148 protein-coding genes, 2 tRNA genes, 1 other RNA gene and 1 riboswitch (1 of these 152 cut by a window edge) are annotated in these 182,392 nt (G+C 72.4%); of the genes, 89 read left to right on the top strand and 62 right to left on the bottom strand.

Translation table 11 applies throughout. The features are described 5' to 3' along the window. Positions 1 to 68 precede the first annotated feature (68 nt). From JK361_RS12540 to JK361_RS12520, 5 genes are read right to left on the bottom strand one after another with little or no spacing between them, the layout of a single operon-like run. A complete protein-coding gene (locus JK361_RS12540) occupies positions 69 to 1,379 on the bottom strand; it encodes a DUF58 domain-containing protein (RefSeq protein ID WP_201815960.1) in 1,311 nt (436 codons plus the stop codon). Further along, positions 1,379 to 2,368 carry an AAA family ATPase gene (locus tag JK361_RS12535; RefSeq protein WP_201815958.1) on the bottom strand — a complete coding sequence of 330 codons (990 nt, stop codon included), beginning with the start codon at positions 2,366 to 2,368 and terminating at the stop codon, positions 1,379 to 1,381. Before JK361_RS12535 ends, JK361_RS12540 begins: the two co-directional genes overlap by 1 nt. Next, positions 2,368 to 3,564 carry a DUF4350 domain-containing protein gene (locus JK361_RS12530; RefSeq protein WP_201815956.1) on the bottom strand — a complete coding sequence of 399 codons (1,197 nt, stop codon included), beginning with the start codon at positions 3,562 to 3,564 and terminating at the stop codon, positions 2,368 to 2,370. The genes JK361_RS12535 and JK361_RS12530 overlap by 1 nt, the downstream gene beginning before the upstream one ends. Continuing rightward, positions 3,561 to 4,340, bottom strand: a complete 780-nt coding sequence (locus JK361_RS12525; protein WP_372448705.1) for a DUF4129 domain-containing protein — start codon at positions 4,338 to 4,340, stop codon at positions 3,561 to 3,563. The genes JK361_RS12530 and JK361_RS12525 overlap by 4 nt, the downstream gene beginning before the upstream one ends. Positions 4,341 to 4,344: 4 nt before the next feature. Continuing rightward, entirely contained in the window at positions 4,345 to 5,700 is a 1,356-nt protein-coding gene (locus JK361_RS12520; RefSeq protein WP_201815954.1) for a glycerophosphoryl diester phosphodiesterase membrane domain-containing protein, read from the bottom strand. Positions 5,701 to 5,840: 140 nt separating this feature from the next. Here JK361_RS12520 and mtnA point away from each other — a divergent pair, with 140 nt between their 5' ends. Further along, positions 5,841 to 6,983: an S-methyl-5-thioribose-1-phosphate isomerase gene (gene mtnA / locus JK361_RS12515; protein WP_201815952.1), complete on the top strand. Its 1,143-nt coding sequence runs from the start codon at positions 5,841 to 5,843 to the stop codon at positions 6,981 to 6,983. Between the two features lie 99 nt (positions 6,984 to 7,082). On the opposite strand, the gene JK361_RS12510 is transcribed toward mtnA, so the two are convergent. Continuing rightward, entirely contained in the window at positions 7,083 to 8,507 is a 1,425-nt protein-coding gene (locus tag JK361_RS12510) for an MFS transporter (RefSeq protein WP_307787247.1), read from the bottom strand. Continuing rightward, positions 8,500 to 10,413 (bottom strand): glycoside hydrolase family 15 protein, encoded by a 1,914-nt coding sequence (locus JK361_RS12505; protein WP_201815950.1) that lies wholly within the window; start codon positions 10,411 to 10,413, stop codon positions 8,500 to 8,502. Before JK361_RS12505 ends, JK361_RS12510 begins: the two co-directional genes overlap by 8 nt. A gap of 410 nt (positions 10,414 to 10,823) precedes the next feature. Between JK361_RS12505 and mtrA the strand changes: the two genes are divergently transcribed. The 6 genes from mtrA to JK361_RS12475 all read left to right on the top strand — a co-directional run bounded on the left by mtrA (position 10,824) and on the right by JK361_RS12475 (position 18,419). Further along, positions 10,824 to 11,513: a two-component system response regulator MtrA gene (gene mtrA / locus JK361_RS12500; RefSeq protein WP_191870552.1), complete on the top strand. Its 690-nt coding sequence runs from the start codon at positions 10,824 to 10,826 to the stop codon at positions 11,511 to 11,513. Between the two features lies 1 nt (position 11,514). After that, entirely contained in the window at positions 11,515 to 13,626 is a 2,112-nt protein-coding gene (mtrB, locus tag JK361_RS12495) for an MtrAB system histidine kinase MtrB (protein WP_201815948.1), read from the top strand. Then, complete coding sequence (locus JK361_RS12490; RefSeq protein ID WP_201815934.1) at positions 13,616 to 15,448, top strand: LpqB family beta-propeller domain-containing protein; 1,833 nt, start codon at positions 13,616 to 13,618, stop codon at positions 15,446 to 15,448. The genes mtrB and JK361_RS12490 overlap by 11 nt, the downstream gene beginning before the upstream one ends. Before the next feature lie 117 nt (positions 15,449 to 15,565). Then, on the top strand, positions 15,566 to 16,462 hold the full coding sequence (locus JK361_RS12485; protein ID WP_201815931.1) for a ComF family protein: 897 nt from the start codon (positions 15,566 to 15,568) through the stop codon (positions 16,460 to 16,462). 313 nt (positions 16,463 to 16,775) lie between these two features. Then, positions 16,776 to 17,468, top strand: coding sequence for a ribosome hibernation-promoting factor, HPF/YfiA family (gene hpf, locus JK361_RS12480; protein WP_372448707.1), 693 nt, complete (start codon positions 16,776 to 16,778; stop codon positions 17,466 to 17,468). Between the two features lie 204 nt (positions 17,469 to 17,672). Next, positions 17,673 to 18,419 (top strand): response regulator, encoded by a 747-nt coding sequence (locus JK361_RS12475; RefSeq protein ID WP_201815927.1) that lies wholly within the window; start codon positions 17,673 to 17,675, stop codon positions 18,417 to 18,419. 22 nt (positions 18,420 to 18,441) lie between these two features. Here JK361_RS12475 and JK361_RS12470 read toward each other — a convergent pair whose 3' ends face one another. Continuing rightward, positions 18,442 to 19,617, bottom strand: a complete 1,176-nt coding sequence (locus tag JK361_RS12470) for a winged helix-turn-helix domain-containing protein (protein WP_201815925.1) — start codon at positions 19,615 to 19,617, stop codon at positions 18,442 to 18,444. Between the two features lie 165 nt (positions 19,618 to 19,782). Continuing rightward, complete coding sequence (locus JK361_RS12465; RefSeq protein ID WP_201815923.1) at positions 19,783 to 20,352, bottom strand: GNAT family N-acetyltransferase; 570 nt, start codon at positions 20,350 to 20,352, stop codon at positions 19,783 to 19,785. Positions 20,353 to 20,606: 254 nt separating this feature from the next. Here JK361_RS12465 and secA point away from each other — a divergent pair, with 254 nt between their 5' ends. Then, on the top strand, positions 20,607 to 23,417 hold the full coding sequence (gene secA, locus JK361_RS12460; RefSeq protein ID WP_201815921.1) for a preprotein translocase subunit SecA: 2,811 nt from the start codon (positions 20,607 to 20,609) through the stop codon (positions 23,415 to 23,417). Between the two features lie 555 nt (positions 23,418 to 23,972). Here secA and JK361_RS12455 read toward each other — a convergent pair. Continuing rightward, a complete protein-coding gene (locus tag JK361_RS12455) occupies positions 23,973 to 24,533 on the bottom strand; it encodes an Rv3235 family protein (RefSeq protein ID WP_201815917.1) in 561 nt (186 codons plus the stop codon). Positions 24,534 to 24,865: 332 nt separating this feature from the next. Between JK361_RS12455 and JK361_RS12450 the strand changes: the two genes are divergently transcribed. Both JK361_RS12450 and JK361_RS12445 read left to right on the top strand, forming a co-directional pair. Beyond that, entirely contained in the window at positions 24,866 to 25,378 is a 513-nt protein-coding gene (locus JK361_RS12450; protein WP_201815915.1) for a DUF6912 family protein, read from the top strand. Between the two features lie 72 nt (positions 25,379 to 25,450). Then, positions 25,451 to 26,119 carry an HAD family hydrolase gene (locus tag JK361_RS12445; RefSeq protein ID WP_201815913.1) on the top strand — a complete coding sequence of 223 codons (669 nt, stop codon included), beginning with the start codon at positions 25,451 to 25,453 and terminating at the stop codon, positions 26,117 to 26,119. A gap of 110 nt (positions 26,120 to 26,229) precedes the next feature. Here JK361_RS12445 and JK361_RS12440 read toward each other — a convergent pair whose 3' ends face one another. Continuing rightward, the gene (locus JK361_RS12440) at positions 26,230 to 26,796 is read right to left on the bottom strand and encodes a DJ-1/PfpI family protein (RefSeq protein WP_201815911.1); all 567 of its coding nucleotides are present in this window, start codon (positions 26,794 to 26,796) and stop codon (positions 26,230 to 26,232) included. 610 nt (positions 26,797 to 27,406) lie between these two features. Here JK361_RS12440 and JK361_RS12435 point away from each other — a divergent pair. Continuing rightward, complete coding sequence (locus JK361_RS12435) at positions 27,407 to 32,350, top strand: NAD-glutamate dehydrogenase (protein ID WP_201815909.1); 4,944 nt, start codon at positions 27,407 to 27,409, stop codon at positions 32,348 to 32,350. A gap of 161 nt (positions 32,351 to 32,511) precedes the next feature. After that, positions 32,512 to 33,951, top strand: coding sequence for a hypothetical protein (locus JK361_RS12430; RefSeq protein ID WP_201816168.1), 1,440 nt, complete (start codon positions 32,512 to 32,514; stop codon positions 33,949 to 33,951). Positions 33,952 to 34,277: 326 nt separating this feature from the next. On the opposite strand, the gene JK361_RS12425 is transcribed toward JK361_RS12430, so the two are convergent. From JK361_RS12425 to JK361_RS12410, 4 genes are all read right to left on the bottom strand, one after another. Next, the gene (locus tag JK361_RS12425; protein WP_201815907.1) at positions 34,278 to 35,924 is read right to left on the bottom strand and encodes a glycosyltransferase family 2 protein; all 1,647 of its coding nucleotides are present in this window, start codon (positions 35,922 to 35,924) and stop codon (positions 34,278 to 34,280) included. Next, positions 35,921 to 38,131 carry a CDP-glycerol glycerophosphotransferase family protein gene (locus tag JK361_RS12420; protein WP_201815905.1) on the bottom strand — a complete coding sequence of 737 codons (2,211 nt, stop codon included), beginning with the start codon at positions 38,129 to 38,131 and terminating at the stop codon, positions 35,921 to 35,923. Before JK361_RS12420 ends, JK361_RS12425 begins: the two co-directional genes overlap by 4 nt. A gap of 104 nt (positions 38,132 to 38,235) precedes the next feature. Next, positions 38,236 to 39,117: an ABC transporter ATP-binding protein gene (locus JK361_RS12415; RefSeq protein ID WP_201815903.1), complete on the bottom strand. Its 882-nt coding sequence runs from the start codon at positions 39,115 to 39,117 to the stop codon at positions 38,236 to 38,238. Then, on the bottom strand, positions 39,110 to 40,018 hold the full coding sequence (locus tag JK361_RS12410) for an ABC transporter permease (RefSeq protein WP_201815901.1): 909 nt from the start codon (positions 40,016 to 40,018) through the stop codon (positions 39,110 to 39,112). The genes JK361_RS12415 and JK361_RS12410 overlap by 8 nt, the downstream gene beginning before the upstream one ends. 204 nt (positions 40,019 to 40,222) lie before the next feature. Here JK361_RS12410 and JK361_RS12405 point away from each other — a divergent pair, with 204 nt between their 5' ends. Continuing rightward, positions 40,223 to 40,861, top strand: coding sequence for a TetR/AcrR family transcriptional regulator (locus tag JK361_RS12405; protein ID WP_201815899.1), 639 nt, complete (start codon positions 40,223 to 40,225; stop codon positions 40,859 to 40,861). A 144-nt stretch (positions 40,862 to 41,005) separates the two neighbouring features. On the opposite strand, the gene galE is transcribed toward JK361_RS12405, so the two are convergent. The 3 genes from galE to JK361_RS12390 all read right to left on the bottom strand — a co-directional run bounded on the left by galE (position 41,006) and on the right by JK361_RS12390 (position 45,107). Further along, positions 41,006 to 41,986 (bottom strand): UDP-glucose 4-epimerase GalE, encoded by a 981-nt coding sequence (gene galE, locus JK361_RS12400; protein ID WP_201815897.1) that lies wholly within the window; start codon positions 41,984 to 41,986, stop codon positions 41,006 to 41,008. 113 nt (positions 41,987 to 42,099) lie between these two features. Then, positions 42,100 to 43,791, bottom strand: a complete 1,692-nt coding sequence (locus JK361_RS12395; RefSeq protein WP_201816166.1) for a glycosyltransferase family 2 protein — start codon at positions 43,789 to 43,791, stop codon at positions 42,100 to 42,102. Between the two features lie 44 nt (positions 43,792 to 43,835). After that, positions 43,836 to 45,107: a glycosyltransferase 87 family protein gene (locus JK361_RS12390; RefSeq protein ID WP_201815895.1), complete on the bottom strand. Its 1,272-nt coding sequence runs from the start codon at positions 45,105 to 45,107 to the stop codon at positions 43,836 to 43,838. A 252-nt stretch (positions 45,108 to 45,359) separates the two neighbouring features. On the opposite strand from JK361_RS12390, the gene JK361_RS41205 reads away from it, so the two are divergent. Continuing rightward, on the top strand, positions 45,360 to 47,117 hold the full coding sequence (locus JK361_RS41205; protein ID WP_236052893.1) for a glycosyltransferase family 39 protein: 1,758 nt from the start codon (positions 45,360 to 45,362) through the stop codon (positions 47,115 to 47,117). Here JK361_RS41205 and JK361_RS12375 read toward each other — a convergent pair. Then, positions 47,065 to 47,562 (bottom strand): MarR family winged helix-turn-helix transcriptional regulator, encoded by a 498-nt coding sequence (locus JK361_RS12375; RefSeq protein ID WP_236052744.1) that lies wholly within the window; start codon positions 47,560 to 47,562, stop codon positions 47,065 to 47,067. The genes JK361_RS41205 and JK361_RS12375 overlap by 53 nt on opposite strands. A 125-nt stretch (positions 47,563 to 47,687) precedes the next feature. Here JK361_RS12375 and JK361_RS12370 point away from each other — a divergent pair, with 125 nt between their 5' ends. Beyond that, the gene (locus JK361_RS12370; RefSeq protein ID WP_201815892.1) at positions 47,688 to 48,101 is read left to right on the top strand and encodes an organic hydroperoxide resistance protein; all 414 of its coding nucleotides are present in this window, start codon (positions 47,688 to 47,690) and stop codon (positions 48,099 to 48,101) included. 146 nt (positions 48,102 to 48,247) lie between these two features. On the opposite strand, the gene JK361_RS12365 is transcribed toward JK361_RS12370, so the two are convergent. The 7 genes from JK361_RS12365 to JK361_RS12335 all read right to left on the bottom strand — a co-directional run bounded on the left by JK361_RS12365 (position 48,248) and on the right by JK361_RS12335 (position 63,507). Then, a complete protein-coding gene (locus tag JK361_RS12365; RefSeq protein ID WP_201815891.1) occupies positions 48,248 to 50,452 on the bottom strand; it encodes a bifunctional glycosyltransferase/CDP-glycerol:glycerophosphate glycerophosphotransferase in 2,205 nt (734 codons plus the stop codon). 6 nt (positions 50,453 to 50,458) lie between these two features. After that, complete coding sequence (locus JK361_RS12360) at positions 50,459 to 52,660, bottom strand: bifunctional glycosyltransferase/CDP-glycerol:glycerophosphate glycerophosphotransferase (RefSeq protein WP_201815890.1); 2,202 nt, start codon at positions 52,658 to 52,660, stop codon at positions 50,459 to 50,461. A 125-nt stretch (positions 52,661 to 52,785) separates the two neighbouring features. After that, positions 52,786 to 54,999 (bottom strand): bifunctional glycosyltransferase/CDP-glycerol:glycerophosphate glycerophosphotransferase, encoded by a 2,214-nt coding sequence (locus JK361_RS12355; RefSeq protein WP_201815889.1) that lies wholly within the window; start codon positions 54,997 to 54,999, stop codon positions 52,786 to 52,788. Between the two features lie 155 nt (positions 55,000 to 55,154). After that, on the bottom strand, positions 55,155 to 56,063 hold the full coding sequence (locus tag JK361_RS12350) for a carbohydrate ABC transporter permease (protein ID WP_201815888.1): 909 nt from the start codon (positions 56,061 to 56,063) through the stop codon (positions 55,155 to 55,157). Further along, positions 56,060 to 57,340, bottom strand: a complete 1,281-nt coding sequence (locus tag JK361_RS12345) for a carbohydrate ABC transporter permease (protein ID WP_201815887.1) — start codon at positions 57,338 to 57,340, stop codon at positions 56,060 to 56,062. The genes JK361_RS12350 and JK361_RS12345 overlap by 4 nt, the downstream gene beginning before the upstream one ends. A gap of 70 nt (positions 57,341 to 57,410) precedes the next feature. Further along, positions 57,411 to 58,790 (bottom strand): ABC transporter substrate-binding protein, encoded by a 1,380-nt coding sequence (locus tag JK361_RS12340; RefSeq protein ID WP_201815885.1) that lies wholly within the window; start codon positions 58,788 to 58,790, stop codon positions 57,411 to 57,413. A gap of 190 nt (positions 58,791 to 58,980) precedes the next feature. Next, entirely contained in the window at positions 58,981 to 63,507 is a 4,527-nt protein-coding gene (locus JK361_RS12335) for an FHA domain-containing protein (protein ID WP_201815883.1), read from the bottom strand. A gap of 395 nt (positions 63,508 to 63,902) precedes the next feature. Between JK361_RS12335 and JK361_RS12330 the strand changes: the two genes are divergently transcribed. From JK361_RS12330 to JK361_RS12315, 4 genes are all read left to right on the top strand, one after another. After that, a complete protein-coding gene (locus JK361_RS12330; RefSeq protein ID WP_201815881.1) occupies positions 63,903 to 65,609 on the top strand; it encodes a serine/threonine-protein kinase in 1,707 nt (568 codons plus the stop codon). Positions 65,610 to 65,969: 360 nt separating this feature from the next. Then, positions 65,970 to 67,196, top strand: coding sequence for a serine/threonine-protein kinase (locus JK361_RS12325; RefSeq protein ID WP_201815880.1), 1,227 nt, complete (start codon positions 65,970 to 65,972; stop codon positions 67,194 to 67,196). Positions 67,197 to 67,278: 82 nt separating this feature from the next. Next, entirely contained in the window at positions 67,279 to 68,385 is a 1,107-nt protein-coding gene (gene prfB, locus JK361_RS12320) for a peptide chain release factor 2 (RefSeq protein ID WP_201815878.1), read from the top strand. Positions 68,386 to 68,682: 297 nt separating this feature from the next. Further along, positions 68,683 to 69,582: a hypothetical protein gene (locus JK361_RS12315; protein WP_201815877.1), complete on the top strand. Its 900-nt coding sequence runs from the start codon at positions 68,683 to 68,685 to the stop codon at positions 69,580 to 69,582. A 94-nt stretch (positions 69,583 to 69,676) separates the two neighbouring features. On the opposite strand, the gene JK361_RS12310 is transcribed toward JK361_RS12315, so the two are convergent. Next, positions 69,677 to 69,877: a hypothetical protein gene (locus JK361_RS12310; RefSeq protein WP_201815876.1), complete on the bottom strand. Its 201-nt coding sequence runs from the start codon at positions 69,875 to 69,877 to the stop codon at positions 69,677 to 69,679. 238 nt (positions 69,878 to 70,115) lie between these two features. On the opposite strand from JK361_RS12310, the gene ftsE reads away from it, so the two are divergent. From ftsE to ssrA, 5 genes are all read left to right on the top strand, one after another. Continuing rightward, the gene (ftsE, locus tag JK361_RS12305; protein WP_020940379.1) at positions 70,116 to 70,805 is read left to right on the top strand and encodes a cell division ATP-binding protein FtsE; all 690 of its coding nucleotides are present in this window, start codon (positions 70,116 to 70,118) and stop codon (positions 70,803 to 70,805) included. A 36-nt stretch (positions 70,806 to 70,841) separates the two neighbouring features. Next, positions 70,842 to 71,759, top strand: a complete 918-nt coding sequence (gene ftsX / locus JK361_RS12300) for a permease-like cell division protein FtsX (RefSeq protein ID WP_201815875.1) — start codon at positions 70,842 to 70,844, stop codon at positions 71,757 to 71,759. 67 nt (positions 71,760 to 71,826) lie between these two features. After that, positions 71,827 to 72,996 carry a S41 family peptidase gene (locus JK361_RS12295; protein WP_201815874.1) on the top strand — a complete coding sequence of 390 codons (1,170 nt, stop codon included), beginning with the start codon at positions 71,827 to 71,829 and terminating at the stop codon, positions 72,994 to 72,996. 67 nt (positions 72,997 to 73,063) lie between these two features. Next, positions 73,064 to 73,606 (top strand): SsrA-binding protein SmpB, encoded by a 543-nt coding sequence (smpB, locus tag JK361_RS12290; RefSeq protein ID WP_236052889.1) that lies wholly within the window; start codon positions 73,064 to 73,066, stop codon positions 73,604 to 73,606. Positions 73,607 to 73,719: 113 nt separating this feature from the next. After that, positions 73,720 to 74,088: a transfer-messenger RNA gene (gene ssrA / locus JK361_RS12285) on the top strand. Between the two features lie 69 nt (positions 74,089 to 74,157). On the opposite strand, the gene JK361_RS12280 is transcribed toward ssrA, so the two are convergent. Further along, positions 74,158 to 75,396, bottom strand: coding sequence for an MFS transporter (locus JK361_RS12280; RefSeq protein WP_201815873.1), 1,239 nt, complete (start codon positions 75,394 to 75,396; stop codon positions 74,158 to 74,160). Between the two features lie 84 nt (positions 75,397 to 75,480). On the opposite strand from JK361_RS12280, the gene JK361_RS12275 reads away from it, so the two are divergent. Continuing rightward, on the top strand, positions 75,481 to 76,494 hold the full coding sequence (locus tag JK361_RS12275; RefSeq protein ID WP_201815872.1) for a LysR family transcriptional regulator: 1,014 nt from the start codon (positions 75,481 to 75,483) through the stop codon (positions 76,492 to 76,494). Between the two features lie 114 nt (positions 76,495 to 76,608). Here the strand turns inward: JK361_RS12275 and JK361_RS12270 are convergent, their stop codons facing one another. Further along, positions 76,609 to 76,962, bottom strand: coding sequence for a VOC family protein (locus JK361_RS12270; protein ID WP_201815871.1), 354 nt, complete (start codon positions 76,960 to 76,962; stop codon positions 76,609 to 76,611). A 326-nt stretch (positions 76,963 to 77,288) separates the two neighbouring features. Here JK361_RS12270 and JK361_RS12265 point away from each other — a divergent pair, with 326 nt between their 5' ends. Further along, entirely contained in the window at positions 77,289 to 78,977 is a 1,689-nt protein-coding gene (locus JK361_RS12265; protein WP_201815869.1) for a hypothetical protein, read from the top strand. A 121-nt stretch (positions 78,978 to 79,098) separates the two neighbouring features. On the opposite strand, the gene JK361_RS12260 is transcribed toward JK361_RS12265, so the two are convergent. Together JK361_RS12260 and JK361_RS12255 are read right to left on the bottom strand one after the other, a co-directional pair. Next, positions 79,099 to 80,250: a uroporphyrinogen-III synthase gene (locus JK361_RS12260; protein ID WP_201815867.1), complete on the bottom strand. Its 1,152-nt coding sequence runs from the start codon at positions 80,248 to 80,250 to the stop codon at positions 79,099 to 79,101. A gap of 86 nt (positions 80,251 to 80,336) precedes the next feature. Continuing rightward, on the bottom strand, positions 80,337 to 81,710 hold the full coding sequence (locus JK361_RS12255) for a nitrate/nitrite transporter (protein WP_201815865.1): 1,374 nt from the start codon (positions 81,708 to 81,710) through the stop codon (positions 80,337 to 80,339). Between the two features lie 421 nt (positions 81,711 to 82,131). On the opposite strand from JK361_RS12255, the gene JK361_RS12250 reads away from it, so the two are divergent. From JK361_RS12250 to JK361_RS12225, 6 genes are all read left to right on the top strand, one after another. Then, positions 82,132 to 82,725 carry a CGNR zinc finger domain-containing protein gene (locus JK361_RS12250; protein WP_201815863.1) on the top strand — a complete coding sequence of 198 codons (594 nt, stop codon included), beginning with the start codon at positions 82,132 to 82,134 and terminating at the stop codon, positions 82,723 to 82,725. A 246-nt stretch (positions 82,726 to 82,971) separates the two neighbouring features. Beyond that, the gene (locus tag JK361_RS12245; protein ID WP_184958216.1) at positions 82,972 to 83,556 is read left to right on the top strand and encodes a sigma-70 family RNA polymerase sigma factor; all 585 of its coding nucleotides are present in this window, start codon (positions 82,972 to 82,974) and stop codon (positions 83,554 to 83,556) included. 50 nt (positions 83,557 to 83,606) lie between these two features. Beyond that, the gene (locus JK361_RS12240) at positions 83,607 to 84,386 is read left to right on the top strand and encodes an anti-sigma factor family protein (RefSeq protein WP_307787246.1); all 780 of its coding nucleotides are present in this window, start codon (positions 83,607 to 83,609) and stop codon (positions 84,384 to 84,386) included. 220 nt (positions 84,387 to 84,606) lie between these two features. After that, entirely contained in the window at positions 84,607 to 86,970 is a 2,364-nt protein-coding gene (locus JK361_RS12235; RefSeq protein ID WP_201815854.1) for a HelD family protein, read from the top strand. Positions 86,971 to 87,359: 389 nt separating this feature from the next. Beyond that, positions 87,360 to 88,775 (top strand): NAD-dependent malic enzyme, encoded by a 1,416-nt coding sequence (locus JK361_RS12230; protein WP_201815852.1) that lies wholly within the window; start codon positions 87,360 to 87,362, stop codon positions 88,773 to 88,775. Between the two features lie 293 nt (positions 88,776 to 89,068). Beyond that, positions 89,069 to 89,350: an HU family DNA-binding protein gene (locus JK361_RS12225; RefSeq protein WP_014673024.1), complete on the top strand. Its 282-nt coding sequence runs from the start codon at positions 89,069 to 89,071 to the stop codon at positions 89,348 to 89,350. Positions 89,351 to 89,528: 178 nt separating this feature from the next. On the opposite strand, the gene murA is transcribed toward JK361_RS12225, so the two are convergent. Next, positions 89,529 to 90,869, bottom strand: coding sequence for a UDP-N-acetylglucosamine 1-carboxyvinyltransferase (gene murA / locus JK361_RS12220; protein ID WP_201815851.1), 1,341 nt, complete (start codon positions 90,867 to 90,869; stop codon positions 89,529 to 89,531). A gap of 279 nt (positions 90,870 to 91,148) precedes the next feature. Between murA and JK361_RS12215 the strand changes: the two genes are divergently transcribed. The 7 genes from JK361_RS12215 to JK361_RS12185 all read left to right on the top strand — a co-directional run bounded on the left by JK361_RS12215 (position 91,149) and on the right by JK361_RS12185 (position 101,086). Then, entirely contained in the window at positions 91,149 to 91,721 is a 573-nt protein-coding gene (locus JK361_RS12215; protein ID WP_201815849.1) for a YqgE/AlgH family protein, read from the top strand. A gap of 29 nt (positions 91,722 to 91,750) precedes the next feature. Then, positions 91,751 to 92,041 carry a DUF3039 domain-containing protein gene (locus JK361_RS12210; protein ID WP_201815848.1) on the top strand — a complete coding sequence of 97 codons (291 nt, stop codon included), beginning with the start codon at positions 91,751 to 91,753 and terminating at the stop codon, positions 92,039 to 92,041. A 208-nt stretch (positions 92,042 to 92,249) separates the two neighbouring features. After that, a complete protein-coding gene (locus JK361_RS12205) occupies positions 92,250 to 93,887 on the top strand; it encodes a beta-N-acetylhexosaminidase (protein WP_201815847.1) in 1,638 nt (545 codons plus the stop codon). 251 nt (positions 93,888 to 94,138) lie between these two features. After that, positions 94,139 to 95,032 carry an FAD binding domain-containing protein gene (locus JK361_RS12200; protein WP_201815846.1) on the top strand — a complete coding sequence of 298 codons (894 nt, stop codon included), beginning with the start codon at positions 94,139 to 94,141 and terminating at the stop codon, positions 95,030 to 95,032. Further along, a complete protein-coding gene (locus tag JK361_RS12195) occupies positions 95,029 to 97,449 on the top strand; it encodes a 2Fe-2S iron-sulfur cluster-binding protein (RefSeq protein WP_201815845.1) in 2,421 nt (806 codons plus the stop codon). The genes JK361_RS12200 and JK361_RS12195 overlap by 4 nt, the downstream gene beginning before the upstream one ends. After that, positions 97,446 to 99,755 (top strand): xanthine dehydrogenase family protein molybdopterin-binding subunit, encoded by a 2,310-nt coding sequence (locus JK361_RS12190; protein ID WP_201815844.1) that lies wholly within the window; start codon positions 97,446 to 97,448, stop codon positions 99,753 to 99,755. Before JK361_RS12195 ends, JK361_RS12190 begins: the two co-directional genes overlap by 4 nt. 173 nt (positions 99,756 to 99,928) lie before the next feature. Beyond that, positions 99,929 to 101,086, top strand: coding sequence for an SUKH-4 family immunity protein (locus JK361_RS12185; RefSeq protein ID WP_201815842.1), 1,158 nt, complete (start codon positions 99,929 to 99,931; stop codon positions 101,084 to 101,086). Between the two features lie 64 nt (positions 101,087 to 101,150). Here the strand turns inward: JK361_RS12185 and JK361_RS12180 are convergent, their stop codons facing one another. Both JK361_RS12180 and JK361_RS12175 read right to left on the bottom strand, forming a co-directional pair. Beyond that, complete coding sequence (locus tag JK361_RS12180; protein ID WP_201815836.1) at positions 101,151 to 101,972, bottom strand: MerR family transcriptional regulator; 822 nt, start codon at positions 101,970 to 101,972, stop codon at positions 101,151 to 101,153. A gap of 195 nt (positions 101,973 to 102,167) precedes the next feature. Further along, entirely contained in the window at positions 102,168 to 102,593 is a 426-nt protein-coding gene (locus tag JK361_RS12175; protein WP_201815835.1) for a hypothetical protein, read from the bottom strand. A 775-nt stretch (positions 102,594 to 103,368) separates the two neighbouring features. Here JK361_RS12175 and JK361_RS12170 point away from each other — a divergent pair. Continuing rightward, positions 103,369 to 104,271, top strand: coding sequence for a CAP domain-containing protein (locus JK361_RS12170; protein ID WP_201815833.1), 903 nt, complete (start codon positions 103,369 to 103,371; stop codon positions 104,269 to 104,271). Between the two features lie 169 nt (positions 104,272 to 104,440). Here JK361_RS12170 and JK361_RS12165 read toward each other — a convergent pair. Next, positions 104,441 to 104,512, bottom strand: a tRNA-Cys gene (locus tag JK361_RS12165). 174 nt (positions 104,513 to 104,686) lie between these two features. Here JK361_RS12165 and JK361_RS12160 point away from each other — a divergent pair. The 5 genes from JK361_RS12160 to JK361_RS12140 all read left to right on the top strand — a co-directional run bounded on the left by JK361_RS12160 (position 104,687) and on the right by JK361_RS12140 (position 110,057). Beyond that, complete coding sequence (locus JK361_RS12160) at positions 104,687 to 106,123, top strand: MFS transporter (protein WP_201815831.1); 1,437 nt, start codon at positions 104,687 to 104,689, stop codon at positions 106,121 to 106,123. A gap of 48 nt (positions 106,124 to 106,171) precedes the next feature. Then, the gene (locus JK361_RS12155; protein ID WP_201815826.1) at positions 106,172 to 106,366 is read left to right on the top strand and encodes a hypothetical protein; all 195 of its coding nucleotides are present in this window, start codon (positions 106,172 to 106,174) and stop codon (positions 106,364 to 106,366) included. After that, the gene (locus JK361_RS12150) at positions 106,363 to 106,737 is read left to right on the top strand and encodes a type II toxin-antitoxin system death-on-curing family toxin (RefSeq protein ID WP_201815824.1); all 375 of its coding nucleotides are present in this window, start codon (positions 106,363 to 106,365) and stop codon (positions 106,735 to 106,737) included. The genes JK361_RS12155 and JK361_RS12150 overlap by 4 nt, the downstream gene beginning before the upstream one ends. 113 nt (positions 106,738 to 106,850) lie before the next feature. After that, entirely contained in the window at positions 106,851 to 108,650 is a 1,800-nt protein-coding gene (locus tag JK361_RS12145) for a DEAD/DEAH box helicase (protein ID WP_201815822.1), read from the top strand. Positions 108,651 to 109,415: 765 nt separating this feature from the next. Continuing rightward, positions 109,416 to 110,057 (top strand): IclR family transcriptional regulator, encoded by a 642-nt coding sequence (locus JK361_RS12140; protein ID WP_201815821.1) that lies wholly within the window; start codon positions 109,416 to 109,418, stop codon positions 110,055 to 110,057. Between the two features lie 262 nt (positions 110,058 to 110,319). Here JK361_RS12140 and JK361_RS12135 read toward each other — a convergent pair whose 3' ends face one another. Continuing rightward, positions 110,320 to 111,975, bottom strand: a complete 1,656-nt coding sequence (locus JK361_RS12135) for a PucR family transcriptional regulator (RefSeq protein WP_201815820.1) — start codon at positions 111,973 to 111,975, stop codon at positions 110,320 to 110,322. An 87-nt stretch (positions 111,976 to 112,062) separates the two neighbouring features. On the opposite strand from JK361_RS12135, the gene JK361_RS12130 reads away from it, so the two are divergent. From JK361_RS12130 to JK361_RS12120, 3 genes are read left to right on the top strand one after another with little or no spacing between them, the layout of a single operon-like run. After that, entirely contained in the window at positions 112,063 to 112,965 is a 903-nt protein-coding gene (locus JK361_RS12130; protein WP_201815819.1) for a chorismate synthase, read from the top strand. Beyond that, a complete protein-coding gene (gene menC, locus JK361_RS12125; protein ID WP_201815818.1) occupies positions 112,962 to 114,104 on the top strand; it encodes an o-succinylbenzoate synthase in 1,143 nt (380 codons plus the stop codon). The genes JK361_RS12130 and menC overlap by 4 nt, the downstream gene beginning before the upstream one ends. Before the next feature lie 9 nt (positions 114,105 to 114,113). After that, entirely contained in the window at positions 114,114 to 114,905 is a 792-nt protein-coding gene (locus JK361_RS12120; RefSeq protein ID WP_201815817.1) for a YlbL family protein, read from the top strand. Positions 114,906 to 115,014: 109 nt separating this feature from the next. On the opposite strand, the gene JK361_RS12115 is transcribed toward JK361_RS12120, so the two are convergent. Further along, on the bottom strand, positions 115,015 to 115,494 hold the full coding sequence (locus tag JK361_RS12115) for an Lrp/AsnC family transcriptional regulator (protein WP_201815815.1): 480 nt from the start codon (positions 115,492 to 115,494) through the stop codon (positions 115,015 to 115,017). A gap of 122 nt (positions 115,495 to 115,616) precedes the next feature. Here JK361_RS12115 and hppD point away from each other — a divergent pair, with 122 nt between their 5' ends. Continuing rightward, entirely contained in the window at positions 115,617 to 116,765 is a 1,149-nt protein-coding gene (gene hppD, locus JK361_RS12110) for a 4-hydroxyphenylpyruvate dioxygenase (protein ID WP_201815813.1), read from the top strand. 9 nt (positions 116,766 to 116,774) lie between these two features. Here the strand turns inward: hppD and JK361_RS12105 are convergent, their stop codons facing one another. After that, entirely contained in the window at positions 116,775 to 118,232 is a 1,458-nt protein-coding gene (locus JK361_RS12105; protein WP_201815811.1) for a tetratricopeptide repeat protein, read from the bottom strand. Between the two features lie 92 nt (positions 118,233 to 118,324). On the opposite strand from JK361_RS12105, the gene JK361_RS12100 reads away from it, so the two are divergent. Beyond that, positions 118,325 to 119,731 (top strand): FAD-binding oxidoreductase, encoded by a 1,407-nt coding sequence (locus JK361_RS12100; protein WP_201815809.1) that lies wholly within the window; start codon positions 118,325 to 118,327, stop codon positions 119,729 to 119,731. Between the two features lie 8 nt (positions 119,732 to 119,739). Here JK361_RS12100 and JK361_RS12095 read toward each other — a convergent pair whose 3' ends face one another. After that, positions 119,740 to 120,153, bottom strand: coding sequence for an SsgA family sporulation/cell division regulator (locus JK361_RS12095; protein ID WP_201815807.1), 414 nt, complete (start codon positions 120,151 to 120,153; stop codon positions 119,740 to 119,742). 234 nt (positions 120,154 to 120,387) lie between these two features. Here JK361_RS12095 and JK361_RS12090 point away from each other — a divergent pair, with 234 nt between their 5' ends. After that, on the top strand, positions 120,388 to 122,028 hold the full coding sequence (locus JK361_RS12090) for an RDD family protein (protein WP_201815806.1): 1,641 nt from the start codon (positions 120,388 to 120,390) through the stop codon (positions 122,026 to 122,028). A 121-nt stretch (positions 122,029 to 122,149) separates the two neighbouring features. Then, entirely contained in the window at positions 122,150 to 122,821 is a 672-nt protein-coding gene (locus JK361_RS12085) for an RDD family protein (protein ID WP_201815805.1), read from the top strand. Between the two features lie 117 nt (positions 122,822 to 122,938). Here JK361_RS12085 and JK361_RS12080 read toward each other — a convergent pair whose 3' ends face one another. Then, positions 122,939 to 123,172: a hypothetical protein gene (locus tag JK361_RS12080; RefSeq protein WP_201815804.1), complete on the bottom strand. Its 234-nt coding sequence runs from the start codon at positions 123,170 to 123,172 to the stop codon at positions 122,939 to 122,941. A gap of 366 nt (positions 123,173 to 123,538) precedes the next feature. Here JK361_RS12080 and JK361_RS12075 point away from each other — a divergent pair, with 366 nt between their 5' ends. Together JK361_RS12075 and JK361_RS12070 are read left to right on the top strand one after the other, a co-directional pair. Next, positions 123,539 to 125,896, top strand: coding sequence for an immune inhibitor A domain-containing protein (locus JK361_RS12075; protein ID WP_201815803.1), 2,358 nt, complete (start codon positions 123,539 to 123,541; stop codon positions 125,894 to 125,896). Positions 125,897 to 126,017: 121 nt separating this feature from the next. Beyond that, entirely contained in the window at positions 126,018 to 126,338 is a 321-nt protein-coding gene (locus JK361_RS12070; protein WP_201815801.1) for a hypothetical protein, read from the top strand. 216 nt (positions 126,339 to 126,554) lie between these two features. Here the strand turns inward: JK361_RS12070 and JK361_RS12065 are convergent, their stop codons facing one another. Next, positions 126,555 to 127,148: a nicotinamidase gene (locus JK361_RS12065; RefSeq protein ID WP_201815799.1), complete on the bottom strand. Its 594-nt coding sequence runs from the start codon at positions 127,146 to 127,148 to the stop codon at positions 126,555 to 126,557. A gap of 96 nt (positions 127,149 to 127,244) precedes the next feature. Continuing rightward, on the bottom strand, positions 127,245 to 128,591 hold the full coding sequence (locus JK361_RS12060; RefSeq protein WP_201815798.1) for a nicotinate phosphoribosyltransferase: 1,347 nt from the start codon (positions 128,589 to 128,591) through the stop codon (positions 127,245 to 127,247). Between the two features lie 137 nt (positions 128,592 to 128,728). Here JK361_RS12060 and clpS point away from each other — a divergent pair, with 137 nt between their 5' ends. The 8 genes from clpS (at position 128,729) to JK361_RS12025 (ending at position 134,322) form a co-directional block, all read left to right on the top strand. Beyond that, positions 128,729 to 129,046: an ATP-dependent Clp protease adapter ClpS gene (gene clpS, locus JK361_RS12055; RefSeq protein WP_201815795.1), complete on the top strand. Its 318-nt coding sequence runs from the start codon at positions 128,729 to 128,731 to the stop codon at positions 129,044 to 129,046. Positions 129,047 to 129,058: 12 nt separating this feature from the next. Beyond that, positions 129,059 to 129,664, top strand: a complete 606-nt coding sequence (locus JK361_RS12050; protein WP_201815794.1) for a DUF2017 domain-containing protein — start codon at positions 129,059 to 129,061, stop codon at positions 129,662 to 129,664. 329 nt (positions 129,665 to 129,993) lie between these two features. Continuing rightward, positions 129,994 to 131,430: an amino acid permease gene (locus tag JK361_RS12045; protein ID WP_201815793.1), complete on the top strand. Its 1,437-nt coding sequence runs from the start codon at positions 129,994 to 129,996 to the stop codon at positions 131,428 to 131,430. A gap of 177 nt (positions 131,431 to 131,607) precedes the next feature. Further along, entirely contained in the window at positions 131,608 to 132,030 is a 423-nt protein-coding gene (locus tag JK361_RS12040; protein WP_201815792.1) for a M67 family metallopeptidase, read from the top strand. A gap of 140 nt (positions 132,031 to 132,170) precedes the next feature. After that, positions 132,171 to 132,266 (top strand): putative leader peptide, encoded by a 96-nt coding sequence (locus JK361_RS42615; protein WP_311318800.1) that lies wholly within the window; start codon positions 132,171 to 132,173, stop codon positions 132,264 to 132,266. A 116-nt stretch (positions 132,267 to 132,382) separates the two neighbouring features. After that, positions 132,383 to 132,661 carry a MoaD/ThiS family protein gene (locus JK361_RS12035; protein WP_201815790.1) on the top strand — a complete coding sequence of 93 codons (279 nt, stop codon included), beginning with the start codon at positions 132,383 to 132,385 and terminating at the stop codon, positions 132,659 to 132,661. A gap of 17 nt (positions 132,662 to 132,678) precedes the next feature. Continuing rightward, a complete protein-coding gene (locus JK361_RS12030; RefSeq protein WP_201815788.1) occupies positions 132,679 to 133,629 on the top strand; it encodes a PLP-dependent cysteine synthase family protein in 951 nt (316 codons plus the stop codon). A 246-nt stretch (positions 133,630 to 133,875) separates the two neighbouring features. After that, positions 133,876 to 134,322 carry a hypothetical protein gene (locus JK361_RS12025; protein ID WP_201815783.1) on the top strand — a complete coding sequence of 149 codons (447 nt, stop codon included), beginning with the start codon at positions 133,876 to 133,878 and terminating at the stop codon, positions 134,320 to 134,322. 71 nt (positions 134,323 to 134,393) lie between these two features. On the opposite strand, the gene JK361_RS12020 is transcribed toward JK361_RS12025, so the two are convergent. Then, entirely contained in the window at positions 134,394 to 134,852 is a 459-nt protein-coding gene (locus tag JK361_RS12020; RefSeq protein ID WP_201815781.1) for a type II toxin-antitoxin system PemK/MazF family toxin, read from the bottom strand. Between the two features lie 236 nt (positions 134,853 to 135,088). Here JK361_RS12020 and JK361_RS12015 point away from each other — a divergent pair, with 236 nt between their 5' ends. Beyond that, positions 135,089 to 135,841 (top strand): MBL fold metallo-hydrolase, encoded by a 753-nt coding sequence (locus tag JK361_RS12015; protein ID WP_201815777.1) that lies wholly within the window; start codon positions 135,089 to 135,091, stop codon positions 135,839 to 135,841. A gap of 160 nt (positions 135,842 to 136,001) precedes the next feature. Here the strand turns inward: JK361_RS12015 and JK361_RS12010 are convergent, their stop codons facing one another. Then, positions 136,002 to 137,267 (bottom strand): PTS transporter subunit EIIC, encoded by a 1,266-nt coding sequence (locus JK361_RS12010; protein WP_201815775.1) that lies wholly within the window; start codon positions 137,265 to 137,267, stop codon positions 136,002 to 136,004. A 181-nt stretch (positions 137,268 to 137,448) separates the two neighbouring features. Next, on the bottom strand, positions 137,449 to 138,759 hold the full coding sequence (locus JK361_RS12005; protein ID WP_201815772.1) for a PTS transporter subunit EIIC: 1,311 nt from the start codon (positions 138,757 to 138,759) through the stop codon (positions 137,449 to 137,451). Positions 138,760 to 138,946: 187 nt separating this feature from the next. On the opposite strand from JK361_RS12005, the gene JK361_RS12000 reads away from it, so the two are divergent. The 3 genes from JK361_RS12000 (at position 138,947) to JK361_RS11990 (ending at position 140,516) form a co-directional block, all read left to right on the top strand. Beyond that, positions 138,947 to 139,180: a PTS sugar transporter subunit IIB gene (locus JK361_RS12000; protein WP_184958313.1), complete on the top strand. Its 234-nt coding sequence runs from the start codon at positions 138,947 to 138,949 to the stop codon at positions 139,178 to 139,180. A 77-nt stretch (positions 139,181 to 139,257) separates the two neighbouring features. Beyond that, on the top strand, positions 139,258 to 139,992 hold the full coding sequence (gene rph, locus JK361_RS11995; protein WP_201815771.1) for a ribonuclease PH: 735 nt from the start codon (positions 139,258 to 139,260) through the stop codon (positions 139,990 to 139,992). Positions 139,993 to 140,108: 116 nt separating this feature from the next. After that, positions 140,109 to 140,516, top strand: coding sequence for a prefoldin domain-containing protein (locus tag JK361_RS11990; protein WP_201815770.1), 408 nt, complete (start codon positions 140,109 to 140,111; stop codon positions 140,514 to 140,516). A gap of 68 nt (positions 140,517 to 140,584) precedes the next feature. Here JK361_RS11990 and JK361_RS11985 read toward each other — a convergent pair whose 3' ends face one another. The 4 genes from JK361_RS11985 to JK361_RS11970 are packed head-to-tail and all read right to left on the bottom strand — an operon-like array spanning position 140,585 to position 143,943. Next, entirely contained in the window at positions 140,585 to 141,328 is a 744-nt protein-coding gene (locus JK361_RS11985; protein WP_201815767.1) for a DUF1707 SHOCT-like domain-containing protein, read from the bottom strand. A 9-nt stretch (positions 141,329 to 141,337) separates the two neighbouring features. Beyond that, entirely contained in the window at positions 141,338 to 142,300 is a 963-nt protein-coding gene (locus JK361_RS11980; protein ID WP_201815765.1) for an ABC transporter ATP-binding protein, read from the bottom strand. Position 142,301: 1 nt separating this feature from the next. Further along, positions 142,302 to 143,150 (bottom strand): ABC transporter permease, encoded by an 849-nt coding sequence (locus tag JK361_RS11975; protein WP_307787245.1) that lies wholly within the window; start codon positions 143,148 to 143,150, stop codon positions 142,302 to 142,304. Further along, positions 143,143 to 143,943, bottom strand: coding sequence for an ABC transporter permease (locus tag JK361_RS11970; RefSeq protein WP_201815761.1), 801 nt, complete (start codon positions 143,941 to 143,943; stop codon positions 143,143 to 143,145). Before JK361_RS11970 ends, JK361_RS11975 begins: the two co-directional genes overlap by 8 nt. Before the next feature lie 1,139 nt (positions 143,944 to 145,082). On the opposite strand from JK361_RS11970, the gene JK361_RS11965 reads away from it, so the two are divergent. Continuing rightward, positions 145,083 to 148,301 carry a transglycosylase domain-containing protein gene (locus tag JK361_RS11965; protein WP_307787244.1) on the top strand — a complete coding sequence of 1,073 codons (3,219 nt, stop codon included), beginning with the start codon at positions 145,083 to 145,085 and terminating at the stop codon, positions 148,299 to 148,301. Positions 148,302 to 148,429: 128 nt separating this feature from the next. Here JK361_RS11965 and sugE read toward each other — a convergent pair whose 3' ends face one another. The 3 genes from sugE to JK361_RS11950 form a co-directional block, all read right to left on the bottom strand. Continuing rightward, positions 148,430 to 148,750, bottom strand: coding sequence for a quaternary ammonium compound efflux SMR transporter SugE (gene sugE, locus JK361_RS11960; protein ID WP_201815755.1), 321 nt, complete (start codon positions 148,748 to 148,750; stop codon positions 148,430 to 148,432). A gap of 36 nt (positions 148,751 to 148,786) precedes the next feature. Continuing rightward, a riboswitch (guanidine-III (ykkC-III) riboswitch) is annotated at positions 148,787 to 148,849 on the bottom strand. A 187-nt stretch (positions 148,850 to 149,036) separates the two neighbouring features. Then, a complete protein-coding gene (locus JK361_RS11955; RefSeq protein WP_201815753.1) occupies positions 149,037 to 149,396 on the bottom strand; it encodes a GroES family chaperonin in 360 nt (119 codons plus the stop codon). Between the two features lie 22 nt (positions 149,397 to 149,418). Beyond that, entirely contained in the window at positions 149,419 to 149,748 is a 330-nt protein-coding gene (locus JK361_RS11950; protein WP_201815751.1) for a DUF3618 domain-containing protein, read from the bottom strand. A 93-nt stretch (positions 149,749 to 149,841) separates the two neighbouring features. On the opposite strand from JK361_RS11950, the gene bcp reads away from it, so the two are divergent. From bcp to JK361_RS11930, 4 genes are all read left to right on the top strand, one after another. Then, a complete protein-coding gene (gene bcp / locus JK361_RS11945) occupies positions 149,842 to 150,309 on the top strand; it encodes a thioredoxin-dependent thiol peroxidase (protein WP_201815749.1) in 468 nt (155 codons plus the stop codon). A 140-nt stretch (positions 150,310 to 150,449) separates the two neighbouring features. After that, on the top strand, positions 150,450 to 151,112 hold the full coding sequence (locus JK361_RS11940) for an HNH endonuclease signature motif containing protein (protein ID WP_201815747.1): 663 nt from the start codon (positions 150,450 to 150,452) through the stop codon (positions 151,110 to 151,112). 8 nt (positions 151,113 to 151,120) lie between these two features. Beyond that, the gene (locus JK361_RS11935; RefSeq protein WP_372448704.1) at positions 151,121 to 151,777 is read left to right on the top strand and encodes an HNH endonuclease; all 657 of its coding nucleotides are present in this window, start codon (positions 151,121 to 151,123) and stop codon (positions 151,775 to 151,777) included. Positions 151,778 to 151,792: 15 nt separating this feature from the next. Then, positions 151,793 to 151,868 (top strand) — tRNA-Leu (locus JK361_RS11930). Positions 151,869 to 151,924: 56 nt separating this feature from the next. Here the strand turns inward: JK361_RS11930 and rdgB are convergent. Both rdgB and JK361_RS11920 read right to left on the bottom strand, forming a co-directional pair. After that, on the bottom strand, positions 151,925 to 152,527 hold the full coding sequence (rdgB, locus tag JK361_RS11925; protein WP_201815743.1) for an RdgB/HAM1 family non-canonical purine NTP pyrophosphatase: 603 nt from the start codon (positions 152,525 to 152,527) through the stop codon (positions 151,925 to 151,927). A 351-nt stretch (positions 152,528 to 152,878) separates the two neighbouring features. Continuing rightward, entirely contained in the window at positions 152,879 to 154,240 is a 1,362-nt protein-coding gene (locus tag JK361_RS11920) for an SGNH/GDSL hydrolase family protein (protein ID WP_201815736.1), read from the bottom strand. 197 nt (positions 154,241 to 154,437) lie between these two features. On the opposite strand from JK361_RS11920, the gene JK361_RS11915 reads away from it, so the two are divergent. Next, positions 154,438 to 155,751, top strand: coding sequence for a DUF445 domain-containing protein (locus tag JK361_RS11915; protein ID WP_236052737.1), 1,314 nt, complete (start codon positions 154,438 to 154,440; stop codon positions 155,749 to 155,751). A 70-nt stretch (positions 155,752 to 155,821) separates the two neighbouring features. Then, a complete protein-coding gene (locus tag JK361_RS11910) occupies positions 155,822 to 157,360 on the top strand; it encodes an MFS transporter (protein WP_201815732.1) in 1,539 nt (512 codons plus the stop codon). Between the two features lie 270 nt (positions 157,361 to 157,630). Here the strand turns inward: JK361_RS11910 and JK361_RS11905 are convergent, their stop codons facing one another. Continuing rightward, on the bottom strand, positions 157,631 to 158,227 hold the full coding sequence (locus JK361_RS11905; protein ID WP_201815731.1) for a hypothetical protein: 597 nt from the start codon (positions 158,225 to 158,227) through the stop codon (positions 157,631 to 157,633). A 276-nt stretch (positions 158,228 to 158,503) separates the two neighbouring features. Here JK361_RS11905 and JK361_RS11900 point away from each other — a divergent pair, with 276 nt between their 5' ends. Next, complete coding sequence (locus tag JK361_RS11900; RefSeq protein ID WP_201815730.1) at positions 158,504 to 159,460, top strand: GlxA family transcriptional regulator; 957 nt, start codon at positions 158,504 to 158,506, stop codon at positions 159,458 to 159,460. A gap of 105 nt (positions 159,461 to 159,565) precedes the next feature. Beyond that, positions 159,566 to 160,375 carry a hypothetical protein gene (locus JK361_RS11895; protein WP_201815729.1) on the top strand — a complete coding sequence of 270 codons (810 nt, stop codon included), beginning with the start codon at positions 159,566 to 159,568 and terminating at the stop codon, positions 160,373 to 160,375. Between the two features lie 45 nt (positions 160,376 to 160,420). Here the strand turns inward: JK361_RS11895 and JK361_RS11890 are convergent, their stop codons facing one another. Beyond that, entirely contained in the window at positions 160,421 to 160,723 is a 303-nt protein-coding gene (locus tag JK361_RS11890) for a hypothetical protein (RefSeq protein WP_132786046.1), read from the bottom strand. A gap of 176 nt (positions 160,724 to 160,899) precedes the next feature. Here JK361_RS11890 and JK361_RS11885 point away from each other — a divergent pair, with 176 nt between their 5' ends. Together JK361_RS11885 and JK361_RS11880 are read left to right on the top strand one after the other, a co-directional pair. Beyond that, positions 160,900 to 161,328: an Hsp20/alpha crystallin family protein gene (locus JK361_RS11885; protein WP_201815727.1), complete on the top strand. Its 429-nt coding sequence runs from the start codon at positions 160,900 to 160,902 to the stop codon at positions 161,326 to 161,328. A gap of 473 nt (positions 161,329 to 161,801) precedes the next feature. Then, positions 161,802 to 162,281: a DUF2267 domain-containing protein gene (locus JK361_RS11880; RefSeq protein WP_201815726.1), complete on the top strand. Its 480-nt coding sequence runs from the start codon at positions 161,802 to 161,804 to the stop codon at positions 162,279 to 162,281. A 229-nt stretch (positions 162,282 to 162,510) separates the two neighbouring features. Here JK361_RS11880 and JK361_RS11875 read toward each other — a convergent pair whose 3' ends face one another. Continuing rightward, positions 162,511 to 165,657: a DEAD/DEAH box helicase gene (locus JK361_RS11875; RefSeq protein WP_307787243.1), complete on the bottom strand. Its 3,147-nt coding sequence runs from the start codon at positions 165,655 to 165,657 to the stop codon at positions 162,511 to 162,513. 423 nt (positions 165,658 to 166,080) lie between these two features. Continuing rightward, positions 166,081 to 167,091, bottom strand: coding sequence for a tetratricopeptide repeat protein (locus tag JK361_RS11870; protein ID WP_201815724.1), 1,011 nt, complete (start codon positions 167,089 to 167,091; stop codon positions 166,081 to 166,083). Between the two features lie 437 nt (positions 167,092 to 167,528). Here JK361_RS11870 and JK361_RS11865 point away from each other — a divergent pair, with 437 nt between their 5' ends. Continuing rightward, positions 167,529 to 168,389, top strand: coding sequence for a class E sortase (locus JK361_RS11865; protein WP_201815723.1), 861 nt, complete (start codon positions 167,529 to 167,531; stop codon positions 168,387 to 168,389). Positions 168,390 to 168,404: 15 nt separating this feature from the next. On the opposite strand, the gene JK361_RS11860 is transcribed toward JK361_RS11865, so the two are convergent. Next, the gene (locus JK361_RS11860) at positions 168,405 to 169,799 is read right to left on the bottom strand and encodes an MFS transporter (RefSeq protein ID WP_201815722.1); all 1,395 of its coding nucleotides are present in this window, start codon (positions 169,797 to 169,799) and stop codon (positions 168,405 to 168,407) included. Between the two features lie 139 nt (positions 169,800 to 169,938). Here JK361_RS11860 and JK361_RS11855 point away from each other — a divergent pair, with 139 nt between their 5' ends. The 4 genes from JK361_RS11855 (at position 169,939) to JK361_RS11840 (ending at position 172,846) form a co-directional block, all read left to right on the top strand. Then, entirely contained in the window at positions 169,939 to 170,466 is a 528-nt protein-coding gene (locus tag JK361_RS11855) for a winged helix-turn-helix transcriptional regulator (RefSeq protein WP_201815720.1), read from the top strand. Positions 170,467 to 170,531: 65 nt separating this feature from the next. After that, positions 170,532 to 170,858 carry a DUF6412 domain-containing protein gene (locus JK361_RS11850; protein WP_201815718.1) on the top strand — a complete coding sequence of 109 codons (327 nt, stop codon included), beginning with the start codon at positions 170,532 to 170,534 and terminating at the stop codon, positions 170,856 to 170,858. 141 nt (positions 170,859 to 170,999) lie between these two features. Next, positions 171,000 to 171,710 carry a YidC/Oxa1 family membrane protein insertase gene (locus JK361_RS11845; protein WP_201815716.1) on the top strand — a complete coding sequence of 237 codons (711 nt, stop codon included), beginning with the start codon at positions 171,000 to 171,002 and terminating at the stop codon, positions 171,708 to 171,710. A gap of 278 nt (positions 171,711 to 171,988) precedes the next feature. Continuing rightward, complete coding sequence (locus tag JK361_RS11840; protein ID WP_201815714.1) at positions 171,989 to 172,846, top strand: fumarylacetoacetate hydrolase family protein; 858 nt, start codon at positions 171,989 to 171,991, stop codon at positions 172,844 to 172,846. A 276-nt stretch (positions 172,847 to 173,122) separates the two neighbouring features. Here JK361_RS11840 and JK361_RS11835 read toward each other — a convergent pair whose 3' ends face one another. The 3 genes from JK361_RS11835 to JK361_RS11825 all read right to left on the bottom strand — a co-directional run bounded on the left by JK361_RS11835 (position 173,123) and on the right by JK361_RS11825 (position 175,625). Continuing rightward, complete coding sequence (locus tag JK361_RS11835; RefSeq protein WP_201815712.1) at positions 173,123 to 173,986, bottom strand: LLM class F420-dependent oxidoreductase; 864 nt, start codon at positions 173,984 to 173,986, stop codon at positions 173,123 to 173,125. An 83-nt stretch (positions 173,987 to 174,069) separates the two neighbouring features. Next, a complete protein-coding gene (locus tag JK361_RS11830) occupies positions 174,070 to 174,552 on the bottom strand; it encodes a heme-degrading domain-containing protein (RefSeq protein ID WP_201815710.1) in 483 nt (160 codons plus the stop codon). Further along, positions 174,552 to 175,625: a Gfo/Idh/MocA family protein gene (locus tag JK361_RS11825; protein ID WP_201815708.1), complete on the bottom strand. Its 1,074-nt coding sequence runs from the start codon at positions 175,623 to 175,625 to the stop codon at positions 174,552 to 174,554. The genes JK361_RS11830 and JK361_RS11825 overlap by 1 nt, the downstream gene beginning before the upstream one ends. Before the next feature lie 335 nt (positions 175,626 to 175,960). Here JK361_RS11825 and JK361_RS11820 point away from each other — a divergent pair, with 335 nt between their 5' ends. From JK361_RS11820 to JK361_RS11790, 7 genes are all read left to right on the top strand, one after another. Further along, complete coding sequence (locus JK361_RS11820; RefSeq protein ID WP_307787242.1) at positions 175,961 to 177,361, top strand: ROK family transcriptional regulator; 1,401 nt, start codon at positions 175,961 to 175,963, stop codon at positions 177,359 to 177,361. 490 nt (positions 177,362 to 177,851) lie between these two features. Further along, positions 177,852 to 178,340: a hypothetical protein gene (locus tag JK361_RS11815; protein WP_201815704.1), complete on the top strand. Its 489-nt coding sequence runs from the start codon at positions 177,852 to 177,854 to the stop codon at positions 178,338 to 178,340. 29 nt (positions 178,341 to 178,369) lie between these two features. Further along, a complete protein-coding gene (locus JK361_RS11810; RefSeq protein WP_201815702.1) occupies positions 178,370 to 178,651 on the top strand; it encodes a hypothetical protein in 282 nt (93 codons plus the stop codon). A 358-nt stretch (positions 178,652 to 179,009) separates the two neighbouring features. Next, the gene (locus JK361_RS11805; RefSeq protein ID WP_236052736.1) at positions 179,010 to 180,080 is read left to right on the top strand and encodes a hypothetical protein; all 1,071 of its coding nucleotides are present in this window, start codon (positions 179,010 to 179,012) and stop codon (positions 180,078 to 180,080) included. 131 nt (positions 180,081 to 180,211) lie between these two features. Beyond that, positions 180,212 to 180,967 (top strand): GntR family transcriptional regulator, encoded by a 756-nt coding sequence (locus JK361_RS11800; protein WP_201815700.1) that lies wholly within the window; start codon positions 180,212 to 180,214, stop codon positions 180,965 to 180,967. Positions 180,968 to 181,103: 136 nt separating this feature from the next. After that, entirely contained in the window at positions 181,104 to 182,228 is a 1,125-nt protein-coding gene (locus JK361_RS11795) for a TIGR03364 family FAD-dependent oxidoreductase (RefSeq protein ID WP_201815698.1), read from the top strand. 5 nt (positions 182,229 to 182,233) lie between these two features. After that, positions 182,234 to 182,392: the 5' portion of a phosphonatase-like hydrolase gene (locus JK361_RS11790; RefSeq protein WP_201815696.1), read on the top strand. Its footprint extends 543 nt past the window's final position; only the first 159 of its 702 coding nucleotides appear in the window; it begins with the start codon at positions 182,234 to 182,236; its stop codon lies off the right edge, out of view.

Below are 182,392 nucleotides of genomic sequence, written 5' to 3'. Positions count from 1 at the left end.
ACCCATCCGAAAGTCCCCGAAGGGACAACGGCGCAGACAGCGCCGGATTCGAAGCTGCCGGCTACTGCTCAAAGACGCCCTGCCGCCTTCAGTGCCAGATAGGCGTCCGCAAGCGCCGGCGCCAGATCCTCAGGGGTCGCATCCACCACCGTCACCCCATGACGACGGAGCTGTTCCGCAGTACGCCGACGTTCCCCCTGCGTCTGAGCCGCTGCAGCCGCCTCGTACACGGACTCCGCGTCACCCCGGGCCTGCGCCATACGGGCGATGCCGGGATCGGCCACCGATGCGATCAGAACAGTGTGGCGCCGAGTGAGCTGTGGAAGAACGGGAAGCAGCCCCTGCTCCACCGGGGCCGCGTCCAACGTCGTGAAGAGGACGATGAGGGAACGCCGAGGTGCGGTCCGCAGAGCACCGGCGGTGAGCCCACGAGCGTCGGTCTCGACCAGCTCCGGTTCAAGACCGGCCATCGCATTGACCAGGGAAGGCAGCACGTCACCGGCCGAGCGGCCCTGGACCAGGGCACGTACCCGGCGGTCGTAGGCGAGCAGGGCCACCCGGTCACCGGCCCGGGAGGCCAGGGCCGCGAGCAGCAGGGCCGCGTCCAGGGAAGCGTCCAGCCGTGGGGCGTCATCCACTCGGCCGGCCGAGGTACGGCCGGTGTCCAGGACGAGCAGGATGTGCCGGTCGCGTTCAGGACGCCAGGTGCGGACCGCGACGGCGGACTGCCTGGCCGTGGCTCGCCAGTCGATCGACCGCGTGTCGTCCCCGGGGACGTACTCGCGCAGACTGTCGAACTCCGTTCCCTCACCACGCGTCAGGAGGCTGGTGCGGCCGTCGAGTTCACGCAGCCGGGCGAGCCTCGACGGCAGATGCTTGCGGCTGGTGAACGGCGGCAGGACCCGCACCGTCCAGGGCACCCGGTGGGAGCCCTGACGGGCCACCAGGCCGAGAGGTCCGTAGGACCGGACGGTCACGCGGTCCGCCTGGCGGTCACCACGGCGGGTGGGGCGCAGACGGGTCGTCACACGACGCCGTTCGCCCGGGGGCACGGTCAGCCGGTGCCGGGAGGCCTCGGTCTCGGTGCCCGCCTGCCAGCTGCTGGGCGGCCAGGCGTCCCGAAGCCGTGCCCGCAGCAGACGGCGGGACGGGTTCGTGATCGTAAGGGTGACGTCCGCGGTGTCACCGAGACGGACCGAGGTGTCACCGGAGCGGGTCAGCAGAAGACGGCGCACCGGCGCGGCCAGCGCGTAGTCGCAGGCGCAGGCGAGCGCCAGCGAGCCGTTGACCGCGAGGATGCCCGTCCAGCCCGGTTCCAGGACGCCGACGGGGACCGAGCCGAGGGCCGCGAGGAGGGCGGCGCGTCCGGTGAGCGCCATCAGCGGGGGACCGGGACGTGGGCGAGGATCGCGTTGATGACCGAGTCGGCGGTCACGCCTTCCATCTCCGCGTCGGGGCGCAGCTGGACGCGATGCCTCAGCGTGGGCAGGGCCAGGGCCTTCACGTCGTCCGGGATCACGTAGTCACGGCCGGTCAGCCAGGCCCAGGCGCGCGAGGTGGCGAGCAGGGCGGTGGCGCCGCGCGGGGAGGCGCCCAGGGTGAGGGAGGGCGACTCGCGGGTGGCACGGCAGATGTCCACCACGTACGCGGTGATCTCGGGGGACACGGTCGTCCCGGCCACCGCGGCGCGGGCCGCCTCCAGGACGGCGGGACCGGCGACCGGGCGTACGCCGGCGGCGCGCAGGTCGCGTGGGTCGAAGCCGGCGGCGTGCCGGGTGAGGACGTCGATCTCGTCCTGCCGTGGCGGCAGAGGGATCGTCAGTTTCAGAAGAAAGCGGTCCAGTTGGGCTTCGGGAAGGGGATACGTGCCCTCGTACTCGACGGGGTTCTGGGTCGCGGCGACCAGGAACGGCTCGGGGAGCGGGCGAGGAGTGCCGTCGACCGTGACCTGACGCTCCTCCATGGCCTCCAGGAGCGACGACTGCGTCTTGGGCGGGGTGCGGTTGATCTCGTCCGCGAGGAGCAGGTTGGTGAAGACCGGGCCGGGCTGGAAGGAGAACTCGGCGGTGCGGTTGTCGTAGAAGAGGGAACCGGTGACGTCGCTCGGCATCAGGTCCGGGGTGAACTGGATGCGTTTGGTGTCGAGTTCCAGTGCGGATGCGAGGGCGCGGACGAGCAACGTTTTGGCGACCCCGGGGACTCCTTCTAGTAGTACGTGTCCGCGGCAGAGGAGGGCGACGACGAGGCCGGTCACGGCGGGGTCCTGGCCGACCACGGCTTTGGCGATCTCGGCGCGCAGGGCTTCCAGGGAGGCCCGGGCGGTGCCCGGATCCCCGCTCTGCCCGGCGCTGTCAGTGGTCGGGGCCATCATGAACGGCGTACCTCTCTTTCGAGGGCGTCGAGTTGGTCGGTGAGTGCGATGAGGGCCGCGTCGTCGCCGGGCGGCGGTCCGAACAGGAGGGAGTGCAGGGCCCGTCCGTCGCCCGCGAGATGGGCGGACAGGGCGGGGAGCAGGGCTTCCGGCGTGTGCGCCCGGGCGAGGGGGACGCCGACGAGGGCGGCGAGGCGGGAGCGGGTGGCGGCGCGCAGGGCGGCGGCCGCGCGGTCGCGGGCGTTGGCTTTGCGGTAGAGGCGGGCGCGGCCTTCGGTGGTCTCGGAGGCGCGGATCGCCACGGGGAGTTTCTCGGCCACGAGAGGACCGAAACGGCGTGCCCGCCAGAAGGCGGCGAAGGCCGCCGCGATGAAGAGCTGCAGGGTGGCCCACAGCCATCCGGAGGGGAGCAGGTCGAAGAAGCTCTTCCGCTCGCCGGTTCCGGCGGCGGAGGCGTCCGCGAGCGAGGGGAGGTACCAGACCAGATGGGGGCGGGAGCCGAGGAGTTGAAGGGCGAGCGAGGCGTTGCCCTGCTCGTCGAGGCGGTCGTTGTAGAGGATGTCGGGCGCGCCGAGCACGACGGTGTCGCCGTCTCCGGAGGCCGCGGGGACGCGCAGCAGTGTGGCCAGGCGCTCGCTGGGATAGCAGGAGTCGGCGTCGAGGTGGGTGGTGGTGTAGCGGATGCCGCCGGTGTCGGCGGTGCCCGCGCGCCGGGCCTCGGGCAGGGTGCAGTGCGGGGCGAGCGTGGAGTCGCCGCTGGTGGCGGGGTCCGCGGTGACCCCGGGGGCGAGCCGTTCGACGGACCAGCTGCCGGCTGCGACGAGGACGGTGCGTCCGCCGGCGGTCGCCGTCGCCGCGTGCAGCCGCGCCTGCTGCCGGGGGGTCAGCAGGTCGGGCACGGCGACCAGCAGGGTGGTGTCCGGGCCGGCGGCGGCGCGTGCCGCGCCGAGTGTGGTGACCACCCGTGTGGAGACGCCCCGCTCGGCGAGGAGTGCGGCGACGGCGCGGCTGCCGTAGGGGTCGGCGGAGCGCGGGTCGAGTTCGCCGTGCCGGGTGGTGGAGCGGACGGCGGCGATGGCGACGGCCGCGGCCAGGATCAGTACGACGGCGAGCGCGATACCTCGTGTCCGGGTCCACACCTGGCGGCCGGTGGGCGCGGTGGACGTGATCGTCGGCGTGGCCTCGGCGGTCACTCGGCCGCCCCCTGGCGGGTGCTCCGTGCCGGGCCGGCGGCGCTGTCGGCGAGGTTCGGCCTGGTGCGCTCCAGGTCCCGGTCGAGTTCGGCGAGGCGGTGGTACGACTGCTCGCCGGCCCTGCGGCCTCCGTACGTGACGTCGTCGAACTCCCGGGCCGCGGCACGCAGCCGGTCCGTGTGCGCGGGGAGGACGCGGCCGGCCTCGGCGGCTGCCTCATCGGCGGTGCGGCCGGGGCGTGCGTCGAGCAGGGCGCGTTCCTCCAGGGAGCGGACGAGGGCTCGCATGCGCTCCTGGACGGCCTGGCTCCAGTGGCCCTGGGCCGCGTGCGCCTCGCTGGCCGCGCGGTGTTGGGCAGCGCTGCGGGGCCGCTCGTCGAACAGGACCGCGGTGGAGGTGGGCCGGCGGCGGGGGGTGCCGAGGCGCCACCAGAGGGCTGCCAGGACGGCGACGGCGAAAAGGATCACGACGGTGAGGCCGACCGCGCCGCCGGGGGTGGCCGAGGCGGCCGTGCCGAACAGCCGCCCGAGCCAGTCCCAGAGCGCGTCGAGGGCACGCTGGAACCAGCCGGGGTCGTTCTCGTGGTACATGCGCTTGGACAGCTCGCGCCGGGCCGCCTCCCGCGCGGGATCGCGCGGGATGGTCACCGGTGGCTCGTCGCCCGAGCCACCGGCCGTGAGGACGGCCCGGCCCGTCGCATCCGGCAGCCGTCGTACGACCGCGGCGACGGCGCCCGCCGAGGCGGACGCCGTGAGAACTCCCCCTGTGAGGCTCACCGCATCAGCTCCCGGGAGCGGGACCGGGGGTGCCGGTTCCGTAGCCCTGGACACCGGCGGCGCGGGCCAGTTCGAGGTCGAGGGCCTCGCGGCGGATGCGCTGGTCGATGTAGAGGAGCACGGTGACGCCGGCGCTGATCGGCAGGGTCAGCGTGGTGCCGATCACGGAGCCGATGCCCCGGATGATCAGGAACGCCCAGCCGACGTGTCCGCTGTTGGCGGCGAGGAAGTCGGCCACGCCGTCACCGCTCACGGCGGCGCCGACGAGCGCGAAGGGGATGGCGACGATCGCCGAGACGATGCTCGTGATGAGCGCGGCGAGCAGTTGGATGCCGAAGATGCGCCACCAGGAGCCGCGCACCAGCTTGGCGGAGCGGCTCAGGGACTTCCCGATGCTCTGCCGTTCCAGCATCAGCGCGGGCGCGGCCAGGTAGAAGCGGACGCCCAGCCACACCGCGACCACGGTGGCGCCGAGGACGCCCAGGGCGAACAGCGCGGTCCCGCCGGCATCGCTGCCGCCGCTGACCATGACCAGGATGCCGGGCAGCGCCCCGGCGACGATCACCCCGACGATGATCAGGCCGAGGACGACGAGCAGGCCGCACAGCTTCGGCAGCTGCGGGCGGGCTTCCCGCCAGGCCTCGCCCGTCGTGACCGGCCTGCCCAGCACGGCGCGGCTGGTGATGGTCGTGATCAGCGCCGTCGTGACGACGATCGCGGCCGCGGAGATCACGGTGACGAGCCCGGTGCCGATCATGGTGTCGCGCAGGGCGCGGAACGCCTCGTCGGGTGTGGCGGTCCGGCTGTCGAGAGAGGTGCGGGCCAGGGCGTCGTTGAGGACGAAGCCCTGGAGGAGGACCAGGCTGATCTCGGTGATCAGGGCCACCGCCAGCGAGATGCCGAGGACCGACCGCCAGTAGGTGCGCATGGTGGAGACGGCGCCGTCGAGGATCTCGCCGACGCCGAGCGGGCGCAGGGGGATGACGCCGGGTTTGGCGGCGGGCGGCGGGCCGCCCCAGCCGCCGCCCCAGGCCGGGTAACCGGCGGGGCCCGTGGGCGGGCCGGCGTATCCGCCGGGGCCCGGGCCGCCGGGGTGCTGACCGCCCCAGCCGGGGCCGGGCGGCGGGGGTGGCGGGGCCTGGTGGGGGCTGGGGGCACCGGTGGGCGCCGACCACTGGCCGGGTGGCGGCTGCTCCTTGGACCACTTCACGCCTGGGCCCTGCGGGTCCGCGCCCGGCTGGGGCGTGGGCTCGGTGGGCTCGGGGCGGTCGGCGGGCTCCTCGGGACCGGACGCACCGGGTTCCCGCCCCTCGGACGACGGGGAGGATCCGGGCGAGGCCCAGCCCGGAGTGTCTGTCATCGAAGCTCCTTCTCGGTGCCCGTCCGCGGTCGCGGCGGCAGGTTGGCAGCCATCGTGCCATGTGCTGGTCACCACGGGACCGGCCACGGTGGGGGCCGGACTCCTTCAATTGTCCGCCTGATGCGGGGCAGACTGACGGCATGGCTGATCAAGAGGCGCGAACCGACGGGGACAAGCGGCCGACCGAGATACAGGCGATCCGATGGGAGGAACCACCAGAAGGTCCCGTACTGGTCGTCCTCGACCAGACGAGGCTCCCGTCCGAAGAGGTCGAGTTGGTGTGCACGGACGCGCCGGCGCTGGTGGAGGCGATCCGTTCGCTCGCCGTGCGCGGGGCGCCGCTGCTCGGGATCGCCGGGGCGTACGGCGTCGCGCTCGCCGCCGCGCGGGGCTTCGACGTGGCCGAGGCGGCGCGGGCGCTCGAAGGGGCCAGGCCCACCGCGGTGAACCTGTCCGTCGGGGTGCGCCGGGCCGAGTCCGCGCACCGGGCGGCGCTGGCCAGGACCGGCGACCCGACCGCCGCCGCGGTGGCGGCGCTGACCGCCGCGCGGGCGCTGCACCAGGAGGACGCCGAGGCCAGCACGCGCATGACGGCCCACGGCGTGGCGCTGCTGGACGAGCTGCTGCCGGGCGGTGGGCACCGGATCCTGACCCACTGCAACACCGGATCGCTGGTCTCGGGCGGAGAGGGCACGGCCTTCGCGGTGGCCCTCGCCACGCACCGGGCGGGGCGGCTGCGGCGGCTGTGGGTCGACGAGACGCGTCCGCTGCTCCAGGGCGCGCGCCTGACGGCGTACGAAGCGGCCCGCAGCGGCATGGCGTACACCCTGCTCACCGACAACGCGGCGGGCTCCCTGTTCGCGGCGGGCGAGGTGGACGCGGTGCTGATCGGGGCGGACCGCATCGCGGCGGACGGCTCGGTGGCGAACAAGGTCGGCAGCTATCCGCTCGCCGTGCTCGCCCGCTACCACCACGTGCCGTTCATCGTGGTGGCGCCGGTGACGACGGTGGACCCGGCAACCCCCGACGGGGCGTCCATCGAGGTCGAGCAGCGCCCTGGCTTCGAGGTGACCGAGGTCCTGGCACCCCAGGTGCCGGTGACGGGGGCCGGGGGCGGGATTCCCGTGGCGCCCCTGGGGACGCAGGCGTACAACCCGGCGTTCGACGTGACGCCGCCCGAGCTGGTGACGGCCATAGTCACCGAGGAGGGAGCCGTCTCGCCGGTGACCGCCGAGGGCCTCGCGGAGCTGTGTGCCAGGTCGCGGCAGACGACGGCCGACTGACGGAACGGTGCCGGCCCGGCCTGCGAAAACGGTCCCTCGTCCTACGGTGACGCGTGGGGGGAGGGGCCGCCGGGACCGGTGGCAGGCCGGACGTGAGCCCTAGGTGTTGGCCCTGGGAGCAGCGGACGTGGAGGCTCGGGCCGTCGGGGGGCGTGGGTCTCGGGGGAGGAGTGCGGCCGCGGCGAGGCCGCCGAGGCCGATGACGGCCAGGGCGATCATCGCGGCGGCGTAGGCGCCCTTGGTGAGGCCGGCCACGAGGATGGTGCCCGCGATGGCCGTACCGAAGGACGAGCCGAGGTTGGACACGCTGCGCGACAGGCCCGAGATCTCCCCTTGCTGTTCCTCGGGGAAGCTCGACTGGACGACGTTGACGGACGGGGTCAGCATGACGCCCAGCCCGACTCCGATGAGGAGCAGCCCGGGGACGAACGCCCACGCGGTGGAGAAGCTCCGGGCCAGGACGATCAGGATCACCACGCCGGCGATGGAGAGGACGAAGCCGGACATGACGAGTGTTCGCTGGGGGTGCCGGCGGGCCAGGCGCTCGGCGGACAGGGACGAGGCCAGCAGCCCCAGGGTGGCCGCCGTGAAGACGACGCCGGTCTGGATGGCGTCGTAGCCGCGTACGACCTGAAGGTAGGCGGCGACCGTGAACGACGTACCCATGAGCAGCAACCACTGGATGTTCTGGGTGACGAGCCCGAGGTTGGAGGTGCGGTTGCGGAAGAGGCTCAGGGACAGCAGCGGCTCCTGGCCGGATGCTTCCTTAACGCGCACGGAGCGGAAGAACCAGCCGAGCACCAGGGCACCGAGAACCAGCAGGGCGATCATGAGCCAGACGTTGTTGTCCGCGGCCAGGATGCCCATGACGACGAGAACGAGGCCGATGGCGGAGAGGACCGCGCCGGCGGTGTCGAAGGAACGGGTCGGGTCCGGGGGCAGCGGGTCGTCGATGCGACGGCTGAGCAGGACGATCACCGCGATCACCAGGGCCTGGAACACGAAGGCCGCACGCCAGCTGATCGCGGTGGTGATCAGCCCGCCGATCAGCGGTCCTGCCGCCGCTCCGATGCCGCCCAGTGCCATGACGACCCCGAAGGCGCGGGCGCGGGAGGTGACGTCGGGGTAGAGCAGGGTCGTGAGGATGTAGACGGGTGGGATCAGCAGCGCGGTGCCGACGCCTTCGAGGATCGAGTTGCCCAGGATCAGGACGCCGAGTCCCGGGGCGGCCGCGCTCAGCAGGGCCCCGATCGCGTAGACGATCAGGCCGGTCAGGAAGCAGCGCTTGCGGCCGTAGCGGTCGGTGAGTTTGCCGCCGGGGATCATCAGCGCGGCCATCACCAGGAGGAACACCGTGATGGCCACCTGGACGCCCTGGACGGTGGTGTCCAGGTCCTCGCTGATGTCGGTGATCATCACGTTCATGTTGGAGCCCGCGAAGCTGCAGATGAACTGCGCCAGCGCCAGGGCGGCCAGCACGCGTCCGTGCCCTGTCTGCTGCCTCGTCCCGGCCGTCTCAGCCACCGGTGACGCCCCCGCCCGTGTCCTCGTCTGGCGCCGTGAGGCCGTGCGTGACCGGATGGCCGTGGTTGCCGTGACGCGGTCCGGTCTGCGCCTTCTTCAGCTCTTCGTCGAGCGCCATGGCCGCGGTGACCAGGGCGAGGTGGGTGAACGCCTGCGGGAAGTTCCCGAGTTGCTCGCCCGAAGGACCGATCTCCTCGGCGAACAGGCCGACGTGGTTGGCGTAGGTGAGCATCTTGTCGAAGGCGTGGCGGGCCTGGTTGAGCCGGCCGCTGCGCGCGAGTGCTTCGACGTAGAAGAAGCTGCACAGGTTGAAGGTGCCCTCCGAGCCGCGCAGTCCGTCGGGGGACGCCGTCGGGTCGTAGCGGTAGACGAGACTGTCACTGACCAGTTCCTCGTCCATGGCGTCCAGCGTGCTCAGCCAGTCGGGGTCGTGGGGCGAGACGAAGCCCACTCGTGGCATCAGCAGGAGCGAGGCGTCCAGGACATCGGTGTCGTAGTGCTGCACGAAGGCCTGCCGCTTCTCGTTCCAGCCGCGTTCGACGATCTGGCGGAAGACCGTGTCCCGCACGCCGGCCCAGCGGGCGATGTCGGCGGGCCGGGAGAACTCGGTGGCCGCGCGGACACCCCGGTCGAACGCCACCCAGGTCATCAGCCGGCTGTAGGTGAAGTCCTGGCGCCCGCCCCGGGTCTCCCAGATCCCTTCGTCGGACTGGTCCCAGTGGTCGGCGAGCCAGTCCAGTACGTCGCTCAGTGCGTGCCAGCCGCGGATCGCACCGATGTCCCTGCCCACGATCAGCGCGTCGGACGCCTCGCCGTAGATGTCGAGCTGGAGTTGGTCGGCCGCCGCATTGCCCGCACGCACCGGGCGGGATCCGCGGTAGCCCTCCAGGTGGTCGAGGGTCTCCTCGGTCAGGTGGGGGTCACCGTCGACCCGGTACATGATCTGGAGGGGGCCCGCCGAGGGCGTGTCCCTGGACTCGATGCGCTGGCGCAGCCAGTGGCGGAAGGCGTGGGCCTCCTCGTCGAAGCCCAGGTCGATCATCGTTCTGACGGACAGCGAGGCGTCGCGGATCCAGGTGAAGCGGTAGTCCCAGTTGCGCTCACCGCCGATCTGCTCGGGCAGTCCCATGGTGGCGGCGGCGATGGGGGCCCCGGTGGGGGCGTACGTGAGCAGTTTGAGGGTGATCGCCGACCGGTTCACGATGTCCTGCCAGCGGCCCTGGTAGGTGCACGAGCGCAGCCACGACAGCCAGAAGGTGCGGCAGGTCTCCAAGGCGTCGGCGACGCCCGCCAACGAGGGACGGGGCGGGGCGGGATCCCGCTCCGGCGTGCTGGTGAGGACGACCGCCGCCGCCTGGCCTGCGGAAAGGGTGAAGCGGGCACTGATGTCGTTGCCGTCCTCGTGGAAGGCGATGCCGGCCGTGGACTGGAGATGCAGGTTCGTCCCCGGGCCGTGGAAGACCGCGGAGTGCTCGTCGGTCCGCGAGAGCGTGTGCGTGTGGCGACCGTAGTCGAAGCGCGGCTGACAGCTCAGTACGAAGGGCAGACTGCCCCGGACGACCCGTGCGACCCTCATCAGCCGGTGGACGCCCGTCGGGGCCGAGGAGTCGTTCGGCACCATGAAGTCGGCCACCTCGCCGACCCCGCCGGACGCCATGAACCGGGTGACCAGGATGGCCGTGTCGGACAGATACAGCTGCCGGACGGTCATGTCGTCGCCGTCGGGCAACTCCACGGCCAGGCGGTAGTGGCCCCCGCGTTCACCGTCCAGCAGCGAGGCGAAGACACTGGGCGAGTCGAAGCGGGGCGTGCACCACCAGTCGACGGTTCCGTCGGACGACACCAGGGCGGCGGTCTGGAGATCGCCGACCATGCCGTGCTCCGCGATGGGCGGGTACCGGTTCACAAGGTCCCCCTGCTCGGTCAGGGACGCCGTGACGGCACGGCAGGGAGCCGTCACGGATCTGTGCACGCCCAGCGTTCGGCAAGACCGGGTTCGTCGCCTCACCCACTGCGGGTGAAACCCCCACCCTCATGGCTCCCCACAGGCTCCGGCGTGTTTCAGGCGGGCTCCGGATCGAAACTGGAAGGGGTGACCGGGCCGCCGTCGCGGGGAGCGAGGACACCGGAGTGTGCCCCGCCGGAAGGACGCCAGGCCGGTGGTGCGGCAGGGGCGGCGGAGGGATGACGGCCCTTCGCCGGTCGAGCTGGCATCATCGGCGGCGGACAGGGGCAGACAGTGACGGCCCCATACGACTATCGTCACCGGCCAGTGACCTCCCTCACCAGGGCGCCTGTCGCTGTTATGAGAATGGGATGATGTCGTTTATGAAGGGACGAGTCCTTGTCGTCGACGACGACACCGCACTGGCCGAGATGCTCGGCATCGTGCTGCGTGGTGAAGGTTTTGAGCCGTCTTTCGTAGCCGACGGCGACAAGGCGCTGGCCGCTTTCCGTGAGACCAAACCCGATCTGGTGCTGCTGGACCTGATGCTGCCCGGCCGGGACGGCATCGAGGTGTGCCGGCTGATCCGGGCGGAGTCCGGCGTGCCGATCGTCATGCTCACGGCCAAGAGCGACACCGTCGACGTCGTCGTGGGCCTGGAATCGGGCGCCGACGACTACATCGTCAAGCCGTTCAAGCCGAAGGAGCTGGTGGCCCGGATCCGGGCGCGGCTCAGGAGGTCGGAGGAGCCGGCGCCGGAGCAGCTCACCATCGGTGACCTGGTCATCGATGTCGCCGGGCACTCGGTGAAGCGGGACGGGCAGTCGATCGCGCTGACCCCGCTCGAGTTCGACCTGCTGGTCGCGCTCGCCCGCAAGCCCTGGCAGGTGTTCACGCGCGAGGTGCTGCTGGAGCAGGTGTGGGGCTACCGCCACGCCGCCGACACCCGCCTGGTGAACGTGCATGTCCAGCGGCTGCGCTCCAAGGTCGAGAAGGACCCAGAGCGGCCGGAGATCGTGGTGACCGTCCGTGGTGTCGGTTACAAGGCCGGACCGAGCTGACATGTCCGGGGACAGCGCCGCTTCGGCTTCCGGCGGGCCCGGAACCCGGCCGGGGCGGCCTGTCGGCCGGGCGGCGGCGGGTGCGCGCTTCCGGAGGCTGTTCGAGGGCGGTCTGCTCCAGGGCGGGGTCCAGGGCAGCCCGGTCCTGCGGCTCTTCCTGCGCTGGGTGCGCCGTCCGCTGCTGCCGGTGATGCGGCTGTGGCGGCGCAACATCCAGCTCAGGGTCGTCGCCACCACCCTGCTGATGTCGCTGGGCGTCGTCCTGCTGCTGGGCTTCGTCGTGATCGGGCAGGTGCGCAACGGCCTGCTGGACGCGAAGGTGAAGGCGTCGCAGAGCCAGGCCACGGGCGGGTTCGCGGTGGCCAAGCAGAAGGCCGACGAGGCGGCGTCCGGGACCGGCGCCGGTGGCGGAGCCGGCACCGGTGACGGCGCGGCGACCGCGGACGGCCGGCAGTCGCAGAACGTCATCCAGTGGATGAGCGACCTCGTGGAGTCGCTGTCCAGCGGCGGCGCGGGCGCCTTCGACGTGGTGACGCTGCCCGTGGGCGACGACAGCGGCGGCGGGCGCAGCCCGCGCGGCTCCGGGAACGTCAACCCGACCTCCAGCGTGCCCGTCGACCTGCGCGAGCGGGTCAACAGCGGTACGACGGCCGTCCAGAGCAACACGCGGATCGTCTACTTCGGCGGCAAGGAATCGCAGCCGGGTCTCGTCATCGGCAAACAGGTCAACGACCCCAACGGCCGGCCGTACGAGCTGTACTACCTCTTCCCGCTGACGCAGGAGGAGAAGTCCCTGAGCCTGGTCAAGGGCACCCTCGCCACCGCGGGGCTGTTCGTCGTCGTCCTGCTCGGCGCCATCGCCTGGCTGGTGGTGCGGCAGGTCGTCACACCGGTGCGGATGGCGGCCGGGATCGCGGAGCGGCTGTCCGCCGGGCGGCTTCAGGAACGGATGAAGGTCACCGGCGAGGACGACATCGCGCGCCTGGGCGAGGCCTTCAACAAGATGGCGCAGAACCTCCAGGTCAAGATCCAGCAGATGGAGGATCTGTCGCGGATGCAGCGCCGGTTCGTCTCCGACGTCTCGCACGAGCTGCGCACCCCGCTGACCACCGTCCGGATGGCCGCGGACGTCATCCACGAGGCGCGCGAGGACTTCGATCCGGTGACCGCGCGGTCGGCCGAGCTGCTCGCCGACCAGCTGGACCGGTTCGAGTCGCTGCTCGCGGACCTGCTGGAGATCAGCCGCTTCGACGCCGGTGCCGCGGCGCTGGAGGCCGAGCCGATAGACCTCAGGGAGGTCGTCCGGCGGGTGGTGAGCGGCGCCGAGCCGCTCGCCGAGCGCAAGGGCACGCACATACGCGTGATCGGCGACCAGCAGCCCGTCGTCGCCGAGGCGGACGCCCGGCGCGTGGAGCGCGTGCTGCGCAACCTCGTCGTCAACGCGGTCGAGCACGGTGAGGGCAAGGACGTCGTCGTCAGGCTCGCCTCCGCCGGCGGTGCAGTGGCCGTCGCGGTGCGGGACTACGGCGTCGGCCTCAAGCCCGGTGAGGCGACCCGCGTCTTCAGCCGTTTTTGGCGGGCCGATCCGGCACGCGCGCGTACCACGGGCGGTACGGGCCTCGGGCTGTCGATCGCCCTGGAGGACGCGCGGCTGCACGGCGGCTGGCTTCAGGCCTGGGGCGAGCCGGGCGGCGGCTCCCAGTTCCGGCTGACGCTGCCCCGGACCGCGGACGAGCCGCTGCGGGGTTCGCCGATACCGCTGGAACCCAAGGACTCGCGCCGCAACCGCGGCCTCGACGCCGCCGGGCTGCCGCGCGGCGCCGAGGAGAAGCGGGCCACCGTGCCGGTGCAGCAGCCGGGCGCCCAGGCGCCCACGCTGCCGCCGCGGGCACCGATCGCGCCGCGGCTGTCGGCCACGGCCCCCGCCGCCGATCCGGCCGCCCTGCCCGGCAACGGCAACGGTGCGCGCGTGGTGCCCCGGCCCACCGGTGGCGCACGGCGGCCGGGCGACGGGCCGGCCGGACGCCCGGCGCCCGACGCGCGACAGGGCCGGCCGGACGCCGCCGCGCCGGAGGATACGACCGAGCCAGGGGAGGCATTTCGTGGCCGCTGACCGCGAGGGGGGCGCACGGCGGCGGCCGGTGCGCGCGGTGGCCTACGCCGCCTTGGGAGCCGTACTGCTGGCCGGTTGCGCCTCCATGCCCGACAGCGGGGACCTGCGGGATGTGGAGTCCACGCCGCGGCAGGACACCGGCGTCCGGGTGTTCGCCATGCCACCGGCCGACGGTGCGGGGCCCGGCGAGATCATGCAGGGCTTCCTCGAGGCGCTGACCAGCGACGACCCCGAGTACGACACGGCGCGCAAATACCTGACGGCCGACGCGGCGCACACCTGGCGGCCGGAGCGGTCCACCACCGTCCTCGCGAACGGGCCGAGCATCGAGACCGACTGCGGCCCGGGCGGCCGGGAGGAGGCCAACAGCGTCACCTGCGTGCTGGCCGGCAGCCGGGTCGCCACGGTCGACGCGCAGCAGGCCTACCAGCCCGCCAACGGCTCCTACCGCGAGAAACTGCACCTCACGAAGGATTCCAAGAGCGGGCAGTGGCGCATCGACGGACTGCCCGACGGCGTCGTCATGGGCAAGTCGGACTTCCAGCGGAACTACACGTCCGTCGACAAGTACTACTTCGCCTCCAATACGGCGGTCGGGGCGAGCGGGCAGCCGGTGGCGGTCGCCGACCCGGTGTTCGTGCGCAGCAAGGTGGACGCGATGACCCAGATGGTCCGCTCGCTGCTGAAGGGGCCCACCGCCTGGCTCGGGCCGGTGGTCAGGTCCAGTTTCCCGACCGGTACGGCTCTTCAGAAGGGCGTGTCCGGACTGGCGCCGGACGACCAGAACAAGCTGACCGTGGCCCTGAACCTCAAGGCGTCCCGGGTCGCGTCGGGCAAGTGCAGCGAGATGGCGACGCAGGTGCTGTTCACCCTGCGGAACCTGGCGCCGACGCTGGAGTCCGTCGAACTGCTGGGGACCGGCGGCGACCGGCTGTGCGAACTGACCGACGAACGCGCCGAGTCCGCGGCCTGGCACGGGGCGTCCAAGCGTCCCGAGTACGTGTACTTCATCGACGGCAAGCACCGGGTGGTCCGGATGCCGACCACGAGCACCGGCACCGGCTCCGTTCCGGTTCCGGGTCCGCTCGGTGAGGGCGGCAAGAAGATGCAGTCGGTGGCCGTGTCGCGGGACGAGCACGCCGCGGCCGGTGTCGCCGACGAGGGAAGGTCGCTGTACGTGACCTCGCTGGCGTCGGGCGGCTCCTTCGACGAGGCGCTGGTGAACAGCGCCGGTGCGACCCCCGCCGAGCGGCTGACCACCCCGAGCTGGGACGCCCGCGGCGACCTGTGGGTGGCCGACCGGGACCCGGACCGGACCCGGCTGTACGTCCTGGAACAGGGCGTCGGCAAACCGCAGCGGGTCGCCGTCCCGGACCTGTCCGGCCAGATCAAGGACGTGCGGGTGGCCGCCGACGGGGCACGGATCGCGCTGGTCGTGGAGAAGGACGGCAAGCAGTCCCTGTTCATCGGCCGGATCCAGCGCGACGACGGCACCGGGCAGGGCATCTCGGTGGACGGGCTCCGCTCGGCGACACCGGACCTGGAGAAGGTCAGCGCCATCTCCTGGGCCGGGGACAGCAGGCTGCTCGTCGTCGGCCAGGAGCAGGGTGGCGTGCAGCAGATGCGGTACGTCCAGGTCGACGGATCCACGCTCGACGGCCCGGCACCGGGCGCGCTCACCAGCGTCAAGGCGGTCGCCGCGTCCGAGGACGAGCGGGTGCCGCTGGTGGCCCACTCGGAGGACGGGATCGTCCGGCTGCCGTCCGGGGCGCAGTGGCAGAAGGTCGACAAGGACGGGACGGCGCCGGTCTATCCGGGGTGAGAATCAACCCCTGCGGGCTTGGGCCGCAGGGGTGAGTGGCGCGGTGTGCGCGGAGTTTTCCACAGGGCGTTGTCCACAGGGGTGGCCGGTCCGCGGCGGCGTTGGCACAGTAGGGGCATGCGGGGGTGGTGGCAGGACCTCACCGACCTGGTGCTGCCGGCCGACTGCGCGGGCTGCGGCGCACCTCGTACGGCGCTCTGTCCGCGGTGCCGGGCCACGCTGGGCCGGGGTGTGCCACGGCGGGCGCGACCGGTGCCGGAGCCGGCGGGGCTGCCGGTGGTGCACGCGGTGGCACCGTACGCGGCGGAGGTGCGTGCGCTGCTGCTCGCACACAAGGAGCGGGGCGCGCTGGCGCTCGCGGGAGTGCTGGGCACCGCGCTGGCGGCGGCCGTGCGCGCGGGGCTCGGCGAGGGCACCGGCGCCGGCCCCGGTGCCGCCGCCGGCTCGGCCGGGTGGGCGTCGCCCGAGCCCGTGCTGCTGGTTCCCGTGCCCTCCGCCCGGTGGGCCGTGCGGGCGCGTGGACACGATCCCGTGCGGCGGATGGCGTACGCGGCTGCCGGGGAGCTGCGGCGCACCGGGACGCCGGCCCGGGTGGCGGCCGTGCTGCGCCAGCGGCGGGCCGTGGCGGACCAGGCCGGGCTGGACGCGCGGCGACGCCTGGAGAACCTCGCCGGGGCGCTGGAGGTGGCCGTGGGAGGCGGCCGGCTGCTCGGTCCGGGCCCTGTCGTGCTCGTCGACGACCTCATGACGACGGGCGCCAGCCTCGCCGAGGCGGCGCGAGCCCTGCGCGAAGCGGCCGTATCCCGCCGTGATGGCAGGACGGTCGTGTATCGGGCCACAACTCGGGAAGATAGGGGGGAACGACGGGTCGGTGAACGGCCGGAGAGGAGTGAGTGGGTGCACGAGTGGGTGCACAGTGCATCGGAAAAGCGGGCGGTGAACGCCCTCGATCGGACGCTCCGTGCCGCCGTGATCGCCGCTCCTCGCGATTCTCTCGAAATAGTCAGGAACTGACCCCGGACTTGCATCGTTGCTGGTAGTGAGAAGGGTAATTCACCTGAACGGAGGTACGCAGTAGTAGAGGGTGACGACATCCGTCCGGGCGAGATATGTTCGGTTGTGAGGAAAGGCGCAGGCCACACCTCGCTTATCCGAATGCCGTGCCGCGGGTTTTCCACAATCACCCGCGGCGACGGGGGTGGAGATCTCGACCATGGGGGAGGAGGAGGTGGAAGTCACCGAGTCCGAGGTCCGGTGATCACCGGACCTGGTGCGAAAGGGAGACGCTCCGCCGATGCAGCGGAGCGATCCGGGAACGGAGTTCTGCGTGGACATCGTCGTCAAAGGCCGCAAGACCGAGGTGCCCGAGCGGTTCCGCAAGCACGTGGCCGAGAAGCTGAAGCTGGAGAAGATCCAGAGGCTCGATGCCAAGGTGATCAGCCTCGACGTCGAGGTGTCCAAGGAGCCGAACCCCCGACAGGCCGACCGCTGTGACCGAGTGGAGATCACGCTCCGCTCCCGCGGTCCGGTGATCCGGGCGGAGGCAGCGGCCAGCGACCCGTACGCGGCACTCGACCTGGCGGCGGAGAAGCTGGATGCCCGGCTGCGCAAGCAGCACGACAAGCGCTTCTCGCGGCGCGGCGCGCGCCGGATCCCCGCGGCGGAGGTCGCCGACCACGTCCCGGGCGCGGCGACACTCAACGGCAACGGCCTCCCCGTCCACGAGGAAGAGACGGACGGAGTGCCGACCAAGAAGATCGGTTCGCTCGAGGTCAAGGGCGAAGGCCCCCTGATCGTCCGGGAAAAGACCCACGTCGCCGCTCCGATGAGCCTCGACCAGGCCCTCTACGAGATGGAACTGGTCGGCCACGACTTCTACCTGTTCGTCGACTCCGAGACGAAGGAACCGAGCGTCGTCTACCGGCGGCACGCCTACGACTACGGCGTGATCCACCTCAGCACGGACCCGATGGTCGCCGAGGCGCAGCCCCCCGCGGCAGGTGGCACGCTGGGCGGCTGACCCGCCGGGCCGAAGCTGAGCCGGTGCCCCTGGAGCGCGTTGTGCGCCCCCAGGGGCACCGGTGTGCGACCACTTCGCGCCCCGCACGGCACCTCGGTGTCGCCCGAGCATGAAATCATGGCCGCACCGGCCCAACCGGTGGGTCGTTGCCTTGGGTTGGCGATGGCACAGGACCACAGGCCACAGCCTTCAGGGGGAGGAACGATGGCGGACACCTTCGGACCGATGCGGGACGGGGGCGCCGGCGACGATGTCATCGGCACGGGCCCGGACCCGGGCTCCGCACGCAAGGAGCCGATCAGAGTCCTGGTCGTGGACGACCACGCCCTCTTCCGGCGGGGCCTGGAGATCGTGCTCGCGGCCGAGGAGGACATCCAGGTCGTCGGCGAGGCGGGTGACGGCGCCGAGGCCGTCGACAAGGCCGCCGACCTGCTGCCCGACATCGTGCTGATGGACGTCCGCATGCCCAAGCGCGGCGGCATCGAGGCCTGCACCTCCATCAAGGAGGTCGCCCCCAGCGCGAAGATCATCATGCTGACGATCAGCGACGAGGAGGCCGACCTCTACGACGCGATCAAGGCGGGCGCGACCGGATACCTCCTCAAGGAGATCTCGACCGACGAGGTGGCCACCGCCATTCGCGCCGTGGCCGACGGGCAGTCGCAGATCAGCCCGTCGATGGCGTCCAAACTCCTCACCGAGTTCAAGTCGATGATCCAGCGCACCGACGAGCGCCGGCTGGTGCCCGCACCCCGGCTGACCGACCGGGAGCTGGAAGTCCTCAAACTGGTCGCCACCGGCATGAACAACCGGGACATCGCCAAGGAGCTGTTCATCTCCGAGAACACCGTGAAGAACCACGTCCGCAACATCCTGGAGAAGCTTCAGCTGCACTCCCGGATGGAGGCCGTGGTCTACGCGATGCGCGAGAAGATCCTGGAGATCCGCTAGCAGGGTCTTCGGCCCGCGGCGCCTACCCGAGGAGGGCGGTGAGTTCCCTGGTGAGGGGCTCGCGCAGCTCGGGGGCGTCCGCGCGCTCGACGCGGACGTCCGTGCAGTCCACCCATGCCGCCGCCTCGACCAGGGCCTGGGCGACCGCCGGAACCGCCTTCGGGCCGTCCAGGGTGACCTGCTTGGCCACCAGCGTGCGGCCCTCGCGCGCCGGGTCGACACGCCCGACCAGCCGGCCGCCGGCGAGCACCGGCATAGCGAAGTAGCCGTAGACCCGCTTCGGCTTGGGCACGTACGCCTCCAGCCGGTGGGTGAAGCCGAAGATCCGCTCCGTGCGCGCCCGCTCCCAGATCAGGGAGTCGAACGGCGACAGCAGCGTGGTGCGGTGCCGGCCGCGCGGCGGCGTCGCCAGGGCGGCCGGGTCGGCCCAGGCCGGCTTGGACCAGCCCTCGACCTCCACCGGCACCAGGCCCGAGTCCGCGATCACCGCGTCGACCTGCTCGCCCTTGAGACGGTGGTAGTCGGCGATGTCCGCGCGCGTGCCGACGCCGAGCGACTCGCCCGCCAGCCGGACCAGCCGGCGCAGGCACTCGGCGTCGTCCAGCTCGTCGTGCAGCAGGGCGCCCGGGACGGCACGCTCGGCGAGGTCGTACACCCGCTTCCAGCCGCGCCGCTCCACGCACACCACCTCGCCGTACATCAGCGCCCGCTCCACGGCGACCTTGGTGCCCGACCAGTCCCACCATTCGCTCGTCCTCTTCGCGCCGCCCAGCTCCGTGGCGGTCAGCGGGCCCTCCGCGCGCAGCTGCTTGACGACCTGGTCGTAGACGCCGTCGGGCAGTTCGTGGTTCCAGTGCGGGCGGTTGCGGTAGGCACGGCGGCGGAACGCGAAGTGCGGCCACTCCTCGATGGGCAGGAGGCAGGCCGCGTGCGACCAGTACTCGAAGGCGTGCGTGTCCGTCCAGTACGCGGCATCCACCGTCTTGCGGCCGACCGCTCCCAGCCTGGCGTACGGCACGAGTTCGTGGGAGCGGGCGAGGACAGAGATCGTGTCGAGCTGGACCGCGCCGAGGTGGCGCAGCACCCCCCGGACGCCCGCGCGACGGTCGGGCGCCCCGAGCAGGCCCTGGGCCCGCAGAGCGATCCGGCGGGCGTCGTCCGCGGTGAGGGTGGTGGTCGGGCGCGGAAGGGTCGTCATGCGTCGGACGATAGAGGGTGCCACTGACAGCCCGCCGCGAACTGCGCGTTCCCCCGGGACGAGCTGGGCGGGCACCGGCGACGGCGTTCGGACGAGCCGCCCGGGACGGACGGGGCGGACGCGCCGTCCCACCGGCACGCAGGCGCACGGCCGGACACCCGGGGCTCAGGAACGCGCGGGCAGGTACGGGGCCGTGGACGGCAGGCCCAGGTCCGACGGGAGCAGGGAGCCGATCCAGCAGTCGCGGCGCACGCCCTTGTTGTTGATGCCGGACCGCAGTGTGCCCTCGACGGCGAAGCCCGCGCGTTCGGCCACCGCGCGGGAGGCGTGGTTGCCGACCTCGGCCCGCCACTCGACACGGTCGACCCCGACCTCGGTGAAGATCCACCGGCAGGCGGTGAGCGTGGCCTCCACGACGTACCCGCGGCCGCGGTGCTCCTCGGCCGCCCAGTAGCCGACCTCGGCCGTGCCCAGCGAGCGCATCGTGAGGGCGAGCATGGCGGCCAGTTCGCCGCCGGTGAGGAACACGCCGAACGTGAACATCGACCCCTGCGACCATCCCTCGGGGACGATCTGCTGGGTGAAGCCGATGGCGTGCTCGGGCAGATAGGGCGAGGGGACCGTCGTCCAGCGCTGGATGTCGGGGTCCTGCACGGCCTCGTACACCGCGTCGGTGTCGCCGGGGCCGACCGGGCGCAGCAGGAGACGGTCCGTGGTGAGCGTGACGGGTTCCATCGCCCGATTGTGCTCGGGTCACCCCGTCGGAACCATGGATTTTCGCGATGCGTGAGCGGGTGATCACATTTCGCTCAATTCCTCCCGCCGGTGCGGCACTATCCCGCCGCACCGGCCGTTGTCCAGGGTGAAGCAGCCGTCGGGCCGCCAGGCCCTCCCGGCGCGGCCGGGTCCTCGCATACGATGGCCGTTGCTCAGTACGTCACATGGAAAACCGACCGTCCCAGGCCCGACCGGCAAGGAGACCAGCCCCCGTGTCCGTCCTCTCGAAGATCATGCGTGCAGGCGAAGGCAAGATCCTGCGCAAGCTGCACCGCATCGCGGACCAGGTCAACTCCATCGAAGAGGACTTCGTCGACCTCTCCGACGCCGAGCTGCGGGCCCTCACCGATGAGTACAAGCAGCGGTACGCCGACGGTGAGAGCCTGGACGACCTGCTCCCCGAGGCGTTCGCCACAGTGCGTGAGGCCGCCAAGCGCGTCCTCGGCCAGCGCCACTACGACGTGCAGCTGATGGGCGGCGCCGCGCTCCACCTCGGCTACGTCGCCGAGATGAAGACCGGTGAGGGCAAGACCCTCGTCGGCACCCTGCCCGCGTACCTGAACGCCCTGTCCGGAGACGGCGTCCACCTCATCACGGTCAACGACTACCTGGCCGAGCGTGACTCCGAGATGATGGGCCGCGTCCACAAGTTCCTCGGCCTCGACGTCGGCTGCATTCTCGCCAACATGACGCCGGCCCAGCGCCGCGAGCAGTACGCGTGCGACATCACCTACGGCACGAACAACGAGTTCGGCTTCGACTACCTGCGCGACAACATGGCGTGGTCGAAGGACGAGCTGGTGCAGCGCGGCCACAACTTCGCCATCGTCGACGAGGTCGACTCCATCCTCATCGACGAGGCCCGGACGCCGCTGATCATCTCCGGCCCGGCCGACCAGGCCACCAAGTGGTACGGCGACTTCGCCAAGCTGGTCACTCGCCTCAAGCGCGGCGAGGCGGGCAACCCGCTCAAGGGCATCGAGGAGACCGGCGACTACGACGTCGACGAGAAGAAGCGCACGGTCGCCATCCACGAGTCCGGTGTCAGCAAGGTCGAGGACTGGCTGGGCATCGACAACCTCTACGAGTCGGTGAACACCCCGCTCGTGGGCTACCTGAACAACGCCATCAAGGCCAAGGAACTGTTCAAGGGCGACAAGGACTACGTCGTCATCGACGGCGAGGTCATGATCGTCGACGAGCACACCGGCCGTATCCTCGCCGGCCGCCGCTACAACGAGGGCATGCACCAGGCGATCGAGGCGAAGGAAGGGGTGGACATCAAGGACGAGAACCAGACGCTCGCCACGATCACCCTGCAGAACTTCTTCCGCCTCTACAGCAAGCTCTCCGGCATGACCGGTACGGCGATGACCGAGGCCGCCGAGTTCCACCAGATCTACAAGCTCGGCGTGGTCCCGATCCCGACGAACAAGCCGATGATCCGCAAGGACCAGTCGGACCTGATCTACCGCACCGAGGTGGCCAAGTTCGAGGCGGTCGTCGACGACATCGCCGAGAAGCACGAGAAGGGCCAGCCGATCCTCGTCGGCACGACGTCCGTCGAGAAGTCGGAGTACCTCTCGCAGCAGCTCAGCAAGCGCGGCATCCAGCACGAGGTGCTGAACGCCAAGCACCACGAGCGCGAGGCGTCGATCGTCGCGCAGGCCGGCCGCCGGGGCGCGGTCACCGTGGCGACGAACATGGCCGGTCGTGGTACCGACATCAAGCTCGGCGGCAACCCGGAGGACCTCGCGGAGGCCGAGCTGCGCCAGCGCGGCCTCGACCCCGAGGAGCACATCGAGGAGTGGGCCGCGGCCCTGCCCGCCGCCCTGGAGAAGGCCGAGCAGGCCGTCAAGGCGGAGAAGGACGAGGTCGAGGACCTCGGCGGTCTGTACGTCCTCGGCACCGAGCGGCACGAGTCGCGGCGCATCGACAACCAGCTGCGCGGCCGTTCCGGCCGTCAGGGCGACCCGGGCGAGTCCCGGTTCTACCTCTCGCTCGGCGACGACCTGATGCGGCTGTTCAAGGCGCAGATGGTCGAGCGCGTGATGTCCATGGCCAACGTGCCGGACGACGTGCCGATCGAGAACAAGATGGTCACCCGCGCGATCGCGTCGGCGCAGTCGCAGGTCGAGACGCAGAACTTCGAGATCCGTAAGAACGTTCTGAAGTACGACGAGGTGCTCAACCGGCAGCGCGAGGTCATCTACGGCGAGCGCCGCCGCGTCCTGGAGGGCGAGGACCTGCACGAGCAGGTGCAGCACTTCATGGACGACACGATCGACGCGTACGTCTACGCCGAGACCTCCGAGGGCTTCCCCGAGGACTGGGACCTGGACCGGCTGTGGGGCGCCTTCAAGCAGCTCTACCCGGTGAAGGTCACCATCGACGAGCTGGAGGAGGCGGCCGGCGACCGGGCCGGTCTGACCGCCGAGTTCATCTCGGAGTCCATCAAGGAGGACATCCACCAGCAGTACGAGGCCCGCGAGGCGCAGCTCGGCTCCGAGATCATGCGTGAGCTGGAGCGCCGGGTCGTGCTGTCGGTCCTGGACCGCAAGTGGCGCGAGCACCTCTACGAGATGGACTACCTCCAGGAGGGCATCGGCCTGCGCGCGATGGCGCAGAAGGACCCGCTGGTCGAGTACCAGCGCGAGGGCTTCGACATGTTCACCGCGATGATGGACGGCATCAAGGAGGAGTCCGTCGGCTACCTGTTCAACCTGGAGGTCCAGGTCGAGCAGCAGGTCGAGGAGGTCCCGGTCGAGGAGGCCGAGCCGGTCGCCGAGGGTGTGCAGGACACGGTGCCGGCGCAGGCGGGCGCGCGTCCGGAGATCCGCGCGAAGGGGCTGGACGTTCCGCAGCGGCGGGATCTGCACTTCTCCGCGCCGACGGTGGACGGTGAGGGCGGCATCGTCGAGCGCGACCTGGAGGACGACGAGCCGGTGCGGTCCGAGTCGGACGGTCTGACGCGGGCGGAGCGGCGCAAGCAGGCCAAGGGCGGACGGCGCCGCAAGAAGTAGGCACCAGAGCCGATCTTCAGCAGGGCCGGGTCTCCTTCGGGGGCCCGGCCCTGCTGCGTTGCGTTGTCGTGCGGGGGGCGCGGGGGCGCGGGGGCCGGATACGGGTGCGGGGGTGTGGGTGCCGGTACGGGGTGCGTGGGCGCCGGTGTCGGGTGCCGGCACCGGGTGCGGGGGCTGGGCGGGGGTGGGGTCGCTTGCCCGCGCTGGCGGGGTGCCGCTGCGCCCACCCGTGCCGCCCCAGCGGCACGACTGCCCGCAGCTGCGGTGCGTAGAGCCGCGGCCCGCGGCTGCGGTGCCCTATGGGCCGACGGCCGCGGCAGTTCCCCCAGGGGCGCGGGGAACTGCGCGAGCAGCCATCACGCGCCCGCTGGCGCACGACCGCCCGGAGCGCTACGACTGGCCCGACCGCCCGCAGTGCCACGGCTGCACGACTGGCGTGACCGTCCGCAGCGTTGCGGCGGCAGGACTGGCTCCGTCCGGAGTTGGTACGCGGTACGGCCGGCGCGGGTGCCCGTGGGGGCTACGGCGGGCGTGTGTGGCTGCGGGGACGTCGGCTCAGTGGCCCGTAGGGCTACCGGTTTCCACCGCTGTGCAGCGCCAGCGGAGGTCCTTGCCCAGTTCCAGGCGGAAGGCCATCGCCCGTAGTTGGTCCCCGGCGGCGATGCGGGCGAAGACCTCCAGGGCGCCTTCGCTGGGGACGTAGTAGCCGATGTCATGGACGACCGGGCGGGTGCCCCGGGTGCGCAGGGGGCTGCGTTCGGCCAGGCGGGCCAGATCGTCGTAGGCGCGGCCCGCCGTGTGCCGGAGCATCCAGTGGACGGGCCGCTGGCCGCTCAGGACGGCCAGCAGGCGGTCCGCGAACACGTCGGTCGGCCGGGACTGCCGTACGGCCCTCTCGGGCGCTGTGCCGGGCTGTCCTGCGGCCCTCCCCGGAGTTGTGCCGGATTGCCGGTGTGCGTGCGTCTCCGGGGCTGTGGTGGGCCTCTCCTGGCCTGTCGTGGTCGTCGGGCGGGTGGGTGTGCGGGGTGGGGCGCCGCCGGGGCGACGGGTGTCGCGGCGGGTCGGCGGGCGGTGCCGCGGGCGGGGCCGGGCGGTGCGGCTCATGACCTTGTTCATAGGAGTCCCCGTTCGGCGGGGCCCGGTTGATACCGGGCGGTAACTTGCTGGTGGGGATCTTGTACGGGGCGCGGAAGGGGCTCGCAAGGAAGGGACGGCGGGCGGCACAGGGCCCGCAACGTTCACCTATCCGAGGGGTGCGGGAGCCTCCGGACCCCATGGGCAAGCGGCGGGAGAGGGTGAATCGCGGGCGCGGAGTGGACGCTTCCGCGGGCGCGGGCGGGGACTCGAAAGGGGACGGGCGCACGTATCCTGACTAGGCCCTCCGGAGACGCGCCAGCCGCTCTCCCCGGGGCCCCAGCGGAGCCCTTGACCAGGAAAGAGCGGCCAGCATGCGCGTCTACGTCCCCCTGACCCTCCCCGCTCTCGCCGAGGCGCACAAGACGGGTGAGCTGGGGAGCGGCCCGTTCGGTGCGTACGCCATCACGCCCGCCCTGCGCGAGTGGTACCTCTCCGAGGACGTCGAGGAGCTGGAGTACGCGGCGCTCGGCCGGGCCGCGCTGGCCTCGCTGCGACTGCTGGCGGCGGACGCGGGAGCGGTGCGGCGCCGGGTCGTGGTCGCCGTGGACGTGTCCGACGGTGCCGTGAGCGCCGGCCCCGGCCGGGGGCCCGAACCGTCCGACCTCGGCGAGGTCACCGTGACGGTCTCGGTGCCGCTCGCGAAGGCGGCCTCCGTGCACGTGGACGCCGAGGACGCGGAGCCGGACGTGGCCGCGGCGGCGGACGCGCTGGCGGCCGCGGACGGCGGGGACGACGACGCGCAGTCCGTCGTGGACGGGGCGGACGACCACGAGTTGCTGTGGTTCGCCACACAGGAGATCCCCGGCCTGGTCGGACAGAGCTGACCTCGGCCGGTGCGGGGACGGGCTGAGCCGGGTGGCGTCCCGGTGTCAGTGGGTGCGGGTACGGTCTTGGACATGGGGATGCACGACAGGGCGCACATCGTCTGGGACTGGAACGGGACGCTGTTCCACGACAATGACGCCATCATCGGGGCGACGAACGCCGCCTTCGCCGAGCTGGGGCTCGCGCCGATCACGCTGGAGCAGTACCGCTCGCTGTACTGCGTGCCGGTGCCGAAGTTCTACGAGCGGCTGCTCGGCCGGCTGCCGTCCGACGCCGAGTGGGAGCTGATGGACGGGGTCTTCCACCGTTACTACGCCGAGCACCGGGTACGGTGCGGGCTCACCGAGGGGGCGGAGGAGCTGCTCGCGGGGTGGCGGTCGGCGGGACACAGTCAGTCGCTGCTGAGCATGTACGGGCACGAGGAGCTGGTGCCGCTGGTGCGGGGCTTCGGCATCGAGGCGCACTTCATACGCGTCGACGGGCGTACCGGGCCGTCCGGTGGCAGCAAGGCCGAGCACATGGTCCGGCACCTGGAGGCCCTTGCCGGTGTGGTGGAGCCGGCGCGGACCGTGGTGATCGGGGACGCGGCGGACGACGCGCTCGCCGCCCGGCACGTGGGCGCGCGGGCCGTGCTGTACACCGGCGGATCGCACAGCCGGGCGAGCCTGGTGGACGCGGGGGTACCGGTGGTGGACACGCTCGCCGAGGCAGTGGCGGAGGCCCGGAGGGTGGCCGCGTAGCGAGGGTGCCCGGTAGCGGGGCTGTCCGGTGGCAGGGCTGTCTGGTAGCGGCTGGTGGCGGGGCTGTCCGGTGGCGGGGCTGTGCGTTGAGCCCCTGGCCCCGCCCTCCGTCAGTTCGCCGGTGCCGTCGTGCGGAGTACTTTGATGAACTCCCGCATCCATGCCGGATGGTCGGGCCATGCCCGGGCGGAGACCAGCGTGCCGTCGACGACCGCCTCGGCGTCCTGGAAACCCGCTCCGGCGGCCTGCATGTCCGGCTCCAGCGCGGGGTACGCCGTGACCCGGCGGCCCCGCAGCGAGTCGATCGCGGCGGTGAGCAGCGGACCGTGGCAGATCTGCGCGACGGGCTTGTCCGCGTCGAAGAAGGCCTTGAGGATCTTGCGCAGCTCGGGATCGTTGCGCAGGTACTCGGGGGCCCGGCCGCCGGGGATGACCAGGGCCGCGTACTCACCCGGGTCGACCTCGGAGAAGCCCAGGTCCGCGGGCCAGGTGTAGCCGGGTTTCTCGGTGTAGGTGTCGTAGCCGGGTTCGAAGTCGTGGACGACGAAGCGGAGCGTCTTGCGGGTGGGGGCCGCGATGTGGACCTCGTAGCCCTCCTCGCGCAGCCGCTGGTAGGGATAGAGGACTTCCAGGGACTCCGCTGCGTCGCCGGTGACGATGAGGATCTTCGTGGGCATGTCGGCTCCTCGGGGCAGACTCCGGGCTCTGCGGATGGAACGCTGGGCCGTGCGGTGGAACTCTTGGGCACCCTGCCCCCGCCGGGCGCGCTTGCCAAGAGGGCCTGGTGCTTTTCAGGGTGCGACCGGCGGCGCGGGGACGCGACCGGATACGTCACCTACGTCACCCGCCCCCGACCCGCCGCTGTGCAGAACGTCAAACTTCACCCCTCGGTTTTGTACACATACGGCTCATGACGGACCCGGGGTGAGTGGCGATAGCCTTGTGGCGTGATCAGCGCGATATCTCGCGGGGGCAATCGTGCTCCCGCCCTGCGCCCGGGCTGCACGGAACACCTCCGTGACCGGGCGACGATCGCTGGTCTTCGCGGGCGGGGCGGGGGCACCGAGGCCCCCGGGGCGCCGAGGACGATCCGGGCCGAGACGCTGCCGAGAGCAGCGTCACATCCGGCGGACGTCCCGACAATGGCCGAATTCCCCCCGCTCATCTCACCTCGCGGCATACCGTCGGAACCGACCGGACACCCCGGGCCGTGGCGTTGTGTCGCAAGGGAAGAGACCGTACTTCCTTCTACGTCACGCAACGGCGCGCGACAGGAGCCAGAGGACAATGCAGACCAAGCTGGACGAAGCCAAGGCCGAGCTGCTCGAGAGGGCCGCACGGGTAGCTGAGAACAGCCCGGTCGGGGGGCACCTACCGACCGGGACGACGAGCGAGGGCACCCCCGGCACCCCGGACAGCGAATCCGTGCTCGCGTTCCTCCAGCGTTACTACCTGCACACCGCCCCGGAGGACCTCTCCGACCGCGAGCCGGACGACGTCTTCGGCGCGGCGGTCTCGCACTACCGTCTCGCCGAGACCCGCCCGCAGGGCACCGCGAACGTCCGGGTGCACACGCCGACCGTGGAAGAGAACGGCTGGACCTGCAGCCACTCCGTGGTGGAGGTCGTCACCGACGACATGCCCTTCCTCGTCGACTCCGTGACGAACGAGCTGACCCGGCAGGGACGCGGCATCCACGTCGTCATCCACCCGCAGTTCGTCGTCCGGCGTGATCTGACCGGCAAGCTGATCGAGGTCCTGCCGACCCCGCCCACCGGCGACCTCCCGCATGACGCGCACGTCGAGTCCTGGATCCACGTAGAGATCGACCGGGAGACCGACCGCGCCGACCTGAAGCAGATCACCGCCGACCTGCTGCGCGTCCTGTCCGACGTCCGGGAGGCCGTCGAGGACTGGGAGAAGATGCGGGACACGGCGATCCGGCTCGCCGACGGCCTGGAGGGCGAGCCCGCCCCCGCCGACCTGCCCGGGCCCGAGGTCGAGGAGGCCCGCGAGCTGCTGCGCTGGCTGTCCTCGGACCACTTCACCTTCCTCGGCTACCGCGAGTACCAGCTGCGCGACGACGACACGCTCGCCGCCGTCCCCGGCACCGGTCTCGGCATACTGCGCTCGGACCCGCAGCACGCCGAGGACGACCAGCACCCGGTCAGCCCCTCCTTCGAACGCCTCCCCGCCGACGCCCGCGCCAAGGCCCGCGAGCACAAGCTGCTCGTGCTGACCAAGGCCAACAGCCGCGCCACCGTGCACCGGCCGTCGTACCTGGACTACATCGGCGTCAAGAAGTTCGACGCGGACGGCAACGTCGTCGGCGAGCGCCGCTTCCTGGGCCTGTTCTCCTCCGCCGCCTACACCGACTCCGTGCGCCGGGTCCCGGTGGTCCGCCGCAAGGTCGACGAGGTGCTGCACCGCGCCGGCTTCTCGCCCAACAGCCACGACGGCCGCGACCTGCTCCAGATCATGGAGACCTACCCGCGCGACGAGCTGTTCCAGACGCCCGTCGCCGAGCTCCAGTCGATCGTGACGAGCGTCCTCTACCTCCAGGAGCGCCGCCGGCTACGGCTGTACCTGCGCCAGGACGAGTACGGCCGCTACTACTCGGCCCTCGTCTACCTCCCGCGCGACCGCTACACCACCGGTGTCCGGCTGCGGATCATCGACATCCTGAAGGAGGAGCTCGGCGGCATCAGCGTCGACTTCACCGCCTGGAACACCGAGTCGATCCTGTCCCGGCTGCACTTCGTCGTCCGGGTCCCGCAGGGCACCGAACTGCCCGAGCTCTCGGACTCCGACAAGGAGCGCATCGAGGCCCGCCTGGTCGAGGCGGCCCGCTCCTGGGCCGACGCGTTCGCCGAGGCGCTGACCGCCGAGTGCGGCGAGGAGCACGCGGCCGAGGTGCTGCGCCGCTACAACCACGCCTTCCCCGAGGGCTACAAGGCCGACCACAGCCCGCGGGCCGCGGTCGCCGACCTGGTCCACCTCGAGCAGCTCAGCGAGGACAAGGCCTTCTCGCTGAGCCTGTACGAGCCGGTGGGTGCCGCGCCCGACGAGCGCCGCTTCAAGATCTACCAGAAGGGCGGCACGGTCTCCCTCTCCAAGGTGCTGCCGGTGCTGAGCCGCCTCGGCGTCGAGGTCACCGACGAGCGGCCCTACGAGCTGCGCTGCGCGGACCGCACCACCGCCTGGATCTACGACTTCGGCCTGCGCATGCCGAGGTCGCTCGGCGGCGGCAACGGCGACTACCTGGGCGACGACGCCCGTGAGCGGTTCCAGGAGGCGTTCGCCGCGACCTGGACCGGCAAGGCCGAGAACGACGGCTTCAACGCCCTCGTGCTCAGCGCCGGGCTGACCTGGCGGCAGGCGATGGTGCTGCGCGCCTACGCCAAGTACCTGCGGCAGGCGGGCTCGACCTTCTCGCAGGACTACATGGAGGACACCCTCCGCAACAACGTCCACACCACCCGGCTCCTCGTCTCCCTGTTCGAGGCCCGGATGTCCCCGGAGCGGCAGAAGGCCGGGCTCGAGATCACCGACGCCCTGCTGGAGGAGCTGGACGCGGCCCTGGAGCAGGTGGCCAGCCTCGACGAGGACCGCATCCTGCGGTCGTTCCTGACCGTCATCAAGGCGACCCTGCGCACGAACTTCTTCCAGGAGGCGCTCGGCGGCACGCCGCACGACTACGTCTCCATGAAGTTCGACCCGCAGGCCATCCCGGACCTGCCCGCGCCGCGCCCGGCGTACGAGATCTGGGTGTACTCGCCGCGGGTGGAGGGCGTGCACCTGCGCTTCGGCAAGGTCGCCCGAGGCGGTCTGCGCTGGTCCGACCGGCGTGAGGACTTCCGCACGGAGATCCTCGGCCTGGTCAAGGCGCAGATGGTGAAGAACACCGTCATCGTGCCGGTCGGCGCCAAGGGCGGCTTCGTCGCCAAGCAGCTGCCCGACCCGAGCGTCGACCGTGACGCCTGGCTGGCCGAGGGCGTCGCCAGCTACAAGACCTTCATCTCGGCGCTGCTCGACATCACCGACAACATGGTGGCCGGCGAGGTCGTGCCGCCGCAGGACGTCGTCCGGCACGACGGCGACGACACCTACCTGGTGGTCGCCGCCGACAAGGGCACCGCGACCTTCTCGGACATCGCCAACGGGGTCGCCGAGCAGTACAACTTCTGGCTCGGCGACGCCTTCGCCTCCGGCGGCTCGGCCGGTTACGACCACAAGGGCATGGGCATCACCGCGCGCGGCGCCTGGGAGTCCGTGAAGCGGCACTTCCGCGAGCTGGGCGTGGACACGCAGAGCGAGGACTTCACGGTCGTCGGCATCGGTGACATGTCCGGTGACGTGTTCGGCAACGGCATGCTGCTCTCCGAGCACATCCGCCTGGTCGCCGCCTTCGACCACCGGCACATCTTCATCGACCCCAACCCGGACGCGGCCACCTCCTACGCCGAGCGCCGCCGCCTGTTCGAGCTGCCCCGCTCCAGCTGGGCCGACTACGACACCGAGCTGCTGTCGGCGGGCGGCGGGATCTTCCCGCGCAGCGCCAAGTCGATCACCCTCAACAGCCACATCCGCGAGGCCCTCGGCATCGAGGACAAGGTCACCAAGATGACCCCGGCCGACCTGATGAAGGCGATCCTCAAGTCGCCGGTGGACCTGCTGTGGAACGGCGGCATCGGGACGTACGTGAAGGCGTCCTCGGAGTCGAACGCCGACGTCGGCGACAAGGCCAACGACGCCATCCGCGTCGACGGCAGCGACCTGCGGGTCAAGGTCGTCGGCGAGGGCGGCAACCTGGGTCTGACCCAGCTCGGCCGCATCGAGTTCGCGACGCACGGCGGCAAGATCAACACCGACGCGATCGACAACAGCGCCGGCGTGGACACCTCCGACCACGAAGTGAACATCAAGATCCTGCTGAACGGCCTCGTCGCCGAGGGCGACATGACCGTCAAGCAGCGCAACAAGCTGCTCGCCGAGATGACGGACGAGGTCGGCGCGCTGGTCCTGCGCAACAACTACGCGCAGAACACCGCCCTGGCCAACGCCCTGTCCCAGGCCAGCTCCATGCTCCACGCCCAGCAGCGGTTCCTCCGCCACCTGGTGCGCGAGGGCCACCTGGACCGGGCGCTGGAGTTCCTGCCGACCGACCGGCAGATCCGTGACCGGCTCTCCCAGGGCCACGGCCTGACCAGCCCGGAGACGGCCGTCGTGCTGGCGTACACGAAGATCACGGTCTCCGAGGAGCTGCTGCAGACCACGCTGCCGGACGACCCGTACCTGCGCGGCCTGCTGCACGCGTACTTCCCGACGGCCCTGCGCGAGCGCTTCGGCGAGGCCATCGACAACCACCCGCTGCGCCGTGAGATCACCACGACCGTGCTGGTCAACGACACGGTCAACACGGGCGGCACGACGTATCTGCACCGCCTGCGCGAGGAGACCGGCGCCTCCCTGGAGGAGATCGTCCGCGCCCAGACCGCGGCCCGCGCGATCTTCTGCTCGGCACCGGTGTGGGACGCGGTCGAGGCCCTGGACAACTCGGTCGACGCGGCCGTCCAGACCCGCATCCGGCTGCACTCGCGCCGCCTGGTCGAGCGCGGCACGCGCTGGCTGCTCAACAACCGGCCGCAGCCGCTCGAACTCGCCGAGACCGTCGAGTTCTTCGCCGAGCGGGTCGCGCGGGTCTGGCAGGAGCTGCCGAAGCTGCTCAAGGGCGCGGACCTGGAGTGGTACCAGCACGTGTACGACGAGCTGTCCGCGGCCGGCGTCCCGGACGAACTCGCCACCCGCGTGGCCGGCTTCTCCTCCGCCTTCCCGGCGCTCGACATCGTGTCGGTGGCCGACCGCATGGGCAAGGAGCCGCTGGACGTCGCCGAGATCTACTACGACCTCGCCGACCGGCTGGACATCACCCAGCTGATGGACCGCATCATCGAGCTGCCCCGCGAGGACCGCTGGCAGTCCATGGCCCGCGCCTCCATCCGCGAGGACCTGTACGCGGCCCACGCGGCGCTCACGGCGGACGTCTTCGCCGTCGGCAACGGCACCTCGACGCCCGAACAGCGCTTCAAGTCGTGGGAGCAGAAGAACAGCGCGATCCTGGGCCGGGCCCGCACCACCCTGGACGAGATCCGCGGTTCGGACTCCTTCGACCTCGCCAACCTGTCGGTGGCGATGCGCACGATGCGGACGCTGCTGCGCACGCACTCGTAGCCGTACGGCACGAAGAAGGCGCCCCGGACCACATCATGGCCCGGGGCGCCTTCTTCATGCGGGGGCTGTAGGGTCGGTGAACGATGCACACCGTGCCGTCCGATACCGAACCGGAGCGCCGTACGGCACCGGCGCGAGGCTCCGCGGCGGGTGCCGGCCGGATGCTCGCGCAGGCCGCCGCCGCGCTCGTCGTGGCTCTGCTGCTGCTGGTCGTCGTCCGCCTGCCCTGGGCGGGCGACCTCGGCATGCACGCCGCCACCGTCCAACGCCTGCGCCACAGCCTGCTGCACCCCGGCAACCCGCTGGTCGACGCCGGCACGCCGAGCCCGTACTACTCACCGTGGATGCTGCTGCTCGGCGTCGTCGCCAGACTGACGGGCCTGTCGGTGTTCGTGGTCCTGCGCCTGGCCGCGCTCGCCGGACTGGGGCTGCTGGTGACCGGCGTCCTGCGCTACGTCCGTACCCTGAGCGCCCATCGTGCCGCCCCCGCCCTGGCCCTGCTGAGCCTGCTGTTCCTCTGGGGCCCCACGCTGTTCAACTGGAGCGGCTTCCTCGGGCTGAACTCCCTCGCGCTGACGGTGGCGTATCCCAGTGTGTTCGCGCTCGGCCTCGCCTTCCACTTCTGGGCGTGGCTGACGGGCGCGGTGCGCGGGCAGGCCGGGTGGGGGGTCTGGCTCGGGCTCGGGGCGCTGTGGGCGCTGATCCTGCTGTGCCACCAGTTCACCGGCGTGGTGACGTCCATCGGCGGCCTCGCCATGCTGCTCGCGGCCCGGCCGGCCCGGACGGTGCTGCTCCGGCTCGGCGCCGCGCTGGCCCTGGGGCTGCTGGTGCTGTGGCTCTGGCCGTACTACGACTTCTTCGCGCTGTTCTCCGCGGGGGCGGACCTGGAGGCCATCCACCAGCCGCTGTACCAGGACCTGGCCGCGCGGTTCGGGCTCGTGCTGCTCGGGGTCGCGGCGCTCGGACTGCGGTGGCGGCGGGACCACCGGGACCCGCTGGTCCTCTTCTTCGCCCTCGGTGCGCTGGTGTTCGCGGCCGGGGGGCTGACCGGGCACTACTCCTGGGGCCGTGCCCTGCCCGCCGCGCTGATCCCGGCGCAGCTCGCGGCCGCGCTGGAGGTCGTGTCCGCGGGACGCCGGGCGGTGCGCAGGGCATGGGCGTGCGTGCTGCTCGCCGCGCTGGCGGTGGGGGCGTGGACGCAGGCCGGGACGCTCGGGTACGTGACGGGGCGGGACGCGCTGCCCGGTGTGGTCGCGGAGAAGTACCGGACGCCGTGGGTGGGGTACCACTGGATCATGCGGGCCGGGGTGAAGTACGGGGACGTGGTGATGACCGGCATGTGGCCGGCCCGGCAGATCCCCGCGTACGGGCCGTACACCGTGGCGCCGGGGTATCCGGATGTGTTCCTGAAGGACGCGGGGCGGCGGGAGGCCGCGGTGGCGCGGTACTTCGCGGCGGACACGTCGGGTGAGGCGCGGCGGGGGATTCTGCGGGAGTACGGGGTGAAGTGGGTCGTGGGGGACGGGGCGGCCGCGGCACCGTGGCTGCGGAAGGTGGCCGCCGGGCCGGGCGGGAAGGTCCTGTACCGGGTGGTGCCCTGAGCCGCGTGGCGGGTGGGGTCGCTTGCCGGCGCTGACAGGGTGCCGCTGCGCCCACCCGTGCCGGCCCAGCGGCACGACTGCCCGCAGCTGGGTTGCTGCGGGGCCACCGTGCCGGCCCAGCGGCACGACTGCCCGCAGCTGGGTTGCTGCGGGGCCACCGTGCCGGCCCAGCGGCACGACTGCCCGCAGCTGGGTTGCTGTGCGCCCACCCGTGCCGCCCCGGCGGTGTGGCCGGTCGTGGTTGGGTACGGCGGTGGGGTCCGTGCGTACGACGGCGCCGCAGGCGGTTGTCTGCCTGCGGCGCGTCGGTGTTCAGGGGGTTTCTCCTACCTCAGGACGCTTGCCACCAGTCGCATAGCGTTCCGTACGCGGGGGCGGGCGATGCGGTGGACCACCGGGCGGATCACGCGGGCCGTCACTCCCACCGGCCGCCAGCGCAGTTGCAGGCGTCCGGGGTTGCGGCCCTCCGGTTCGAGGGTGACCTCGTGGTGCCCGACGAGGGCCCTACGGGTCGGGAAGTCGACGGGGGCCAGCAGCAGGGCCGCGTTGGACAGGCCCTGCTGGTTCAGGCGGATCACGGGGTGACGTACGCCCTCGAAGCCGTGGACGGGGAGCGAGGCGTCGGCCAGGTCGAGACGGACGGTGCCCTCGAAGACGCCGGGGCGCACCGGGTCCAGACGGAAGGGGATCGTCATCCGGCGCTTGCCGGGAGTCAGGAGCAGGGACGCGCGCTGCGGGCCCACGGGCAGCCGCAGACCGGGGTCGTACGTGCGGATCGCGAGGGTCAGGGTCGCTCCCGGGCCGGGAGTCAGGTCCGTGATCTCGTGGCGGAACTGGGCGGTGGGGAACGGACGCGTGTCCAACTCCAGGTCCGACACGTCCAGTTCCCGGCGGGCACGGTCCGTGGACGGGACGCTGTCGCCCCAGTACGCCGCGCCCGTGCCGTCGGTCGTCACCTGCCGCGGCGCCACTCCCTGTCCCAGCCCGCGCGCCGCCAGCCCGGCCTCGGCCGTGCGGCCGTCCCGCAGCAGTTCCAGCACCACCCGCTCGGGCCGCGGCAGCCTCTCGTACGCGCCGGGCGACAGCGCGTCCAGGTAGGGGGTCATGATGTCCGTGAAGGACGCCAGCCACTCCTCGTCCCGGTACGGCAGGTCGCCGGCGTACATCCGGAAGTCGTGCTTGAGGAACTTGTAGTCCTTGTCCTCCCGCAGCCCCGCGTGCCCGCTGCTCACCAGGAACTCGTCGATGAGCCGCTGGACGTGCACACGGTCGCGCACGTTGGAGATCTTGTGCCGCTGGTTGGAGATGGACGCGGAGGCAGCGGCGGCGAACGGCTCGATGTACCAGACGTACACCGGGTCCGGGATGATCGTGAACGCCTTCGCCAGGCAGTACGCCTGCGCCGAGAACAGCTGGTCCTCGTAGTGGATGCCCTCGGGGAAGCGCAGCTCGTGGCGGTCGAGGAAGGCGCGGGCGTACATCTTGCTGGTCGACAGGTGCTCGAACAGCAGCCTCGGGTCCTCCTCGATGCCCTCCACGGTGCGGCGCTCCGCGACCACGTGCGGCATCCAGGTCGAGCGGCGCCCGTTGTCCACCCGGACCCGGCGCACCGCGCCCATGGTGAAGTCCACCTCGCGTTCCCGGTGGGCCGCGAGCAGCAGCTCCACCGCGCGCGGCGGCAGTTCGTCGTCGCTGTCCAGGAACATCAGGTACGGCGCCCGGGCGATCTCGATGGCCCGGTTGCGCGGGGCGCTGCAGCCGCCGCTGTTCTCCGGCAGGCGGAGGTAGCGGATGCGGTCGTCCTGGGCCGCCAGCTCCCGTGCCACCGACGGGGTTTCGTCCGTCGAGTGGTCGTCGCTGATGACGATCTCGATGTTCGTGTGGGTCTGGGCGCGCAGCGAGGCGACCGCTCGCGGGAGCCGGGCCGCGTCGTTGTAGACGATGACCGTGACCGTGACGTCGGGCTGGGTCATGCGGTGGCCTCCTCGGGGGTCGGGGCGGGGGTGCGGTCCTCGATGGGGAGTACCGGTGGCAGCGACTCCTCGGGTTCGCCGAGGAACACCCGCCGTACGACCCGCTCGGCGGCGCGTCCGTCGTCGTACTCGCAGAACCGGCGCCGGAACGCGGTCCGCGCCTTGGCCGCGCTCTCGTCACGCCAGGCGCCGGAGACGAAGATCTCGGCGAGTTCCTCCTGGGTGCGGGCGACCTGGCCGGGGTGCTCGGTCATGAGGTCGAAGTAGACGCCGCGGGTGGTCCGGTAGGTCTCCCAGTCGTCGGCGTAGACCACGATCGGGCGGTCGAGGTTGGCGTAGTCGAACATGATCGACGAGTAGTCCGTGACCAGCGCGTCGGCGGCCAGGCACAGTTCCTCGACGGGGTCGTAGGAGGAGACGTCGATGATCCGGCCGGAGCGGCGCAGGCCGGTCAGCGGGGAGGCGGCGCCGCCGTAGAAGTAGTGGGCGCGGACGAGGAGGACGGTGTTCTCGCCGAGGCGGTCGGCGAGGGCGGCGAGGTCGAGGCGGGGGGTGAAGCCGGCCTCGTAGTCGCGGTGGGTGGGGGCGTACAGGACGGCCGTCCGGCCCGGGGGGATCCCCAGGCGTTCACGGGCGGCGCGCACCGCCTCGGCGTCGCTGGTGTAGTAGACGTCGTTGCGCGGGTAGCCGTGGTCGAGCGAGATGTAGCGGGACGGGTAGGCGCGCTCCCACATGCGGGTGGAGTGGCCGTTGGCGCTGACGCTGTAGTCCCACTTGTCGATGCGGGCCAGCAGGGCGGCGAAGTCCAGGCCCTTGGCGGCGGCCGGGTGGTCCATCTGGTCCAGGCCCATGCGCTTGAGCGGGGTGCCGTGGTGGGTCTGGAGGTGGATGGCGTCCGGGCGTTTGACCACGCCGTTCGGGAAGTTGACGTTGTTCGTCAGGTACTTGGCGGTGGCCAGGGTCTCCCAGTAGCGGCGGGTACCGGGGATCACGTGGTCCGTGCCCGGCGGCAGCAGGGCGGCGTTCGTCTTGTTCACCACCCACACCGGGTGGATGTGCGGGGCGAGTTCGGCGAGCTTCGCGGCGATCGCGGCCGGGTTGCAGGACACACCGCGGTCCCAGTAGGCCGAGAACACGGCGAGGTTCGGGTCCACCGGGCGGGACAGGGCCCGGCGGTACTGCTGGTCGCGGACCTTGGCCCCCAGCTGCTGCTTGCGGGTCCGCACGGCCTTGCGGGCGGCGCGGCGGGTGCGGTTGGCGGCCTGGAACGCGCGGTACTTGGCGTACGCGCCCTCCTCCAGCAGCGAGTGCCGTACGCCCTCCAGGCCCGCCGGCCGCCGGTGGCCCTCGGGGCGCCAGCGGACCGCGGCCAGGGAGGCGCGGCGGAAGAACTCGCGGGCCACCAGGTCGGGCAGGTCTTCGCGGGCGAAGGTGCGCACCAGGTCGCGCACCATCAGGTCGTACAGCACCGTGTGCGGGGCGCGGCGGTCCCGGGTGAGCGGGAACACGGCCTCGTAGCGGTCGATGAGCGCGAGCCGGTCCTCGGGGACGCGCGGCGGCAGGCTCTCGGGGCGCAGCACGCGGTGTTCGTACGCCGTCTGGTTCAGGCAGGCGACGCGGCCGGCCTCCAGCAGGGCGGCGTAGGCGGCGCGCGGCTCGTCGTCGGTGGTCAGCTGCTCCTGGTGGGCCTGCCAGAACTCGGCGCGCAGGGCGCGGTTGCCGAGCAGCGGGGTGAGCCGCAGCAGGTCGGCGGCGTCCTGGAGGGGCAGCGCGGCGCGGCCGACGGCGGCGAGGTGGCGGCCGTCGCGGGACGGGGAGGCGGCGGTCTGCCAGGTCGTGGTGACGTGGTCGAAGAGGAGGACGTCGACGGGTTCCGGGGCGTCCGCGTCGTCCAGCTCGGCGGTCCGCTCCGCGATCAGGCGGGGCGCGCCGGCCGGCAGGCCGTCCTTGGCGTGGACGAAGTGCAGCCAGCGGCCGGACGCGCGGGCGGCGCCGGCCGCCCGTGCCGCCGCGTCACCGGTGCCCTCGGGCAGTGGCACGACGATGGTCTCGGGGGCGTGGCCCTCGGCCGTCTCCCGCGCCCAGTCGCCGACCGCGGCGACGATCACCTCGGCGTCGGTGAGGGGGTGGGCCGCCAGCGAGTCCAACAGCTCGGTCAGATGCCCCTGTGCGTTAGGCCCGTAGACGATCACGCTCAGCTGAGGCATCGCAGTGGACTCCTTCTGGTTCGACGTCTCCTGGCACACCTTTCATAACATACTGTCACTAAGCAGATGAAAGGGATGATCACCTTCGAGGGTGAGAGCATGGCTCAGGAAGGAAGAGGCTCTTTCGGTGCCGCCGGTTGCGGCGTGTTCACTTTCGCTGCACCTGCTTTTGGTGCGGGCTTCTTCGGTGCCGGTTTCTTGTCGCCCGTGAACGCCTCGTACTCCTTCATGACCTCTTCGGTCGGCCCGTCCATGCGCAGTTCGCCGCGCTCCAGCCACAGGACCCGCTCGCAGGTGTCGCGGATCGACTTGTTGTTGTGGCTGACCAGGAAGACCGTACCCGCGTGCTGCCGCAGTTCGCGAATGCGGGCCTCGGAACGCTTCTGGAAGGAGCGGTCGCCGGTGGCCAGCGCCTCGTCGATGAGCAGGACGTCGTGGTCCTTGGCGGCGGCGATGGAGAAGCGCAGCCGGGCGGCCATGCCGGAGGAGTACGTGCGCATCGGCAGGGTGATGAAGTCGCCCTTCTCGTTGATGCCGGAGAAGTCGACGATGTCCTGGTAGCGCTCCTTGATCTGCTCCCGGGACATGCCCATGGCGAGACCGCCGAGGAAGACGTTGCGCTCGCCGGTCAGGTCGCTCATCAGGGCGGCGTTCACGCCCAGCAGCGACGGCTGGCCGTCGGTGTGGATGTGCCCGCTCTCCACCGGGAGGAGCCCGGCGACGGCCTTGAGCAGGGTCGACTTGCCGGAACCGTTGGTGCCGATGAGCCCGATCGCCTCGCCCCTGTAGGCGACGAACGACACCTTCTTCACCGCGTGCACCTTGCGCACCCCGGCCGCCTTCTCGGCCTGCTTGCGGCGCAGGATCCGGTTCAGGGCGGCGGTGGCGGTGCCACGGCCGGCGCCGGTGCCGTTGACCCGGTAGACGATGTCGACGTTGTCGGCGATGACGGTGGGGATCTTCTCGACGGGGGTCTGCTCAGCCACGGCCGTACGTCTCCTCAGCCTTCCAGAAGTAGATGAAGCCGCCGATGCCGGCGAGCAGGGCCCAGCCGACGGCCGCCGCCCACACGTGCGGGGGCAGCGACGCGCCGTCGAAGCTGTCGATCAGTGCGAACCGCATCAGGTCGATGTAGACGGCGGCGGGGTTCAGCTCCAGCAGGACCCTGACGATGTGCGGCTCCTTCCTGGTCAGCTTGTCGATGCTCCACATGACGCCCGAGACGTACATCCACGTGCGCAGCACGAACGGCATCAGCTGGGCGATGTCGGGGGTCTTGGCGCCCAGCCGGGCCACGATCATCGACACGCCGGCGTTGAACGTGAACTGGAGCACCAGGGCCGGGATCGCCAGTACCCACGAGGCGGCGACCGGCACCCCGAAGCAGAGCAGGATGACCACCAGGGCGGCCATGGAGAACAGCAGCTGCTGGAGCTGCTGGAGCGCGAAGGAGATCGGCAGGGCGGCGCGCGGGAAGTGCAGGGCGCGGACCAGGCCGAGGTTGCCGGAGATCGCCCGGGTGCCCGCCATGATCGAGCTCTGCGTGAACGTCCAGATGAACACGCCCGTGACCAGGAACGGGACGTAGTCCGGCACGTTGTGCTTGGTGCCGAGCAGGACGCCGAAGATGAAGTAGTAGACCGCCGCGTTCAGCAGCGGGGTCATGACCTGCCATACCTGGCCGAGCTTCGCCTGGCTGTACTGGGCGGTGAGCTTGGCGGTGGCGAAGGCGCCGATGAAGTGGCGCCGGGCCCACAGCTGGCCGACGTACTCGGGCAGGGAGGGGCGGGCGCCGCTGACCGACAGGCCGTGCCGGGCCGCGAGTGCCGCGAGGTCTTCGGTGGCCGGGGCCTGTGTGGGGGGCGGTGTGTGGAGGACCTGGCTCACATCCGCTGCTTTCGCTCGGGGGGAGGGGGTGCCGCGTCCGACTCTCGCCGGGATCGCCGCGTGCGTGCCCGTCGTCCGGCGTTTCCTTACGCTTCTCTTCACGTTCTCTTACGTCGGGACGGGACCGTATCGTCGCAACGCGAGAGTAGGCCCAATGGACGTCGGGACGCAACCGTTTCGTCGTAACGCCCTATGCTGGGGGGTATGACGACGAACGCCGCCGAGTCCGCCGACGAGCCGCCGGCGCGTCCGCGCCGCCGGGCGCCCGCCGGGGCCGCCGTGCTCCGGGAGGACGTGACCGAGGCCATCCGGGCGGCCGTGTTCGAGGAACTGGCGGCCGTCGGCTACGCGCGCATGTCCATCGAGGGGATCGCCCGCCGGGCCGGGGTCGGCAAGACGGCGGTGTACCGGCGCTGGCGTTCGAAGCTCCACCTGGTCCTGGACGTCGTCTCGGCGATGGCCGTGACCGGCTTCCCGGTCCCCGACACGGGGTCACTGGAGGGCGACCTGCGCCTCCTCTACGAGGTCACGTCCCGGGCCCTGCGCCACCCCGTCGCGTCCCAGATCATCCCCGACCTCCAGGCCGAGGCGGCCCGCAATCCCGACATCGCGGAGGCGTTCCAGAAGGCGCTGCGGGACGGTCAGGAGGGCGTGGCCAGCCGGATCGTGGCGGCGGCGGAGGAGCGGGGCGAGATCCGCGCGGGCGTCGATCCCGACCTGGCGCTGGACCTCGTCTCGGGCCCGCTGTACTGGCGCTCGGTGGTCATCCGCACCCCGAAACCGCCCAAGGGCTACCTGGAGAAGCTGGCGCGGGCCACGGCGGGCGCGCTCAAGGCGTTGTGACACCACCGGCCGGCTGCCGGGCCGGACAGGCCGGCTCCGGCGCGCGGAACACCCGCTCCGCGAGGCCGGGCGGCAGGCCCCTCGGGGTTTCGGTCCACCGCAGCGGCACGAGCGCGGGGCAACGGTGGTTCCCCCGAGCGGGCGCTACGAGCGTGCCGCCTCCGGATGCAGCCGTACCCAGCCCTCCCAGGCCGAGGTGATCATGTCCTGTACGTCGTACTTGGCCTGCCAGCCCAGCTCCGTGGCGATGCGGGCGGCCGAGGCGACGACACGGGCGGGGTCGCCGGGGCGGCGCGGGGTGACCGTCGGGGGGCGGTTGTAGCCGGTGACGGCGTTGATGCGGTCGATCATCTCGCGGACGGAGACGCCCTCGCCCCGGCCGATGTTCAGGGTCAGGTCGGTGCCCGGGGAGGAGCCCAGGGCGCGGGCGACGGTCACATGGGCCTCGGCCAGGTCGGCCACGTGGATGTAGTCACGGACGCAGGTGCCGTCGGGGGTCGGGTAGTCGTCGCCGAAGATGCGTGGCGCCGCGCCCTCCGTGAACCGCTCGAAGACCATCGGGACCAGGTTGGACACGCCGGTGTCGGCCAGCTCGGGGGCCGCCGCGCCCGCCACGTTGAAGTAGCGCAGCGACGCCGTGGCGAGGCCGGTCGCCCGGGCCGTGGCCCGCACGAGCCACTCGCCGGCCAGCTTCGTCTCGCCGTACGGGGACAGCGGGTGACAGGGCGTCTCCTCCGTCACCACGTCGACGTCGGGCATGCCGTAGACGGCCGCGGAGGAGGAGAAGAGGAACGAGGGGATCTCCGCCTTCGTCACCGCCTCCAGCAGGACGCGCAGCCCCTCCACGTTCTCCCGGTAGTAGTGCAGCGGGCGCTCCACCGACTCGCCCACCTGCTTCTTCGCCGCCAGGTGGACGACCCCGGTGATCCCGTGCCCGTCGAGGGTCCGGGCCAGCAGGTCCGCGTCCAGGATCGAGCCGCGCACCAGCGGGACCTCGGCCGGTACGCGCTCGGCGACACCCGTGGACAGGTCGTCGTAGACGACCGTGGGCTCTCCCGCCTCGGCCATCGCCCGTACGACGTGCGCCCCGATGTATCCGGCACCGCCGGTGATCAGCCAGGTCATGTGCGGCTGTCTCCTCGTCAGCTCTTCAGCTCGTCAGCTCTACGGCTCGTCGGTCGGCTCGGCCCGTGCGCAGGCCCCTCGTGTCGGCCCGGGTCGGTTTACGGGCCCCTGTCTCAGTGAAGCAGGCGCCGGAGGCGTCCGCGGGCCACGGTCAGCACTCCGTGCAGGCCGGTCGCCACGCGCAGGGCCAGGGCGCCGGAGTGCGTGGCGTACGGCTGCGCCAGGAGCACGCCGTGCATCACGCTCGGGACGGCGCGGCGGCGCAGCCGGCCGGCGCCCGCGAGGGCGTGCCCCGTGGTCTCCCGCCGCGTGCCGTCCGCGAAGCCGAGGGTCAGTCGCAGGTCCCAGGTGCCCGAGCCGAGCCGCGCCAGGTCGACCGGCACCTCCGCCCACCAGGTGTCCGTGCCGGCAGGCGTGAGCGCCACCGTCGCGTGCCCCCGCGTGCGGTCGTCCTCACGCGCCTGCCACGCCACCTCCACCTCGCGCGGGCCCACCTCGGCCACCCTCCCGTACAGATCGTGCAGCCGCAGGCGCAGCAGCGAGGCACGCGCGCGGGGGCGCAGTTCCGCGTCCACCGCGAGCGGGAGCGCGGGGAGGCTACGAGCCAGCAGCGGGGCCAGGGAGACCTGGGGCAGGTCGGCGGACCAGACCGGGTCCCCGTCGGCGGTGCGGGCGTAGGGCGGGAGCAGGCGCGCCGGGCGGGCGGCCAGTTCGCGCAGGCGGGGCAGGTCGCGCGGCTCGGGGGAGGCCAGGACCACCTGCGCGATCAGGCGGCCCGGGGCGCTGGGGTTCAGCTCCCAGTCGGCCGCGTCGTAGCGCTCGAGGTACTCCCGGGTGCGTTCCCACCATGCGCGCCGGTAGTGCGCGTCACGCAAGCCCAGCTCACGCGCGTACATGCGCACCTCGTGGTCGAGGAACTTGGCGCGCGCGGCCCGCGCCAGCTCCTTCTGTCCGGCGCCCAGCAGAATGTCGTACGCCAGCGTGCACGCCTCGAGGCGCGCGGTCCAGTTCGCTATGTGCCCCCGGTCCAGCGAGAGCGACAGCCGCTCGGCCGACCGGCGCACCTGCCACACGTACACCCGGTCCGGCACGAGCGCGACGCGCGGGGCGGCGGCCAGCACGCGCGCGGTGAAGACGAAGTCCTCGTAGAGGAAGCGGCCCTCGGGGAAGCGGATGCCGTGCTCGCGCAGGAAGTCGGTGCGGTACAGCTTGTTGACGCACAGCGTGTCGTGGACGAGGCGGGGGCGCTGGGCGGGGCGCGCGACGACGGCGTGCGCGGTGTAGAGCGGCGCCTGCCAGGGCTGTTCACGCCCCGAAGGCAGCTCCCGGCGCACGCACAGGCCGCTCGTGACCTCGGCGTTCGACTCCGTGGCCGCCGCCAGCAGCGCGTCCACCGCACCGGCCGGCAGCACGTCGTCGCTGTCCAGGAACATCACGTACGGCGTGGTCGCCGCGTCGATCCCGGTGTTGCGCGGACTGCCGCAGCCGCCGCTGTTCACGGACCGGCGCACCACCCGCAGCCGCGGCTCGTCGGCGGCCAGCCGGGCGAGCAGTCTGTCGCTGCCGTCGGTGGAGCAGTCGTCCACGGCGATCACCTCGGCGACCGCGGGCCCCTGTGCCAGCGCCGAGCGCACGGCGTGGGCCACATGGGCGCGGTCGTTGTAGCCGATGACGACCACGGCCACCCTGGGCGCCGGTTCCGGCGTCGGCTGGGCTGCCGGTTCCGCCGCGGGCCGGGGGGCCTGCGCGGGTGCCGGGTGCGCGTCTGGCTGTTCAGTGTGCGGGTCGTGCGGTGTCGGGTGCATGGAGTCCACGGGCCGGGAGCGAAGAAAGGTTCAGTAATACCCCATCAAGAGACGCTTAGGGCTCGATCCGGTAGACGGTCGGAACCGGTCAGGGGTTGCGTCCTCGACACGGACTTTACGGTCGTCGGCCGACCGGTCCGCCAGAGCCGTACGAACGACACTACGGCGGCGGCCGTCAGCAGTCCGTTGCGGGTCAGCATCAGCAGGCACCCGGCCCAGGTGCCGTCGATCACCTCGCGGTAGCACATCGGGTACGCCACGGTGCTCAGCGCGCACGCCGCGAGCACCAGCACCGCCACCGGACGCTGGCCGGTGAGCCGCGAGGTCAGGCAGACGGCGGCCAGCCCGATCAGCCAGATCAGGTACTGCGGGCTGATGACCCGGCTGGTGACCGTGAACAGCAGCACCGCGCTCAGCGCCGCGTCGTACGGCGTGGCCTCGCTCCAGCGCCGGGCCCGCACCCGCCACAGCACCAGCAGCCCGAAGGAGACCGCCGTCAGCGCCAGGGAGGCGGTGGCGACGGCGTGCACGTGCGGGCCGACGAGTTCGATCGCGCCGTACTGGTAGCGGGTCCGGCCGGACCAGCCGGCGTGCCGGGCCAGGCTGAGCGCCGTACCGCCGAGCGACTCGATCTGCACGCCCCGGCCGCCCTGCTCGCGCAAGAAGGAGAGCGGGTGGCCGAAGCAGGCCGCGAGCAGGGCGAGACACGCGGCCGCGGTCCACACCGCCCCCGCCCACGCCCGGCGGGTCGGCCGCCCCCGGGGCGTGCCCAGCAGCACCAGCGCCGGCCACACCTTCACCAGCGCGCCCAGCGCCCCGAACACCCCGCCCGCACGCGGGGAGCGCGCCGAGGCCAGCAGGGACAGCACGGCCAGGGCGGTGACCTGGACGTCGTACCGGGCGAGCGGCAGGTGCAGCAGCAGCGGCAGGCCGCCGGTCCACACCGCCGCGCCGAGCAGGCTGCGCCCGGGCCGGGTGCCCGCGCGGACCAGCGCCGCCGCGGTCAGCGCGTCCACGGCCAGCGTGAGCAGGACGAACGCCTGGAAGTACGTCAGCCCCGGCAGCAGCCCCGGCGCCAGCAGTACCGCGCCCGCGCCCGGCGGGTACTGCCACAGCGTGTCGTGCACCGGGAAGGAACCGTGGGAGAGCACGCCGTACCAGTGGAAGTACAGCCGCCACACCTCCCGGGTCACCGAACCCCCTCCCAGCAGCGGCCCTCCGCTGTGGGTGATCAGCCACAGCATCAGGGCGCGGGTGGCGAGCCACGTGGCGGTGAGGGCGAGGACCGGGCCGGGGGTGACACGGAGACGGTTCATCACATGGGAGCCTAAGCGGTGCGGATGGTGTATTCATGCTGATACGCCGTCAACAACCGCAAATATTGGCTAATCACAAGAGATCGGGCCATGGTGAACGTCGGGCTTCGTGCGAAACCGCAGTCGCGCAGGGCGGCTGGAGCGACCACTGACGTGCCGACCGGTGCAACGAGCCACTCACCGCGTCGGGTACCGGCGCACGCCCGGGAACGGCTGTGCCGGGCCGCCGCCGTGGGCGTGCCCGCGCTCGTGATGCTGACGCTCGGGCTCTGGCGGCTGGACCGGGGCGGCATGTGGCGCGACGAGGCGGTCAGCTTCCAGGTCGGGCGCCGGTCGGTGGCGCGGATCTGGCTGCTGCTGCACGACGTGGACGCCGTGCACGGCCTGTACTACCTGCTCCTGCACGCCGTCCTCGGCCTCCACCCCGGCGAGGTCGTCCTCCGGCTGCCGTCGGTGTGCGCGGCGGCCGGCACGGCGGCCCTGGTGGCCGCGCTCGGCACCCGGCTGGCCCGGCCGCGCGTCGGACTGTGGGCCGGGCTGCTCTACGCCGTCACGCCGATGGCCGGGCACTACGCCCAGGAAGGCCGCTCGTACGGCCTCGTCGCGGCCGGCGCCACCGGTGCGACCCTGCTGTTCGTGCGGGCCGTGCGGGGCGGTTCCTGGTGGCCTTACGCCGCGGTGCTCGGACTCACCTGCTGGCTGCACGAGTTCGCCGTCCTGCTGCTCCTCGCCCACGCGGTGTCGCTGGCGCTGGCCCGGGCCGGGGCGCGGGTGTGGCGCGGCTGGGGGTGTGCGGGGGCGGCGGTCGTCCTCGCGCTGCTGCCGATGGTGCTGGTGTCCCGGGCGCAGGCGGCACAGCTGGCGTGGCTGCGGGAGCCCACGGCGGAGACGGCCGAAGGGCTGCTGCGGGGGTTTCTGGGGCCGACGGACGAGGTGTACGGGGTGTGTCTCGCCCTGGCCGTGGTGGGGCTGCTGGGACTTGTGGGGCGGCGGGGGGAGCCGACGTGTGCGGGGGTTGGGCTGCCGGTGATGGTGGTGCCGCCGGTGGTGCTGATGCTGGTGTCGCAGTTGTCGCCGCTGTACGTCGACCGGTACGTGCTCTATGCGTTGTCGGGGGCACCGCTGGTGGTGGCCGCGGGGGCGGATCGGGTGGCTGGGGTGGTGGGTCGCCTGCGGCCGCCCGGTCGTCGGATGCCCGCCGGTTCCGCCCCGCGGAACGACCACCCACCCGCCGACAAACCGCAGAAACGGCACTCCGCCCTGGTGGGTGGCGGTGGATGCGGTGAGGAGCTGGCGGGGCGGTGGTCTGCCCCGGCGGGTGACGACTGGTGCGGCGACGCCTCGCGGAAACGGCACTCCGCCCTGGTGGGAGACGGCCGGTGCGGCGACGAACCGCAGAAACGGCACTCCGATCTGGTGGGCGGCCGATTGTTCGGTGGTGGGGGCTCAGGGGGTGTGCGGAGGGGGGCGTTGGGGCAGGTGTCGTCCGGGACCCTCGCCGGCGTGCTCGCCGTCGGCCTCTCGCTTCTTCATCAGTTCCCCCTCCTCCAGGCGGACCGGGATCCCGGCCGGCGGCCCGACGACCTCGCCGCCGTCTCCCGGGCGGCCGCGCGCGAAGTCGGTCCCGGGGAGTCCGTGCTGTTCGTGCCGACGGCGATGCGGAACGCGGCGCTCACCTACCCCGGGGCGTTCCGGGGGACCCGGGACGTCGCGCTGGCGGCGGGGGCGGCCGAGTCCGGGACGCTGTACGGGCGGGAGGCCGGCGTGGCCGAGCTGCGCCGCAGGCTGGCGCGGCTGGACCGGGTGTGGGTCGTCGGCGACCGGAGGCTGCTCGGCGGCCGCTGGGCCCCCCGCAACCCCGTCGAACGGGCGAAGGTCACCGTCCTGTGGCAGGAGTTCAGCGGGCGCGAGCAGGTCGTGCGGGGCGGGGTGACCGTACGGCTCTACGTCCGCCCGGTCAGCGACCGCCCCCGGCCTCCGTCCGCGCCGCCGCGTCCAGAGCGGTGGTGAGCTGGTCCAGCCGGGCGCGCAGCTCGCCGATCTCCGCGAGGTCGAACCCGGTCGCCGACATGATCCGGCGCGGCACCTCGAGCGCCCGCTCGCGCATCGCCGAGCCCTCCTCGGTGAGGTGGACCCGGACCGACCGCTCGTCCTCGGCGCTGCGCTCACGCCGTACCAGGCCGGCCCCCTCCAGCCGTTTGACCAACGGGGAGAGCGTGCCGGAGTCGAGCCGCAGCTGCTCGCCGAGCGCCTTGACCGGCAGGTCGCCCTGTTCCCACAGCACCAGCATCACCAGGTACTGGGGATAGGTGAGCCCGAGGTCCTTGAGGATCACGCGGTAGACGCCGTTGAAGGCGCGGGACGCGGCGTGCAGGGAGAAGCAGATCTGGCGGTCCAGCCGGAGCCAGTCGGTGTCGGGTGCCGGGGTGCCGGGGGTGGCGGGCGAAGCGGTCATGCCTCCAGGGTAGCTCTTGCGAGCCATTTAGTTGTGCGCAACTGAATTGTGTGCTCTAATCGTAGTCGTGCGGCGGACGGGACAGGCCCCGCCGGAACACCCGATTTCCTCAAGGGATGGTCTTCATGGACGCGCTCTACACCGCTGTCGCCACCGCGACCCACGGCCGCGACGGCCGTGCCGTCTCCTCCGACGGCAAGATCGACCTCAAGCTGGCCCCGCCGGTGGAGCTGGGCGGCAACGGCGAGGGCACCAACCCGGAGCAGCTCTTCGCCGCCGGTTACGCCGCCTGCTTCGGCAGCGCCCTCGGCCTGGTCGGACGCCAGGCGAAGGTCGACGTCAGCGACGCCGCCGTGACCGCCGAGGTGGGCATAGGCAAGCAGGGCGAGGGCTTCGGGCTGAAGGTGACCCTGCGGGTCGAGCTGCCCGAGACCGTGGACGAGGAGACCGGCCGCAAGCTGGTCGAGACCGCCCACCAGGTCTGCCCGTACTCCAACGCCACCCGCGGCAACGTCGACGTCGACCTCGTCATCGAGTAGGCGCGCAGCCGCGCTGCGGAGTCACCGAGTCACCGAGTCACCGGGTGAGCGTTGAGCGGGCCACCTGGTGACCGGGTGCGGGCGCACGAACGGCCGCCCGCACGACGCAGAGGGCCGGTCCCGGCGGGGACCGGCCCCCGCGCCGTCTACGCCGACGTCAGCGCGTCCGGAGCCGCCGCCTGACCCGGGATGCGGACCGCCGGCCAGGGCATCGGCTCGCCCAGCAGCAGGGTCCGCACGACCCGCTCCGCCGCCCGCCCGTCGTCGAACTCGCAGAACCGCTCCCGGAAGTCCGCGCGCAGCCGCGCCGACTCCTCGTCCCGCCACGCGCCCGTGGAGAACAGCCGGGCCAGCTCCCGGTACGAGTGCGAGACATGGCCCGGAGCGTCGGCGGTGACGTCGAGATAGGCGCCCCGGCTCGCCGTGAACGCGGGCCAGTCGTCTGCGTGCACCACGATCGGCCGGTCCAGGTTGGCGTAGTCGAACATCACGGACGAGTAGTCGGTGACCAGCACGTCCGCCGCGAGCAGCACGTCCGCCGTCCGCGGTTCGTCGGTCGCGTCGACCACGATCCCGCGCCGGGCCAGCTCCGTCAGGCCCATGCCCCGCGCGGGGCCCTTCGCCAGCGACGGGTGCAGCCGGACGACGAGCGTGCTGCCCTCACCCAGGTCGGCGGCGAACCGGGCCAGGTCGATCCGGTCCACGTGCCCGCCGCGGCGGTAGTCCCGCCGGGTCGGCGCGTACAGCACGACCGTGTGGCCGGCCGGGATGCCGTGCCGTTCCCGGAAGTCGCCTACACCCCCGTTCACCAGCACGTCGTTGCGCGGGCTGCCGGTGCGCACCGACGTGAAGTGACAGGGGTAGGCCCGCTCCCAGACCAGCTCGGAGTGCCGGTTGGCGGCCAGGCTGTAGTCCCAGCGGTCGGCCCGGCGCAGCATCTGCGGCACGTCGAAGCCGAGCCGCGCGCCCGGCTTGCCCAGCAGGTCGGCGCCCAGGTACTTCAGCGGGGTGCCCTGGTGGGTGTGGATGTGCACGCTGCCGGGCCGCTTGGCCAGCGTGCCGGGCCAGTTGACGTCGTTGACGAAGAACTTCGCGCGCGCGGTCACCTCCAGATAGCGCCGGGAGCCGACGATCACGTGCTCGACGTCGGGCGGCAGCTGCGCGGCCGTCTCCGCGTCCCGCACCACCCACACCCCGCGCAGCCGCGGCGCGACCTCGCGGGCCGCGGCGTACACGGCGGCCGGGTCGCCCAGCACGCCCCGGTGCGAGGACGCCGAGTACACCACCAGGTTCTCGTCCAGCGGGCGGTGCGCGTGCAGCCCCGCCCAGCCGGTGCGGGCCCGCGCGGCGGCCGCCCGGCGCGCCCGGTCCGCCCGCCGGCCCGCCTCCCGGCCCGCCCGTGCCGCCTGCCGCCGCAGCCGGTAGCCCGTCCAGCTGCCGGTGAGCACGGCGACCTCGCCGTCCACCCGGGCCCCCTCGGGCCGGTGCCGGCGGAACATCTCCGCCGTGCGCCGGAAGAACTCGGCCTTGTCGGCGGGCGGCAGCCGGTCCGGCTTGGCGAGGATGTCCAGGCAGTGCTCGCCCATCTTGCGGTGCAGATACGGCCGCCAGCCCGCCAGTTCCGGCCGCTCGGCCACGAAGGCGAAGACCCGTTCGTACTGGTCGTGGATGTCGAAGTGCTTGCGGCTGGTGGTGGACAGGATGTTGCCCTGCCTGCGCTGCCGGTAGTTCAGGCAGATCCGGTCCAGGGCGGCGATCCGCCGGGCGCTGAGCATGACCGGGAAGGTCCAGGGGGTGTCCTCGTAGTAGCCGGGCGGGAACGAGAAGCCGTTCTCCGTGACGAACTCCCGGCGGTAGACCTTGTTCCAGACCACCATCAGCAGGTCGAGGATCCGCGGATACCGCGCGACGGTGAAGGTGTCCGCCCCGGCCTCGGCCAGGACCTCGGCGAGCGCGTTGCGCCGGGTGCCGCCCCACCAGTAGGTGCGCGCGTAGTCGAAGACGAGGACGTCCGGGTCGTCGGCCTCCGTGAGCCGGTCGGCGACGGCCCGCAGCGCGCCCGGGGTGAGGGTGTCGTCACTGTCCAGGAAGAACAGGTAGTCGCCGGTGGCCTCGGGCATGCCCGCGTTGCGGGCCCGGCCGAGGCCCACGTTCTCCGGCAGGTGCAGCACCTTCACGCGCGGGTCGCGCTCGGCGTACTCGTCCAGGATCGCGCCGCAGCCGTCCGGGGAGCGGTCGTCCACGGCGATCAGCTCGAAGTCGCCGAAGGACTGCCCGAGCACCGAGTCCAGGCACTCGCGCAGAAAGCCCTGCACCTTGAAACAGGGCACGATCAGACTGAAGCGGGGCACGGCGGGTCAGCTCCTCACGAGGGTCGCGGCGGCGGGGGCGGGGATGCGCTCCGCGAGCGGGATCACGGGCGGGACCGCCTCCGGCGGCTCACCGAGCAGCACCCGCCGCACCACCCGCTCGGCGGCCCGCCCGTCGTCGAACTGGCAGAACCGCTCCCGGAACGCGGCTCGCAGCGCACCGGCCCCGGGGCCCGCGTACGAGCCGTCGCGGAAGACGGCGGCCAGCTCCCCGGGGGTCCGGACGACCACACCGGGCGGCTCGGCCGGCAGGTCGAAGTAGACGCCCCGGGTCTCCTGGTAGACGTCCCAGTCGTCGGCGTACACGACGATCGGCCGGTCCAGGTTGGCGTAGTCGAACATGATGGACGAGTAGTCGGTGACCAGCGCGTCCGCGGCCAGGCACACGTCCTCCGAGGAGCGGTGCGCGGTGACGTCGATGATCCTTTCCGAGCCCCGGGAGCGGCCCCGGTCGTAGAAGTAGTGGGCGCGCAGCAGCACGACGACGTCCTCGCCGGCCGCCGCGCAGAACGCCTCCAGGTCCAGGCCGGTCTCGAAGCCGGTGTGGTGGTCGCGGTGGGTCGGCGCGTACAGCACGGCCGTCTTGCCCTCGGGGACGCCCAGTTCACGCCGGATCCGGGCCACGTCGCGGGCGGTCGCCGTGTAGTAGACGTCGTTGCGCGGATAGCCGTACTCCAGGTGCTCGTAGGAGCCCGGGAAGGCGCGCTCCCACACCTGGGTGGAGTGTCGGTTGGAGGAGAGGTTGAAGTCCCACCGGTCGACCCGGCCCAGCAGCCGGGTGAAGCTGCCGGACTGCGCGGCCACCACCGGGTACGTCGACTGGTCCACGCCCATCGTCTTCAGCGGCGTGCCGTGCTGGGTCTGGAGGTGCACGCTGCCGGGCCGCTTGACGACGCCCTCGGCGAAGTTCGCGTTGTTGATCAGGTACTTGGCGCGGGACAGCACCTCCCAGTAGCGCCGCGAGCCGATCACCGCGTACTCGACGTCCCGCGGCACGGCGTGCTCCTGGCCCGCCTCGACGAGGAACACCGAGCGGATGTGCGGGGCGAGTTCACGGGCCTTGGCGTGGATCGCGGCCGGATTGCAGGCATAACCGCGGCCCCAGTAGGCGCAGTACACGGCGAGGTTCTCGTCCAGCGGGCGGCGCAGGTCGCGGGCGTAGCGCAGCCGGGTGCGCAGCATGCGCGGACGCGGCAGCCGCCGGGCCGCGCCGCCGGCCGCCCGGTTGACACCGCGCAGACCGCGGAAGGCGGTGTACGCGCCGGCCGCCAGCAGCCGGTGCTGCACGCCCAGGCTGCCGGCCGGCACCCGGTGCCCGGCCGGCCGGTGCCTGCGGTAGAGGCGGGCCGCGCGGCGGAAGAACGCCCGGTGCCCGGAGAGCAGCCGCTCCGGCCGGGACGCCGTCTTCAGCACCACGGCGAACAGCTGGTCGAACAGGGGGCCGGTCCGCTCGGCGGGCAGGCCGCTCTCGGCCGCCCGCGACAGCACCCGCTCCACCTGGTCCAGCAGGGTGTGCTGGTGCGGCCCGGGCAGGTTGAGCCGGCTGCCCTGACGGCGCAGCCGGTGCCGGACGACGGGCCGGCGCAGCACCGCGATCCGCCCGGCGGCGACGCCGGCCAGCCCGCCCCAGCCGAGGTCGGTGAAGAGCCCCTCGGGAAAGGCGAGTTCCTGATCGGCGAGGAAGGCCCGGCGGTACACGACGCCCCACACCGGCAGCTGGACACCGGTCAGCGCGGGCAGCTCGACGGGGGCGAAGGCGCCCTTCGGGGCCCCGGCGAGCAGCGGCGCCGCCGGGTTCGTCGGCTCGCCCTCCCACCAGGGGGCGCGCTCGTGCTCGGCGTACAGCACATCCACCCCGGACACCTCCGACAGCCGGGCGTCCAGCGCGGCCAGCGCGCCCGGCAGCAGCAGGTCGTCGCCGTCCAGGAACAGCAGATAGGCGCCGGTCGCCGCCCGCATCCCGGCGTTGCGCGCCCCGCTCAGGCCGGCGGACGGCGGCGAGTGGACCGGGGTCACCCGGGAGTCCCGCTCCGCGTACCCGGCGGCCACCGCGGCGGCCGGGGCGTCGGGGGCGTCGCAGACCGGGATCAGCTGGAAGTCGCCGAAGGACTGGCCGAGGACCGAGTCCAGCGCCTGGGACAGCCGGCCGGAGACCCCGTGGGAGGGGACGATGATGCTGAAGCGGGGCATGTGGTTCTTTCTGTCGTCTTGCGGACGCGGCCGGGCCGTCCCGCCGGGCGCCAGGTGGACGGCCGGCTCGGGGTGGGCCGCGTCGAGCCGAGGGGCATGGGAACTCCCGGAAGGACCAACGGTGTTCAGTGGCACTCGGTGACGGGGAGGGGACCGGAAGGTTGCGGCACGGTGGCCAGCGGGGAGCGTGCGCAGGCCGCCGGCACCGGATTCCGGTTCGCGAGCGGCACCACCGGCGGCAGCTCCGTCTCGCCCAGCACCACCCGCCGTACGACCCGCTCGGCGGCGCGCCCGTCGTCCCACGGGCAGAACCGCTCCCGGAACGCCGCCCGCAGCTGCGCCGACCGCGAGCCGCGCCAGTGCCCGGTGGCGAAGATGTCGATCAGCTCGTCCTCGCTGCGCGCCACCGCGCCGGGCGGGAAGGCCCGCAGGTCGAAGTAGACGCCCCGGGCCGCCTCGTACGCCGCCCAGTCCTCGGTGTGCACCACGATCGGCCGGTCGAGGCCCGCGTAGTCGAACATGACGGGCGCGTAGTCGGTGACCAGCGCGTCCGAGGCGAGACACAGGGCGGCCAGGTCCGGGTGGCCGGAGACGTCGATGATCCGGGTGCCCTGGACGGGGGTGTGGGCGCGGGCGAGGATCACGAAGCGCGGGCCCAGTCGGCGCAGGATCCGCTCCAGGTCGAGCAGCGGGCGCTGGGTGCGCCGGTGATCGCGGTACGCGGGCGCGTACAGCACCGCGACCGCGCCCTCGGGGACGCCCAGCGAGGCCCGCAGCCGGGCCACGTCCGCCGGGGTCGCCCGCTGGAAGACGTCGTTGCGGGGCAGCCCGCACTCCAGCGTGGTGTAGCGGCCCGGGTGGGCCCGCTCCCGGATCAGGGTGGTGTACCGGTTGCCGGACAGCAGGTAGTCCCACCGGTCGACGTCCCGCAGCTGCCGGGCGAAGTCCGTGTCCCGGGCCGCCGCCGGGTGCTCCTGGAGGTCGAGGCCCTCATGGCCGAGCGGGGTGCCCTGCCCGGTCTGTACGACGACCTGTCCGGGCCGCTTGCGCAGCCTCCCCTCGAAGCCGGCGTCGCCGACCAGGTAGCGGGAGCGGGCCAGCGCCGACCAGTAGGCGGCCGTGCCGGGCGTCAGCCGGCGCGGCCCCGGCGGTGCCGACTGCTCCTGCCCGGACGGGGTGATCCACGCCGTGCTCAGGTGCGGGGCGTGCACCCGGAACGCCTCCTCCAGCGCGGCCGGATCGCCGCGCCCCTCCCGGGCGGCGAACACCGCCCGGTCCGAGCGCAGCGGCAGCCGCAGCTGGATCCGGTAGTGCAGCCCCAGCGCACCGGCGCGCAGGGCTCGGGCCGGCCGCACGGCGCTCTTCAGCGTGCGCCGGCGGGCGGCCGAGACCAGCCGGAGCACCCGCAACGTGCGGTGCAGGCCGAGGCGGACCAGGGTCTGCCGCAGCCCGAGGCGCGTCCCCGGCACCCGGTGGCGGCGGCAGTGGGCGCGGGCCCGGCGCAGGAATTCGCCGTGGCTGCCGCGCGGCAGCCGGTCCGGCCGGGTGAACACCACCGCGTAGTGGTCGACCATCCGCCGGTACAGCTCCGGCCGCCAGCGGGCCAGTTCGGGCCGCTGCCCGACGTACGCGAACACCCGGTCGTACTGCTCGAACAGATCGAAGTGCCGGCGGCTGGTGGTGCCGAGGATGCTGCCCTGCCGGCGCTGCCGGTAGTGCACGCACACCCGGTCCAGGGTGGCGATCGAACCGGCCGTCAGCAGTACCGGGAAGGTCCAGGGCGTGTCCTCGTAGTAGCCCGGCGGGAACTCGAATCCGTGGGCCCGCACGAACTCCCGCCGGTAGGCCTTGTTCCAGGCCACCATCAGCACCCGCAGCAGTCCGGGCCGGTCCTCCAGCCGGAACGGTGCCGGTCCCCGCTCGGCGAGTTGGGCGGCGAGCTGGTTGCGCACCTCCCGGCCGTCCCAGAAGGTGCGCGCGTAGTCGAAGACCAGGACGTCCGGGTCGCCGGTCTCCTTGAGCCGGTCGGCGACCGACCGCAGCGCGTCCGGGGTGAGCGTGTCGTCGCTGTCCAGGAAGACCAGGTAGTCGCCGGTCGCCTCGGCCATGCCCGCGTTCCGGGCGCGGCCCAGCCCCCGGTTGCCGGGCAGGTGCACGGGCCTGACGCGCGCGTCCCGGGCCGCGTACTCGTCGATGATCGCGCCGCAGGCGTCGGGCGAGCAGTCGTCCACGGCGATCAGTTCCAGATCGGAGTACGACTGCGAGAGCACCGAGTCCAGGCACTCGGAGAGATACGCCTGGACCTTGTACGCGGGGACAATGACACTGAACCTGGGCAAGGGACATCCATGGGTCGGTCGGCGCGGGCGTCTTGCCCGGGAACGGCCGATGGAGTGACTTGGTTACGGGCCCGTACGGCATTCGGGTTACTCCAGGTGAACGCGGAGGGACGGGCCCCTTAAGGCCCGCCCCTCGAAAAGTGTCCGTTTCGTGGCTACTTGACCGCGCCCGCCATCACTCCGGACACGAACTGCTTCTGGAACGCGAAGAACACGGCCAGCGGGATCACCATGGAGATGAACGCGCCGGGAGCCAGCACGTCGATGTTGTTGCCGAACTGCCGTACCTGCGTCTGGAGGGCGACCGTGATCGGCTGCGTGCCCGACTTGGTGAACACCAGCGCGACCAGCATGTCGTTCCACACCCACAGGAACTGGAAGATGCCGAGCGAGGCGATCGCCGGGCCGCCCAGCGGCATCACGACCCGTGCGAACACGCGCAGTTCGCCCGCCCCGTCCAGCCGGGCCGCCTCCAGCAGCTCGCGCGGGATCTCCGCGAAGAAGTTCCGCAGCAGGAACACCGCGAACGGCAGACCGAAGCCGGTGTGGAACAGGATCACCCCGAGGATCGTCCCGAACAGCCCGATGTCGCCGAACAGTTCGGCGATCGGGATCAGCGCCACCTGGACGGGCACCACCAGCAGGCTCACCACGCCCAGGAACCACCAGTCCCGGCCCGGGAACTCCATCCACGCGAACGCGTACCCGGCCAGCGCCCCGATCACCACGACGAGGACGGTCGCCGGGACCGTGATCAGCACCGTGTTCACCAGGGAGTTGGTGATGTCTGAGTTCTCCAGCAGCTTCTGGTAGCTGTCCACGGTGAGCTGGGACGGCTTGGAGAACACCGTCCACCAGCCGCTCGCACTCATGTCCTGGGGCGTGCGCAGCGAGGAGACGAGCAGGCCGATGGTCGGCACCAGCCAGAACAGGCCCACGACGATCAGCACCGCACGGACCAGTCCGCCGCCCAGCTTCCCGGCGATCCGGGAACCGACCGACTGCCCGGCCCCGACCGTCCGGACCGGCTCGGTCTTCCCGACGCTTTCGGCGGTCGTCGTCATCGCCGCACCTCCCGCCGCAGCCGACGGATGTTGAATGCCATCACCGGGATCACCAGCAGCAGCAGGAACACCGAGATCGCGCTGGCGATACCCGGCTGGCTCTCCGCGAAGCCCTTGCGGTACAGCTCCAGCGCCAGCACGTTCGCGTCGTCCTGGGAGGAGCCCGGCGCGATGATGAACACCAGGTCGAACACCTTCAGCACGTTGATCATCAGCGTGACGACGACGACCGCCAGCACCGGCGCCAGCAGCGGCACCGTGACCTTGCGGAACACCTGCCACTCGGTGGCGCCGTCCACCCGCGCCGCCTCCAGCAGCTCCCGGGGCACGCCCGCGAGACCGGCCGCGATCAGCACCATCGCGAAGCCCGCCCACATCCACACGTACGCCCCGATGATCGCCGGGGTGACCAGGGCCGGGCCGAGCCAGTCGACCCCGTTGTACGGCTCCTTGAAATTGCTCGCGGGCAGCCTGAGCCGGGCCCCGTCGGCCGACGCGGGCAGGGCGAACGTGCCGTCACCGGCCGCCTCCGCCGAGGCGACCACCTTGCCGTCCTTCACCGCCTCGATCCGCATCCCGGCATAGCCCACCTCGGACGGATCGGGTGCGCCGAGCTTTCCGACGCCCTTGCCGCGGGTGAAGTCCTGCCAGGTGGTGCCGGTGACCTTCCCCGGCTCCGCTCGGGCGGCGGCGGCCTTGCGCACACCGTCCGGCAGCTGGTCCGGGGCGACGCCGACGAGCGGCAGACCGACCGGCTGCCCGGCGTGCACGGCGGCCTTGGTGACGAAGCCGCCGTCCTCGGCCACCAGCGGCGACTCCCGTCCCGGGTGGGCCTTCGGGAACGCCGACGACTGCGCGAACGTGTCGTGCACGCCCACCCACACCCCGTTCGCGACTCCCTTGTCCGGGTCCTGGTCGTACACCAGCCGGAAGATGATCCCGGCGGCCAGCATCGAGATCGCCATCGGCATGAAGACGACCAGCTTGAACGCCGTTCCCCAGCGCACCCGTTCGGTCAGCACCGCGAAGACCAGACCGAGCGCGGTGGAGACGGTCGGCGCGAACACCACCCAGATGACGTTGTTCTTCAGGGCGGTCCGGATGCTGTCGTCGGTGAAGAGGGTCGTGTAGTTGTCGAAGCCGGCGAAGCCGTCGCCGGAGGCGTTGTAGAAGCTGCGGACGAGCGAGTACCCGATGGGGTAGACCACGAGCGCGCCGAGCAGCACCAGCGCGGGCAGCAGGAACAGGGCTGCCACGGTCCTCCGGGTGCCGGTCACGCTCTTGCGACTGCGGGGTGCGGCGGGGCCCGGTGGGGCCCCGGCCGCCGCTGCCGACGCCATGGCCGGATCAGCCCCCGTTCCCGTAGGCCGCCGCCGCGTCCTTCTCCAGCTTCGCCTGGGCGCCCGCGACGTCCTTCGGGTTCTTCAGGAAGTCCTGGAGGTCCTTCCACTCACCCTTGCCGGGCGTCCCACCGAAGGCCTGCGGGGCCTGGTCGGACATGTCGAAGCGGAAGTCGTCGCCGGACGCGATCAGCGCCTTGGCGATCTTCTGCTGCACCGCGTTCGGGTACGCCGAGACCGGCACGTTCTTGTTCGGGGAGAGGTAGCCGCCGAGCTTCGCCTGGATCGTCGCCGCGTCCGGGGAGGCGAGGAAGGCGGCCAGGGCCTGCGCCGCCTTGGAGTCCTTCAGGATCACCGCCGCGTCACCGCCGGAGACCACCGGTGCGGCCGAGCCGACCGCCGGGAACGGGAACACCTTCGCGTCCGTCCCCACCTTCGCCTTGGTCTCACCGATGTTGACCTGCACGAAGTCGCCCTCGTAGACCATGGCCGACTTCGGCTGGTCGCCGCCGGTGAAGGTCTGGGTGACCGACTGCGGGAACTCCGTCTGGAGGGCGCCGTCCTGGCCGCCCGCCAGGTAGTCCTTCTTGCCCCAGACCTGTGCGAGGGTGGTCAGCGCCTGCTTCACCGACGGATCGGTCCACTTGATCTTGTGCTGGGCGAGCTGGTCGTACTTCTCCGGACCGGCCTGCGACAGGTAGATGTTCTCGAACCAGTCGGTCAGCGGCCAGCCGTCCGCGCCGGCCACCGAGAACGGCGTGACCCCGGAGTCGTACACCGCCTGCGACGCGGTCAGCAGGTCCTTCCAGGTCTTGGGTTCCTGGGCGCCCGCGTTCTCGAAGACCTTGGCGTTGTACCAGATCAGCGACTTGTTGGCGGCCTTGTAGTAGACGCCGTACTGCTTGCCGTCGACCTTGCCGATGTCCTGCCAGCCCTGCGAGTAGTTCTTCGCCAGCTCCTTCTGTCCCTCCGGTCCGATCGGTTTGGCCCAGCCCTTCTGCACGGCCTGCCTGATGGCGCCGGGCTGCGGCAGCAGCGCGACGTCCGGCGGCTGACCGCCCGCGATCTTCGAACCGAGGAAGTTGATGATCGGATCCTGCGCGGGCACGAAGGTGACCTTCGCGCCGGTGCGCTTCTCGAACTCGGCGAGGACCTTCTTGAAGTTGGCCTGCTCGGCACCGGTCCAGACGGCGGCCACCTCCAGGTGGGCGCCGTCCAGCTTCGGCAGGGTGACGGTGGAGCCGGTGGCCCCGCCGCTCTTCTCCCCGTTGTCCTTCTTGTCGTTGTCACTGCTGGAGCAGGCGGAGAGCGCCAGGGCTCCCGCGAGCAGGGTGGCGAGTGTGGTGACGGCCCTGTGGGCCCGGAACGTGCTGCTCTTGCTGCGCATCACTTCCCCGTTCGTCGTTCTCCGTTGAACGTCGTTGAACGTCAGAACTCTGTCCCGTGCGGTCCGGTCTACGCCGGGCCGCTCCGGGCGGGCAAGAGCGCCTGCGGTGTCGACCGGCGCATCGTGACCGGCTCGTGACCAGGGGTGTATGCGTACGGGTTTCCGGCGGCCCGGGGGCCGGCGGGATCACTCAGAGGAGGGACGGCACCTCCGCCGCCGCGACCTCGCGGGCCGCCCGCTCCACCGCGCTCGCCAGCAGGGCCAGGTCGGTCGGGCCGTTGCCCAGCTCCCGCACGGGCCGGCGGGCCGGCGGATCGCCCATGCGCTGCCAGTCCAGCGGGACGACCGTGGGCCGCTGGGTCGCGGTACGCGGGATACGGCCGGTCACCCGGCCGCCCTGGAGGCCCACGGCCCGCCCGTCCGCGTACGCCAGCCGTCCCCGTCCCGGAGCCGGCTGGTCCGGTCCCGGCTGCGGGGCGTCCAGCACCACCCGCAGGGACGCCCGGAGCGCCGGCTCCGACTCCGCCGTACGGCCGCCGGACGCGGCCGCCGCCACCAGATGCACACCGAGCCGCTCGCCCTCCCGGGCCACCGCCTCCAGCGCCCGTATCACCGATCCGGCGGCGGGCCGGCCCGGCGAACCGAGGGCGGGGGAGACCAGCGCGTCCAGGTCGTCGACGACCACCACCAGCCGCGGCAGCGGCGGCACCGCGGCGGCACGCTGCCGGGCCGCCGCGCCCGGCCGCAGCCGCAGGGTGGAGCTGGGCGGCGCCTCTATGTCACCGGAGGAAGCGGCGGACGAGCGCTGCCCGAGCGGGTCCCCGGAGGGGGACGAGCGCTGCCCGAGTGGGTCCCCGGAGGGGGACGAGCGCTGCCCGAGTGGGTCCCCGGAGGGGGACGAGCGCTGCCCGAGTGGGTCCCCGGAGGGGGACGAGCGCTGCGTCACCATCCGGCCGGACACCTCCCGGCCCGCGTGCCACCGGGCGAAGTCGGTCCGGCCCAGCAGCTCCGCCCGGCGCTTCAGCTCGGCGGCCAGCGACTGGGCGAACTCCCGCATGCGCACCGGGTCGTTGGCGATCAGGTGGGTGGTGACATGCGGTATGTCCGTGCACACGCGCAGGCCCTCACCGCGCCCGGAGCCGGTGCCGACCCCGTCCCTGCCGTCGAGCAGCACCACGGCCAGCCGGTCCGGCCGCTCGGCCGCGGCCAGCGAGGCGACCACGGTCCGCAGCAGCTCGGTACGGCCACTGCCGGCCGGCCCCTCGATCAGCAGGTGCGGCCCGTCGGCCACGAGGTCGGCGGTGACCGGACCGCGCGGCCCGGCACCGAGCACCGCCCGTGCCCGCCCGCCCAGCGACTCCGTGTCGTCGGCCGCGTCCGCCCAGCGCGCCATCAGGGACGCCGGCGTGGCCCGGGCCAGACCCAGCTCGTCCAGCAGCCGTGCCGACTGCGGCAGCGGCGCGGACACCAGCGCGAGCGGCTCGCCGGCCGGGCCGTCCGGGCGCAGCGGCGCCAGGGCCCGCGCGAACCGCTCCGCCCAGGCGGCGGAGACGGCGTCGACGGCGGCCTGCGTACCGGGTCCGGCGGGACCGCCCGGCGCGACCCGCAGCAGCTGGAGCCCGGCGGCGACGTCCCCGCTGAGCAGTGCCACGGCACCGCAGTGCCGGAACGTCGGCGTCACCGCGCACGCGGCCTCGTACGTCCGCGTCACGGGGGAGGCGGGCGAGGCGGGCTCGGTCTCGGCGAGACACACCACGTGGATCCCGGCCCGGGGCCCGGCCACGGCCAGCCGCGCGAGGGCGTCCCGCAGCGCGGAGCCGCCCGGGTCCCCGTCCACGACGACGACGGTGTACGGCCCCGCGAAACCCCCGGCACCGGCGGGTCCGGCGTCCGCCCTGGCCCACGAGGGACGGCGGGCGGCGCCTTCGCCGTCGGGGGGCGTGGCGACGCTGGCGGTGGAGCCGACGTCACCGGCACCGTGGCTGCCGACACCGACACCGACACCGACACCGACACCGGCACCGTGGCTGCCGACACCGGCACCGGCACCGTGGCTGCCGGGTGCGGTGCCGTGGCTGCCCGGAGCGGTCCCGTGGCTGCCGGGTGCGGTGCCGTGGTTGCCAGGAGCGGTGCCGTGGCTGCGGGGCGCGGTGCCGTGGCTGCCGGCACCAGCACCGGCACCGGCACCGTGGTTGCCGGGTGCGGTCCCGTGGCTGCCGGGTGCGGTCCCACGGCCACCGGAAACGGACGGAGGCTCCGCGGTGGGGGCGGCCGGGGCGGCGCCGGGGGCGTGCGCGCCCGCCGGACCGCGGGCGTGCGCGCCCGGACCGGGCACGGTGCCGTCGACGGGCACGCCCGGGGTGCCGGGATACGGGGCGGTCGGGGTGCCGGGACGCGGGACGGCCGTGGAGATGTCCGGGCCTGCGGGGTGCGGGCCCGTCGCGGAGGCGCCGGGGTTCGCGGGGTACGGGCCCGTCGCGGAGACGCCAGGGCTTGCGGGGTGCGGGCCGGCCGCGGAGACGCCGGGGTTCGCGGGGCGTGGGCCGGCTGCCGGACCATCGGGCGCCCCGGGGTGGGCGCCGGTGCCGGAAGGGCCGGGTGCCGGGGCGGCGGCGTCCGGCGTGCCCGGTGCGGACGGGCCGGCCGGGCTCGTGTCCCCGGCGCGGCCGCCGGACGTGCCGTACGGGGCGGTCCCGCCCCGGGCGCCGGGCTCCGCCGGGTCCGTGCCGCGCGGGGCGGCGGGGTGGGCCGTCGTCCGGCCCGTCGCCGCGTGGTCCTCCACCCGGCGCAGCAGTTCCTCCGTGCGGGCCGCCGCCTGTTCGCGGTCGTAGGCCAGCAGCAGACGGCAGTCCTGGCCGTGACCCGGCCGGACGTGCGGCAGCCAGCCCAGCCAGGCCCACTCGGCCGTACGGTCCGCCACCGGACGCGTGTGGTCCGCGCTGATCAGCACGATCTCCAGCAGATCGGGGGAGTGCAGCGCGGCGAGCTGGGCCAGTACCGCGCGGGCCAGCCCGGACAGCCGGGGGCGCGGGCCGGCCAGGCCCAGCGCGCCCGCCTCCCGCAGCGCGGCGGTCACCGGCACCGCCGGCAGCAGGCCCGAGCCGTCCGGTGCGCTCCGGTCGGCCGTGCCGAGCCGCACGGTCAGCGCCTCGGGGTGGCCCGGCCCGCGCTCCCACAGCCGGGGCCCGGGACCCAGCGCGGTGAGCAGCAGGGCGGCGGGGTCCGGCCAGGTCTCCGGCTGCCGCGGGACACCGGGCGCCGGGGCGCCGCCGGCGCGGACGGCCGTTCCGTCGTACGCCGCGGGGACGGCCGGCTGCTCCACGCGGCCGCCGGCCAGCCGGCGCGCCCAGGCCCCGAGCCCGCGCCGCCGGGTGCCCTGCGGGGCATCGGCCTTCCCCTGCCGGACGCCCGGGGGTACCTCGGTGCCCCGGACGGGCGTGCCCTTACGGCCGCCCGCCCGCACGCCCTCGCCGCCCGTCCCCCCGGCGTACCCGGCGCCCGCGCCGTAGTGCCCCGCGTCGGTGTCCCCGCCGGGTGCTGTGCCGGATGCGCCGTAGTGCCCCGTGTGGGTGTCGCCGCCGGGTGTCGTGCCGGATGCGCCGTACTGCCCCGCGTGGGTGTCCCCGCCGGGTGCCGTGCCGGACGCGCCGGAGCCGTGGTCCCGGCTCTCCACGCCCGGCGCCCCGGCCTGTCCCGGTACCACCGGGGACTGCCCGCGCCGGTGCTCCTGGGCTCCCGCACCGTCGCCGGAGGCGCCCCAGCCGGCGGAGTCGTAGGGGCCGTACGTGTGGTGCGTGGCTCCCCGGGCGGCGTTCCCCGGACCCGCGGACGGCGCTCCGGCCGCGCCCGGGTCCGCCGCACCGGCAGACGGCTGCCTCCCGCTCCGGGACCCGGCGCCCGCAGGCGGCGCCACCGTCCCCGCGGGAGCACCCGCGCCCGGCGAAGGCGACCGGCCGGCCGGCGCCCCGCCGCGGCCACGCGCGGCCGCCGGCGGCGACTGCTCCCCGCCGGGGCCGCCGGCACGCGGCGAACCGTCCCCGCCGCCCATCGTGATCCGCACGCACCCCTCTCCGTCGGGCACCGTGCGGATCCGCATCCCGGGCCCGCCGAACGGGGTCACCCGCAGGGCGGACTCGCCGATCCGCAGCAGACTGCCGGCGGCGAACCGCACCGGCCGGTCGGTCACGCGTGTGCCGTCGAGGGAGGTGCCGTTCGTGGAGCCGAGGTCGGCGACCGAGACGCGGCCGTCCGCGCCGACGGTGACCGCGCAGTGCAGACGGGAGACGTCGGGATCGTCCAGCGGGACGTCGGCGTCGGCGGAGCGGCCGACGGTGATCCGGCCGCCGTGCAGCAGATGGACCCCGCCCGCGTCCGGGCCCGCGACCACGTGCAGCTGGGTCGGGGCGTCGTCCAGCTCGGGGTGCGGCTCCGGGGCCGCCGGGGCGCCCAGGGACAGCACGGCGCCGTCGACCAGCGGGGGCTCGCCGAGGGTGCGGCGGCGGGGGTCGAGCCGCTCGGCGCCCGCGTACAGCACCACGGAGGCGCCGCCGGCCTCCCGCCCGGCGCCGCTCTCGCCGGTGACCGCCCCGGCCAGTGCCGACGCGACCGCGGCCAGCTCCGTGCCCGCGGGTGCCGTGACCAGCACGTCGCGGCACGCGGCGCGGCCCCGCTGCGGGGACGGGCCGAGCGGGTCTACGACGGTCAGCCGGATCTGCATCGGCGTCAGCGGTCCCTTCTGCGCGGGTCTGCGCGGGCGCGGACTTCCCCCCACCCCCACGAGCACGTCGGCCAGCAGCCGCCGGAGCCGTCCCGGCAGGCTGCTGGAGGCATCCTCGCACCTGCCACCGACGACGCGCCCGGGACCCGGACAGAAGTGATCTTGATTGGTCGGCTCTGCCCCCAAAAATGCCTGACCAGTACCCCGTCGGCGATCAGTTGAGATCGGTCACGTCCGGCCCCGGCAACCGGGAGACCGGGACGCGCGTCTTTCCGTCGAGCCTCTCGAACGTGCCCCGGAACACGTACGTACTGCCCTGGAGCACAGCACTACAGTGGGTCGGAACACCGGAATGCAGGCAAGCAAGCAACAGCAATCAGCAGGGAGCGCGTGACGTGCGGCCAGTCGGCAGCAAGTACCTGCTTGAGGAGCCGCTCGGACGCGGCGCCACAGGCACCGTCTGGCGTGCCCGCCAGCGCGAGACCGCGGGCGCCGAGGCGGCCGTGCCCGGACAGCCGGGAGAGACGGTCGCGATCAAGGTCCTGAAAGAGGAGCTGGCGAGCGACCCGGACATCGTGATGCGCTTCCTGCGGGAGCGCTCCGTCCTGCTCCGGCTCACCCATCCGAACATCGTCCGGGTGCGCGACCTGGTCGTCGAGGGCGACCTGCTGGCCCTGGTCATGGACCTCGTCGACGGCCCCGACCTGCACCGCTACCTGCGTGAGAACGGCCCCTTCAGCCCGGTCGCCGCCGCGCTGATGACGGCCCAGATCGCCGACGCCCTCGCCGCGAGCCACGCCGACGGCGTCGTCCACCGCGACCTGAAGCCCGCCAACGTCCTGCTCCAGCAGTACGACGGCCAGATGCACCCGATGCTGACCGACTTCGGCATCGCCCGCCTCGCCGACTCCCCGGGCCTGACCCGCACCCACGAGTTCGTCGGCACACCCGCGTACGTCGCCCCGGAGTCCGCCGAGGGCCGCCCGCAGACCTCCGCCGTCGACATCTACGGCGCCGGCATCCTGCTGTACGAACTTGTCACCGGGCGCCCGCCGTTCTCCGGCGGCAGCGCCCTGGAGGTTCTGCACCAGCACCTGAGCGCCGAGCCGCGCCGCCCCTCCACCGTCCCCGAGCCGCTGTGGACGGTCATAGAGCGCTGCCTGCGCAAGAGCCCCGAGCAACGGCCCAGCGCCGAGAACCTCGCGCGCGGGCTGCGGGTCGTCGCCGAGGGCGTCGGCGTGCACGCGAACGCCGCGCAGATCGCCGCGGCCGAGGGCGTCGGCGCGCTGCTCGCGCCCGACCCGGCCCCGGCCGCCGTCCCGGGCGCGCCCGGTGCCGCCGATCCCACCCAGGTGCTGCCGACCAACGCGCCGCAGGGGGCGTACGACCCGAACGCCGCGACCAGCGTGCTGCCGCACACCGGCGGCCCGGCCGGTGCCGCCGACCCCACCGCCGTCCTGCCGAACACGGGCGCGGCGGACCCGACGGCCGTGCTGCCGCCCGTCCCGCCGGGACAGCAGGGCCAGGGGCAGTACGGCCCGCAGGGACAGCAGCCCGAGCAGCCGCACCCCTGGCAGGGGCAGCTGCGGGCGGCCCGCGACCGCAACGAGCAGACCCAGGTCCAGTACCTGGACCCGGACGAGGACCCGCTGCGCCGCCGCCCCCAGCGGCAGGTCGCACCGCGGCCCCAGCAGCAGCCCCGCCCGGCCCCGCAGGGCCGCCCGCAGCAGCCGCAGCCCCGCGGCCGGCAGCAGGCCCCGGGATACGGCTACCCGCAGCAGCCCCAGCAGTACGCCCCGCCGCAGCAGCCGCAGCGGTACGCGCCGCCCGCCCCGCCGGAGCCGCAGCGGCCCGCGCGCGAGCCCCGGGCGCCGCGGCAGCGCAGCGCCAACCCGACGAAGATCCCCGGCCTCGGCTGCCTGAAGGGCTGCCTGTTCACGATCGTCATCCTGATCGTGGCGAGCTGGCTGGTCTGGGAGCTGACCCCGCTTCAGGACTGGATCGGCACCGGCAAGGGCTACTGGGACCAGCTGCACGACTGGGCCGGCAAGGTGGGCGGCTGGATCAAGGACCTGGGCGGCTCGTCCGGCAGCGGGAACTGATCCGGCGCGGCGACCGCGACCGGCCGGGCGGGGCGACCGCCGGTGATCGGGCGAACGCTGTGGGAACCGGCCGGGCGGGGCGACGGTCGGGGATCGGGCGATGCTGTGGGAACCGGTCGGGCGATGCTGTGGGAACCGGTCGGGCGGGGCGACCGCAACCGATCGGGCGAAGCAGCGGAAACCGATCGCTGGTTTAGGGATTTGTCGACATCTGCCGGGTGATTTCCGTCTCCGCGGTGAAGGTTGGCTCCATCGACGCGTAGTTTTATCGCTCAGGGTCCTGGTCCGTCGGCTGGGGGTCCGGGGGGACCGCCCCCCGGAATGACGCAGCAGCGACAACACGCGTCTGTAGGAGCAGTCTTGGCACGGAAGATCGGCAGCCGGTACACCGCGAACCAGATCCTGGGCCGGGGCAGCGCCGGCACGGTGTGGCTGGGGGAGGGACCGGACGGCCCCGTCGCCATCAAGCTGCTGCGCGAGGATCTCGCCTCCGACCAGGAGCTCGTCGGACGCTTCGTGCAGGAGCGCACCGCGCTGCTCGGCCTGGAACACCCGCACATCGTCACCGTGCGGGACCTCGTGGTGGACGGCAACGACCTGGCCCTGGTCATGGACCTCGTGCGCGGCACCGACCTGCGCACCCGGCTGGAGCGGGAACGGCGGCTCGCGCCCGAGGCGGCCGTGGCGATCGTCGCCGACATCGCCGACGCGCTGGCGGCGGCCCACGCGGCCGGGGTCGTCCACCGGGACGTCAAGCCCGAGAACGTCCTGCTCGACATGCGGGGCCCGCTGGGGCCGGGCGGATCCCATCCCGCCCTGCTCACCGACTTCGGCGTCGCCAAGCTGATCGACTCGCCGAAGCGGACCCGCGCCACGAAGATCATCGGCACCCCGGACTACCTGGCCCCGGAGATCGTGGAGGGCCTGCCGCCCCGCGCCGCCGTGGACATCTACGCGCTGGCGACGGTCCTGTACGAGCTGCTGGCCGGCTTCACGCCCTTCGGCGGCGGACACCCCGGCGCGGTCCTGCGCAGGCACGTCACCGAGACCGTCGTACCGCTGCCCGGCATCCCCGAGGAGCTGTGGCAGCTGCTGGTGCAGTGCCTGGCCAAGGCCCCCGCCTCCCGGCTGCGCGCCTCGGAGCTGGCGGACCGGCTGCGTGAGCAGCTTCCCCTGCTGGCCGGGATGCCGCCGCTGGACGTGGACGAGCCGGGGCTCGCCGAGGACGAGACGGAGGAGCCGGCGCCGGCCGCCGAACCGGGGGACGAGCCGGTACGGCGCCGGGGGGCCGTCTCGCTGGTCCCCGGGGCCAGGCCGGACTCCAACCGGGACACCCACACGTCGATGCGGGTGCCGGGGCCGGACGAACTGGCCGGCGGGGCCCACGGGACCGCTCGCGCTCCCCGGCCCGCCGGCGCGGCCCGGCCGGGCTCGGCCCGGCACCGGGCCGCCGTACGGCGCAGGAGGGTGACGCTGGGAGTGGCCGGAGTGGTCGTGGCCGCCGTCGTGGGCGTCGGGGCGTGGTGGGTGTCGGCCGACGGGGACGACCGGCCGGCGCCGGCCGACCACCGCACGTCGGCCCCCTGAGCCGGGGCTTCCCCGCCCCCGGCCCGGCCGCCTCGCGGGCGAGGGCTCACTGGGTGCTCGGCGGAGCCGTTACGCTGGAGGCGTGGCAGTCGTCGATGTATCCGAAGAGCTGAAGTCCCTCTCCTCGACCATGGAGTCGATCGAGGCCGTCCTGGACCTCGACAAGCTGAGGGCAGACATCGCCGTGCTCGAGGAGCAGGCGGCCGCGCCGTCCCTGTGGGACAACCCGGACGAGGCGCAGAAGATCACCAGCAAGCTCTCCCACCTCCAGGCCGAGGTCAGGAAGGCGGAAGGGCTGCGCGGCCGCATCGACGACCTCGCGGTCCTCTTCGAGATGGCCGAGGAGGAGGACGACCCGGACACCCGCGCCGAGGCCGAGTCCGAGCTGGCGTCCGTGAAGAAGGCGCTGGACGAGATGGAGGTCCGCACCCTCCTGTCCGGCGAGTACGACTCCCGTGAGGCGCTCGTCAACATCCGCGCCGAGGCCGGTGGCGTCGACGCCGCCGACTTCGCCGAGAAGCTCCAGCGCATGTACCTGCGCTGGGCCGAGCAGCGCGGCTACAAGACCGAGCTGATCGAGACGTCGTACGCGGAAGAGGCCGGCATCAAGTCGACCACCTTCTCCGTGCAGGCGCCGTACGCCTACGGCACCCTCTCCGTCGAGCAGGGCACCCACCGCCTCGTGCGCATCTCGCCCTACGACAACCAGGGGCGCCGGCAGACCTCCTTCGCCGGTGTCGAGGTGCTGCCCGTGGTCGAGCAGACCGACCACATCGAGATCGACGAGTCCGAGCTGCGCGTCGACGTCTACCGGTCCTCCGGCCCCGGCGGCCAGGGCGTGAACACCACCGACTCCGCGGTGCGCCTCACCCACCTCCCCACCGGCATCGTGGTCTCCTGCCAGAACGAGCGGTCGCAGATCCAGAACAAGGCCACCGCCATGAACGTCCTCCAGGCCAAGCTGCTGGAGCGGCGCCGGCAGGAGGAGCAGGCCAAGATGGACGCCCTCAAGGGCGACGGCGGCAACTCGTGGGGCAACCAGATGCGCTCCTACGTGCTGCACCCTTACCAGATGGTCAAGGACCTGCGCACCGAGCACGAGGTGGGCAACCCGGAAGCCGTGTTCAACGGTGAGATCGACGGGTTCCTGGAGGCCGGCATTCGCTGGCGCAAGCAGCAGGAGAAGTAACTTTGTCGACATGACAACTGCCGTCCGAAGGGCGGCAGTTGTCTTTTGTCTGGGTTCTACATCACACTCACAGGCTTCAATTCCCCGCAAACATCGCCTCGCCGGACATTGCGCCCGCAACGCCCTTGACGTTGCTTTGAAAAATCGGAAGGGTGAGGCGCGGCATGCGTACTTGAGGGGCGCATGTGAACCGGGGGATCGAGTAGTTGACGCGCTTCGTCACCAGCTGCCTCCGTCGATCACGGCACGCCCCACGCGACGCCTCATTGACGAACAGCTACTGGGGGTAGCAACCATATGACGAAGAAGACGCGGATCCGGGTCGCGCGGATAGCCGCCGGCGCCGTGATCGCGGCCGGTGCGTCGCTGACCGCAGCCGGCGCGGCGTCCGCCCTGGACCTCGACGTCCAGGCGGGCCCGATCAGCCTCGGCGTGAGCGGTGTCGGCGCCGACGGCGGCAACACCGAGGGCGGTACCGACGGCGGCTGCCCGATCGGCATCTGCACCACCGCCGGCACGGACGGCTCGAGCGGCGCCGCTGCCAGCGGTGGCGACGCCTCCACGGGCGGCGACGCCGCGACCGGTGGTGACGCCGCGACCGGTGGCGACGCCTCCACGGGTGGCGACGCCGCGACCGGCGGTGACGCCTCCATCGGCGGTGACGCCTCCATCGGTGGCGACGCCTCGATCGGCGGTGACGCTTCCATCGGCGGTGACGCTTCCATCGGCGGCGACAGCGGCACCGACGGCGGCAACGGCAACTCGGGTGGCAACGGCAACGGTGGCAACGGCACCGATGGCGGCAACGGCAACGGTGGCGACAGCGGCACCGACGGCGGTAACGGCAACTCGGGTGGCAATGGCAACTCGGGCGGCAACGGCAACGGTGGCGACAGCGGCACCGACGGCGGCTCCACCTCCGGTGACTCCGGCAGCACCGGCAGCACCGGCGGCACCGGTGGCAACCACACCACGCCCGACGGCGGCAACAACAACGTGCCCCAGGACGAGGGCTCCTCGGCGCTGACCGACACCGGCTCCGACACCTCGGCCCAGGGCGGCGACAAGCAGCTCGCCGAGACCGGTGCCGGCCAGACCGCGTTCCTGCTCGTCGGCGCCGCGACGATGATCGCCGGCGGCATCGGCTTCCGTGTCCTGCCGCGTCTGGTGACCGGTCGGGGCGGCGCCGCCGCCTGAGCGTAGCCCCGCGCTCACGCACCGCACGCACAGCACACACGTAAGGGCCCGGAGCTTGGCGCTCCGGGCCCTTACGGCGCCTTCCGCGAGCTTCCTACGCGGTCTGGTGCGCCAGCAGCGCCACCGCGGCGATCAGCACCGCCAGCAGCGCGATCAGCGCCATCGGGTTCAGCCCGTTCAGGCCCCCGAGGAAGCCCTCCTGCTGCAGTCGCTGGCGATTGGCACGGCACACCGGGCACCGGCCCTCGCTCACGGGCGCCGCGCAGTTCGCGCACACCAACCGGTCGTACGTCATGCGCTCGCCCTCCTTGCACCGGCCATCACATGTACAACGCTCGCGGGGACGGGAACGTTCCCCCCATCCACTGTGCCAGGTTCCGGAGGAGCATGCGCGGGGCCTCCGCAGAGGCGATGCGGACAGGGGGCGGTACAAATACGTACAAGTCTTGCGCAACCTCAACCTGCGACTGCACTTGCACACCCGGTTCGCGTATGGTCACGCTCATCTACCCCCGGCGACCCGTGGTGCATCCGTGATCCGATTCGACAACGTCTCCAAGGTCTACCCCAAGCAGACCCGCCCCGCACTCAGGGATGTCTCCCTCGAGGTGGAGAAGGGCGAGTTCGTCTTCCTCGTGGGGTCCTCCGGCTCCGGAAAGTCCACCTTCCTGCGGCTCGTCCTCCGCGAGGAGCGGTGCAGCCACGGTCAGGTGCACGTCCTGGGCAAGGACCTCGCGCGCCTCTCCAACTGGAAGGTGCCGCAGATGCGCCGCCAGCTGGGGACCGTGTTCCAGGACTTCCGGCTGCTGCCGAACAAGACGGTCGCGGAGAACGTGGCCTTCGCGCAGGAGGTCATCGGCAAGTCCCGCGGCGAGATCCGCAAGTCCGTGCCGCAGGTGCTCGACCTCGTCGGCCTCGGCGGCAAGGAGGACCGGAGGCCCGGTGAGCTGTCCGGTGGTGAGCAGCAGCGTGTGGCCATCGCGCGCGCCTTCGTCAACCGGCCCAAGCTGCTGATCGCCGACGAGCCCACCGGCAACCTCGACCCGCAGACCTCCGTCGGCATCATGAAGCTGCTCGACCGGATCAACCGGACGGGCACCACCGTCATCATGGCGACGCACGACCAGAACATCGTGGACCAGATGCGCAAGCGCGTCATCGAGCTGGAGAAGGGCCGCCTCGTCCGCGACCAGGCCCGCGGCGTCTACGGCTACCAGCACTGACCGCACCCAGCTCCCGAAAGGCCTGAAGAACCCGCCATGCGCGCCCAGTTCGTCCTGTCGGAGATCGGTGTCGGTCTCCGCCGCAATCTGACGATGACCTTCGCCGTCATCGTCTCCGTCGCCCTGTCCCTGGCCCTGTTCGGCGGCTCGCTGCTGATGAGCGACCAGGTGAGCACCATGAAGGGCTACTGGTACGACAAGGTCAACGTCTCGATCTTCCTGTGCAACAAGCACGACGCGGAGAACGACGTCCACTGCGCCAAGGGTGCGGTCACCGAGGACCAGAAGAAGCAGATCCTCGCGGACCTGAAGAAGATGCCGGTCGTCGAGAACGTGACCTCCGAGTCGCAGGACGAGGCGTACAAGCACTACAAGGAGCAGTTCGGCAACTCGCCGCTGGCCGGCTCGCTGACGCCGGACCAGATGCAGGAGTCGTACCGGATCAAGCTCAAGGACCCGCAGAAGTACCAGGTGATCGCCACCGCGTTCAACGGGCGCGACGGCGTGCAGTCGGTGCAGGACCAGAAGGGCATCCTGGACAACCTCTTCCAGCTGCTGAACCTGATGAACCGGGGCGCGCTCGGCGTGATGGCGATGATGCTGATCGTCGCCCTCCTGCTGATCGTCAACACCGTGCGCGTCTCGGCGTTCAGCCGCCGGCGCGAGACCGGCATCATGCGCCTGGTCGGTGCCTCGGGCTTCTACATCCAGGCGCCGTTCATCGCCGAGGCCGCGGTCGCCGGGCTCATCGGCGGCGGCCTCGCCTGCGTGGGCCTCGTGGTCGGCCGCTACTTCACCATCGACCACGGCATGGACCTCTCCCACAAGCTCACGCTGATCAACTTCGTCGGCTGGGACGCGGTGTTGACCAAGCTGCCGCTGATCCTCGCAACCAGCGTGCTGATGCCGTCCCTTGCGGCGTTCTTCGCGCTGCGCAAGTACCTGAAGGTGTGACGCATGCCAAGAGGGCCGTACGAGCATCCGCCCGTACGGCCCTTCGCGTTGTCCTAGACTCACCGCCATGTCAGGCCGTGACCCGTTCTGTCAGCCCCGCCGCATCCACCGCGGGGCCGCCCTGACATTGGTCTTCGCCGGTGTGCTGATCGCCGGCGCCGCCACCGGATCCTTCCCGGAGCCCGACGGCCCCGCGCGGAAGGCCGTCGCCGGGCCGGTGGGCCCGGCCAGCCGGCACGAGGCCGTCGAGGAGGCCGCCGCCGAGGCGATGGCCGACGGCAAGTCCCCCATGGAGGCCGCCGAACGCGCCGTGAGCCGCAGCGGAGACCGCTGGGGCGCCGTCTACTCCGAGGGCGAGTACGAGGAGTTCCAGGACGCGCTCGACGGCCGGTACACCGGCGTCGGCCTGTGGGCACGCCAGGAGCCGGACGGCCGGATCGAGGTCACGAAGGTGCAGCCGGGCTCGCCCGCGGCCGCGGCCGGGATCCGCACCGGCGACCGGCTGCGCAGCGTCGACGGCGACCGGGTCGACGGGCGGCCGGTCACCGAGGTGATCGCCTTACTCCGCGGGGACGCCGAGGACGACCCGGCGGGCACGACGGTCACCCTCGGCCTCCAGCGCGGCACGCGCGCGTGGAGCGAGACCCTGCACCGGGCCCGGCTGTCCACCGACTCCGTGACCGCACGCCGGCTGCCCGACGGGGTCACCGTCCTGAAGATCTCCGCGTTCACCAAGGGCTCCGCCGACGCGGCCCGCGAGGCCCTGCGCGCGGCCCCGGCCGACGGGCGCACGGTCCTCGACCTGCGGGGCAACTCGGGCGGCCTGGTCACCGAGGCGGTGCGGACCGCCTCCGCCTTCCTGGACGGCGGCCTGGTCGCCACCTACGACGTCGACGGCGACCAGCGCTCCCTGCACGCCGCCCCGGGCGGCGACACCGCCCGGCCCCTGGTGGTGCTCGTCGACGGCGGCACCATGAGCGCGGCCGAGCTGCTCACCGGCGCCCTTCAGGACCGGGGCCGCGCGGTGGTGATCGGCTCCCGCACCTTCGGCAAGGGCTCCGTGCAGATGCCGACGAAACTGCCCGACGGCTCCGTGGCCGAGCTGACCGTCGGCCACTACCGCACCCCCTCCGGACACACGGTCGACGGCCGGGGCATCACACCGGACCTGGAGGCGGGGCCTTGGCCCCTGCGGCGGGCCGCGAGGGTCCTCGCGGGCCTCGGCGACGCGTCGTGACCCCGTTAATGCGCTTCCCCCACACCCCCTCCGTGGTGCGAAAATGGTCGGCACTATGAGCAAGGGAATGTACGTACCCAAGGAGTCCCAGCCCAAGCAGGGCGGAGGGGCCGCCAAGGCCAGGGACGGCGAGAAGGGCGGCAAGCGCAAGATCGTCGCCCAGAACAAGAAGGCCCGGCACGACTACGCGATCATCGACACCTACGAGGCCGGGATCGTACTCATGGGCACCGAGGTCAAGTCGCTGCGCGAGGGGCGGACCTCGCTGACCGACGGCTTCGTCCAGATCGACCGGGGCGAGGCGTGGCTGCACAACGCCCACATCCCCGAGTACCACCAGGGCAGCTGGACCAACCACTCCGCGCGCCGCAAGCGCAAGCTGCTCATGCACCGCGAGGAGATCGACAAGCTGGAGTCGAAGTCCCAGGAGACGGGTCACACGATCGTGCCCCTCGCCATCTACTTCAAGGACGGCCGGGCGAAGGCAGAGATCGCCTTGGCGCGGGGCAAGAAGGAGTACGACAAGCGGCAGACGCTGCGGGAGAAGCAGGACCGGCGGGAGTCGGACCGGGCGATCGCGGCGGCGAAGCGCAGGCAGCGCGGCGTCTAGCGGCCCGACCCACGGGAATAGGCTGGCACCGTCGTGCGTTGGTCACGTACGATGGCACTGCACCCCACAGAGGGTGCGCGCCCCTCCACCCGGAGGGATTGAAAAAACAACATGGGGATGATCGGTTTCGACAGCGGCTGTCGAAGCAGGGGAAGCGTGTCGAGGAAGCGGCAATGATCTCGTAAACCATATGTCGCAAAAAATAATCGCCAACACCAAGCGCGATTCCTTCGCCCTCGCTGCCTAAGTAGCGACTTGCGAAGTGTCAGCCCGGGGCTGTTCCCGACCCGGATCCTGGCATCAGCTAGGGAACTAAACCTTGATCCCGGTCACGGGGTGAAGAGGGAAACCAAACAGTGACTGAGCCCGTCGGCGACTTGTTCGCGTGATCGCCGGGGCTGAGAAAATCACAGCGGACTGCACACGGAGAAGCCCTGATTCCGCACCGTTGGACGCGGGTTCGATTCCCGCCATCTCCACGATCGGGAGGCTCCCGAGCCTCCTTTCCCATGTGGGCGAAGGCCCCGCCGCTCCGCGCGGCGGGGCCTTCGTCATGCCTGCGCCGGGTCGTTCCGGCCCACGTCGCGGGCTGAGCGCAGGCCGGCGAGCAGGGCCAGGGCGCCCGCCGCGGCCGGTACCGCGAAGGCGGCGACGGGGGAGAGGTGCTCCGTCGCCCAGCCGCCCGCCGCCGAGCCGCAGGCGATGCCGGCGAGCAGCCCGGTCACCATCAGGCTCATGCCCTCGTTCAGCCGGTCGGCCGGGGTGCGCTCCTGCACCAGGGTCATCGCCGTGACCATGGTGGGCGCGGTCGCCATGCCCGCGACCAGCAGCGCACCGGCGAGCGCCACGAGCGAGCCCGTGGTGGCCGCCGCCCAGGGCAGCGTCATGAGTACCGCCATGGCGGCCAGACACCGGTGCAGCCGGGGCGCGGCCGGTTTCAGCGCTCCGTACACCAGCCCCGCCGCGCACGAGCCGGCCGCCTGGAGGGCGAGCACGGCACCCGCCGCCGCACGGTGTCCCTGTGCGTCGGCGTAGGCGATGGTGGTGACCTCCATCGAACCGAACACCGCGCCGGTGGCCGTGAAGCAGATCAGCAGCGGCGGGATGCCGGGGCTGCGCAGCGGCGACGGCGCCTTGGAGCGGGCCTGCGGCGGCGGCTCGGTCGCCCGCTGGGCGGTGAACAGCGCCATCCCGGCCGTCAGCAGCACCGCGCCCACGAGTGTGCCCGCCTCCGGGAAGAGCGTCCCGGTCAGGAAGGACGCGAGCACCGGTCCGAGCATGAAGCACAGCTCGTCCGCGGCCTGCTCGAACGCGTTCGCCATGTGCAGGGTGCCGGGTTCGTCGCGCAGCAGGTGGGCCCAGCGGGAACGGGACAGGCCGCCGATGTTGGGGGTGGTCGCGGTGCAGGCGTAGGCGGCGAACAGGGTCCAGTCGGGGGCGCCGTAGCGCACGCACAGCAGCAGTGCGAGGCTGCCGAGCGCGGAGACGGCCGTGGCCGGCAACGCGATCCGGGCCTGCCCGTGCCGGTCGACCAGCCGGGCGAGCCAGGGCCCGGCCACCGCGGTCGCCGCGAGCCCGGTCGCGGTGACCGCGCCGGCGAGGGCGTACGAGCCCCGGGCCCCGGCGATCATCACGACCGCGCTCACACTGAACATCCCCATGGGGAGGCGGGCGATGAGGTTCCCGGCGGTGAAGGCGCGGGCGCCGGGGAGCCCGAAGAGGCGCCGGTACCCCGCGAAGTGTCGGCTGCGGGCCCGTATCGGGTCGTCCTTGGTGGTCTGCTGCGGCATGCGGCTACCGTCACCCGAAGCGGATCACCGGGTCCAACACCTTGTGGATACCGATTGACGCACTGGCGTTGTAGGTTCGCCGCTATGCCCGCCCCCGCCGCCCACCCGGACCCCCGCCTGCTGCGCGCCTTCGTCGCCGTCGCCGAGGAACTGCACTTCACCCGGGCCGCGGCCCGCCTGTACGTCGCCCAGCAGGCGCTCAGCCGGGACGTGCGGCGACTGGAGCGGGAGCTGGGTGCCGAGCTGTTCCTGCGGACCACCCGGCAGGTCACGCTGACCCCGGACGGCGAACGCCTGCTGCCGCACGCGCGCCGGGTCCTCGCCGCCCAGGACGACCTGCTCGCCGCGTTCGCCGCCGGGCAGGCCCGTCCGCTGCTGGTGGACCTCAATTTCCAGGGGCTGGTCACCGGGCACCGGGTGCTGCACCGGGCGCGTGAACTCGTCGCGGACTGCGAGCTGATGGCCCGGTACGAGAGCGGTCTGACCGGAGCCGCCGGGGAGTTGCTGGCCGGCCGGCTGGACGTCTCCTTCGGCCGTTTCGCCGGCCTGGACCCGGCACTGCGTTCCGGACTCGCGCACCAGCCCGTGCGGTACGAGCCGATGGCCGTCGTGCTGCCCGAGGACCACCCGCTGGCCGGGCTGCCCGAGGTCCCGCTGGCCGCGCTGGCCGGGGAGACGGTCTACGCCGGTGCCGGCAACCCGCGCACCCGGGAGTGGACCGGCCTGGCGTGCGCGCTCTTCGAGGGGCGCGGCATCCGCCTGGCCGCCCCGCTCCCGCTGGCCGTCGGGGACGAGGAGTTCGAACGGATCATGGCCAAGAACCGGAATCCGGTGCTGGCCGTGGTGGACTTCCCGGCCATGACCCGGCGGGTGTGCAGGCCCCTGGTCTCGCCCGTGCCGCTGTCACCGGTCTCGCTGGTGTGGCGCAAGGGCCTGGCCCACCCCGGCCTGGACGCACTGCGCACGGCGGCGCGGGAACTCGCGGAGGCGGAGGGGTGGCTGCGGCGGCCGGACGACGGGTGGCTGCCGGCGGCCGACGAGGGCGTCCTGAACGCCGGTGAGCCAGGGCGTGGGACGCGGACACCGGCACGCCGGTGAGCGACGGGTGTGAGACCGACCGGCCCGTGAGCGAGGGGCGTCAGACCGACACCGGCACGTGGGCGAGGGGTGAGAGGCGGACGCCGGCACGCTCCCGCCCGCGTGACGACGAGGTCAGGCGGGCTGCCACAGTTCGAGCCGGTTGCCCTCGGGATCGGTGACCCAGCCGAACCGGCCGACCCCCTCCATGTCCTGGGTCTCCGCAGCCACGTCCGCACCCTTGGCGCGCAACTGGGCGAGCATCGCATCCAGGTCGCGCACCCGGAAGTTGAGCATGGTCCGCTGGGCGGGGGAGCCGAAGTAGCCGGTCTCGGACTCGAACGTCGCGAACACCGTCACCCCCGCCTCCTGACGCCACACACCGTGCTCGTCGGCGTCCAGGCCCAGGCAGTCGCGGTACCACGCGCCCAAGGCCTCGGGGTCGGCCGCCCGCACGAAGTATCCGCCGATACCCAGTACACGTTCCATGCCGCCATCCTGCCAGGACGGCGACCGGGCGCGCAGGCACCACACCATCGCCCGCCGCACACCCCGTTCCCCTGCGGGGCGAGTCGTGTGGGCGGTCGCGGGCGGCGCGCGGCCCCCACGTCGAGCTGACATACCGTCAACTTGTTGCCTTGGCCCGCCTCCAGGCCTCCGTACGGCCGTGCCCCGGCAGTGCCGACGGCCGACGGCATCCGTGATGGCTCTGTGACGCGCCGGTGGGCAACGAACCACGGACCCCGGCTGTCCGAAGGGTGAGTGCTCGTCAGGGAGCGCTCCCTCAGGGTCCTACATGCGACAAGGAGGCGTTGATGAGACGTCCCGTCCGCAGATCCATCTTCCGGGCCGGGCTCGGACTCGTGGCGGCCACCGTGCTGGCCGCCGGGTCCGGTGCCGCTGTGCCCGCGCTGGCCGCCGACGGCGACCCGCTGCCGGTGAGGATCACCGGCGAGAACCACGTCGACCTGTCGCTCCAGGGCGACAACGGTGATCCGGCCGAGCCGCAGATCACCCTGCGCCTCGCGGCACCCGGCAGCGACGAGCCGGGCGACGACGGGGAGGTGCCCGTCGCCCACCAGGGCCGCTACAGGATCACGATCGATGCCGGCGGCCTGGCGGGCGTCGCGCAGGCGAAGCTCCCCTGCACCACGAGCGGTGCGACCGCCACCTGCGAGGGCGACCGGATCCACGCCGGGGAGAAGGCCGACGTGCTCGGCGGCATCCGCCTCGACATCCCCGCCGGCGGCTCACCCAGGCGGTTCGGTGAGATCACGGTCACCGGCGAGGGCGAGGGCGTCGCCTTCGCGCCGCTCCACATCCAGGTGGTGGTGAGCGACTCGAGGATCGTCAGCCACGAACTGCCCGCGCCGGGGGTCGGCGTGGGCGGCACCTGGGGCGCACCGCTCGGCCTGCGCAACGCCGGGCGCGCGCCCGCGGACGGCGTCGTGCTGCGCTTCCGCGGCACTCGCGGTCTGAACTTCCCCGACAGCTACGGGAACTGCGTCTACCGGCACACCACCGACGGCCCCCTTAAGGACCAGGGCACCGACGCGATCTGCGCTGTCTCCGGCGTCTACGAGGCGGGGGCGGCCTACGAGGTGACCGAGCCGCTGAAGGTGAAGACCGCCGCGTTCGCCCTGAACGACCTCTTCACCTACAGCTTCGCCCCGGCCGACGCCGGGCAGGCGAAGGCCCTGCCGAAGACCGGCGGCTACACCCCGGGCACCGGCGCGCCGCTGACCCTGAGGAAACTGGCGGGCACCCCCTCGGGCGTCTATTCCAGCAAGGGCACGGCGTGGCTGCCCCAGGACAACTCCTACGACATCCTGATCACGGGCGACTCGGCGCGGGGCGCGGTGGGCGACAAGGTGACGGTGAACGTCGGCTTCCGCAACCTCGGCCCCGCCTGGGTCCGGGGCCTCGAACCCCCGGACGACGACCCGATGCTCGTGTATGTCGCCCTGCCGCCGGGCACGACGGCGACCAAGATCCCCGAGGACTGCTGGGCCGGCCGGCTCGACGACGGCTCGGACGGCTACGGGTGCTGGGCGCACACGCCGGTCCTGGAGGACGCGAACCTGACCTTCCCGTTCGAGCTGCGCATCGACAAGGTCGTGGAGAACGCCAAGGGCAGGATCCGGATGCAGCCCTTCGACTACCCGAGTGAGCCCGACCAGGACAACAACTCGGCATGGATCGTCCTGAACGCCGCCGACGACGACGGGAGCACGCAGGGAACCACCGGCGGCCCCTCGGCCGATCCGAGCCCCAGCGCCCCCGGCGGTCCCTCGGCCGATCCGAGCCCCGGGGCCTCCGGCGGCGACACGTCCGGCTCCACCGGCGCGACCGGTGGTGACGGCCCGGCCTCCTCCGGTGGCACCTCCGGCGGCGGGCTCGCGTCGACCGGCGCCGGCGGCGCCGTGCTCCTCGGAGGCGGCGCGCTCCTCGCCCTGGGGCTGGGCGCGGTGCTCGTCGTCGTCGTGCGCCGCAGGTCGGCCTGAGGATCCGCACCACTGTGGGCCGAGGCAGCGGCCAGGGGGCCGGTGCGCCCCTCGGACGGCCTCGGCCCCTGGCCTAGGGCCTCTCGTTCGGATCATGCCGGGCTGATCCGAACGAAGAACCCTAGGCGTCCGCGTACTTCGCGTCCGCCGCCGGGTCCAGGGCCAGGCGGTAACCCCGCTTCACCACCGTCTGGATGAGCTTCGGGGCCCCGAGGGCCGTGCGGAGGCGGGCCATCGCCGTCTCCACGGCGTGTTCGTCGCGGCCCGCCCCCGGGAGGACCCGGAGCAGGTCGGCGCGGGACACGACCCAGCCGGGCCGGCGGGACAGAGCGCGCAGCAGGGCCATGCCGGCCGGGGGGACCGGCTTGAGGCCGCCGTCGACCAGGACCGCGTGGCCGCGGATCTCCACCTGGTGGCCGGCCACGGGCAGCGACCGGGCGCGGGCCGGGAGCTCCTGGCACAGGAGCTGGACCAGCGGGCCGAGGCGGAAGCGTTCCGGCTGGACCGTCTCCACCCCGTGGGCCTGGAGGGGCAGCGCGGTGACCGGGCCCACGCAGGCCGCGAGGACGTCGTGGGCCAGGACCGGCAGCAGCTCGTCCAGCAGGCCGCGGTCCGCCGCGCGGGCCAGGAGGGAGGCCGCGGCGGGGGCGCTGGTGAAGGTGACGGCGTCCAGGCCGCGGGTGACGGCCGCGTCCAGCAGGCGGTCCAGGGGGCCGAGGTCCTCCGGGGGCATCCAGCGGTAGACCGGGACCTGGAGCACCTCCGCCCCGGCGGCACGCAGCGACTCGACGAAGCCGGGGAGGGGTTCGCCGTGGAGCTGTACGGCGATGCGGTCGCCGTCGACGCCCTCCTCCAGGAGGCGGTCGAGCACCTCCGCCAGGGATTCCGAGGAGGGCGACCACTCCTCGGTGAGGCCGGCCGCCCGTATGGCGCCCTTGACCTTCGGGCCGCGGGCCAGCAGCCGTACCCCGCGCAGCCGGCCGAGCAGCTGCTCGCCCAGCCCCCAGCCGTCGGCGGCCTCGACCCAGCCCCGGAAGCCGATCGCGGTGGTGGCCACCACGACGTCCGGCACCTCGTCGATGATCTCCTTCGTGGCAGCGAGCAGTTCGCTGTCGTCGGCGAGCGGCACGATCCGCAGGGCGGGGGCGTGCAGCACGCTGGCGCCGCGCCGCTGGAGCAGGGCGCCGAGTTCGTCCGCCCGGCGCGCGGCGGTGACGCCCACGGTGAACCCGGCGAGGGGACCGTGCTCGGGTTGCTGCTCTTCGTCGTTCATGGACTCTCCTAGCTGACCGGCACGCCGATCGAGCCTGTCAACGATCCGTGACAGGCTCGGTTCGGCTTGATGTCACCGGTGTTACGTCACACCTCGGCGTAGCTGAGCTGGGCCTTCGACTCCGAAGCGGCTGCCGTGGCCGCAACCTTCCCGGCGGGGCGGCGAAGGTATACGGCCCAGGTGACCACGAAGCAGACAGCGTAGAAGGCGAGGAAGGCGACGAACGCGCCGGTGCCGGAGCCGTAGGCGAGGAAGGACTGGCGGAAGGCGAGGTTGATACCGACGCCGCCGAGCGCGCCGACGGCTCCGATGAGGCCCATGGCGGCGCCGGACAGCCGCCGGCCGTGGGCGACCGCCGCCTCACCCTCCAGCCCCTCGGCCAGGGCCTTGGCCTGGAAGATGCCGGGGATCATCTTGAACGTGGACCCGTTGCCGAGCCCGCTGAGCGCGAACAGCACGACGAAGACGGACACGAACAGCGGCAGCGACTTCTCCATGCCGGCCACGACGAGCACGGCGGTGGCGGCGGCCATGGCGACGTAGTTCCACAGGGTGATGCGGGCGCCGCCGAAGCGGTCGGCGAGCCGGCCGCCGATGGGGCGGACGAGGGAGCCGAGCAGCGGGCCCATGAAGGTGAGGTACGCCGCCTGGAGCGGGGTCCGGCCGAACTGGTTCGTCAGCACCTGGCCGAAGGCGAAGCTGTAGCCGATGAAGGAGCCGAAGGTGCCGATGTAGAGGAAGGCCATGATCCAGGTGTGGGCGTCCTTCGCGGCGTCCTTGGCCGCGCCGGTGTCGTTGCGCACCGTGGCCAGGTTGTCCATGAACAGCGCGGCGAGGACGGCGGCCACGACGATCAGCGGGATGTAGATCCCGAGCAGCAGGCGCGGGCCGCCGCCGGCGCCGATGACGGCGAGCGCGGCCAGCTGGATGACGGGCACGCCGATGTTGCCGCCGCCGGCGTTGAGACCGAGCGCCCACCCTTTCCTCCGCAGCGGGAAGAAAGCGTTGATGTTGGTCATGGAGGAGGCGAAGTTGCCGCCGCCGATCCCGGCCAGCAGGCCCACCAGGAGGAAGGTGGAGAACGACGTCCCCGGTTCCATCACCACGAACGCGGCGACGGCCGGGACGAGGAGCATGCTCGCCGACAGGACCGTCCAGTTGCGGCCGCCGAAGACGGCCACGGCGAAGGTGTACGGCACCCGGACGACCGCGCCGACCAGCGTGACCACCGAGGTGAGCAGGAACTTGTCGGCGGGGGTCAGGCCGTACTCCGGGCCCATGAACAGGACCAGCACGGACCACAGGGCCCAGACGGAGAACCCGATGTGCTCGGAAAGCACGGAGAACCAGAGGTTCCGGCGCGCGATCCGCTCCCCTGTCGCGTTCCAGAAACCCTCGTCCTCCGGATCCCAACGCTCGATCCAGCGGCCACCGCGATGGGTTGGGGCTGGGGCTGTCATCACGCCTCCACGATGCTCCGGCTGCTCGGTCTGCCGACCACTGACTGGGCCCGAAGGTAGGGACGGCGCGTTTCGGGCCCTGTGGCCGCGGATGACCGGAAGGGAACGTTGCTCTCACTCGACGGGGGAGCCACCGGTGAGACGGCTTCTTGCGGGGTCATGGCGGGCCCGGGCCCGGCCACCGGTGCGATCCGGTGCCTCCACCACGGTGACGTGGAGGTCACCCGCCCGGCCGTGACCGGCGCCGACGGGGAGTCCGGGCGCGCCGGCCGGCCGCCCGGCGGCGTGCCGAAGGGCGGCCGGCGATGACGGACAGCGGTACGAGGGGTTCCGGCGCACCCTTCGGGCGGGCACTGTGAGAGGGGGACGCAACGGCTCCCCGCACGCTTCCGCACGGTTCTGCCCAGGCGGTGACTCGCACATGGCATTCGGTAGCGCCACGCCCCCGTACGAGCTGCGGTTCGATGCCGGGCGGGTGTGCCTGGACCTGCTCGCCACCGCGCACCCGGGCGAACGCCTGGACGGGGTCGGGGCGTTGCGCGCGTGGATCGGGGGTGCCGGGCTGGTGCCGGCCGGTACGTCGCTGGCACACGCCGACGGCTCCTGGCTGGTGGGCTTCCGGGAACTGCGGGGAAGCGTCGACCTGTTGGTGCGGTGCATGCGGGGCGCGCAGCCACCGGCGTACGGGCGGGCCCTCGGCCGGGTCAACGAGGCCGCCCGGTCCGCGCCCCCGGTCCCGCTCGCCGTACGCGGGCCGGACGGCGGCCTGGTGAGGGAGTTGGCGGCGCCGCCCGCCTGCGCCGCGCTGCTCGCCGTCGTCGCCCGGGACGCGGTGGAGCTGCTCACCGATCCCGTCGCGCGGGCCGCGGTGCGGGAGTGCGAGGGGGACAACTGCCCCCTCGTCTACGTCGACACGTCCCGTGGGCGGCGCCGGCGCTGGTGTTCCAGCGAGGTGTGCGGCAACCGGGAGAGGGTCGCCCGGCACCGGCGGCGGGCCGCACTCGCACGCGCCTGAGGCTGCCGAGACCCCTGAGACCGAAGTGATTTCGGTAACACGGAGTTTCGTTGCCCTCTACACGGGTATCGTCCGGCACTCCCGGCGATGTGTCGGAAATGTAAAGATCACCTGGTGGGAATGTGCGCGCATGTCCCGCTCGTCACGTCACCCCGGAGAAATCTGTCACTCCGTTTTGAACATTGTGTGGCCTCGGTCCGTACGGGTGGGCGAGCGACCGACTGGGGGAACCCCCGGACACCGGAGGTGGGCGTGCGCAAGGATGCGGCCGTGGCCAATGAACGTGGAATGAGGGCCCGACATCGCATGTCCTCACAGCCCTCGGAGCCGGATGAGGAGCTGATGCGTGCGCTGTATCGAGAGCACGCCGGACCTCTGCTCGCGTATGTCCTGCGACTGGTCGCCGGTGATCGGCAGCGCGCCGAGGACGTCGTGCAGGAAACACTCATCCGTGCCTGGAAGAACGCCGGTCAGCTCAATCGGGCGACCGGTTCGGTACGCCCCTGGCTGGTGACGGTCGCACGCCGCATCGTCATCGACGGCCACCGCAGCCGGCAGGCCCGGCCGCAGGAGGTCGATCCGTCGCCGCTGGAGGTCATCCCCGCGGAGGACGAGATCGACAAGGCGCTGTGGCTGATGACGCTGTCGGATGCGCTCGACGACCTGACCCCGGCCCACCGGGAGGTGCTCGTCGAGACGTACTTCAAAGGGCGTACCGTCAATGAGGCGGCCGAAACGCTGGGCATACCAAGCGGAACCGTCCGTTCCCGGGTGTTCTACGCCCTGCGGTCGATGAAGCTGGCACTGGAGGAGCGGGGGGTGACGGCGTGATGAGCAACGGGTACGGGGGAATGCAGGGATTCGGACCGGGTGGTCCGGGTATGTCTGGGCCCATGAACCCCAGTCAGGGATCTTCGGTGCCGAGTGAACACGAGACCGTCGGCGCCTATGCCCTCGGGATTCTCGACGACGCCGAGGCAACCGCTTTCGAGGCGCATCTCGCCGGCTGCGAATGGTGCGCCCAGCAACTGGACGAGCTGGCCGGAATGGAGCCGATGCTCGCCGCCCTCGCGGACCTGCCGGGCTCCGGCAGCACACCCGCGATCGGCGACTCGCTGTCCGCGAGGCCCAGCCCGCGGCTGGTGGAGAAGCTGGTCGACGACGTCGCCGAGAAGCGCGCCCAGAAGCGCCGGCGCAGCTTCTACATGATCGCGGCTGCCGCCGCGCTGATCATCGCCGGCCCGCTGGCCGCGGTGGCGATCGGCGGCGGATCCGACGACGGCGGCCAGGTCGCGGCGACGCCGGCCCAGGCGACCTTCAGCACCATGTCCGACAAGAAGTCCGCCACGGACGCGTCGACCCACGTCAGCGCGACCGTCGCCATGGCGGAGAAGGACTGGGGCACCCAGGCGGTGCTGGAGCTGAAGAACGTCAAGGGCCCGCTGAAGTGCTCCCTGGTGCTCGTCGCCAAGAACGGGCAGCGCGTGACCATGTCGTCCTGGTCGGTGCCGAACTGGGGTTACGGCCTCCCGGACGCCAAGACCGAGGACGCGAAGAAACCGCTTTACATCGGTGGGGCGGCAGCCTTCCAGCCGAACGAGATCGACCATTTCGAGGTGGTGACGTTCGAGGGCAAGAAGCTGGTGCAGGTGGACGCGTAGCGGACGCCGTTCTCCGGGGGCCGTGCCCCCGGGACCCCGCGAATTCAGGGCGGGTGCCGTTTCGTCGTAGGGCGCGGGCCCGCAGGGGTCGCTCGCACGGTCTCCCGCGCCTTTTCGTCACGGACTGCCCGCCCGCCGGGCGCCGCGGCCCCTTGCCGTAGCCTCCCGGGCCCCCTTCGCGTACGGTTGACGGCTGCCCAGCACGTCAGAAGGGGGCCCGGTGGCCGCTCAGGTTCAGCAGTCCGCGGTCGGCTCGGTACACGACGCACAGGATTCCGTCCGTGACCGAGAGATCAGCGTCGAACAGGAACACCTGGACCGGGTGTACCGGCGGCTGGAGGAGAAGATCCACGAGGCCGAGTTCCTCATGCACGACGCGGCCCAGCGCGGCCAGGTCGGCACCCCGGGCGCGCTGGCCGAGCGGGACGCACAGGTCTTCCGGGCCGGCATCCACCTGAACCGGCTGAACAACGAATTCGAGGACTTCCTCTTCGGCCGCATCGACCTGCTGCTCGGCAAGGACGGGAAGAAGGGGCCCGACGGGGCGTACACGGCGGTGGAGCCCGCCGAGGGCGCCGTGCGGGACGACAACACCGCCGACATCGCCGAGACCCTGCACATCGGCCGCATCGGCGTCCTCGACCAGGACTACTCCCCGCTGGTCATCGACTGGCGCGCGCCCGCCGCCGCGCCCTTCTACCGGGCCACGCCCGTGGCGCCCGGCCGGGTGGTGCGACGCCGGGTCATCCGGTCCAAGGGGCGCCGGGTGCTCGGCGTCGAGGACGACCTGATGCGGCCCGAGCTGACGGCCTCCCTCGACGGCCGCGCACTGCCCGTCATCGGCGACGGCGCCCTGATGGCCGCCCTCGGCCAGGCCCGCGGCCACACCATGCGGGACATCGTCTCCTCCATCCAGGCCGAGCAGGACCTGGTCATCCGCGCCCCCGCCGCCTCCGTCACCTACGTGGAGGGCGGCCCGGGCACCGGCAAGACCGCCGTCGCCCTGCACCGCGCGGCCTACCTGCTCTACCAGGACCGCAGACGCTACGCGGGCGGCATCCTGATCGTCTCCCCGACGCCGCTGCTCGTCGCCTACACCGAGGGCGTGCTGCCCTCGCTCGGCGAGGAGGGCCAGGTCGCGATCCGCGCGATCGGCTCACTGGTCGACGGCGCGGAGGCCGGCCTGTACGACTCCCCGGCCGTGGCCCGTGCCAAGGGCTCGTACCGGATGCTGAAGGTGCTGCGGAAGGCCGCCCGGGGCGTCCTGGAGCTGGGGCCGGCCGCCCCCGCCGGGCAGCTCGCCCTGGACGAGGACGGCGCACGGCCGGCCTTCGACGGCCCGCCCTCCCGCCTGCGGGTCGTCGCCTTCGGGCGCCGCCTCGAACTGGAGGCCGACGAGCTGGAACGTATCCGCCGTACCGCCCTCGGCGGCACCGCGCCGGTGAACCTGCTCCGCCCGCGCGCCCGCAAGCTGCTGCTGGACGCCCTGTGGGCCAAGTCCGGCGGCGCCACCCGGCACACCGACCCGGAGCTGGCCGCCGAGCTGCGCTCGTCCTTCGACGAGGACGTCACCGGCGAGGACGCCTTCATCGGCTTCCTCGACGCCTGGTGGCCCGAGCTGACCCCGAAGGACGTGCTCACGGCCATGGCGGACGAGAGACGGCTGGGCCGCTGGGCCCGGCGGATCCTCAACCCCGGCGAGGTCCGCAAGGTCGCCCGCTCACTGAAGCGGGACGGCCACTCGGTGCACGACATCGCCATGCTCGACGAACTCCAGGCGATCCTCGGAGTCCCGTCCCGGCCGCGGAAGAAGCGCGAGTTCGACCCGCTGGACCAGCTCACCGGCCTGGAGGAGCTGATGCCGGTGCGCGAGGAGTCGCAGCGGGAGCGGGCCGAGCGGCTGGCCCAGGAGCGCACCGAGTACGCCCACGTCATCGTGGACGAGGCGCAGGACCTCACGCCGATGCAGTGGCGCATGGTCGGCCGCCGCGGCCGGCACGCCACCTGGACGGTCGTCGGCGACCCGGCGCAGTCCTCCTGGTCCGACCCGGACGAGGCGGCCGAGGCCCGCGACGAGGCCCTCGGCACCCGGCCCCGGCGCCGCTTCCAGCTCACCGTGAACTACCGCAACCCGGCCGAGATCGCCGAGCTGGCCGCGAAGGTGCTAGCGCTCGCCATGCCCGGCTCCGAGGCCCCGTCCGCCGTGCGGTCCACCGGGGTGGAGCCGCGCTTCGCGGTCGCCGGGGGCTCGCTGGAGGCGGCCGTGCGGGCGGAGGCCGAGCGGCTCCTCGGGCTGGTCGACGGCACCGTCGGCGTGGTGGTCGCGATGAACCGGCGCGAGGAGGCCAGGCGCTGGCTGGCCGGACTCGGCGACCGGGTCGTCGCGCTCGGCAGCCTGGAGGCCAAGGGCCTGGAGTACGACGCGACGGTCGTCGTCTCGCCCGCGGAGATCGCCGACGAGTCCCCGGCCGGGCTGCGGGTGCTGTACGTGGCGCTGACCAGGGCCACCCAGCAGCTCACGGTGGTGTCGGGGGAGCGGGACGAGCCGGACGCCGCGGGGGTCCCGGACCTCCTGCGGGATTAGCGGCCGATGAACTTCCGGCGCGGGAATGGCCGTGCGGGATCCGTTTGTTAGCCTTGACGTGGCACCGGCCCGATCCAAGCCCCCGGGCCCAACCTTCGTCCCTCAGAGGGACCACTTGCCGCGAGGCGAGCATGGCGGGTCGGTGTCATGAACGTGTGGGAGGCCCACGTCACGGATGTGACGTGGGCCTCCTTCTTTGCCCCCGCGTCCCCTTTCCCTGGCTGATCGTTTCTCGTATGGTGGAAGTGGTTTTCCGAAACTAACAACCCGGCAGAGAACCTCGCGTGAACAAAACGTCCGTAACCCAGGGCGACTACCACGTACTCGGCGGTAGGTGCGACGATCGGACGGCACAACTCGCGACACGGTGAAAGCAGAGGAAGTCGGCCATGGCAACGGCGCCCAGCGTCTCCTACTCGATGACGATCCGGCTGGAGGTGCCCGCGAGCGGAACCGCCGTATCGCAGCTCACCACCGCCGTGGAGTCCTCCGGAGGCTCGGTGACCGGCCTCGACGTCACCGCGTCCGGGCACGAGAAGCTCCGCATCGACGTCACCATCGCGGCCTCCTCCACCGCGCACGCCGACGAGATCGTCGAGAAGCTGCGCGGCATCGAGGGCGTCACCCTGGGCAAGGTCTCCGACCGTACGTTCCTGATGCACCTCGGCGGCAAGATCGAGATGGCGTCGAAGCACCCCATCCGCAACCGTGACGACCTCTCCATGGTCTACACGCCGGGTGTGGCCCGCGTCTGCATGGCCATCGCCCAGAACCCCGAGGACGCCCGCCGCCTCACCATCAAGCGCAATTCCGTTGCGGTCGTGACGGACGGCTCCGCCGTGCTCGGCCTCGGCAACATCGGCCCCAAGGCCGCGCTGCCGGTCATGGAGGGCAAGGCGGCCCTCTTCAAGCGCTTCGCAGGCATCGACGCCTGGCCGATCTGCCTGGACACCCAGGACAGCGACGCCATCGTGGAGATCGTCAAGGCGATCGCCCCCGGGTTCGCCGGCATCAACCTCGAGGACATCTCCGCGCCGCGCTGCTTCGAGATCGAGGCCCGGCTGCGCGAGGCCCTCGACATCCCCGTCTTCCACGACGACCAGCACGGCACCGCCATCGTGGTGCTCGCCGCCCTGACCAACGCCCTGCGCGTCACGGACAAGGCGATCGAGAACATCCGGGTCGTCATGTCCGGCGCCGGCGCGGCCGGTACGGCCATCCTCAAGCTGCTGCTCGCGGCCGGCGTGAAGAGCGCAGTGGTCGCCGACATCCATGGTGTCGTCCACGCCGGCCGCGAGGACCTGGTGGACGCCCCGGCCGACTCGCCGCTGCGCTGGATCGCCGACAACACCAACCACGAGGGCCTCACCGGCACCCTGAAGGAGGCCGTGCGCGGCGCCGACGTGTTCATCGGCGTCTCCGCCCCGAACGTCCTGGACGGCGACGACGTGGCCGCCATGGCCGACGGCGCCATCGTGTTCGCGCTCGCGAATCCGGACCCCGAGGTCGAACCGGCGGTCGCCCGGCAGACGGCGGCCGTCGTGGCCACCGGCCGCTCCGACTTCCCGAACCAGATCAACAACGTGCTGGTCTTCCCGGGTGTCTTCCGCGGTCTGCTGGACGCCCAGTCCCGGACGGTGAACACCGAGATGATGCTCGCCGCCGCGAAGGCCCTCGCCGACGTGGTGACCGAGGACGAGCTGAACCCGAACTACATCATCCCGAGCGTCTTCAACGACAAGGTCGCGGGCGCCGTGGCCGGGGCGGTCCGCGAGGCCGCCAAGGCGGCCGGCGCGACGGCCTGACCGCGACGTGCCGTACTGTGCAGGGGGCTGTGAGCATCACCACGGCAGCCCCTCGCACCGGCGCGTCGCGGAACCACCGGATGCCGGGCGCCCTCTAGGGTGACGGCCGAGCGGGCGCTTTTCGTGTGACTCCCCAGGGTGTTCTCACGACTCCTACGGGTGCCGGATTGGCTTTCCCGCCGCAGGTAGGGGCAGGATGCGTCCCTGGGCGCGAGCGCATCGGCATCGCAGTGCCTCGGGCGGCTCCGCCGCGTGGCACATCCCAACGGCAAGAAAAACACGGGAGTAACAACATGAACCGCAGTGAGCTGGTGGCCGCGCTGGCCGACCGCGCCGAGGTGACCCGCAAGGACGCCGACGCCGTGCTGGCCGCGTTCGCCGAGACCGTCGGCGAGATCGTCGCCAAGGGCGACGAGAAGGTCACCATCCCCGGCTTCCTGACCTTCGAGCGCACCCACCGTGCCGCTCGCACCGCGCGCAACCCGCAGACCGGCGAGCCCATCAACATCCCGGCCGGCTTCAGCGTGAAGGTCACCGCGGGCAGCAAGCTCAAGGAAGCCGCCAAGGGCAAGTAAACGCTCCGCTTCGAGCGCCGGCCCGCTGAAGCGCCGTTCGATCGGAGCGCGGTGGGTGACTGCGGGTCCGTTGCGGCTGATCGCGCAGTTCCCCGCGCCCCTTCGGGGCGCCTCAGCCGAGGACACCGCAAAGGGCGGCCCCCCTTCCGCCGAAGGGGGGCCGCCCTTTGGTGTTCCGCTAGCCGAGCGCCTTGCCCGGCAGCTCGACCTTCGCGCCCAGCTCCATGAGCTTCTCCATGAAGTTCTCGTAGCCGCGGTTGATGAGGTCGATGCCGTGGACGCGGGACGTGCCCTCGGCCGCCAGCGCCGCGATCAGGTACGAGAAGCCGCCGCGCAGGTCGGGGATGACCAGGTCGGAGCCCTGGAGCCGGGTCGGTCCGGAGACGACCGCGGAGTGCAGGAAGTTGCGCTGGCCGAAGCGGCAGTCGGAGCCGCCGAGGCACTCGCGGTACAGCTGGATGTGGGCGCCCATCTGGTTCAGGGCGGAGGTGAAGCCCAGCCGGGACTCGTACACCGTCTCGTGGATGATGGACAGGCCCGTGGCCTGGGTCAGGGCCACCACCAGCGGCTGCTGCCAGTCGGTCTGGAAGCCGGGGTGCACGTCCGTCTCCAGCGCGATGGACTTCAGCTGGCCGCCCGGGTGCCAGAAGCGGATGCCCTCGTCGTCGATCTCGAAGGCACCGCCCACCTTCCGGTAGGTGTTCAGGAACGTCATCATCGAGCGCTGCTGCGCGCCCCGGACGTAGATGTTGCCGTTGGTCGCGAGAGCCGCCGACGCCCAGGACGCGGCCTCCAGCCGGTCCGACAGGGCGCGGTGGGTGTAACCGCCGAGCTTGTCCACACCGGTGATGCGGATGGTGCGGTCGGTGTCCATCGCGATGATCGCGCCCATCTTCTGCAGCACGCAGATGAGGTCCTCGATCTCCGGCTCGACGGCCGCGTTGGACAGCTCCGTCACGCCCTCGGCGAGGACGGCCGTCAGCAGCACCTGCTCGGTCGCGCCGACGGACGGGTACGGCAGCCGGATCTTCGTGCCGCGCAGCCGCTGCGGGGCCTCCAGGTACTGCCCGTCCGCGCGCTTCTCGATCGTCGCGCCGAACTGCCGCAGCACGTCGAAGTGGAAGTCGATGGGCCGGCCGCCGATGTCGCAGCCGCCGAGGCCCGGGATGAACGCGTGACCGAGGCGGTGCAGCAGGGGGCCGCAGAAGAGGATCGGGATGCGGCTGGAACCGGCGTGGGCATCGATGTCGGCGACGTTGGCGCTCTCGACGCGCGTCGGGTCCATCACCAGTTCGCCGGGCTCGTCACCCGGACGGACCGTCACCCCGTGCAGCTGGAGCAGGCCGCGGACGACCCGCACGTCACGGATGTCCGGAACATTGCGCAGTCGGCTCGGTTCGCTGCCCAGCAGGGCGGCGACCATGGCCTTCGGTACGAGGTTCTTCGCACCGCGGACACGGATCTCGCCCTCCAGCGGGGTTCCGCCGTGGACAAGCAGGACATCGTCGTTGACGGTCATGAATCTCGCGTTCCGATGAGTTGGTCAGGGTCCGGCCGATCACTGTGCGCAGGGGCCGGGAAGACAGGGTAATCGTCTATTACCCCCCTCCCGTAAGCCCAAGGGCCGCCCAGTCGCGTCATAGCTGTGTCACAACACGAACCGTTCCCTATCGGGCACAAGGGGTCACCGGACGGGAGGGTGTGCGCCCGCCCCGCTTCGATGCGCTCTGAGCTGCGTTCACTCCCGCACCCGCGATTGGGTCCCCACGCCGGGGGAAGATGCGGGATCATGTCTGGCATGACCGAGGTGTCCTCGCTCACAGGGCGGCTGCTCGTGGCCACCCCCGCCCTGGCGGACCCGAACTTCGACCGTGCGGTCGTGCTCCTCCTCGACCACGACGAGGAGGGCTCCCTCGGTGTCGTCCTCAACCGTCCCACCCCGGTGGTCGTCGGCGACATCCTGGAGGACTGGGCCGACCTCGCCGGCGAGCCCGGCGTGGTCTTCCAGGGCGGCCCCGTGTCGCTGGACTCGGCGCTGGGCGTGGCGGTCATCCCGGGCGGCGCGAACGGCGACCGTGCCCCGCTCGGGTGGCGGCGGGTGTACGGCGCGATCGGCCTGGTCGACCTGGAGGCCCCGCCGGAACTGCTGGCGGCGGCGGTGGGCAGTCTGCGGATCTTCGCCGGCTACGCCGGCTGGGGCCCCGGCCAGCTGGAGGAGGAGCTGGTCGAAGGAGCCTGGTACGTCGTCGAGTCCGAGCCCGGCGACGTGTCCTCGCCGGCCCCCGAGAGACTGTGGCGCGAGGTGCTGCGGCGCCAGCGCGGTGAGCTGGCGATGGTCGCCACGTATCCGGACGACCCTTCGCTCAACTGATGCCTGTGAGCTTCAGTACCCTGGCTGTTATGAGCACTCTCGAGCCCGAGCGCGGGACTGGTACGGGGACCCTCGTAGAGCCGACGCCACAGGTGTCCCACGGCGACGGCGACCACGAGCGCTACGCCCACTACGTCCAGAAGGACAAGATCATGGCGAGCGCCCTCGACGGCACCCCCGTCGTGGCGCTGTGCGGCAAGGTCTGGGTGCCGGGCCGCGACCCGAAGAAGTACCCCGTCTGCCCGATGTGCAAGGAGATCTACGAGTCCATGGGCAGCGGCGGCGACGACAAGGGCAAGGGCAAGGGCGGCGACAAGTAGGTCCCGGCCCGTCCGGTGGCGGTGAGGTCCCCGGGACGCGCGGCGAGCGCGTCCCGGGGACCTCCGCGTTCTCGGACCGCCAACTGGTCCAGACCTCTTGTGGGGCTCCGGCGTACTCCCTAGCCTTCGAGGCGTCGTCGCATCCGTTGTGCATGAAGCAAAGGTCGTTGCGCGATGCGCAACGCATCGCGCGGGGAGGGCTGAGGCCATGGAACTGATCCCGGCGCCGCGCGCCGTCGAGGGGCCGGCGCGGAGCACCGTGCCGCTCGGCCGTGACACCACGCTCTGGGCCGCCCCGGGGACGGAGCGCACCGAACGCTGGCTGCGCGCCACGCTCGGCACCGCCCTGGGCCTGCCGCTGCGCCCCGGACCGCGGGACGCCCGCGACGGTGTGCGGCTGCTGCTGGACGGCGCCTTGGAGCCGGAGGCGTACCGCCTCGGCGCCGTCGCCGGTGGGGGTGTGGAGATCCGCGGCGGCGGACCCGCCGGCGTGTTCTGGGGCGCGCAGACCTTGCGCCAGCTGCTCGGCCCCGACGCCTTCCGGCGCGCCCCCGTACGGCCGGACGCCCGCCTCGGCATCCCGGACCAGGTCATCGAGGACGCCCCGCGGTTCCGCTGGCGCGGCCTCCTCCTCGACGTCGCCCGGCACTTCATGCCCAAGGGGGGCGTGCTGCGCTATCTCGACCTGATGGCCGCGCACAAACTCAACGTCCTGCATCTGCACCTGACGGACGACCAGGGCTGGCGGATCGAGATCAAGCGCTATCCGAAACTGACCGAGATCGCCTCCTGGCGCTCACGGACCAGATTCGGCCACCGGGCCTCGCCGCTCTGGGACGAGAAACCCCACGGGGGTTACTACACCCAGGACGACATCCGGGAGATCGTCGCCTACGCCGCCGAACGGCACATCGCCGTCGTCCCCGAGATCGACGTACCGGGCCACTCGCAGGCCGCCATCGCCGCGTACCCGGAACTCGGCAACACCGACGTCGTCGACACCGCCGCCCTGTCCGTCTGGGACGACTGGGGCATCTCCGCCAACGTGCTGGCTCCCACCGACGCCACCCTGCGGTTCTACGAGGGGGTGTTCGAGGAGGTCCTGGAGCTTTTCCCCGCGGACGCGGCCGAGTTCTCGGAGTTCGTCCACGTCGGCGGCGACGAGTGCCGCAAGGAGCAGTGGACCGACTCCGTGACCGCAAAGACGCGGATCGCGGACCTCGGCCTCACCGACGAGGACGCGCTCCAGTCCTGGTTCATCGGGCACTTCGACACCTGGCTCGCCGCCCGCGGGCGGCGCCTGATCGGCTGGGACGAGATCCTGGAGGGCGGGCTCGCCCCCGGCGCGGCCGTCTCCTCCTGGCGCGGCTACGGGGGCGGTGTCGCCGCCGCGCGGGCCGGCCACGACGTGGTCATGTGCCCCGAGCAGTACGTGTACCTGGACCACCGTCAGGCCCCGGGCGAGGACGAGCCCGTACCGATCGGCTTCGTCCGCACCCTGGAGGACGTCTACCGGTTCGAGCCGGTGCCCGCCGGGCTCACCGGCCAGGAGGCCCGGCGGGTGCTGGGCACCCAGGCCAACGTGTGGACCGAGGTGATGGAGGACTCCGCACGCGTGGACTACCAGGCCTTCCCCCGCCTCGCGGCCTTCGCCGAGGTCGCCTGGAGCCCGCTGCCCGCCCCGGCGGACCGGGACTTCGTCGGCTTCGAACGCCGGATGTCCGCCCACTACCGGCGACTTGACGCCCTCGGCGTCGCCTACCGGCCGCCCACCGGGCCCCGCCCGTGGCAGAAGCGTCCCGGCGTGCCCGGGCGTCCGATCGAGGGGCCGCCCCCGAACCGGTAGCGGCGCGGGCCGCCCCCGAACAGGTAACGGAAAAATACCGACAGGATCACCGAAGAGTGGCAATCCGCGTGTACCGGTGATGCCGTGCGAAAACGGACCATCTCCCTGCTGAGGTGGGCGAATGCCTCCTAGCGGACCCCCGCGTTCGGGCCTTGCGAAGATGTGCCAGAGTTGCGTCGTCCGCCCTGTCAGCACGTACCGTACGGCAACACAGGCGGGACCAGGTGGGGCAGCGGGAAGGGGCAGCCGGTTTGACCACGCACGCACCGCAGGCGGCGCAGGCCGTCACGCTGCCCACGACGCTGGACGAGGCCGTGGCGGCCCTCGCCGCCATGCCCACCGCCGTCCCCGTCGCGGGCGGCACCGACCTCATGGCAGCCGTCAACTCCGGTCAGCTCAGGCCCGCCGCGCTGGTGGGACTCGGCCGGATCAGCGAGATCCGCGGCTGGCAGTACCAGGACGGCCACGCGCTGCTCGGCGCGGGCCTCACGCACGCGCGGATGGGCCGCCCCGACTTCGCGGCCCTGATCCCGGCGCTCGCCGCCGCCGCGCGCGCCGCGGGCCCGCCGCACATCCGCAACGCGGGCACCCTGGGCGGCAACATCGCAACGGCCGCCCCCACCGGGGACGCGCTGCCGGTGCTCGCCGCCCTGGAGGCGACGCTGATCATCGCGGGCCCGGGCGGAGCCCGCCGGGAGATCCCGGTGTCGCACCTGCTGGCCGGCGTGGAGATGCTGCGCGGCGGCGAACTCATCGGCTACGTGCGCGTGCCGCTGCTGCACGCCCCGCAGGTCTTCCTGAAGGCGACCGGACGCACCGGACCGGGCCGCGCGCTGGCCTCCGTGGCGCTCGTCCTCGACCCCGCCCGGCGCGGTGTGCGCTGTGCGGTCGGGGCCATAGCGCCGATGCCGCTCAGGCCCCTGGAGGCCGAGCAGTGGGTCGCGGGGCTGATCGACTGGGACAACGACCGCGCCCTCGTCCCGGAGGCCCTGCACGCCTTCGGCGAGTACGTCGCCGCGGCCTGCATCCCCGACCCGGCCCCCGAGCCCGACGGCTCGGTGACGCCGCTTCCGCCCGCCGTACTGCACCTGCGGCGCACTGTCGCCGCGCTGGCCCGACGAGCACTGGGGAGGGCGCTGTCGTGACCGACGACCAGCACGGAGAGGCCACGCCCCAGGGCGGCGGACGCTGGAACCCGCTGCCCCAGGGCGACTACGACGACGGCGCCACCGCCTTCGTCAAACTCCCCGAGGGCGGCATCGACGCCCTGCTGTCCGGCGACAGCCCGCTGGCCGCGCCCGGACACGGCTACGTGCCGCCGCGGATAGCGGCCGCGCACGCCGCCCCCGACGACTGGCCCGTGCCCGCCGCCACCGACGACTGGCCCGTGACCGAGGCCTCCGACGACTGGCCGGTGCCCGACGGCGGCGGCCGGTGGCCCGACGCGAACGCCGCGCCTGCCCAGCCGCAGGGCACGGACGACCGCTTCACGTACCAGCCCGCCGCCACCCAGCAGTGGGCCTTCGAGGAGCCCGCGGCGCCGGCCGCGCCGGGACATGACGTCACCGGCCAGTGGTCCATCCCCGTCGCCGGGGGTGATCTCCCGGACGAGTCGGGCGAGTACACCACGTCCTCGCTGGTCGAGCAGTGGGGCGGCACCCCGCCGGCCACGCTGCCCGGCGGCGCGCCGGCGCCCTGGGCGACGGACGGCGCCGGCCGCGCCTGGGGCCGGCCCCAGGCCGACCCGGCCACCCCGGACCACACGGCCCTGCCCGACCACACCGGCGCGCACCCGGCGGGCGGCGCGCCCGCACCGGAGGCGTACGCCCCGGAGGCCGGGTACGGCCACGGGGGCGGGTACGCGGGCGCCGGCCGGACGGAGGGCGGCCCCGGAGACGCGGACCGTGCCGAGGACGGTCACGCGGACGCACGTCACGCCGAGGGTGGTCACCCGGAGGCGGGTCACGCCGAGGACGGTCACCCGGACGCCGGTCACCTTCAGGGCGGCCACACCGAGGGCGGCCACGCCGACGCCGGGCGCGTCGCGGGCAACCACCCGGACGCGGGCCGCACCGAGGGCGCCCACGCGGAGGCGGGGCGCGGCGAGGGCGGCCACGCGGACACCGGCCACCACGAGCGCGGTTACCCGGCTGCCGGCCGCGCCCAGGCGGGTCACGCCGACTCCGGTCACGCCGACGCCGGTCACACCGACTCCGGTCACGCCGACGCCGGTCACACCGACACGCCCGGCGGCACGGGCACGTTCCCCGGCGCTTCGGCCACGCCCCCCGGCGGTACGGTCATGCCCGGCGCGCCCGGGGGACCGGTGCCGTCGGCGCAGGCGCAGGCGCAGGCGCAGTCGCAGTCGCAGGCCGGGTCCGGCGTGGCGGCGGAAGCGGATGCCCACGGCCTCGCCGAAGCCGCTGAACGCCCCGCTGACGCCCCCGCGGGCCACGAGCAGCCTGCCGGCCCGGCCACCGCGCCCCGGCCCGCCACAGCGGCCGCCACGGCCGACCCGGCGGCGACCGAGGCCCCCGTGACGGCGGGTCACCCGGCGACCGAGGCCGGCCCTGCGGCCACCGCCCGCCCCGACGACCCCGCCGGCACGCCCGGCCCCGGACCGGCCACCGCCCCGGCGGACCCGGCCGCCCCGCGGCCCGACGGCGACGCCGAGGCGGCCGCGCACCGGGACGGATCCGCCGTACCCAGGACCACCGGGACGTCGTCCGCGGCGCACCCCGCGGAGGGCGAGGCCGCCCCCGAGGACCCCGCGTCCGCCCGGGAGGCCGCCGCCCCCGAAGGCGCCGAGGACCCGGCCGCCGTACCGCTGCCGCCGCACGACGACCACCCCCTCGCCTCCTACGTGCTGCGCGTCAACGGCGCCGACCGCCCGGTCACCGACGCCTGGATCGGCGAGTCCCTGCTGTACGTGCTGCGCGAACGGCTCGGCCTCGCGGGCGCCAAGGACGGCTGCTCACAGGGCGAGTGCGGAGCCTGCAACGTGCAGGTCGACGGCCGCCTGGTCGCCTCCTGCCTGGTCCCCGCGGTCACCTCGGCCGGCAGCGAGGTGCGTACGGTCGAGGGGCTGGCGGCGGACGGACAGCCCTCCGACGTACAGCGCGCGCTCGCCCGCTGCGGTGCCGTGCAGTGCGGTTTCTGCGTGCCCGGCATGGCGATGACCGTCCACGACCTGCTGGAGGGCAACCCGGCCCCGACGGAGCTGGAGACCCGCCAGGCCCTGTGCGGCAACCTGTGCCGGTGCTCCGGCTACCGGGGCGTCCTGGAGGCCGTCAAGGAGGTCGTCGCCGAGCGCGAGGCGTCCCACGCCGGCCCTGAGACCGACGCGGACGAGGCACGCATCCCGCACCAGGCGGGCCCCGGCTCCGGCGGCGTCCACCCGTCGGCGTTCGACGCGCCCGGCGTGTTCGACACCCCCCAGACCGCCCCCGACGGCGGCTACGGGGACGCCCGGGGCGGCGCGTACGGCGACCCGCCGGACCCGTACGGCACGCCGCGGGGACCGCAGGACCAGCACTACGGCCAGGACGGAGGCCAGGCGTGAGCAACGAAGCCGGCATCGCGACCACCGCCGCGGAACCCGCCCCCGCGGCCGAGCCGCTGCCGCACGGCATCGGCGCCTCCCTGCCGCACGCCGACGCCCGCGCCAAGACCGAGGGCACCTTCCCGTACGCGGCCGACCTGTGGGCCGAGGGCCTGCTGTGGGCGGCCGTGCTGCGCTCCCCGCACGCGCACGCGCGCATCGTGTCCATCGACACCACCCACGCGCGCGAGATGCCCGGCGTCCGCGCCGTCGTCACCCACGCCGACGTGCCCGGCACGCCCCGCCACGGCCGGGGCACGCCCGACCGGCCGGTGTTCGCCTCCGAGGTCGTACGGCACCACGGCGAGCCCATCGCCGCAGTGGCCGCCGACCACCCCGACACGGCACGGATGGCCGCCGCCGCCGTCATCGTCGAGTACGAGGTGCTCGACCCCGTCACCGACCCGGAGCAGGCCTTCGAGGCCGAGCCGTTGCACCCCGACGGCAACCTGATCCGGCACATCCCGCTGCACCACGGCGACCCGGAGGCGGCCGGCGAGGTCGTCGTCGAGGGCCTGTACCGCATCGGCCGCCAGGACCCCGCCCCGATCGGCGCCGAGGCCGGCCTCGCCGTGCCGCGCCCCGACGGCGGGGTGGAGCTGTACCTGGCCTCCACCGACCCGCACACCGACCGCAACACGGCCGCCGCCTGCTACGGCCTGTCCCCCGATCGAGTGAAGATCGTCGTCACCGGGGTGCCCGGCGCCACGGCGGACCGCGAGGACCAGGGCTTCCAGCTCCCGCTCGGCCTGCTCGCGCTCAAAACCGGCTGCCCGGTGAAACTCACCGCCACGCGCGAGGAGTCCTTCCTCGGCCACGCCCACCGGCATCCGACGCTGCTGCGGTACCGCCACCACGCCGACGCCGAGGGCAAGCTGGTGAAGGTGGAGGCGCAGATCCTGCTGGACGCCGGCGCCTACGCCGACACCTCCTCCGACGCCCTGGCCGCCGCCGTCTCCTTCGCCTGCGGCCCGTACGTCGTCCCGAACGCGTTCATCGAGGGCTGGGCCGTCCGCACCAACAACCCGCCGTCCGGCCATGTGCGCGGCGAGGGCGCGATGCAGGTGTGCGCCGCCTACGAGGCGCAGATGGACAAGCTGGCGAAGAAACTGGGCCTGGACCCGGCCGAGGTGCGCCTGCGCAACGCCCTGGCGACGGGTGACGTCCTCCCGATCGGCCAGACGGTGACCTGCCCGGCGCCGGTCGCCGAACTCGTCCAGGCGGTGCGGGACTTCCCGCTGCCCGCCCTGCCGAAGGACACCCCCGAGGAGGAGTGGCTGCTGCCCGGCGGCCCCGAGGGCGCGGGCGAACCGGGCGCGGTGCGCCGGGGCGTCGGCTACGGCGTGGGCATGGTGCACATGCTCGGCGCGGAGGGCGCCGACGAGGTGTCGACGGCGACGGTCAAGGTCCACGACGGCGTCGCGACCGTGCTGTGCGCGGCCGTGGAGACCGGCCAGGGCTTCACCACGCTGGCCCGGCAGATCGTCCAGGAGACCCTCGGCATCGAGGAGGTCCACGTCGCGCCGGTCGACACCGACCAGCCGACGGCCGGCGCGGGCTGCCGGGGCCGGCACACCTGGGTGTCGGGCGGCGCGGTGGAGCGGGCGGCCAAGATGGTCCGCGCCCAGCTCCTCCAGCCGCTCGCCCACAAGTTCGGCATGTCGACGGAGCTGCTCCAGATCACCGACGGCAAGATCACCTCCTACGACGGTGTGCTGTCGACCACCGTCACGGAGGCGCTGGAGGGCAAGGAACTGTGGGCCACGGCCCAGTGCCGTCCGCACCCCACCGAGCCGCTGAACGCCTCCGGCCAGGGCGACGCCTTCGTGGGCATGGCGTTCTGCGCGATCCGCGCGGTGGTGGACGTCGACGTCGAGCTGGGCTCGGTCCGGGTGGTGGAGCTGGCGGTCGCCCAGGACGTCGGCCGGATCCTCAACCCGTCCCAGCTGGCCGCCCGGATCGAGGCGGGCGTCACCCAGGGCGTGGGCATCGCGCTCACCGAGAACCTCCGTACGCCCCGCGGCCTGATCCGCCACCCCGACCTGACGGGGTACGCCCTCCCGACCGCCCTGGACGCCCCCGACATCCGGATCGTGAAGCTGGTCGAAGAACGGGACGTGGTGGCCCCCTTCGGAGCCAAGTCGGTCAGCGCGGTCCCGGTGGTGACGGCACCGGCGGCGATCGCGTCCGCCGTCCGCGCGGCCACGGGCCGCCCGGTCAACCGCCTCCCGATCCGCCCGCAGGCTGCGGTGGTCGCGGACCGCTGAGCCCGGCGATCCGCGCGGACGCGCAACGGGCGCGGCCGGTCCGGCGTCCTGTCCTGTGCGGGCCGTTGTCAGTGGGGCGGCGTAGTGTGCCGAGCAGTGGGGGCACCTGCCCGGGGGCGCCGTACGACGGTGTACGCACGCCTGTCACGCATGGGGAAGACCGCGGGGGAGCGATGGGCACGACCGACGCCGGAGTTCCGGCGATCACGCTGACCGAGGCGGAGCTGGACCGCTACGTCACACACGCGCCGACACGCGGTCTGCTCACCGGCGCAGGACTGCCCGCGCAGACCGGTCCGCTCACCTTCTCCCCGCTGCGCACGCACGGCCTGCGCACGCTCGCCGACGCCGCCGACGGCCCGTTCCGTCTGGCGGAGGAGCTGCGCAGCCGCCTGGTCATAGGCGAACTCCTCACCCCGGCCGGCATGGAGAGCGAGTCGATCCTGCTCGACGGCCGCACGGGCGAGCTGACGACGGCCTACCTCTTCGACCCGTCCGACCCGCGTCCCTTCGCGCCCTCCCTGCACACCCTCCTGCGCTTCGCCGCGGTCACCGAGGAACTGGCGGGCCTGCGCGGCCGTTTCGCCTCCCTGGCGGGCCAGTACGGCCCGAAGACGGTGACCGAGGCCTCCCGCCGCCTCCTCACCCTCTTCGAGGAGGGCACGGACGGCCGGGTCCCGCCGTACTGGAAGGCGGCGGCCCTGATCCGCCCGCTCTCCCTCATCGCCGGCCCCGGTACGGCCTCCGGGCTCACCCTGGACGTGCCCGCGCGCGTCCTGGAGCAGGAGTTCGGGCACGGCAGGGTGGCCCGCTTCGAGGAGGTCGACTTCCCGGCGACGCTCACCCACGAACCGACCCGTCGCTTCCTGCGCGAGACGGGGCTGCCGGAGGAGGCGGTCTTCTTCCGCGCCGACACGGACGTCCCCCTGCCGACGCTGCGGGAGTACTTCACCCAGGAGTGCCCCGACCAGCCCGTCCCCGAACTCCCGGCCCACTGCGACCACTTGATCCGCCTCGGGTACCTGCTGGAGGAGAACAGCCTGGTGGTCGACGGCAGAACGGGCAGGGTCCTGACCTTCAGCCGGCCGGATGCGACGCTCCACTCCCTCAACACCGACGTCTCCACCCTGGCCTTCACCCTCTGGCTGGTCCACCACGAGCGCACGATCGACGCCCACCTGGGCCACGAACTGGCGACGCACGCCTACGACCACCTGGTGGCGGCGATGATCGACACCCTGAACACCCTGGACCCCACCGGCACGCTGCCGGCCACGTCCTGGCACTACTGGACGGAGCTCTTCCAGGACGAGGCGGGCGGGGTGTTCTGAGACACCCCGCCCGGCCGGACGGGGCGAGCCGGTCGTCCTCGGCCCGGGACCGGCGGGACCGGGATCAGACCCGGGTCACCGGTGCCTGTAGCTCCGTCACCCAGTCGTCGCGGTCCTCGGGGCACTCCAGATTGATCTCGCGGGGGTATCCGGTGGACCGGTAGCCGCCCGCGTCGATCCAGCGGGCCAGGGTCTGGGCGGTGGGCAGCACGGTGTCCATCGAGCCGCGGTGCACGATGGTCGCCGCCTCGTCGAGGGCGGGCAGGTCGAGGACGCGGAAGACGCCGTCCCGGAGCGGGGCGGAGACCTGGACGGCGGCGTGGACGGTGATCCGGCCGCCGCCCTCCGGAGCGTCCTCGTAGTAGGCGACACCGGGACCCGTCGGGGTGATGCCCGCGGCCTCCAGCTGCCGGAACAGCTCGTCGTAGAGCGGTCCGATGACAGGGCTGATGTCCTCGGGCTGGAAACTCGCGGCGGTCGCGGCCAGTTCGGCCACCCGTACCGCGGGGACGTGTTTGATGACGACGTCGTCGGTGGGCATGTGCCCCTCACTCTCGATCGCTCGGAGCCTCGCCTCGACCTGGACCAGCCGCGCTTCCGCGGCGGCCACGGCACTCTCCAGTTCGGCCCGCCGCAGCCGCAGCATGCCGCGCAACTCCTCGACGCCGGCCTTCTCGTCCACGATGTCCCGGACCTGCTGAAGGGTGAAGCCGAGGTCCTTCAGCGCGATGATCCGGTTGAGGCGGGCGAGCTGGGCGGCGGTGTAGTGGCGGTAGCCGCTCGAGGGGTCGACGTGGGCCGGGTGCAGCAGTCCGGTGGCGTCGTAGTGACGCAGCATCCGCACCGAGACACGGCCGTGCCGGGCGAAGTCTCCGATGGTGAACATGATGCCTCCGAGCCGACCGCCTGACACGGTGTGAGGGTCAAGAAAGTACCCCGGCCGCGGTCGGGGCGAGACCGTCCGGGGTAACGAGAGGGCGGCGCCCCCTCGGGGGTGCCGCCCTCTCGTTCAGCCTGCTCGGACGCCGGAGACCGTGGCGGGAAGGAACCCGCGTGTTCACCGCGTTCGTCCGGCGACCGGTCAGCGCGTCCGGTGGTTCCCGTCCCTCTGCGCGTGCCTCAGGGGGAGCCCGGTGCCGGCGGCCGCCGCCGTCGGGAACGGGTCGCAGGCGGGGAAGAAGGCACCTTCGGTGCACCTGGTGATGTATGGCACACCATCGCTGGTCAGCACCTTGACATAGATGGTGTCCGGCGAGTCGCCGCCCGGGACGACGGAGATGGCGGCGCTGCAGGCGTTGGGCGGCGGGTTCTCGATGGAGAAGAAGTTGCCGAAGGTGCCTGGGGCGCCCTGCCCGACGAACACCTCCGGGTCGTTGGGAAAGATGATGACGTCGTACTGGTTCCCGCCCGCGACGACGGAGTCCCACTCCTCACACGGCCCGGTCGGGCCCGTCGCCCCGGTCGCTCCCGTGGCCCCTGTGGCCCCGGTCGCTCCCGTAGCCCCCATCGCCCCTGTGGCACCGGACCCCGTCGCCCCCGTCGCTCCGGTGGGCCCGGTGGCTCCCGTCGCCCCCGTGGCCCCGGTGGGCCCGGTGGGACCGGTCGGGCCCGTGGGGCCGGTGGCGCCTGTCGGGCACTTGTCGCCGCCGCCCAGCAGGTGTGCCACACCGGGCAGCCAGCCTCGCGGCTGACCGGGTCTCGGTTTGCATTCATCCCGGTCCGACGGGGTTGCCACGTGCCGGTCGGCGGACTCCTCCATGGCCTGGGCCACGCCCACCGCAGGGCCTGCCCAACTCACCATCACCAGAGCCAGGGACGTCATCGCGCCATTGGCGATCCATCTCCCCTTTCTTGGGAGCGGGCCCAGAGCCGATCTCGTCGTGGGTCCAGGAGCCATGTGCTTCACCTTCCGAAACGCTCGCGGTTGACGGGCCGAAGACAGTGCCTCGTCCGGATCGTCGGCTTCCCGCCGCCACTCACCTACGGGACATGCGGAGTTGTCATCGCAATGGCGTAGACGCGTCCACGTGACGGAGGAGAGACACACGGTTCTCGCTGAATCCGGGGGGACCTGACGACGGCTCGGCGGCTCCCCGGCAGGGGAGTCGCAGCGGCCCGTGGGGCTCGTGCCGGGGGTCGCCACCCGAGTGGCGCAGCGGTCCCCGCCGGGCCATCCTGAAAGGAGGGCAGGCATGCACCACCCGGTCACCACATCTCTTGAAGCGCTCTGCCGAAGTGCTTCACGGACGCGCGACGCGTGACGGAGATCTTTGGGGGTTCTCATGGGCGTGCAAGCGGACTGGCGGTACTGCGGCAAGTGCCAGGGCATGTTCTTCGACGGGTATCCCCTGAAGGGTGCGTGTCCTCGTCCGGTCGGACACAAGGCGGTCGGGTACAACTTCGTGCTGCCGCATGATGTGGCGGGGACTCCGACCGCCCAGAACGCGTGGCGGTACTGCGTGAAGTGTCATGGCATGTTCTATGACGGCTATGCGCAGAAGGGCGCGTGCCCGGGCGGCGGCGGGCATCAGGCAGCCGGCTACGACTTCGTGCTGCCGCACGATGTGGCGGGAACTCCGACTGCCCAGAACGCGTGGCGGTACTGCGTGAAGTGTCATGGCATGTTCTATGACGGCTATGCGCAGAAGGGCACGTGCCCGGGCGGCGGCGGGCATCAGGCAGCCGGCTACGACTTCGTGCTGCCCCACCAGGTTCCGACTCCCGTGGTCGCCATGGACGCCCAGGAACTCCAGGCGTTCGAACTGGCCAATCAGCTACGGCAGCAGAACGGGAGCCCGCCGGTGCAGGTCGAACGCCTGCTGGTCGACGCGGCCCGCTTCCACAGCCAGGACCTGGCCGACCATCCGGGCCAGTGGGAAGTGAAGTGGAACGGCTGGCCCGGCCATGTGGGCTCCGACGGCAGCACCCCACCGGACCGGATCATCAAGGCCGTAGGCTCGCCAGGGTCGGAGAACGTCTACGTCGCCTACTACTACGGGAACGTGGACCCGCCGCCCCCTCAGCAAGCGGTCAACTGGTGGCTGACGCACGACCAGGAGCACAGGGCGAACCTCCTCGACCCCGCCCACAGGACCAGCGGAATAGGCATCGCCTACGGTGCCGGGATGACACCGGACGGGCACCAGGGCACGTTCTTCTATTTCACGCAGGACTTCCACGACTGAACGGGCCGCAGAGTGGCAGAAGCGGGCGGGGAGTCCCCCGCCCGCCGGCCGCCAGGCAGCCCACTATTCGTCTGTCGGTCCAAGTGAGACGAGAACTGAGACGGACGACCAAAAGGGCGGCACCCCTTTCCGGGGTGCCGCCCTTTCCTTCTGCCTGGCAAGGCCGTAGAGGCCGTGGCGGGAATTGAACCCGCGTAACTCGCTTTGCAGGCGAGTCCCTGAACCACTCGGGCACACGGCCGTGTTCGTGAGACGAACGTACGGGGGGTGGAGGAGGGGGCTCAAGGGGATCGGCGGGGGTGCAACGGGACTGCCATACGGCGTTCACAAAGGGGGCGGGCGTACGACCAAGGGCTGAGTGAAGGTCGGACTCCTGACAGGGGCCAATCCGGGTTACGGGCCTTACTCTGACCGCATGAGTGCCCTTGAGTCCCGCGACCCCGTCGTCCTGGATCCGTCCGCCGAGCGGGAAGACGGCGTGCTGAGCCGGGCGTACCGGGCGCTCAGTATCGGGATCGTGTCCGTCGTGGTGCTGATCGCCTTCGAGGCGACCGCCGTCGGCACCGCCATGCCCGTCGCGGCGCGGGAACTGGACGGGGTGGCGCTGTACGCGTTCGCCTTCTCCGGGTACTTCACCACCAGCCTGTTCGGCATGGTGCTCTCCGGCCAGTGGTCCGACCGGCGGGGCCCGCTCGGCGCCCTGACCACGGGCATCGGCGCCTTCGCGGCGGGACTGGCCGTCGCCGGCACCGCGCAGGACATGTGGGTCTTCATCCTCGGGCGGGCCGTGCAGGGGCTGGGCGGCGGGCTGGTCATCGTGGCCCTGTACGTCGTCGTAGGCCGCGCCTACCCCGAGCGGCTACGGCCCGCGATCATGGCCTCCTTCGCGGCCGGCTGGGTCGTACCGTCCATCGTCGGCCCCCTCGCCTCCGGCGCCGTCACCGAGCACCTCGGCTGGCGCTGGGTCTTCCTCGGCATCCCGGTCCTCGTCGTGTTCCCGCTCGTCCTCGCCCTGCCGCAGATACGGCGCCGGGCGTCGGGTCCGGTCGGCGGGGAGGCCGGCGCCGGCTCCTTCGACCGGCGGCGGATCCGGCTCGCGCTCGGGATCTCCCTCGGCGCCGGACTCCTCCAGTACGCCGCCCAGGACCTGCGCCCCCTCTCGCTGCTCCCGGGGCTGGCCGGTGCCGCGCTGCTCGTGCCCGCCGTCCTCGGGCTGCTCCCGCCCGGCACCTACCGGGCGGCCCGCGGCCTGCCCTCCGTCGTGCTGCTGCGCGGGCTGGCCGCGGGGTCCTTCATCGCCGCCGAGTCCTTCGTGCCCCTGATGCTGGTCACCCAGCGCGGGCTGTCGCCGACGCTCGCCGGGTTCTCGCTGGCGGCCGGCGGCGGGACGTGGGCGCTGGGCTCGTTCGTGCAGTCCCGGCCGCGCATGGCACCGCACCGGGAGCGGCTGATGACCACGGGCATGGTGCTGGTCGCCGCCGCGATCGTGGCCGCGCCGAGCGTGCTCCTGCACTCCGTGCCCGTGTGGACCGTCGCCGTCGCCTGGGGCGTCGGCTGCTTCGGCATGGGACTGGTGATCGCCTCCACCAGCGTGCTGCTGCTCCGGCTCTCCGCCCCGGAGGAGGCCGGCACCAACTCCGCCGCCCTCCAGATCTCCGACGCCCTCTCCAACGTCGTCCTCCTGGCGGCGACCGGCGCGGCCTTCGCGGCCCTCGGCGGCGGCAGCACGGCGGCCACCCCGGCCACGGCGGCCGACGCGGGCCGTCCCGCCGCCTTCGCGGCCGTCTTCCTGCCGATGGCGGTGGTGGCCCTGGCAGGGGCGTGGGTGACCCGGCGGCTGCGGCAGCGGTAGGCGGAAAGGCCTTCGTCGCGGCCGGCCCGGCGCTCTACCGTGGTCCGCGTGAACGATCTTCCGCTCGACTCCGCGGCCCGCCACGCGCTGTCCGACCTCGCCGACGCCCAGGGGCGGACGGTGGACGACGTGGTCGCCGACGCCGTACGCCGGTATCTCCAGGAGGAGGAGCGAAGCGTGCGCGAGGCCGCCGCACGGCTCGCCGACGCCCACGCCGACCTGCTGCGGAGGCTGGGCGAATGAGCCGCCATCTCACCGTCTCCGAGGTCACCGCCATCGCCGAGATCGCCTTCGGCGGCCGGCCGCCCGAGGCCCGCGAGCCCGGGCTGCTCGCCTCCGCCGTGCACCGGCCCCGCGCCCGGATGTTCGGCACGGCCGCCTACGAGGACCTGTACGAGCAGGCGGCCGCGCTGTTGCAGGGTCTCGCCGGCAACCACCCCCTCGTGGACGGCAACAAGCGGACCGCCTGGCTGGCCACGGCCACCTTCCTCGCCCGCAACGGGGTCGATCTCGCGGGCGTCGACCAGGACACGGCGTACGACCTGGTCATCGATGTGGCCTCCGGGCAGGAGAGCGACGTCGCGGTGATCGCGGGACGGCTGCGGCAGTTGTGATGTGGCTCCCAACCGCGGCCCACCCGGGCCTGTTCGAGCGTTGACGTGCGGGCGGCGCCGGTAGGGTGGCCCGGTTGTCATACGTAGCCGCCCGACCTCGATGCACGGAGACCGTGACTACTACCGCCGCCTCCTCCGCTCACTCCCATCACCTCTCGCCCGCCTTCCCGGGCAGGGCCCCCTGGGGTACCGCCAGCAAGCTGCGTGCCTGGCAGCAGGGCGCGATGGAGAAGTACGTCCAGGAGCAGCCGCGTGACTTCCTCGCCGTCGCCACGCCCGGCGCCGGCAAGACGACCTTCGCGCTGACGCTGGCCTCCTGGCTGCTGCACCACCACGTCGTGCAGCAGGTGACCGTGGTCGCGCCCACCGAGCACCTGAAGAAGCAGTGGGCGGAGGCGGCCGCGCGGATAGGGATCAAGCTCGACCCCGAGTACAGCGCGGGCCCGCTCGGCAAGGAGTACGACGGGGTCGCCGTGACGTACGCCGGTGTCGGCGTGCGGCCCATGCTGCACCGCAACCGCGTGGAGCAGCGCAAGACCCTCGTGATCCTGGACGAGATCCACCACGCCGGTGACTCCAAGTCCTGGGGCGAGGCGTGTCTGGAGGCCTTCGAGCCGGCCACCCGGCGACTGGCGCTGACCGGTACGCCGTTCCGGTCCGACACCAACCCCATCCCCTTCGTGACGTACGAGGAGGGGACGGACGGCATCCGGCGGTCCGCCGCCGACTACACCTACGGCTACGGCAACGCCCTCGCCGACCACGTCGTCCGGCCGGTCATCTTCCTCTCCTACAGCGGCAACATGCGCTGGCGTACGAAGGCCGGTGACGAGATCGCCGCCCGGCTCGGCGAGCCGATGACCAAGGACGCGGTCAGCCAGGCCTGGCGTACGGCCCTCGATCCGCGCGGTGAGTGGATGCCGAGCGTGCTGCGCGCCGCCGACCAGCGGCTGACCGAGGTCCGCAAGGCCATCCCGGACGCGGGCGCGCTCGTCATCGCCTCCGACCAGGACTCCGCGCGCGCGTACGCCAAGCTGATCCGGGAGATCACGGGGACGAAGGCGACGCTCGTGCTGTCGGACGACGCCGGCGCCTCGAAGAGGATCGACGAGTTCAGCGACGGCAACGACCGCTGGATGGTCGCCGTGCGGATGGTGTCCGAGGGCGTCGACGTGCCCCGGCTCGCGGTCGGGGTGTACGCGACGACCATCTCGACCCCGCTCTTCTTCGCACAGGCCGTCGGGCGTTTCGTGCGGTCCCGGCGGCGCGGCGAGACCGCGTCCGTGTTCCTGCCGACCGTGCCCGACCTGCTGACCTTCGCCAACGAGATGGAGAAGGAGCGGGACCACGCCCTCGACAAGCCGAAGAAGGAGGGCGAGGAGGACCCGTACGCCGAATCCGAGAAGGAGATGGACGAGGCGAACAAGCAGCAGGACGAGGACACCGGCGAGCAGGACATGCTGCCCTTCGAGGCGCTGGAGTCCGACGCCGTCTTCGACCGGGTGCTCTACGACGGCGCCGAGTTCGGCATGCAGGCGCACCCGGGGAGCGAGGAAGAGCAGGACTACCTCGGCATTCCGGGCCTGCTGGAGCCCGAGCAGGTGCAGTTGCTGCTCCAGAAGCGGCAGGCCCGGCAGATCGCGCACAGCAAGAAGAAGCCGGACGCCGAGGCGGACCTGCTGGAGCTGCCGGCGGAGCGGCGGCCGGTGGTCTCGCACAAGGAGATGATGGAGCTGCGGAAGCGGCTCAACACGATGGTCAGCGCGTATGTGCACCAGAGTGGCAAGCCGCACGGGGTCATCCATACCGAGCTGCGGCGGGTGTGCGGGGGGCCGCCGAGTGCGGAGGCCACGGCGGGGCAGTTGCGGCAGCGGATCGACAAGGTGCAGGAGTGGGCTACGCGTATGCGGTGACGCTGCGCTGCGCTGTGCTGCGTTCGCCGATTCCTCGCCCACCCACCCGCCCGACTCGGTCCGCCGAAGAGGCACCGCCACGGGGCTCCGCCCCGGACCCCGTGTGATCCCACCCCGCGCTCGACCTCCGGGCCCGTGCGGTTCCGGTCCGCGTCCCGACCTCCGGACCCCGCGCGGTTCCGGTCCGCGTCCCGACCTCCGGACCCCGCGCGGTTCCGGTCCGCGTGTCGATCTCCGGGCCCGTGCGGTTCCGGTCCGCGTCCCGGCCTCCGGGCCCGTGCGGTTCCGCCTCTGCCCCCGCGGGGTCCCGTCCCTCAGTCGTGTGGTTGCATCCCAGGCGTCGTGCGGAGTCGCCCGGCCCGTCCGAGGGCCCGCATCCCGGCCCTCTGAAGGCTGGCGGCCCGCCCTGTGAAGGCTGCCGGTCCGGCCCCGTGGGGGCTCGTGCAACCGGAGTTCTGGGGTCCGGGGGGCATGGATCGGGGCGGTGGGACTGTGTGCGTATCCGGACGAATGCAGGCAGGCCGGATCTGGTCTTGCCCGGATTCTGGACGAAGCCTTCCGCTCAGCGAACCGGCTTCGCTACTGTCCCGCTACGCACACGCCCCGTGGCAGCGCCGCCGCGGAGCGCAGCCGTGAAGCGACAACGCTCGGAGCAGCCGAGCCGTCCTGCCGATCGGCGGCCTCTGAAAGCGCGTCGCCGACGGGACTCGGTGACGCACACGTCGCTCAGGGGTCGCCGACCTCACCGCCAAAGGAGTGGGCGTCGTGACCGCGGAGACCTCTCAGACGCTCGACCGGGGACTGCGCGTCCTCAAACTGCTGGCCGACACGGACCACGGGCTGACCGTCACCGAGTTGTCCACCAAACTCGGAGTGAACCGGACCGTGGTGTACCGGTTGCTCGCCACACTGGAACAACACGCGCTCATACGGCGTGACTTGGGCGGTCGGGCCCGCGTCGGGCTCGGCGTGCTGCGGCTCGGCCGGCAGGTGCACCCGCTGGTACGGGAGGCCGCGCTGCCCGCTCTGCGGTCGCTCGCCGAGGACATAGGGGCGACCGCACATCTGACGCTGGTGGACGGGACGGAGGCGCTGGCCGTCGCCGTGGTCGAACCGACGTGGACCGATTACCACGTGGCGTACCGGGCCGGTTTCCGGCATCCCCTGGACCGCGGGGCCGCGGGCAGGGCGATCCTGTCCGCGCGGCAGTCGCCCTCCGCGGATCCCGGCTACACCCTCACGCACGGCGAGCTGGAGGCCGGTGCGAGCGGGGCCGCGGCGCCGCTGGTCGGCGTCACCGGGGTAGAGGGCAGCGTGGGCGTGGTGATGCTGATGGACTCCGTGCCGGAGCGGGTGGGGCCGAGGGTCGTGGAGGCGGCGCGGGAGGTCGCGGAAGCGCTGCGCTGAACCAGCCGGCCTGCGAACCCAAGCCCGGGCCGGCCGGGTCCACAGGTGTGGGCGGGCTGGGTCTGCGGGCCTGGGGGCCCGGGCCCAGGCCGGGTCCACAGGTGTGCGCGGGCTGGATCGGTGGGCCTGTGGTTCGGGGCTCAGGTCGGGAGGGTTCCTGTGGGTGTGGCCGGGCTGGGTCGGCGGGCCTGCGAACCCGAGCCCGGGCCGGCCGGGTCCACAGGTGTGGGCGGGCTGGATCGGTGGGCCTGTGGTTCGGGGCTCAGGTCGGGAGGGTTCCTGTGGGTGTGGCCGGGCTGGGTCGGCGGGCCTGCGAACCCGAGCCCGGGCCGGCCGGGTCCACAGGTGCGGGCGGGCTGGATCGGCGGACCTGGGGGCCCGGGCCCAGGCCGGCCAGGGTGCGTAGGTGTAGCCACAGCGTCAGGCGTTCGTCCGGGTCGGTCAGGTTGACGCCGGTGTGCTGCTGGAGCTGCCGCAGCCGGTAGCGGCAGGTGTTGGGGTGCACGCCCAGCAGACTCGCCGCGCCCGCCATGTCGCAGCCCGCGTCGAACCAGCAGACCAGCGTGCGCGCGTACTCGGTGCCGTGACCGGCGTCGTACGCCAGCACCCGCCGCCACCCGCCCGCGCTCAGCTCCCGCCGCCCGGCCATCACCTCGGCCAGCCGCAGCAGTGTCACCCGGGCCCGCACCTCGTCCACCGCGGCCACCGGGAGATCCGCGTCCAGCACCCGCAGCACCAGATCCGCGTCCGCCCGCGAGTCCGTGAGCCCGTCACCGCCCGGCACCAGCTCGCCCAGCGCGGCCCGCACCGGCACCCGCAGCGCCCGCCCGGCCCGCGCCACGATGTCCTCGGCGAGCCGCCGGTGCCGCTCGCCGGGGCCGGGCAGCACCGCGTACACCACCCCGTCCAGCAGCACGCACGCCTGCCGGCCGTAGCGGGCCTCGCACTGCAGGCGTACGACGTCCAGCAGGCGCAGCGCGGTGCGCTCGGCGTCCGGGACGCTCGCCGCGGAGTCCAGGACGAAGGCCGCCACCCGGGACGGGCCGTCGACGCCCAGCCGGGCGGCGGCGGTCGCCGGATCGGCCGCCGTGCCGTCCAGCAGCCGGCGCAGCAGGTCGCCGCTCCGATGCCGGGCCAGTTCCCGGGCCGCCCGCGCGCGCAGCAGGAGCAGCGCCGCGGTGGAGGCTCCCTGGACGAGGGTGTCCTCGGCGTCCGGCGCGAGCGAGCCGTCGTCGACCACCCACACCGAGCCGAGCGTCTCCCCGCCGGCCCGTACCGGCATCGCCAGCCGCGGCAGGTCCGCGTCGGACAGCGCGGGCAGCCGCAGCGGCCGGCCGGCGGAGAACAGCCGCCGGTACTGCTCGGTGTTCTGCGCGCCCGCCGGCACCTGCCGGCCGAGGATGCCCTGCCGGCGGTCCTCGTCCACGGGCTGGCCGGGGACGGTGGAGTAGGCGAGGACGCGCTGGCGCGGATCCTCGACGGTGGTCGCCCCGCCGGTCGCCGTCGCGATCGCGTCGGCCAGCGCGAACAGGTCGCCGAGCCCGGTGTCGGCCGGGGCGGCGGGCTCGGCCGCGACGGCCGACGCCAGCAGCAGGTGGACCCGGTGCCAGGCCGCGTCCTCGGCGACCGACAGCAGGGCCACACCGTGCGCCTGCGCCGCCGCGACCGGCCCGTCCGCGCCGCGCACCACCACCCCGGACAGCCCGGCGTCCGCCGCCGCCGCGAGCAGGGGCCCGGCGTCCGCCGCCCGGACCCCGACCGCCAGCAGCAGCGCGCCGGGCAGCCGGGCGAGCGGCACGCGGCCGTCGTGGAGCACGGCCTCGGTGACCGGGATCCCGAGGCCGGCGGGGGCGGTGTGCAGGCGCAGCGCCGGCCCGCCGACGACGTCCAGCAGGTCACCGAGGGTGCAGGCGTCCATGAGGGTCCCCAGGCAGGCGTACGAACCTACGCACGTATTGGCCGGTCGCACAACACGCGGACCTGCGGTTCCGCCGAGACTCGTGCCATGACCGCAGGAACGACGACTCCCGAGGCCACCGTCCGTACCGTCCACGACGTCGCCGGGTTCGCGGCCGTCGCCGACCACCTCGGCGACGTCTGGCGGACGCCCCGCACCGCCCCGCCCTACCCGGCCGAGGTCCTGCACAGCCTGGTGCACGCCGGCGGCGCGGTGCACGCGGTGTACGCCGGGCAGCGGCTAGCCGGCGCGTCCGTCGCCGTCCTCGGCCCGGAGCGGAGCACGTACTCGCTGGTGGCCGCCGCCGACCGGGGCCTCGGCCCCACCCTGAAGCAGGCCCAGCGCGACTGGGCCGTCGCCCGCGGTGCCCGCACCATGCGCTGGACCTTCGACCCGCTGGCCGGCCGCAACGCCCGCTTCAACCTGGTCAAGCTGGGTGCCGTCGGCACCGAGTACCTGGTCGACTTCTACGGCCCCATGACGGACGGCCTGAACGGCGGCGACGAGAGCGACCGGCTCACGGTGACCTGGGACCTGACGGCGCCGGCCGTCGCGCCCGACGGCGGGCACGCCACACCCGTGATCCGGACGGCGTCCGACGGTGGGGGCGAGGGCGGGGGTGACGCGCCTGTGGTCGGGACGGCGCCCGACGGTGGGGGCGAGGGCGGGCACGCCGCGCCCGTGGTCCGGACGGCGCCCGACGGCGGTCCGCTCGTCCGCCGCGACGACCGGCACATCCGGTGCCGGGTGCCCGAGGACGTCGTGACGCTGCGCGCCGCCGACCCGGCGCTCGCGCTGCGCTGGCGGCACGCCGTGCGCGAGGTGTTCCTGGAGGCCTTCGCGGAGGGGTTCCGGGCCACCGGGATGTCCCGCGACGGCTGGTACACCCTCACCCGTCCCGACCCCCGGACCCGCCCGAGCGGCGACGCCCCCGAGGGGGCCGCGGCATGAGGCTCGAACGCGTCGAGATCGTGCACGTGGCGATCCCGCTGGTCAGCCCGTTCCGTACCTCCTTCGGGACGATGACGGCGAAGGACACCTTCCTGCTGCGCTTGGTCACCGACACCGCCGAGGGCTGGTCGGAGTTCGCCGCCGACCCCGAGCCGCTGTACTGCTCGGAGTTCGTCGCCGGAGCCGAGATCGTGCTGCGCGACTTCCTGCTGCCCCGCGTGGCCGCGCTCCCGCACCTCACCACGGCCGCGCTGGCCCCGGTCATGGCGAAGGTGAAAGGCCACGAGCTGGCCAAGGCGGTCCTGGAGACCGCCGTGCTCGACGCCGAGCTGCGCACCCACGGCATGCCGCTCGCGACCTACCTGGGCGCGGTACGGGACCGGGTGCCCGCCGGGGTCTCCGTCGGCATCCGGGACTCGGTCCCCGAACTGCTGGACGACGTCGGGCGGCACCTCGCCGAGGGGTACGTGCGCATCAAGCTGAAGATCGAGCCCGGCTGGGACGTCGAGCCGGTCCGGGCGGTCCGCGAGCGCTTCGGCGACGACCTGCCCCTCCAGGTCGACGCCAACACCGCCTACACCCTCGCCGACGCCGACCACCTGCGGCGGCTGGACGCGTTCGGGCTGCTGCTGATCGAGGAACCGCTGGAGGAGAACAACCTGCACGCCCACGCCAGGCTCCAGCGGCGCCTTGCCACGCCCGTCTGCCTGGACGAGTCCCTGCACCACGCCCGCGACACCGCGTCCGCGATCGCCCTGGACGCCTGCCGGGTGGTGAACGTCAAGCCCGCGCGGGTCGGCGGCTACCTCGAGGCCCGCCGGGTGCACGACGTGGCCCACGCGCACGGGGTACCGGTGTGGTGCGGCGGCATGCTGGAGACCGGCATCGGCCGCGCGCCGAACCTCGCCCTGGCGGCGCTGCCCGGCTTCACCCTGCCCGGCGACACCTCGGCGTCCAGCCGGTACTTCGCGGAGGACATCACCGAGCCGTTCGTCCTCCAGGACGGTCATCTGCCGGTGCCGGCCGGCCCCGGCATCGGTGTCGAGCCCCTGCCGGACGCCCTGCGCCGGTTCACCAGGCGGCGCGGTGACCTCTACGCCCGCCGAGGGGCCGGTGGCCGGGCGAAGACCCCGGGTTAGATTGGCTCCGTGCTCTCACGTCTCACGCGCCCCCAGGCCCTCGCCGTCTGCGCGCTGCCCGTCGTGGCCCTGCTCGCCACGGCGGCGTTCGCACCGCTGCCGTTCTCGCTCGCGCAGCCCGGCACGACGGCGAACGTGCTCGGCGAGAACCAGGGCACCCCGGTGATCAGCGTCTCCGGCGCGGCGACCCGGAAGACCAGCGGGCAGCTGCGGATGACCACGATCGTGGTGACCGGCCCGGAGACCAAGGTCTCCCTCGGTGACGTGTTCGACAACTGGTTCCGCACCGACCGGGCCGTCATGCCGCGCGACGCGGTCTACCCGAGCGGGGACACCGTCAAGGAGATCGAGGAGCACAACCTGGCGCAGATGCAGGAGTCCCAGGACGCGGCGACCCAGGCGGCGCTGAAGTACCTCGGGCTGAACGCCGACAAGGTCAAGGTCTCGCTGGAGCTCGCCGACGTGGGCGGGCCCAGCGCGGGCCTGCTGTTCAGCCTGGGCATCATCGACAAGCTGGACGGCGACGGCAGCGGCGGCGACCTCACGGGCGGCCGCACCATCGCCGGCACGGGCACGATCGACGCGTCCGGCAAGGTCGGCGCGGTCGGCGGGGTGGCCCTGAAGACGCAGGCCGCACGCCGGGACGGGGCCACGGTCTTCCTGGTCCCGAAGGCGGAGTGCGCCGACGCCGAGTCGGAACTGCCCAAGGGCCTGCGGCTCGTTCCCGTGACCACGCTCGACAGCGCGGTCGACTCCCTGGTGGCACTGGAGAAGGGGAAGGGCCCGGTCCCGAGCTGCTAGCGCCTCTCGTTCGGCCCAGGCCGGATCCGGACGAAAGATCCTCTCGTCCGGATCATGCCGGGCCGGTCCGGACGGACGTCCGGCCTGCGGGTCACGGGTCCCGGGTCGGTCAGGTCTCTTCCCTGTCCCGGGCCGCCTGCTCCACCAGCGGGATGATCCGCAGCGGAACGGGGTTCTCCATGACGATCGCCGTGGAGGCCCGGACGATGCCGTCAAAACCGACGACCCGGTCGATCACCCGTTGAAGATCGGCGTTCGAGCGGGCCACCAGCCGGCACAGCATGTCCCCGCTGCCGGTGGTGGTCAGCAGCTCCAGCACCTCCGGCACGGTCGCCAAGTACGCCCGCACATCCGCACCTTGGCCCTGCCGGATCTGAAGGGTGGCGAACGCGGTGACCGGGTAGCCGAGCGCCGCCGGATCCACCTGCGGCCCGAATCCGCGGATGACTCCGTTCGACTGAAGCCGGTCGAGCCGCGCCTGCACGGTGCCCCGCGCCACGCCCAGCCGCCGGGACATCTCCAGCACCCCGATGCGCGGTTCCTCGGCCAGCAGCACGATGATGCGCCCGTCCAGATGATCGATCGCCACGGGACCCCCTGAGATGGTCATCCTGTACAGAAAGACTGCCAACGCGGTCGTACCACTGAACAGATTGCCCAGTGGATTCGCGAACTATTGCGCACCTTGCAGACCGGGGTCACCCTTCCGCTATGACGCAGACCACACAGCACACTCCCGTCACGACCGCCCGGCAGGACGACCCCTTCCCGGTCAAGGGAATGGACGCCGTCGTCTTCGCCGTGGGCAACGCCAAGCAGGCGGCGCACTACTACTCCACCGCCTTCGGCATGCGGCTGGTCGCCTACTCCGGACCGGAGAACGGCAGCCGCGAGACCGCCAACTACGTACTGGAGAACGGCTCCGCCCGCTTCGTCTTCACCTCGGTGATCAAGCCGAGCAGCACCTGGGGCCACTTCCTCGCCCAGCACGTGGCCGAGCACGGGGACGGCGTCGTCGACCTGGCCATCGAGGTCCCGGACGCCCGCCGCGCGTACGAATACGCCATCGAGCACGGCGCCCGCTCGGTCGCCGAGCCGTACGAGGTGAAGGACGAGCACGGCACCGTCGTCCTCGCCGCCATCGCCACCTACGGCGAGACCCGCCACACCCTGGTCGACCGCTCCGGCTACGACGGCCCCTACCTGCCCGGTTACACGGCCGCCAAGCCGCTCGTCGAGCCGCCCGCCCAGCGCACCTTCCAGGCCATCGACCACTGCGTCGGCAACGTCGAACTCGGCCGGATGAACGAGTGGGTCGAGTTCTACAACAACGTCATGGGCTTCACGAACATGAAGGAGTTCGTGGGCGACGACATCGCCACCGAGTACAGCGCGCTGATGTCGAAGGTGGTCGCGGACGGCACCCTCAAGGTCAAGTTCCCGCTCAACGAGCCCGCCATCGCCAAGAAGAAGTCCCAGATCGACGAGTACCTGGAGTTCTACGGCGGCCCGGGCGTCCAGCACATCGCCCTCAACACCAACGACATCGTGCAGACGGTCCGCACCATGCGCGCGGCCGGCGTCGAGTTCCTCGACACCCCCGACTCCTACTACGACACCCTCGGCGAGTGGGTCGGCGACACCCGCGTGCCGGTCGAGACCCTGCGCGAGCTGAAGATCCTGGCCGACCGCGACGAGGACGGCTACCTGCTGCAGATCTTCACCAAGCCGGTCCAGGACCGGCCGACCGTGTTCTTCGAACTCATCGAGCGGCACGGTTCGATGGGCTTCGGCAAGGGCAACTTCAAGGCCCTGTTCGAGGCGATCGAACGCGAGCAGGAGAAGCGGGGCAACCTGTAACGGCAGGCCCTATTCGCTGGGCGGCGGCTCGTTGGGGACGTCGCCCAGCTCTTGGAGCGCCTCCCGCGCCACCGGCACCCGCAGCGGGGAGAAGTAGGGATTGATCCGCAGCGCCTCCTGAAGATGCCGCCGCGCGGGGCCGTACCGCTCCAGCTCCCCCTCGATCACCCCCAGGTGGAACGCGTACAGCGCGCTGCGCACCCCGCCGCCCTTCGCCTTGTCCGTCGCGACGGTCGCGTAGGTCAGTGCCTCCTGGTCCTCGCCGGACCGGTGCAGCGCCCAGCCCAGCGCGTCGGCCACCTCGATCCCCGGCTGCCGCCGCCACTCCTCCCGCAGCCGGTCCACGGCCTCCCACGCGTCCCCGTGATCCGCCTCGAACCGTCCGATGAGCAGCTCCTCGTCGACCCCGCCCGCCACCGACCCCCGCACCGCGGTCCTCAGCCGCGCGTACTGCTCCTCGGCGAGTTCGGTCCGCCCCAGCGACTCGTACAGCTCACCCAGCTCCAGCAGGTCCTCGGGCCTCGGCCGCTCCTTGACGGCGGCCCGGTACACGGCCAGCGCCTCGGACGTGCGCCCCATCGCGGCCAGCGTCCGCGCCCGCCCGGCCGGTGCCACGCGCTGGTCGGGGTCGAGCCGCAGCGCGGCCTCGAAGTGCCGCAGCGCGTCCGGCAGGTCCCCGCGCTCCCAGGCCAGCTGCCCGACACCGGCCAGCCAGGCCGCCTGCGCGGCCGGCGTGCGGGCCGCGGCCGCCGCGTCGGTCAGCTGGGCCACCGCGTCCTCGCGCCAGCCCCGGTCCCGGTACACCGCCGCCGCCCGCGCCATCACGGCCGGCCGCGCCGCCGCGTCGGTGCGCAGCCCCAGCAGCTTGTCCAGGGTGGAACGGGCGTTCTTGTAGTCGCCGAGCCCGGTGTACGCGTCGATCAGCGGCGGATACGCCGACCACTGCTTCGGCGCCGCCTTCAGCGCCTGCTCGCCGTACCGTTTCGCCGCCGGGAAGTCCCGGCGCGCGAGCGCCAGCGCGGCCAGGCCGCCCAGCGCCTCGGAGTTCCGCGTGCCGCGCACCTCCAGCGAGGTCCGCAGCGCCCGCTCCGCCCGCGGATAGTCGGCGGCATCGCCCGCCCGGCGCCCCCGCTCCACGTACGCCGACCCCAGCACCGCCCAGGCCCGGGCGTCCCGCGGCTGCGCCCGCACCCGCGCCTCCTGCCGCCCGATGAGCCCGGTCAGACCGGGCAGCGCGGCCGGCACCCCGTAGGTCACCGTCGTCAACGCCTGCGTCCGCGCCTGTGCCCGCGGGCCCGGGGCGGGGGGCCCGCCCACCGGGTGCTCCCCCGGCAGCAGCGCCAGCACCGCGCCGGCCACGACCCCGCCCGCCAGCGCGGCGACCAGCACCCGCCGCAGCACCCGCCGGGAACGCCGTGGCGGCTCGGGGACCGGGGACGCACCCGGCACGCTCAGTCGGTTGTCCATGGCGCTCACTGTGCGTCAGTACGACGAGCACATCCGGGTGGCCCAAGCCGGGCACGGTCGGGGTTCACACCGATGGCCGCGAGTGACAGGCTGTGATCATGAGCCGCATCGAAGCACCGCGCGACGAGCACACGGGCAACCTCACCGACCGGCTCCTGGCCGGCCTGCCGCCCGAGGCCGTCCTGACCGACCCCGACGTCACGGCGTCCTACGGCCACGACATGGCGAGCTTCTGCCCGGCGGGCAGCCCCGCCGTCGTCGTCCTGCCGCGCACCGTCGAACAGGTTCAGCACGTCATGCGCATCGCCACCGAGCTGCGCGTCCCCGTCGTCCCGCAGGGCGCCCGCACCGGTCTGTCCGGCGGCGCCAACGCCACCGACGGCTGCATCGTGCTGTCCCTCACCAAGATGGACCGCATCCTGGAGATCAGCCCCGTCGACCGGATCGCCGTGGTCGAACCCGGCGTCGTCAACGCGACCCTCTCCCGTGCGGTCGAGGAACACGGCCTGTACTACCCGCCGGACCCCTCCAGCTGGGAGATGTGCACCATCGGCGGCAACATCGGCACCGCCTCCGGCGGCCTGTGCTGCGTCAAGTACGGCGTCACCGCCGAGTACGTCCTCGGGCTGGAGGTCGTGCTCGCCGACGGCCGTCTGATGTCCACCGGCCGCCGCACCGCGAAGGGCGTCGCGGGCTACGACCTCACCCGACTCTTCGTCGGCTCCGAGGGCTCCCTCGGCATCGTGGTCCGGGCGGTGCTGGCGCTGCGGCCCAAGCCGCCCCGGCAGCTCGTCCTGGCCGCCGAGTTCGCCTCCGCGGCCGCCGCCTGCGACGCCGTCTGCCGCATCATGGCGGGCGGCCACGTCCCGTCCCTCCTCGAACTGATGGACCGTACGACCGTCAAGGCGGTCAACGACCTCGCCCACATGGGGCTGCCCGAGACCACCGAGGCGCTGCTGCTGGCCGCCTTCGACACCCCGGACCCCGCCGCCGACCTCGCCGCCGTCGGCGCCCTGTGCGAGGCCGCGGGCGCCACACAGGTCGTGCCGGCGGAGGACGCCGCCGAGTCCGAGCTGCTGCTCCAGGCCCGGCGGCTCTCGCTGACCGCGCTGGAGGCGGTCAAGGGCACGACGATGATCGACGACGTGTGCGTGCCCCGCTCCCGGCTCGGCGCCATGCTGGACGGCATCGAACGGATCGCGGCCAAGTACGACCTCACGATCGGCGTCTGCGCACACGCCGGCGACGGCAACACCCACCCCACCGTCTGCTTCGACGCCCGGGACCCCGAGGAGTCCCGCCGGGCCCGCGAGTCCTTCGACGAGATCATGGCCCTCGGTCTGGAGCTGGGCGGCACCATCACCGGCGAACACGGCGTCGGCGTGCTGAAGAAGGAGTGGCTGGCCCGGGAGATCGGCCCCGTCGGGGTGGAGATGCAGCGGGCCGTGAAGCAGGTCTTCGACCCGCTGGGCATCCTCAACCCGGGCAAGCTCCTGTGACCCGAAGCTCACCGGGCGAGCAGCTGGTCGAGCGCGTCGTCGATGCCCAGCTGCCCGCCCTCCGTCCCCGGCGGCACCGCTGTGAGCGTCCGCTCCAGCCAGGCCGACACCTGCGGGACCGGTGCCTCCAGCAGTGCGTCGCCGTCCGGTGAACTCAGCGCCATCAGGACGACACCGCGCCCGTCCACCTTCGTCGGCCACACCCGCACATCCCCGTGCCCGCACGGCCGGAACACCCCCTCCACCAGCAGCTCGCGGGCGAACGTCCAGTTGACGGGGTGCTCGGAGTTGATGTGGAAGGCGATGTGGACGGCATAGGGGTCGTCGGAGCGGTAGCCGAGCCGGGCCGGGACCGGCACGCGCCGCTCCGGCGACAGGACGAGCTTCAGCTCCAGCTCCCGTTCCACCACGATGTGCTGCATGACCTGCGTTCCCTTCTGGCGGGGGCCGCTCGGACGGGGCCCGTACCGAGGGAGAGGGGGCAGGGGCGGGGCCATTACGCGGGTTCGGGAAATTTTGTTTCGCGGGCCCGGGGGAGCACGGCCCGGCGTCGCCCGGAAAGGGGTCGGTCCGGCGGGACTGGCGGTGGGGGATGCCCGGGTCTGATAGATGTGGAGGCTCTCATACCACCTCCGAGCAGATACGGGACGACGGACATGAGCGCCCCAACCCCGGCACCCGGCGACGACAGGCCCCGCGAGGGGTACTACCCGGACCCGTCCATCCCCGGCTACGTCCGGTACTGGAACGGCGCCTCCTGGGTGCCCGGCACCAGCCGACCGGCGCCGAAGGACGGCGAGCGGCTCACCCCGCCGCCCGGCGTGCAGCCGGCCGTCCCGTCCGTGGAGGAGACGGGCCCGCACTTCTTCGACGAGGACCCGGCGGAGACCGGCCCGCAGGACGGCGCCGGCCTCCCGGGCCAGTCGGGCCTTCCGGCGCAGGCGGGCCAGGCCGACCGGTGGGCTCCCGCGGCCCGGCCCGGGCAGGCCGCGCAGGGCGCGCAGTGGGGCCGGCCGGGCGGGTCCGGCCCGGCAGGGCGGCAGGACCGGTCGTCCGGCTCCGGCGGGGACGCCGGCCGGGGCGGCGCCTGGGGTGTCGACCCGCGAGTGCCCGCGGAGCCCGCCGACGGCCGGGACACCGGCCGTACCGACGGCACCGCGTCGAACCCCCCGGCGCAGGACGACGGGGCCCCGGACCCCGGCACCTTCATCTTCCGCCGCCCGATCCCCGGCCCGGCGGCGGCCCGCACCGACGACGGCACGATGACGTTCCGCCCGGTGCCGCCCGGCCCGACCGGCTCCGAGGGCGGCGCGTCCGGCGGGTCCGGAGCGGCCGGCTTCGGCACGCAGGGTCCCGTCGGCGCGCCCGCGAACCCCGGCTTCGGCGCGGGCAAGGCCGCCGCGGCCCGGGCCGGCGCCGCGCAGCCGCCCCACACGCCGGCCACGCCCCAGGCCCCCGGTACCACCCCGCAGACCTCCGCCCCGCAGCACTCCCAGGCGCCCTCCGCCACGGCTCCGTCCGTGCCGCAGCAGGCGGGTCCGGCCCAGGCGGGTCCGGCGCCGGCAGGCCCGGGGCAGGCGGGCCCCGCGCAGGCGGGAGTCCCTCAGGCAGGCGTCCCCCAGCCCGGAGCGGCGCAGGCCGTGCCCGGGCAGTCCGGTACGTCCGCCACCCCGCTGACCGCCGGTCCCGGTGGCGGTCAGGCCTCCTGGGCGCAGCAGGTGCACCAGCTGGCCGGGGGCGGGGACGAGCAGCCGGTGGCGCCGTGGAAGCCGCCGGTGGAGGACCTCTTCCAGGCCGCCGCGCGCCGGCAGGCCGCCGCCCGCCCCGCCGGACTCGGCAAGCGGCTCGCCGCCCGGCTGATCGACTCGCTGGCGGTGGGCGCCGTGACGGCCGCCGCGGCGGTCCCGCTCGGCACGCGTGCCCTGGACCACGTCCAGGAGAAGATCGACGCGGCCAGGCTGTCCGGCCGCGAGGTCACCGTCTGGCTCCTCGACGGCACGACCGGCACCAGCCTCGGCATCGTCCTCGCCGTCCTGCTCCTGGCCGGCGTCCTGTACGAGGTGCTGCCCACCGTCAAGTGGGGCCGCACCCTCGGCAAGAAGCTGTGCGGCCTCGAGGTGCGCGACATCGAGGCGCACGAGCCCCCGACGTTCGGCCCGGCGCTGCGCCGCTGGCTGGTCTTCAGCGTGCCGGGACTGCTGGCCGTCGGGATCGTGGGCGTGCTGTGGTGCCTGTTCGACCGGCCCTGGCGCCAGTGCTGGCACGACAAGGCGGCCCACACGTTCGTCGCGGGCTGACCGCGGCGCGCCCACTCGGTACGGCCGTCCGCCGGATGCGCCGCGGGCCGACCGCGGCGCGCCTACCCCGTACGGCCGTCCGCCGGATGCGGCGCCGGGGTGTTCGGGTTCCACTCGGGCCATGAGCAGCGAACCGCCCCCCGGCTCCGGAGAGCAGCCCCCCGAGGACGACCCCTTCAGGAAGCAGCCCCCGTCGGACCAGGGTTCGGGCTCGCCGTACGACACCCCGTACGGCGGGGGTGAGCAGCCCCCTCCCTACGGTGGCGGCCCCTACGGCGGCGGCCCGTACGACGCCGGCCCGTACGGATCCGGCGCCGGCGGCTATCCGGCCGATCCCCTGGCGGGTATGCCCCCGCTCGCCGACAGCGGCAGACGGACGCTCGCACGGATCATCGACATGATCCTGGTCGGCATCGTCGTCTGGCTGCTCACCTGGGCGTTCGGGGTGCGGGAGTACACGGTCGACGGTGGCCGCATCGAGGCCGGCAAGTCCTTCGCCCAGTCCCTGACCGCGGCCGTGCTCTACGTCGCCTACGACACCGTCATGATCAGCAGGTCGGGGCAGACCCTCGGCAAGAAGTGGTTCGACCTGCGGGTGGCCGACCTGGAGAACGGCGCCACCCCCTCCATGCAGACCTCGCTGATCCGCGCCCTGGTGCTGTGGGTGCCGTTCGCCTTCTGCTGCGCCTGCGTCTGGACGGCCATCTGCGGTGGCTGGAGCTTCTTCGACAAGCCGTACAAGCAGGGCCTGCACGACAAGGCGGCCAAGACGGTGGTGGTCAGCACCCGTTGAGCGACGTGTGAGACGGCTCGTGGGGCGGCGGCGGACCAGGGACGCACCCGGACCCGCCGCTGCGGTGTCCCGGGACGCACCCGGAGCCGCCGCTGCGGTGTCCCGCGGCTTCGCCGGTCACAGGGAGGTGGGGACGCGCTCCTCGTCCGCCACGGGCTCGGCGGGTGCCTGCGCGCGTGCCGCGGGTACGGGGACCGTCCACGCGACCAGCAGGCCCAGCGCGAGGGCCGCGAGGGCGATGACGACGATCCCGAGGCCCGAACTCGTCTGCGACAGCAGCAGCATGGCGAGCGTCGAGAAGATCACGGTGCAGGAACCGTAGGCGAGCTGTGCGGCGGTCGGACGAGGCATGGCAATCGTGTCCTCGGCAGTCTTCGGGAGTCGGCGGGGTGCCGTTCGGCTCTCTTGGCCTGCATGCCCGAGCGGGACGCCCGGTAAGCGTGACCTAACCCACGGTACAGGTGCACGGGGGGCGCACGGAGTCACCCCTCCCTTCGGACGGGCGATGCCTGCGCCTGTCGTCAAGTCGACACATGTCCGCAAAGCGAACGTCGCCTCCGCATAGTGCACTTGTCTTGCTCAAGTCAAGGTCTGTCTTTTCGGCTTAACCTCTAGTCAAATGTCGTCACTTGATTACACGCGTTGATCGTGCGCGCACGGATTCCTCCATGACCCGGAACCCCCTGTCCGTGTGCGCGGCGCGGGGGAGGAACTCAAGTGACCAGCAGATCCTGGACGTTCAGAGCGGCCGCCATCGGCGTCACGCTCGCGGCGGCCTCCGCCACGTTCGCCACCTTCGCCGTCGCGGAGGCGAGCACCCAGGCCGGGACCGCCGCCGCCAACCGGCACGACCCGGCTCCGGTGAAGCAGCAGAAGCACGACCTCGACGGTCCGTTGAGCAAGACGCAGGACGCCCAGCGCGAAGAGGCTCTGAACCAGCTCATATCGGGCAAGGTCAAGGCGGAGGAGCGCAACGGCTCCAAGGTCGTCAAGCTCAAGAGCCGCAAGGGCCAGAGCAAGTACGTCGAGCTGAGCCGCGAGAAGACCGACAAGATCTTCACCATCCTGGTGGAGTTCGGGAACCAGACGGACCCCAAGTACGGGGGCACCGCGGGCCCGCTGCACAACAAGATCGCCAAGCCGGACCGCAAGAAGGACAACTCCACGGCCTGGCAGAAGGACTACAACCAGAAGCACTACCAGGACCTCTACTTCGGCACCGGCCAGAAGACCGAGTCGCTGAAGAAGTACTACGAGAAGCAGTCCTCGGGCCGCTACTCGGTCTCCGGTGAGGTCACGGACTGGGTCAAGGTCCCCTACAACGAGGCGCGCTACGGCAACAACGCCTGCGGCCAGACCAACTGCCCGAGCGTGTGGAACGTCGTCAGCGACGGCCTGAGCGCCTGGGTCGCCCAGCAGAAGAAGGCCGGCCGCACCGACGCGGACATCAAGAAGGACCTCGCCAAGTACGACCAGTGGGACCGGTACGACTTCGACGGCGACGGCAACTTCAACGAGCCCGACGGCTACGTCGACCACTTCCAGATCGTGCACGCCGGTGAGGACGAGTCCGCCGGCGGCGGCGTCCAGGGCAAGGACGCGATCTGGGCCCACCGCTGGTACGCCTTCGGCACCGACGCCGGCGCCACCGGCCCCGCGGACAACAAGCTCGGCGGCACCCAGGTCGGCAACACCGGTGTCTGGGTCGGCGACTACACCATCCAGCCGGAGAACGGCGGACTCGGCGTCTACGCCCACGAGTACGGTCACGACCTCGGTCTGCCGGACGAGTACGACACCGCCGGCGGCGACAACTCCACCGGTTTCTGGACGCTGATGTCCTCCGGCTCCTGGCTCGGCACGGGCAAGGAGTCCATCGGCGACCTGCCCGGCGACATGAACGCCTGGGACAAGCTTCAGCTGGGCTGGCTGAACTTCGACACCGCCGCGGCCGGCAAGCAGTCCACCCACAAGCTGGGCCTCGCCGAGTACAACACCTGGGACAAGCAGGCCCTCGTGGTCAACCTGCCGGACAAGGCGGTCACCACCACGATCACCCAGCCCGCCGAGGGCTCGACCCAGTGGTGGAGCGGCAGCGGCAACGACCTGAAGAACACGCTGACCCGGTCGGTCGACCTGACCGGCAAGACGTCCGCGAGCCTGGACCTGGACGGCTGGTGGGCCACCGAGGACGGCTACGACTACGTCTACACCGAGGTGTCGGCCGACGGCGGCGCCAACTGGACCGCCCTGGACGGCACGGCGGACGGCCAGGCCCTCCCGCATGACGCCAGCGGCAAGCCGGCGCTGAGCGGCTTCTCGCAGACGCACAAGAAGCTGTCGTTCCCGCTCGACGCCTACGCGGGCAAGAAGATCGACCTGCGCTTCCGCTACGCCACCGACGGCGGTGTCGCGGAGAACGGCTTCACGGCCGACCAGATCACCGTGACCGCCGACGGCGCGCCGGTGTTCTCGGACAACGCCGAGACCGCCGACACCGGTTGGACCGCGGCCGGCTTCTCCCGCATCGGCGCGTCCTTCACCAAGGACTACAAGCAGTACTACATCGCCGAGAACCGGCAGTACGTGTCGTACGACAAGACGCTGAAGACCGGCCCGTACAACTTCGGTTCGGCCAAGCGCCCCGACTGGGTGGAGCACTACCCGTACCAGAACGGCCTGCTGATCTGGAAGTGGGACACCTCCCAGGCGGACGACAACACCAACGCCACCAACGGTCACCCGGGCACCGGTCTGATCCTGCCGGTCGACTCGCACTCGAAGGCGCTGCGGTGGTCCGACGGCACGCTGCTGCGCAACCGCATCCAGGCGTACGACTCCCCGTTCAGCCTCTACGGCACGGACGGCATCACCCTGCACAAGGCCGACGTCGCCCTGCAGATCAAGGCGTCGAAGGGCATCTCGGTCTTCAACGACCACGCCCACACCTACTACGACCCGTCGAACCCGACGGGCGGGGTGAAGGTCACTGACACCAACACCAAGATCACGATCGTCAAGGAGGCCAAGGACGGCTCCACGATCCAGCTCAAGGTTGGTCCCGCGGTGAAGTAGTCCACAAAACCGCAGGTCAGACGCGTGTCGGCGGCAGCCCCTTGGCGGGTTGCCGCCGATCGTGTTTAGGTGCGTCCTGTGGACCGCTTATTGACACCGACCGAAACGGGGATGTGACCACATGGCCGCTGGAGGCTTCTGCAAGATGCCGAACGGCACCGTCGTGGTGGCGCTGAACCTGCCCTACGGCTCCGCCGGAGTGCGGGTGCTGGTGCACGCCCAGAACCGCGCCCGGGCCCTGACCAGGCTCCGCAACCTGGGGCTGCGGGCGATCTACCTCCGGGGCAACGCCGCGCCCCCGACACCGGACGAGATCACGGCCGTACTGCACCATCCGGACGGCCTGATATGGCGCACCGCCCCGGCCGACAACGGTGTCATGGTGAACGAGCTGTGGCACCCGATCCGGGCGCTGCTTGGCCGGTCGGCGGTGGTGCGGTAGGTCCGGGGCGGTGGGGTGCGTGGTCGCGTGCGGGTCCGTTGTGGCTGGTCGCGCGGTTCTCCGCGCCCCCGGGCCGACCGGGCCGGCCGCCCGGCCCGGCGCCGTGGGCTTGCGGGCATTTCTGCCCGCCGCCACGGCGATCGGCCCCGACGGTGCGGTACGGCGGTGCGGTACGGCGGCGCCGAACTCACAGCGGCCCCCGGCGCCCGGCACCGGTCAGCCGCTGACCACCGGCTTGCCGGTCAGCTCGACTCCCGCCTCGCGGAGCTCCTCCAGTGCCCGCTCCGTCGTCTCCGGGGCCACCCCCGCCGTCAGGTCCAGCAGGACCTGCGTGCGGAAGCCCTCCCGCGCGGCGTCCAGGGCGGTGGCCCGCACGCAGTGGTCCGTGGCGATGCCCACCACGTCCACCTCGGTGATCTCGCGCGCCCGGAGCCATTCGGCCAGGCGGACGCCGTTCTCGTCGGTGCCCTCGAAGCCGCTGTAGGCGGCCGAGTACGCCCCCTTGTCGAACACGGCGTCGACCGCGCCGGAGGCGACCGCGGGGGCGAAGTTCGGGTGGAAGCCCACGCCCTCCGTGCCCGCGACGCAGTGCGCGGGCCAGGAGCGGACGTAGTCGGGGTTGTCCGCGAAGTGGCCGCCGGGTGCGATGTGGTGGTCACGGGTGGCCACCACGTGCCGGTAGCCCGTGCCCGCCGCCTGGCCGATCAGCTCGGTGATGGCGGCGGCCACGTCTGTCCCGCCGGACACCGCGAGGCTGCCCCCCTCACAGAAGTCGTTCTGCACGTCTACGACGATCAAGGCGCGGCGCATGCTGGGTGTCCTTCGACTGTGGATTGAACAACTGAGCCTAGAGACTTTCGGGCCCGTTCGGGAGGGGGCGTTCGAGAGTGCGGACGGTGTCCCGCTCTAGCTACCCGAGCGCTCGTGGACGTACTCCGTCGGAATGACGGGTTCCCCCCGCGAGAGCTGGATGGCGGACAGGGGCAGACCGGCGCGGGCCGCGATGTGGCGGTCCCGGGGCACGTCCAGCGGTTCGCGGGCGACCACCTCGCCGCCCTCGACCAGCCGCACCAGCAGCTGCCGGTCGGCCAGCCCGGCCGGGACCGGCCCGGTGCCGACGACCTCGGCCTCGGCGACGCCCTCCGCGTCCAGCCGGCGCGCGGCCCACTTGCGTCCGCCGACGGAGGTCTTGCCGCCGCTGGCCTTCTTCGCGACCGGGACCAGCGGCGCCTCGGGGTCGGTCGTCTCGGCACGGGCGACCAGCTTGTAGACCATGGAGGCGGTCGGGTGCCCGGATCCGGTCACCAGCTGGGTGCCGACGCCGTACGCGTCCACGGGGGCCGCGGCCAGGGAGGCGATGGCGTACTCGTCCAGGTCCGAGGTCACGACGATCCTGGTGCCGGTGGCGCCCAGCTCGTCCAGCTGCTGGCGCACCCGGTGGGCCACCAGCAGAAGGTCCCCGGAGTCGATGCGGACCGCGCCCAGCTCGGGGCCGGCCACCTCCACCGCCGTACGGACGGCCTCGGCGACGTCGTAGGTGTCCACCAGCAGGGTGGTGCCCCGGCCGAGCGTGTCCACCTGGGCCTGGAAGGCGTCCCGCTCGTGGTCGTGGAGCAGGGTGAAGGCGTGGGCCGAGGTGCCGACGGTCGGGATGCCGTAGCGGAAGCCGGCGGCCAGGTCGGAGGTGGTCGTGAAGCCGCCGACGTAGGCGGCGCGGGAGGCGGCGACGGCGGCCAGCTCGTGGGTGCGCCGGGCGCCCATCTCGATCAGCGGGCGGCCCCCGGCCGCGGAGGCCATCCGGGAGGCCGCGGCGGCGATCGCGGAGTCGTGGTTGAGGATCGAGAGGATCACCGTCTCCAGGAGCACGCACTCGGCGAAGGTGCCCTCGACACGCATGATCGGCGAGCCCGGGAAGTACACCTCGCCCTCGGGGTAGCCCCAGATGTCGCCCCCGAAGCGGTAGTCCGCGAGCCACTTCAGGGTCTCCTCGTCGACGATCTGCCGCTCGCGCAGGAAGCCGAGGACGCCCTCGTCGAAGCGGAAGTTCTCCACCGCGTCCAGCACGCGTCCGGTACCGGCCACCACGCCGTAGCGGCGTCCGTTCGGCAGCCGCCGGGTGAAGACCTCGAACACGCTGCGCCGCTCCGCCGTGCCGGCCTTCAGGGCGGCCTGGAGCATCGTCAGCTCGTACTGGTCCGTGAAGAGCGCCGTCGAGGGAACATCCACCGGCAGTCCAAGGTCCGCCATGTCCACCGAAACCTCCCCTAGCTCGTGACTGCCCGGGTACCCCTGGACCGGCCGGGGGCCCGGGGACCGACCCCCGGTCTGCAGCATGGCGATAAGCATACCCCCTTTTCGTCGGTGTGACGATTTGTCGGGGCCGTGGCAGCATGGGCTGTGTGACGTCACCCGCGCCCGTAGAGATCGAACGCACCGAGTCGGCGGAGGAGGTCTTCGCCGTACCCGAGCCCGACGTCCCCTGGGTCACGATCGTCCACAACGACCCGGTCAACCTCATGAGCTATGTGACGTACGTCTTCCAGTCGTACTTCGGCTACACCAAGGACAAGGCCACCAAGCTCATGCTCGACGTCCACCACAAGGGCCGGGCGGTCGTCTCCAGCGGGAGCCGCGAGGAGATGGAACGCGACGTGCAGGCGATGCATGGTTACGGTCTGTGGGCCACCCTCCAGCAGGACCGGAAGTAGCGACCGACTCACATGCCCGGACACTTCGAACCGCTCCCCGGCGGCGGCGCGGCCGTCGCGCTCGACGACGTCGAGATCTCCATCATCCGGTCGCTGGCCGTCCAGCTCCTGGAGCTGATCGGCCCCGGCCCCGGCGCCGACACCCCGGAGGACCCGCTCGCGGAGCTGTTCGCCGAGGGCCCGAGCGAACCGCCGGCCGACCCGGTCCTGCGCAGGCTCTTCCCGGACGCCTACAGCGACCCGGAGCAGGACCCCGGCTCGACGGCCGAGGCCGAGGAGCGGCGGGCGCACTCCGCCGAGTTCCGCCGCTACACCGAGAACGACCTGCGCGCCGGCAAGCGGGACAACGCGCTCGGCGTGATCCGCACCCTGGACGCGCTCGCCCCGGTCGACGAGGGCGGGGCGGTGCTGAAGCTGTCCACGGAGGAGTCCCGGCAGTGGCTCGGCGCCCTCAACGACCTCCGGCTCGCCATCGGCGCCCGGCTGGAGATCACCGACGAGGACGACACCGATCTGCTCTACCGGCTCCCGGAAGACGACCCGCGCAAGCCGATGGTGCTGGCCTATCTCTGGCTGGGCGGCCTCCAGGAGACCCTGGTGACGACCCTTATGCCGTAATCCATGCGGTTTGACCGGTGGCGAGTGTTCGCTCAGAGGACGCTCAAATCCGGATAACGATCCTGTCACCTTCATGGCCTGGTTTGACACGTTCGGGCGTTCTTTGTCCGGTTCTTCCTATGTGATGCGCCACATCGTGCCAGTGTGATCAGTGTTGCGGCCGTGATAAATCTTCACGACCGCCCGGCCAACACCACCCATGTTCGGCCGGGTGCGCCACCGAGCCGACGACCGTCGGCCAGGCAACAGCTCCAGCAATCCGGGGGGATCGAGACCCGATCCGAGGCCGACGAAAGGCCCGGGTCGGCATGGAGAAAGGCGCACCACACATGACCTCAGCGCAGGTCGACCAGCATCGCGACGGCAATGAGGCCGTGCGTGCCGAGGGCAACGAGGGCGGCGAGGGTTATCAGCGCGGGCTCGGAGCCCGGCAGATCCAGATGATCGCCATCGGCGGTGCCATCGGCACCGGCCTGTTCCTCGGCGCCGGCAAGGGCATTTCCAAGGCCGGCCCCAGCCTGATCCTGGCGTACGCCATCGCGGGCCTCGTCATCTTCTTCATCATGCGCGCGCTCGGCGAGCTGCTGATGTACCGCCCGGTGTCGGGATCGTTCTCGGAGTACGCGCGCGAGTTCATCGGTCCGTTCGCGGGCTTCGTGACCGGGTGGACGTACTGGCTGTTCTGGGTGGTCACGGGCATCACCGAGGTCACGGCGGCGGCCGCCTACATGACCTACTGGTTCGACATCCCGCAATGGGTGTCGGCCCTGATCTTCACGGTCATCCTGTACGGCGCCAACCTGATCTCCGTGAAGCTCTTCGGTGAGCTGGAGTTCTGGTTCTCCATGGTCAAGGTCACCGCCATCATCGGCATGATCCTGATCTGCGCCGGCATCCTGACGGTCGGCTTCTCCGACGCCGGCGACACCGCCTCCGTGAGCCACCTGTGGAGCGACGGCGGCTTCTTCCCGCACGGCGTCGGCAACACGCTGATGACCCTCCAGATGGTGATGTTCGCCTTTCTCGCCGTCGAGCTGGTCGGTGTGACCGCGGGCGAGTCCAAGGACCCCAAGACCGTGCTGCCCAAGGCCATCAACACCGTGCCGTGGCGCATCGCCGTCTTCTACGTCGGCGCGCTGATCATGATCCTGTCGGTCGTGCCGTGGACGAACTTCCACGCGGGTGCGAGCCCGTTCGTGGTCGCCTTCGAGAAGATGGGCCTGCCCGCGGGCGCCGGCATCGTCAACTTCGTCGTCCTCACCGCCGCGCTGTCCTCCTGCAACTCCGGCATGTACTCCACCGGCCGCATGCTGCGCGACCTCGCGCTCAACAGCCAGGGGCCGAAGTTCTTCACCAAGCTGACCCGCAGCGGCACCCCGCTGGTCGGCACCACGTTCTCCGCCGCGCTGATGCTGGTCGGCGTCTGGATCAACTACCAGTGGCCGGGCAAGGCGTTCGACTACGTGGTGTCCTTCGCGACCATCTCCGGCATGTGGGCGTGGATCGTCATCCTGCTCTGCCAGATCCGCTACCGCGCCAAGGCCGACCGCGGCGAACTGCCCCGCTCGGAGTTCCGCACCCCGGGCGCGCCGTTCACCAGCTGGATCGCCCTCGCCTTCATCGGCATGGTGATCGTGCTGATGGGCATCGACAAGGACGCCCGCGTCTCGCTGTACTGCGCGCCGCTGTGGGGCCTGGTCCTCGCCGTCGCCTACCTGGTGCTCAAGCGCCGCAACCCGGAGGCCGCCGCCTTCCGCAAGCGCTGACACGACGGCCGCACGGGCGCGACAGCCCGGCGGCCGCGGCAGACACCCTCCCCGGGACGTCCGGCCGCCGGGAGCACTCGTGGCGCCCCCGGCGGCCGCCGCTCAGGACGTCCACCATGCGGGCCGTCCCGTACCGACCCTCGGTACGGGACGGCCCGTCTGCTTATCCTGAGCCCCATGCTGACCATCACCCAGGCACTCGTCGACCAGATCGTGGCCCACGCGCGCAAGGACCACCCCGACGAGGCGTGCGGCGTCGTCGCCGGCCCGGCCGGCTCGGACCGCCCCGAGCGCTTCATCCCGATGCTGAACGCGGCCATGTCGCCCACGTTCTACGAGTTCGACTCGGGTGACCTGCTCAAGCTCTACCGCGAGATGGACGACCGCGACGAGGAGCCGGTGGTCGTCTACCACTCCCACACGGCGACCGAGGCCTACCCCTCGCGCACGGACATCTCCTACGCGAACGAGCCCGCCGCCCACTACGTCCTGGTCTCCACCGCGGACACCGACGGACTGGGCGACTTCCAGTTCCGTTCCTTCCGGATCGTGGAAGGCGAGGTCACCGAGGAGGAAGTGAAGGTCGTGGAGGCCTACTGACCCTCAGGACGGGTGACCGCGAAGTTCCGGGTGCCGCAGCCTCCGGGGGGAACGGCAGGCATCTCGTTCACCGGACAGTTTCCGTCCGTCATGTGGAATCACACTCCGGGAGCCGGACGGGGAATCGATACGATGAGCGCATGGTTCTGAACGACGTGAGCGACAAGACGCCGGGCATGCTGCTCGTGGCGCGGCTGCACGTCGACCTGTGCAGGCTGAACAGCGCCATCTGTTGACGTTTTTCCTCCGCCGTACGGCCGTGAGCCGCGGCGCTCCCCCCAGTGCCGAACGCCTGGGGGAACCCAGGCACGCACACCGAATCGACGAACCCTTCCGACAGGAGCCCGCAACCATGGCCATCGAGGTCCGCATCCCGACCATCCTCCGCACGTACACCGACGGTCAGAAGGCGGTGGAGGGCAGCGGGAGCACCCTCGCCGACCTGTTCGCCGACCTCGACACCCGGCACGCGGGCATCCGGGCCCGCATCGTGGAGGGCGACCAGCTGCGCCGCTTCGTCAACGTCTACCTCAACGACGAGGACGTCCGCTTCCTGGACGGCATCGACACCAAGCTGACCGACGGCGACAACGTGACGATCCTGCCGGCCGTGGCCGGCGGCATGCGCTGATCGGCCGCTGAGCAGCGATGCGCTACGACTCCCCGCTGGCCGCGGTGGGCAACACCCCCTTGGTGCGCCTGCCGCGGCTGTCGCCGTCCCCCGACGTCCGCATCTGGGCCAAGCTGGAGGACCGCAACCCCACCGGCTCGGTCAAGGACCGTCCCGCCCTGCACATGATCGAGCAGGCGGAGAAGGACGGCCGGCTCACCCCGGGCTGCACCATCCTGGAGCCCACCTCCGGCAACACCGGCATCTCCCTCGCCATGGCGGCCAAGCTCAAGGGCTACCGGATGGTGTGCGTGATGCCGGAGAACACCTCGCAGGAGCGCCGGGACCTGCTCGGCATGTGGGGCGCCGAGATCATCTCCTCGCCGGCCGCCGGCGGCTCCAACACCGCCGTGCGCGTGGCCAAGGAGCTGGCCGCCGAGCACCCCGACTGGGTGATGCTCTACCAGTACGGCAACCCGGACAACGCGGGCGCCCACTACGCGACCACCGGCCCGGAGATCCTCGCCGACCTCCCCTCGGTCACCCACTTCGTGGCGGGCCTCGGCACCACCGGCACCCTCATGGGCGTCGGCCGCTTCCTGCGCGAGCACAAGCCGGACGTGCGGATCGTGGCCGCCGAACCGCGCTACGACGACCTGGTCTACGGGCTCCGGAACCTCGACGAGGGCTTCGTCCCCGAGCTGTACGACGCCTCCGTGCTGACCACCCGCTTCTCGGTCGGCTCGGCCGACGCGGTCACCCGCACCCGCGAACTCCTGCAGCAGGAGGGGATCTTCGCGGGCGTCTCCACCGGTGCCGCCCTGCACGCGGCGATCGGCGTGGGCAGGAAGGCCGTCGCGGCGGGCGAGAGCGCCGACATCGTCTTCGTCGTGGCCGACGGCGGCTGGAAGTACCTCTCCACCGGTGTCTACACGGCGGCCACCACGGAGGAGGCCATCGAGACCCTCCAGGGCCAGCTCTGGGCCTGAGGGCCGGTCCGGCGATTCCCGCCGCCCTTCGACGGCGACGACGCGAACCGCCGGACAGCCCCTCCGGTGGATCCACCGGAGCGTCCGGCTAGGAGCCACGGGAGCGTCCGGCGGGGAGCCACGGGAGCGTCCGGCCGGGAGCCGGTGGTGTGTCCGGCGGGGGATCCGATCGCGGCGGTGGTACGTCACATCTGCACCAGGCCGCCGGGCCGACCCGGCGGCGAACGGCAGAAAGGCGGTCCCCCCATGCGCCGTACGACGCCCCTCGCCCTCGCGGCGGCAGCCCTGCTCCTCGCGGGCTGCGGCTCCCAGGAGGACACCGGGAGCAGCGGCAAGGCATCGGAGCCGCCGTCCCCCGCCCGCTCCACCGCCGGCTGCGCCTCCCACGTGGAGCTGAAGGCCGCCGACCACGGCCGGGCCGTCTGCGTGAGCAAGGGCGGCGAGGTCCGGCTCACCCTCGACGGCACCAAGGCCCGCCCCTGGAAGCCCGTCACCGCGAGCGGCACGGGACTGAAGGCCATCAACGCGGGCTTCGTGCTCCTGCCGGGTGACGCCACGGCCGCCTACCAGGCCGTGGCCGCCGGGACCGTGAAGCTCGCCTCGTCCCGGCCGCTGTGCGCCGAGCCCACCGCGCCGGGCCAGGTGTCCTGCGAGGGCATCGAGGAGTGGACGGTCACCGTCCGGGTGGGCTGAGGCGTACCACGACAGTGCGGCGGGGCATGGTGCCAGGGCCTGCGAGCCCGGCCTGATCCGGACGAGGGGCGTCAGCCGGCCAGATGCCGTACCTGGTCCCACAGGACCGGGTCGACCACGCCCACCCGGCGCCGGAAGCCGTCCACCGGCACCTCGCGCAGCTCGTCGGTCTCCAGGAAGCTGGGCCGTCCCTGGGCGTCGCCGACCGCGCCGGGCGGCAGCGGGATCACCCCGCTGCGTTCGTCGTGGTACTTGCTGGTGATCTTCGCGACCGTGGCCCGGTCGCCGCGCACGGCCAGCACCAGGCACGGCCGGTCCTTCACACCGGCCCGGTCCTCGTACGGGACGTTCGCCCACCAGATGTCCCCGGGGGACGGCCGCTCAGCGTGCGTCCCGCGGGTACCCGGCCGGCCCGGTGGCCTCAGCCGCCGGCCGGCGGGCCGGCGACCGCGGCCCCAGCCGTCGACGAGCGTGGCGACCAGCGCGAGCAGCACCACCGCAGCGAGCGCCAGCCACCATGACGTGTCCATACGACGACGTTACCGGCGCGCGTCGAACATCGCGCGCCCTCTTCAGATCCTTGTGCGCCCCTGGTCCAGCCGAACCGGTGACAGCACAGGTGAGTTCGCCCACAACGGCCCCTGGCGGAGGAGCGACCCGTGCTTTCGCGCCTTACGCTCGACGGACCGCACGACCCCCGACAGCCCTCAATCCCGAGTGGCCGTGTCCCGCCCACCGGTTTCCCGCCAACGGAGGTTTCTGCTTCATGAAGCTCACCGTCGTCGGCTGCTCTGGGTCGTTCCCGTCCGCGGAATCGGCCTGTTCGAGCTACCTCGTCGAGGCCGACGGCTTCCGGCTGCTTCTCGACATGGGCAACGGCGCCCTCGGCGAGCTGCAGCGCCACTGCGGTCTCTACGACCTCGACGCGATCTTCCTCAGCCATCTGCACGCCGATCACTGCATCGACATGTGCGCCTACTTCGTGGCGCGCTACTACCGCCACGACGGCGGCCGGTGCGCCCCCGTCCCGGTCTACGGGCCCGAGGGCACCGAGCACCGCCTGACCACGGCCTACGGGGACACCCCCTCCGCCTCCTCCATGAGCGAGGTCTTCGACTTCCACACGGTCAAGCCGTCCACGTTCGAGATCGGCCCGTTCACCGTGCACACCGAGCGGGTCCGCCACCCCGTGGAGGCCTACGGCATCCGCATCGAGCACGGCGGGAAGTCCCTGACGTACTCCGGGGACACGGGCGTGACCGAGGCGCTGGACGAGCTGGCCCGGGACGCCGACCTGTTCCTGTGCGAGGCCGCGTTCACGCACGGCAAGGAGAGCATTCCCGACCTGCACCTCAACGGTCGCGAGGCGGGTGAGACGGCGGCCCGGGCGGGCGCCCGCCGCCTGGTCCTCACCCACATCCCGCCGTGGACGGACACCCAGGTCAACCTGCGGGACGCCCGGGAGGCGTTCGACGGCCCGGTGGAACTGGCCGCGCCGCGGCAGACGTACGAGATCTGATCCCCGGCAGACGTACGAGATCTGCCCCCCGGCAGGTGACGAGATCTGCCCCCCGGCAGGTGACGAGGTCCGGCTCCGGCCGGTGACGAGATCCGGCACCCGGCACGGGAAAGGCCCCGGAACCAGGCGGTTCCGGGGCCTTCGGCGGCTTCGGGCCGGACTACTTCGCCTCGGCCTTCTGCAGTTCCGCGAGCTCCTCGTCGGACTCACGGCCCGGGGTGGGCAGATTGAACTTGGTGATCGCGAAGCGGAAGATCACGTAGTAGGCCGCCGCGAAGCACAGGCCGACCAGGACCAGGCCCCACGGGTTGCTGGCGATGCCCAGGTTCAGGCCGAAGTCGACGGCGCCCGCCGAGAAGCCGAAGCCGTCCTTCATGCCCAGCGCCCAGGTCAGCGCCATGGAGACACCGGTGAGGACCGCATGGATGGCGTAGAGCACCGGCGCGATGAACATGAAGGTGAACTCGATGGGCTCGGTGACACCGGTGACGAAGGACGTCAGGGCCAGCGAGAACATCATGCCGCCGACGACCTTGCGGCGCTCGGGGCGGGCGCAGTGGACGATGGCCAGGCAGGCGGCCGGGAGGGCGAACATCATGATGGGGAAGAAGCCGGTCATGAACTGGCCGGCGTGCGGGTCCCCGGCCAGGAAGCGCCCGATGTCACCGCTCTTGCCGTGGTACTCGCCGGCCTGGAACCAGGGGAACGAGTTGAGCAGGTGGTGCATGCCGATCGGGATCAGCGCACGGTTGGCCACACCGAAGATGCCCGCGCCGACCGCGCCCGACTTGACCAGCCATTCGCCGAAGTTGTGCAGACCGGTGCCGAGGACCGGCCAGATGTAGCCGAAGACGATGCCGATGACCAGGCCGGCGAAGGCCGACAGGATCGGGACGAGACGACGGCCGCCGAAGAAGCCCGCCCAGTCGGGCAGCTTGGTGCGGTAGAAGCGCTGGTACAGCAGGGCCACGACTATGCCCATCACCACACCGCCGAGGACCTTCGCGTCCACGGGGGCGTTCTGCATGACGATCTTGCCGTCGACGACGGCCGCCACCTTGGGCAGGTTCTTGTCGGTGAACGTGGCGAGGACGTTCTTGAAGACCAGGTAGCCGGTGACCGCCGCGAGGGCGGTCGAGCCGTCCGCCTTCTTCGCGAAGCCGATCGCGATGCCCACGGCGAACAGCAGTGCCATGTTGTCGAGGATCGCGTTGCCGCCGGCCGCCATGAAGGACGCGATCTTCGTCAGGAACGCCGGGAAGGAAGGGCGGCCCAGCATGTCGGGGTTGCCGAGGCGCACGAGGAGGGCGGCGGCCGGCAGTACGGCCACCGGCAGCATCAGGCTGCGGCCGATGCGCTGGAGTACAGCCATCGCGCCCGCGCCCTTCTTCTTCTGGGCCGCGGGAGCGGCGCTGGCCGTGGTCACAACTTCCTCCATCGGGCAAGGCGCCGCCCGGGAACCAAGGAAGGGGACGGCAGCGTCTCTGGTCTACACCACCAGTGGTGTAGACCTGTTGTAGCACGATGAAGGAGGGATAAGGAACCCACGAATCCGCTACCACGGCGCTACGGCGCGTGCTCACCCGCGCGGCCGGGAGAGCGGTGCCTCACTTCACGTTGTCCCGCTCCATCTCCTCCGCCACCTCCCGCGGCTCCCGCCCCGGCGTCTTCAGGTCGAACCGGGTGATCGCGACGCGGAAGACGACGTAGTACACGGCCGCGAAGCACAGCCCGATCGGGATGATCGCCCACGGTCTCGTCGCCAGGTTCCAGTTGATGACGTAGTCGATCAGACCCGCGGAGAAGCTGAAGCCGTCGTGCACCCCGAGCGCCCAGGTCACCGCCATCGATACACCCGTGAGCACGGCGTGGACGGCGTACAGGGCGGGCGCGATGAACAGGAACGAGTACTCGAGCGGCTCGGTGATGCCCGTGACGAACGAGGTCAGCGCGACCGACAGCATCAGACCGCCGACCTCCTTGCGGCGCTCCGGCCGGGCGCAGTGCGTCATGGCCAACGCGGCGGCCGGCAGCGCGAACATCATGATCGGGAAGAAGCCCGAGGTGAACTGGCCGGCGTTCGGGTCGCCCTGGAGGAACATGTTGATGTCGCCGTGCACCACCGTGCCGTCGGGCTTGACGTAGGTGCCGAACTGGAACCAGATCGGCACGTTCAGGAACTGGTGCAGGCCCACCACCAGCAGCGCGCGGTTCGCGACACCGAAGACGCCCGCGCCCCAGGATCCCGCCTCCCGCAGCCACTGGCTGAAGCTCTCCAGGGCGCCGCCGACCGGCGGCCACACCCACAGGCACAGCACCGCGAAGACGATGGCGACGAACGACATGATGATCGGCACCAGCCGGCGCCCGTTGAAGAAGCCCAGCCAGTCCACCAGCCTGGTGCGGTGGTACCGGGCCCAGAAGAAGGCAGTCAGCAGCCCCAGGACGATGCCGCCGAAGACGCCCGGGTTCTGGAAGGTGAACGGTGTCAGCATGTCGGGCCCTGTGTCGACGACGACCTGGCAGCCGACGTCCCGGACCGCCGTGGAGCCGCCCGGGCACTGCTCGGGGAACTGGCGCAGGACGGTGTAGTAGACGAGGAAACCCGCCACCGCCGCGAGCGCGGTCGAGCCGTCCGCCTTCCGTGCCATGCCGATCGCCACGCCCACGCAGAACAGCAGGGGCAGGCCGAGGGAGCCGTCGAGCAGCGCGCCGCCCGCACCCTTCATCACCTTCGAGACGTCGGTCCAGCCCAGCCCGTCGTCCCCGAAGACGTCGGGCTGGCCGAGCCGGTTGAGGATGCCCGCCGCCGGCAGCACCGCGATGGGCAGCTGAAGGCTCCGCCCCATCTTCTGCAAGCCCTGGAACAGCTGGTTCCAGCGGGCCCGGGCGGGGCTTACCGCGCTCTCGGCGCTCATGGGCGTCCTTTCCGGGCCGCCCGACCGGGACGCGGTTTGGCGACCTTCCCCACGGTGGTGTAGACCAGTCGGCGGACGGTTCCGCTGTCGTGATCGCCATCATTCGGCACGGACGGCATGACCGCTCGCGAAGATGGGCCAACTGTGGGTTACTGCGACAAAGCGGTTCGGAGCAGGGAGAAGGAACATGGCCAGCAAGGCTGAGAAGATCGTCGCCGGGCTCGGCGGCATCGACAACATCGAGGAGATCGAGGGCTGCATCACCCGGCTGCGCACCGAGGTGTCCGACCCCGAGCTGGTCGACGAGACCGCCCTGAAGGCCGCCGGCGCCCACGGCGTCGTCAAGATGGGCACCGCCATCCAGGTCGTCATCGGCACCGACGCCGACCCGATCGCCGCGGAGATCGAAGACATGATGTGAGCCCACGCGCTCACCGGCAAGGGGCTCTTCCCGAGACGGGAGGAGCCCCTTCCGCATCTCCGGCTAGGCTCCCTCCCATGTCTCGCATCGACGGCCGTACCCCCGAACAGCTCCGCCCCGTCACCATCCAGCGCGGGTGGAGCAAGCACGCCGAGGGCTCCGTCCTCATCTCCTTCGGCGACACCAAGGTCTTCTGCACCGCCTCCGTCACCGAAGGCGTCCCGCGCTGGCGCAAGGGCAGCGGCGAGGGCTGGGTCACCGCCGAGTACGCCATGCTCCCCCGCGCCACCAACACCCGCGGCGACCGCGAGTCCGTCAAGGGCAAGATCGGCGGCCGGACCCACGAGATCTCCCGGCTCATCGGCCGCTCCCTGCGCGCCGTCATCGACTACAAGGCGCTCGGCGAGAACACCATCGTCCTCGACTGCGACGTCCTCCAGGCCGACGGCGGCACCCGCACCGCCGCCATCACCGGCGCCTACGTCGCACTCGCCGACGCCGTCGCCTGGGCCCAGGGCAAGAAGCTGATCAAGGCCGGCCGGCAGCCGCTCACCGGCACCGTGAGCGCCGTCTCCGTCGGCATCGTCGGCGGCGTCCCGCTCCTCGACCTCTGCTACGAGGAGGACGTGCGCGCCGACACCGACATGAACGTCGTCTGCACCGGCGACGGCCGCTTCGTCGAGGTCCAGGGCACCGCCGAGGCCGAGCCCTTCGCCCGCGACGAGCTGAACGCCCTGCTCGACCTCGCCGTCACCGGCTGCACCGAACTGACCGCGATCCAGCAGGCGGCACTCGCGGCCACGAACGCGTAAAGAATTCCTCAAGGCCCGGGGGCAACCCGCCGGGCCCCTCCGACGTCCCTCTGGGTACGGGCGCACGGCTCACTCGCGTGCGCCCGGTCAGTCGTCCCAGGGGAGGGGAATCCACGATGTCCGCCAGCCGCCGACCACGCCGGGGCCGGGTCACCGCCATCGCCGCCGCCGTGGCCACCGTCGTACTCACCGCCGGCCTGACCACCGGCTGTGACGCCGTGGACAAGGCGCTGGACTGCGTACAGACCGCCGACACCATCGCCGACAGCGTCACCGACCTCCAGCAGGCCGTCGAGAACGCCGCGAACGACCCCTCCCAGGCCGACGCCTCGCTCGACTCCATCGAGAAGAACCTGCGGACCATCGGCGACAAGACGGACGACGCCGACGTCAACAAGGCCGTGGACAACCTGACCGAAGCCGTGGACAACGTCCGTACCGCCATCCAGGACGGCGACCGGACCCCCGACGTCAGCCCGGTCACGGACGCGGCGGGCGAACTGACCAAGGTCTGCACGTCGTAGCGGGCACCCCGCGCGGCCGGGGGCGGCCGTGACCGGGTACGCGGTCCCCGCGCCCCCTCCGGGCGCCCTCAGCGACCCCCGCCGCGACGCCGCTCCCGCTCCTCCCGCCGCGCCCGGTGCAGCTCGTGCCGTTCCGCCCGGCGCTCCAGCTGCTCCTGGCGGCGCTGTTCCTTCAGGCGCCGCCGTTCCGCGCGCGGGAGCTTGCGTTCCACGCCCACCCCGCCCCAGAACGCGAAACCGCCGATGACCACTCGCGGGGCACCCGGCTCGGCCGGCCCGTCGTCCCTCGGGTGCTCGAACCCGCCCATCACACCGATGCCGCGGACGACCACCTCGACCCCCGGCGGGACGATCACCTGCACACCGCCCATCACGGCCACGCAGTTGATCTCCACCTCACGGTCCGCGAAGTCCGCCTCCCGCAGGTCCAGTTCACCGCCGCCCATGAAGGCGAGGCAGGAGAACCGCTTCGGCACCGTCCAGCGGCCCCGGCGCTCGAACCCCGACAGGATCGCCACCGCGCCCGTCGAGGACCCCTCACCACCGGTGATCCGCCCCGCCCAACTCCCGTCCCGCACCGGCTCCTTCACGAAGGACACCGCGGCGAGCGGGGACGGCGCCCCGGCCGCCGGCAGATCCCGCGTCAACGGCGCCAGCTCCCCGTACGTCCGCGCCGCGTAGGCCGACTCCAGCCGCTCCTCGAACTCGTCCATGTCGAGCCGGCCCTCGGCCAGGGCGTCCCGCAGAACCTCGGCGACCCGCTCACGGTCGGCGTCGGACGCCCGGAGGTCCGGGGCTGCGTCGTCGCTCATGCCAGCAGCCTACGAGACCGCCCTCTCGGCGTACATCCTGGCGATGACGGCCTCGATGTCCGGCTCCCGCACCGACAGGTCCACCAGCGGATACCGGGCCGCCAGATGCGCGACGACCGGCGCCGCCGACCGCCCCGCCGGGAACGCCAGCCACTGCCGCGGCCCCTCCACCCGCACCACCCGCGCCCCCGGCGCCTCCACCGGCGGCAGCTCCCGCTCCAGGTCCACCACCAGCGTCCGTTCACTCTCCCCGGCCTCGTGCAGCCCCGCCAGCGGGCCGTCGTACACCAGCCGCCCGTGGTCGATCACCATCACCCGCGAGCACAACTGCTCGATGTCCTGCAGATCGTGCGTGGTCAGCAACACCGTCGTGCCCCGCTCGGCGTTCAACTCCCGCAGGAACTCCCGGACCTTGGCCTTCGACACCACGTCCAGGCCGATCGTCGGCTCGTCCAGGTACAGCACGTCCGGATCGTGCAGCAGCGCCGCCGCGATGTCCCCGCGCATCCGCTGCCCCAGCGACAGCTGCCGCACCGGCACGTCCAGCAACTCGCCCAGCTCCAGCAGTTCCACCAGACGGCCCAGGTTCTCCCGGTAACGGGCGTCCGGGATCCGGTACATACGGTGCGCCAGCCGGTACGAGTCGATCAACGGCAGATCCCACCACAGCGTGGTCCGCTGCCCGAACACCACCCCGATCCGGTGCGCCAGCCGCGCCCGCTCCCGCGCCGGATCGATGCCCGCCACCCGCAGCCGCCCACCGCTCGGCGTCAGGATCCCGGTCAGCATCTTGATCGTGGTCGACTTCCCCGCGCCGTTCGGCCCGATGTACCCCACCATCTCCCCACGCGCCACCGTGAACGAGAGCGAGTCCACCGCCCGCACCTCACGCCGCTCCCGCCTGAGGAACCCCGCCTTCCTGCGCACCTCGAAGACCTTCTCGACCTGCTCCAGTGCGATGAACTCACCCACGCTAGCTCCCTGTACTGCGGTACGAACGAAGTCCCGCCCGCCAGGCCAGCCCCGCCAGCGCACAGCACCCCACCGCCACCAGCGGCGGAGCCCACGCCAGCCACCGCGGCAGCCCCAGCGGGTACGGCCGCCCCAGCACATACGTCGCGGGCAGCCAGTTGACGAAGGCCAGCGGCAGCACGAACGTCACCCCGCGCACCAGCTCCTTCGCGAACACCGTCGGCGGATACTGCAACAGCGTCGTACCGCCGTACGTGAACGCGTTCTGCACCTCCGAGGCGTCCTGCGCCACGAACTGGAACGCCGCCCCGGCCACGAACACCGCGCAGAAGATCCCGCAGCCGCTCACCACCATCACCGGCATCAGCAGCAGCCGGTCCGCCGTCCAGTCGATGTCCACCCGGGTCAGCGACCAGCCCAGCACCAACGCCCCCTGCGTCACCCGGCCCAGCCGCCGCAGCGCGAACCGGTCCGCCGCCACCTGCGCCAGCACCGGCGCCGGCCGCACCAGCAGCGTGTCCAGCGTGCCGTCCCGAACCCGCCGGCCCAGCCGGTCCATCGACCCGATCCCCAGGTCCGTCAACCCGAAGGAGACCGCGGACAGCCCGTACAGGAACGCCACCTCGGACAGCGGATAGCCGCCCAGCGCGTCCACCCGGGAGAACATCAGCATGATCGCTGCGAAGTCGAGGAAGGTCGCCGCGAAGTTCCCGAACGCGGTCATCGCGAACGACGCGCGATACGCCATCGTGGACCGCACCCACATCCCCGCGACCAGCCGGTACGTCCGCAACCCCTCGGCCAGCCGGCCCCTCCGCGTCCACGGCGCCACCGGGCTCCCCTCAGCCACCCTGCACCACCACCCGCCGCGTCGCCGCCGACTGCACCAGCCGCCCGGCACCCAGCAGCGCCGCCGCCCAGGCCGCCTGGCGGAGATACGTGGGCAGCGGATCCCCGTGCCCGAGCAGGATGTCCGCCGGAGCCTGGAGCAGCGAGGACCACGGCAGGACCCGGACGACCTCGCCCAGTGTGCCCGGGAACACATTCAGCGGCAGCAGCATCCCCGAGCAGAAGAACCCCGCCAGCCACGCCATCTGCATCACACCCGTGCCGTCCAGCAGCCAGAACGCGCTCAGCGCCACCAGGTAGCGGATGCCGAAACCGACCAGCATCGCCAGGGCCACGGCGACGAGGAACGCGACCCACGTCCCGGCGTCGGCCGGCAGATACAGCGGGAAGCACAGCGCGCCGAACACGAACGGAATCAGCCCCCGGCCCAGGAACTGGAAGAACGCCCGGCCCAGGTCCGCCGCCAGCCACCACAGCTGAAGGTCGGCCGGCCGGTACAGGTCGATGGCCACGTCCCCCGTACGGATGCGCTCCATCAACTCGTCCTCGAAACCGCCGCCTCCGATGGCGAGCGTCGACAAAAAGGCCTGCCCGAGCCAGACATAGGTCATGGCCTGTGCCTGGTCGTACCCCCCGAGATGCGGCTTCTCGTCCCACAGAGCGCGGTACGTGTACACGAGGATCAGCCCGAAGACCGTGTTCGTGAAGACCCCTGCCGCAGTGGCGGCCCGGTAGGTCGCGTACCGTCTGAACCCCCCTGCCGCGACGGCCGCGTACAACCGTCCCGCGCCCACGTCAGTCGACCTCCTCGGACACGCTCGACACCGAAGCGCAGGAGCCTAGTCCGGAGGCCCGGCGGCCGGCCACGCGTTTTCCGGCCGGAAGCATGCCGGAATCCGGGAACGGAACGCCGGGTGCGAGAGTCTTCAAGCAGGGGGAGCGCAGAAGCGTACGAGGCGTACAGGAACGTACGACGCGAAAACAGGAGTCCGTGCACGACATGAGCGACGAGCCGCAGCCGCAGCAGCCGAACGAAGGCGCCGCGCCGGAAAAGCCGCTGCCGGCTGATGGGCCCGGGAACCCGGGGGGCCGCGCGGAGACGGCCGCCGATCAGCCTGAGAGCCGACCCGAGCGACCCCGGCGGGAGCCGGCGGCCGACCGGGAAGGGGACGCTCGGCGCGCCACCAGGCCCGACACCGCCCGGCTTGAAACCACCGACCGGTCCGAGACCGCCGACCGGGCACCGGGAGCCGTGCGGGCCGCGGGCGCCGGGAAGCCGCAGAGCGGCGAGCGCCCCGCCGACGGCACCCGCGGCCCCCGCGCCGGGGAATCCGACGGCACCCGTGGCTCTCGGGCCGGGGAAGCCGACGGCACCCGGAAGAGTGGTCCGGCCACACCCGGGAACGGCACGGGGGGCCGCGCCCCTCAGGCCGACACCGCACGTACGGCCTCCACGTCCGGCGAAGGCACCGCACGGTCCGGCTCGCCGTCCGCGGACGGCTCGGGCCGCCCGGGCTCGGCGGCGCCGGACCGGACGGCTTCCATGGCCCGCGCCCGCCAGGCGGCCCGCGGCGCCCGCACGGAACAGAAGGACCCGGCGGACCCGGCGGGGACCCCCGCGTCTTCGGCGTCCGGCGCGTCTTCGGCGTCCGGCGCGTCTTCAGCGTCCGCCGGGTCTTCGGCACCGGGCGCGTCTTCGGCGTCCGGTCGTGCTCCGGGTTCCAGCGGCGGCCGGGTGTCCGGCGGTGCTTCGGGTCCCGATGCTGCTTCGGGTCCCGGTGGTGCTTCGGGTGCCGGTGGCGCCCCGGGCTCCGGCGGTGCATCCGCCTCCGGGAAGACCCCCGGACCCAGGAAGCCGGCCGCCTCCGAGGGCCCGGCCGCCTCCGAGGGCCCGGCCGGGTCCGACGGGACTCCGTCGGCCGAGAGCACTCAGGTGCTTCGGCGCATCACCCCGCCCCCGGGTCCCCGGACACCCGCGGACGGAACCGCGCCCTCGGCCGGGACCGGCAAGCCGGGCCGACAGGCCCAGTCCGGTACGGCGGCCGGTGCCGCCCGGGGAGCCGGCAAGGCGGCCGGTGCCGCGCCGGGTACCGGCAGCGCGGCCGGTGTCGGCAACGCTTCCGGTGTCGGCGCGGGTGCCGGTGGTGGGCAGGGGGGCGCGGGTGGTCCATCCCGCGGTTCCGGAAAGCCCGCCGGCGCTTCCCGAGGTTCCGGGCCCGAGCAGGCGCCCGAGACCACCCAGGTCCTCCGGCGGGTCGGCGCACCCCGCGCGGGCGAGCCGGGCCCAGCCGGGGACAAGAGCACGACGGCCTCCCCGGCGGAACCGAACCCCACCGGCCGTACTCCCCGCCGCGACGCGCCCCGCCCCGGGGGCCGGAACCACGCCGCCCAGGCCGCCAACGCCGCCGACGCGGCCGGCACCGGTGCCGCCGCCCCGTCCTCCCCGGCCGCCGCACGAGCCGCCCGCGCCGCCCGCGCGGCGGGCGCCGCCGGTGCCGCTGGTGCCGCCGCCGTCGCCGCGGCCGGAGCCGGCGCCCAGGCCGGCAAGGCCGGAGCCGCCGCAGGAGCCGCCGCCCAGGCCGGCAGCGCCGCCGCCCGAGCCGGTGCCACCGCCGGCGGTGCCGCGGCCGGTGCGACCGCCGCCGGTGCCGCGGCCGGTGCCACCGCGGCCCGTGCCGCCGGTGCCCGTGCCGGATCCGGTGCCGGCGCGCGCCCGGACGCCGGTGCCAACAAGACGACCGCCCTCGCCGCCGCCGACGGCGGATCCGCCGCAGGCAAGGGCAAGAAGACCAAGAAGGGCAAGCGGCCCAAGCGCACCGGATGGCGGCGGATCATCCCGACCTGGCGCATGCTCCTCGGCACCTTCTTCGTCGGCGTACTGCTGATCATCGGCCTCTTCTTCCTCGGCTACTCGATGGTCAAGATCCCGCCGGCCAACGCGTTCGCGACCATGCAGAGCAACGTCTACCTCTACGCCGACGGCTCGCAGCTCGCCCGCGACGGCGACGTCAACCGCGAGAACGTCAGCCTCGCCCAGGTCTCCAAGGCCGCCCAGCACGCCGTACTCGCCGCCGAGGACCGCGACTTCTACACCGAGTCCGCCGTCGACCCCAAGGCGATGATCCGCGCCGGCTGGAACACCGCCACCGGCAAGGGCAAGCAGTCCGGCTCGACGATCACCCAGCAGTACGTGAAGAACTACTACCTGGCCCAGGAACAGACGGTCACCCGCAAGGCCAAGGAATTCTTCATCGCGATCAAGCTCGACCAGAACAAGTCCAAGGACGAGATCTTCGAGGGCTACCTCAACACCAGCTACTTCGGCCGCAACGCCTACGGCATCCAGTCCGCCGCCCAGGCCTACTACGGCAAGGACGCCGCCGACCTCGACCCGGCCCGCGCCGCCTACCTCGCCGCGCTCGTCAACGCGCCCAGCGAGTACGACGTCGTCGCCCACCCGGAGAACAAGAAGGCGGCCGTCGCCCGCTGGAACTACGTCCTGGACGGCATGGTCAAGAAGGGCTGGCTCGACGAGTCCGAGCGCACCGGCATGAAGTTCCCCATGCCGAAGGAGCAGACGATCTCCACCGGCATGTCCGGCCAGCGCGGCTACCTCGTCGAAGCGGTCAAGCAGTACCTCACCAGCAACAACATCATCGACGCCGACCACCTCAAGCTCGGCGGCTACCGCATCACCACCACCATCCAGAAGGACAGGCAGGACGCCTTCGTCAAGGCGGTCGACGACCAGCTGATCTCCAAGCTGGACAAGAAGAACCGCAAGGCCGACACCTACGTCCGGGCCGGCGGCGCCTCCGTCGACCCCAAGACCGGCAAGGTCGTCGCCATGTACGGCGGCATCGACTACGTGAAGCAGTACACCAACGGCGCGACCCGCGGTGACTTCCAGGTCGGCTCCACGTTCAAGCCGTTCGTGTTCACCTCCGCCGTGGAGAACGGCTCGACCACCCAGGACGGCCGCACGATCACCCCGAACACCATCTACGACGGCACCAACAAGCGGGTCGTCCAGGGCTGGAGCGGCGCACCGTACGGCCCGGAGAACGAGGACCAGCGGTCCTACGGCCCCATCACCGTCCGCAAGGCCACCGACCTGTCGGTGAACTCGGTGTACGCGCAGATGGCCGCCGACGTCGGCCCCGAGAAGGTCAAGCAGACCGCGATCGGCCTCGGCATCCCCGCCGACACCCCGGACCTCTACCCGTCCCCGTCCATGGCCCTCGGCACCGCCAACGCCAGCGTCCTGGAGATGGCGGAGGCCTACGCCACGCTCGCCAACCACGGCAAGCACGGCGCGTACACGCTGGTCGAGAAGATCACCAAGGACGGCAGGGACGACATCCGCCTGCCCGAGCAGCCGGACAAGCAGGCCGTCAGCCGGGAAGCCGCCGACACCACCACCTCCGTCCTGCAGAGCGTGGTCCAGACCGGCACCGCCACCGCCGCGCTGAACGCCGGCCGCCCGGCGGCCGGCAAGACCGGCACCGCCGAGAGCGACACCGCCGCCTGGTTCGCCGGCTACACCCCCGACCTGGCCACGGTGGTCTCCGTCATGGGCCAGGACCCGGTGACCGCCAAGCACATGCCGCTGTACAACGCCCTCGGCCAGCCCCGCATGAACGGCGGCGGCCCGCCCACCGAGATCTGGGCCCAGTACACGCGCGACGCGCTCAAGGGCAAGGCGGCCACCGAGTTCGACCTCCAGCTCCAGCAGGGCGCCGACCAGATCCAGGAACCCCCCGCCACCGGCACGCCCGAGCCCGGCACCGACGCCGGCCAGGACACCGGCGGCACCACCACCGACGGCGGCCCGGACACCGGCGGCGCGACCGCCAGCCCGAGCACCGACGGCGGCGCGACCACCGGCGGAGGCGCGACCACCGGCGGTGGTCCCACCACGGGCGGCGGCGCGACGACGGGCGGCGGTGCCACCACCGACGGGGGCGGCACCACCACCACCGGCGGCGACACGACCGGCGGCGGCCCGACCACCGACGGGGGCGGCACCACCACCGGCGGCGACACGACCGGCGGCGGCCCGACGACCGGCGGCGGCACCCCGGGCGGCGGCACCGACGCCGGCGGCACCACCGGCACGGTCGAGGGCACCGGAGGCGGCCCCGGCACCTGACGCCACGGTGACGCGATCACGCAGTGACCGCCGGGACCCAGCGACCACTGACCGCTGGGACCCGGCGGTCGCCGGGCTCAGCGACCGCCGGGTCCCAGTGATCGCCAGGGCTCAGTGATCGCCGGGGCTCAGTGGCCGCTGGTCGCCTTCAGCCCCACCACGGCGACCAGCAGCAGACACACGAAGAAGATCCGGGCGGCGGTGACAGGCTCACCCAGCACCACCATGCCGAGCACCGCCGCACCGGCCGCACCGATGCCCACCCACACGCCGTACGCCGTACCGATGGGCAGGGACTTCGCGGCGTACGACAGCAAGGCCATGCTGGCGACGATGCCGACGCCGGTGAACAGACTCGGGACCAGCCGGGTGAAACCCTCGCTGTACTTCATCCCGATCGACCAGCCGACCTCCAGCAGACCGGCGACGACGAGCAGAACCCAGGCCATGACAGGCACCTCCGAGACGTGACGACTCTTCTCCGGGGTGCGTCGTCTTTGCCTTCGACCCGGTACGGCGCGTCTCGTCGGGTTCCCTCCGAACATAACAAAGCCACGCCGAAGAGGGCCGGTGACCATCGTCACCGGCCCTCTTCGCCATCGCTCTGCCTGTCGCTACGCCGACGCCACACCGTCGGTCGCCACGCCTACGCCACACCGTCGGTCGCCACGCCTACGCCACACCGTCGATCGCTACGACGACGCCACGCCGACGCTGCGCGCGGACCGCCCCGCGTCAGAGGTACAGGCCCGTGGAGTCCTCCGACCCCTCGAACCGGTCCGCGGCGACGGCGTGCAGATCACGCTCGCGCATGAGCACGTACGCCACACCCCGCACCTCGACCTCCGCCCGGTCCTCCGGGTCGTACAGGACACGGTCGCCCGGCTCCACCGTACGTACGTTCTGGCCGACCGCGACGACCTCGGCCCAGGCCAGCCGCCGCCCGACCGCCGCGGTGGCGGGAATCAGAATGCCGCCCCCCGACCGCCGTTCGCCCTCACCGGTCTCCTGCCGCACGAGAACCCGGTCGTGCAGCATCCGGATCGGCAGCTTGTCGTGGTGGGGGGTGCTGTGCTCGTTTCTCTTGGCGCTCACGCTGTGAACCTACCTGTCCCGGTCAGTCCCTGCGCCGCCGGGCCCCGAGGGCGAGCAGCCCCACGACCCCCACGACGACGAGCGCGGCGGGCACGATCCGCTCCAGCCGAGGCGCCCCCTCGTCATCCACAAACCGCGCCCGGACATCACTCACCACCCGGTTGACCTGCACATAAGCCCGCCCGAGCGTGTGATCGACATTGGCGACGACCTTGGCCTTCGCATCCCCGACGATGGTCTTCGGATGCACCCGCACCCCGATCTCGTCGAGCGTCTCGGCCAGCACTTCACGGCGGCGCTTGATGTCCGCCTCGATCTGCGCCGGGGTTCTGGTGTCCGACGTGTCCGCCACCGTACGGCCTCCGAAGTCTGCTGATGCTGTTCCGAACAGTCTGTCAGCTCATCGCCGCGCCGCACCGCAAGGCCCCCCGGTTACGCTAGTCCGATGAGCGAGCGACTCCAGCCCGGGGACGTTGCCCCCGCGTTCACCCTGCCCGACGCCGACGGCAACCAGGTGTCCCTGGCGGACCACAAGGGCCGCAAGGTCATCGTCTACTTCTACCCGGCCGCCCTGACCCCCGGCTGCACCAAGCAGGCCTGCGACTTCACCGACAACCTGGAGGTCCTGGCCTCCGCCGGCTACGACGTCATCGGCATCTCGCCGGACGCGCCGGAGAAGCTCGCGAAGTTCCGCGAGAAGGAGTCCCTCAAGGTCACCCTCCTCGCCGACCCCGACAAGAAGGTCACCGAGGCCTTCGCCGCCTACGGCGAGAAGAAGAACTACGGCAAGACCTACATGGGCGTCATCCGCTCCACGATCATCGTGGACGAGGAGGGCAAGGTCGAGCGCGCCCTGTACAACGTCCGCGCGACGGGCCACGTGGCCAAGATCATCAAGGACCTGGGCATCTGACCCACCCCGCACCGACTGCCGACGGCCCGCACCGGAACGACCCGGCGCGGGCCGTTCTCGTACCCCCGACCGTGACTGTCCGATAAACGGTTCGTTACTCCGTACGGGCCGCGAACGCATGCCCGGAACGGAGGGGCTCGATGGGGGCCGGCGCGTACACGAAGGAACGCCTGGAGACGGCGGCACACGGAGCGCGAACGCTGTCGGAGGCGCTGGAGAGACTGGGGGTGGACCCGAGGAGCCCGACACGGCGGTACGTGCTCGAGCGGATGAAGAAGCTCGGTGTGGACGTGTCGCACTTCGAGCGGGAGGGGGTGAAGTGGACCAGGGAGATTCTTGAGCCGGTCGTCGCGGTATCCGCGAGCGTCAACGAGGTCGTACGCCGACTGGGCCTCGACCCCGTGGGCGGTCACCAGACCAACATCGCCCGACGGATCAAGGCGCACGGAATCGACACCTCGCACTTCACGGCTGTGGTCCGAACCGAGCGGATGAGGGACAACCGGCGGCGCCGAACCGCCGGGGAGATCCTTGTCGAGGACACCTCGGCGCACGCTCCCCGCATCCCGCGGCAGCGACTCAAAAGGGCCATGGGCGAGGTGGGAGTGGAAGAACGCTGCGCCCGGTGCGGTATCGAGCCGGTGTGGCTCGGCGAACCGCTGCCGTTGGAGGTGGACCACATCGACGGCAACTGGCGGAACAACCGCGTCGAGAACCTGCGGTTCCTCTGTCCCAACTGCCACTCGACGACGGACACCTACCGAGGACGGGGCAAGCGGCGGACTCGGGCGGGTGCCGAATGAACAGCGGAGTGCGGTACACCCGTGAACGGTTGGCCCAAGCAGCCGCGCAATGTGCAGACATCGACGAGGTCATCGCCTTCTTAGGCGTACGTCCCTATCGCAACCTGCGCCGACACCTCTACAAGCGCTTCGAGTATTTCGGTATCGACGTCTCACATTTCCCACGCAGGCGGACTGGTGGACCGCCTCCCAAGCCGGACCCTGAAGTGCTGCGGCGTGCAGTCGAAGACGCAACCTCCATCGCGGGTGCTCTCCGGATCCTTGGCAAACCCTGTAGCGGTCAGCTCCGAACGCTGTTCCACCAGTGGGTGGCAGACGACGGACTCGACACCTCGCACTTCTTGGGACAGGCCCATCAGCGGGGCAGGCCGAGCACGACTGCCAAGCGGGCCGAGGACATCCTGGTCAAGCACGAGGGCGAGAACCGGACGAAAACCGTGCTGCTCCGACGAGCGCTTCATGCCATCGGGGTGCCTGAGAAGTGCGCCGGCTGCGGAGTCGGTGGGGAGTGGCTGGGGAAGCCCATGACGCTGGAAGTCGATCACGTCAACGGTGACTGGCGCGACAACAGGCAGGAGAATCTGCGCCTGCTCTGCCCCAACTGCCACGCGATCACCAGCACCTGGTGCCGAGGAGGTCGACGAGTGGTGCGCGGCGCCCAGTAGAGTAGGCGAGGTTGAGGGCCCGTACCCCAGCTGGCCAAGAGGGCGCCGGTTTAGGTCCGGTGTGTCGTGGGTTCGAGTCCCACCGGGCCCACAAGCGAAAGAGCCCCCGCACCTTGCTTTCAAAGGCGCGGGGGCTTTCTGTGAGGTTCAGCCCAACAGCTCCCGTACCACCGGCACCAGTGCCCGGAACGCCTTCCCCCGGTGGCTGATCGCGTTCTTCTCCTCGGGGCTCAGCTCCGCGCACGTCCGCGTCTCGTTCTCCGGCTGGAGGACCGGGTCGTAGCCGAAGCCGTTCGTGCCCGCGGGGGCGTGCCGCAGGGTGCCGAGCAGTCGGCCCTCCACCACCCGTTCCGTGCCGTCCGGCAGGGCGAGCGCCGCCGCGCAGGCGAAGTGGGCGCCCCGGTGCTCCTCCGCGATGTCGGAGAGCTGGGCGAGCAGCAGGTCGAGGTTGGCCTTGTCGTCGCCGTGGCGGCCGGCCCAGCGGGCGGAGAAGATGCCGGGGGCGCCGTTCAGCACGTCGACGCAGAGGCCGGAGTCGTCGGCGACGGCGGGAAGGCCGGTGGCCTGGGCGAGGGCGTGGGCCTTGAGGAGGGCGTTCTCGGCGAAGGTGACGCCGGTTTCCTTGACGTCGGGGATCTCGGGGAAGGCGTCGGCGCCGATCAGTTCGTGCGGCAGTCCGGCCTCGGCGAGGATCGCCCTCAGCTCGGTGATCTTTCCGGCGTTGCGGGTGGCGAGGATCAAGCGGGTCATGTCCGCCAGTATTCCTCGCCACCAGCCCAAGCCCCCGCCTGCCCCGAGCCACCACCCCACGCCCCCGTCCGCCCGACCCCGGCCATGCCCCCCGCCTGCCGCGAGCCACCAGCCCGAGCCCCCGCCTGCCGCGAGCCACCAGCCCGAGCTTTCCGCCTGCCCCGAGTCGCCGGCTCGAGCCCCCGCCTGCCGCGAGCCACCAGCGGTTGTGACCCCGTGCCCTTGGCAGGCCCCCCGTCCGTCCAACGCGCCCGGCCGCGCCGCCGTCCGCCCCGAGCCTCGGCGGCCGCTCCGCCTGCCTGAGCCCTGCCTGAGCCCCCGGTCGCCGCTCCGTCCGCCCCCGAGGTCCCGCTACAGCTCCGTCTGTCCCGTGCCGTTCAGGGTGTCGAGGTCGAAGGTCTCGGCCATGGTGCGGTAGCCCAGGTCGCTGGGGTGCAGATGGTCGCCGGAGTCGTACTCGGAGCGCAGGCGGCGGGGGTCGTAGGGGTCCCTGAGGGCCTTGTCGAAGTCGACGACCGCGTCGTACACGCCGCCTGCCCTGATCTCCTCGTTGATCTGCCGGCGTACCGCCTCCCGGGCGGGGGTGTAGGCGCGGTGGCCCTTGAACGGCATCAGGGTGGCGCCGACGACCTTGAGGCCGCGGGCGTGCGCCTGGCGGACCAGCGTGCGCAGGCCGGTGACGATGCGGTCGGGGTCGGCGACCCGCGGGTTGCGCAGGATGTCGTTGACGCCGAGGTCGATGACGACGGCCTTGGCGTTGGTGCGGGCGAGGACGTCGCGGCCGAAGCGGCCGAGGCCGCTCTGGTTCTCGGCGGGCCGGCCGAGCCCGCCGGCGAGGACCTGGTTGCCGCTGATGCCCTCGTTGACGACGCTGTAGCGGGGCGGTTGCCCGCCGTCCGCCAGGGCGCCGCGCAGCCGGCCGGAGAGGATGTCGGGCCAGCGGTGGTTGGCGCCGACGGTGGAGGTGACGCCGTCGGTTATGGAGTCGCCGAAGACGACGACGGTGCCGGCGGCCTCGTCGCCGAGGACGTCGAGGGCGGTGAGGTAGCGCCAGTAGGGGGTCTGTTCGGTGTACGGGGTGCCGGTCGTGTCCTCGGTGTGGTCGCCGGTGGCGAGGTAGGACACCTGCCGGGCGTGCGGGTGGTAGGTGACCGGGCCCGACGGGGTGGGGGAGTAGGTGGTGACCAGGACGTCGGTGCCCTGCGGGATGGCCAGGGGTGTCGCGTCGCTGACGGACTGTCCGCCGGCGGGTATGACGACGCTGGTGCTGCCGTTGAAGGTGAGGCGGCGCATCGTTTGCGCGTCGGCGGTCGCGGTGCCGGCGCCCGTGGCCAGGGCGAGGGAGGCGTGGGTGAGGGTGAGGGGTGACCGGCCGTAGAGGTTGGACAGCGTGACGCGGGCACTCGTGCCGCCGGTGCTCGTGTGCACGACGTTGCGGACCGAGCGGCCCGCCAGGCCGGCCGTTTCGGTGCCGGGTTCGCCGCCGACGGGGGCGGTGGCCCAGGCGCCGGCCCAGGTGCCGGTGGAGGCGGGGGCGGCGGCGCCGTGGTGCGGGCGGCCGTCGGCGAGGGTGGTGCGGGGGGTGCCGTCGTCGGCGGCGACGGTGACGTATATGGCGGTGGACAGGGCCACGACCAGCGCGACGAGGGCGCTCAGGACGGCACGGTGCTTCGCGGGGGACACCCCGGCACCGTCGACATGACGCTTGGCCATGCTTGTGTTGTTCTCCTCGGAAGATGGGAGCTGAAGGCTCCGATCCTGCTGAGCCCGTGATCCGTCACGGGCCGGGGAGACCTGACAGGCCCCTGCCACTGCTCCCGCCTCAGACAGACACCGGGAACTCCTGTTCTGTTCCGGGAGTCGGTCAGGAAGGGACAATTGTGGGCGGGATCACCGAACGGGTGGAGCTGATGGAACCTACCGAGACGGGAACACCGGCGCGGAGCGTGTCGTACCGGACCATGACGGCGTTCACCCCGGCCGACGAGGAGCGCCGGCGCGGGGTGCGGCGCATGAAGCTCACGGCGACGGGCCTGCTGCTGTTCGTGGCGGTGGTCTACGTCCTGGCGAAGTTCGCTGCGCACGACGGTGCCGGGCAGTGGGCGGACTACGTGGCGGCGGCCGCCGAGGCCGGCATGGTCGGCGCGCTCGCCGACTGGTTCGCGGTGACCGCGCTCTTCCGGCATCCGCTGGGGCTGCCCATTCCGCACACCGCGATCATCCCCACCAAGAAGGACCAGCTGGGCATCTCGCTGGGCGAGTTCGTCGGTGAGAACTTCCTGTCCGAGGACGTCGTCCGGCAGCGGCTGCGGGCGGTCGGCATCGGCAGCCGGCTCGGTGCCTGGCTGGCGGAGCCGGAGCACGCGGACCGGGTGACGGCGGAGCTGGCCACCGCGCTGCGCGGGGCCCTGACCGTGTTGCGGGACTCGGATGTGCAGGCGGTCGTCGGTGAGGCGATCACCCGGCGGGCGAACACCCAGGAGATCGCCCCGGGGATCGGCAAGATGCTGGAGAAGGTCGTCGCGGACGGTGGGCACCGGCGGGCCGTGGACCTGGTGGTGGCCCGCGCGCACGACTGGCTGGTGCTGCACCGGGACGATGTGATGGTGGCCGTGGAGGGCGGTGCGCCCGGGTGGACCCCGCGGTTCGTGGACCGCAAGGTCGGCGAGCGGGTGTACAAGGAGCTGCTGCGGTTCGTCACCGAGATGCGGGACATGCCCTCGCATCCGGCGCGTGGCGCGCTGGACCGCTTCCTCACCGATTTCGCCTCCGACCTCCAGTCCGACACGGACACGCGGGTGCGGGTGGAGCGGCTCAAGGGTGAGGTGCTGGGCCGGGGCGAGGTGCAGGATCTGATCGCGTCCGCGTGGACGGCCGTACGGTCGATGATCGTGGCGGCCGCGGAGGACGAGCGCAGCCAGTTGCGCCGGCGGGTGCGGGCGGCGCTGTTGTCGCTGGGTGCGCGGATGGCGACCGAGCCGAAGGTGCAGGAGAAGGTCGACAGCTGGGTGGAGGGCGCGGCGGTGCACGTGGTGACGACGTACCGCAAGGAGATCACCTTGCTGATCACGGACACGGTGGCGGGCTGGGACGCCGAGCACACCACCCGCAAGATCGAGGCGCACATCGGCCGCGACCTGCAGTTCATCCGGATCAACGGCACGGTGGTGGGATCCCTGGCGGGTCTGCTGATCTACGCGGTCTCGCGCGGAGTGGGGGCCTGAAGGGGGGCCCGGCCTATTTCGACGAGGTCAGGGCACCCGGACATCCGTCCTTGGAGGAGGAGGGGTGCCCATGAGCACAGCCGAGGCCGAGAGCGGCCGGACCATCACCACCGACATCCCCGCCCGGCTGGACCGGCTGCCCTGGTCGCGCTGGCACTGGACGATCGTCATCGGCCTGGGCACCGTGTGGATCCTGGACGGCCTGGAGGTCACGGTCGTCGGCAACATCGCCAGCCGGCTCTCGGAGCCCGGCAGCGGCCTGTCGATCTCCTCCGGTCAGGTCACGGGCGTGGCCGCCGCGTTGTATGTGGCGGGTGCGTGCTCGGGGGCCCTGTTCTGGGGGCGGCTGACGGACCGCTGGGGCCGCAAGAGGCTCTTCATGATCACCCTGGCGGTGTACCTCGCCGCGACGGCCCTGACGGCCGTGTCCTGGGAAGCCTGGTGGTTCTTCCTGTTCCGGTTTCTGACCGGCTTCGGCATCGGCGGCGAGTACGCGGCGATCAACTCGGCGATCGACGAGCTGATCCCGGCGGACTACCGCGGCCGGGTCGATCTGATGATCAACGGCAGTTTCTGGCTGGGCGCGGTCGGCGGTTCGCTGCTGTCGATCGTCGCGCTGAACACGGACCTGCTGGCCGCGAACGTCGGCTGGCGGCTGACGTTCGCTCTCGGTGCGGTCCTCGCGCTCGTCATCCTCCTCGTACGGCGGCACGTCCCGGAGAGCCCGCGCTGGCTGCTGATCCACGGCCGGGACCGGGAGGCGGAGGAGATCGTCTCCGACATCGAGCGCCGGGTGGAGTCGGAGAAGGGCGGGCGGCTTCCCGAGCCCCAGGGTGAGCTGGAGATCCATCAGCGCAAGAGCGTGTCGTTCCTGGAGATCGCCCGTACGGTCTTCGGCCGGTACCGCAAGCGCGCCGTTCTCGGCTTCTCCCTCTTCATCGGCCAGGCGTTCCTGTACAACGCCATCACCTTCGGCTTCGGCGCGATCCTGACCAAGTTCTTCGACGTGCCCTCCGACCACACCGGCTACTACTTCGCGGTGATCGCGGTCGGCAACTTCTGCGGCCCGCTGCTGCTGGGGAAGCTGTTCGACACGGTCGGCCGCCGGGTGATGATCTCCTCGACGTACCTGCTCTCGGGTCTGCTGCTGTTCGGCACGGCGTGGCTGTTCGACCGGGGCTCGCTGACCGCGGGCACGCTGACCGCCTGCTGGTGCGCGGTGCTGTTCTTCGCTTCGGCGGGGGCTTCCAGTGCCTATCTCACGGTGTCGGAGATCTTCCCGATGGAGACGAGGGCGATGTCCATCGCCTTCTTCTACGCCCTCGGGACCGCGGCCGGCGGTATCAGCGGGCCGCTGCTGTTCGCCGATCTCACGGGCACCGGCAAGGTCGGGGACACGGTTCTCGCCTTCTGTGTCGGCGCGGCGCTGATGTGCGCGGCCGGCCTGGTCGCGGCGTTCCTCGCGGTACGGGCCGAACGCCGGTCCCTGGAGGACATCGCCCGCCCGCTGACGGCGGTGGCGGGCCGGGCCCGGGCGGTGGCGCAGGGCGACGGTTCCGGCGGCCGGGGCCGCGGCCCGGCGGCCCCACCGGCGGCGAGCAGGCCGTGAGGGTCGGGTGCCGGTAGGGGGCCGGCCGGTGGGCTGAGTGTCGGGTGCCGGTGGGGTGAGTGTCGGGTGCCGGTGGGGGCCCGGCCGGTGGCGTGAGTGTCGGGTGACGGTGGTGGAGTCCGGTCGGTGGGTGAGGGTCGGGTGCGGTGAGTGTCGGGTGCCGGTAGGGGGCCCGGCCGGCGCGGTGGGCGTCGGGTGCCGGTGGTGGGGCCCGGTCGGCCGCGGTGGGCGTCGGGTGCCGGTGGTGGAGCCCGGCCGGCGCGGTGGGCGTCAGGCGCCGGTGGTGGAGCCCGGCCGGACGATCATCAGGACGGTCACCGCGGCCCACAGGAGGTTGAACAGCCCGGTGTACATCGCGAGCCGGGCGGTCACCGCGGCCGTACCGTCGCCCTCGACGAGCGCGCTCTGGGCCGGGAGGACCAGCGCGGCGAGCACGAGGGCGGCGAGGGCGGTCAGCGCGATCGACACGATCAGCCAGACGCTGCCGAGCACGCCCATCCGGCTCGCGGTGGCGAACCCGAAGACCGGGACGACGACGCCGACGACGGCGTACACCCGGCAGATCCGGTGCAGCAGCCGCAGCGTCCCCGTGGCGTCGGAGCCGCCGAAGCCGTCGATGCTGCCGGAGCCGCCGATACCACTGGGGTCGTTGAAGTCGCCGGGCCCGACGGTGCCGGTTTGCGCGGGTGCGGGTGCGGGTGCGGGTGCGGGTGCGGTGGACGGTGCGGTGGCGGTGGCCGTGGAGGGCGCGGTGGCGGTGGCCAGGGCCCGGCGGGCGGCGGGCGGGAACATGCTGGCGGCGACGGCGACCGGACCGACGGCGAGGATCGCGGCGATGACGTGGACGGCGAGGAGGAACTTGGTCACGGGGCGACGGTAGGAGCGGCGAAGATCCCCCGACAGTGGCGTGATTGCCGGCTGTCGACGGATTCCCGCCACCGAGGCGGAGCCCGGTGAACCTCCTGCCATGATGCGGGTGCCGGGTGCCGGGTGCCGGGTGCCGGGTGCCGGGTGCCGGGTGCCGGGTGCCGGGTGCCGGGCCGGGCCGGGTGCCGGGCCGGGCCGGGTGCCGGGCCGGGTGTGGTGCCGGGTTCCCCGGCTGCCCAGGTTGGCGACAACCCGTCGTACGACTACGTTCCTGCCATGCATACCGTGGCCTTACTGGCGCTGGACGGCGTCATCCCGTTCGACCTGTCCGCCCCCATCGACACCTTCGGCTGGGCGCGGCTGCCCGACGGCCGGGAGCCGTACCGGGTGCGCGTGTGCTCGGTACGGGACGAGGTGAGCGCCGGTGCCTTCGCGGTGCGGGCGCCGTACGGCTTGGAGGCGCTGGCCGAGGCCGACACGATCATCCTGCCGGGGGTGGCGGAGCCCCCGGAGACGCTGCCGCCGGGGGTCGCCGAAGCGCTCCGCTCGGCGGCGGCGAACGGCACGCGTATCGCGTCGATCTGCGTGGGTGCGTTCCTCTTCGCGGCGACGGGCCTGCTGGACGGCGCGCGGGCGACGACGCACTGGCTCGCGGCCGGCCGGCTGGCGGCGATGTATCCGGAGGTGACGGTCGATCCGAACGTCCTGTACGTCGACAACGGCCAGTTCCTGACGTCGGCGGGGGCGGCGGCGGCCCTGGACATGTGCCTGCACATGATCCGCAGGGACTTCGGTTCGGCGGTCGCCGCGCACGCGGCACGGCTGTCCGTGATGCCGTTGGAACGGGAGGGCGGGCAGGCCCAGTTCATCGTCCACGACCTCCCCCCGGCCCCGGCCGGCGCGACCCTGGAGCCCCTGCTGCACTGGCTGGAGGACCACTGCGACCGCGACCTGACGCTGGACGAGATCGCGGGGAAGGCCGGCATGAGCACCCGTACCCTCAACCGGCGCTTCCGGGACCAGACCGGTACGACACCGCTCCAGTGGCTCCACCGGGCGCGGGTGCGGCGGGCGCAGTACCTGCTGGAGACGACGGACCATCCGGTCGAACGGATCGCCCTCCAGACGGGGTTCGGCTCCCCGACGGCCTTCCGGGAACGGTTCCGCAAGGTGGTGGGGACGAGTCCGCAGGGCTACCGGAAGGCGTTCCGGCAGGGTGACGGGAACAGGTGAGGGCGGCTCCCCCAAGATCGGCTAGGGTGACGGGCCGTGGCACGTGCGAACGGGTGAACTCGCCGGGCGCGCGCCGCCGTTCGGTACGTCTTCGGGGGAGTGTCAGTGAGCAGCAGCCGAGGGGGCGCGTCCGCGCGCCTGCGGTCGATACGGTCGATACCCGGTCCCTTCGCGGTCGCCACGACGCTGACCGCGCCGTCCCGTCCCGACCGGATCGAGGACCCGGTCGTCTCCGGACTCCAGTGGGCCCGTACGGCGGTGGGGATCGTCGCCACGGTGTGGCTGCTGATGGCGTATCCGCTGGCCGAGGGGCGGGAGCAGTTCGTCATGGGCAAGGTGGAGGATCTGCTCATCGGCAGCGGTCTCACCCTCGTCGTGGGCTTCGTCGCCGTGACCGCCTTCATCGTCGCGGCCCGCTCCCCGCTGGGCCGCCGCTACGCCGCCCGGCTGGCCGGTCCGCTCAGCTCACTGGGCGCGATCGCGCTGGGCGCCGGGGCGGCCTGGCTGATGGTGAAGATGCTGAAGGGCGACATCATCTCGACGGCCGACGTCGGCTACCACGGCATCCTGGTCGGCCTGCTGCTCGTGGCGCTGTTCATCATCGGCGGCCTGGTCTGCGCGCTGGCGCTGGTCTTCGCGGTCCTCTTCACGCTGGTCGCGCTGGTCCACGGCCTCAACTCCTGCTTCCGCCTGGGCGACGTGCACGAGCTGCTGCCGGCCCTGATCTCCCCGCTGCTGGTCTGGTCCCTGTTCGTCCTCGGCCTCTTCGACGGCCCGGACGTCGCGGCCCCGCCCGTGGTCCTCTACACCTTCCTGCTCGGCGGCCCCGTCTCGGTGACGGCACTGTCGGTCTGGGAGGTACGGAGACTGCGCACACGGCACGGGATGACGCTGCGCGGGGCGCTGGGGAGGTGACGCCTCCGACCGGGCCCGCGTGAGCGGGCCGGGTGGAGGAGCCGCTCAGGCCTTGCGGTCGGCGACGGCCCAGGAGGCGAGGGCGACGGCGCCGGCGACACCGAGGACGGACGGCCAGGCGCCGACCTTCTTGGCGAGCGGGTGGGACCCGGCGAAGGCGGCCACGTAGGCGGCGGTCAGCGCGCCCGCCGCCTTCCCGCCGGCCCGCGCGCGCCACTGCTGCGCCGCCGCGGCACCGGCGACGGCCAGGACGGCCCCGCCCAGCTGCCGCTTCTTCGTCCAGCGGGCGACGCCGTAGCCGCCGACAAGCCCGGTAGCGGCGACAACCGCGCTGGGAACCCTGGCCATGAGTGCCTCCTCGTATCCGTCGTATCCGTCGGTCGTCCCTTATGTCTGCCCCGAGGCTACGCGCGGGCGATCGGACCATCCGGACCTGAGTCTGAGCTTGTCAACTTTCCGGCTCCGAGCTATATAAGAAGGCGTAGGGCATCGCACTCAGTGCCAGAAGAGAGGAGTGACCTGTGATGCTCATGCGTACTGACCCGTTCCGTGAACTGGACCGGCTCACGCAGCAGGTGTTCGGCCCGAACAGCACCCGCCCGTCCGCCATGCCGATGGACGCCTATCGGTCCGGGGAGGACTTCCTCGTCCACTTCGACCTGCCGGGCATCGACCCCGAGACGATCGAGCTGGACGTCGAACGCAACGTCCTCAGCGTCCGCGCCGAGCGACGAGGCCCCGCCCCCGAGGGCGCGCAGGTCGTGGTCGCCGAACGGCCGACGGGCACGTTCACCCGCCAGCTGTTCCTGGGCGACACGCTCGACACGGACCGCATCGACGCCTCGTACGAGGCCGGTGTCCTGACCCTGCGCATCCCGGTGGCCGAACAGGCCAAGCCGCGCCGTATCCAGATCAGCGGCGGAGACGGCAGCCGGAAGCAGATCAGCGGCTGAACCGACGGCCGGAGCGAGGTGCCGGGAGGGGCCGGCTGGACCACGGCCCCGGCCCGCCGGCCGAACCGCACCGGCCCCGCCCCTGGCCCACGCGGCGCGAGCCGACGGCACCCACGCGCCCCCGGCCCACGCGGCGCGAGCCGACCGCACCCACGCGTCCCGAGCCCGCCCCTGGGCCCGGGACGCGAGTGCCGCACCGCACCGCGGACCGCGACGCACCGTGGACCGCACCGCACCGGCGGACCGCACCGCACCGCGGACCGCGACGCGCCGTGGACCGCACCGCACCGTGGACCGCGACGCACCGTGGACCGTGCCGCCGCCCCACAAGCCGCATGAGACCACATGCCGCACATTGGCCGAACTACCGCCCATGCCTTTCGAATTGCGGGGTACCAGACGTCCGGATACCGGATGTCCCGGATACCGAATGTCCCGGTGCCCGGAAGTGTCCCGGAGGAGGAGCCACCACGATGACCGTGACGACGACGCAGCCGCAGACGAGAACCGCGATCCCCGCCCCTGGTCTGCGCACAGGCGAGGCTGCGGACGCCGCGCGCTGGGAGGAACTGACCGAGTCGGTACGCGAGGCGGGCCAGTACGGCACGCGACTGCAGGCCGAACGCGTCACCCGCACGGTCCTCTCCGCCCTGGGCAGTCACGTGACCGGCGAAGAACGCGTATCCCTCGCCCAGTCCCTCCCCCGGGAGGCGGGCCGGGTGATCGCGTCCCAGATACCCGCGACGCATCCCCTCACGGCACGGGAGTTCGTGGAGTCGGTGGCGTCCCGCATCGAGGGCTCGACCCCCGCCACGGCCCGCTGGGACGTCAGTACGGTGCTCGGCGTCCTGGCGGACAGGATCGGCGAGTCCCTGACCACCCGTCTCCTCGCTCAACTCCCGCCGGGCTACGCCCTCCTGTTCGGCCGGGCAGACCTGGCCCCGACGGCATAACCCCGCACCAGGGCGCCGCGTTGACTCTCACCCCGACAGCGGCGCCCTGCGGCGACCCTCAGCCGACACTTCCGCCCGATCCCTCGCGGAAGCACGACACTGACCAAAGAAGCGGGAGGCCCAATGGCACTCACACACACCGCCCACTCAGGCGAGGTGCTGGAGCGTGCCCAGACTCACTTCCAGGTCGACGCAGAACGCCCCTGCCCAGCAGCGCGGCATGCCTCGGTCAGCTTGCCGTGATGGTCGAGTAGGTCCACACGTCGGCCGGAAGCTCGTGCTTCAGGCGCCAGGTGATCGCCATTGGCTTGCTGCCGGTGTGCTGATCGTAGGTGGCAGGTCCGAGCAGCATCCATGGCTGGGACTTACCTATATCGGTGTTCTTGTAGCGCCGCATGAAAAGCAGGACATGGCTGCCGCGATCCTGGTGTTGCCGGTAGCGCAGACCGGTGCGGGAGTCGGCGGCCGTGGCGTTCTGGGACTCCCAGTGGAAGAGCGTGGGGCTCAGTGCGTAGTCCTTGTACCGGACCGTGGGCGAGAAGTCTTTCTCGTTCTTCTCCAAGGTGATGAGCAAGGCGTCCGTCTGAAGCTCCTCCACCCACTGCACACCTTGTGCGAAGGACCGGGGCATCTGCCCTCCGAAGCGCGCCACGCCGAGGGCAGCGAGGATCTCGGAGCGGTTGTAGGCACTGTGAACCTTCAGTGGGACCTCGCTGAGGCGGCCGGACAGCGCAATGGGGAAATGGTCAGCCTGCTCGATGACGTGCGCTATCACCTGCCGCAACTCGTCGCGCACCGCCTTCTGGGAACGCAGGGAGTCCAGCCCCTCCTGGAAGCTGGTGAAGACACCTGCGTTATCCCAGAGGTTGAAGAACAGCATGCGGGCGTACGTCTGATCGGTGAGGCTCAGGTCCTCGTACGGTGGAGCGTCGTCCTGGAGGAGGCGAAGATAGGCCTCCGCCCGCTCCGGGTCGTCTACGTGGAGGAAGGCGTGGACCCGCTTGAGAAGGGCGGCTTCCCCCGCAGGTGCAGACTCGTCTATCAGGTTGGCTCGGCGTAGGACTGCCGTCCAGGAGTTGTCGCTCTTGTACAGCTCCTTGATCTCGCGACGGCTCTCCCGAAGGTAGTCGGCGAGGTGGGGCGTGCCGTAGGTCCTGACTTCCTTGACCAGCGTCTTCACCGTGGCGCCCAGCTGGGTGCGGATGTTGTCGATGACGAGGTCTTTCGACTTGCCTTCCAGGATGATCTGGCAGCCGGATGGCAGCTGCGGGAAGTCATGCTCGATGTGGTCGAGGAGTCGGTTCCGCGACAGGTTCGTCATGGCCCGGAACTGTTCCTCGAAGCGGAACTCAGCCCGGTGCTGCCCGATGAAGTCGAGAACGGTAAGTACGGGCTTCGTTTCGGTTCGCCGCAGGCCCCGCCCCAACTGCTGCAGGAAGACGGTGGCGCTGTTGGTGGGGCGGAGGAGGAGCAGCGTGTCGACGTCAGGGATGTCGAGTCCTTCGTTGAACAGGTCGACGGAGAAGATCACTTGGAGCTTTCCGTCCCGAAGGTCAGACAGTGCCTGGGAGCGCACATCGGAGGGAGAGTCACTGTCGAGCGCGACTGCCTGGAAGCCGGCGCTTCGGAAGAAGTCCGCCATGAAATGAGCGTGCGCCTTGGTTACGCAGAAGCCCAGCGCCCGCATTTCGCCGGGGTTGGAAACCTTGTCCCGGATCTGCTTGACCACAATCCGTGCACGGGCGTGGTTGCCCGTGTACAGGTTGTCGAGGTCCTGATCGGCGTATGAGCCCTTCTGCCAGCCAAGGTCTGTCAGATCTGTGCCGTCTGGAATTCCGAAATAGTGGAAAGGGCAGAGCAGATCGTTTTCCAGGGCTTCCCAGAGCCGCATCTCGGCGGCAATCCGGCCCTCGAAGAACTCGTCTTGAACGTTGAGCCCGTCCATCCGCTCGGGCGTGGCCGTCAGACCCAGCAGTTCCTTCGGCGTGAAGTGGTCGATGACCCGCCGATAGGTGGCGGCGGTGGCATGGTGGAACTCGTCGATGACGATGATGTCGAAGTGGTCGGGTGCCAGTTGCTCAAGGCGCTGGACATTGAGCGATTGGACGCTAGCGAAGACGTGGTCCCACTCACGTGGATCCTGCCCTGCGTGCAGCAGCTCTCCGAACGACGCATCGTCCAGCACCTCGCGGTAGGTACGGAGAGACTGCTTGAGGATTTCCTTGCGGTGGGCCACGAACAGCAGTCTCGGTCGGCCCCCGTCCGACGCGCGGCATAGGTTGCGGTAGTCCAGGGCGGCCATCACCGTCTTGCCGGTTCCAGTCGCTGCGACCAGAAGGTTGCGATGCCGCCCGCGGAGTTCCCGCTCGACGGTGAGCCGCTCCAGCATGTCCCGCTGGTGGGGGAAGGGGCGTACCTCCAGGCCGGAGAGGCTGATCTTCAGGTCCGTGCTGGCGTGGGAGCCACTCGCCTGGGCCAGCGCTTCATCGAGACGTTCGCCGTGGAGGTCAGGGTCGTACGTCTCGAATGCGATGTCGTTCCAGTACGCGTCGAAGGTGGCCTCGAACTTGTTCAGCACCGCAGGCGTTGCTACCGACGACAGGCGTACATTCCACTCCAGACCGTCGACAAGCGCCGCCTTCGAAAGGTTGGAGCTGCCCACGTACGCGGTGTCAAAGCCTGTCTCACGTCTGAAGAGCCAGGCCTTGGCGTGCAGTCGGGTGGAACGTGTCTCGTAGTTGATCTTTACTGTGGCGCCGAAGTCCCGGACCAGGCGGTCGAGGGCATGACGGTCGGTGGCGCCGATGTAGGTGGTCGTGATGACACGAATCGGCACGCCTCGTTCCCTGGCGGCGCGCAGTGACTCTTCCAGGACACGGATGCCGTACCACTTCACGAAGGCGCAGAGCAGATCAATACGGTCTGCCGTGGCCAGCTCCGCCCTGAGCTCGGCACCAAGGCTGAGGTCCTCCGGGGAATTGGTGATCAGCGACGTCTCAGACAGAGGCGTCAAGGGGCGCAGGGCGTATAGCCCCGGGGCCTCCTGCCGTGCGAGCGTCAAGAGTTGCCGCGGGCCCTCGACGATGGCGCTGACGGCGTCCGCATCGCCCGGTTCGGGAGCACTCGTAGCGAGAGCATCGAGGATGCGGTTCGCTGCCTTAACGCGCTCCGCTGCCGGAAGTTGTGCCAACCGTTGGCCGACAGCGTCACTTATGTGGCGAGCCAGGACATGAGGAGCTGACTCCGAGCTGACCTCGGCGTCGATGACCTTCCAGCCCGCCGCTTCGAATCGCTCCAACTCGTTGCGTACGTCCTGCGTGATCAGCTTCTCGTACACGCCCGCGATTGGCTTCGACCCGCCCGTCGGTTCCGCCACGCTTCCCCCCTGATCCCTCGCGGTGCCCCTGCACGACCTCGCGCACCGATATGGATCAGTTCTAACAGCACCTACTGACAAGTGGGGCTGGGTGTTGAAACGCAGCCGAGGCGCTGGCATCCCCTAGTAGCCGTGAGGCCGCCCGTTTCTCGGCATTGTCGTGCTTCCGCGGCCCGCCTCAAGGGCGCGTCCGCTTCGCTCCCGCATCGGCTGGCGCCGATGGCCCTTCGGGCCACCCTTGACCCGGGCCGCTCCAGCACGGGGAAAAAGCGAGCGGGCGGCCCGGGGAGGGCGGGGCCTCAGGGGAGTGGCTGCCTGAGTGGGCTGGAGGGCCGGCCGGAGCGGCATGGCGCACAGCCGTGGGGCGGCACGCCGGGTCGGTTTAGCGGCTTGCTCCGGGATGCGTAGGGTCTCGGGAAGCGTTTACGCGCCGTGGCACGCCGTGTAGCTCTTGGCCTCCCCACACCAGCACTCCGCCCCCCGCTGCGGAGGCCAGGCCACCGCTCGGCCGCGCGCGGCCAGTGTCGTTGCGTACTGCGGGAGCAGCGTGGCGTCGTCCGGGGACGTGCTTTCCGAGGCTGCGAAGGCCTCGTACGAGGGGACCGTGCCCGTGACGATGCCCAGGTTGGGGGTGCCGGAGGCGGAGAGTTCGCGGAGGGAGGACTCTATGGTCGACAGGTGGGCCTCGTGCGACGGGTACTCCGAGGTCAGGGTCGGGTACGCCGACAGCAGCTCCGCCAGCTCCGGGGCCGGCCAGTGGAGGACCGCCACGGGGAACGGGCGGGAGAGGGCCTCTCGGTAGGCGCCCAGTTCCGCGCGCAGGCGGGAGATCTCCGCCTCCAGTTCCGCCGGGTTGTCCGAGCCCAGCGACCACACGCGCTTCGGGTCGTGGAGTTCGTCCAGGGTGATCGGGGACGTGTGGAGGGTGTCGGCCAGGGTGTCCCAGTCGTCGTGCGGCAGGCCCAGCATGCGGCGGACGCGGTGGCGGCCGTAGAGGACGGCGTGGGTGGCGGGGGACGGCTCCGTCGCGTCCGGCAGGAAGAGGCGCGCCGCCTCCGTGAAGGTGTCCTCCGCCGCCTCCAGCTCGTCGTGGGCTTCGAGGGCCTCGGCCGCGATCACCCAGGGGGCCGGGTCCCGGGGCGCCGTCGTGCGGATGCCCTCGATGATCGCCCTCGCCTCCGCCTCGTGGCCGTACTCCCAGAGGTTGGACGCCTTCAGCGCCCGTACCAGATGGGGGTTGTCCAGGCCTTTTGCGGAGCTGAGCAGGCGGTCGTAGACGGTGGACGCCGCGGGGCGGTCGCCGGACAGTTCCAGGTGGGCCGCCGCCCGCAGGAGGAGGGTCTCGGCGTCCTCGGGGTACAGGCCGGCGGTCCGCTCCAGGCGTGCCGCTTCGGCGGTGTGGTCGACGTTCTCGGCAGGCGTGTCGGGGCGCATGGGGGACACCGTACTGCCGGGCGGTGACAAAAGTGAGGTGCGGTCGGGGGCGGGAGGGGAGAGGAGGGGGCGCGCCGGACGCCCGTGCCGTCCGGCGGTCGCCCGGCCGGCGAACGGCCACCAGGGCGCCCTGCCGCTGGACCGAGAGTCGCCTCCCGCCCGGTCCGCCGCCTCTCGTCTCGCCCGGTCCGCCGCCTCTTGTCCGCGTGGTCCGGCGCCCCTCCGCCGCCTCTTGTCCCGCCCGGTCCGCCGCCCCTTGTCCGCGTGGTCCGCCGCCCCTTGTCCCGCCCGGTCCGCCGCCCCTTGTCCTGGACGGGGTGTCGCCCCTGTCTCGGACGGGTTGTGGCCCCCTGTCCCGCGGGCTTGTCGCCCTGTCTCTGGCCAGTTGAGGGCGCTGCGCCTATCGTGCGGGCGGCTCCGGCTGGAGGTGGGCGCGGATGCGGGCTGTGGCGGGTGTGCGGGTCGTACGGCACGGGGACCGGCGGCGGCGTGCCCGGCGCAGGCGGGTGCTGTGGGGCGGCGGCGAGGTGCTCGTGACGGCCGGGCTGGTCCTCCTGCTGCTGGTCGTGCACCAGCTGTGGTGGACCAACCGCGAGGCCCGGCGCGGGGCCGAGCGGAAGGTGGCGGCGCTGGAGCGGGAGTGGGGGAGCGGTACGGCGAGCGCCGACGGCGAAGCCTCCGGGGAGCCGGGCGGTACCGGCGGCTCGGGTGCCTCCGGTGCCTTCGGTGATTCCCGTGGTTCCGGTGGTTCCGGTGGTTCCGGGGCGGCCTCCGCTCCGGAGCCGGGTGGTTCCGGGGCGTCCCGCTCGTCACGGAGCCCGTACACCCCCGCGGCACCGCCCCGGCGGTCCCAGGCGTACGCCGTGCTCACCATCCCCCGGCTGGACCTGCGCGTCCCCGTCGCCGAGGGCGTGGGCAAGGCGGACGTCCTCGACAAGGGTTACGTCGGTCACTACCGCGGCACCCAGCAGCCGGGGCGGGCCGGGAACTTCGCGCTCGCCGGGCACCGGAACACGCACGGCGAGCCGTTCCGGTACCTGCCCCGGCTGCGGCGGGGGGACGTCATCGAGGTGGAGACCCGGTCGGCGACGTACACGTACGGCGTCGACCAGGTGCTGCCGCGGACGTCGGCGAGGGACTCGGGGGTCGTCCGGCCGGTCCCGCGCTCGCTCGTCCGGCCCGGGTACGGGTACGACGAGCCGGGCTACTACCTCACGCTCACCACCTGCACGCCCGAGTTCACCTCCCGGTACCGGCTGGTGGTGTGGGCCAAGCTGGTGTCCATGCGACCGAGGTGAGCCGGGGCCGGCCGCTCACGCCCGTTCCCGCAACGCCAGTACCGCCGCCGCCCCCACGGCCGCCAGGCCCGCCGACACCAGCAGGGCGATGTTCGCGCCCCGGGACGGGGCGGTGGCCGAGGTGGCGAGGGCGATGGTCAGGGCCACGCCGGCGCAGGAGCCGATGTAGCGGAAGGTCTGCTGGGCGCCGGAGCCCATCGCGGCCCGCTCCGGCGGTACCGACTCGACGGCCAGCAGCGGCAGCGCGCCGTTCAGCAGGCCGCTGCCGATGCCGCCGACGATCAGGCCGGGCAGCAGGCGGGTCCAGGTGCCGGACCCGATGGCGCCGAGCATCGTCACCGTGGCGATCGTGTGCAGGGCGAAGCCGACGGCGAGCTGGGTGCGCGGGGCGATACGGCCTGCCAGGTGCTTGACCTGGAGGGCGACGGCGAAGCTCAGCCCGGACCAGAGCAGCAACAGCCAGGCCGTGGCCAGCGGGGAGAGCCGGAGCGCCTGCTGGAGCAGCGCCGGCAGGAAGCTGAACATGCCGATCACGGCCAGGCCGGTGAACAGGCCGCCCGCGGAGGAGGCCAGGAAGCGGGGGCGGCGCAGCAGGCCGAGGTCGATCATGGGGGTGCCGGTCCGGTGTTCCACCACGGCGAACACGGCGACCAGGACGACGGCCGCCGCGAGCAGCAGGCCGACCGGGGCGCGCAGCCACCCGTCGCGGCCCAGGGTGAGGGCCGCGACCAGAGCCACCAGGGCCAGGCCGAAGGTGAGCGCGCCGAGCACGTCCGGCCGGCCGCCGCGCGGTGCGCGTGACTCGGCCAGCGCCCGGGTGCCGAGCGCGGCCACGACGAGGGCGGCGGCGCCCAGGACGCCGTAGCCGATCCGCCAGTTCGGCAGCGCGCCCGCGAGCAGTGGGCCCACGGCGATGCCGCCGCTGACGAAGGCGCCCCACACGCCGGTGGCGTGCAGCCGGCCGCGCGGGCTGGGGAAGGCGTGCACGATCAGGCCGAGGGCGCTGGCCAGCAGGGCCGCGCTGGCCGCGCCCTGGGCGATGCGGGCCAGGGTGAACTGCCAGGTCGAGGTGGTGAACGCGCCGAGGGCGGTGGTGAGGCCGAGGGTCAGGGTGCCGGCGAGGAAGACGCGGCGGCGGCCGTAGTCGTCGGCGAGGCTGCCGGCCACGAGCAGGAGGGCGGCGAGGCCGAGGGGAGTGCCGTTGAGCAGCCACGCCTGGGCGGAGAGCGGGGTGTGCAGGGCGCTCGCGGTGTCCGGCAGCGTGACCATCGGGGCCGTGTACGTCATCAGGGCCACGGCGGTGGCAGCGCTGGTCAGGGCGAGGGTGGCGCGGGGGCGTGCGGGGGCGTCCCGGGCGGCGAGGCCGCGTGCGGCGGTGGGGGTGATGGCGGCGGAGTCGAGCCCGGTCATGGCGTGGTCCTGTCCTTCCGGGGCTGGGCGGGCGGCGAGGCGACCATGGTTCAGTCATTGAACTCACCTGACCCGTTCACCGTAGCACCATCAGTTCGTTCACTGAATCTATGGTCGAGGGGTGGTTACAGTGGACGGCATGGCACTGGGCAAGGACTACGCGACGCAGGAGTGCTCGATCGCCCGCGCGCTGGAGGTCGTCGGCGAGCGGTGGACGCTGCTCGTCGTCCGTGACGCGCTCTACGGAGTGCGGCGCTACAACGACTTCCTGGTCCACCTCGGCATCCCGCGCGCCGTCCTGGCCGCCCGCCTGCAGACCCTGACCGCCGAGGGCATCCTCGAAAGGCGCCGGTACCAGCAGTCGCCGCCGCGCGACGAGTACGTCGTCACCGAGCGCGGCATCGCCCTGTGGCCCACCCTGCGCGCGCTCGGACTGTGGGGGCGAGAGCACTTCGGCGAGAGCCGGCTGCGCTACTTCCGGCATGCCGTCTGCGGCACCGAACTCGGACCGTACGGCGAATGTGCCGCGTGCGGAACCGTCGTACCGGTCCCGGACGTTGTGATGGAACCGGGGCCCGGACTCGATCCGGACCCGGCGGATCCGGTCAGCAGGGCGCTGCTCAAGCCGAAGCGGCTGCTGGAGCCCCTGGAGACCGATCATGTATGACGCAGCGATCCTGTATAAAAAGGGAAGCGGTGCGTAGAAGCGCAGACCGCAGGGAGGGGGAGGCGATGATCCGCGGTGGTGCCGCAGGTCGTGTGGCGGGCATGCGTCCCGTCGCCCTCCTGCTCTTCCTGCTGCTGCCCATCGCCCTGCTCGACACCGGCAGCATCACGACCACCGTCGCCCTCGCCGCGACCGCGGCCGCCGGTTCCGCGCTCGTCCTCTGCTCTCTCCTCGCCGCCAGCTGCGCCCCCGCCATCCCGCCCACCCACATACGGACGGCGATACGCGACCGGGCCCGGCGCACGGCCTTCCTGCCCCAGCGCGATCCCGACGCGCCCGGCCGGCGCCGGCCCAGGGCACCCGGACAGGCCCTTGCGGCGACCGCCGCGTAGGGCACGTCTCGCCGAGTCTCGCCGTTCGGGCCGAGCCTCCTCCCTTGCGTGACCCCGCGCGGGTCGTCATGCCGATTTCCCTTCCTCACCGGCCGCTTCCGGTGACTTCCGGCACGACGAGACCCCTTGGAGGGCTCACCCATGTCCGTCTTCGCCCGCCTGGTCGAGCACCTCGCCGACCTGCTGACCCCCCTCTTCCACGCCTCCGCGGCGGCCGCCGCGATCGTCCTGTTCACCGCGCTCGTACGGCTCCTCGTCCACCCGCTGTCCCGGGCCGCCGCCCGGGGCAGGCGCGCCCAGGCCGCGCTCCAGCCGAGAATCGCCGACCTGCGCAAGAAGCACGCGAAGGATCCCCAGCGGCTCCAGCAGGCGGTGCTCGAACTGCACACCGAGGAAAAGGTCCCGCCGCTCGCCGGGTGCCTGCCCAGCCTGCTCCAGCTGCCCGCCTTCTTCCTCCTCTACCACCTGTTCTCCAGCACCACGATCGGCGGCGAGAGCAACGGCCTGCTCGACCACACGCTGTTCGCGGCACCGCTCGGCGGACGCTGGGCCGACGCGCTCACCGACGGCGGGATAGCCGGCCCGGCCGGACTGGTCTACCTCGGCCTGTTCGCCCTCGTCGCGGCCGTCGCCACCGTCAACTACCGGCGCGCCCGGCGGACGACGGCCCGGCAGGCCGCCCCGCTCGCCGCGGGTGCCCAGGTGCCCGGCCTCGCCGCGATCACCCGGGTCACCCCGTTCCTGTCCTTCTTCACCCTCGTCACGGTGGCGGTCGTCCCGCTGGCCGCCGCGCTGTACATCGTCACCAGTACGGCCTGGAGCGCGGCGGAACAGGCCGTGCTGTACCGCTGAGCAGGCCCTCTCGTACCGCTGGACGCGCCCTGGTACCGCTGAGCAGGCCCTTGCCGTACCGCTGGACGCGCCCTGGTACCGCTGAGCAGGCCCTGCGTACCGCCGAACGCGCCCTGCCGTACCGCTGAGCAGGGCGCGCCGTGCCGCTGAGCGGTCATGGCTACGGTCCAGTACGTGAACAGGGTCTTGCGGAGTGGACGCCGGACTTGGAGGATCAGCCAGTCCTCCGATGGCCGCACACATCGGCGGGCGCCCCGCGATCGAGGGAGACGGTGACCATGAAGCTGCTGCGAGTCGGTACGGCGGGTGCGGAGCGCCCCGCACTGCTCGACGCCGACGGGACCCTGCGGGACCTGTCGGGCCTCGTGGACGACATCGACGGTGCGCTCCTCGCCGACGGCGCCGCGCTCGGCCGGGTGCGGGCGGCGGCCGAGGCCGGTGAGCTGCCCGTACTGGACGCGGCCGGACTGCGCGTCGGACCCCCGCTCGGCCGGATCGGGAAGGTCGTGTGCATCGGGCTCAACTACCACGACCACGCCCGCGAGACCGGCGTCGAGCCGCCCACCGAGCCGGTCGTCTTCCTCAAGGCGCCGGACACCGTCGTCGGGCCGCACGACACGGTGCTGGTGCCGCGCGGCTCGGTGAAGACCGACTGGGAGGTCGAACTCGCGGTCGTCATCGGCCGTACGGCCCGCTACCTGGAGTCGGCCGAGGAGGGGCTCGCGCACGTCGCCGGGTACGCGGTGGCGCACGACGTCTCCGAGCGGGAGTTCCAGATCGAGCGCGGCGGGACCTGGGACAAGGGCAAGAACTGCGAGACGTTCAATCCGCTCGGCCCGTGGCTGGTGACGGCCGACGAGGTGGCCGACCCGCAGGCCCTTGCGCTGAGGCTGTGGGTGAACGGGGAGCTGAAGCAGGACGGTACGACGGCCGAGCAGATCTTCCCCGTGGGTGAGGTCGTGCGGTACCTCAGCCGGTTCATGACGCTGCACCCCGGGGACGTCATCAACACGGGGACGCCGGCGGGGGTGGCGATGGGACAGCCCGAGCCCAAGCCGTACCTGCGGGCCGGTGACGTGGTCGAGCTGGAGATCGAGGGGCTCGGACGGCAGCGGCAGCAGCTCAAGGACGCGTAGGCGCTCCGCCGGGAGCGCCGGGGAACTGCGGCGTTGATCTTCGGCCGCGACCGCGTTGTGGCCGGCCGTGCGGTTCCCCGCGCCCGGTGGTGCAGATCCCGCGCCCGGTTGCATGATTCCCCGTGCGCCGTCATGCGGTTCCCCGTGTGCGGTCGTGTGGTTCCCCGCGCCCGGTGGTGCAGATCCCGTGCGCGGTCACGCAGTTCCCCGCGCCCGGTCGTGCGGTTCCCACGGCCCGGTCGCGTAGTTCCCCGAACCCCCCCGGGCTCGGACAGGTCATGCCAGGCAGGCGGCGAGTCTGCGCCATTCCTGCCGCGGGAGGGCGTCCCGAGGGCCGTCGGTGATCGGCTGGAGGGCCAGGTGGTCCGCTCCCGCGGCCCGGAAGGTGTCGATGCGCTCGCGGATCCGGTTCTCGTCGCCCCAGGCGAAGACCGCGTCGACCAGCCGGTCGCTGCCGCCGCCGGTGAGATCCTCCTCGGTGAAGCCGAGGCGCAGGAAGTTGTTGGTGTAGTTCGGCAGGGCGAGGTACATCGCCAGGGCCCCGCGGGCGAGGGCGCGGGCACGGGACGGGTCCGGCTCCAGGACGACCTTCAACTCCGGTGCGAGCAGCGGGCCTTCGCCGAGGACTCCGCGGGCCTGGGCGGTGTGTTCCGGGGTGACCAGGTACGGCACCGCGCCCGCCGCCCGATCCCGGGACAGCTCCAGGAGCCTCGGGCCGAGGGCGGCCAGCACACGGCGGTCGGCCGGTACGCCCGCCGCGTCCAGGGCGTCGAGGTAGCGGACCAGCGCCGAGTACGGGCGGCGGTACTGGTCGGCGAGCTTGGCGTGGCTCACGCCGAGGCCCAGCAGGAAGCGGCCGGGGTGGGCCGCCTCGACCTCGGCGAAGGCCGCCGCGCTCTCCTCGGCGTCGTACTGCCAGATGCTCTGGATGCTGGTGCCGACGACGAGCGTGCTGGTGGCCTCCAGCAGCGGAGCGGCGTGCCGGGCCGCGCTGCTGCCGCCCAGCCACGCGGCTCCGAACCCGAGTTCCTGCAACTCGGCCGCCGCCTCCGCCAGTTCTCCACGCCGGGAGGAGTCCTCGGAACGCAGGGCGACGCTCCAGACGCCGTAGCGGCCGATCCTGTCCTTCAAGGTGCTCATGGGGCGTTCCCTCCGGGGCGGGCCGTGATCATGCGTACAGGCATTCCCAACCGGAGGGCCCCTTCACATGATTCCCGGGCGCGTCACCCGTCCAGGAAATGCTCCAGCGCCTCCACGACCAGCCGGTGGTCCTGGAGCTGGGGCAGGCCGGAGACGGTCACCGCGCCGATCACACCGGCGCCGTCGACCGTGATCGGGAAGGAGCCGCCGTGGGCCGCGTACACGTCCGGGTCGAGACGGGAGGACTCCTCGAACGTCGTGCCCTTGGCCCGGAAACGGGCGCCGACCAGGTAGGAGGCGGCGCCGTAGCGCTCCACCACCCGGCGCTTGCGGGCGATCCAGGCGTCGTTGTCCGGAGTGGAGCCCGGCAGGGCGGCGTGGAAGAGCTGCTGGCCCGCGCGGTGGATGTCGATGGCGACCGGCGCCCGGCGCTCCCGGGCCAGCTCGAACAGCAGGGAGCCGAGGGCCCAGGCGTCGTCATGGGTGAACCGCGGGAACACCAGGCGCCGTTGCTGCGCCTCCAGTTCCTCGACGGACGGGACGAGTTCGGGAGTGGTCGGGGTCATCAGAGGGTCACCGTCACCTTGTCCAGGGCGGACCTGCGGGCCGCTTCCAGTACGTCGAGCGCGGCAGCCGCCTCCAGGGCGGTCACCGGGTTGGGGCCGGCGCCGCGCAGGGCGTCGGCGACGGCCGCGTAGTAGGCGGGGTAGTCGCCGGGGAGCGTCGGCTCGGGCCTGCCGCCACCGGTCAGCGGGGATTCGCCGGAGCCGATGCGACCCCACAGCGCCTCGTCCTCCGCGCCCCAGTCGGCGGTGGAGCCGGGGCGGCTGCCCTCGCGCAGGGCCGCCTCCTGCGGGTCCAGCCCGTACTTGACGTAGCCCGCACGCGAGCCCAGCACCCGGAAGCGGGGGCCGAGCTGGGCGGCCGTCGCCGAGACGTAGAGGTGGGAGCGGACACCGCCGGCGTGGGTCAGCGCGATGAAGGTGTCGTCGTCGGTCTCGGCGCCGGGGCGGCGGACGACCGCCTCGGCGTAGACCTCGGTGACCGGGCCGAAGAGGACCAGGGCCTGGTCGACGACATGGCTGCCGAGGTCGTAGAGCAGACCTCCGATCTCCGCCGGGTCGCCGGACTCGCGCCAGCCGCCCTTGGGCTGCGGGCGCCAGCGCTCGAAGCGGGACTCGAAACGCCAGACGTCGCCCAGCTCGCCGTCCGCGAGGAGCCGGCGGAGGGTCAGGAAGTCGTTGTCCCAGCGGCGGTTCTGGAAGACCGACAGGAGCAGACCGCGCTCCTCGGCGAGGGCGGCGAGCTCGCGGGCCTCGGCCGCGGTGCCGGCGATCGGCTTGTCCACGACCACCGGCAGGCCCGCCTTCAGGGCGGCCGTGGCCAGCGGGACGTGCGTCTTGTTCGGGGAGGCGATGACGACGAGGTCCAGTTCGGCCGCGCGGTCGAACAGCTCGTCGGGAGAGGCGGCCGTCCGCACGTCCGGGAACTCGGCCCGTGCCTGCTGCTGCCGCTCCGGGTTGGCGGTGACCACCGTGTCCAGGGCGAGGCCCTCGGTGGCGGCGATCAGCGGGGCGTGGAAGACGGAGCCGGCCAGGCCGTAGCCGATCAGACCGACGCGGAGGGGGGTAGCAGTCATGCCTCCCACTTTGGCAACGCTGTTGCGAAAGTGCAAGCGGTGGGGAGAATGGGGCCGTGGACGGGACAAGGGCGACGGCGGGGGCGGCGCCTGGTAGCGGCGGTCAGGCGAGGGCGATGGCGGGTAGCGGCGGTCAGGCGAGGGCGACGGCGGCAAGCGGCGGTCAGGCGAGGGCGATGGCGGGGACGACGCCGAGGGCGACGACGGGGGCGGCGGCGGGGGCGGCGGCGGACAGCGGCGGTCAGGCGAGGGCGACGGCCGGAAGCGGCGGTCAGGCGAGGGCGACGAGGAGAGGCGGTGGACCGGTGGGAGTCACGGCGAGTGGCGGTGGACCGGTGGGGGCGGCTGCGCGGAGCGGTGGGTCGGCGGGGGCGAACCTGGGGGCGGTGCGCAGCCACAACGCCGCGCTGGTACTGGGGCTGCTGCGGGACGCCGGGGCCGAGGGCATCAGCCGGCTGGAGCTGGCCGAACGCACCGGGCTGACCCCGCAGGCCGTCAGCAAGATCACCGCGCGGCTGCGGGAGCAGGGGTTCGCGGCCGAGGCCGGACGGCGGGCGTCGACCGGGGGCAAGCCGCGGACCGTGCTCCGGCTGGTACCGGAGGCGGGACACGCGGTCGGGGTGCATCTGGACCGCGACGAACTGCGGGTCGTACTCGTGGATCTGGACGGGGCCGTGGTGGGGGAGCGGCGCGGGGAGCTGGACCTGGGGGCGGGCGCGGAGGCCGTGCTGGGAGCGGTGTGCACGGCGGTCCGCGAGGTGGTCGCGGACCTGGCGGCTGAGGAAACGGTGGGGACGGCGGGGACGGCGGGGACGAGGGGGGAGAGCCTGGGCGGTGGGGCTGGGCCGAGAGGTGGTGGTGGACCAGCTGCCGATGGTCGTGCGGCTGAGGGCGGTGATGGGGCCGACGGGGGCGATGGGGTCGACGGTCGTGGTGCGGCCGGCGGTGGTGGCGGGGGCGATGCTGCCGGCGGTCGCGGTGTGGGCGCTGGTGTCGGCGGGGGCGGCGCGGCCGGTGGTCGTGGTTGCGGTGCCGGTGGTGAGGGGCTCGCCGGGGTTGGGACCCTGGTGGGGGTCGGGGTTGCGCTGCCCGGGCCGTTGGATCACGTGCACGGGGTGCTGCACCGGGTCACCGGGTTTCCCGAGTGGGACGGCTTCCCGCTGCGGGACGCGCTCGCGGAGCGGCTAGGGGTGCCGGTGGCGGTGGACAAGGACACCAACGCGGCGGCGCTCGGACTGGCGGTCGGGGGTGCGCAGGACGCCGCGGGCGGATCCTTCGCCTATCTGCACCTCGGTACCGGGCTCGGGGCCGGGCTGGTGTTCGGCGGGAGCGTGCATCGCGGGGCGCGGACCGGGGCGGGCGAGTTCGGGCACCAGGTGGTCCAGCTGGACGGGCCGCTGTGCGAGTGCGGCAACCGGGGGTGCGTGGAGGTGCTGTGCCTCGGGGCGGCGGCGCGCGGAGAGGTGGCCGAGGCGGCGCGGGTGCTGGGGGTCGCGGCCGGGAATCTGGTGGGGCTGCTGGACATCGACGTCGTGCTGCTCGGGGGACGGACGGTGGCCCGGGCGCCCGAGGCGTACGTGCGGGGGGTCGGCGAGGTGCTGGGGGCGCGGGCCCGGCGGGAGGGCCGGAGCGGGGGGCCCGTGCCGGTGCGGGTCGCTCCGCGGGGGGAGCGGGTGGTGGCCGAGGGCGCGGCACAGCTGCTGCTGGCGCCGCTGTTCGGGCGGGGGGACGTCTGACGCGGTGCCGGTGCCGGCGGGTGTGAGTGTGAGTGCGAGTGTCAGTGCCGGAGCCGGTGTCTGGCGGGCGGGCTTGTTCGCGTCGGGGCGCGGACGCGGTGCCCGGTGCCGGAGTCGAGGTACGGCGGGTGGGCACGCTTGCCCGCGCCGGGGCGCCCGTCGGCTACGGGGGCGGAGAGCGCCGTTGCCCCGAAAGGGCGCCGGCAACTGCGCGACCGGCTCCTCCGATCGTGTGGCCGACCGCCAGACCCCGCGCCCGGTCTCCGGCAGCCAGACCGGATCCCAAGCCGCACGACGAGTTCTCCAGGTTGCGCGACCGGTCTCGAACCGCGTGCCCGGTCCTTCAAGCTGCACAACCAGCCTCCATGCTGCACGATCACCCCAACGCCTCCGCACCCGGCGACGCCCCCCGGCCCGGCGTGTGCGGAGGGACGGCGGGACGGGTACTCGATCCACCCGGCCTCCCCCCTTCCGGCAAGGAGGGCACCAAGTGCATTCGACCAGGATGAGAACGGCGGCGGGCCTGCTGGGAGCCGTCGCCATCTTCAGCCTCGCGGCCTCCGCCCAGGCCCTCGCAGCGCCCGTCCAGACCTTCGCGGCCTCCGCCCAAGCCCTCGCGCCCCCCGTCCACGCCTTCGCGCCCCCCGTCCACGCCTTCGCGCCCCCCGTCCAGGCCTTCGCGGTCCCCGTCCACGCCTTCGCGGGCACGGACCGGGCGCCGGACCGGAAACCCGCCTTCTGCGGAACGGACAAGGCGTCCGGGCTCGCGGTGTGGGCGGCGGAGAAGAAGTCCTGCGCCACCGCTGTCCGGGTGGCGGCCGCCTACACCAAGGTCTGGCGGGGCTCGGCGGGCACGTCCGTCGAGGTCCGCGCGGCCGGCGCCGCATGGAAGTGCCGGGAACGCCAGGGCGACCCCAACCCTTACCAGGAATGCGTCGACACGAGCGACAGCAGCCGATGGGTCAGGCTCTCGTCCTGACCGGGTGAGCCGCCCCGGGAGGTCCGTTCATGGTGTCCATCCGTCCTGCCCTGGCCGCGGCGGGTGCCGCCGCGCTGCTCGCGCTCTGCCCGCCGGCCCATGCCTCGCCCGTCACCGGGCGCGGCGCCTGCGACGAGGCCCTCGCGGTCGCCGGGCAGGCGGAGCACGACTACCAGGCGCTGAAGAGGGAACTTCAGCGCATCGTCGCCGACGGGGGACACCCGGACGCCTCCCAGCGGCGGGCGCTGGGGGACGCGGAGGCGAAGACCGTCTCCACGGCCTCGCAGGCACAGCGCATCTGCGGCCCCTGACGGCGCGGCGCGCTGACGGCGCGGACGTGCGCTGACGGAGCGGACCGTGCGGCCGCACAGCGTCCCGGTGGCCCCCGGGGGGCGCGGATGGAGTGACCTGTGCGGCCATACGGCTGTGGTCCCCGACGGCGCCGGTGTGCGCTGACCGGGCGGCTTGTCGGCCGTACAGCGTCCTGGCGGCCCCGGCGTCCCGGCGGCCCCGGCGGCCTCGGCGTGAGTTGCCGGCGCGGACCGTGCGGCCGTACGCGCATCTGCGGTCCGAGGCGGCGCCGGACGTGCGCTGATCGGGCGGACCGCGCCGGTGCGGTCGGAGTGGCGGGCCCCGGCCCTCCGGTGCTTCCGGCATGGTCATGTGTTCATGCGACTGTGCACGTCCCTGTCCCTCGGCTCCCTGACCCTCGGCCTGGCCGCAACCGTCGCCACCGCCACCACCCCCCTCCTCCCGCTCCTCCTCCCGGCGGGAGCCGCGCACGCGGCCGCCCAACCCGCCGCCGTCGAGCCAGCGGCCGCCAAACCCGCCGCCGTGCCCGCCGCCGCCAAGCCCGCCGCCGTCGAGCCAGCGGCCGCCGACCCCGCCGCCGCCAAGCCCGCCGCCGCCGTGCCCGCCGCCGTCCAGCCCGCCTGTGCGGGTGCCGACGCGCGGGCCTTTCCGCTGGCCACCCGGATCCGGGGCGGACCCGGCTCCTACGTGGCCGGCGGCGGGTACGGCACCTGGTACATCGACCTCACCAACACCACCCGGCTGACCTGCGCCGGCGTCCACCCGGTCGTGGTCCTCGTGGACGCCAAGCGGGCCCTGCGCGCGAACCAGCCCCAGCTGGACTTCTATGACGGCTCCCGGGCCCTGCCGGTGGCCTTCGAGACCACCGACGCGAACGAACTGGTCGGTGTGCTGGACGCCCCCGGGTTCGGTGGGTTCACCGTGCCGCCCGGCAAGACCGTCAGCGTCCGGGTCCGGCTCGCGCTCACCTCCGACACCGCACCCGACGAGGTCACCGTCAGCGCCGCCGCCGTCCAGCGGCGTGACGGGGACGGGGAGTGGGTCGGGGAGTCCGACGCCTACCGTTTCGCGATCGCCAAGGAGGAGGGGGAGCGCCAGGACACCGGGGACACCCAGGACACCGAGGAAGCGGAGGAGGCCCAGGACGGCCGGGAGACCCAGGACGCCCAGGACGCCCAGGACGTCCCGGGCCGCCAGGACGCTCAGGACGCCTCGGGCACGCCGACCGCCTCGTCCGGCGGTGTGACGCCCACCCCCGCCGTCACCGGCACCCCCGACTCCTCCCCGTCCCTCACCCAGGAGGCCGGGGAACAGGCGTGGCAGCTGGCGGGCACCGGGCCGGGGCTCGCCCTCGGGCTGCTCGCCGTCGTCGTCGCCCTGTCCGGCCTCGGCGCCGCCGCGTTCCTGCTGGCCCGCGGCCGTCGCTGAGCCGGGTCCGGTACTCCGTCCGTCCGGCCCGTCGGTGGCGCTCCCTGCGTGGGCTATGCGAACCGGCCCGCGGCCGTAGCTGAACCTGGTCCGGTACTCCGTCCGTCCGGCCCGTCTGCGACGATCCCTGCGTGGACTACCCGAACGACCAGGCCCCCGGCGCCCCCGTTCGCTCAGGCATCCCCGAGCACGGCCGCATCCCCAAGTACTACGCGGTGAAGGCGCGGATCGCGTCGCTGCTGGAGGAGCTGGGGGAGGGCAGCGTCATCCCCACCGAACGCGACCTCGCCGAGCGCTACGACGTGGCCCGCGAGACCGTGCGGCAGGCCGTGCGGGAGCTGGTCCTGGAGGGGCGGCTGCGGCGCCGGGGCCGCGGGACCGTCGTCGCCGGGCCCAAGCTGGCCCAGCCGCTGTCCCTGGCCAGCTACACCGAGGGCGTGCGCCGGCAGGGCCGTACCCCCGGCCGTACCGTCGTCACCCTGGACCGGTTCCCGTGCCCGGAGCCCCTCGCCGCCGAGACCGGGCTCACCCGGGGCGAACCCGTCTGGCACCTGGAGCGCGTGCTGCTCGCCGACGACGAGCGCGTCGGCCTGGAGAGCACGTACGTCGCCGTCGGACGGGTGCCGCGCCTGGACGCCGACTTCGATCCCGACTCCTCCTTCTACGCCTACCTCGAAGCCCAGGGCATCACCTTCGGCGACGCCGACGAGCGCATCGAGACCGTGCTGGCCACCCCCCGCGAGGCACTCCTCATCGGCACCCCGCCCGCCCTGCCGATGCTGCTGATCCACCGGATCTCCCGGGACACCGAAGGCCGGCCGCTGGAGCGGGTGCGGTCGCTGTACCGGGGCGACCGCTTCTCCTTCACGGCCCACCTGGGCGGCTGAAAAGCAGCCGGCCCTGCGACAACAGATCCTTCATAACAAGAAGGTAACGGGTCTAGCCCAAAACCAGATGGGTCGTTCACGCTCTCGTTGTCGGCCGGATGTCTCCGGCTGCCCGTCCGAGAGGAGCGTTGCCGCCGTGAGAGTGACAGTCGTCGGAGCCGGCGTGGTGGGCACCATGCACGCCTGGCAGGCAGTGGCGCGCGGCCACCAGGTCGTCCAGATCGAGCGCGAGACCGAGGCGCGCGGCGCCTCGCTGCGCAACTTCGGGCAGATCTGGGTCAGCGGCCGCGCCGGTGGGGAAGAGCTGGAAGCCGCCCTGCGGGCACGGGAACTGTGGGAGGAGATCGGCGCGCGCGTCCCGGCGCTGGGCTTCCGGGCCATCGGGTCCCTGACCCCCGTCCGCGGGCCCCTCGAACTCGCCGTCGCCGAGGCCGCCGTCGCCCGCGCCGATGCCGCCGCCCGCGGCTACAAGCTGCTCACCCCGGGCGAGGCCCGCGCGATCAACCCCGCCCTGCGCGGCGACTTCACCGCGGCCCTGTACTGCGAGCGGGACGCGGCCGTCGAGCCCCGCACCGCCCAGCTCGCCCTGCGCGGGGAACTGCTGAAGTCCCCGGACTACACCTTCCTGCCGGGCCGGGAGGTGCGCGAGGTGACCGCCGCCGGCACCGTCCGCGACGACCACGGGGACGTGCACCGCGCGGACGCCGTCGTCCTGTGCACCGGCGCCTGGCTCGGCGGCCTGGTCCGCGAACTCGCCGGCCCCGGCCTGCCCGTGCGCCGCGTCCGCCTCCAGATGATGCAGACCGACCCGCTCGGCGAGCCGCTGACCACCTCGGTCGCCGACGCCGACAGCTTCCGCTACTACCCCGCCTACGCCTCCCCGGCGCTGGACGAACTGAACGCCCGGCAGCCGCAGGCCGAGACCGCCGCCGCCCACCGCATGCAGCTGCTCATGGTGCAGCGCGCCGACGGCGGTCTGACCATCGGCGACACCCACGAGTACGAGCACCCCTTCGCCTTCGACACCGTCGAGGAGCCGTACGAGCACCTCACCGGCGTCGTGGAGTCCTTCCTCGGCCGGCCGCTGCCGCGGATCCGGCACCGCTGGGCGGGGGTGTACGCGCAGTGCACCGAGCCCGGCCGGGTGGTGCACCGCCAGGAGGTGCACGAGGGGGTGTGGCTGGTCACCGGGCCCGGCGGGCGCGGCATGACCTGCTCCCCCGCGATAGCCGAGACGACCGCGAACGAACTGGGCTGGTGAACTCCATGAACAACCCGACCGACACCCCGGGGAACATCCGTCTCGTCGTCCTCGACATGGCCGGCACGACCGTCGCCGACGGCGGACTGGTCGAGCGCGCCTTCGAGGCGGCCGCCACCGAGCTGGGCGTCGAGCCCGGCTCCGCCGAGCACGCCGAGCACCTG

The organism is Streptomyces musisoli (assembly GCF_016741855.1).
GTDB lineage: Bacteria > Actinomycetota > Actinomycetes > Streptomycetales > Streptomycetaceae > Streptomyces > Streptomyces musisoli.
This window is presented reverse-complemented; position numbering and strand designations above follow the sequence as displayed.

Excerpts from the sequence above, each read along its gene's own strand:
- JK361_RS11835 (WP_201815712.1), bottom strand. The coding sequence starts at position 173,986 with ATGAGCACCTTGAAGGACAGGATCGGCCGCTACGGCGTCTGGAGCGTC.
- JK361_RS11845 (WP_201815716.1), top strand. The coding sequence starts at position 171,000 with ATGTCCGTCTTCGCCCGCCTGGTCGAGCACCTCGCCGACCTGCTGACC.
- JK361_RS12205 (WP_201815847.1), top strand. The coding sequence starts at position 92,250 with ATGGAACTGATCCCGGCGCCGCGCGCCGTCGAGGGGCCGGCGCGGAGC.
- JK361_RS12150 (WP_201815824.1), top strand. The coding sequence starts at position 106,363 with ATGAGCCGCCATCTCACCGTCTCCGAGGTCACCGCCATCGCCGAGATC.
- JK361_RS11840 (WP_201815714.1), top strand. The coding sequence starts at position 171,989 with ATGAAGCTGCTGCGAGTCGGTACGGCGGGTGCGGAGCGCCCCGCACTG.
- JK361_RS12280 (WP_201815873.1), bottom strand. The coding sequence starts at position 75,396 with ATGCCGCAGCAGACCACCAAGGACGACCCGATACGGGCCCGCAGCCGA.
- JK361_RS41205 (WP_236052893.1), top strand. The coding sequence starts at position 45,360 with ATGCTGACGCTCGGGCTCTGGCGGCTGGACCGGGGCGGCATGTGGCGC.
- JK361_RS12275 (WP_201815872.1), top strand. The coding sequence starts at position 75,481 with ATGCCCGCCCCCGCCGCCCACCCGGACCCCCGCCTGCTGCGCGCCTTC.
- JK361_RS12395 (WP_201816166.1), bottom strand. The coding sequence starts at position 43,791 with ATGCACCCGACACCGCACGACCCGCACACTGAACAGCCAGACGCGCAC.
- JK361_RS11850 (WP_201815718.1), top strand. The coding sequence starts at position 170,532 with ATGATCCGCGGTGGTGCCGCAGGTCGTGTGGCGGGCATGCGTCCCGTC.
- JK361_RS12070 (WP_201815801.1), top strand. The coding sequence starts at position 126,018 with ATGGCCGCTGGAGGCTTCTGCAAGATGCCGAACGGCACCGTCGTGGTG.
- JK361_RS12170 (WP_201815833.1), top strand. The coding sequence starts at position 103,369 with ATGGGCGTGCAAGCGGACTGGCGGTACTGCGGCAAGTGCCAGGGCATG.
- JK361_RS11805 (WP_236052736.1), top strand. The coding sequence starts at position 179,010 with ATGCGACTGTGCACGTCCCTGTCCCTCGGCTCCCTGACCCTCGGCCTG.
- JK361_RS12440 (WP_201815911.1), bottom strand. The coding sequence starts at position 26,796 with ATGCCCACGAAGATCCTCATCGTCACCGGCGACGCAGCGGAGTCCCTG.
- menC (WP_201815818.1), top strand. The coding sequence starts at position 112,962 with ATGAGGCTCGAACGCGTCGAGATCGTGCACGTGGCGATCCCGCTGGTC.
- JK361_RS12250 (WP_201815863.1), top strand. The coding sequence starts at position 82,132 with ATGGCATTCGGTAGCGCCACGCCCCCGTACGAGCTGCGGTTCGATGCC.
- JK361_RS12215 (WP_201815849.1), top strand. The coding sequence starts at position 91,149 with ATGACCGAGGTGTCCTCGCTCACAGGGCGGCTGCTCGTGGCCACCCCC.
- bcp (WP_201815749.1), top strand. The coding sequence starts at position 149,842 with ATGAGCGAGCGACTCCAGCCCGGGGACGTTGCCCCCGCGTTCACCCTG.
- JK361_RS12450 (WP_201815915.1), top strand. The coding sequence starts at position 24,866 with ATGCGCGTCTACGTCCCCCTGACCCTCCCCGCTCTCGCCGAGGCGCAC.
- JK361_RS12090 (WP_201815806.1), top strand. The coding sequence starts at position 120,388 with ATGAGCGCCCCAACCCCGGCACCCGGCGACGACAGGCCCCGCGAGGGG.
- JK361_RS12020 (WP_201815781.1), bottom strand. The coding sequence starts at position 134,852 with ATGGACACGTCATGGTGGCTGGCGCTCGCTGCGGTGGTGCTGCTCGCG.
- JK361_RS11990 (WP_201815770.1), top strand. The coding sequence starts at position 140,109 with ATGTCCGCCAGCCGCCGACCACGCCGGGGCCGGGTCACCGCCATCGCC.
- JK361_RS12420 (WP_201815905.1), bottom strand. The coding sequence starts at position 38,131 with ATGCCTCAGCTGAGCGTGATCGTCTACGGGCCTAACGCACAGGGGCAT.
- JK361_RS12185 (WP_201815842.1), top strand. The coding sequence starts at position 99,929 with ATGGGCACGACCGACGCCGGAGTTCCGGCGATCACGCTGACCGAGGCG.
- JK361_RS12005 (WP_201815772.1), bottom strand. The coding sequence starts at position 138,759 with ATGAGCGCCGAGAGCGCGGTAAGCCCCGCCCGGGCCCGCTGGAACCAG.
- JK361_RS12340 (WP_201815885.1), bottom strand. The coding sequence starts at position 58,790 with ATGCGCAGCAAGAGCAGCACGTTCCGGGCCCACAGGGCCGTCACCACA.
- JK361_RS11940 (WP_201815747.1), top strand. The coding sequence starts at position 150,450 with ATGGGGGCCGGCGCGTACACGAAGGAACGCCTGGAGACGGCGGCACAC.
- JK361_RS11890 (WP_132786046.1), bottom strand. The coding sequence starts at position 160,723 with ATGGCCAGGGTTCCCAGCGCGGTTGTCGCCGCTACCGGGCTTGTCGGC.
- JK361_RS12465 (WP_201815923.1), bottom strand. The coding sequence starts at position 20,352 with ATGGAACCCGTCACGCTCACCACGGACCGTCTCCTGCTGCGCCCGGTC.
- rdgB (WP_201815743.1), bottom strand. The coding sequence starts at position 152,527 with ATGACCCGCTTGATCCTCGCCACCCGCAACGCCGGAAAGATCACCGAG.
- JK361_RS11860 (WP_201815722.1), bottom strand. The coding sequence starts at position 169,799 with ATGACCGGGCTCGACTCCGCCGCCATCACCCCCACCGCCGCACGCGGC.
- JK361_RS12390 (WP_201815895.1), bottom strand. The coding sequence starts at position 45,107 with ATGAACCGTCTCCGTGTCACCCCCGGCCCGGTCCTCGCCCTCACCGCC.
- JK361_RS12445 (WP_201815913.1), top strand. The coding sequence starts at position 25,451 with ATGGGGATGCACGACAGGGCGCACATCGTCTGGGACTGGAACGGGACG.
- JK361_RS12430 (WP_201816168.1), top strand. The coding sequence starts at position 32,512 with ATGCTCGCGCAGGCCGCCGCCGCGCTCGTCGTGGCTCTGCTGCTGCTG.
- JK361_RS12475 (WP_201815927.1), top strand. The coding sequence starts at position 17,673 with ATGGCGGACACCTTCGGACCGATGCGGGACGGGGGCGCCGGCGACGAT.
- JK361_RS12160 (WP_201815831.1), top strand. The coding sequence starts at position 104,687 with ATGAGTGCCCTTGAGTCCCGCGACCCCGTCGTCCTGGATCCGTCCGCC.
- JK361_RS12095 (WP_201815807.1), bottom strand. The coding sequence starts at position 120,153 with ATGCAGCACATCGTGGTGGAACGGGAGCTGGAGCTGAAGCTCGTCCTG.
- JK361_RS11910 (WP_201815732.1), top strand. The coding sequence starts at position 155,822 with ATGAGCACAGCCGAGGCCGAGAGCGGCCGGACCATCACCACCGACATC.
- JK361_RS11855 (WP_201815720.1), top strand. The coding sequence starts at position 169,939 with ATGGCACTGGGCAAGGACTACGCGACGCAGGAGTGCTCGATCGCCCGC.
- JK361_RS12535 (WP_201815958.1), bottom strand. The coding sequence starts at position 2,368 with ATGGCCCCGACCACTGACAGCGCCGGGCAGAGCGGGGATCCGGGCACC.
- JK361_RS11825 (WP_201815708.1), bottom strand. The coding sequence starts at position 175,625 with ATGACTGCTACCCCCCTCCGCGTCGGTCTGATCGGCTACGGCCTGGCC.
- JK361_RS12050 (WP_201815794.1), top strand. The coding sequence starts at position 129,059 with ATGCCCGGACACTTCGAACCGCTCCCCGGCGGCGGCGCGGCCGTCGCG.
- JK361_RS12135 (WP_201815820.1), bottom strand. The coding sequence starts at position 111,975 with ATGGACGCCTGCACCCTCGGTGACCTGCTGGACGTCGTCGGCGGGCCG.
- JK361_RS12435 (WP_201815909.1), top strand. The coding sequence starts at position 27,407 with ATGCAGACCAAGCTGGACGAAGCCAAGGCCGAGCTGCTCGAGAGGGCC.
- JK361_RS12520 (WP_201815954.1), bottom strand. The coding sequence starts at position 5,700 with ATGACAGACACTCCGGGCTGGGCCTCGCCCGGATCCTCCCCGTCGTCC.
- JK361_RS12370 (WP_201815892.1), top strand. The coding sequence starts at position 47,688 with ATGGACGCGCTCTACACCGCTGTCGCCACCGCGACCCACGGCCGCGAC.
- rph (WP_201815771.1), top strand. The coding sequence starts at position 139,258 with ATGTCTCGCATCGACGGCCGTACCCCCGAACAGCTCCGCCCCGTCACC.
- JK361_RS12425 (WP_201815907.1), bottom strand. The coding sequence starts at position 35,924 with ATGACCCAGCCCGACGTCACGGTCACGGTCATCGTCTACAACGACGCG.
- JK361_RS12405 (WP_201815899.1), top strand. The coding sequence starts at position 40,223 with ATGACGACGAACGCCGCCGAGTCCGCCGACGAGCCGCCGGCGCGTCCG.
- JK361_RS12255 (WP_201815865.1), bottom strand. The coding sequence starts at position 81,710 with ATGACAGCCCCAGCCCCAACCCATCGCGGTGGCCGCTGGATCGAGCGT.
- JK361_RS12270 (WP_201815871.1), bottom strand. The coding sequence starts at position 76,962 with ATGGAACGTGTACTGGGTATCGGCGGATACTTCGTGCGGGCGGCCGAC.
- JK361_RS12040 (WP_201815792.1), top strand. The coding sequence starts at position 131,608 with ATGCTGACCATCACCCAGGCACTCGTCGACCAGATCGTGGCCCACGCG.
- mtnA (WP_201815952.1), top strand. The coding sequence starts at position 5,841 with ATGGCTGATCAAGAGGCGCGAACCGACGGGGACAAGCGGCCGACCGAG.
- JK361_RS11920 (WP_201815736.1), bottom strand. The coding sequence starts at position 154,240 with ATGGCCAAGCGTCATGTCGACGGTGCCGGGGTGTCCCCCGCGAAGCAC.
- ftsX (WP_201815875.1), top strand. The coding sequence starts at position 70,842 with ATGCGCGCCCAGTTCGTCCTGTCGGAGATCGGTGTCGGTCTCCGCCGC.
- JK361_RS12295 (WP_201815874.1), top strand. The coding sequence starts at position 71,827 with ATGTCAGGCCGTGACCCGTTCTGTCAGCCCCGCCGCATCCACCGCGGG.
- JK361_RS42615 (WP_311318800.1), top strand. The coding sequence starts at position 132,171 with ATGGTTCTGAACGACGTGAGCGACAAGACGCCGGGCATGCTGCTCGTG.
- JK361_RS12210 (WP_201815848.1), top strand. The coding sequence starts at position 91,751 with ATGAGCACTCTCGAGCCCGAGCGCGGGACTGGTACGGGGACCCTCGTA.
- JK361_RS12360 (WP_201815890.1), bottom strand. The coding sequence starts at position 52,660 with ATGCCCCGCTTCAGCATCATCGTCCCCTCCCACGGGGTCTCCGGCCGG.
- hppD (WP_201815813.1), top strand. The coding sequence starts at position 115,617 with ATGACGCAGACCACACAGCACACTCCCGTCACGACCGCCCGGCAGGAC.
- JK361_RS11810 (WP_201815702.1), top strand. The coding sequence starts at position 178,370 with ATGGTGTCCATCCGTCCTGCCCTGGCCGCGGCGGGTGCCGCCGCGCTG.
- JK361_RS11985 (WP_201815767.1), bottom strand. The coding sequence starts at position 141,328 with ATGAGCGACGACGCAGCCCCGGACCTCCGGGCGTCCGACGCCGACCGT.
- JK361_RS12065 (WP_201815799.1), bottom strand. The coding sequence starts at position 127,148 with ATGCGCCGCGCCTTGATCGTCGTAGACGTGCAGAACGACTTCTGTGAG.
- JK361_RS12335 (WP_201815883.1), bottom strand. The coding sequence starts at position 63,507 with ATGCAGATCCGGCTGACCGTCGTAGACCCGCTCGGCCCGTCCCCGCAG.
- JK361_RS12180 (WP_201815836.1), bottom strand. The coding sequence starts at position 101,972 with ATGTTCACCATCGGAGACTTCGCCCGGCACGGCCGTGTCTCGGTGCGG.
- clpS (WP_201815795.1), top strand. The coding sequence starts at position 128,729 with ATGGGCTGTGTGACGTCACCCGCGCCCGTAGAGATCGAACGCACCGAG.
- JK361_RS12000 (WP_184958313.1), top strand. The coding sequence starts at position 138,947 with ATGGCCAGCAAGGCTGAGAAGATCGTCGCCGGGCTCGGCGGCATCGAC.
- JK361_RS12350 (WP_201815888.1), bottom strand. The coding sequence starts at position 56,063 with ATGACGACGACCGCCGAAAGCGTCGGGAAGACCGAGCCGGTCCGGACG.
- JK361_RS12455 (WP_201815917.1), bottom strand. The coding sequence starts at position 24,533 with ATGAACAAGGTCATGAGCCGCACCGCCCGGCCCCGCCCGCGGCACCGC.
- JK361_RS12260 (WP_201815867.1), bottom strand. The coding sequence starts at position 80,250 with ATGAACGACGAAGAGCAGCAACCCGAGCACGGTCCCCTCGCCGGGTTC.
- murA (WP_201815851.1), bottom strand. The coding sequence starts at position 90,869 with ATGACCGTCAACGACGATGTCCTGCTTGTCCACGGCGGAACCCCGCTG.
- JK361_RS12015 (WP_201815777.1), top strand. The coding sequence starts at position 135,089 with ATGAAGCTCACCGTCGTCGGCTGCTCTGGGTCGTTCCCGTCCGCGGAA.
- JK361_RS12045 (WP_201815793.1), top strand. The coding sequence starts at position 129,994 with ATGACCTCAGCGCAGGTCGACCAGCATCGCGACGGCAATGAGGCCGTG.
- JK361_RS12315 (WP_201815877.1), top strand. The coding sequence starts at position 68,683 with ATGACGAAGAAGACGCGGATCCGGGTCGCGCGGATAGCCGCCGGCGCC.
- JK361_RS12230 (WP_201815852.1), top strand. The coding sequence starts at position 87,360 with ATGGCAACGGCGCCCAGCGTCTCCTACTCGATGACGATCCGGCTGGAG.
- galE (WP_201815897.1), bottom strand. The coding sequence starts at position 41,986 with ATGACCTGGCTGATCACCGGCGGTGCCGGATACATCGGGGCGCACGTC.
- JK361_RS12375 (WP_236052744.1), bottom strand. The coding sequence starts at position 47,562 with ATGACCGCTTCGCCCGCCACCCCCGGCACCCCGGCACCCGACACCGAC.
- smpB (WP_236052889.1), top strand. The coding sequence starts at position 73,064 with ATGTACGTACCCAAGGAGTCCCAGCCCAAGCAGGGCGGAGGGGCCGCC.
- JK361_RS12310 (WP_201815876.1), bottom strand. The coding sequence starts at position 69,877 with ATGACGTACGACCGGTTGGTGTGCGCGAACTGCGCGGCGCCCGTGAGC.
- JK361_RS12240 (WP_307787246.1), top strand. The coding sequence starts at position 83,607 with ATGTCTGGGCCCATGAACCCCAGTCAGGGATCTTCGGTGCCGAGTGAA.
- JK361_RS12085 (WP_201815805.1), top strand. The coding sequence starts at position 122,150 with ATGAGCAGCGAACCGCCCCCCGGCTCCGGAGAGCAGCCCCCCGAGGAC.
- JK361_RS12540 (WP_201815960.1), bottom strand. The coding sequence starts at position 1,379 with ATGGCGCTCACCGGACGCGCCGCCCTCCTCGCGGCCCTCGGCTCGGTC.
- JK361_RS12130 (WP_201815819.1), top strand. The coding sequence starts at position 112,063 with ATGACCGCAGGAACGACGACTCCCGAGGCCACCGTCCGTACCGTCCAC.
- JK361_RS11885 (WP_201815727.1), top strand. The coding sequence starts at position 160,900 with ATGCTCATGCGTACTGACCCGTTCCGTGAACTGGACCGGCTCACGCAG.
- JK361_RS12030 (WP_201815788.1), top strand. The coding sequence starts at position 132,679 with ATGCGCTACGACTCCCCGCTGGCCGCGGTGGGCAACACCCCCTTGGTG.
- JK361_RS11900 (WP_201815730.1), top strand. The coding sequence starts at position 158,504 with ATGCATACCGTGGCCTTACTGGCGCTGGACGGCGTCATCCCGTTCGAC.
- JK361_RS11870 (WP_201815724.1), bottom strand. The coding sequence starts at position 167,091 with ATGCGCCCCGACACGCCTGCCGAGAACGTCGACCACACCGCCGAAGCG.
- JK361_RS12025 (WP_201815783.1), top strand. The coding sequence starts at position 133,876 with ATGCGCCGTACGACGCCCCTCGCCCTCGCGGCGGCAGCCCTGCTCCTC.
- JK361_RS12105 (WP_201815811.1), bottom strand. The coding sequence starts at position 118,232 with ATGGACAACCGACTGAGCGTGCCGGGTGCGTCCCCGGTCCCCGAGCCG.
- JK361_RS11830 (WP_201815710.1), bottom strand. The coding sequence starts at position 174,552 with ATGACCCCGACCACTCCCGAACTCGTCCCGTCCGTCGAGGAACTGGAG.
- JK361_RS12080 (WP_201815804.1), bottom strand. The coding sequence starts at position 123,172 with ATGCCTCGTCCGACCGCCGCACAGCTCGCCTACGGTTCCTGCACCGTG.
- JK361_RS11915 (WP_236052737.1), top strand. The coding sequence starts at position 154,438 with ATGGAACCTACCGAGACGGGAACACCGGCGCGGAGCGTGTCGTACCGG.
- JK361_RS12035 (WP_201815790.1), top strand. The coding sequence starts at position 132,383 with ATGGCCATCGAGGTCCGCATCCCGACCATCCTCCGCACGTACACCGAC.
- JK361_RS12175 (WP_201815835.1), bottom strand. The coding sequence starts at position 102,593 with ATGGGGGCTACGGGAGCGACCGGGGCCACAGGGGCCACGGGAGCGACC.
- JK361_RS12485 (WP_201815931.1), top strand. The coding sequence starts at position 15,566 with ATGCGGGGGTGGTGGCAGGACCTCACCGACCTGGTGCTGCCGGCCGAC.
- JK361_RS11865 (WP_201815723.1), top strand. The coding sequence starts at position 167,529 with ATGCGGGCTGTGGCGGGTGTGCGGGTCGTACGGCACGGGGACCGGCGG.
- JK361_RS12225 (WP_014673024.1), top strand. The coding sequence starts at position 89,069 with ATGAACCGCAGTGAGCTGGTGGCCGCGCTGGCCGACCGCGCCGAGGTG.
- sugE (WP_201815755.1), bottom strand. The coding sequence starts at position 148,750 with ATGGCCTGGGTTCTGCTCGTCGTCGCCGGTCTGCTGGAGGTCGGCTGG.
- mtrA (WP_191870552.1), top strand. The coding sequence starts at position 10,824 with ATGATGTCGTTTATGAAGGGACGAGTCCTTGTCGTCGACGACGACACC.
- mtrB (WP_201815948.1), top strand. The coding sequence starts at position 11,515 with ATGTCCGGGGACAGCGCCGCTTCGGCTTCCGGCGGGCCCGGAACCCGG.
- JK361_RS12265 (WP_201815869.1), top strand. The coding sequence starts at position 77,289 with ATGAGACGTCCCGTCCGCAGATCCATCTTCCGGGCCGGGCTCGGACTC.
- JK361_RS12470 (WP_201815925.1), bottom strand. The coding sequence starts at position 19,617 with ATGACGACCCTTCCGCGCCCGACCACCACCCTCACCGCGGACGACGCC.
- JK361_RS11880 (WP_201815726.1), top strand. The coding sequence starts at position 161,802 with ATGACCGTGACGACGACGCAGCCGCAGACGAGAACCGCGATCCCCGCC.